The following is a 230,686-nucleotide window of genomic DNA, read 5'->3' on the forward strand; positions in this document are numbered from 1 at the left end:
ATTCTGGCGCTCTTTTGCCGATGCCACAATGTCGTCTACGTTTTTGAAACCGGCCAGCATATCGCTGTTGGGAATATTGGCGTTGATGAGGATATATGTGAACTGATAATAGTGGACCTCGCCTTTATCCATGACACGGTAACTGGAAACGTACTCCGAATTCTCTGCAAGTTTGCTGTTGATGGTGGCCAGAGAGATGGCATCATACATCCACTCCTGATCCTCGGAATACACGCGATCCTTCACGTATTGTTTATAAAGTACGTCGTAGGGATATACCTTATCACCGGCACCTTCCATACCTTTTGTGACATAGCCGTCAAGTTTTAAGATCACCACATCACCTGTCTTGGGATTGATCTTGAAGATATTGTAGTAGTCGCGGCTTAAGGTCTCCACGATATCCAGCTGTTCCCTTAAATAGCGCTTATCGTCGATATGCTTGCGAATGGATTTATCAATGTCCCTGAATGCCAGGATAAAATCATCAGTTTCTCCGGGCTGCCCGGCAAGCGCGAATGCCATCTGATGATAGGACATATTCCCGTCATCACTAAGACGCATATAATCAAGGGTAAACACATCTCCGTCTTTGACCCTTGAAAATACCACATCCATTTTCACATCACGCTGGATGCTCTCAATGCTGTTTACTACGTAGCGGTCTACGTATTCTTCGATAAAACGGTCATAATTATCAAACCGTAGTCCCAGTTCCACCGCATAACGATTGGTATTCTCTCCGGTGGAGCGGTACAGATACATCTTCTTTGTATTGGAATTTACGACCCAGATCGTATGATACTCTTTTCCGATTCCTGTAATGATACCGGTCAGACGACTGATCCGGGCATTAAAATCTTCAACCAGACTGCGCTGTTCTTCAGGATAATTCGATGGATCGAGCAATTCGTTTTCTTTGATTACTAATTCTGATTGCATATTCCCTCCTGCGAGAATATTCCGACATGTGCAAATTGTCACTATACAACAAAATTTTACACTAATAAAAGCGTATAGACATTAACATTAATGAAAATTTTAGAAAGATTTCCGTATTAGTTTAAAACGAGAGAAAATATAGTTTACCGCCTGATATTTGCGCATAAGGGAAAAGATCCGGATAATCTGAAAAAAGTATAACCTTTCTGCCTTGAAAACGGTTTGGTGCACATTTTGTGATATTATATTGTTAACACCATGCCGTTTTATTTTACTGCAAACCGGAGGGCAGAGGGTGAAACGAGGGCTGATAATAACAATAAATCTTTTGATAATGGGTTTCATTCTGATCCTCATCATCGGGTATGCGAATACAAAGGCTACGGAGAGCAACAAAAACGAGATCATCGCCTTTGAAAAGATGACCGTGACCACCAATCAGATTATTGCCAACTACCTTGAGGATGAGCAGCATCTTTGCGATACATGGGCGGAGTATATCAATCATTCTGCGCAGGAAGGCGCTACCATGACCCTAGATGAGGCTATAGCCTATATAAGGAAGGCCAAGACAACTCCCGAGATCCAGGCACACCTGATCCTTGCTGATACTCCGAACAGGGAAGGAATCTCAACCAATTCCAAAGTATCCGATCCCGACGTCTATAATGTTTCCTACAAGAATATAAAAATCTTTGACACCATCAACGACGAGGCTGATTCCACCGGTGCTGTCAATATTACGCGTGCCTACACAAATCCCCTGAACGGTGTTCAGTCCATTGGTTTTTTTAACTATGTGACTGTTCTTGATGACGAAGGCGGGCAGCACAACGGGCTCCTGATGCGCGTTGTTCCCATAAGCAGTCTCGAGCAGAAGCTTGTTTTCCTCAAGGGCGAGTACGAGAATGTGGAGATAAGCATCATCGACAGGGACGGCAATTATGTGGTCCACGGCAAATCCTTTAAGAACAGCAATTTCTTTGAGTATTACAAGTCCTACAATACCGCTACAGCGGATGAATATCAGAGTGTGACAAAAGAGATAGCGACCGGCACAGGCAGCATGGCAATCAGGAACTTCAAGGGTGAGGACTGCATTTTGTCTTACACACCCCTGGAGACTATGTCTACGTGGGTCCTTCTTGCTTATATTCCGGCAAAAGACCTGGTGGCTAACCGCCAGATAGACTGGCTGCTTCTTGGGATAGCGTCCCTTGGCTTTCTGGCTCTTTTGATATTCAATTCCTCTGTAATGATGAATTATAATCACCGGCTATCTGAGGCTGCCCAGCAGGCCAATCAGGCCAACGAGGCCAAGTCCTATTTCCTCTCCACCATGTCCCATGACATCCGTACTCCCATGAATGCCATACTGGGCCTTAATGAGATGGTTCTCAGGGAGTCAGGAGATGACAGTATCAGAATGTATTCTGAGAGCATAAGGTCTGCGGGCAATACGCTTCTTGGCATCATCAATGACATTCTGGATTTCTCCAAGATAGAAGCCGGAAAGATGGAGCTGATCAACGTGGATTACAGCTTTGCTTCCCTTCTCAATGACCTTGTAAACATGGTGCAAAAGAAGGCAGAGGACAAGGGCCTTGCCTTTACCCCCGATATAGACAAAAACATACCCTCGACCCTTAACGGAGACGAGATCAGGATCAAGCAGGTCATCATCAACATTCTTTCAAACGCCGTAAAATACACCAATCAGGGATCGGTAACCCTGTCAATCCATGCAGACAGGCTTCAGGATAAGCCGGATACAGTAAGGCTAAGGGTCAGCGTTGCAGACACCGGCATAGGCATAAAACCGGAAGACCTTGGCCGATTGTTCGTTGCTTTTGAGCGTATTGAGGAAAAGAAGAACAGAAATATCGAGGGTACCGGCCTTGGTATGGCGATCACCCAGCGGTTTCTGGATATGATGGGGAGTCGTCTTGAGGTCGAGAGCGAATACGGCAAGGGCTCCGTTTTTTCCTTTGAGCTGGAGCAGAAGGTTGTCAGCTGGGATCCTATAGGAGACTTTGAGGAGGCTTTCAGAAATTCGCTCCGGGAGCGCAAGAATTACCGGGAGAAGTTCACGGCACCTGACGCAAGAGTACTTGTGGTTGATGACACAGCTGTCAATCTTACGGTGTTTGTGAACCTGCTAAAGCGCACAGGACTTCAGATCGATACTGCACAGAGTGGTGATGAGGGCATAGCTCTTTTTACTAAGAAGCACTATGATGTCATCTTCCTGGATCATATGATGCCGGATAAAGACGGTATAGAGACCCTAAAGGAGATGAAGACAATGACCGATACTTCTAATATATTGACTCCGGTGATCTGTCTTACCGCCAATGCCATATCCGGTATGCGTGAAATGTACACAAATGCGGGATTTGACGACTATCTCACAAAGCCCATCGATGTGGAGAAGCTGGAATCCATGCTTCTGCAGTATCTGCCAAAGGATAAGGTGACCATGTCGGCTGACGGGGATGGCGAAGGTGATGCTTTGGGTGGCCCCGGCGAAAGCGGCAGCTCTGTTTCTGATGGTGCCGTTGATGCTGCTGCGGATGGCGAAGACGAGCTGGCGCTTCCGGAATTTCTTTTCCATATTAAGGCGCTGGATCTTAACGCAGGCCTCAACTACTGCGGCGATGCCGAGGACTACGTGGAGACCTTAAGAATGTATCTGGACAGCGCGGAAAAGAAGGCCAAAGAGATCGAAAAATACTGGGCAGAAGGAGATTTAAAGAATATTACCATTAAGATTCATGCCCTGAAGAGTTCGTCCCGTTCCATCGGCGCACTGGAGCTTGGAGAACTGGCCGCAAGGCTTGAGAAAGCCGGAAATGACGGCGATACACAGACTCTGGGAAAAGAGCTTGCGAAGCTGCTTTCAGAGTACAGACAGCTGGCAGGGGCTCTGGAACCCCTGGATAGGCGGCATGAGCCGGATGCTGATAATGATAACCTTTGATCGGAGGTAATGCTTATGAGAAAAACCGTAAGGACGCTATTGACACTGGGATTGACTTCGATGCTTCTTTTGCAGGGGTGCGGCAGCGGGAAGAGCGCGGATGTGCCTTTTACTCCGAAGTATGATAAGGACACCGAGTTTTCGCTGACTGTTGCCGGCGACTATTCCAACTTTGAGTCCCTTGAGGCAGAGTTTGAGCGCTTCTACGAATACTATCCCAATGCAAGTCTGCAGTATGTATCGCTGGATGATTACGGCAATGTCATTTCCAGTGCTCTTGTGGGCAGCGAGCCGCCGGATATTTTCACCACCAAAAGTTCCATGATCGGAAATGAAAAGTACGACGACATGTTTGCGGCCTGCGAGGTTTTATCCGATGAGTCCGTTGGTATCGATTATTCCTGCATCAGAAGTTCGCTGATAAGGACCACGGATTCCGGAGATGTTGTGATGCTGCCGGTTTTTACCACTTCCTACGGAATGCTGGTGAACATGGATATCTTTGAAAAAGAGGGACTTAAGGTTCCAACGAATTTCAAGGAGCTGATGACAGTTTGCGAGAAGCTTAAGGCAGCAGGCTATGAGTCCCCCGTCATGGGAACAGACAGGTTCAGCGGATCGGGACTTTTTAATAACTTTGTATATCCGATGTATGCCTACAATGTAATAAAGAACAATGATAAGATTGACGCCCTTAACAATTTCGAGCCCGGATCGGGAGAGCTGATGCGCCCTGCTCTGGAGAGGCTTGATGAATTTGTTAAATCCGACTGTATCGATGTTGCAAAGTGCCAGGCGGAGATATCGGACGAATACGATCAGGTCATCATGAGATTTTTTGAGGGCGATGTGCCCATGATGCTGGCTGCAGGTGATGTGGTTTCGGGAACAGCCAAAAGAGAGAGCAAATCCGATGCCTTTACAGCGAACCCCTTCAAATACAGATTCTTTACCGCTCCTGCAGGTGACAAAGGCGGATACTTCATCAATTCCATCAGCATCTGCTTCTCCGTCAACAAGAACAGCAAGAATCTGGACATGGCCAATGAGTTCATGAGATTTCTTATCAGTAAGAAAGAGCTTAACAACATGGCCGGACTGAAGCGCCTTATCACGCCCACCGATGATTTCTCATCCGACGAACTCTATTCTGCGATCGCAGATATACCGGATGATCGGAGCTTCAGTGACAAAGAGACGGGCCTTCTTGACCCGGCAGTAAGACAGTTCCGTGCAGCCATCTATGCTGTCGGCAACGGCACCATGACCGTGGACGAAGCCGTCGCCGCCTACGGCAGCATTCCGGAGGAATAAAGGACCGTGTGGTCCCTGGTGGTCCCCGGGGACCATTTTGTTGAAAAAACCGATAAATGGCGCGATTTTCCGGCTCTTTTCGGCTTTTTTTACAAATGATAAATCTTCTTATTTATTTTGTTAATATTTTGACAGCAATGTGGTATAGTATGTACTGGCCATTTGGGATTTTTAGCAAATCACCGGCCAACACATATTACGCCACATTTTTTTATTAGAAAGGGAACTATAATGGCTAATCACGAATTCACACAGTGGGATGGCTTCACAGGTCGCGTTTGGAAAGACAACATCGACGTGCGTGACTTCATCCAGAACAACTACACTCCTTATGACGGAGATGAGTCCTTCCTGGCAGAACCTACAGAAGCAACCAACACTCTTTGGGGCAAGCTTCAGGAGCTTCAGGCACAGGAGCGTGCAAAGGGCGGCGTCCTTGATATGGATACAGACATCGTATCTTCTCTTACATCACATGGCGCAGGATACATTTCAGAGGAAACCAAAGATCTCGAGCAGATCGTTGGCCTTCAGACTGACAAGCCGCTGAAAAGAGCTTTCATGCCCTTCGGTGGTATCACAATGGCAGAGCAGTCATGCAGAATGTATGGCTACGAGCCCAGCGAGAGACTCCACGAGATCTTTACCAAATATCACAAGACACACAACCAGGGCGTTTTCGACATCTACACACCTGAGATGAAGAAGGCCCGCCACAATAAGATCCTCACAGGTCTTCCCGATACCTACGGACGTGGACGTATCGTCGGCGACTACAGAAGAGTTGCTCTTTACGGTATCGACTACCTCATCGAGAAGAAGCAGGCAGATTTCGCAGCAACAGCCCGTCAGGGTATGCGCCGCTACGACTTCCAGCTTCGTGAGGAGATCACAGATCAGATCAATGCTCTTAAGGGCATGAAGGAAATGGCTGCTATCTACGGCATCGATATTTCCAAGCCTGCGGCTACAGCAAAAGAGGCAGTGCAGTGGCTCTACTTCGGTTACCTTGCAGCGATCAAGACTCAGAACGGTGCTGCTATGTCAGTTGGCCGTGTTTCCACATTCCTTGATATCTACTTCACCCGTGACCTTGCAAAGGGCATCATCACAGAGGAAGAGGCACAGGAGATCATCGACCACTTCACAATGAAGTGCCGTATGGTTAAGTTCGCAAGAATTGAATCTTATAACCAGCTCTTTTCCGGAGATCCCGTATGGGCAACTCTTGAGGTTGGCGGTATCGGTCTGGATGGCCGTCACCAGGTTACAAAGACCTGCTACAGATTCCTCCACACACTGGAGAACATGGGACCTTCACCTGAGCCCAACCTTACAGTTATGTACTCAAGCCGTCTTCCTGAGAACTTCAAGAAGTACGCTTCCAAGATCTCTGTAACAACATCTTCAATCCAGTACGAGAACGATGATGTAATGCGTGTTACATGGGGTGATGACTATTCAATCTGCTGCTGCGTATCTGCAACAGAGACGGGAAAAGAGCTCCAGTTCTTCGGCGCACGTGCTAACCTGGCCAAGTGCCTTCTCTACGCTATCAACGGCGGTGTTGATGAGAAGTCCGGAGAGCAGGTTGGTCCCGAGTACAAGGCGATCACAGCTGAGTACCTTGACTACGATGAGGTTATGCAGAAGTTCGATCAGATGATGGATTGGCTTGCACACCTCTATGTTGGAACACTTAACATGATCCACTACATGCACGACAAGTACTACTATGAGGCTTGCCAGATGGCCCTCATCGACACACACGTACGTCGTTCATTTGCTACAGGTATTGCAGGTTTCTCACACTGCGTAGATTCACTTTCCGCTATCAAGCATGCCAAGGTTAAGGCTATCCGTGATGAGAACGGAATCACCAAAGACTTCGAGATCGAAGGTGACTTCCCTCGCTACGGTAACGATGATGACAGAGCAGACGAGATTGCTATCTGGCTCCTTCGCACCTTCATGGGCAAGCTTCGTCACATCCACACCTACAGAGATTCAGAGCCCACAACCTCAATCCTTACCATCACATCAAACGTTGTTTACGGTAAGGCTACAGGTGCTCTTCCCGACGGACGTCCCGCAGGCGAGCCCCTTTCACCCGGAGCTAACCCTGCATACGGAGCTGAGGTAAACGGCCTCATCGCTTCCCTTAACTCTGTTGCAAAGCTTCCTTACGAAGAGGCCCTTGATGGAATCTCAAATACACAGACCATCAACCCCGGCGCTCTCGGACACACAGAAGAGGAGCGTGTTAACAACCTTGTAAACGTACTTGACGGTTACTTCGACCAGGGTGCACACCACCTCAACGTCAACGTATTCGGCAAGGAGAAGCTCATCGACGCTATGGAGCATCCCGAGAAGCCTGAGTACGCTAACTTTACCATCAGAGTTTCAGGTTACGCAGTTAAGTTCATCGACCTTACAAGAGAGCAGCAGCTGGACGTAATCTCACGTACCTGCCACGAGGCACTTTGATAGGCCGGTTTTATCGGTATTTTACCGGAGTTCGGATTTAGTTTTATCGGAGTTTTTTAATGAGTGAAGTTATAGGATATGTAAATAAACTGGAGAGTTTTGGCGCCGTGGACGGACCCGGCGTCAGATACCTCATATTCCTTAGCGGCTGCAGAATGCGATGCGCTTTTTGCCATAACCCCGAGACCTGGAAGGAAGGCGAGGGGCAGCAGTTTACGGCTGACGAACTTTTAAAGAAGGCACTCCGCTTCAAACCCTACTGGAAAAATGGCGGCGGTATCACCGTAAGCGGCGGCGAACCCCTTCTCCAGATTGATTTTCTTCTGGAACTGTTCCGGAAAGCCAAAGCAGCCGGCGTGAATACCTGCATAGACACAGCCGGCGAGCCCTTCACTCGTGAAGAACCTTTTTATTCCAAATGGAAAGAACTGATGAGCCTTACCGACACGGTTCTTCTTGATATCAAGAACATCGATGCTAAGGCTCACAAGGAGCTTACCGGTGTCGACAACGCCAATATCCTTGATATGGCAAAAGAGATATCGGCTATGGGTATACCTATCTGGATCCGACACGTGCTGGTTCCCGGCGGAAGCGACAACGACGAGTACCTCCGCCGCACAAGAGAGTTCATAGACACACTGTCATCTGTAGAAAAGGTTGAGGTTCTTCCTTACCACACCCTGGGCGTTCCCAAGTATCAGGAGCTTGGAATTCCCTATCGCCTTGAAGGCGTGGAATCTCCAACTCAGGAGCGTATAGATAACGCCAGGACAATCCTTGGTGCTATCTGAGAAGTCATGGGGACGGTTCTTTTGACTTATTGTTCACTACAAGTCAAAAGAACCGTCCCCATGACTTCTTCTGTTGACATACAGTTGTCAGTCAACTATACTATCAACTAATAATTTTCAGAAAACGCCCCATCTTTCTAAATAAGTATTTAACCTCATCGAGCCCGAAAGAGTTCGATGAGTCTTTTTATATCTTTTTTTCGAGGAGGAGACAGTATGGAACTTATCAGGGTACAGGATTCAGACTACAGAAAAACTTACGAGCTCTACATGACCTTTCCGGAGAACGAGAACGGCTACATGAACAATGTCTACGGCTACAACTACGAGCAGTTCCTTCAGTGGATCGAGAAGAAGCGCAACTGGTCCATGGGAAAAGAGCTGCCGGAGGGCTTCGTACCCGACACAACCTACGTACTCTCCGACGGCGGCACCTACGTTGGCGTCTTCAACCTTCGCCACTGCCTGAATGACTTCCTGAGGGAAGGCCCCGGCCACATCGGCTACTGCATTTCAAAGGAGTACCGCGGCAAGGGATACGCCACCAAAGGCCTTGAGCTGACTCTGGAAAAAGCCCGTCAGATGTGCATCCACGAAGTCTACATGTCCGTTAACAAAGACAACCCCGCGAGCCTTCGCGTCCAGGTCAAAAACGGCGCCTACATCCACCACGAAAACGACAAGGAATACTTTACCAGAATAAACCAGATCACCGATGGAGCCACAAGAGAAGAGATCGTCAGCAAGTTCTACACCCAGTACGAAGAGGACGGCCGCCTTGAGAGGTCGGTCCACGGCAGGCTCGAATACGCCACCACCATGAACTACATCCACAGATACGCCGGCAAAGGCTCCAAGGTCCTGGAGATCGGCGCCGGCACCGGCAGATACTCCATCGCCCTCGCCAAAGAAGGCATGGACGTAACCTCCATAGAACTTGTGGAAAAGAACCTTCAAGTACTCCGGGACCACAGCAAAGGACTGCCCAATATCCGCGCCATTCAGGGCGACGCCACAAACCTCAAGGACCTTGCAGACAACACCTTCGATGTCACCCTGGTCTTTGGCCCGCTGTACCACCTGTACGAAAAAGATGAGGTGAACAAAGCCATCGACGAAGCCATCAGGGTCACCAAGCCCGGCGGCGTCATGCTTTTCGCCTTCATATCGGTCTACGCCATAATGTACTCCAACTATTTCTACGCAAACTGGGCTTCCGGCCAGGAGGAGAACTTCACCGGGGACTACGGCATCCGTCACTTCAAGGAGCAGCTCTTTACCGGATACGACATCACCGAGTTTGAACAGCTCTTTACGGGAAAAGATATATCGTGGATCACCACCACCGGTGTGGACGGCCTTCTTGAGCCCATTGAGCACAGGGCGGACTTTGCCGTATCGGACGAGGACTTCGACAAGCTGTTTGACTGGTACCTCCACTTCTGCGAGAAGCGGGAGCTCTTGGGCAACACCAACCACCTGCTCTATATATGCCGCAAGAACGTTTGATTTAACCTCCAAATGGAATACAATGGAAAAAGAGGCGGTGATCAAAATGAGCGAAATCGATAGACTGAAATCAATAGTTGAACAACTTAGAAGTGAGAACGGATGCCCCTGGGACAAGGCCCAGACCCATGTCAGCCTTAAGCCCGGATGCATAGAGGAGGCAGCAGAAGTCATTGCCGGCATCAACATCCTTGAGAAAACCGGAGATGCCGACAACCTTAAAGAGGAACTTGGCGACCTCCTTCTGCAGATCATGTTCCACGCCGTGATGGCCGAGGAGGAAGGCTTTTTCACCTTCGACGACGTCGCCTGCGCCATCTCCGACAAGATGGTCAGAAGACACCCTCATGTATTCGGCGATGCGAAGTTTGCCACCGAGGACGAGCTCCACGAGTCCTGGGCCGAGATCAAGCGCAAAGAAAAAGAAGGCAAGCAGTGGCAGGCAGAGTACCTCCCCGGAGCCTTCAACGAAGCCGAAGAACTGATCCGGAAAGCCAGAGAGAGAAAGGGCTTTTGACCCTTCTTTTGGGAAAAGAGCCTAGAAGGAAAATATACATGACAGAAAAACAAATGGAATGGTCAAGAAAGCGCAATGAGCTTGTATCCGCCATAAAGGACCTGGGATTTCCCGGAGAACTTGGCGAGCAGATCGCCAAGCAGCTCGGAAGCCCCAAAGCCATAGACAGAATGCTGGCCTACCTTTATAACGTAAAGCCCGGGACAGCAGAACTTGTAGTAGACGAGATGCTTGCCATCTGCAGCGACATAGACCGCTGGCACGACAAGAAAGCCGCCGAAGAAGCCAACGCCAAATACAACCAAATGCTTTACGAAGGCCTCGGCGACAGCGAGGACTAGGCCCCGCGCCGCCGGCCATCGGTGCCGGCCCCGGGCGTGGCCCCTGGAGTTAGCCCCCAGGGCTCATCCCCCAGGGCTGTCATTGACCATACTTATTTCTTGGTCGTCTCTCATCTATCTCCAACTTTCGCTATATTTCAGCATCACCCTGTTTTATAGCGAAAAAAATGGCCTATTTTCGCTATATTTTGAAGTCACCCGGAAATATAGCGATACTTTTTAAGATTTTCATCGCTATATTTTGAGGTCATGCTTATATATAGCGAAAAAGCCACTTTTTTCTCGCTATATTTTGATGTGACCTGCAAATATAGCGAAATGGTCCCATGACTCCGTCCTCGGGACCACCACATGAAAGTATGATATGACCGTTGACAAGTATAAAAAACAAGGATATAGTGAGCTTGAAGCATATGAGTTGACATTAAGGCAGTTTGCTAGAGACTTTGGCATTATTTGGAGGAAATTATAATATGTACGGCTATTATGATGGAATTTCAGAGGAAATAGAGAATATGTCCCTGGAAGAGTTGGAAAGGGCAATCAAGGAAGAAGAAGAAAAGTGCAAAGAAATGAATGAAGAAGAGTAAAGCACCACGGTCTAAATGATCAAGGTGCTTTTTTATTGAAAATAATCAGCGGTAAGAAAAGAGCAGAGGTGATATGTACCCTCTTTACTGGACAAAACAGTAAGGAGGGTATTTTTATGCGCTATAGTTACGAATTCAAAAGAAAATGTGTGGAAATGTATTATCGTGGTGAATATCCTGACACCCCAGATGGAATAGGGACTGCAAGATTTCATGATAAGATACGAGAATGGGTTAGAATTGAAGAAGCGTGTGGTTCAGATGCTTTAAGACATAAAAATCATAATAAGGAATGGACTCCAGAGGAACGTTATGCCTTAGTTGCACGTGTTTTGGCTGGTGAGTCTAACAAAAGTGTTGCTTTTTCAGCTGGTATTTCTGATGGACAGCTTTATCAATGGGTCCGCAAGTATAAGATATATGGTTATAATGGTCTTATACCAAAACAGAAAGGTCGTAAATCAAAGAACCCATATATGAAAAAAGTAGGAACGCGAAAACCTCCAAAACCCAATGAATCTGAGTACGAAGAGCTAATTCGGTTAAGAGCTGAAAACGAATACATGAAAGCTGAAATCGAAGTAATAAAAAAAGAGATCGCCTTGAGAGAAGAAAAGGAAGCTGCGCGACTCAAGGCGAAAAAGCAGCAATCATCAAAGAGCTCAGGGAAAACGGATACAAACTAAAGCATCTACTTAAAGCTATGCATATAGCTAGATCGACTTACTATTTTGAGATTGGTAAGGAAGACCTTGTGGCTGAACGCAATCAAGATATACTGAAAGAAATAAAAAGTATTTTTGAATCGAATAAACGCAGATATGGTGTCAGGCGAATCCATCAGGAATTGATAAATCGTGGATACCAAGTAAATCATAAACGTGTTCAGCGTCTCATGCATGAATCTGGATTGGCTGGTAAGCGACCGAAAGAGAAATATCACTCTTATAAGGGTGAGGTGGGTAAGATTGCTGATAACATAATAAATAGAGATTTTAGTACAACTGCGCCTTTACAAAAATGGACGACAGATGTATCCCAATTTAACTTTTCATGGGGAAAGTGTTATATATCGCCAGTTCTAGATATGAATACAAATGAAATCATTTCATATGATTTATCTATGAGTCCTAATCTTGAGCAGATAGAGAGAATGTTAAATAAAGCTTTTGGTAAATTTCCTTCAATTGAAGGCCTTATATTACATTCTGATCAAGGCTGGCAGTATCAACATGCTTATTATAGAAATGCTTTACAAGAACATGGCATTATCCAATCTATGTCACGAAAAGGTAACTGCTATGATAATTGTATTATGGAAACATTCTTTGGAAGATTAAAAAATGAGATGTATTATGGCTATGAGAAAGAGTATGCTTCTTTCGAAGAATTCTCAAACGCTGTTGAAGAATATATAGATTACTACAATAACAAAAGAATTCAGGCAAAAACAAAATGGATGCCACCTGTACAATACAGGATAGCATCCATGTGTTCAGCCTAGTTCATAAATATGTGTCCAGGATTCTGGGTACATATCAAGGATAACACCCCTGCTTTTTTGTTGCATAAAAATGGCAACTCGTGCCTTAAACGAGGAAAACTACTCAATGGAGGAATTAAATATGTCAGAAACTGTGAATCAGGAAAACAATGCAACCGTAGAAACTCCTGCAGAGGTCAAGTCCTATATGTGGTGTAAATTGATTCCTGATATAAATGTTGTGGCTGTGTCCGCCATCCTTGACACCCATAAATCAGAACGCTGTATGTCAATCACCGACGGCGATAGACTCATGAGCAGCTGATATGCATCACCATCGGTTTTCTCAGCTTAGCATTCTGATTTATGGGCATCAAGGACAAGCCCTGCCGCTGGCAGGGTGGCTACTTTATTACCTCGGGCTCCAGATCTTTGAGCAGCTGTTATGCGGCCATAATCTTTTGCTGTTCAAAGGCCAGGGTTTTGAGTTTGATACGGGTTTCATTAGAGATGCTTTCATAAGCTTTCCGGCCAAAACTTGTACGTTTCATTAGTAGGATATCATTCTGGTCTATAAGCACCGAGCCCATGAGACGTAATAATGAAGCTTCATTCGGAAATATTTGTATAACATCGGAACGGCGTTTTAACTCTCTATTAAGCCTTTCTATTGTGTTTGATGTACGCAGGTGGCGCCATGTATTCTCTGGCAACATATATACCGTCATGGCATCTTCAAATCCGTTGTCAAGCAGTTCCATCGCCTTTGGAGCAACATCAGAGTAGTCTGACAGGATGTCATCGCGCTTTTTTCTTGCAGCAGTAAGGGTCTTAGCCAGGAACATTTGCCTTAACTCTATTTCAAGCCCGGGTCTCTGTGAGTTTGGGGCTGCGTCAAGGATGTTTTTAGTGAAGTGAAACTGACAACGCTGCCACGGTGTATTAGGAAACACTTTGAACGCTGCGTATCGAATGGATTTATGGGCGTCAGAAGTGAGCATAAGTGGATCCTTAAGACCATTGGCTTTCAGGTGGCTGAAGAAGTCAAGCCATGTATCGTTAGTTTCGCCATCATATACATTGAAGTATAGGACTTCTTTCTTGCCATCAGTTGTAAGACCTACTGCTATGAATAAAGCTTTTGAAACAACCCTATGATTTTCACGTACTTTAAAATATGTGGCATCCACCATGATAAAAGGATAATCATGAACACTCAGATCATGGTTTTGAAACTCTTTGATCTCTGGATCAAGTCGCTTACACACCTCTGATATAGTGGACTTGGAGTATTCCTTGCCACATATCATTTCGATAACATTACTCACCTTACGCGTAGAAACGCCCATGATGACCATTTCTGCCATGGTATTGAGCAAGGCTGTTTCACTACGCTGGTATGTTTCAAAAAGAGTGGTGTGAAAGGGTGATAATCGGTGGCGCGGTACTTCCAGGACGATAGTGCCTATCTTGGTGGTTAGTTCACGTTCTCTTGTACCGTTGCGCTGGTCAGTCCTGTTATCAGACCTTTCGTACTTTTCAGCTCCCAGTTGGGCTGTGGATTCCGCTAATAGAGCCTCATTGAGGATTTTCTCGACAAGATGCTTGAACGCTTCTTCTCGGTCTCCTCCTAATAATGCTACCAATTCCTCATGGTTTAATGTAATATTTACTTGAGCCATGATGATTACTTGCCTCCTTTATACTGTTTTGTTTGGTCACTTAACATTTTAAATCAGGAGAGAGCATTCATGGCTCTTTTATATTTAATTTTCAATTTACACCATTATATGGACATAATGCCTGCAGAGGAGAAACGCTTTACACAGGCCGAGCTCGATAAGGTTGTAGCTGATAGGCTCGCAAGAGAGCGCCAGAAGTATGAGGGCTTTTCGGAGCTCAAAGAAAAGGCGGCTAAGTTTGATGAGCTTGAGGCAGCATCCAAAACAGAGCTTCAGAAAGCTACGGAGAAAGCTGAGAAGCTGGAAAAAGAACTCACAGCACTCAAGAAAGATGCTGAGCTTCGGACCATTAAGGCAAAGGTTGCAACGGAAACAGGTGTGCCTGCAGAACTTTTGACAGGTGCAACCGAAGAGGAGTGCACGGCTCAGGCCAATCTGCTGCGGTGAGTATGGCGAGGGAAATATTCGAAGACAAAAGTTAACTTCTTTGGGTTATAATTATGATGAGGTCGGGGCAAAGATTAATGCTCTGGATAAGATCGGGAAGACCTTCTTGCCGGAGATCAAAAACAAAGCAGGGGAGTATTGGCTTAGCGTGGTCAAACTGATGGCACTCTGAAAAGTTGGATTGAAAGTTGGATTAATTTTTTATACCTTAAGTAAAAATGCGGAGTTTGACGTTATTGGTCACGGGTTCAAGTCCCGTATGCTCCATTTTTTTATTGATTTGGGCTTTATTTCAAGGAGGATGCATTCATGAAAGAACGTATAGAAAAATACATTAGGAAGAAACAACGTGAAAAAGCCATAAAAATGCTTAAGGATAATATTTTCATTATTCTCGGCGTACTGGGGCTCATCATCCTTCTGATCATCCTAAAGATTCTTAAGAAGAAGGCCAAGAAAAAAGTTAAGGCTAAGATCAAGGAAACAATCAAAAGCGGAATAGATAGCATAAGAGATAAGGAATCATCTTCTAATGGCGACGAAGAAGAGGAAGAATAGAAACAAAAAATACATTCTGAGCGTAATTGCCACAGTGGCAGTTCTTGCTCTCATATATTTGATCACGTATCTCTTAAAGCAATCCATCAATTCAGTTTCGCAGGACCTTGATGGCCCTTATGATGTGGCAGATCGGCATAAATGTGGAGCCAAACGGAAGACGGAAGGGCATAGGAAAGATGCTTGTTGCGTTTCTTAAAAATGAGATACTTGATAAGGGAAGGCTTCCATATTACGGTACTTCCATGGGACATATCGCTTCCCAGAAGGTTGCCATCGGTTCAGGGTTTGTGCCGGCCTGGGCAGAACTTGTAACAGATAGGCTCGAATGATTTTCACATATACAGTCATTTTGGAGAGGACATGCGATGCAATCAGAGTCCACAAACAAATCTCAAAAGAATAATAAGCGGAGAATCCTGATTGTATGTTTTGTTGCTTTTTTCCTGCTTGGTATTTACTTTTTAATTGGAAAACCTATGATTGCTTTTGTTGGTGATGCAGATGGATTTCAAGAATTTGTTAAAAGCAGAGGCATCTTTGGACTATTAGTATTTGGCTTTTTTGTTTTTTTACAGACACTCTCAAACTGCATACCAGGACTTCCGTTTTATCTTGCTGCTGGCGCTGCATTTGGAGGCATTAAGGGAGCAATCATTTGTGATATATTTGCAACTATGGCAAACACAACTGCATTCCTCTTGGGAAAGAAATATGGAAGAGATTTTTTGCTTCTGCTTTTTCCCAAAAGTAAATTGGAACAGGTTGAAAATCTTGTTCTAAATAAAAATCCGGTATTGGTACATGTTCTGTTCATGCTTTTACCATTGCCAAAAGATACTTATGCATGGCTTGGCTTTTATTCAAAAGAAAATGTGATTCAATGGATCCTGATCACTTTTGTTGCAAGGTTTCCGCATATCTTTATCTATACATTCGGAGCTGAAAAGATGCTAGAGAACCAATACAGCTATATTGCTGCGGGCGCGATCATTGCAGTAGTTGTTTACCTGGCTGTTGCTATGCTTATTAAGAAAAAAACTGTTAATAGTGGTGAATAAATGGCACTATATGCACTTGGAGATCTCCATCTGTCTTTTCAGGCAGACAAACCAATGGATGTATTCGGAAAAGCAAGGAGAAATCACGAAAAAAGAATGTGAAAAGCAGCTTTGTAAATTATTTAGTTAGACGCATATTTCTCAGATTAAAAGCACACTATTCTATAGGTGTTGCGTTTAGTCTGAGAATTCTTTTTTTCTATATATCAAGACGTATTTCGAATATGGGTCTCTTGTGTTCATATGATGATCAACACATTATATGAAAGACAGGTGAAAAAATGTCTCATATCCCTTCATTAAAAGAACCAGGATTAGTCAGTTTCAATAACTGATTAACCCTGGTTTTGTTTATTCTCACAAGAGACCCTCAAACCAGACCCTCAAACCAGACCCTCAAAGTAGCCCCTCACGACAGCCCCTCAAACTAGACCCTCAAAATGATTGACCCTCAAAAACTTTGAATACCCGAATCATGCTTGCCAAACACGTAACCAAGACTAAAGAAAGTCGCACACAGTGCAAGCACTGCGATAAGGTCACCGATGGTGAGCATAAGCAAGTGCCTCCAAAAAAGATTTCTCGAAAGAGATTTCTATATTAACGGAGGTCACAGTCCTCCGATTGAAGGACTAACCGCCTACCGTGATTACTGGTAGCACCAAGGGTGATTATACAGAACGTACATTCGATAGTCAATGGCATATATAAAGATCCACAGCCCCAATCTCAAAATGGTCTTATGACTTAAGTCCCCAGGGCTCATTTTGCCACACCATACCCTCACTTCTCATACGTCGACGTCACCTCAAGCCCGGTCATCTCCCCAATCATATCTGTAAACACCACCGGATCCCAGTGTATATTCGCCCTGTTAAACTTCCGATCCTCCAGCTTCAGCCACGGGAAAATCATCTTCTCCCCATCGCAGACATAATAAAAGTTATTAAACGTCCGCGCATAGTCAATCTCACTTGCCTCCGCGCAGCTCACCGGATCCGCCTGCAATATGCACTGGTCATACCCGAATTCATATTCCTTCCCATCAATCCCGGTAAAAGAATAATGATACCAGTCACCCTCAACCGGATACCCCTGCCTTACCAGAAGCTTATAAAATGCGGAATAGGAAAGATTCCCCTTGTAATCCGCAAAGATCTCCTCACTCTCATCTGTCGCCATGCCGTCAATCACCGCGTAGTAGTATCTGTTGGACTCAAACCCGTTAACGTCCTTCCTCTCCTCATACGGAAACTTAGAGTACACATCCACGAGCCCTTCCTCAATAGCCCAGGACAGATAGTACTTCTCCATCCTGTTCCTGTAATAATCGGAATTAAACTCACCAATATTGGCTTCATTGATGTTTGCAAGGTGCGAGTACTCAAACAGCGCCTGATAGATAAGCTCCCTTGGAATCTCCCCCGTGTACAGATCACTGACCGTCACCCCATCCTGCCTCTTAGTGTCAGTAAACTTCCCCTGCACCCGGAACCTGATCATCATATCCTTCGAAAACCCGTGACTTTCATAGACCTTTGCAATCTTATCCGTGGTCTCCATCACCGCCTCAATATCCTCATAAAAATTCATGGGATCAACTTCAAAATCCGGCGAATGCCCATTGTGAGCTGTCAGGACCCTTGGCCATTGCTCCTGTGGATACAGCACATAAAAAAGATTCTCCTTAAGATCATCATCCCAATAAACTGATATCATCCCTATCGTATCTGTACTCGATGTCCGGAACACCTTGAAAACAACCTCTTCCCCAAGCTGATACCAATCCGTACTCACCTCATATACATCAGATTCCCCTTCTTCACTGATCTTCTCGATCCGGCACTGCTCAGGGTCGATGCCAAGCTCCTCTATGTAGTATTCAACGCTGCCCTTTTCATATTTGGAATAGCGCTCCTTTTCTAATCCGCAGGAACACACCAATAATACTCCGGTCAAAAGAACCATCACTATAATCAACAACCGCTTAAAAATTTTCATTTACAATTCTTCCCCTAAATCTCCGCTTCTCATCACGGGAAAATCAAAGTACTCATCCGGATACGGCTCATCCGCCAGCGTAAAGTGCCACCACTCGTACTCATATGGCGCAAACCCGGCCCGCACCATGACTTCCCGCAGCAGTGCACGATTCGCCCGCTGCGCCTCCGATAGCGAAGCATGCTCATAATGGCTGATATCCCCGAAGAAGTCGAAGTATCCGCCCATATCCGCATCACGCCCCCGGGCCATGTCAAACAGCGTCAAGTCCACGGTGCTCCCTCTGCTGTGGCCGGAGCGCTCCGCAATAAACCCCAGCTCAAAGAGCCTCTCCTTTGGCACATCAGGATAAAAGACCTTCTTCATCCGCTGGTCGCTTACATCCTTAGCCCATCTCACAAAATGGTCCACAGCCCTCTGAGGCCTGTAGGCATCATAAATCTTAAGCCGGTACCCCTTCTCTTTAAGCTCCTCGGCGGCAGCCGCCAGCGCATCCGCAGCTTCCCTTGTCAAAAGAGCTGTCGGCTCAAGATAACCGTCTATCCTATCCCCTATGAAATTGAAAGTCGAATAGTATCGTATCTCCAGGATCACATCGGCAGCCACCTCTGCAATCTCCACAAATCTCTTATCCATCCTCATGCCCCCAAAATCGAACCCATGATAATGCCCAGCCATGTGCCGATCACATAGCCGAAAGTCCCAACCAGCATACACGGGCCAACCAGCCTTGTCCAGCCCATGGAAATAGCCATTCCGGCAGCAGTGGTAGGTCCGCCGATATTGGCATTTGACGCCAGGATGATGTCCTCCAGATCAAATTTAAACAGCTTCCCGAACCCAAAGCAGAAAGCCATGTTAAACACCACCAGTATAAAGCAGAACAGCAACAGAAGCGGAGCATTCCTGATGATCATGACAATGGAGGCCGGAACACCGATGACGAAGTAGAACAGGTAGATAAGCCAGGTCCCCACTTCCTTGGCGCCGTGCATCTGCCTTGCCTTGTCTTCAAAGAAGGAAGCAAACACCATGGAAACATTGGTGATCCACACATACTGGCTTCCGAAGAAAGTATTCAGCATCTTCAAAAATCCGTTGCTCTCGGGAATAATCCCGGAAAGAAATCCCGCAATAAGTTTTGAAACAGTAACCACAATGGCTGCGTAGGCCAAAGAAGCAGCTATATCCTTCAAGGAGATGTCGTGCCTCTCCCAGTAGCTTGCCGCAAGGGTTTCGCCCTCCTTATCAGCCCCTCTCTTTGCCACCTCATCTATATGCGGGTGGCTGTAATGCTTTTGGAAAAAGACACTTGAAGCTATAGCCAGAAGTATCATAAGATACACGGCCATATTCAGATTGTCCGCCACGGTGGCAGCAGAGATGAGCCCTCCGCTGACCCCAAAGGCATCAGCAATTGCAGTAAAGTTTACGCCTCCGCCGATATAGGAACCCGTCATCATGGCAGCCACCCCGGGAAGTCCTTCCACAAGCCCCGACAAAAGAGCCGTTCCCACCAGGGCCCCCGCAAAGGTCCCCGCGGCGCCTATAAGGAATATCACCAGAAGCTTCCCTGTCTCCCGCCATATCTTTATCACGTTTGCATCCAAAAGAAGCAGCGGTATCGCCAAAGGAACCGCATATCCCCAGACAACGTCGTCAAATACCGGAGCCGAAGTCGGAATAACCCCAAGGTTTGTCAGCACTACCGCAATGATCAACGCGATCACTGCTCCCGTAAGCTTCGCAGCCCATTTGTATTTCTGCTCAAGATAGATAGCCAGAAAAGCGGACAAAAAAAGTATCGACAAAAGCGCCCAGTTGTTATCCGCTGCAATCAGTGTGTTCATAAATTCATCCCATTCCTTTTCTCGTTTTTACGTTACCACATTTAATTATATAACGTGTTGTAAACAATGTATTGCGCCATTATAATGAAATAGAAGTTTCCGCGGCATCAACCGGACATAACAGTAAACAGACAAACGTATAGTTGACCGCGCGACATTAAATCTATGTGGTGAGGGAATGAAAAAAGGGGGAACAAATATGCAGGGAAGTATTGATGATATCGAAGCTTTGATGAACTGGCTCGACAGAATTGGGGTTCTTAACAGCGCAAACAAAGATCTGCTTGAAGATGCAATCTTTGCCCTGAAGTCCGGTAACGAATACCGCGCTGAGGATCGTTTAAAAACTGCTGCAAGAAACTACGAGAATGACGGAGAACGTGATGCTGCAGCAGCATGCGAAAGACTTCTCTAATATAGAATCAGCATTGCTCTAAACGTAGTACAATTACAGTAATTACATAAGCGGCTGATACCAGGCATATGGAAGCTTCAAGGCTGTCACAGAAATGTGGCAGCCTTTTTAAATGTCCGAATCCATTGAGTGGTGATTATTGGACGCGTAATTCTCTATCATGTGTATAACAGAACCCGGGAAAAGAGCTATGAACATAATGAAAGCTTGTTTTTGGAGGATATGCCATGGAAAGACTGCTGTATTGGCTCAGTAAATGTATTCACAGGAAAAACAGATTCTGCAAACACTTCTGCGTCACCTGCGAGTTCTACGAGATCTGCAAGCGCGACGGAAGCCTTGAATGAAAGAGAGGTAACAATATGTTCTTTGGAAAAAGAGATAAAGATGTCAGATTAACAGAGAAGCAGTACAAGGAGCTTACAAGCTCAATGACAAAGAAAGAGCGCAGAGACTTTGACCGCAGGCAGGATCAGTTACGCTGCGACAGAGAAGATGACAGGCTTGATGCATGGCTTGACTTTGAAGATGAGATGGATGACAAGTAAGAGGTAAAGAGAGATGTCGCTTGACTGGAACAGAAACGGCCATTTAGATGCAGCGGATTACATGATAACAGAAATGTTGAATAAGGAACTGGAGGAAAAGAAAAAGGAAGGGGACGAGGACGAGACTAACTGCAAACGTGAGAAAAATAATTGATGTTCAACAGGCTGTGCAATATGATTCTGCGGCCTGATTTTGTGCAAATTGCACAATGCATATTTTGGGGATTTTTTAAATGCTAAAAGGTTAAAAACTGCATAAAAACTGGAGAATGCCAAAAGGTTAAAAGTCACAAATATTATAATGTCAAAAGGTCATAAAATTGTTGACATTGCACAAGGAAGGTGATAAATTTACATCATCGAAACGATATGCGCATATCAAGTTTTCGGTTAGACAACCCATGAACACGAAAGGATGACCTAAGATGAAATGTTTTGAATGCGACAAGTGCGCCGCGCATGGTAATGGAAGGTTCTTCTGCTTACAGGACAAGAAATGGATCAGCAATGATAATTACTATTATCGTAAAACAATTGCTTGCAGCATTAACAAGAAGGCAAGAGAACAATCTGGCAACTATCTGTTCATCAAACTTGATTGAAGGAGAAAGCATCATGGAATTGCATATCAGTTCAAATGATTTTGATTACATTACAAGTATTTTTGAAGAGGCTAAGGCAAAGGTACCTCAGGTTGAAGGTTATTGCAGCCTAAATGGGACCAATGCTTTTGGCAAAAGAGAATATAGAGTCTATGTCAGTAATGAAGATCTGACAGAAGCGTTTCGAACACCGGTAACTTTTGGGCAGATGATCGACATAATGAAGCAATGGCCGGTAGGTCAGCAGATATATTTCCAAAGAGAAGACTGGCAGGGAACCCCGGAGGCAGTGTTCTTGGATTCTTACGGCAAGATTCCACATATCAGCAAATGTTATATGTGCCCGGTGAGTAATGATTATTACGTGGATGAAGAAACCGGAACCACAATAGACACAATACCGTATATACCTTCTTTTGAAGATATGTTTCATAAAGGGTGGTATGTATACAACTATAAGAAAGATAAGACGTATGTGGAAGATGATGACGACATGGTTGATTATGGCGGATATTCGGAATAGAACGGATTTTGAAATCACAATGAGTAGGATAATAGTGAGGATGAAGGTTTTATGGATGTAGATTTTTCTGAGGTTATAGCAAGAATAAATGAGACAGCAGGCTTTTCATACGGAGAACAGTACGATATTGTTTCTAAGGTGGCTTATTTGCTTGGAGTGAACAAGCGAATCTTTGAAAACGACCATGAGCCGCCCAAAATGGAAGTGTTCAAGAAACTGGAGCTGGATAAGAGAGCTAGGATAGTTAGAAACTTGTGCCTTCTTAGAAATCAGCTTGAGCATAACTTCCTGAAAGTATGTCAGGGCATTCAGCAAGAGGGAAGGAGTATACTTGGCATGCCTGAGTATATGTCTATTGACGCTATGCAGACATTGTCAGATGACGGTATTGATATATACGCACATTTAAAAGAGCCTACTCCATATTTGGCTAATTTAAATATGAATATCAAGAACAGGATAAATAACTGTCGGGATTTGTTTCCGCAGTGGATTAATTGGGATTATTTATCTGAGATATTTATTATGCCAGATGGCCTTTCAGAGGAAGGGCAAAAGAAAGCGGCGGCGTTCTTTTATGAGAATATGACCTATTATCCTTATGGACAGTATCTAAATTGGCCGGCACAGGAAGAAGGTAATATTCTTCTTAATGACAAGAAATTTGTTAGCCTACTTTATCGATGGAATAGCGATGAATTCCAAAATTTAAGCCTTGTATCGGATGTGAGTGACAAGACTAAAGCAAACATTTATACATTTATAGAAAACAGTGATAAGTGTGTGTTTATAGTAGATTGCGAAAACTCGGATCCATATAGTCTTTGCGCTGCGATCAGAAACCTTGAACCAGAGCGCTTGGAGAAAATTGAGAAGATCATTCTATTTGATGATGTGCATGCGGCATCTGCCTGGGAGCTACTTGGATCATATATTAGTATCCCGGTTGAATATATCATGATAGAACGACTTAAGGATAACAAGTCGCTGGCGGATGTTAAGGTTACTGCAAGGACTTGCAAGGAGTTTTACAGCAATAATGTAGATTCATTTGTCCTTGTATCCAGCGATTCTGATTACTGGGGACTTATGGAAGAACTTCCACAGGCTAAATTCCTGGTAATGGTTGAACACGACAAATGTAGTTTTGCTTTGAAGGACAAACTCATGAAGAATGATATTTTTTATTGCTACATTGACAGCTTTTATGCTGGAGGGGCAGAAGATATCAAAAATGATGCAATTCAGAAAGAATTGGCCAGGTCGATTAAAGCGTCTCTGGAATTAAATCTTAACACTATGATGCGCGATGTGTTATACAGAACAAGAATTAGCATGACTGATGAGGAAATAAGCAGTTTTATAAAACGCAAAGTGAAGAATCATTTGGAAATTGAGGTTGATGAAAATGGTGATGTTGAGCTAAGCTATCGTGTTAGGAAATAGGGATGATCAAGAGTATATTCTTATAACGAGCTGCGTGATATAATGGCAATGGTACATACAAGCTGAAAAGAAAGAACATAGTTGTAGGGGCTCAGAGAAATACAATTTCTTTTGAAGCCCTTATTTTACGGCAAAGGAGCATACATGAGTATTACATAAATTTTGTATTGGTGGTATCATATCAGCGCTGCATTTTTATTAGTAGGCATTTGTTAAATATGAATTTAAAAATATAAGTAATAGGTGAGGTTTTGAATAACATGAAGATGAAGAAGTATTTTGCGCTGCTGGTTTTATGGTCGGTTTATTTTGCAATGTTAGCTATATGCATAACTTTGTCTATTTCAACATACCATACTTTGCAGCCATTGGCGGCGTTTGAAAGTATTGCTATCAATCTTGTGATGTTCTTGATAGTTGGTGCATCATTTTTGTACTGCACAATAAAGTTTATTAAAGTCATTAACATCGTTGGAGAAATCGGATCTGCAACGACAAAGATTAAGGAAGACTTTAACAATGGTGAATCTTTATGGGAAAAATATAGCAATGATAGTAACGAACTCTTTCATGTTGAGAGCTTGAAGACTAAGTATAACGAGTTTGTTTCTGAGAGTAAGCGTTTTTCTGAGTTGACAAATGGAAGCTACAAGTGCAAGATAGATGATTTTATAAATGAAGACTATTTGAATTCTATAATGAACAAGACATTGTGCAATCTTGTTCCTGGTCTAATGACGGGATTAGGTATCCTTGGAACTTTTATTGGATTGTCTTTGGGACTTCAGGCGTTCAATACTGGAAGTGCTGCAGAGATTTCAGATAGTATAGCTCCTCTTATGGGAGGTATAAAGATTGCATTCCATACTTCAGTATATGGAATGGTTTTTTCATTAGCTTTTAACTGGATTTATAAATACATCTCAGGGTCAGCAATGGTAAATCTGAATGATTTCCTTGAAATATATGACGGTCATGTCCTTTTGGATTCAGTTTACACAAATGAAAGTGAGATTCACAATTTAATTCGACAGCTTCCAGATGAGATTGGCAGACAGATGAATGCTTCTTTGTCACCTGCAATGTCTGGCATAAGCGAAACTTTTAGAGCATTTGCTGATAATGTTAGTGAAAAACAGACGGAAGGATTATCAAATATAGTAAATTCCTTTGTTGATGAAATGAACACTTCATTGGGAGACCAGTTTACTCATCTTGGAGAGATTATTGAAAAGACCTGTGAAATGCAGGAGCAGAATAATGAAAAATCGCAGGCACTTCTTGAAAAGATTGGTTTGATGTCAACAGACATAGATAGAATAAATGAGATGTCAAACAATACTGTTGAGAAAATGTCCGCTTACATAGATAAGCTTGAGGAATATCAGACTAATCTTAATAAGTGCCAGGAGTCACTGAATGCTCAAATGGAAAAACAGAGTAAGATTGATGACTCAATCAGTAAGAATATGGAGGAGTTGGCTAAGCAGCAGGGAGTAATCGTTGATATTACTACTAAGGTATCCACTAACCTTGAAGAACAGATTGTAAATCTTTCGGAGCTTGAGAAAACACTCAGTCAGGAAGCAAAGGATAATATGGAGCAGTTGGCTGCGCAGGCCTATGATTATAACGAGCAGATAGCAGAGTTTGCACGAGAACAGCTTGAGAAGATGGCTCAGTATTCAGATGATCATTCGGCTTCGATGAAGAAGAGTTCAGAGGAATTATCTAAGATTATTACTACTTTGAACGAGAAACTTGGAGAATCACTTACAGAAACATTCAAAGCATTTGATAGTAATCTGGCTGAAATCACGGATCACCTTAGCGGAACTATTTCAGAGGTAGATGATACCACCAAGAGAGTGCCTAGTGTTGTTAACGCTGCATATGCCGGTATGGAAAAGAGCTTTGAAGAATTACAGAATAAAGTTGATGCTTTTGTAAAAATACTTGATGAAGATATAAAGAAACGTCAAAGAGCATTTGAAACAGGAAATGGTGGTTTTCGAGGATAATTCGATATGTATAGAAGAAAGAAAAAACATGAATCAGAAGAAGTGACATATTGGCTTTCTTATTCTGATATGATGGCGGCTTTGTTGCTTGTTTTTGTCCTGATTATTTCGTTTACAATGTTGCAGGCAAAAAAACAGTACGAAGATAAAGAGAAGGAGCTCCAGGATCAGAGAACGCAGCTTGAAGAACAGCAGAAGGTAATGGAAAGCCAGCAAGAACAACTTGATAAAGTTATTGGAGTTAGAGCAGACCTGGCTACAGCTCTTAGACAAGAGTTTGAGGGTTCTGATCTCAAGGTGTCAGTTGATCCGGCTACTGGAGCTATTACATTAGATTCAAGCATTTTGTTTGATGTAGACAGATATGATATCAAGCAGTCTGGACAAGAATTCCTTCAGGATTTCTTACCAAGATACGTTGGAGTTTTATTGAAGCCTGAGTTTAAAGATTATATTTCAGAGATTATCATTGAAGGCCATACGGATACTAATGGTGATTATATGCATAATCTTGAGCTTTCTCAGCAAAGAGCATTATCAGTTGCAAGGCTTTGCGTAATGGATAATAGTACTGTGCTTGGTGCTGATGAGCTGGAGGAAGTAAGGCCAATACTTACAGCGAATGGAAGATCATATAGTGATCCGGTATACAATGAAGAAGGAAGTGTTGATATGGCTGCATCTCGAAGAGTTGAGTTTAAATTTAGGCTTACTGATGAAGAGATGATTGATGAGATGATGAAAATCCTGAGCGATGGTTAAGGGAAAGAAAAATGCTTTTATATGTTCCTAATAAATTGATAAATTCTAAAAAAGAGATAATACAGAAGCATAAAAAATCAAACGATGTTCATATCGATGAGCAAAGCTCAGAGTTACTTGATCTGATTACTAGGCTGGTTTCGTTAAGAGAAGATAGCCTTGAAAGAGAGGCTTATGCTCTAAGTAACGGCGAAATAAGCATGATTTCTTCTTATATTCCTGTAAATTACTATGACGTGGATATGAGTAATCTTTTTGCAATATATACGTATAGAGCAGAAAAACGTTACTTTGAGATTCTATATACTACTTGGCAGGATCATTTTAAAAACAATGAGTGCAACGCATTTATTTATCAGTGGCTTAATGACAACGATGAGATCTTTGGTAGTGTTTTGGATATTTCGTTAAAGCCAGACTTTCGTAAGATGTTGGTTCGTGGCGATGTTCTTTTAACCTTTGGAAACATAGTAAAAGAAAAAATAATTGAAACAGACAATAGCCTGGAGGATATTTTAGAACCATGGAACTTGCGTTATGGGAGTAAGCTGCTGTGGGAAATGAAGTTTTTGTTATACACATATTGTCCTAAAAAAGTTTACCTGAAGATATCCAAGCAAGAGCTGCTTTCATATGTAAAACAATATGCAAGTAAAAAGGATGGATCACTGAAGAAATTTGTAGTAAATTTTGTTACTGAATTCAAGCTTAAAGAGCTTGAAAGGTTTGATGATATTGGAAGATTCCTGCTAGATGAAGTGGGAAATCCAGGAACCAGTGAGTTTTCAAAATTCCTAGAGGGCGTTTCTGCAGATTTGGTAACCAAGTATACAGACTGGATCAATAAATTGATTATTGATGAGGTCTTTGGTAAGGATGAGCGCAGCTTGTTCTGGAAGCAATATAGATTTAGGTCAGTTGTTAAGTATGAACGTAGTAATTCAGTAGTAATGGATATGGGGAAGTATGTTGCGACTGAATTTTTGGGTAAGGCCATGGGGCCAATCTATATTTACAAGAAAGATGTATTTGAAGACCAGGTTAAGAAATGGTTCCAGAATAGAAATAATGCGCAGCTTCGTTCTGTTTTATTCCATCACGAAAACTATTTTTGGAGAGAGGTACATCAGGGATATTGGCAGGGCGATGTTGATAGAATCCTATACAGTAACAATATGACAAGGAAAATAGAGGGATAACAAAGGAGATAATGATTGGTGGAGAGTAAACCGCTTGATGCAAGTTGTGATAAATTAATATTGACAGAAGAGCAGACACGGTGCGTTCTCAATGCTGGTAAGAGATCTTTGATAATTGAGGGAAAAGGTAAGACTGGAAAAAGCCTTGTCCTTATGAGAGTGTATGCCAAACTTCTTGAAAACGGAAGTGTAGGAGAAAATAATAAGATTGCTTTTTTTGAATCTATTTCAGAGTTAAATCAGTATGTTAATAGTATTTATGAAGAGTTAGTTGCTGATAAAGAAGCTCCTGATATGAATTTGATTGATTCAAAAGAAAGAGTACAGACTGCTGAGAAAGCGCTGGATAAACATAAATCACAATTTGGGAGGCATAGATTTCATAGTATTGATGCTGATTTGTGGCTTGAAGAATTTGATTGGATAAAAGGAATGAATATTGATCAAGATGATATAGATGGATATTTGATGCTTGATCATAGTGAACGCGATAAAGCTATTAAAATGAACCCAGCAGACAGAGTCATTGCCTTTCAGATTTTCTCTATATATAGCGAAATGCTAAAGGATAACAATCAAGTAGATGCATTGGATCAAGCGCTGTATTTGTTCAGACATAAGGAATTGATACCGGATTCTATGAAGATGTCACATGTATTGTTGGATGATGGGCAACGGCTTACTAAAATACAAGCTTCTATTTTGGGACTACTCAGCACGGGGACAGTGGTTGTCGCAGTAAATGGAGCTACGGCAGATGTCAGCTGGGGACCGAAGGATCTTGGGGATAGTGTGGAGATAAGAAGACTTACTATAAGCCAGAAACCGCGTGTTAAAGAGACAATAGAAGAAAAACAGGAAGATCCAAAGGAAAAGGCGCCAATAGTAGACAAGAAACACTCTCAAGAAAAAAGGAAATATACAATTGATACGTCTAAGGCTCGATCAGGATCTTTGTTTAGACAGCTGAGAGAAAAAGGTGGGACAAGAGTTCGTTTGGCGGATGGATTAAATCAGGAAGTTGAAGAACAGCCAAAACTTGATAAAGCTGTTTATGATAAGCTTATTGAAGAGAAAACTTTATCATCCTTTTTAGAAGCATTTAAGATGCTTAGAAAATGTATGATTACAAGAAAAATGGATGATCAGTATAAAGTTTTGATAGAAAGAATGGTTGTTCTACAAGAATCAATGGAGAAATATAAGGAAGTGTATGATCCGGATATTTATGATTTTTGTGAGTATTATGTGCCCGAAATTCTTAGGCTGACAGAAACGTATTTAGAATATGTGGATGCAGGTTTGAAATGGAGAATCCTTCATGATAAAGAGACTGATATAGTATCTGCACTTGAAGGATTAGTAATAGCTATCAATGGTAAAATAGATGAAATATACATGTATGCTTCTATTAACTTGACAGCGAAAGCAAAAGCAGTAGAAAGCATGATGGGACAAGATGGTTACGTGAAACCGGAATATAAAATATAAGAAGGAAAAGGAGAAATAAGTAATGGATAATTTGACAAATGCTGAAAATACAAAGGTGCCTACATTAACTTTGGATTCAGAGGAAAGAACTATAGATTTAACTGCACTGGAGCCTTCTCTTGCAAAAGATATTTCAAGTGATGTTTCTGGAAATTTGGCATCAGCGGGCGCAATTGATGAATCAATGTTGTCAGCTGAAGAAAAGAAACAGGTGGATGAGTTTTATAAAAAGATAGACGTTTCTGATATTAAGCTATTGAACTCATATGGTGCAGGAGCACAAAAAGGAATATCTACTTTTTCGTCAAATATCACTAAAAGAACTATGACGAAAGATGCTGGTGACGTTGGAGAAAGTTTGCGTGAATTAAAAGTGGCTATAGAAGGAACAACAACTCCTGACAGAATGGGTATATTTGCTATCTTTAAAAAAGGAAAACAGAAACTCAGTTATTTGGTATCTAACTTTCAAAGTGTAGAAACAAATATTCAGAGGATTGAAAAAGATTTAAGACATCACCAGCAGGTGTTAACGCAAGACGTTTATGTTCTCGACCAGATGTATAAGCTGAATCTGGAATTTTATCAAGAATTAACTATGTATATTATTGCTGGAAAGAAAGCTTTGTCTGATGCGCGTAATGGGAAGTTGATCGAACTCAGAGAGAAAGCTGAATTATCTAAGGATCAGTTGGATATTGAGAAATATAGGGATTACGAAAGAGCGTGCAATAGATTTGAAAGGAGAGTCCATGATTTAGAGGTTACAAGACTTGTTTCTCTTCAGCAAGCACCGCAGATAAGAATAATTCAGGATTCGGATCAGCAGACAATAGACAAGTTAAGGTCCGATATTATCAATACCATTCCGCTTTGGAGAAATCAGATGGTAGTTGCTCTCGGTATCCAGCATACTACAGATGCTCTTAATGCTCAAAGTGCTTTGGATGAGATGACCAATGAGATGTTTAGACGGAACTCAGAAACACTAAAACAGGGGGCGATAGATGCTGCGTTGGCTTCAGAGAGAGATATTATAGATATTGACACTCTCAGAAAAGTTAACGCGGATATTATTTCTTCAATAAATGAAGTTGTTAAAATTCACGAAGAAGGCAATAGAAGAAGAGCTGATGCGCAAAATGAGATGGTAAAGCTTGAAGAAGAACTTAAGCAAGCTTTACTAGATGCAGGTCAGAGATAATGATTAGATGGGTTTTATATGGCTACACGTTATACACCATATGTCACTAGAAGGCAAAGATTGGCATACAGGGAAAAAAAGAAAAGAATAGTATTATGCGCAATTATAGTCTGTTTGGCTATACTTGTGCTTGTTAAAATATGCGGTTTTTTATATAAGAATTTAGCAAGGAAATCATTAATTTATGATTCTCAGGGATCTGTAAGTATAGTTGATAGGGATCCGGATGACATACCGCTGTATGATGGGGCGGATTACAGTGTTTTAAATGATGGTAAACCATCCTTTAACTCATGGGATATAGATAATATTTCAGGAGAGCATTATAGTGAATTGGATGGATGGGGCAGGTGTGGAGTTGCTTATGCAATGCTAGATAGAACTATGATGCCTACAGAGGCGCGCGAAGGGATTGGGCAGATTAAGCCATCGGGATGGCAGCAGGCCAAATATGAAGGTGTTGTTGACTCAGATCCTCCATATCTCTATAACAGATGTCACTTGATCGCATATGCGCTGACTGGACAGAATGCCAATGAGAAGAATCTCATTACCGGTACGAGGTACATGAATGTTAAGGCGATGCTCCCTTGGGAAGAGAAAGTAATGCATTATCTTGATAATTCAGAAAACCATGTGCTTTACCGGGTGACCCCATATTTTAAGCTTAATGAGCTGGTTGCCAGAGGTGTAGAAATAGAAGCTTATTCTGTTGAAGATAAAGGAGAAGGGGTAAACTTTCATGTTTTTGTATATAATGTGCAGCCGGGGGTAGTGATTGACTATTCGTCAGGAAAAAGTAGGCTTGAATAAGCAGATGAGTATGGATGATAGTACAGATAGGCAGCTGAAGCGAGAAATTCGCTTTGGCTGACTTTTTGTAACGAAATAGAAATAAAAAGAGCAGCCAGATTAGGCAATGTCATTAAGTTAGTATGACAATACAAAAATGGCAACAGACTGAGGATGAAGTATTTTACTCTTCATCCTCAGTTTCTTCTTTTTAGGGCATAGCAAATAGACGGATTTTCTCCGCCAAAATAAAATTATGCAGCTTATTGTTTTTATGCTACTCTGTATAGGAAACTATGATATATCTTGCCAGTTAGTTTTCTTTCCCGATGTCTATCTGGCCTTATAGGAACTAGATTTTTTGATATAATGGTTTCCAAATCAGGTGATGATGCCTTTCCTCGATAGAACAATCTACACATATGCACTGCAACCGAAAAATTCGCTTTATATGTATGTTTCCTTTGCTTTTTATCAATGACTACGTGCGAGGTAATCATTTCAGCAAAGTTATACATTATAAGATGTGCGTAGATTTCTTGTTGGATGCACATCACCTTTTTTGAATGAAAATCCAGCATTCCTGTTGTATATTTCAGGTCTCTGAAAGATGTTTCTATTCCCCAGCGAACTGCATATAATTCTTTTAGCTTTTCTGGCGGATATGTATCTGGTTCAAGATTAGTGAGTACCGTTTCATAGCCATTTTCTGAGATCTTAAATCGAACAATCCGGAATCTAAGATTATAACTAAGTGTTGGATCTGCTTTTCTTGATTTTGATGGAAGATAATCAAATGTCGAAGTGGCTGCTATAAATTTATAATGATTCCTGTCCTTGTATAACTCTTTGGTTTCTTTGTTTTGTCGGCGTATCAAATTCATGGATATAGGTACATCGTATTCTGGTTTCTTTGGAAGGTCATAACCCTCTTTCATTCCTGTTTTTCCATCTTTGTAACCGGCAAGTACTTTTCCCGAAATTTCGGCATTTAATTTTCCCGAATCCGCGGCATTTAAGATTCCATAGCCAGCGGCATTTTATTTTCCATACTTGTCTTTATTCTTGGGCTGCCGCGTAAACGGCAGCCCTTGTTGCTTAATTACCAAAAATGAAGTCAAGATCCCTGCCTTTTAGCTTGGAAAAGTCGATATCGTCCAAAGGCTCTGGGGCATGATTTCTGGAGTCATCACTGTATCCGTAATAATCCATCATATACTTTCTGGCGTCTTCGGGATTCATGCCTTTTGTTGCCTGTCTTAGCTCTTCCTCTTCACGGTATATGTCGAGGAAATCTATAGGATATCCGCCCTCACACACAGCCATGGCATTGTTCTCATGAACGCTGTGACCTGCCGCCACCCATTCACGCAAGGCCTTGCATTCCTTGGCTGTCATCTTTGTCTCTTTCAGATATTCTTTAAGCTCTTCATCAAGCATAGCCTGGTATTCTTGTTCTTTTATCATATGTTCACTTATCCTTTCCGGTTTCATTTAAAAATGATTTCCTGTTCTCAAGTCTGTAGCTCTTACCATTCATGGGGATCTTGTCACACTGGAAGGAGAGCCTGTCCAGAATGGCAGTTGCAAGCGCTGCATCTCCGAGAAACTCAGTCCATTCTTCAAATCCTTTGTTGGTAGTAATGATTATCGAAGTGCGTTCCTGAAGCTCTGATATCAGCTGAAAGAACAGATTCCCTTCAATAGCAGTGATGGGGAGGTATCCAACCTCGTCTATTATCAGAAGGTTTGATGAACGTATCCTTCTAAGCTTTACACCTGCATGTCGGTCAATCTCTTCAGTGCGGAGGACCTTTATCAGCGACTGCATGGTTGTGTAGCTTACCTTGTAACCGTCTTCACATGCCTGATATCCAAGTCCTATCGCAAGATGTGTCTTGCCAACTCCGGGCGGACCGGAAAGTATTAAGTTGTATAGCCCGTCAATCCAGGTAAGCTCTGTGAGCTGTTTGAACTGCTTCTTGCTTATGGCTTTGCAGAAGGTCAGATCAAAGTCCTTAAGATATTTAGGGTAGGGAAATCCTGCCTCCTTTATTCGTTTATCCCTTGCCTTGTTCTGACGGTAAAGTATCTCTCCGTCAAAGACATATGTAAGGAAATCCAGGTAGCTTTGCTGCTCGGTTTCAGCTGTGTGGATCACTTCATCAAGGGCATCTCTTGTATGTATCAGCCCAAGGCTTCTGGCTGAAGTCTTTAAGGTCTGTATCTTATCCATTCAGCGCACCTCCCTTCATGGCATTCTCATATATCCTGAGATCGCGTATTTCAGGGCTGCCGCCTCTGTATTTCTCCGGCAGCTGTACCTTGCCGGGTTTCTCTGTTTTGTTCCTGTCCTCTTCAAAACTGAACAGATATGCAGTGGCTGATTTAAGTTCAACAGCGGAGTAAATGTCTCTTTCAAGGCAATACGAAAGTGCACCGTTTATGAATCTGCCCTCGTATTCATTAAAGAGCTTTTTGACTATCTGAAGCTGGTCACGGTAGTACCTCTGCTTCCGATGATACAGCTCTTCAAAGAACTCGCTGGCAGACTCGCTGTCAGTGAACCGAGACAGAACATCTGCTTCAAGTTCCTTTAATGACTGGCTTTTCTCGCGGTAGTCATCGGTAGTTGATCCAATGAGTTCGCCCTTTCCGTTAGATACCGGATGTGTTGCATATATCTCACCGGTCGCAGCATCAACGATTGAAACTTCTCCACCCTCAGTGATCATGTAAACCTTCTTGCCTCTGGAATAAGTTCCCTTAGGCACACGGTATCTGTTGCTGTGGAAAAGTACCACGTTGTCTTTGCGGACCTGATAGGTTATACTTTCGTTGACAGGTTTTTCAAAACTGTACTCAGATACTGGTATGAGGTATTCCTTTTCGAGGGCGAACACTTCTGCCGGTATCTTTTTTGTTGTTTCATGAACCTTGCTGTTTCCGGTTCTTTCAAGCCATGCGATACAGTCTTCGTTAAAGCTGTCTATATCTTTAAATATCCTGTGCTCAGCAAAGCCGTGCTTTACATACTTTACTACGTTCTCGATACGTCCTTTGCTTTCCGGATCGGCTCCATGACACAGGAATACGCCAAATCCGATTGTTTCTTTGAATATCTGGAACTCGTCTGTATAGATGATATCCCCATGATTCTCGCTGACTGCAAGTATCTTATCCTGATCATAGACGATTTCCTGGGGCCTTCCGCCAAAGAATTCAAATGCCTTGATATGAGCCTGTATAAAGCTGCTCGTCGTCCAGGGACGTTCTCTCCACAAAGCATACTTTTGACGGGAGTTGGAGAGCACCATGGCAAAGCAGTACACTTTCTTGGTGCGCCCAGAGAGAGTTTCAAGCTTTATTTCTCCCATGTCGACCTGTCCCTGTTTTCCAAAGGGTGGATCATCTGTAGCTTCGTATTGCCTTTGATGCTCAGGCTTTTTGATGCCATACTCTTCTCTGATGGCTACAACATAGTTCCTGAAAGCTCGTTCCTGGAATTCCAGCTCATTCTTACCCGTTTGCTCTTTGATCCAGTCATAAATCTGTGCGGCTGTCATATCTGGATATTTCTGAAGGCATTCTACAACGTATTCCTTGTAGATGTCTGCCTTCTTGTGTCTGCAACCAGCATTCTGCCTGGCTACAGCAAAGTCATCGGGTGGCATGTCCCAGTACTTGTTGACTGTCTTGAAGTCGATACCAAGCTTTTTACTGGTCTGCGATTTGTTTAGTTTGTGACGTTTCAGTTCTTGAATTTTTTCATAGATCATCCAACTTTTCACCTTTCTTCACCTCCAAAGAAAAGTATATCTTTGGAAGCATGATCTATGGAAAATAAAATGCCGAAACTATGGAATTTTAAATGCCGCTGGCTATGGAATATATTTTACCGTTTACAATCTTTTATACGAATAAGAAAATACCATCCTTTTTCTTGAACGTGAGCCATGTTGTTATAAGATTCATAGCCTCTATCAGCAATTACAATGGCTTTTGGTATATTTGATCTATCTATCATTTCTGCAAAAGCTTTATGTTCGTTGGCTATTCTATCTTTTTGGATAATAGCATCACTATAGATACAATGCTTAAGATCATACAGCGCATTCAAATGTAGTAAGTTGTATGGTTTTTGGCCATTTGAGCCAGGATAAAATGAGTCGGTATCTTCTGGGGCGGTAGCTATTTGAATTCTGGAACCATCAACCGCTAATAAATGAATCTCTTCTTTAAATGTACTGGTTATTTCATGAGAAAACTCGCGGAATACTTTCAGAAAAGCATTAGGACTGATCTTACAACGTTGTTGCGAAAACGCTGAAGCAGTAGGAACATCAGACGATGCATTAAAAAAATCTATCAATTCATTAGTCAGGCTTCCACTTTGCATTCCGATTATGCCTGTGATCAATTTCTCCATAGTAAGTTTCCTTTTGCGTGAAAAATCCTTTTCTGGATTGACGCAATACAATTTAGAGTTTTTCACTACTCTACGAATATTTGACATCAAAAGATTTTTTAGTTGTTTGGGTTTCATGTGCACCTCCTTGAAATCGAGAATTATGCTTACAATTTCAAGGGCCGCTTTCGCTACCTCTAAATAAAATCAGTAGCGAAAGCGGCCGCACTTTTTAGCTTTTATGTCAACATTTTTTCAGAAAAAAAGACCCCTACATCATTTCTGATGTAGAGATCTTTATAGTGTCACCTTAACTTAATGACATTGGCCAGATTAGGCTGCTCGTAGTATTTATTTTGAAAGTTTTGTGTAACCAATACGTCCTTCAGATTTACCAAGATCTTTATAATGGATATAGTAACTCTTTAAGTCAGTGCCATAGGCCTTTACAAGATCTGCATAGTTTGCTTTGTAGTAATCTACATTAAATTCGGTACATCCCTGACGACCTTCAGCCATGCCATAGTCCTTGAAATGCTGAAGAAGAGCATCAGCAGTGTTTCCTACTGCCTGAACAACATCAGCATTATGCTCTGCGTAATATGTTGCGTTAAAGATGCAGTCCCAACCAGATGTTAAAGGGTATGCTTCAAGGGCGGATATTACGGTTGCCTTAACTGCTGGAGCAGTAGTGGTAGTTTTAGTTGTAACTCTGTTACTGGTTGCAGCTGCAGCGTTGCTATGAGCTGAGCTGTGTCCAAATCCTGATACATGTGACTGGTGAGATTGATGTGAAACATGTGATGAATGACTATAACTGCTACCAGATGAATGTGAACTATGTGATCTATGTGATGAATGTGAACGATGTCCTGCAAATACTTCCATTGAGTAAAGCATACTCATAAGGATTACTAATGAACCTACTGCTAAGACTTTGTTTCTTGAAATATTACCTTCTTCATCAAACAAGTAGTTTTCTACGCTCTTTCCAAGCTTTGGAAAATTAAAATTCTCATCCATCATTGTATCCACCTCTCCAAAATATCAATAACATTTTTATCATCTTTATGTAAGATACCGAAGTAGTAGTCTAACATACCTGCGTAAATTTTGCAACGATTATTGCCTGGTGCCTTTGCGAATAAATCATTGTCAACAGCGTAGTTAATTACTGGACAGACACCGCAATATGGTTGATAAACACAGTCGCAACATCCAGGAATTGCTTCGAGACAACTGGCTGTGCAAACCGTTTTACAAACACCTGAATCAATAAGGGCGTTGTAGTCTGAAGTAAAAACGTCTCCCATCTTGAAAGCCGGGTCCCCCATCTCAGCAACCATACGTCCTTCATCGCAAGTATATATATTTCCGTCATAATAAATAGCAATTTGACCAACAGCAGCACCACAAGGGGACCTAAGCTCCATGTAGTTGCTTGAATATCCATGCAATATTTTTGTTAAGAAAATATTTGCGTGGCCTTCACTGAAAACAGTACCGTTAGCGTTGATCTCTATAATATGATCAAGAGCTCTTTTGTAGAAAGCTAAGAATTCATTTGGTGTATATCCAATTTTCTCCCAATGGTCATTTGCATAACCAAGTTTGGTAAGTGGTCGTATGAATATGTTATTGAAGCCAAGCTCAAGGTAGGTATCAACAATTTCCTTAGCATGATCCAAGCTAAAACGCGTAGTGGTCTGAATGGCGCCAAGACTTATTCCGCGGTCTCTGAGCATTTTGATTCCTCGTATAGCTGCGCTATAAGATCCGCCACCACCCTGGCGAAAAGGTCTGTTGGAATTGTGAACAAGCTCATTTCCATCTAATGAAACAGATACTTGAACCTTGTGATCAGAAAGATAATCAGCAATTTCATCTGTTAGAAGAGAAAGATTGGAAACGAGATTGTAGGCAATCTCCTTATTTCCTTTTCTTGAATCTGCATACTCAATGATATGCTTTATCGTTTCAAAATTTAAAAGTGGTTCTCCGCCCTGAAATTCCACAGTTATAGAGCTGAGAGGAGATTGAAGAGCTATTTCTACACCCCTTTCAGCAATTTCTTTGCTCATTAAGCCTTTTGTGGAACTGTTTTCAGACTGAGCCTGACAGTATACACAATTAAGGTTACAGCTATTAGTCATGACAAATATGAAGAGTCCGGTCGATTGAAGCAGGTGGCATTTCATATCTCTCAAATACGGAACGCTTTTCTCTAGGTAAGCCTGCCTAGATTCTCCTGTCAAAAAGAATTTCTCCGTGAGGCTCTCACGAAGAGCTGGTTCCAGAGCGTTTGCATTGCCTGTAACTAGTGTCTTCAATGAGCTTTTGTCAATGAATTCATAACGTCCAAAATCATTGGTTATAAGGTATTCGTTTTCAAATTCTTTGAAATTAAAATAATTTATCATTATAAGATTGGTTTTACCGAATTGGCCAGATAGCGATCCGTTCCGGTAAACATTCCTCCACATGCATTTTTCTCTTTACAGGTACTGCAAGCATCAGCATATTTAATCTTGTGCTCTGTTATACTATGTGCGCATATATTCCAATAAGGGCGATCAACAAAGCATAATGGGAAATTGTAAATGGCTACATCAATTGCGTTCTCAACAAGAATATCTATTGCCGGACGCATGTTTTCAAATGCTTCTTCATATGGAATCCATACTTTGTCGCTATTAACAAGGGCGTTACCCAGCATTTCCATGCCCATAATCTTGACACTATCTATGTTGGGAAAATTTTTGCAGATGTATTTGGCCAAGGAAGGAAGATATTCAGCGTTCAGCTTACTGACAACAATTCTGATTTCTACAGAAACCATTTTAGTTGCCAAAAGATTCTTGATCCCAGCTGTTGTCTGAAGAAAGCTTCCTTTGGCTTGTGATATGGTATCATGGACTTCTGCGACATGAGCATGTAGCGGTATTCCTACCAGAAAGTCTTCAGGTACAACTTCTGCGAATTTGCGGCAATATTCATGGCTTGAAAAAACACGTCCATTAGATAAAAGCAAATAGGACTGAGCTTTGTTTCCGTCTTTTAGCTGCTTCAAGATATCAAATATTTTTTCCTTGATAATAAATGGCTCTCCGCCGGTAATTGTAAGATGCTCCATTCTACATGGCATATATCTTATAAGCTCATCCTGTATTTCGAATGGAACAGTATGGCCATCTCTTCTGGCAGGCTCTGCCATAGGGCACATTATACAGTTGGAGTTACATTTATCTGTAATGTATAAGGTGTTGTCATTGGTCATCCCAAATGAACTGGCAATTTTCTTGTTGTTAATCTCTATGCAAGCATTCTCACCGAGACTAATCAAGTAATTCAGTTCTTCTTCTGATAAACTGAAAGATATATTCTCAGGCAAGAGAGTAGCTTGAGAGTCAGCAACATAAAAAGTGTTAAAATCAGCGCTTATATACTGATCAGCCAGTTCTTTGCTGAAAGATAGTTTGTATATATAATTTGATCCGTTGAATCCTTGTAAAATTATCGCCAATTGCTTATACCCCATATTACAGTGTAAATAAGTAGTCCGCTAAAGATAAAGATTGCGTAAGGCACCTTACGGACAATCTGAACTTCTTTAAGGCCGTTCTTTGATTCTCCCCATCTTATAACAGCTTCAGCCTCCTCGGCAGTAAGTCTGCTGCGCATGTCTTCCTTGGAAATACCGGGTAATCCTTTTACTCTGGATCTAGACATGAACATAGTAGTGAAACTTGAGAGAATCATTCCTTTTTTGACTTCAGAAGTAGGAATGGTTGCGTAATTATACTCGCTTATCATTAGTCTTAGTAACATGATTATTACTACGAGAAGGTAGTATTTTAATCTGCCAATACTCAAGAACCATTCGCCGGTATATATAGATAATGCTACGGAAAGGATAAGGGCAGTAATAACAGCAGGAAGCTTTTTTAAGAAATCGAATGAGGAAATCAACAATATTAAGCTTATGTTGATTCCTAAAATAGCCCACCCATGGTTGTTAAACCAGTCTTTGGCGAAATAGTTTTCAAGCTTTAGTGCAAAAGAAATATAGATGATATTTCTTATGTATGCGATAAAAAATTGTTTGGCATTCTTAGTGACATTTTTAAAAGAAAAATTGCCCTTATGAGTGATGAAGAGCCATATCGATTCAAATAGTAGATAAGCAAAGCTTACAATAAAGCTAAGAGCAACTACTATTACTCCCCAGGGAACAAGATTGCCAGCAAGCATACAGTAATTGGCTGGTAAAAGAATGCCTAATACAGAAAGCAATTTGCTGTCTCCTGCGGCCCAAATGTGCAATATATATAGAATCAAAGAGAATACAACTACAAGGGTAAGATTGATAAAATAAGCTCCCCATATTATGTTTGTTTTTAATATGTACTGTGCGATTGTTAATGCAATTCCTGCTATTCCGAAAATGAGTAATATTTTGTTGCTGATGCGATTTTCTCTTATGTCAGTTATGGAAGTAATTATTCCCAGAATTAAAGCAAGTATTGTTGCGGTCAATGGAAGTATAATCATAAGTTCATGAGTCCTAAAACATAATTTGAAAACTCTTTTAATACAAGCTGAGGATCAGGCTTGCTGGATACTACAGTGCAAATGTAATACTCGTGGTTTTCATCCATTTTTATATTAGCAAATCCTTTATATGCGGCAATGGCCGCAAGGATAGAGGACTTGTCATAGAATTTTTTTGTCAGTGCAACGGAATTATTCATTTTCAAACCAATCCTTTAGTATATTATCAACATCTTGAATATCTGCTCCGTCATCAATATCTGCTTCCCCTTCGATGATTGTTGATGCCATGGCACGTCCCAATGTTATTTCACGGATTGTTCTTGTGCGCGTTGATATAACATAACGAGCTGCCTGTGCAAGCATTTCGTTATCAAAGTCTCCCTCAGATATAGGAGTTGAGCCATCTTTAGGAGTGATTGTTACAATATATTCGCCGTCTTTTTTATCGATATGAATGTAGGAATGATCTAAGAACCTGTAAGAGGCTTTGATCAGTACTTCTTTTGGATATAAATCTTCTGGATACTTAATTGTCATATAAAAACCCATCCTAATATTTTTGTCTTTTATTCTACTATATTTAATAATAATAAATAGCTTTCTTACAATATTTTCATGGATGTTTAGCAATTGTTTATTTATTGCTGTATGATTCCCCGTTTAGTAAGTGGAATTAAGGCTATGCAAGAATGATTATCATACTTTGAGTGACTATTGATGTCAAGGAATTGTTTACGGTATTTTATAAAACAAGGACAAAATGTGAAAATTTACATTACTCTGTGGGAATGATGGGGGACGGACATTGCGGTTGTCACACAAAGATAAGAGATGAATAATGAGTATATATGCAGCTGAAACGATATTTTCGCTTTAGCTGTTTTTTTGTATGAAAAACAGCTGTGGTTGATTATATTTTGAAAATAAAATGTTTAGAACAGCTTTATTGAAAATATATCTTTGTGTAAAGGATAATAATTGATGTAAAGAGTATTTTGTTTAAATGTGTTATTTATGATTATTGCTTTGTAAACATCGCTATATGTTGACAATATATGAAAAATATTGTCTAATAATAGCAAATGTAGTGCATAAATGGAAAGGGTATTTTATGGCGACAGAACAAGAGAAAAGCGAACGCTTCAAACGGGTGGCAGAAGGAAGGACTAATAAGATAATTGATCAACTTCGCCTGTTGGGAAATTGTGCTAATAAATCTAACTATGAATATAGTGATGAAGATATCAAAAAAATCTTTTCGGCAATAGAAAATGAACTGAGGCTTACTAAAGCAAAGTATCAGGCTAAGCAGAAGAACAAAAAATTTGAATTATAAGGAGTGGAGTTATGAAGAAATGGCGCTATATATCAAATAATAATTCTACTATCGTAGGAATAAACGATGCAGGCATTGAAACTTTTACTGCAAATATGAATAAGTCTTTGGTGCGTGAGAATATACAGAATGCGCTAGATGCGATTTTGCCAGGGTCAGATAAACCAGTAGAAGTGGAATTTGTTTTATTTGATGTGTCTAGAGAAGCTATTCCAGATGTTGATACATTACAAGATGCAATTATTAAGTGTAAGAAAAGTAATGTAACTGAGCCTGATGCATATAAGTTCTTTGAAGCAGCAGAAAAGGTGATATCGTCTGAAAACATAAGAATATTAAGGATAAGTGATCATAATACTATTGGGTTAGAAGGTACAGATACTTGTGAAAAAGGAACAAGCTGGAGTCGTCTAGTAAAAGAAAGCGGATCTTCTAATAAAGGACAAGGGTCAGGCGGAAGCTTTGGAATAGGTAAATCTGCATCTTTTGCGTGTTCAGACTTAAGAACAGTATTCTATTCTTCGAAAGATACAAGAGGATTATTGTCAAATATAGGTGTCGCAAAACTAGTCTCATTTGAAGATGAGTCTGTAGGAGGGTGGACCACAGGTACATGCTACTATTCTGATGATAATAGATTTGTAGCGATACCAGAGTTGGCTGCTTTTGATGCTAGCTACAAAAGAACGAATTCTGGGACTGACATATATGTAATAGGCATGCATGATGTTGATGATTTTGAAAAGACTTTTATAGATGCCGTTTTATACGATTTCTTGGTTTCTATTGTAAAAGGGAAACTAATTGTGAGAGTACAGGATAAAATAATTGATAATAAAAGTCTTCCAAGATATATGTCGGCCATTAACCCATATGAATCTGATGAGGCGAAAGAATTATTGGATTATTATCATATATTGACTTCTAATGATCCGACAATCAAAGAAATCAAGTTGGATTCAAAAGTATATGGAGAAAAATACGGCTTCAAGGATGGAGAATGCACCTTACTATTAAAAGAATCTGAAGGATTAAATAGAAAAGTTCTTATAACAAGACGGGCAGGAATGCGCATATTAGAGCAAAACCGGATAAGTGGTTCGATTGAGTTTTCAGGGGTCATGATAATTGATGGAGATAATATGAATGAGGCATTTAAAAAGATGGAAGTGCCTTCGCACGATGCTTGGGAACCTGGTAGATGCAGAGGAGAAACTAAGAAATATACAGCCATACTAACTGATTTCAAAAAATATATTAAAGGTTGTGTTATAGAATGCTTTGCTAAGGATAACACTACTTCTATGGATGCTATAGGAGCAAGCGATTTCCTTCCTGATTCGATAGAAAGCGAAGAAGAAAAGCTTCAGAAAAACGAGTTGAGTACGAGAGTGCTTGCCCTGAATGTAAGTGATAAGACGCCCAGCAAATCCAAATCAAAAGCTTTAGATTTGGCGGATATAGATGAGATGGTATCTGGCGAGGGTGGCGGAAGCCGAGAAAAACAACCAGTTCCTGGCCCAAATCCGGGACCTACCCCACCAGGACCAAATCCAGGACCTGGGCCAGGGCCAAATCCGGGACCAGAACCAGGACCGAATGACGGAGAAGGTCAGGGTGAGAGCGCTGGAAAAACATCCTCGTTTAAGGAAATTAGCGTTAAGAAAAGGCTTATATGTAAGAATGCAGATGATGGAATATATACACTGAGGATGATTACTCCATCTGACGCTCCAAAAGGAAAGTTGCTATTTTCTATTTCTGGCGAACAGAGCGATTTTGATTTGCCGATTAAAGAAGCAAAGATTATTTTAGGTACCCAGTCTACAACAGTGGCAAGCATATCAGGAAATTCAATTATTCTTGATAATATGAAAAAGGGCGAGTCGGTTTTGATGGAAATAAAAGTGGATTTTGAAGGTTATTGCATGATGGAGGTTGATTATTATGCGAATAAAAAATAGTCTATCCCCATATCCTATTCTTAATGATTATGGAGATGATTATACAGAGTCTTCATTTACAGTAGACTATGACGTGAAAACCCAGTTTTCAGAAATATGTGGTGATTTAAGCTTTAAGCTAAATAATAAAGGAATCAAAAAGTTGATAGAAGATAGGAAGGCACAGTATGTAGCGCATATTGAATGCCCATTGACATGCTATCGAATGGCCAAAAAAACATATGAACCATATTTGAGTTTTAGCATAGACAGTGCTGAGGTGTCGAAGGTTATTGAAATACGTACTTTTATTGTGCTGTTGGAGGATATCGAAGATTTTTCATCAGAAAGATTTCATCCAGATTATGCGGGTCAATCATTTAATCTGTCTTCACATCAAATAATTGCTGTGGGAACGGCTAAAGATTTTAAAATAAAGAATGATGATAGGAATTTGGATTCGCTTCCATCAATTATAACAATTGAAAAGCTAAGTGATGATAAACGAGGTTCTATAGCTGTTAATACAGACAATGATGAGCACATAATAATAGGGCTTACAGAAGAAGTGTATGAGCAATATAGAAACTTGGGGCGGAATAGGTTTAAATCTACGGCATTTAGTCTAGTACTATTGCCGGCATTATTGATTGTTTTACAAAGGATGCACCAAGGGAAAGACGACGATGAGTTTTCATCAAAGCATTGGTTTCAGGTAATCAAGAATCTGTTAGAAAAGAACGACTGTAAACTTGAAAACATATCAGCAGAAGATGATTCTTTGCTAAAAGTGTGTCAAAAGATTTTTTCCGATCCAATTGCAAGGAGCTTTAAAGAACTAAAGGATAGAAGTGAAAGGATGGAATAATCTGTATGGTTTTAAGGTATCTGGATCAAAAGGCTATAGATGATATAAAACTAAATTATGATGTTTATAAGGACCATTTTAATGATGATACTAATAGATGGTTTTTAAGTAAGTTTTCAGAAAAAGGATGGCTAAAGGAATCTAAAATCCAGTGTAGTGATTTCGGTCTTGTGACGGAGGGAGACTATGCGGTTACTGATAGAGAAAATGTGAAAATACTATATGAGGCGCTAAAAGATCTGAGCCCGGCTATAGCTACGGATGAGAGATTGTGGGCAGGTATGCTATTTGGCCAGCTTTGGGAGTATGTCAGATATCGTAGAGAGAAAGAATTGGCATCTGGCGATAAACAAAACATTATGAATTCCTTCTTGTTTATGCGTGGTACGAAGAGGAGCTGCTTTGTAAATTGCTTATCTAGATTATGGTGGACTGGATTTCTTCTTTATGACAGAGACGGGACAGATCATTATGATGCAATAAATTTTGTCTGTGAGAATGCCTATGCTTCGCTTATAGTACTTCTTTCATCCAATAGTTTTGCATCTAATAAAGAATTGATATTTGGAATATTGGATGCAATCAAGGAACGAAAGGATAAAGGGGAAAAAATAGGAAGATACCACTTTGTAGAAGCAGATAAGTATCTGAATTGCTTGGGCGGAACACAACTTTTGGATACAATGACTAGAGAAGATGTTAAGAGAAAAGTATCTATACAATTAAATAAAATCTATGGTGTGATATAAGGTTAGCTGGCTCCGTTTGATGGGGCCAGCTTTTTTTGCGATAATAAAAAATGATGAAAAATGAAGGATAATTAGACATGAAAGAACCAAGATTTAATGGCGAGACATCTGAAAAAATATCGCATAATATGAGCAAAATCCGAGGTAAGGATACAAAAATTGAAGTTGTTTTAAGGAAAGCATTATGGAAAAAAGGATATAGGTATAGGAAGAATTACAAATCGATTCCCGGCTGTCCAGACATAGCTCTTACAAAGTACAAGATTGCAATATTTTGCGATGGAGAATTCTTTCATGGTAAAGATTGGGAAATAATGAAACCCAGGCTTGAGCAGGGGAATAATCCTGATTACTGGATTAAGAAAATAGAAAGAAACCGTAGCAGGGATAAAGAAAAGGATGCTGCATTACTTGGATTAGGCTGGACTGTGATTCATTTTTGGGGAAAAGACATATTAAAGAAGACTGATGAATGTATTAAAGTTATCGAAGAAGCTGTTTTTGATTCTAAGCTAGGAGAAGAAGATATTGACTGAATCTTTGCGCTATCAAGATATAAAAGCTGAGAAAAGTTTAGCTGATTTTATGGATGAATACCTTTATTCAAGGATGCATACCAATGACGGAAACCCATTGCGCTTTGCAAGGATGCAAGATAAGGAATCTCAGCTTAAAGGAATTGACGTTTGCATAGAGGCGGATGACAAACGGATTTATATCGATGAAAAGTCTTCGTTATATTACAGCAATGCTATGATTCCGACTTTTGCATTTGAACTGGATTCGATTCAACGAGACCATGCAGAGCCAGTGGAAGGATGGTTCATAAATGATGAACTGTTGACGGAGTACTATATGCTTATATGGCCTAATATAAAATGCGAGATGAAAAATAAGACATGGGTCAGAAAAGATATCGGTGTATTGAGAAAGGAAGATTTTACAATAGTTGAAGCAATGCTGATTCCAAAACTTGAGCTCAGAAAAAGAATTGAAAGTTTTGGATACGGAAAGGATAGACTGGTAGAATATGCAAAACGTTTAAGAAAATTATACGAAGGTGATACTAGTCAGAAAGAGGAAAAGATTAATGATGAGGTCAAGATAATGTATTCTGGAAGGCTTGCGGAAAGACCTATTAACTTGGTAATACGTAAAGAAGTTCTCAAGGAGTCGGCAAAGAAGATTTATCTGATTTCTCAGGATGGATATGCAACTATTAAGGAGTAACTTATGGATTTCAGTATTGAGTATGATTATGACAGAGCTAATCCAAAATCTATAGAGGCTTATGCGCAGAAACTTATAGGAAAATCTTTTCGTCAGATTATGGACGATGATGAAAACAATCTTAGGGAGGAAGGAGCCACATACGGAGAAACTGATGTGGCAGAAGCAAAGCGCAATAAAGGAAATCTAGGGCAGATAATCGAGGAGTGCTTTTTTCATTATTCTTGTAATAGTGATGCCAGGGCAGATTTTCCTGAGGCTGGAGTTGAATTGAAGGTCACTCCCTATAAGGTAAATAAAAATGGGACCCTTGCTGCAAAAGAAAGACTCATTCTCACGATGATAGATTATATGACGGTTGTAGATGAGGACTTTGATAATAGCCACTTCTGGAATAAGTCAAAACTTATCCTTCTTGTATATTATCTTTATATGCAGGAAGCAAAGTATAATCTTGATTATCACATTGGATATGCTAAGTTATTTACACCACCTGAACAGGATCTTAAGATAATACGGCATGATTACGAAATAATCGTATCCAAGATAAGAGCAGGTAAAGCACATGAGCTTTCCGAAGGAGATACGATGTATCTTGGTGCAGCACCCAAAGCAGCCACTTCTGCGAACAGAAGGAAGCAACCGTTCAGTGATGAACTTGCTAAGCCAAGAGCATTTGCTTTTAAGAATTCCTATATGACGTATGTGCTGAACAATTACATTGTTCCTGGCAAAGATACTTATGAGCCAATTATCAAAGATGAGTCAGTGGATTCATTTGAGGATTACGTAGTTAATAAAATTGATGCCCTTGCTGGATATTCAGTAGAGGATTTATGCGTAAAATACGATATAGATGCGTCTAAGAAGCCAAAGAGTCTGGAAGCATTATTGGCATATAGGATATTGGGAATAAAGGGAAATCATGCTGCTGAATTTGAAAAAGCAAATGTGGTTGTTAAAACAATCCGTATCGGAAACAACAATAAGATTAAAGAAAGCATGTCATTTCCTACATTTAAGTTTAAGGAACTCATTGAAGAAGAATGGGAAAACTCCACTTTTGGTAATTATCTCAGGGAGACGAGATTCTTATTTGTCGTTTATAAGTTTGATTCTGATAATACACTAAGACTCAAAGGTGCTCAGTTTTGGAACATACCATATGAGGATCTTGAAATTGAGGTTAGATCAGTATGGGAAAGGACAGTTCAGATTTTAAAGGAAGGGCTCAAGTTCGAAAAGGTCAATGGGGCATATCAGAATAATTTCCCTAAGGCGTCTGAAAATCGAGTAAGCCATGTGAGGCCACATGGTCAGAATGCGAAAGATACATACGAACTTCCTGATGGTAGACAATATCCAAAACAGTGTTTTTGGCTCAATAACACTTATATTCTTGATCAGGTTGAGGATGAATTGAAAGAATGATAAGAGGGGACTGTTCTAGTTGATCAAATTCATCTTCTGTGATATCATCATTATTGGAGTTTTGTCAGAAATGTTGATCCTATCACTGTTCTGTGGTAAGATTTTTATTATATTATTTGGAATGGAGCATATTCGGTATGGAGAAAAAAGTTTGCGAATTATTTGCAGGAGTTGGAGGATTCAGATGTGGTCTGAACTCAATATCCTCTATCGAAGACGCGAAAAAGCCTGAAAAATGGGAGACTGTATGGTTCAGCCAGTGGGAGCCAGCAGATAAGAAAACTCAATGGGCACATGATTGTTATGTCAATAGATTCGGAACCTGCCTTGATCTTGAGGGTAATGATACTACAAATGAAGATATCAATGCTGTAGATAAATCAAAAGTGCCAAATCATACCCTATTGGTAGGTGGTTTCCCATGCCAGGATTATTCAGTCGCTTCAACACTTGCAACATCAAAGGGATTGGAAGGAAAGAAAGGGATTCTCTGGTGGGATATCAGGGATATGCTCGAAGCAAAGAATACGCCTTTTGTTCTCTTGGAAAATGTTGATAGATTGATAAAGAGTCCAGCTAGTCAGCGTGGTCGTGATTTTGGCATTATCCTTGCTTGCTTCAGGGATCTTGGTTATACAGTTGAGTGGAGAGTCATAAATGCAGCCGAGTACGGTTACCAGCAGCGTAGGAGACGTACGTTTATATTTGCTTATAGAAACGATACTAAATACGCTAAGAGGATGCTTGAATATGCTAACTATGTTTCTATGCATGGAGATGAGCTTCATAGGCATAGCGTATCCAAGTTGATTCTTACAGGTGGTTTCTTTGCAACAAGTTTTCCAGTAGCACCATTAGATGCTAAGTATGTAAAGATAGGAAAACTTCCTAAAGGAATCGGAGAGCTTTCTGAGTCGTTCAGTTTCACATTTGAAAACTCCGGAATGATGTTGGATGGCACAATATATACTGCTAAGACAGTACCTGAATATAATGGCCCTCAGATTACCCTGGGAGATATCATGGAGACAGGGGATGTTGATAGACAGTTCTTTATTCCAAAAGAAAAGCTCTATTATACAAGCCCGAACGTGACACATAGTGATGAGACAAAAGAGAAGCTTTCCAAGGAAGAACGACAGACATGGCAGTATCTCAAAGGGGCTAAAAAACTATGCCGTACTGCAGCAAATGGACATGAGTATGTGTTCTCTGAAGGAGCTATCCCTATGATTGATGAGTATGATAAGCCTGCAAGAACAATGCTTACAAGCGAAGGCTCGTTTAGTAGGACAACGCACATTGTCAGAGATAAGCAGACTGGAGAAATAAGGTTACTTACTCCAGTGGAAATGGAAAGAATACAGGGATTTCCTTCTGATTGGACCAAAGAGTGCCTTGTCAACGGAGAGATAATTGAAATGCCAGTGAATAAGCGCAAGTTTATGATGGGTAATGCTCTCGTGGTTAATCTGATAAATCAGATGGAGCCGGAATTATCTCGTATAATTGATAATGAAGATTGATTACATGTAGGGAGTTGCATATCGCAACTCCTTATTTTTTTTGTCCCCATAGTGTATATGGGATATAATTATCTGTATACTACAAATATTTTTATGGGATATGGGTAATATAAATGAGTAATAAGAGGAATGTGAAGTTCGTAATAGCAGAAGAATCTTTTATTAATAATGGTAAGATTATACTTAATTCCATGTATCCACTTGAGGATAACATGAGAGCAGCATTATGTGGAAATGCTCAAGTATCTTTTAAAACTAGGAGAGTAAAAGGAAAAGGTGCTTATCAAGGAATCGATGCCAAAAGTATAAATACAGAGCTAAGAAGATTGATTAAAGTAATTGCTGACATAAATGGAGAGACTCATGTTGAAGATGGAATCTTTTATCACAAAGGAATGGAGGGATTCGATTTTTCTATTTATGACAAGGAATATAATCTTGCAAGGATATATAACTATTATCTAGGCGCAAAAGGGATTCTTAATGGTGATTCGAAAATATATGAACAGAATAAGAAAATGGGCGTAGGTAAAAGAGAATGGAAGAAAACTGTTGATGAGATTAGATGTAATGTTTCTGATACAAATATAGAGTATGTTATTGAAAAAAAGCATTTGACTGTTGCCGGCGAATTTCAATTTGGAAATTGGGCACTGATTTATAGGGATTTATTTCGGCTGTTGAACGCGGATGACAATCCTGGAATCGACTTTTACATATATGTGGCAGCAACAGGTAAGCTGAAAGAAATGATTAGTGACAATACTGTTAATTATGCTAAAGCATTGAAGGTTATAGAGGAAAATAAGAACATTATAAAGACTCCCATATGGGTAATAGGGTTAGACTTTGATTATGCGTAAATAGTTTGAAATGTGATTCACTTTTTATAAAGGAGAATTATGACATCGATAGTTAGCTATCCATGTGATGAAAACATGGTATCCAATATAAAGGAATGGAATTATGGGACTAATTGGCCTGTTGTTTACATTTGGTATAACGACAAGAAGGCCTATGTTGGTGAGACGCTTGACGCTGTACGCAGGACAAAAGAGCATATTGCTGAAAAAGAGTTTGATGAGTTCAAGAATATTTGTCTTATTAGTGATAAGACGTTTAATAAGTCTGTTATTTTGGATTTAGAAGCATTTCTGATTAAGTATATGGGGGCAGATCAGGCTATTACTTTGACAAATTCCAATCCAGGAGTAGATGATCATAATTATTTTTATAAAGAGGCTTATGCAGATGATTTCAAAGTGATTTGGCAACAATTATTGGGAAAAGGCATTGTTACAGAAACCCTTCAGGAGATTGAAAACTCCGAATTATTTAAGTATTCTCCATACAAAACATTAAATGATGAACAGAAAAACGCAGTATATGATATTTTGGGAAGGCTTAGTCAGATTAATAATGCGACAAAACAGTCGTTGATTAAGGTTATTGGAGGAGCAGGTACAGGAAAGACTATATTAGCAGTTTATCTTGTAAAACTCTTGGTGGATATATCTTTGGGTAAGAATGTTTGGAGAAGCATTGATTCGCCTGAAGATGAACTGTTTTTACAAAAAATAAGCCAAAAACTTTATGGGATCAAAAAGATTGGTTTTGTGGTACCTATGAGGGAATTAAATACTACAATGAAAGTTGTATTTGATTCAATTGATGGATTGAATAAATCTATGATTTTGTTCCCAGAGGAGGTTGTATCATCCCAATATGATCTTTTGATTGTAGATGAAGCCCATAGGCTTTATTGGAGGAAAAATCTTCCTATGGCACAGACGGCCAACCGATATGATGAGCTTAATCGTCAATTAATGGGAGATGAGTTAACTAAGACCGAGAAGGATCTTACTGAGTTGGATTGGATTATAAGAAGTAGCAGACTCCAGGTTTTGTTTTATGATGAGTGTCAGAGAATTCGTATAACTGATATTAGCAAAGAGCGGTTTGAGACCATATGCGCACCAATTACATATAGAACTATTGAGCTGGTATCACAAATGAGGTGCAAAGGTGGGAACGGGTATTATGAGTATGTTAAATCTATTCTAGAATCAAGTAACTTAAGTATGAGATATTACAAAAGCTTCACTTATTATGAAACAAAAGTAGTGGATAGTATTGAAGACTTGTTTGAAATTATACGAGATCATAACGAGGACAGTGAAAATGAGAAATTAAGCAAAGTTGTTACAGGGCCAGGGTGGACATCAACTCAGGATATAGAGATAGATGGAATAAAATATAAATGGGCAAGTGGAAGGCGAGATAAAAGGGATAATGTTATTTTCAGTATTCATAAGGTTCAGGGATTTGATCTGAATTATGCGGGAGTGATTTTTGGAAAAGAAGTCTATTATGATGTTGAGAAGGGCTGTATAGAGGTTAACAAGAAAGAACTAAAGGATAATCGAACAAAAATCAAGGGGGATAATGATTCTAAGAAATATATTCTCAATATTTATCTTACCTTGATGACTAGAGGAATATATGGAACTTATATTTACGCGGTTGACGATAAGCTCAGAGGCTATTTGAGGGATTTTTTTGGCTAAGCGTAGGATGATTTTATTATATTGCGCTTAGAGCTTAGAGCTTAGAGATTAGACGGATTAGACGTTGGATATTAGATGGATATTAGATTAGATATTAGATTAGATATTAGATGGGTCAAATGAAAAAGTAAATTCCACTTTACCTATGCACGTCTGAAAAAGCGGAATTTAAAATTTCACATTACGATTGTTGGGGTTACGGAATGAAACTGAAAAGTTACGTTTCGTAACCCTTGCTATTGCCACAATTTCTTTTGCCAAATATAATCAGCTCATCAGAGTCGACACTGATAAGGAGCAAATGCATGGACGAAAAAGATAAGCAGATCTTGAATATGATCAAAGGCGATGCCCGAAAGAGCTACCAGGAGATTGGAGATGCTTTGGGAATATCCAGAGTGGCTGCCAAGAAGAGGATAGCCAAGCTTGAGGAAGCCGGAATCATCCGCCAGTATAACACTTACATCAAAAAAGATGATGAAATAACGATGCTGATTGATATCATTACAACTCCCGAAGGCTTTGACAGGGTGTTGGAATATGTCGCCACCAGAACAGTGTATGTGCGTCAAATCTACACCACGCTCAAGGAATATCATATTCATCTTGTTGCTGTATCCGATTCTCTAGAGCAAATCAATTACATGGCCAAGATAATTAAAAAGGCCTGCATTGATGATATTGTTGAATATCATGCGCGCCAGGTCCGGGAGATTATCAAGGACGTCTATGGAGGAATTGAATATGAGCGCAAATCAGAGTCAGACACTGTCACAGATAATCGAGCAGATAACCGGGGATCATGTACATGAGAGAAAGGGCGGAAAGTTCTTTTTCAACATTTACTTGAATTCCAAGATGAGCGAGACGCCGATAGAGGCTTTGGACCTTGGTGTCAGAGCATATAACAGTTTGAAAAGAGCCGGATACGGAACCATCGGAGAACTGGCAGAGGCAATAGCCGATGGCACAGAGATTAGTAAGATCAGGAACTGTGGCTCCAAGAGCTGCAGAGAGATAATGGAAAAGCTCTTCTTATACCAGTACAGTGCACTTCCCCAGGAAAAAAGAGCTAAATATATTCTGGAAGTTGTGCAGATGAATGCAGAGAAGAAATCATAAAAAGGGCAGGTGAATCTATGGCGATTAAAGGAGCAGTTCTGGGAGATATACTAGGAGCACAGTATGAGTTTGATAGGCCAAAGAATCTGGATTGGAAGAATGTACCTCTTTTATCAGATCAAGGGGGTAGGCTTCACGGATGATTCCGTAATGAGCCTGGCAATCAAGACGGCATTGGTAGAGAAAAAAGACCTCGTGGAACTATGGTTACTGTGGGTAGAGATTATCCATTCTGTGGCTATGGCGGAAGATTTTATAACTGGATTAACGGACAAAATCATGAGCCTTATAATAGCTGGGGTAACGGATCTGCAATGAGAGTATCATTTGTGGGTGAGCATTTCGATGATTACGACGAGATGCAAAAGATGGCTGAGGCAACAGCTGTTGTTTCACACAATCACCCTGAAGGCATCAAGGGAGCGGTTGTAACTGCAACCTGCATATGGATGGCAAAAAACGGGAAGAGCAAGCAGGAGATTTACGATTATGTTATAGAGCAGTATCCTAAGGCAGACTACGAGTACAGCATTGAGTACAGCCTTGATGAAATCAGGCCTCGATATAAGTGGAATGAAAGCTGCCAGGGCTCAGTGCCTGCAGCAATGAGGTGCTTTTATGAGAGTGACGATTACAAATCATTCCTTAGAAATGTCTTTTCCTTGGAATGTGATTCTGATACCTTCGGAGCAATCGCTGGTGGTGTAGCTGAGGAATTCTATGGTGGATTCGGGGAGATAGATGTGGAAAGTTTTCTGAAGAAGTATCTGACGCCGAAGCTTTATGAGATACTGATTGCTTAATATACCTATAACGTAGTACGGAGAGCTAAACCAAGAATATGGCCGCTCTCCGTTTTCTTATGATATGTAGGTGCTCGACTGCTCCCTACATGGAGTGGTTCTATTGTAACATGACTGCTTTGAAATATTTCTAAACGTGGTATTAAATTATTGGAATTCCGTGAAATTTTGGCGGACCCTCAAAAATGCATTTCGGTCAAATCACTTAAGGCTCTTTTAAGGTTCGAATGATATCATAAATACATCAAGAAGAACTACATTTCTTGAACCTCACACAACACTTTTTCATAGAAACTTTCATAGCACACAAAGGTCATCCCAAATTGTTGATGGCCTTTCCTCACTACATCAACCCGCTTGTAAAAAATAGCAGGGGATTTATCATAGATAGCACTTCCATGACTCATATAGCATGGAAGTGTTTTTTTTAATATAATTGAATGAGTGATTATTTGGGTAAAAGAGGCATTTATGGAGACTTCCAGAAAGACAATAAATGTAGTAGCTGCGCTAATCAGAGACGGGAAAAGAGTCTTTGCTACGGAAAGAGGATACGGAAATTATAAAGGCTGGTGGGAATTTCCTGGAGGCAAAGTTGAGCCGGGGGAGAGTCCTGAGGATGCTCTGGTAAGGGAAATCTGGGAAGAGCTTGATTCAGAGATTAGCGTTGATGAGTATATTAGCACAATCGAATATGATTATTCGGAGTTTCATCTGTCAATGCGATGCTATTGGTGCAGCATTGTATCCGGAGATTTGGTGTTAAAAGAGGCTGAGGACACCAAGTGGCTTGATGTTGAGACAATTGATTCAGTTAAATGGCTTCCCGCAGATTTAACTTTGATAGATGAGATTAAGAAAAGGATGGCGTAATTAAACATGAAAAAGCTTAAGATAACTTTCAATTCTCCCGTAGTACTAGGATTTATATTTGTAAGCCTGGCAGCTCTAGTCCTTGGATTTGTTACCCTGGGAAAGAGTAATGAGCTGCTGTTTATGACCTATCATTCAGCGATTACAAATCCGCTGACATTTGTGAGATTTTTTACCCATGTTCTGGGACATAGTGGATGGGAACATTACATTGGAAACGCAGCATACATTCTTTTACTTGGACCAATGCTTGAAGAAAAGTACGGATCTAAAAGAATCCTGCAGGTAATTGTAATAACAGCTCTTGTTACTGGACTGTTGAACTACATTCTTTTCCCAAATGTAGCTTTGTGCGGAGCCAGCGGCGTAGTATTTGCGTTCATTCTGCTAACTTCTTTTACCAGCTTCAAGAACGGAGAGATTCCGCTGACCTTTATCTTAGTGGCAGTAATCTTCCTGGGACAGCAGGTTTATGAGGGCGTGTTCCTTAAGGACAACATATCCAATCTGTCTCATGTAATGGGCGGTATTATAGGTTCAGTTGTGGGATACAGACTTAATAAGAAACATTGATTTTGAGGTGCGTGGAAATTGAGCACCTTAATGGTTGTTATCCTAAATACTACAACAGTAACCAGCATATCACTATCTATGATTGAGACAAAATTGTTTTACTGGTATTAGGAGCTTTTTATGCATCTGAATTCATAATGAGGACAACTTATGGTTACAAGCATACGTTTGACTGTGATTGAGGTGAGTTTTTTATGAAGGTTACTAAGGATAGTATTAGTATTGGTACAAAAAATGGATGCCTTACTGTTGTGGGTGATTTAAACACATATAATCAAGATGAGGCACTTGAGAAAATAAAACTCTGGGAAGAAGAGAAACAGCAGTTTATAGACGGAACTTGGAAATTAACACATAATGGCAATGTGGATTCGGTTGATTATTTTGATCATTGGATTAGAACTGAACTGCGTCGATCAAAAGAATTATTATATAAGTGCCAGTGCAAATGTGGGAAGACACATTATGTTACACCAGAGCTCTTTTTGTCGAAACGCCATAAATATTGCGATATCATAAATCCTTCAGATGCAGAGTGGAATTCAGCGAGATTAAGGCAACCAGGTTTTATTGGCAAAGAGCATAAGAAATGGATGCTAGAGAATGGCTGTGGATTGAGACTGATTGAACGTGAAAAAAAGATCAGTAATGCTCAACGTGTACCTGACAAGTATTATGACAAGCAATTAAATCTCAAGTGCCATGATACGCTTGAAATTATCGGGGATGGACCAGACGGAGAAACCATTTACGAATACAAGAACAAGATGACGGTAAGACTATCGAAAACCTATAGGAGTAGGTGCCATTTATGCGGAAAAGAGTCGCTTTTTAAATATGAGGATTTTGAAATAAGAAATGATGAATACGGCCCTTGGGCATATGATGGATATTATTCGAAAGCAAAATGTGCTTGTCATCCAGTTTCCTCCCTTCAGTGGAGAACAATAAAAATATTAGTAGATAATAGAATAGAGTATTCTGCAGAAATCAGTTTTGAAGATTTGCTAGGAGCTGGGGGAAAAAATCTATTAAGATATGATTTTGGAATATATGATTCCGGTAAGCTTAAGGCACTTGTTGAATGTCAGGGGAAGCAGCATTATTTTCCTTCTGAGGAATTTGGAGTTTCAAGTTTTCCCATGCAGCAGAAAAATGATGAGCTGAAAAGAGAATATGCTTTGAAAAAAGGAATAAAACTGATAGAGATACCATATACTTTGAATACCATCAACAAGGAGGAAGAGTTTTTACTTGCTGAACTGAAAGCTGTAGGCATACATCTGTAGCATTAGATTATGCGAATCTATGGAAAAAATCCGGAAGAAATAAGCCTGGCGCAATGTTTGCCAGGAGCTATATGTATTACAGCAGACAGAATCAAAGGAATAAAAATGCAAGTGGAAAGAATTATAATGCACCACAGACTAGTACTTGGGATTACTACCGCAATGAGTATGCTTCACTAACACCTGAAGAAAGAGATAATTCAGAGTTGGGAGCCATTTGCCTGGCAATGGTCGTTCTATTCTTTATAGTTCTTTTCAGTATAGTTGCTCAAGTAAAAGGCAATCATGAATTGGGGTGGTTGTTCTGGCTTTGTGTATTTTTGTTTTCTTATTCTATCTATTCATTTAAGAATAAGCTTAATACTATCAAAGTAAGGCGTGGATTGACGCAGGAGAGAAGTACGATTAGTAAATTGACTGTTTCTAATGTGCCAGAATGTTTTTTGCTAAAAGATAAAGATGCAGAGATTAAAAGAATAATCAGTGAGAGAGAATCTATTCTACAGCAAAAATGTGATATTGAAATGAAAATTACAGAACTTAAAAGTAAGTTGATCAAGACTAAGACAGTTAAAACTAAGATAGAGGAACTTATCGGAGAGAAGGAAAGACTAGAAAAGGAATTAAATGAAAAGATTTGTAAAGTGACTTGGAAATGTACAAGTAAGTACAAATCATTTGAACAGTCCATGGAATATTTGAGACATGTTAAGGCTGTAATTCGAAGAGGAGAGTTGGGAGATTCTAACATAAGCAGTTTATTTATTCAGTGCAAATATATCGAAGAAAAAAATGGTTTTATAGAGTTTGGACCGAAGCCAGTATGCATGGAAATAAGTGATAATTGGTTTTGCATAACTAGTGATGCAATATATTGCTTTGATAAAGGAACGGGAGCATACAAAGGTTGCGTTGGAACAGAGGAGTATAGAATAACCAGAACAACAGAGGAATGGACAGAAAAGGTACCATACACAACATGGACATATAGAAGAGTTGATGGTGGCCCTGATCGTAGATACAAGAACAATCCTATGACTACTTGTTATAGTGAATATCATCGTTCTAGTAGTAATGTTATTTGCATTAGGATTCTTGATAAAAGAATTTCTTATCAGGTTGAACCTTCAGAGCGTGATTATATTATGAAGCATAAATCTAATTTTGAACCTGCATAGCTGGATAAAACAATAGTGAATAATAATGAGCATTTAAGGTGGTATTAAATGAGAATTTATGGAAGAAGATCAGGAAGAAACAGGCCGGGAGCAAGGTTTGCTAGAAGTTATATGTTTTATAGCCGCCAATCACAGAAGGTAAGAAGCAATAGGAATACGATAAGTGATGCGGGAATATTACAGAATTCAAATCTATATGGGCAAAAAAGTAATAATCATGAAATAAGAGCGGACAATAACTCAGGCACCGGCGTTTTTGGGGGAGGCGTAATGATTTGTGTCGCCTTAGTTCTATTAGCAAGCGCGGTTTCAGATAATCAAGGTTCTATTGGCTTGGTGGTGCTAGGTGCAGTCTTCTTTATTTTTTGTGCAATGATCTTTATTTGTGTATTTAGCTCCAAAGAAGATAATAATAGCAAAGAGAAAAGCGAGAATAATGGATTGAATTTGGGGTTGGATAATATTTATTCGGGATATTTGTTAAGGAGTAGAGATGCAGAAATAAAAAAATTTATTGAGGATAGGAAAAACACTATAGAGCAGGAAGCTATGGTCCAAAAAGAGCTTTCTTCATTGCGTTTAAAGCTATTTAAGACAAATGAGATGAAATCACTAATTGCAGTTCTGAAAACTACGAAGGAAAAGATTGGCGAAAAACTGGAGAATGCCACATATATTGTGACGTGGGAACGTACTAATCGATACAGAGACTTTGAGAATGCTATGTTGTATTTGAGAGAAGTAAGAACAGTGGAGCGCGTAGGAAAATATGTAACATCAGATATCAGAAAGCTTTTTGTTCCGTATTGGTCTATAAAGGAAAAAATAGATAGTGTAGTTATAAACCCAGCGCCTATTTGTGTAGAACTTGGAGATGGGTGGTTTTGTATTACCAGTGAAGCAATCTATTGTTTTGATAAGAGAACAGGAGAGTACATAGCATGCCTAAGCCCTGACGGATTTAGAATTGTTCGGGTGACAGAGGAATGGACTGAGCGTGAACCATACACAGAGTGGATGCATAGAAAGGTGGATGGCGGTCCTGACCGAAGATATAAGAATAATCCGTTAGTTACTCGCTACAATTTGGTACAACGTTCTGGAAGCAACTTAATTTGTATCAGCGTTTGCAATCAAAAAGCATATTATCGGTTAGAACCAAAAGCTACAGAATACTTAATTAGTCATAAATCTGAGTTTGAGCTGTCGTAAATAGTGTTGAAGACATATATACCAAAATGATGGATACTGCAGAAATGCTAGCTCAAATTGGAAAAACTTATATTCAGAGAGAAATCGGTCATTTGTTTCAACTTCGCACAGTTTTTTTAATTTCCCTAGGCCGAGAAAAGAATAATATAAAGGTACAGTGAAGGGAGAGTGTGCCTTATGGAAACAGTATCATTTGTGAGAAACGGCGTCCGCATAACAATGCCAGCAATCAAAAAAAACAGTTGTGAGCGTGCAACAAAGGAGAGCATATAAACAATACTTATGTTAAGCAAAAGGATGCGCAAATAGATTATCGCTTTAAGAATAAGCTAGGGTATTATCTGTCTGTTATTGAAGCGATTGATATAAGAGGTGTTTCTTTTGATGTGCAGGGAGAAAAACGGTCTAATCTTGTTATAACACAGATTGGGCAAGCGCAATTCAGCTTTCATAATGTAAATATTTATGAAACAAGAAAGAAAAAGCATACAGGAAATCAATTACAGAAAATTGAGTGGGATGGTGTGCGTAAACAGCAATGTGCAAAGACAATGTTTGAATTGTCGACAGATAATGGATTTGAAGTTTCTGGTATTACATACCGAAACAAGAATTTGAAAAATAGGGTAGATAAAACAGTCGCTAACTATGATCGTGGAATAGTTAGTATAAATGAGATTTTGGGCTATTAAGGGTTAGGTGAAGAAATGTCATTTAAGACTGTTTGTAACGATATGACCAAGATGGAATGTGAAGCTGTTGTAAATACAGCCTGAAGACAAGTAGTAAATATCTTTGAAGAAGTTGGTGTTAGCTGCGACAAGACTATAATATTTGCATAATTGATTTTTGTAACGTAGAACGAGGAGCTTATCCAAGAACATGGAAGCGCCTCGTTTTCTTATGAATGTAGGAATCTATCAGATTCCCGACTGTTGTACAGCCATTAACGTTACTCTCTTCTTGCGGAATAGCTAATTACTTGGTAGTGTAGATAATATAGTGCATTTGCTAATCATTAGAGTATGTGTTAACTGGGCAGAAGTTTTTGAGGGGGAGACTTTATATGGGTAATTACTTATTTATGTATTTGGCTATATTTCTTATTGTTGCGGCTATTATTCTTTTGGCAAAATACGCTGTAAAAGCTGGACGACGAAATCGTGTTGCAAAAATCAGCCTGGGCATGAGTGAAAATGAGATGCTTAAAATAATGGGGAGAAGGTACAATAAGAGCCTTTTAAAGAATGATAGGGTGAAATACGAGTGGCGTTATTCTAATGGTGGAAGCACGGGGAGTTCCTATAGAGGTAATAGCGTCCGGAAATATCACGGTGTTAGCAAGGTGGATATTTATTGTAAGAATGGGTGTGTCGAAGAAGTAAGGCCGCATAATATATAGTGTTTCGGCAGGTCTTGTATGTAAGGTTGGAATTATGAATGTTTTGAAGGGCTATCGTGAGATGCGATGGCTCTTTTAATCACCTTGAAACATGATGACTAGCGGCATTATATAGAGCATGGTATACGTGTCTGGAAAGATAAAAAATGATCGACTCCACTAAGTACATGATAGTGGCTAAGGGGAAAATTGAAACAAGTCGGATAGATACTTGTGTAAAGAATCCAGCCACAAATAAATTTGATATCAGGTTTACTAACGGAAGAACATACTCGTACATGCCGGGCAACGTTCTTGTTTTGAGTAACCCTTCTGTATTGAATCCAGAGAATTATGTAATAAGGACTGCTGAAGGGAAAAAGCTATATGGTGCAAAATGCATCTATCAATTCGCAAGTGGTAGTGAGCTGTATTGGCATATTGTATTTGATGGCTTTACAAAGGATTACAAAAAGAGTGAGCTTAGGATAGTAGAGAATTGCCTGGTAAATAAGAAATCCGCAAATCTCTTTGATTATCTTAAGGATGTGTCGGAGTTAAGTAATCTCAGGAATGATAAGGGCGAGCTTATCTTAAGTAAGCGTTTTGAGAAGGTATATTTTATCGGAGATACCTCTGCATTAGCGAACTTCTTTGAACCATCTAAGCGTATCGAAAGATATAATCCCAGACCTTTGGTTTTTCCATTTGGCTGTAATCAGAGCCAGTTTCAGGCAGTTAAGAATGCTATGGAGAATCAGATAAGCATAATTCAGGGGCCTCCAGGAACTGGTAAGACGCAGACAATTCTAAATATCATTGCGAATCTAATAATCAGGAACAAGTCGGTTCTTGTGGTATCAAACAATAACGCAGCAACTTTGAACGTGATGGAGAAACTATCCCAGGCGAAATATGGGATGGACTTTCTTGTTGCACCATTGGGGAGCTTCGATAATAAAGAACTTTTTGTACAGGAGCAGACTGGAAGATATCCTGATTTATCTGATTGGATTATCAGTGAAGATGACGCGGTTTCTATAAATGAAATAAATACTTTGGCGGAAAGGCTCCAGAATGTATATAAGCTTCAAGAAGCTATAGCTAAATTAAAAGAAGAGCAGTACACAATAGAGATAGAGCAGAAGCACTTTGATGAGTTTGTTCAAGAGACCGGTGCGGACTATAAAGCCGTAAAGATCAGAAGGAAGCTTAGTTCGGATAAGCTGATGCGTTTATGGCAGGAAGTACAGAATCGAGCTGATAACGACAAGAAGCTTACTTTTTGGACAAAACTAAAAAGTGTTTTAGTCTATGGCATTGCTGACTGGGATTTTTATGAGCAGGAGTATTCCAAGATTATTACTGTACTTCAGGGAATGTACTATGAGCGTAGTCTTGAGGAAAGCCAGACTAAGTTAAAAGAAAGTGAAGATGCTCTGGTACAAGAATGCAGAGATTACGATAAACAGCTTCAGGACAAATCATTAAGCTTTGTGAAGAACATTATTGCCAGACGATATAAGTGGAACGGAGAAAGAGTAAGGTTTTCCGGTGAAGATCTTTATAAGAATTCTGCAGCGGTATTAAAGGAATATCCGATCGTATTAAGTACTACATTTTCAGCGAGAACAAGTCTGAATCTTGCTGATGTTGAGTTTGATTACGTAATAATGGATGAGGCTTCTCAGGTAGATATTGCAACAGGAGCTCTTGCATTATCCTGTGCACACAATGCAGTCATAGTCGGAGACTTAAAGCAGCTTCCTAATGTTGTTAATTCAGAGAATATGCAAAGGGCTGATTTGATAAGAACTAACTATAACATTTCTGAAGCCTATGATTTTGCGCATAAGAGCTTTTTGCAGAGCATAGTGGAAGCTATTCCCAATGTACCCAGTACGCTACTAAAGGAACATTACAGATGTCATCCAAGAATAATTTCTTTCTGTAACCAGAAGTTCTATGATAACGAGCTTGTTGTCATGACTGAGGATGATAATCTTGGCACGGCGCTTATGGCAGTTAAAACTGTTGAAGGTAATCATGCCAGGGGCAAGTACAACCAGCGCCAGATAGATATCATTAAACAGGAGATCCTTCCCAAACTGGAGGAACCATTAGAGAATATTGGCATCATCGCGCCCTACAATGAACAGGTTAACGAGATTAGAAGACAGATTCCGGGCATTGACGTAGCCACAGTACACAAATATCAGGGACGTGAGAAGGATGTCGTAATCCTTTCAACAGTAGATGATCAAATTAAGGATTTCACAGATGATCCAAACTTGCTAAATGTCGCTGTTTCCAGAGCCAAGAAAAAGCTCATTGTTGTCGTATCCGGAAACGAGCAGGAAAAGAGTGGCAATATAGTAGATCTCATATCATACATTCAATATAACAAGATGGAGGTTGTTGATAGCAAGATCTACTCGGTATTTGACTATCTCTATGGTCAGTATAGGGAGAAACGATGGGAGTATCTCAGAAATCACAGAAGAGTTTCAGAATATGATTCTGAGAATCTTGCATATAAGATGATTCAGGATATTCTGGAGAATTATCCTGACTACGCACTTACTTGCTTTGAACCATTATCGATGGTTGTAAGGGATGTTTCTAAGCTTGATGCTGAAGAGATTAGATATGCATATAATCCTGGAACACACCTGGATTTCCTGGTTTATAACAGGATGAGCAAGCAACCGGTACTTGCTATTGAAGTAGATGGATTCAAGTATCATAAGGCTGGAACAGCACAGCATGAGAGAGATATCAAGAAGAATCATATACTTGAAAAGTGCGGATTGAAGCTTGTAAGACTGGGGACTAATGAGAGTGGGGAAAAGGAGAAGATTGTTGATGCATTGAATACACTATAAAAAATGAGTGGAAAAAGTAAGGGCCTCTAACGCTGAGAGAACAGATAAGACTTATATAGAACTGGATAAGAATCTTAAGACAAAAGCTGATATGACAAGAATCACAATTACTCTTGAATAAATATTCTATGTCGTACGAGCGAAAAAAGATGCTCATTTTTGACGCTTCTCGCTGTTTTGCCCCCCCCTTGGTGTTAATAGAAATTTTATTTATTTTTATGCACATTTTGTTTCAATCATGCTGACAAAGCCTTACAATTAGCATACCTAATAAGCTGTTTGTGACTGTAAAGATGTATTCATGTTTTCAAGGAGGAAAGAATGAAGATTTTACAGGCTATATTATTTGGATTTTTAGGAACTTTGTTGGCTCAAACATTAATCATTGCCATGTATGCAAAAGTCCCAGCATTTCATGACATGCTTCATGATTCAATCCATTCAGATGAAAGTACCCCTGTTGTAACACGAGAAAAAGAAACTGTTAATGATACACCTAGTATAGAAGACTTAGTTGCAGATGCTGTAACAGATTATCCAACAGAGGATGATGAAGTGGCAATTCCGGTAGTAAATGAAACAGTCTACAAACCGGATACTCCAAATTTAGCAGTGAGTGATATTACTGTTACAGATGGTGATACATTATCGATTGGAGACATAACTAAGGTTGGAGATTTCTATGTTGGATTAGCATATGCAAAAAGGATGGATTATTTACCTACGGCCTTAGGAGATGCAGATGTTCAGCCTGGAAATGAAGTTATTATTATGTTCTTTGATGTTCTAAATGCAGGAACAAAAAGAAAGACATTTTGGGACAGCGATTTAACCGGATATGCTGATTCGATGAAAGTTGATGGCGTCGAGACCTATATAAAAGTAGTGGTTGATGGTGTCGAGCAATACCATAATTATGATTTGGATAGTGGTACGCAGGCTATGGCATGTGTTAATTATGAAGTGCCAAAAGGATGGGGAGAACTAAAGGTTTTCTATGATGACAAGGTTAGTTGGGTAGTACGAAATAATCAGGTTACAGATGATCCGTTTGTATTCACGCCGTTAATTAAAGCAGACAGTACAAGGCCGATAACAAATGTTGGAGATGTGATTTTCAATGGGGACTATAAAATAACCTATATGGGTCACAAATCTATAACAGATAATGGTTTATTTACTGATAGTTATTTGGAAGTGTTCTTGTTTACCATAGATAATACTTCTAATCAGGCAATTGATTATGGGTTGACTGGATATAACATGGCGGGATATGCAGATAATTATTTCTTCAGTAATCCGTCCTGGGCATACAATGATAAAGTTGATGGATATATTAATATCTATGATATAGAATCCATTGCTCCTGGAATGTCTGCAAATGTATATATAGCGTTTGAAAAAAGGATGGATGTAAAAAATAAGACTTTGTATATGCTGTATGATACAGGATATATATTTGATAATCAGATTGCGTCAGTTTATATAGAAGAGTAATACGCTAATATTTGAAACAAATGATGAGAACACAAAACTACGTTGTGAATAATTGGCAACGTAGTTTTTGTTATAATTAAGATGGCGACAGGATAAGGCGTGCCAGTAATCTTTAATTGTAATCAATTGCTTTTCTGAAGCACTTATGAATGTAGATACCACGAAAGCAGCCACTGGTTCTTTTCCCAAAGACACAAGTATCACCAGGGAACGCCTGTTCGGGATCAAGAGAGGATTATAGGACTTCATTTCGGGCATAATCGAATCATCTCAGAAAGGAGAACAAGATTATGGCATATACATTTGATAAATATCATCATTTTGGAATGGAGAACTTTGATGGCGGAGATGACCGCTGGGATTTTGATCATGACGGGAAGATGAGTATCTTCGAGGAAAGCGCAAGAAGAGCTTATGACCAGGTGCTGTTTGACACCATCTTTGGTGAGGAAGAGGAACGCTCCTCTGATGATTGGGACGACGAAGATGATGACGACTTTGAAGATGATTTTTAATTTGAAAGCAGCCACTGGCTCTTTTGCATTGGTATCACGAGACAAGAATGTTCGTGTGGGATCAAGGGGAGCATAGATGAAAAATAAAAAAGTAGTAATCAGCATACTTGCCACTCTGTTCTTGATCATTCTAGCAGTAGTAGTTAACGAATATAGAAAAAATAAGCTCTATGACCAGCTGGATGCTGCAAGAGAAGAGTACAGAGACAGTGCTGATCCTTCTATGATCTACACTATTAAAAATGGCGATTATGTTGGCTCAGTTAGCGTTCGAGTAATGTATGATGACGATAACTTAAGCAAAACCTGGTATCACACTACAGTTGATGAAGTGATAATACATATGGATAAAAACTTTGAAGAATTATCCATGCGAAAACGCTGCGAAGTATGCGTGAGGATAATGCATGAAATACGTAACAATGTATATGCGGCATATAATAATAGCGATTATTGCAGGGTTTTCAATGAAAATAAGCAATTCGATTCAATGAGATATCGTGGTATTTCTCTTTATACGCATCACAAAACAGATTTTAAGTTTATGGCAGGCAAAGAGGATTATACATTTCCATCATATGGATCGATGACAGTTACAGTAAGAGGCACAAAGGTTAAGTCCTTTTATGAGTACTCAGCATTTAATGGTGAGCTTGAAGACTTTGGTGAAAGATATGCTTCCCAAAAGAAGGATACTCCATTAGGAAATACTTCCACCAACAAGAGTAGAAGTACTTATCATGAGACCTATGATCCATATGATTCAAAAAGCTACAAGTCAGCTCAGGATTTTGCTGATGACAAGTATGAAGAGTTCTACGACTATGAAGACGATTATGATGATGAAGATGAGGCCTATGATGCTGCTGAAGACTACTGGGATGAATATAACTAAGCCATGACCGGAGCAATTCGTGCAAGGATCAGAAATCATGGCCTTTTAGACTAACATGGAGAAAGACGATGGGAGAATACTACGAGTGGGTGAATGTAGATAGAAAAGAATACATCTGTCCGAATGATTTTAATTTGGGAAATAAGCTTCATGAGTCTGCTTTTGCGGGGAATCATTTTCTTGGGGCATTGTATAATCTTTTATCTACTGATTGGAGAGGAGATTCAATCGTCTTTTTGGGAGATCAGAGCAATATCACTGAGAAAGATTTAAACCCTGTTTTGAGAAGCCTTTCAGCTGAAAGGCAGGCATGGGGAGAGTCTGGATATGATGCGGACTATGTGACGGAGGAGTATAAGTGTGTTTCCGGGCTATTTAAAGAGGCTGAAAAAGAGGTTCGTCATGAAATTGAGTACATGATCAAGTTTAATGATTTCAGGAACAATTGTTACAGAGTTGACCGCGAAGATCCGTATAAAGGCTTATTTGAGAGAAAGTCTGCTTTTTACAGATATACAATTAACCACACCAAGCAGGAGTTTTTTGATATAGAAATGACAAGACTGACATATACAAACAGGGATGGCGTTTTGAGCACAAGGATTAATCCGTTACCGCTTTTGATGGCATTTCCTGGATCTGATGAAGATTCCTGTACAGGATTGTGGCTTGGTGATTCGATAGAAGTGAGCGATAATGTGCCACCATCCGGATATAAGGATATGAGTGAGGTGTACGGATGGGACCGAATGATATATAAAATGCAATAATGGATATCAAATGAGAATGGAAAGAAGGTAATAGAATTGGCGGAGACAGATAGTATTGATGAGGAGCGACTAGAGAAAGCTATCAATTGGTTTGCCAGGTATATTGCGGTCCAGCAAGGCGGAAGAGACGTGGATTTCTATTCTGGCTATATGCAGATGCATGAAGGATTTAAACGAGAATTGTTCCGTAATGGTCATGATGCTCTGAGACTTGAAACATGGGATAAAAGCATGATTGGCTCAGGAAGAATTCTGGATTGCGTTGTCGCAGGACTGCAGTCTAAAGACGGTAGCGGTCAAAACATTGTTGTCAATTTCCATTCTGTCACGAATTTTAAGGAGAAAGCTAATACCGACCTTCCTCTGGCAGAAGATGTTTTGTTTAATTTGTATGAGGGAGATGACGATGCTACAGCTTTCGAAGATGCTTGTGATTTCTTTGGAAGATGGTATCCGGTGTTTTCATATTTGATGTTTCTAAAGGATGATACAAAGTATCTTCCGGTAAAGAGTTCGAGCCAACTGCATGGGGATCGTTTTAGAAAGTTAAATATTGATAGAGATTGCCTGCGGTATTGTTCATGGAATAATTATCAAGTCTTTTTGAACGTGCATAGACAGATACAGGAAAAGCTGATCGAAGCATTCCCGGAGAATCAGATTTCATTGTTGGATGCGCATTCTTTCGTGTGGACGTTATATGCTGCTCCAGATGATTTCTCTTTTAAAATGGAGGAAAAGCTTGAAAAAATACCGGGTGCAACTGATTTTGTAAATCAAGTTGCTGATCAGCTGAAGTATCGCGAGAAGGCTCAACAAGAAGATGAGGATCTTGAAAGAAGCCTTGAGAAATCCGGTATTGAAGGAAGAGAAAGAGTTGCAATGATCAAGGCGCGCCTGAACCAGAGTGAATTCAGGAAGCGATTGTTGCTGCGTTATAAGAAATGCTGTTTATGTGGCGCTTCTGACCCAAGGCTTATGACAGCAAGCCACATCAAGCCATGGAGCGAAAGTGAACCGGCAGAGCGAGTTGATCCTGATAATGGATTTTTACTGTGCCCTAATCATGATGCTTTATTTGACCAGTTTTTAATTTCTTTTGATGATGATGGAAAGATTATGATCTCAGATAGCTTAAGTAGTAATGATCGAATTTTCATGAATATTCGAGAGGACATGAAGGTCAGTCTTAGAGAAGGGAACAAGAAGTATCTGGAGTATCATAGGAATAGGTTTAGTGAACTGAAACACTGATGTATGCATATGCCATGAAAACAGCCACTGGCTCTTTTGCATGCAGAAGAAAATAATCGAAAGAACGAGGCTTATTATGGCGCATTTTGCCGTGATTGATACAGAAACAACATATAGCAATGAGGTAATGTCTATAGGAGTTGTCATTGCTGACGACAGCTCTTTTACCAGGGTGGATGGGAAATACTATATTGTGGAACCGGCATGTTATAAGCCTGCAATGTATGCGGATGAGCTGGATTATGTTGATGCTGATTTTACAAATGATAGGAACAAGGTTATACGGGACCTGAAAGATTTGCTGGACAGGTACGGTGTAACAAGCATATTCGCGTATAATGCAAGTTTTGACCGAAGCCACTTGCCTGAACTTCACCAATATGACTGGTTTGATATAATGAGGATAGCAGCCAACAGGAATTATAATTCTGCAATTCCTGTCGGCGCAGATTGCTATAGCAATGGCAAATTAAAGCGTGGCTATGGTGTGGAACCGATGCTTAGGATGCTTGATGTGGCGGACTATACGGAAACGCATAACGCTTATAATGATGCGCTTGATGAGTTGAAGATTATGAGATGCCTTGGGATTAGCGTTAACAGGTATTAAGTAGAAAATATGGACTTATTGAATTCATTTTACAGAGGAGAAACCGACATACTTTTATTTCCTTGTAGCACCATATCTGGTTTATAACGGGATTCTCATCGCTGCTGCGATGATATGTTCAATGCATTTATACATATAAATTTACCAAAGGAGGACAGCTAGATGGGTTCTAAATTAGGGAGATTTTTCAAAACTGTTTCTAATGTATTAAATGAAAACGGATATAATAATGCGATTAAACCAGAGCTTTCATGTCAATTGACATTAAGATATGATGCAATAGTACAAACGAAGAAATGCCAGTACATAGAACGGTACGAATATGCATTTTATGATAAAAGTGGAAACAAATATTGTTATGCCAGCGGGCAAGAAAGTGACAAAAAGCAGCATGTCCGAGCATATTATGAATCTGGAAAACTTATTGGGGAAGTAATCGAGGATTCGAATATTATTACCAATAAAAGGAATCAGAAAATCCGGCTAAGAAATGGAGAGGAATACACGTTTGTACCTAAATCTGGAGTATTGGTTAAAAACTATGTTATAAAACCAATTAATTGGGATTTGGCAAAAAAAGGGTTAGATTCACATGAACTATATGATTCTGAAAACAATCTGATAGCCACAATTTCATCCAAAATACAAAAAAGCGAAACACAGATTACGTACAATTCTGCAGAAAATGAAGACATAGTCATTATGGTGACACTTGCAGTTTTCGCAGATGCATTGACCGCAAGTAGAATTGCTGACTGGAATGAAGATATAAGTCAAGGGTAATATGACACGCAAGTCAAGGAAGTAGCGCGTAAAGAATTAGAGAAGGAGATATCTAATCTATCGTTAGGCTCTGAAAGAGTGGCTATTTTAGTTCCTAGAAAGATCAGAAAGCGTAATTTTCTAAATATGGAGGCCATTCCCAGTCACGTACAAAAGGTAATAGGGGATAAGATAGAAGGCGGTAATATATCTCTTATGTATGTTGATGAGGTGAAGGGAATAGAATTTGACAGAGTCTTTGTTGTGCCAAGAAAAATGTCTAAAAATGAGAAATACATTGCATATACGAGAGCATTGAGTAACCTTATTATTGTTGTGGATGAAGATCAAAGAAGACCAAAATAATCGATGATGACTTTTAATTGTTTTTAATTAATCTCATATTCTTTAATTGTTTTTAATTGTTTTTAATTGCTTCAGACGGTACATGCTGCAAGAGAAGAGTACAGGAACCTTCTTATAATTCCTTACTTCCAATAAGTTTTGAATCTCAATCTAATAAAAGTGGCTTAAAAGCTCAGAAAATTCAGCAATTCTGTTGATTAAGGTCGCCAGTAATGCGACCTTTTTTCATACTCCAAATGCTATCATAAGATCATCAAATGAAACCGTAATAAGGAGGTCTAAGAATATGACAAACGAAAGAATAATCAAAGTAACCGGCAAAGGCAATCTTAAGATAAAACCTGATATGACAAGAATCACAATTACCCTTGAGGGTCAGAATAAGGAATATGCGATGACTCTTACGCAGTCTTCAAAGGACACAGAAGCGTTGAAAGACATCCTGGAGAAACAAGGCTTTGATAGAACTGACGTTAAGACTCTAATGTTCAATGTGGACACGAGATATGAGAGCTATCAGGCCAGGGACAAGAGCTGGAAAGAGCGCTTTGTGGGATATGAGTTCAAGCATATGGTCAAGGTTGAATTTGATTCCGACAACGATAGACTCGGAAAGATTCTATATGCACTCGCTAACGCAAAAGACATTCATCCGGACTTTAGACTCAGCTACACCGTTAAGGATCCTGAAGCTTCCAAGAATGAGCTTCTCGGCAAAGCCGTAGCTGATGCCAAAGCTAAAGCTGAAGTACTTTCTACGGCAGCAGGGGTGAACTTGAATAGCATCAAGAACATTGATTATTCCTGGGGCGAGATTCAGTTTGAGTACACTCCAATGCATAGAGATATGATTTGTAGTAAAGCTATGCCCGATGGTACTGGTTCATTTGACATGAATATCGAGCCGGATGATATCGAGGTTTCTGATACTGTGACGGTCGTGTGGGAAATTGGGTGAAAATACCTCGGTTTTTAGAACCTCTGTTTACCAATAAATGAGTTTTATTGGATAGCATTTGTAGCAGAATATCATCATAGAAACATTTAATAAGTCTTAATTGAAATCAGTTAGAGGTGATAGATATGCTAGATGGAACATATTATACAAATGGTAAAAACATATTTGCGGATGATAAGTTTGATAATAGTGAGTGGTCTGCACCATATATGGTTGATAAAGCTGAAATTGCAGCAACAATCAAAAATCTCAACCTAAATGGTCGAGTAATCAGAGATATTCGCTTTGTGTCACATGCCTATAATCTGGTCAGGCATTGGGTAGAGGATTGTGCCTATAACAGGTTGGAGAATCTTTCAGAGGAAGAACGCCAGCAGAAATCGGAATATCATAATATTCCTTTGGATCTTCCATTTTTACGATACGCTAAGCTAGACGAGCCTTTACTTATCGAATTTGATGATCATGATCACTTGGAAATAGATGCTCCACAGGAACCTGAGTTTAGAATTAGCATGAACTGTATACCATGGGATATAGAACCGGGCTGTAACTCTTTGAATGCAGAAGCATCAATCATATTTGATTCATGTATAGGAAAGAGGATTGACAGGGTTGAGGTGGCAACATATATAGCAGAAAAGGATCCAATGTGTTTATGTGAGTTTCCAAATGGAGAAAAAAGAGAATTGGTTGGATCGGTAATCATATGGCTGAGTGATGAAACAGGTATCTGTATTGAACCTGAGCTCGATTTTGTTGATGTTACACTTATTGACAGTAATAAGCAGATACTGGAGATCCCCTTTAAGCAATTGAAAAGTGCATTGTTCAACTGGGAAGATTTACATGATGATGAGAAATTGGGGTTTGAATCCAGTTGCGCTACATTTTGGTTTGGAGATAAGTATCGTGACCATAGAGACAATTGCTTTGTGGATTTCGTGACTGAAGGTGGAAAATATTCATTACACATACATGACGATGATATCATACTATTCAGTCTTGCTATATCTGTGGTTATTTGCAAGCAACATGATGTATATGATGATTATGAATTATCATATGATCAATGGAAAGCTGTTCTAGACGCTGCAGATCTGATTGTTGGCTTTAATACTTTCGATGAATTTATGGAATATTTTAAGATGGTAAGAGAAAGTACGAATGGAAAATGTGATTTGCTATATTATCTGAATAACTGTGGAAAACATTTCTGGTATGAAAAGTGGCTCCACGAAAAAGAAGCAAAAGACTTAAGAGGTTGGACAGAACTAGCGCTTTCTCCGGGAGAGAAAATGCATATTATTGGATTTTAACATGAGAGGAGAATACTTAATAAGCCATATCTTTTAGCTAAAACGGCTAAAACAGGGAAGAAGTTCTTTTGATGAGAAACGTTTGATGAGAAACACTGGGTTACGGGATGAAACTGAAAAAGTTTCGTTTCGTAACCCTTGCTATTGCAGAAGGTTCTTTTCCCAAATATAATCAGCTCATCAGAGTCGACACTGATAAGGAGCAAGCGAATGGATGAAAAAGATAAGCAGATTTTGGATATGATCAAAGGTGATGCCCGCAAGAGCTATCAGGAGATCGGTGATGCTTTGGGAATTTCCAGAGTGGCTGCCAAAAAGAGGATTGCAAAGCTCAAGGAAGCCGGGATCATCCGCCAGTATAACACTTACATCAAGAGAGATGATGAGATAACGATGCTGATCGATATCATTACAACGCCCGAAGGATTTGACCGGGTGCTGGAATATGTCGCCACAAGAACAGTGTATGTGCGTCAGATCTACACCACTCTCAAGGAAAATCATATTCATCTTGTTGCTGTATCTGATTCTCTTGAGCAGATCAATTACTTGGCCAAGATAATCAAAAAGGCCTGCATTGATGATATCGTTGAATACCATGCGCGCCAGGTCCGGGAGATTATCAAGGACGTTTACGGAGGGATTGAATATGAGCGCAGATCAGAGTCAGACACTGTCACAGATAATCGAGCAGATAACCGGGGAGCGGGTACATGAGAAGAAGGGCGGAAAGTTCTTTTTCAACATTTACCTGAATTCCAGGATGAGCGAGACGCCAATTGAGGCTTTGGACCTGAGCGTCAGAGCATATAACAGTTTGAAAAGAGCCGGCTACGGAACCATAGGGGATCTGGCAGAGGCCATTGCCGGCGGAACAGAGATCAGTAAGATCAGAAACTGTGGCGTTAAGAGCCGCAGAGAGATAATGGAAAAGCTCTTTTTGTACCAGTACAGTGCGCTTCCGCAGGAGAAAAGAGCTAAGTACATCCTGGAAGTTGTCCGGATGAATGCCGATAAACATGGCGTTTGAAGACAAGGGAAGTTTATGACCCTTTTAAAGATTTAGACTTAAGTCAGTCAAGACTAGAGGACCTTCCGGCAAATGTAATTGGTGAGGTGGTAATATACCCAAACGCAACAATATTGGGACAAGCAGTAAAAGACATAGATGTAGTTGTGATCGGAGAACTTAAAAATTACACCCCATCATTAAAGTACTATGAAAATGGTGAGGAAAAAATTGACAAGATATCTATTGAGAGTTTTTGTTTCGCGATAGAAGTTAAGAGTCATGATGCATCAATAGTGCGCAGGGGAACAGATTGGTATGTTCCCTATCATCAACACTTGCATAACGTGACAGACCAATCTAACAAGCAAAAGACTTCACTATTCTCATTTTATAAGAATCAAATAGGGGTTAGTCCGTATGTTACTAGCAAAGGGCTACGAAATCAATCGTTGAGTAGAATGCAGAGGTTGAGTGGAAAATGAAGAATAAAATAATAAATGCAAACGGAACGGAAATAAGGGTTTATGGAGATGTTATCAATGAAGATGCATATATATGCCTGACTGATATAGCCAAAAAGAAGAATCCTACAGAAGCTGCTCTTGTTATCAGCCATTGGCTAAGAAATCGGTCTACTATAGATTTTTTAGGATTATGGGAGCAGTTGCATAATCCAAATTTTAAACCTACCGAATTCGGTAGGTTTAAATACGAGTCGGGAGAAGCTGCATTTACGCTTACCACCAAACAGTGGGTAGAAGCAACAAATGCTATAGGAATAATATCAAAGGCAGGCAAGAATGGTGGAACCTATGCACATTCTGATATTGCCTTTGAGTTTGCGTCGTGGATATCACCAGAGTTCAAGCTCTACATTATTACCGACTATCAGCGGCTTAAAAAAGATGAATCAGAGCGTTTGTCCATCGGATGGGACGTAAAAAGAGAGTTATCTAAAATAAACTATAGAATACACACGGATGCTGTTAAGGAGTTTTTAATTACACCTGAACTCACACCACAGGAAATGTCATATACGTATGCATCTGAAGCAGATGTTTTAAATATGGCTTTGTTTGGTAAAACTGCTGCTCAATGGAGAAATGAGACAGGGACAAAGGGAATGAGCCCGAATATTCGTGATTTTGCATCTGCAGAAGAACTTGTAGTTTTGATAAATCTTGAAGATACTAACGCAGATTTGATAAGACAAGGGATAAATCAGATTGATAGACTAAAGATTTTGAGAGAAAAAGCGTATAGACAGCTGCAAACACTAATTAATAACCAAAAAGCAATAGAATCATTAAAAACGCATTTGATTGCCAATGACAAAAGCAAGGGATTTGTTGACAAACTAAAACAGTAAGAATGTTATTTTTGAGGGATGGAAATTATGGATAGTATGGGAATCATGGCGGGAATTGTTAATAAGGAGCTTGGCTTTTATCTGATTATTATTGGTGCGGTATTTATGGGATTGGGTGCGTTGATAAATGCATTTCAGTAATGAAGAACTTAGCCACAGGTTCTTTTCCCAAGGTCATGTGTATCGCTGGTAGAACGCCTGTGTGGGATCAAGAGAGGATTATAGGACTTCATTTCGGGCATAATCAAATCATCTCAGAAAGGGGAATAAGATTATGGCACATACATTTGACGACTATCATCATTTTGGAATGGAGAACTTTGATGGCGGCAGTGACCGCTGGGATTTTAATCATGATGGGAAGATGAGTATCTTCGAGGAAAGCGCAAGAAGAGCTTATGACCAGGTGCTGTTTGACACCATCTTTAATGAGGAGGAGAAACGTTCCTCTGATGACTGGGACGATGAAGATGATGACGACTTTGAGGATGACGACGACTTTGACGATGATATGTAAAGGGTGGATCGGGACTTGAAAGCAGCCACTGGTTCTTTTCCCAAAGAAGGGACACCGGGGAGGATTTAAAACTTCTGATCCGGGATAATCGTATTATCTTTGAACCGGAATGAAATTTAAAGTTTGGATTTTACCGGATGCTTTTTGAGGAGGATAACCAAATGAGAAGATTAAGCTATTGCATGGCTGCTTTACTATGTCCGATTATCTTATCTGCATGTGCGATGCAGGCGCCCGAGGAGCCTGCTTTGGATGTGGAGGAAGAAGTCGCTTTTGCAGAGGAGGCAAGTACTTCAGCTGCTGAGAATGAATCCGTGGTGGATGAAGCAGGTGCCGAGGCAAGTGAGGCAGTTTCGGAAGAGCCTTCTAATGAGCTGACTCCGGATAATATTCCTGAATGGAGCAAAGCATATGCTGAGTATTTAAGGACCGGAGCGGAATATATTTCTTTTGCCGATGGCGGAAGTGAACTTTCCTATACTTTGATCTATCTGGACGATGATGATATTCCTGAACTCTTCATTGATACCGGGGTAGAAGCAAGTGGCCAGATGGTTGTTACTTACTATGACGGCAAAGTCGTAGATCAGTATCTTTCAAGAATAGGATCTCAGTATATTGAAAAAAGCGGTCTTATTTATACTGACACAGGTCATATGGATTACTACCCGATTAGCATCACGAAGTTGGAAAACGGGGTGTTCTCGGAAATAGCTTCCGGAGTTAAGTATGTATCTGAGGAAGATTACGATAAGATGGGGGAAGATGAGAATTACCCCTATACACTGACCTATGAATGGGGAGAGGAGACTGTAACCGAAGAAGAGTTTAATGCTCATGTAGCTGAGTACTATGATGTAGATAAGGGCAAACATCCGGACAATTATTACTCCTATGATGAGTTCCTGTATCTGCTTGAGAATGGTAAGTGGTATTCCGCAGATCATAAGTATGAATTATTTATACAGGACTGCTCCTGGAGTGATGCTCAGAAGTTCTGCCTTGAGAAAGGCGGATATCTGGCGACGGTGACCTGCACTGATGAGGCCAAGGTTATATCTGACCTTATTAAAAAAGAAGGATACACCGATAAGGCGTTCTTTGTCGGTTACAGATCCAGCGAATGGGTAGGGGAAACTTTCTGCAGCTTCAGATGGATCAATGAGGATGGCTCCTATCAGGAAGTAATGCCAAGTATGTATGACTTTTGGGGCTATAATTCTCCGGGATATGATTACGACAAGAGCGAGTTCCCTTATGAAACCAGGGAAGTAGGACTAGCTAAATATTTTGAAGAGGATGGTATGATATACATCTTTGATGCTCCGGATAAGGTATTGGATGTTTCGCCTGAATTTGCCGGAAATATTGGCTTTATATGTGAGTTTGATTGAGAATGAAAAGGGTAAATGCGGATATCATCCCGGTTGTAAGTGAATATGACAAGCTGATCGAGGAGATCCTTGAGCTTGAACTGAAGCTGGCGGCTCTTGCGGAAGAGATTGATGATCTGGAGAATCACATCTGCGTTGAACTGAGGGCAGACTATGACCAGAAGGTCGGGAACCTGGAGTACCAGGCGCAGGCCTACAGGCTTGAGATTGCACGGCTGAAAAGAGCCATCGAGCTTTTGCAGGCTGCCATCAACCGCCAGGAAGCAGCCAAGTATGAGGAAGTCCAGAAGAAGGTCGAGCAGGAATACAAGCAGTATGAAGAAGACCTGAACAAAAAGGCAGAGGACATGAAGCGCGACAAGGAGTACAAGGAACGTCGTGCGAAGCAGGATAAGAAGAACGAAGAAAGGGCTAAGAAAGAGCGGAAAGCCAAGGATGCGGAAAAGGCTGAAGGTGAAGGGAAGGCCAAAGACGCGGAGAAGGCTGAGGATGCGGGCTCCGGCAAGGACAGTGATACTGTGCATGAGTCGCCGAAGGAAGAGCTGAAGCGTCTTTACCGGATGATCATGAAGAAGCTTCATCCTGACGCTAATCCGGATGCTACCGAGAAGGAGAAGGCTCTTTTGCTAAAGGCTCAGAAAGCTTATGCGGAAGGTGACCTGGAGACTCTTCGTGAGATAGCAGATCAGCTTGATGATACAGATATAACCGAGAAGTATGGTGATAATCCTGATGATCTGGCGCAGCTTAGGGAACTCAGAGATAAGCTTGCTGAAAAGGTCGAGATTCTTTTGGCTCATATTGATGAGATCAAGAACAGCTTCCCTTACACTGAGAAGGATTTTCTTGCCGATGAGGAGGCTGTCAGGGTAAGGCAGGAAGAACTGGAAGAGTATAACAGGCAGTGCGCAGAGAAGATAATAGAGCTTCAGGAGAAGATCCTTGAGCTCAGCAAAGTGGCTGAGAAGAACGACAAAGAAGCCAGGAAGCGTAAAGCAAAGAAGGGGTAGCCTATGGGAGAAAACAAGGAGCTTGTTAGTGTTCAGAATGCAGCTCTTACATCAAGCATACTCAGTAAGAATGGCATAGATACGAGCCTTCCGTTTTCCAGGGATATCTTTTTGATGAATACCATGATAAACGGGGCCATGCATGTGAAAACCATTTACAAGCAGGCTAAGGCATTAAAGAAGGGTGACAGGCTCAGTCTTCTGTTGGAGCCAAAGAATAAGTATGACGAGAAGGCAATACTTGTTCTTGATCCCAAGGGGAAGAAGCTTGGGTATATTCCGAGGGTTAAGAATGAAGTTCTTTATCATCTGATGGATGCCGGGAAGGAACTATTCGGGATTGTTCATGGCGGGGATATAGGAGAACACCTTGATCCGGAGGATTCGTGGATTGAGATTTTTATTGATGTGTATATGTGCGATTGAGCCATGGTGACGGAGTCAAGGGACCATTTTGGGGGACAAGGGGAGCATCTGATGAGTGGGATGACGAGGATGAAGACTAATATTGCTATTATAATTTGCCTTGCGCTGATGTTTTCGGTTGCCGGATGCGGGGCGGAAAGTGATAAAGCGGCAGAAAGTGCGGCTGTGGCGGAGAGTGGTGAAACGGCAGATGGTGCGTTTGAGGCTGAAGGCGGTGAAGCAGCGGAGAATGCGGCTGTGGCGGAGACCGGTAAGGCAGCAGAGGATGCCGGCGCTGCGCAGTCTGAGGCAGAAGATCAGGAAAGATCCCCATTTGTGCTTTGGGAATTTGAGGGATATGTTGATGAGTGCGATGGATACTTCTGGCAGGATGACTTTATAAGCAGCGACTATGATGGCGACGGCGAGATAGACCGACTAAAGCGCGAGTGGGATGGCGAAGAGCAGATTGCTATCTACACGGTAGAGTTTGGTAATGGAGATTTGCTCACGGTGCCCAAAGGATGGGAGACAGGCTTTCCGCACGTCCAGGGCGGTGATCTTGACGGAGACGGGCAAAAGGAGATTCTTTTTACCCTTTCCTACGATACAAGCACAGATCCGTTATCCTTCGGCGACATGTGGCTCTTTGATAAGGATGCTTCCGGCAGCTACCGCGAGGTGGAGCTTCCGCTTGCCGGCGGAGAAAATGGAGCTAAATGTTTTACCATAGATTATGAAAAGCCGGAAGGTCTTGTGATCAGATATTCGATAAAGGAAGCGGGACTTTCCAGAAGCGAAGAGGTAGATGATGACTATATAAATTACTGGTGGACGGATGAAAGCACCAGCCAACTCAGGAGCGTGTACTGGGCAGAGATCAGGGAGGGGGAGTCCCCCGCCATCAGATGCTTCGTGGAGCCGCTTCCCAGGAGCGGTCAGAGTCTTGGATTTGATCTTTCCTACAGGAATGGAAAGTATGAGATCGGGTACGTTGAGATTGATGCGCCGGAGGGGGTTTGAATGCTGGGATGGTCCCTAGGGACGGAGTCATGGGACCATTCATTATGATATTTTGGACAAAAAAAGAAACGAGCAACTCCCTCGGTTCATAAAGAACTTACCGGACACTAAACCCATTTCTTCACCTGAAGGTTAACAAATGGTGATAGAAAAGTCAATGAGTTTTAGATATTGACACTGGAGATACTGAGGTATTTCTTATTTATTGGTTTTGTTTAAGGAAATAATTTAGGGAACTTTTCCGCTGAGATATTGCGAAGAAGTTCCCTAAATGTATGGTTATTTTGTTTTTACAGAGATCAGTCTTAAATCACTTGTTCCAAAGAACAGCGAATTTCTTATCATTCCAATCCTGAACAGATTGAGCACATAGAACATTGATCTCATGATGTTTATGAAACCGAATGTACATACAAGTTCCTCAACTGTTGGTGGATATCCAAATCTTCGTGTGTGATTTCCGACATATTCTGCTATTTCAGCTTCTAATACTCCCATTTCTATAATCCCCTTTATAATGTTATATTTGCTATCGGTATCTGCGAATGTCTTTTGACCGATATAAACAGCTTATCGTTTCTGTGTGTTTGAAATGTTTCTGAATAATAAAGAATCCATAAAATCGGTATTACAACATCCTTTGTAAGTCATTTCGTATATTTGTAACCTGATCTATGGCGTTTTCACACTCGCGCTTAGCTTTGCCAATCTGCGACTGGACTATTACATCCATCAAAAATCCATCGCAGAAAAGATCTCCAAAAGTGAGAAAGCCATTAATGTGTACAGATGAATAGCCATCTACATCTCTGAGTTCTTTGGAGAATCTTGCCAGTGCATTCTTGGCCAGATCAATTTCATGTTCCGCATCGCTCATTTTGCTGTGTTTTATAAGGCCGCTGATAAATCCGCCGCCAAGAGTATCAAACAATCCCCAACCACTTGCGCTGGAGAGGCTTCTTCTTGCTCTCTCAAGATGCTCAAGTGCCACGTCAGCGGCCTCAATAGCCTCCTGTATTTCTCTTGTTCTCATATCATACATGGGTGTTCCTCCGTATCTTTAATTAGGTGTGGGTGTGCTTTGGTTAATGATATCTTAAGGCTAAAGGGATTCTATTAAAATCACTTATTGCGGAGGATAACGCACTGTATTTTTCATTTTTGGAGAAGGCGGTGGGGATGATATACTTTAGTGTAGATGGAATTTGTTGACTGCAAATGACCCCTGGGGACGGAGGTAAGGGACTATGGGAGGTATAACAGTTAAGATAATAGGAATAACAGAGCTGAACACTGATGCTATAGTAAATGCGGCCAACGAGGGGCTGTGGGAAGGCGGTGGAGTTTGCGGCGCTATTTTTAGGGCGGCGGGATCTGAGCAGTTGACAAGAGCCTGCAGAGCCATTGGCGGATGTGAGACGGGTAGTGCTGTGATCACGCCCGGATTTGACCTTCCTGCGAAATACATCATCCATGCTGTTGGACCTGTGTGGAACGGCGGGCAATATGACGAGCCAAAGCTGCTGTACAGCGCATATAAGCAGTCGCTGAATTTGGCGAAGGAGAACGGATGCCATTCCATCGGCTTTCCGCTGATCTCGGCAGGTATATTTGGGTATCCGAAGGACCTGGCCTGGAAGCAGGCTGTACAGGCTTGCTATGATTTTTTGACCGGCAGCAGGGAGTATGACATTGATATCGTGTTTGCGGTGCTGGACGACGCGATCCTTGCGCTTGGAGAGAAGACAATAAAGGAAATTGTAGGGGAGTAAGTTGTGGAAGAGCAGGTTACACGGGATGTTGATATACTAAGGCCACATCATGGGATGTGCTTTCAATTCTATGAGGGCAAAGGATACAGTGAGGATTTTACCGATCATATGGGGCGGATAATCCAAAAGCTGGAAAAAGATCCTTCTAAGAAAATAAGACTTCTTGTAGAGACGGACGTTGTCTGCGAGAACTGTCCCAACAATAAAGGCGGCAAATGTACCACTGATGAGAAAGTTAAAAGGTATGACGAGGAAGTGCTGAAAGCTTGCGGGATCGCGGCGGGGAGTGATGTCTCTTTTGCCGAATTTACTGCTCTGGTAAAGGAAAGGATCATAGATGCGGGGATCCGAGGGAAGATATGCGGAGACTGCAGCTGGGACTACATTTGCCGTCAGACAAGACAATTATCCTTATACTGACAAATTCAACCTCTGCGTGATAGAATTAAATCATACAGATATAGCAACACCGCAGGATAAAGCCAATCATATCGATGATTGGGCCAGGCTCTTTAAAGCCACAACGTGGGAGGAAATCAGGATGATAACAAAAGACAACCCATCAATGAGTTCCGCTGCCGAATCTATATATTTATCAAATGCAGACATAAGCATCCTTGAGCAGTGTCGAGCCAGAGAGGATGCTATTGCCCATGAAGCCTATCAGAAGAAACTTATCGCTGAGTTAAGGCAGGATCTGAGCGAAGCGAATGAGCGGATTGAAGAGACCAAGCAAGAGGCAGCGTTGGAAAACATTCGATTCGATCGTGAAAATGACATTCCTATTGAAGTAACGCGCAAGCGTCTTAGGAAGAGTTTTGGCTACAATGATGCCACCATCGACGAGCTCCTTTCCAAGGTCGATGCCGAAGCAGCGTGCGTGAAAAGCTAAAACAATACAGGCCACATGAATGATAATCCAGCCGAGAGAGTATATTGCCCTTTCGGCTTCTTTTGACCAAAAGATCAGAAAATCGGAGGTGACAGATATGAAAATTGCAATGGCTAATGATCATGCAGGAACTCAGATGAAAGAAGAGATTAAGGCATATCTCGTTTCTCAGGGATATGAAGTCATAGACTTTGGCACGTATGATGAGAAATCCTGTGACCTGTCGGATTTTGTTTACCCCGCTGCTTTGGCGGTTGCCAGGGGAGAGTGCGACAGAGGCATCTTCTGCGATGGTGTCGGATACGGAAGTGCGCTGATTGCTAACAAGATAAACGGGTGCTACGCGGCTGTGTGCCAGGATCCTTTGTGTGCCACTCTTGCAAGGGAACACACTGATTCCAATATTCTGTGCCTTGGGGCGAAGATCATAGGAGGACTGATGGCCATGGAGGTTGTGAAGACATGGCTGACAACAGAGCCTCTCATGGAGGAGAAATACAGAAGACGAGTGCAGAAGGTGTGCGAGATAAATGATAAGCACTGCGTCCCGGTGAAATGAAGATTCTTTTGACCAGAGTTTACAGATGGTTACAGTTCAATGGACTGTAACCATTTTTTATATGGAAAAAATGAGCCTATGACTCCGTCCCCGGAGACCATTGTGATACACTGTTCTTAGTTCGTTTAATCAGTTGGGGGGACGTTGAAGATGAAATACGATGCGTTTGTCAGTTACAGACACCTTGAGAGAGACAAATTTGTGGCAAAGGGGATCCACAGGGCGCTGGAGACCAGCAGGATTCCGAGAAAGATACAGAAGGAAACCGGGAAAAAGAGAATCAACAGGGTTTTCAGGGACCAGGAGGAACTGCAGGTAGGAAGCGAGCTTGGCAGTAATATAGAGCAGGCTCTTTCTGAATCGGAGCATCTTGTTGTCATCTGCACGCCGGAAACAAAGGATTCCTACTGGGTTATGAAGGAAATCGATACCTTCATTGCGATGCACGGCAGAGAAAACATTCTGGCTGTACTCGCAGATGGTGAGCCCTCGGAGGCTTTTCCGCCGCAGCTTCTTGTGGATGATGAGGGAAATCCCGTTGAGCCTCTTGCTGCGGATGTCAGGGGAGACAGCAAACGCGAGATCAGTAAGAAAATCAAATCCGAGTCACTTCGTCTGGTGGCAGCAATCCTGGGCTGCGACTATGACGATCTTAAGCAGCGCCGCAAAGAACGCATCGTACGGCGCAGCATGGCCATTGTGGCGGGCGTGGCAGCGCTCTCAACAGCATTTGCTGTCTACAACGCCTACAATCTACACAGAATCACCGAGAATTATCAGAAGATGCAGATAAAAGAGTCAAAGGTACTGGCCGAAAAGTCTATTGATGCCCTGGAAGCGGGAGACAGGCAGACAGCAGGTCTTTTGGCTATGGAAGGTCTTCCCGTAAATGGAAAGGACAGACCTTTAGTCAGCGACTGCATTTATGCTCTGGAGAAGGCCACGGATTCTTATGATTCCGGGGAGGAGCTTGTTTACGATAAAATCCTAAGACATGATCTGCCACTGAGTGATTTTAGAGTTAATGATGATGAAAGCAGGCTTGTATCCTTTGATGTCGACAACGGCGTGTATTGGTGGGACTTAAGCAGCGGAAAACGCATTTTAAAACGAAATCCGGAAGTTATAGAGGACAGTAAGAATTCTGTGTATGCTGTGGGGGAAAACAACGGACATATGGTAGTTGTTTCCGGAAGATATCTGACAGCTTTCGATGAAGAAGGAAATGTTGTTTATGATGTGAATTTTGAGGATAAAGAGTGTGACGATGCTTATATAGATGATATGAGCAAATATGCAGTAGTGGTGAGAGGTGCATATGATGACGACGGCCAACTGGAAATTTATGACTTATCTGATGGAAGTTTTGTTGGAAAATATCCTCAAAAAAAGGAGAAATCATTTAATGTAGATTGTGCACATTTTAACTCGGATTACAGCCTTTTGTTGGTTCATCAGTGGGAGGTTCTGGGCCACAATCCTGCAATCTTAAATCTTATAGACATTAAGGCCGGTAAAATGACTGAATTTGATGTTAAAGAAAAATATGTTAATGATTGTGCTTTTACAGTGGACAACAACCTTGTGGTTGCTTCTTCTAAAATCGACTCTATTAAGCTATATGTACAAAAATTTGACATGAATACAGGAGAAGAAATCTTCTGTAAGGAATTGGAGTACGGTGTATCATATTCTAAATATGGTGCGCATTCAGGTGTACACATTGGTTCAAGAACCTATCAGTATCTTAATGAAGAGGGACAAGAACTTGTGGTAGCAGCAAGTGACAAACTGTTTAATCTGGATCTTGATACCGGAGAAATAAAGTTAAAATATACAGCTCCCTTTTGCATTGCAAAAATAACTCTGCTTGATGATATAGACAGGATGCTGGTGGGAACCATCGATGGAAGGTTGGTGAAAATACATAGCACAACCGGCAATTCTTCCACAACAGATCCTTATTTTCTTACGGAAGGATTAAAGGATTACTATTATGGAAAAGAGCATCTGATAGCCAGTGATTCCTATACACCTAACATGGTGGTGATGTCTTTTTTGCCCGATCCAGACAGGGAGGAATATGGCAGGTGTGAGTATAATATTGAACAGATAGCCGCAAGCCCGTCCGGACGAACGTTCTTTGTCAAAACGTTCAAGACAAATACAGATGAAAAGAGTTATATTCACGTTTATGATACCGAAAGCGGACAGGAAATCACAAACATTTCGTATGATAATATTGCTTATTCTCAGGATGCATTCTATAAGGACGAAGACACAATTGTCATATTCAGGGATGGCGATGTCTCCGCATATCAGTATACGATCAGTATCGGACAGACAGAGGAGATTACTTTTTTAGATGAGTTTGATTGGACTAGCTCGGTAATTGGCGAGGATGGCAGATACCTTTTGGATTATATTTATCATGATTATTACGTGGTTGATCTTGCGTCCAATAGTGTGATATACCACTATGTTGATGAAGGATACGAACATGATTTTTCTCAATGCTCCTTGGTTGATGATGGGAAAAGAGCTATTGGCATGGATTATCATGGCGCAGCATTCGGGCTGGATCTTGAAAACGGGGAATGGACAGAATACAACATCGATTACTTTGTCAGAAATATTGGGGCAAGTCAGGATGGAAAATATATTGCAGCCTACTGCATCGATGGAAAAATGCGTATTATCGATACCGGCAAAAACAGTGTAGTTCAGGAATTTGATTATTTCGGTGATGAACATTATAGTCTGATCAAATTCTCTGCGGATGACAAATTGCTCTTCTTGCAGGGGCAGGATAAGCTTTTCAAGGTATACGACCTGGACAAAGGGGGGTACATCTTCATATCCGATGTGCAGATGAAAGCTATTACATACGTTGATCATGATATTGCTTCAAATACGGTTACCATTAGTGATAATAATGGTATGTATATTATTGATCTGAATGATAGAGGCTTTCTGCATTACATTCCAAGAGGAGAAATATTCATCCCTGCCAGAAGTGAGGCAATCTGCTCCTATGATACCGGTGTGTTCAAGTATAAAGTGCGCTCCGTGGATGAACTTGTGGATTTCTTCTACGAGCGGTTTGATGGCGCGGAGCTGACCGACGAACAGAAGGTAAGGTACAGAATATATTGAGCCATCGGGGACGGTTCTCTTTGGCTTATGGTCCCATGACTTCGTCTCCAGGGGCCAAAAGCCCCTCTGATTTTTCCTCCATTTAATGGTACACTGTTCTTAGTTCGTTTAATCAGTTGGGGGGACGTGTGCAAATGAAATACGATGCGTTTGTCAGTTACAGACATCTCGAGAGAGACAAATTTGTGGCAAAGGGGATCCACAGGGCGCTGGAGACAAGCAGGATTCCGTGGAAGATCCGGAAGGAGACCGGCAAGAAGAGGATCAACAGGGTTTTCAGAGACCAGGAGGAGCTGCCGATAGGAAGCGAGCTTGGCAGTAATATCGAGCTGGCGCTTTCAGAGTCGGAGCATCTTGTTGTTATCTGCACCCCGCAGACCAAAGAGTCCTACTGGGTCATGAAGGAGATCGATACCTTCATTGCAATGCATGGCAGGGACAATGTTCTGGCTGTTCTTGCGGAAGGCGAGCCGTCGGAGTCTTTTCCCCCGCAGCTTCTTGTGGACGATGAGGGAAATCCCGTTGAGCCTCTAGCCGCGGATGTGAGAGGAGACAGCAAACGCGAGATCAGTAAAAAAATCAAATCCGAATCACTTCGTCTGGTGGCAGCAATCCTTGGCTGCGACTACGACGATCTTAAGCAGCGACACAGAGAGCGCATCGTAAGGCGCAGCATGGCCATCATCGCCGGTGTGGCAGTGCTCTCAATAGCCTTTGCAATCTATAATGCCTACAATCTCCAAAGAATCAACGAGAACTATCAGAAGATGCTGGTAAAAGAGTCAAAGGTACTGGCGGAAATGTCTATCGATGCCCTTGAGAAAGGTGACAGACAAACAGCAGGTCTTTTGGCCATGGAAGGTCTTCCCGTAAACGGCAAGGACAGGCCTTTAGTCAGCGATTGCATATATGCCCTGGAGAGAGCCACCAACTCTTTTGACCGGGGGAATTTGCCTGTCCATGACCTGATCTTAAAGCATGATCTGGAGCTGCGGGATTTTAAGGTTAATAATGACGGAAGCAGGCTTGTTTCTTATGACGATGACTTTGGCGTGTACTGGTGGGACCTTACCACCGGCGAACGCATTTTGAAACGGAATCCGGAAACCATAGAAGGCAGTGAGAATTTTGTGTATGCTGTGGGCGAAAACGACGGAAATATGGTGGTTGTTTCCCGCAAATTCCTGACTGCTTTCGATGAAGCCGGAGATGTTGTTTATGATGTGAAATTTGGCGATGAAAGCTGCGGCAATGCTTATATTGATGATAATAACAAATATGCTGTTGTAGTGAAGAGCAGCTCCTATGCGGATGGGTCTCTCCAGATTTATGATCTTACTGATGGCAGCCTTGTAAGAAAGTTTGATAGAAAAGGAGAGCGTGAGTTTTCTGTAGAATCCGCGCATTTTAACTCCGATTACAGCCTCCTTCTGGTGCATCAGTGGGAGTTCGACAGCGAAGATCCTACCACTTTAAATGTTCTTAATCTGAAGACCGGCGCCAATACTGAATTTGCCGTAAAAGAAGAAACTGTTATGGATTGTATTTTTACTGCGGATAACAATCTTGCTGTTGTTTCCACTGACAGAGGATATGAGCTTGGCCCCGATCCTTGCCCGATATTTGTACAGAAGTTTGACATGAATACAGGAGAAGAGATTTTCTCCAGAGAATTGGAACTGCACAGAACCTATTATCCTCCTTATGTTTTTGCAGAAGTAACCATCAATTCCAGGATCTACCAGGGAGATGATGGGGAGGAAAAAGATCTTGTGGTAACAGCAAACTCCAGTCTCTATAATCTGGATCTTGACACCGGCGAGATTAAGCTCAAATACACAGCGGTCTCAGACATTGAGAGAATAACATTGTTTGATGAGTCTGAAATGATGTTGGTGGGAACCTTTGACGGAAACATATTGGATGTAAGCGCCAAAGATGGCTCAGTTACTCAGGAGATCACTTATTTCACCTCAGAAGAAATGCGGGACTACTTCATCGGAAGAGGCCATGTTATATCCAGGGATCTTAGCACACCTAACCTGGTAGTGATGTCTGTTTTGCCAGATCCCGAGGGGATAGATTATAGCCTCTACGATGGTAATATTGTTAACTATATTGCCGCAAGCCCGTCAGGCCGGACGTTTCTTGCCAATGCCTTCGAGGGCGTTATAGGCGGATCATATTTTGTTTACGTCTTTGATACCGAGTCAGGAGAGGAACTCGGTAGCTTCTCGTATGATGATGTTTCTTTTGACCATGCCTTCTATAAGGATGAGGACACGATCATCATGCTCAGGGATGATATGGCAATATGTCAGTATACGATCAGCACCGGAGAGACAGAGGACATCAGTTTCCTGGATGAATCTGACCGGTTTGATACGGTGGTCAGCGATGACGGCAGATATCTTCTGTATTATGACTTGCACGATTATTATGTTGTTGACCTTGCGTCCAATAGCGTGGTGAATCATTTTACAGATGAGGAACGGAAATATTATTTTTACGAATGCGCTTTGGTTGATGACGGGAAAAGAGTCATCGGAAAAAACACTGATGATGAAGCACTGGGACTGGACCTTGAAAGCGGCGAGTGGACAGTATACAACACCGATTATTATGTCAAAAGCTTTGGTGCAAGCCGTGACGGAAAATATGTGGCAGTCAGCTGCACCGATGGAATGATGCGTATTATTGATACTGAGGAAAACATCGCAGTACAGGAATTTGATTTTTACGGAGATGAGTATAGCAGCGGGATCAGATTTTCCGAGGATGACAGACTGCTCTTTTTGCAAGGGCGGGATATGATTTTCAGAGTATATGATGTGGTCAAAGAGGAATACATTTTTATCTCCGATGTGCAGATGAAAGAAATTTCATATGTCAAATATGATAAAGCGTCAAATACGGTTGCCATCAGTGATCACAAAGAGATGTACATAATTGACCTGGATGACAGAGGATTCCTGCATTACATCCCCGAAGGAAGAGTCTTCATTCCAAGCAGCGGAGAAGTAATCTGTCATGATGATTACAATGTGTTCAAGTACAAGGTGCGCTCCATGGACGAGCTTGTGGACTTCTTCTACGACCAGTTCGATGTCGCGGAGCTCACCGACGAGCAGAAGATAAGGTACAAGATATATTGAGCCCTTGACTCCGTCCCTAGGGATTATTTAATGGTTGAAATACCTTCTGATTTTTATTGCGTTTAATGATAAACTATTCTTGGCGTATTCAATCAGTTGGGGGGACGTGTGCAAATGAAATACGATGCGTTTGTCAGTTACAGACATCTTGAGAAGGACAAATTTGTGGCAAAGGGGATCCACAGGGCGCTGGAGACAAGCAGGATTCCGTGGAAGATCCGGAAGGAGACCGGCAAGAAGAGAATCAACAGGGTTTTCAGAGACCAGGAGGAGCTGCCGATAGGAAGCGAGCTTGGCAGTAATATCGAGCTGGCGCTGTCAGAGTCGGAGCATCTTGTTGTTATCTGCACCCCGCAGACCAAAGAGTCCTACTGGGTCATGAAGGAGATCGATACCTTCATCGCAATGCATGGCAGGGACAATGTTCTGGCTGTTCTTGCGGATGGCGAGCCGTCGGAGTCTTTTCCCCCGCAGCTTCTTGTGGACGATGAGGGAAATCCCGTTGAGCCTCTAGCCGCGGATGTGAGAGGAGACAGCAAACGCGAGATACAGAAGAAAATCAAATCCGAGTCACTTCGTCTGGTGGCAGCAATCCTTGGCTGCGACTACGACGATCTTAAGCAGCGTCACAGAGAGCGCATCGTAAGGCGCAGCATGGCCATCATCGCCGGCGTGGCAGCGCTCTCAATAGCTTTTGCAATCTATAATGCCTACAATCTCCAAAGAATCAACGAGAACTATCAGAAGATGCTGGTAAAAGAGTCAAAGGTACTGGCGGAAATGTCTATTGATGCCCTGGAAACGGGTGACAGGCAGACGGCAGGTCTTTTGGCCATGGAAGGTCTTCCCGTAAACGGCAAGGACAGGCCCCTGGTCAGCGACTGCATTTATGCCCTGGAGAAAGCCACGGATTCTTATGATTCGGGGAAAATGATCACCTCCGATAAGATCCTGAGGCATGATCTGCTGCTTCGCGATTTTATGATCAATAATGAGGGCAGCAGGCTTGTGTCTTATGATGACGATCATGGCGTGTATTGGTGGGACCTTACCAGCGGCAAACGCATTTTGAAGCGAAATCCCGAACTCATAGAGGGTGATCGGAATTACGTGTATGCCGTAGGTGAAAATGATGGCCACATGATAGTTGTTTCCCGAAAGTACCTGGCGGCTTTCGACGAAGAAGGAAATACCGTTTATGATGTGAATTTTGGGGATGAAAGCGCTGACGATGCATATATTGATGGTATGAACAAATATGCTGTGGTGGTGAGGGATGATACCTTTGCCGACGGCTCGCTGGAGATCTACGACCTTTCTGACGGAAGTATTGTCAGGAAGTTTGATAGAAAAGAGGGAAAAAAGTTTTCGGTAGACCACGCACACTTTACCTCCGATCACAGCCTTCTTCTGGTTTATCAGTGGGAGTACGACAGCGAAGATCCCACCACATTAAATGTTTTAAATATGGAGACCGGTGCCAATACTGAATTTGCCGTAAAAGAAGAATCTGTTATGGATTGCATTTTTACCGCGGATAACAATCTTGCTGTTGTTTCCACTGACAACGGCTACGAGCTTAGCTCCGGTCCTGTCCGGATATATGTGCAGAAGTTTGACATGAATACAGGAAAAGAGATCTTCTGCAAGGAGTTAGAGTTTAACAGAACCTACCACGGAAACTATATATTTGCAGATGTAACCATCAGCTCAAGAATCTACGAGAGAGATAACAGGAAGGAAAAAGACCTTGTGGTAACAGCAAACACCAGACTGTTTAATCTGGATCTTGACACCGGAGAGACAAAGCTGACTTATACGGCTTCTTCAGATATTGAAAGAGTAACTCTGATGGATACTTCGGACATGATGCTGGTGGGAACCTTTGATGGAAAAATACTGGATGTAAGCAGCGTAGATGGACATCCTACCCCGGAAATCTCTTACTTTACATCCAACGAGATGCGGGATTACTACATTGGGAAAGGACATCTCGTTTCCAGAGATCTTAACACACCTAACCTGGTAGTGATGTCTCTTTTGCCGGATCCTGACAGAGTGGATTATGGTCAATGCGAAGATGATGTTTACTATATGGCCTCAAGCCCGTCAGGTCGGACGTTTCTTGCCGCTGTTTATCAGGGGGTTGTAGACGGAACCTGGCATATCCACGTCTATGATACTGAAAGTGGACGGGAAATCGACAACATTTCCTATGATGATATTTCTTTTGACCATGCATTCTATAAGGATGAGGACACGATCGTTATCTTCAGGGATGGCATGGCGATATATCAGTACACGATCAGCACCGGAGAGACAGAGGAAATTACTTTCTCAGGTGATCTTAGCTGGCCTGAGCTGGTGATCGGTGAGGAGGGCAGATATCTTTTGTATTATGATCACCCGGATTACTATGTGGTCGATCTTGCGTCAAACAGCGTGGTGTACCACTTCGTAGATGAAGGATTCGAACATTATTTATATAAATGCGCTTTGGTTGATGAGGGCAAAAGAGTCATCGGCAAAGGCAATCAAGGTGAGTTACTGGAACTGAAAATCGGAAACGGCAAGTGGACGGTACTTGCCGGCGATGATGCGATCAGAAATGTTGGCGTAAGCAGGGATGGAAAGTACGTTGCGGCCAGCTGCAGTGATGGAAAGATGCGCATTATCGATATCGACAAGAGCGAAGCAATTCAGAAATTTGATTATTACGGCAGTGAATATAGCAGCCTGGTCAAGTTCTCCGAGGATGGGAAACTGCTGTTTTTGCAGGGGCAGGATATGGTTTTCAAAGTATATGATCTGGAGAATGAGAAGTTTGCCTTCATATCCGATGTGCAGATGGAGAATATTTCGTATGTCGATCATGATGCGGCTTCAAATACAGTTACCATCAGCGATAGTAATGATATGTACATAATTGACCTTAACGACGGCGGCTTCCTGCACTACGTTCCCACAGGCAACATCTTTATCCCGTCCGCTAACGAGGCAATCTGCTCCGACGGCGCCGATGTTTTCAAGTATAAAGTGCGCTCTGTGGATGAGCTTGTGGACTTCTTCTACAAGCAGTTCGAGGGCGCGGAGCTGACTGACGAGCAGAAGATAAGGTATAAGATATATTGAGGCTTGAGGCAGGGGCTGAGCCACTTGGGGCGAGCTTGGTCGAGCTTTAAGATGGGGACTTTATTAGGAACTGGAAGATTGGAAGATTGGGAAGATTGGAAGATTGGGCTCAAATAATACCAACATGCATATATATGTGATTTGGTATTACAAAAGTAATACCAAACTCCCAATATATGTCTCATAGTATTATCAGAAGCCGCTTAAATGCTCTAAAACCGGGGGAAGAGCTTCAAAAAGTAATACCAAAACCCGCTATATTAGGCGATGGTATTATTTTGCCTGACTGGCCAATCATAAAAACAGAACCAATACAAATTGATATAAAGGAGGAAATGCAATGAACATCAGAAACTTTGAGAACGAGGGAAGAAGATTTGTTGCAAACATGGGGAACTTCCATGTTTTGGAGTATATGCAGGACGCCAGTGTATCTCCTGCGAATGCTACGACGGAGTACTTCATGAGCAAGATGGGGGTTCACAGGAGACAGCTTGCAATTGAGCTTGACGGCAACAATACGGCGATAATCCAGGCAGGGTCAATGCAGTGGACAGCCGGCAATGTTCAGGCGACTTCCGGAGTTAAGGGCGTAGGCGATCTTTTCGGAAAGATGGTAAAGGGCGCTGTTACAAAAGAGTCAGCGGTTAAGCCCGAGTATGTGGGAAACGGATGGCTTGTCCTGGAGCCTACATATAAGTTCATTGTACTTGTTGATGTGGCATCCTGGGGCGCAGGAATCACAATTGAGGACGGCATGTTCTACGCATGTTCCGGTTCTGTAAAGAATTCGGTTGTCTCCAGAAAGAATCTTTCATCAGCTGCCCTGGGAGGAGAAGGCCTTTTTAACTTAAGTCTTTCAGGAAATGGCATCGCAGCCCTTGAGAGCAATGTTCCCTATAGTGAGCTCATTGAGGTGGAGCTCAATAATGATACGTTAAAGATTGATGGTAACCTGGCAGTGTGCTGGTCATCCAACCTTGAGTTTACTGTGGAGAGATCCACCAAAACTCTCATCGGTTCTGCAGTGAGCGGAGAAGGTCTTGTTAATGTATATCGCGGAACAGGTAAAGTTCTGATGAGCCCTGTAGCACCTACCGGTTCCCTCTATGTTGCTACCAATACCATTGCAGCCAAGGCGGCAGCTATCACAAGCAATACTTTCGGACATTAAATGGTCCCTTGACTCAGTCCCCCAGGGACCATTTCACAAGCAATACTTTCGGACACTAAATGGTCCCTTGACTTCGTCCCCAGGGACCAAAATGGGCCAAGACCAAAGGAGCACCAATGATCAAAAACGTTCTATGTTACGGCGACTCAAATACATACGGCTACATGCCCGGATATGGCACCCGCTATCCCCGGGAAATCCGCTATCCCGGAAGACTTCAGATGATCCTGGGCGACGAATACAACGTCATAGAGGAAGGCTGCAGCGGCAGGACCACCCTCTACGACGACCCGATAGACGGCTGGAAGAACGGGATGGATTATCTTTTGCCCTGCCTGTATTCCCACCGGCCCATAGATATTATGATCCTGATGCTCGGGAGCAACGACCTCAAGCTCACATTCCATCTGACGGCGGAGCAGATCGCTGAAAGTGCCGGCAAACTGGTGGATGTCGTTAAGTCTTTTACCGCGGAAAAACAGGAGTTTGTGCCGAAGATAATACTGGTTTCGCCGCCGGAGATCGGCAAAGACATCAGAACCTCCGCATTTTACGGGGCCTTCGATGAGGGCTCCATCGGGGAATCCAAGCGGTTCCCGGAGTTCTTCAGGGCAGTGGCAGAGAGAAAGGACTGCATCTTCTTTGACGCAGCAAAATACATCTACCCATCTGAGGTGGATTCTTTGCACCTGACCCCGGAAGGGCACATAACCCTGGCGGAGGAGCTGGCGAAGGTGGTCAGATATCTATGATTTTGGCCACGGGTGAGGAATGAGATTTTAATATGGATTCTCAAAGAAGGAGTGTATATGTGGTTCATATTTGCTTTGTTGTCAGCAGTTTTTGCTGCACTGACATCTATACTGGCAAAGATCGGAATTGATGGCGTGAATTCGAATCTGGCAACGGCCATAAGGACAGTTGTAGTTGTTGTTATGGCCTGGGGAATGGTCTTTCTGACTAATGCGCAGAGTGGGCTTTCCGAAATCAGTAAAAAGAGCTGGATATTTCTGATAATGTCAGGAATTGCTACCGGAGCTTCGTGGCTTTGCTATTACAGAGCTCTACAGCTCGGTGATGCATCAAAGGTTGTTCCGATAGATAAACTCAGTGTAGTTATTACATTGATACTTGCATTTGTATTCCTGCATGAGCAGTTTACGGCGAAGTCCATAATCGGGTGCATACTGATCGGCGCTGGAACGCTGTTCATGGTTTTGTGAGGTGAAATGTTTATGGTAAAAGAAATAGTGAAGGACCGGTTCTTTTTGCAGCAAAAGTCAGAGCCCGCAACCGAGGCGGACAGGCAGGTTGTGGAGGACCTTCTGGATACTTTGAGAGCAAACCGGGACAGATGCGTGGGCATGGCCGCCAACATGATAGGCGTCAAAAAGCGGATCATAGTTGTGGCTATGGGACCGTTTCTTTTCCCAATGATCAATCCCGTGATCACCGCCAAAACCGGCGCGTATCAGACCGAAGAAAGCTGCCTTTCCCTGGACGGCGCCCGCCCCTGCACCCGGTATAAAGAGATCGAGGTGGACTACCTGGACGGCGACTTCCGGCCAAAGCACGGAAAGTACAAGGACTTCACCGCGCAGATAATCCAGCACGAGATCGATCACTTCGACGGGGTGCTGATTTAGGGAAAAGAGCTGCATTCAATCGCGATGATTGAGAAAAATCGACAGTTTACAGAGGGGAAGAATAATGATCAAACTACTTGGAAAAAACAATGACTTAAGAACTGAAGAAGGCGAGATAACAAGAATGGGATATGCGGTTATGATGATATCCGCTGTTTTTGGACTGTGCGTATTTCTGACCGGAAGATACATGTATGGAAAGGCGCTGGAAAAGAAGCAGTCATAACAATTCCGGTTTATCATTCTCTGTTATATTTAAAAACTGCAGTTTTATACATGATCATGGATGATACAGACTGAGCTGCAGTTTGCGTAATTGGATAGCTGCGGCGGAAGAACTCAATTCACATCCCCCTCGCCCGACCGCAGCAACCAATACAGTGTTAGATCAGGGATACAGTATACTAAGAACTGCAAAATAAATAAGACCAGGAGGTTTGCTCCTGATCTTATTTATTTTAGGGAGTACGTCACATGTGGCATGATTCCAAGTTGCTGCTGACTAGGCTGATGAGAAGCGCCCCCATCTTGGCCTCATGGTCAGGTGGTGACAGGGTCAGCCATGGGAGTAGGAGCATCCTGAATTTCACTCATTGCCATTTCTGTCGGGCTTGAAGAAGACCACATAGTATTAAGAATCTTGATGAATTCATCATACTGCTCCGGCATGATATTACTGTTGATCAGCAGCGTCGGATGTGTCTTTACTGCACTGTTAACCCCATCTGCACCCTGAATGTAGAATCTTACAGACATTTCAGGTGCAGTCTGCAACTTGGTCCTTCTCGTGGCTAAGTCGTATTTGTCTGAATAATCATAAGCAATGATCGAAGGATTAATGATGGGGGCCTTTGCTGAGCGTATTTCGATCAGATTACATGACCCGTTCTTGCTATAGCGTTTCATCTTTTCATTGAGATATTTTAATGTCTTCTTAATCCTGCCGTCTAAAAGAACCTCACTGTTATCGTCATAATCTGATCCATTCAGGAACTTAGCGGCCTGTGTGATCTCATCAGAAGATTCAAGCAAAATATTGATTTTGACATTCCGTTCCAGGAGTTTGTCGATCTCACTTGAATACTTCTCGATAAACTTGTCTATCACAATACCGGAAATGAACAATTCATTCTTGGCCTTTTCGAAGAAGGGCAGCAGATCGTTTTCCTTATTCCAAATATGTGTAAATTCAGCCTGCTGTCTTACTACTTCACCGATGGAGTTAATCTTCCTCTGCATAGAGGAGTCTTTGATCTGGAGCAGGATGATCTCGACTGTGATGGCGAGAAGAAGAGTAAGAATAATGCTGAACAAAATTGACGTGTTCTTTGCTGAATCTTCATCTCCCCACGGCGCACCAAAGAACAAGAGCACTCCACCTACAAAACAAACCAAAATGAAGAATACAATCTGGATTGTTCCGTTGTGTTTCTCGATGAAACTTTCAATCTGGTAATTAAAGTTTTCGCGCTTCTTCATAGCCATTTCCCTCCATTTCTTTAATGATAAATTAAATTGTTGTGAATTACAGAAAGAATAGCATACAATAATGTGATTCTAAATAATTAGAAAGGCAAATTAGGGGTATGTAATTTAATTGTCTTGCGATTTGAATGCCTGTATTCTGAGGTTTTATCTGAAGGAAAGTGAGACTGGATAAAGCTGTCTAAAATGGCTGATTTTTGTAGACAACATTTGTTGAGACAACTTGTTTTGGAAGAAAAAATCTTGTTTTTCTATAATTGTTTGTCTTTATTTTGGATAATGGAAAAGATGATGTGTAAACTGATCAGCAGATTGCGTAATTGGATATATGCGGCGGATTTACAAGATTTCGATGATTTTGCCAAGGCGCTTCCGCCGCACTTATCTGTATTGGGCATTTGCGGCGGAAGAGCTCAATTCACATTCGCTCCCCTACCGAACCCAATCAAATCTATCACAAGAAACCCCTTGGTGGAGTTTGGGATTAATTGTTTAATTTAATATAGCTTCAGTAACAAGATCTGGAGGGATAGCATATAAACGATCTACATTTTTACATAAATAAGATTTCGACATTTATGTGTTTTTTTATTCATTGTTAAAAAGGTGTTTACAATATTTCGATAAAATCATTGTGTATATGTCTAGAGGTATAGGGACTGCTGTGATGAATAAAAAACGTAAAAGCTGTCACATCAGCGAATCAAACTTAATGATTATGTCTTTTGCCAACTCATTTTGCATTTTTTTGGCACTTTTAATGCTTTTAGGGGGAGGGTTGTTTATTTCTGAGGGTAAGTCTGAAGGAACCTTTCTTTTACTGGCAGGTTTTTTTATGCTTATTCTTTATGTGTTTGGAGAAGACTCAATCAAAAAAAAGAAGCAACAATTGCAAAAAGAAGAAAAAGAAAATGCTCAAAGAAAAATAGATTCTCTCTATGCTGAGATTGCTCAGTTAAGAGAACAGATAGAAGATGATGAACAGATAAAGAAAGCTAACAAATTAGCGCTAATTGGAAAAAAAGCAAAACTTAGAAAGCAAGCAGAGAAAGAAATAAAGAAGCTTGAATATAGTATTTATCAAAAATATGAAGAGATACGTGAATTAAATGATGGTATACAAGAGGCCGAAGATAACGACAATAGAATTTCTACTACTGTTAACAATGAAGAGGATGACTATGAAGAGGACGACTATGAAGATTATGATGATGACGCCAATGATGAGTCAGATTCTGTGCCAGATAACGGGGGGACTGGACTGGGATTTCTAATTGGCTTGGGACTAGCTGGATTTGTTGCATATTCCAATAGAAAGCGTGAAGAGAAAGAAGGTAAAGAATTTTTAATTTTATTATTGATTATGGTGGTTTGCCTCCTATGTCTTGCAAAGGATTATGTTTGGAGTTACATAAGAGATTTGTATTATAGTGTTTTGCATTATTTTAGCTAGAGACGGATTCTGATAATAGACTTAATGAGCTTTATGAGACCACAAGGACAGAAGAGGTTGATCATTTGAGCATTTGTATCGGGGGTGTTTGTGGAGATAGTGCTGATGTAAGAAATGTATATATACTCACTTTTGGGGGAGCGCAATATTGCTGGAAATATTTATTTTAAGATTGTTAAAAGAAATGGTTATGTAGGGTAATCAAAAAGTAATTCACGGACGTCTTTTGAATAATATGAGATGCTGATAAAATCAGTTGTGAGAGCTCTTTGCAGAACTTCTGCAAAGAGTAAATATTCTATAAAATCAGGAATATTACTGACAACTTTGCTATAATTATATATGTTGGGGACTACGAGGAAACAGCAATTGCTTAACTCAAGTCCCCTTATTTTGACTACGCATATCATAATGATGCGTACAAGGAGGATTTCAAGTGGAAATCAAGGATTTTGTAAAAGAAACAGTAAATGAAATAAAGTCTGAACAGTTTATGGCACTTAAGGAAAAGCTGTTGGGTGAATACTTGGTTTTTACATTTGTGCCAGAAGAAAAAATCACTCAGGACATATTTTCTGAAAAAGTATGTGATTATTTTGAAAAGCTAGAATTAAAGATAGGAAGTTCTTTTGACAAGATATTTCAGAAGTATGTTTCGGATTGGGACGATATTGTGAAAAGATTAATTCCAAAGGAACCGGCAACCAAGAAAGGTACAGTTCCACTACCTACTCCCAGACCAAGGAAGTATTATGAACGTGCTATCGAAATAAAGAATTCGCGTAGCATGACGATTAAACAGAAGATGGATTATTCGAGGATTATGATGTGCCTTTATATGGCTTCTATAGACAATGCCGAAGAAAAAGAAATTGACGATTTTGAATTTTCGCCTACATGCTTAAAACTTGATCGTATCATAACGGCAATGAAAGCTGAAAAACCAGGAGGTTTGAACTTACCGATTGGAAAAAAAACGATGTTTGATCTTTCGGAGTTGTATTGCACAGATACAGCAACATTTATCTTAACGATGATTATGTTTTATTACATAAAGAGCAACGAGATTATCGGAGAATACTAATATGTCAGGGATACTCAATATAAATTCTATAGAAGAGTTAGTGCAATTTCTTAATGATAAGGGAATTATGGAGATTGCAATAAGGAATAAAAAGAAAAAATTCAAGGAGTTTCAGAAGGTGGCTCTCAATATTGCACCTCAGGGTGAGGGAAGAGAGCTTTTACGTAATGCTGTTAACTTGATGAATAAGAATAATGCTATAGCAGAAAATACTTTGAAAGCTGTTGGCAATCTTACCAAGCTTCAGTATTTGGGACTTATTTTGAGCGCGGCAAATCTATGCGCAACGTGCATAGGTTTTAAGATTATGTATAACAAATTGGATAAGATGACTGGGCAGCTTAATCAGCTTATGAGTGTTGTTAAGAAAGGTCAGGGGATACAGACTGATTATGAATTTAACAAAGTACTGTCAGAGCATTCTAACATGCTTGACGCAAGGAAAACTCAGAAATTTTACACTGAGGAACAGATGAGAAAATTGGTCGATGATGAGTATAATGTTTTGAATATGCTAATTGATGTGTTTTTACAGGATATGACTGAAGATGTAGATGGCATTATTCTTTCCATTTATTCTCTTGCCTCGATGTTATCTGTGTCGTTGAGATACTTTGATGAACTGTATTATTTTAATAACAAGGAAGCGATAGGGGACGGCGAAGTATGGCATTCTTCACATACGAACTGGATGGCAGCTTTTGAAAGAATATCATCAGATGAGTTTGTCAGAAAAATTCAGGATCATGGCATATTTGACCTTAATCTAAGCACTATTGAAGCAGATGTTTATTATATTGGACTTTACGATCAGGTTAAAGAGTTAGCAGAAGATGTGGAGGATAATCAGACATTGATTAAGACTCTGGATAGTTCAGATATGATGGAGGAGTATACAGAATATATTAGAAAAATTGTTTCTGAAGGTGTGCAAGAGGCATTCGAGCAGACTGAAGGAGCATTGGATAATCCTGATGTGGTTAGAATATACCAGGACACCATGAAACAGGTGGCATTGGCAGTATGAAAAGGTGGAAGTAGTTATGGATATAGATGTAAAGAATGCATATAACAGAGCCAAGCAGGCTGTGGGAAATACTGAATTGACGGAATTCCTTCAGGATATCTATGACTTTATCATGTATATTTCTTTGAATGACGGATGGGAGCGCTTTGAAGCTTTTCGTAAGATTTACGTACAGACCGATTGGACTCCTAGAAAGGAGAATATAGAATGTCCTAACGCAAACAAATCTCTACAAGCATCAAGGGGCCGTGTCAGTGATATAGTCATGTTTTTTACAATCCTTGGTAAGTATTACATTTTCAGTAAGTTTGATAAGAAAGATATAGATAAAGATAAGTATATGGATTTTATTAAAAGGGTAAGTAATATAACTGTCCCTCATAGTAAAGTTGGCAAAGATAATGTGGAATCATGTATTTCTAGAAAGTCGAAAACTGCGCCGAATGATGATGGGAATGATGAAAAGATTTCTTCAGATGAAGCGACAGATATTGCGGAGTCAGAAGAGTCATTAGATGAACTTTTGGAAAAGCTACAATCGTTGATAGGTCTTGATGGTGTAAAGGAAGAGGTAGAACAAATTATCAACCTTATTAAACTACAGAAGAAGGGGGAAGAGTTTGGAGAAAAGAAAATACCGCTTTCTTTGCATCTTGTATTTTACGGGAATCCTGGAACGGGAAAAACAACAGTGGCAAGGTTGCTGTCTAAGATTTATAAGGCGTTGGGAGTTTTATCACAAGGACAGCTTGTGGAAGTAGATAGAGGCGGATTGGTTGGTGGTTATGTTGGCCAGACTGCAATTAAGACGCAGGAAGCTATCGATAAGGCTATGGGCGGAATTCTGTTTATTGATGAAGCATATGCTCTTACACATGGAAAAGGAGAGGGCGATTTTGGGCAAGAAGCAGTGGATACTGTCCTAAAAGCAATGGAAGATCATAGGGATGATTTTATTGTTATTGTTGCAGGTTATCCTGAGCTGATGAAAGAGTTTATAAGTTCAAATCCCGGATTAAAATCTAGGTTTAATCAGTACATAAGTTTTGAAGATTACACACCGGAACAGCTAAGAGAAATCTTCTATCTCCTTTGCAGTAGTCAGAATCTAATTTTGGGGGAGGATTGTAAACAGTATCTTTTGGAGTATTTTACTGACTTATATGAGAATCGGTCAGACGACTATGCTAATGGCCGTGATGTCAGGAACTATTTTGAAAAAGTTATAAAAATGCGTGCGAATAGGCTTAATCCCATATTGAATAACATTTCGGTAGAAGAGTATAGGACCATTACGCTCGAAGATCTTAAGAACACAAAAAAGGTAAAGAGCAATACTTGGTAATGATTCAAATATATGAGATATGTATTGATAATAGATGTTGTTAGATGCATCATTAAGAAATGGTTTTTGGGGGACCAAAAATCTTTTAGAGGGCAGAATTTATGAATAAGAAGATTGGTTGCAAAGCATTGTCAATAATTCTTTCTATAGCAATAGCGAATTCGACTTTAGTTGGCTGTGGAAATGAAACTTCTCAGGAAAGCGTTAAGACAGAGGATATAGTAGAAGAATCTGTGGAATCATTAGAAACTGATTCGAGTATAGACTTGGAAGAAGCCAAAAAGGCTGAAGAGGAAGCTAAAAAGGTCGAAGAGGAAGCCAAAAAGGCTGAGGAGGAAGCCAGAAAGGCTGAAGAAGAAGCCAAAAAGGCAGAGGAAGAAGCTAAGGCAGAAGAAGAACGCCTTAAAGCAGAGGCAGAAGCCAAGAAGGCTGAAGAAGATCGTATAAAGGCAGAGGAGGAGACAAAAAAGGCAGAAGAAGAGCGTCTAAAAGCGGAGGCAGAGGCAAAAAAGGCAGAGGAGGAGGCGAAGAAGGCAGAGGAAGAACGGCTAAAAGCAGAGGCAGAGGCAAAGAAAGCTGAGGAAGAACGTTTGAAGGCAGAGGAAGAAGCGGAAAATTCGCTTACTCCGACGCAGTTAACATCTATAAATATGCTTAACTATATGACTGTGCTTACACAAGAAATTAATACATCAAAAGGAAATCAGCTATACTTGGAGTCTGCTAGAACTTCCTTATACAATGATACCAATTTAAATGCAGTAGATTCTGATACACAGGCTCAGATAAATCAATTAGTGGGAACAATAGATCAGTATCGAATGGTTGATGTTAAAAGAAATAGGCTGCAGTTTATTTACGAGCAGAACCAGGCACAGGCTCTTAGACAAGCAATCCCTAATCCCATGGGGTTGTTAAGCGCTGTTCAATCCGGAAGTATATTAAAGGCTGCGGCATCGGTTGTATATATGGCAGTGGATTCGGCAACGAGCTACCAAGCGGCTACAAACCAGGCTGAACTCCAGTTTATTAAGGAGGGGTGGGAGCTTGATGATGCTGAGACAGAAGCGTTACAAAAGAGTACAACTGCACAATTTAATTATATGTGTAACATGGTGCGTAAGTATGATCTTCCGGATGAGTATGTTGTAAGAGATACTGATGTTATGACCTTTGTAGAATGGTCTAAAAAAACTAACCGGGTTCAAAAAATAGATTGGTTAGTGGCAAACGAGAAAACGTACCAAAAATTTGGTCCCTATTGGTTGGAACTAGCAAAAGATTACTATGATTTAAATGATTATAAAAAATGTTTAGAAGCGGTTAATCAATATGAGGAAATCTATGCGAAAATAACTCGAAAAGATGATGATTATGCAAAAACCCTTCCTATGGCGATAATTGCTGCTAAGGAAACAAAAGCGAAAAAAGAGTACATTGATATAGCTAGAAAGTATTGTAAGGCGATAGTAGATAATACTAAAGATGGAGATTGGGCTTTGAGGTATTTTACAGCTCAGATATATTTGGATTTATATGCTCAGACAAAGGATCAGGCAGATTTAAAAAATGCTTATGACAGAGCATATTACAATGTCACAGTATTATTGGATGAGCAGAAAACACTTAATAATTCTTATACATCTCCAATTGTTGAGGCAAAAGCAGACAAAGGCGCCAATAAGAGGAAAAAAGAAGAAGTAAAACAGTATAATAAACTAATTAAAGAGGAGCGTAAAGTAGCGGTTCCTCCTGTAAGTGAAGCATTGTATTTAAATTGCGATATGTTGTTTGCAATCGCTAAAGAGATAGGTATTGATCAAAAAGAAAAGAATAAAATAGATAGTCTTTTGCACGAGGGTGGTAGTGATCTTTTCCTGACAAAAGTATTAGATAACAAGTTCCGTTATACAAGTAATGTTCCTCCGATAAAGGCTGAAGATGTAGAAGTATTTTTTGATGGAGCTGAATTTATGATTCCGGTAACGTGTATTTGTGATAAATCTCAAGTTAGTGTTACGGTTAATGGAAATAGTAAGGAAAAACTGGATGATTGGGAAATCAGTAACGTAGATAGGTCAAAAAAATCAGATTATTCAGCATATACTGTTACATTTAAGAGCAAAAAAGGGAAGGCACATAAATACCAAGCAGGAGACAAAATCACAATTACAGTTATCCCAGTTGCAGAATCACCGAATGATACCATTGTTTTTTCTTATGATGTAGTTCCTGTCAAGAAAGCATTTGTAATAAATGGTGTTTCTTTTGAAAGGAAATAATAACATGAGAAGATTTTGGGCTCTATCTTTAGCAGTCATTTTGATGGTTGTTTGCACGTCTACAGTATATGCTTGTGACGAAAATCAGTGCAATAATCATGTTACAGAGATTTTGTTTGGGGATGAAGCTGCTAGCTATAATGCAAACGATAAAGTGAAAATGCTACTGAATGCACTGTATTTATGCTGCGAACAGTCTGATAATCAGGGTCAGGAGAAGATTGATTTTTTAAAGTTAACTAAAGTAAGTAGAGTGCCAGATATAAGCGATATAAATATTAATAGTAATGCTCTAAATGATTGTTCACATATCAGTTGGGAGTATGATTATGCTGCAAACAAAAAAATCCGTTCCAATAGAAAGAGAATACTACAAAATACGGTTAATAAAGTATTCGATTTTGGCGCATTGAATAACTTATTTGGTAGTGAGTCTGGGAAATGTAATAGCTTTGCAGCATTTCTATATTATTCTCACATCCTATCAGACTATTTGTCAGATGATCCGGATGATACAGAGGTAAACATAAAGGGAAAATCTGTAGATGCTTTTAGTGGACAGGCTTATGTGAGTTTGAATGGAAATAAGCCCCAGTTCTCTGTTGCTCAGAAAACTGGTACGGAAGAAATTCTACAGCTCAATGAATTAGATAGCCTTAGGCGTTGTGTAGGAGCTTGTGCTACGATAGGCAAGGAAAGCATGAATTTTATAGGAGCTCGTCCCAATTTGCCTGATCCTACTGGATGGAAAAACAAGCGGTATCCTGATTTGGTGAGTGCAGGCGACGTTTATAATAGATGTCACGTTATTGCGCGACGCTTTTGTGGCATTGATAATCTGCATAATCTGATTACTGGTACTAGATATTTAAATGACACAATGGGGATCTTCGAAGATAGGGTGGCTAACTATATTGAGGAAACAAGCAATCACGTTGTTTACAGAGTAACACCTATTTATAAAGGTGACAATCTAATCGCATCGGGTGTGCAGATGGAAGCATTTTCAGTAGAGGATGCAGGAAAAGGAGTTTGCTTTAACGTTTATTGTTATAATGTGCAGCCAGGAATAGATATTGATTATGCGTCTGGAAATAGTGAGCAGGCTGATAAGATCTTTGGATCCCAAACAGCTATACCATTTGTTGTTAGTAATCCTAATGATAGTAATCCAGATTTGATATATGAGATTAACAAACATTTGGAAATATTGTTTGAACAACAGAAAAGCTCAAGTAATTACAATACTATGATTGGGGAGATTAATTCTATTGCGAATGAGGCAAGATCTTTGGGTTCACTAAATGACAAACCGGCTCAAACTTATAGCAAGATGAAGACTTGTGAGTACAAATACTATGAGATATTAAAGCGATATATCCCAATATTACTGCGTAACGAAGATTTTTTTAAATCTGCATTTGGATAATTAGGTATGATATGGGATTGTTTTATGGAATGCTAAATAGATTTAAATATAGAGATATTTCTGAAAAGTCACAGGATAATTATTATGAGTACTGCCCTCATTGTTATGCCAACCTCACTCTACAGAAAGGCTATTCCCAATCTCTTAAATACTGGGAATGCAAAGGCTGTGGCCAGATGCTTATAAATCCTGAAGTAGAAGGTGACCTTGTTTGGATCTGCGATGAATGTGGAGCTGTTATGAATGAACAGCCTGGCTTCTCAGAAGATTGCGGTGAATGGAAGTGTACTAAATGTAATCATGTCAATAAGATTGATGTAAGCGAATTATACGCTTCCGAGGATGAATTCCAGGCGGACAAGAACAATCCATACAGAGGCTTGTCCGATGCTGATGCTTTGGAACTGTCAATGTATCAGGAAGAAGAGGCTATCGAAGGGAAAGCTAACATTATTCTTGTAAGGCATCGAGAAACAGGTAAACGCTACATAAAGAAACTTCTCACTATATACAACAAGAGTGTGTATTCTTATCTCATGGAGCATCCTATTGAGCGGATGCCTCGTATTATCAATATCTTTGAGAGTAGCAACTGCCTTATTGTTATTGAGGAGTTCATTATTGGTCAGAATCTTGAGCACATTCTTGAGAAAGGTCCATTATCTGAAGAGAAGGCTGTTATTGTAGCTCTGTATATCTGCGATATTCTGGATGAGCTGCATAATCTTCCAACGCCAATTATCCATAGAGATGTAAAGCCATCCAACATCATTATTACCATCGACAGCGAAGTTAATCTTTTGGATATGAACGTAGCAAAATGGTACGACCCAGAAAAGACAGATGATACGCAGTACATGGGAACCCAGTACTATGCGGCTCCTGAACAGGTTGGTTATGGTTTGACCGCTTCATCGGCTAAAGCAGATATTTATGCGCTTGGAATGCTTCTTAATGTTATGGTTACCGGCTGTTTTCCTAAGGAAAAACGTGTAACCGGCGAACTATGGAATATAATCGAGCGCTGCATCAGCCTTAATGCTGAAGACAGATATACAGCAAAAGAGTTGCACGATGCACTTTTAGAAATTATGGGGAAATAGCGTTGCAAAAGAAATCTACAAACGAACTAAATGATCTTCTTGAAAACATGAAGCCGGATCAACTTGATTCATATCTTAAGGATAACAGCAAGTACATGGCTGACGAGAAGAAGGCTTTTTATTACTATATGAAGGATGTCCTGGATGAGAAGAACATCAAGCTTAAAGATGTTTATTCTTTTGCCGGAGTCACTGAATCTTATGGCAGCAAGATAATTACCATGGAAAAACACACTAAGGACAGGGATCTGATCATCAGACTTTGTCTGGCAGGACACTTTAATTGGGATGAGACTAACAGAGCGCTGAAGCTGTATGGATTCAGCGAACTGTATGCAAAGGATCCCAGAGATGCATGCATAATAGTTGCTGTAAACAACCGTATTTTTGATATGTATGAGATAGATGAGATGCTGATTAAGCAGGGGCTCAAGAAACTTACAACTGAAGAATGAACAGACAATGATTTCCCCACCATTTTGGTGGGGATTTTTCTTTGCCCAAATTGATAAGGTATTTACAGGAATCCGGTACAAGCTTACGCAGCGTAAACAAAAAGTAATTTGATAAGGGAAAATACAGTACTTACCATAAAATAGGAGACTGCTTTAATGGGGGCACGAATGAGCTTAGGACAGTATATTTCAACAAGAAGAAAACATATGAGACTGACACAGGAAGAACTGGCAGATAAGGTAGGAGTATCGAAATCAGCAATAGCTAAGTGGGAGACTGATGGTGGCCTGCCGGATAGAGATAATCTTCGAAGAATTGCAGAAGTGATGGATGTTTCCGTAGACGATCTTCATAGGATCATTGAACGGGAAGGTATGAAAAACGCAGATTTTAACGTGAACATTACTCCTGAAGTAATTGCAGCCCTTGAGTCATATGGCTACAAGGTAATACGACCGGGAGAGAAAGAAGAGAGGTGAGGATATGGCAATTCACTTTGTATCCGTTAAATGCCCGGATTGCGGGGCTGAGCTATCAATAGATGATTCAAGGGAATTTGCTTTCTGCTCTTATTGCGGAGCCAAGGTCATGGTCCACAACGATAATGAGCATATTTATCGAAATATTGATGAAGCCAGGATAAAAGAAGCTGAGACAGAGCGTATCCTGAGGCTTCGTGAACTGGAACTTGAGGAAAAAGAGAATAACCGGGGAAGAAAAACTACATTGATTGCTTATGGTGTAGCATTAGCATTTGTACTTATCGGAGCTATCATTTGCATATTTGCTCCTGTCGGAGGTATGTGTGGAATAATGATTGGAGCATATATTGCGATGTTCACTTACATAAAGAGTGATGACAGGAAAAAGAAAAGGTCCAAATATGTCAGCCCCAATGATGCGACTATCACAGCGCAGATGCTGTATTGTTTGGGGAAAAACTATAATAGCGTGGCAATGATATTTAGAAGTGCCGGCTTTACCAATGTTAATTTACTACCGTTGGGAGATATTGGCCTTTTTAACCAGAGAAGGAATGGTCAGGTTGAAACTATAACAATCAATGGAAATGGAGAATTTGAGGAGGGAGATATTTTCCCTAAGAATGCAAACATTCTCATAACCTATCATAGTAAATAAGAGAAAGAGAGGAGCTTATTATGGCTTTTTGTATGAATTGTGGAAATGAAGTGCCGGATGGAACAAAGTTCTGTCCTAATTGTGGAACACCGGTGGGAAGTAGTGTTACACCTGATAGAATTGTGGAAACGCAAAATGTACAACAGCAAAGCAGAGAACAGGTACCTTTTCCTCAGACTACTTATACTCCGCAGCCTCCTGTTCAGGAGCCACAACCATCAGGTTTGGATAAGTTTGGAAAATTCTTTGGAATCATTCTCCTGATTCTTGCTGTGTTAGATTTTAGCTCAGATCCGGCTATTCTGACGATTATCCTATCAGCAGGAATTATCGCAGGAGCTGTCTTCTGCTTAAAAAGGAAGTACAAGCTCAAGGGCTTTACGTTTATTGCACTTATACTTGCAGTATTCTGTCTTTTTGCTGGTGTTAGCCAGGCAAAGAAGTATGGATTGTTTACAATGCCGCCTGAAGAGTATGCTTCAAGCTCCACAACAAATGAGGAAGAGTTGATTGCTGAGGAAGAAAAATCAGCCGTCACTGTTGATAGTAAGAGTGAAACGGAAGAGTCCACAATTGTTAATGAAGACAAGGCAGCTTCGACTGAAAAAGTAGAGGAAGCAACTGAAGTGAGTCAGGAGGATCAGCCACAGGAGAAAGAGCAGACAGGCGGTGTTGATCCTGATCTGAAAGCTTTTTTGGATAGTTACGAAGAATTTGTGGATCAGTATGTTGAGTTTATGAAGAAGTATAACTCCGATCCCAATAATATGGTTTCCATGTTGGGCGAGTATGGCGAAATGATGCAGAAGTATTCTGATTTTGCAGAAAAGATAGATCAGTACGATTCGAACAGTATGTCTACTGAGGATTCCAAGTATTACATCGAGGTAACTACGAGGTGTGCACAGAAGATGTTGGAAGCATACTAATTAAATATGAATTATTTCCCGAGCTCTCTTCCCCCGGAAGAGAGCTCTTCCTTTATCCCCCATTAGGTATTATTATGTAAAAAAGCATTTTGCGAAGCGAGGCCAAAGAAGTGAAACATTACATCATTGCAAAGTTCAAAGACCGAGCTGATACCGAAAAACTCCTTCCGGAGATCACGGCTCTTTTCCAAAAGACGCTGGACCTTGATGGCGTTGAGAACGTGACCATCCATAAGTCAAACAGCACAAGGGACAACAGATACAGCATCATGATAGAGATGGATCTGTCGCCTGAGGGGCTGGAGGCATTTGATGCGTCTGAGGTTCACAGACAGTGGAAGGCGACTTACGGTGACAGGCTCGAGAGCAAGGCGATATTTGATTGTGACTAATGAGAATTCCAAAGGAGGTACCCCATGAAGTTTGAAACAGTTTTATCCAAGGTGCGCAAAATGGCAGAAACTGCCGATGTTTCAGGCGTTGATTTCCTTGCGGTGCAGGTAAACCTTACCGACTGCGACCCGGGAGTGTTCTACGTTGAGGTCAAGGACCACAAGGTAAATGTTGAGCCCTATGACTATCATGACAGGAACTGCGCGATCAGCATGAAGTCTGATGATTTCAACAAGCTCATCAGCGGGAAGCTTGATCCTGTTGCTGCTTTTACCATCGGCAAGCTTAAGGTTGATGGGGATATCGGAAAGGCTCTGGAGTTTTCTAAACTGCTGAAGTGATGATGCCATCGCATTCAGACCTGAATATACTGACAAGTAAAGGACCAAGCCATGCAAGGAAACTACCCTGTAATAACACTGTGCGGAAGCACACGCTTTAAAGACCAGTTCATGGAGATGCAAAAGAAGCTGACACTGGAAGGTAATATAGTCATCAGCGTTGGGCTGTTCGGCCACTCCGGGGATTCCGAAGTCTGGGAAAACATGGACGAAGGAACCATGACCAAAACTAAGGAGATGCTGGACGACATACACAAGCGCAAGATAGACATGTCCGACGAGATCTTCGTGATCAACAAGGACGGTTATATCGGCGACAGCACAAGGTCGGAGATTGATTATGCCATTGCCCATGGCAAAAAGGTCAGGTACCTGGAGGAAGCGTGAGGCTTATGACACTTTTGGGACACTTTTGGGGGAGCCGCCGGCTCTTTTCCCTAAAAGGAATGGACAAGGAGAATCTGACGATGGGCTTTTGCGGCTGGGCTGATTTTAACGAGAGGAACAAGATCTATCACGACAACGAGTGGGGAGTTCCCGTGCATGACGACAGGAAGATGTTTGAACACCTGATGCTGGAGTGCATGCAGTGCGGGCTTTCCAAGACTATTAGTAAGGATCTTAAAAAGCGCGCTTTAAGTACGTGGGGGAAGTGACCATCTACTCACATCTTCAGGCCTGCGGGATAATAAATGACCACGATGAGACCTGTCCCTGCTACGGGAGGATAAACGCCGGAAATCCAACGGTGAACAAGCGCAAGGACAAGGAAGTGTATTAAAGGATTTTTTGTTGGGAGGAGAAAAAATGATCACAAGAGATGAAGCATTCGAGCTGCTGAAGAAGTACAACAAGGACCCGTTTCACATCCAGCATTCACTGACTGTTGAGGCTGTCATGAAGTGGTATGCACAGGAGCTTGGCTATGGGGAAGAAGCTGAGCACTGGGGAATCGTGGGCCTTTTGCATGACATTGATTTTGAGCTGTATCCCGAGGAGCATTGCCTTAAGGCGCCGGAGCTTCTTAAGGAAGGCGGAGTTGGCGATGATATCATCCACTCCGTATGTTCCCATGGCTACGGGATCACTGTGGGATGCGGCAAGACTATAGATGTGGAGCCGACTCACGAGATGGAGAAGGTTCTTTTTGCTGCGGATGAGCTTACCGGCCTGATCTGGGCAGCAGCTCTTATGAGACCTTCAAAGAGCACCAAGGACATGGAGCTTAAGTCCCTCAAGAAGAAGTACAAGAGCAAGGGCTTTGCGGCGGGCTGTTCAAGAGAAGTTATCGAGCGCGGCGCTGAGCAGCTTGGCTGGGAACTGGACAAGCTTCTTACCATGACACTTCAGGCAATGGCTGCAAATGAGGATCTCATCAATTCTGAGATGGCCTTAGAACAGGCTTCATGACGGGGGATTCAAGATGAATATAGCAGTTTACTGCGGTTCAAGTAGCGGCAATAATCCACGATTTATCCGGTCGGCCAAAGAGCTGGGAAGGTGGATAGGTGAGAATGGCCATACACTTGTATATGGAGGAGCCAGCAAAGGCCTCATGGGTGCGGTGTCCAATGCGGTCATCGAAGCCGGAGGCAAAGTTATCGGCGTCATTCCTGACGTTGCCATTATCCAGGCAAGGAAACACACGGGCCTTACTGAGCTCATAGAGACGAAGTCAATGGCGGAGCGCAAGTCCAAGATGATCGAGCTGGCGGATGCTTTTATCGCTCTCCCCGGAGGAATCGGGACCCTGGATGAGATTACTGAAGTGATGTCTCTTTCAAGTCTTGGAATAATTGGTGGCCCGATCGTTCTTTACGATACCGACGGCTACTACCGGCCGCTGAAGGCAGTGCTGGACAACGTGCTTAATGCGGAATTCGGAAGAAAAGAGTATTTCGAGAAAGTGCTCCTATCAGAAGATATTCAGGAGATTGCAGATTACTTAAAGGCTGAAGGGGCAGGAAAATGATAGGGCTTGGAACGATAATCAACGTTGTGTGTATCCTGGCAGGCGGCCTGTTGGGGCGCTTTGTGGGGAATCTTTTTACCGAAGAGCAGCAGGACTCAATTACCAAAACCTGCGGAATCAGCGTACTGTTCATTGCCATAGCCGGAGCGATGCAGGGAATGCTTTCCATAGAGGGCGATGGCCTTGTGAGCGGGAAGGCAATGCTGGTGGTTCTTACTCTGGCCATCGGAACTTTGATCGGAGAGCTCCTCAGGATTGAAAGAGGCTTCGAGAGATTTGGAGAGTGGCTTAAGGTAAAGACCGGCAACAGCAAGGATAAGATGTTTGTGGATGCTTTTGTTACGGCTTCACTTACAGTATGCATAGGAGCCATGGCGATTGTCGGGGCAATTCAGGACGGAGTTTTGGGAGATTACTCAACTCTTGCGGTTAAGTCCGTACTGGACCTTATCATCATTGCAGTTATGGCGTCGTCTATGGGAAAGGGATGTGTCTTTTCCGCGATTCCAATAGCTGTGTTTGAGGGCTCGATAACGCTGATCGCGAAGCTGATCTCGCCCCTGATGACGGATACTGCTGTAGGATTTCTGTCTCTGGTGGGATCGATACTGATATTCTGCGTGGGGATTAACCTTGTGTGGGGTAAGAGGCTTAGGGTGGCGAACATGCTGCCCGCGGTGCTGCTGGCTGTGCTTGCGGCGTATATTCCCGGAGTTTAAGGTTTGCACTGGGGTGGAGGCTTTTCTTTTTTGTGAAGTAATCTATTGATGAGTTTATTGGAGGAGAATTATTACTGTATGGATTGCGATTTCCAATTCATACAGTAATTTTTTTGCCTATTTTAGATTTGGGCTGCAGGATAGAATAATGCGAATTTGAGTTTTATACATAACCGTGGCTGATACAGACTGATCTGCAGATTGTGCAACTGGGTATTTGCGGCGGACTTACAAGATTTCGATGATTTCCACCAGGTGGTTCCGACGCAAATGTCTGCGATGGGGCGTTGCGTCGGTGACTTTAACGAAATAACATGCAGAAAGTGTGGGTCGAAAACGCTATTGTAACCGGCAAGTACTTTTCCCGAAATTTCGGCATTTAATTTTCCCGAATCCGCGGCATTTAAGATTCCATAGCCAGCGGCATTTTATTTTCCATACTTGTCTTTATTCTTGGGCTGCCGCGTAAACGGCAGCCCTTGTTGCTTAATTACCAAAAATGAAGTCAAGATCCCTGCCTTTTAACTTGGAAAAGTCGATATCGTCCAAAGGCTCTGAGGCATGATTTCTGGAGTCATCACTGTATCCGTAATAATCCATCATATACTTTCTGGCATCTTCAGAGCTCATATCCTTTGTTACCTGTCTCAGTTCTTCCTCTTCACGGTATATGTCGAGGAAATCTATTGGATATCCGCCTTCGCACACAGCCATGGCATTGTTCTCGTGAACGCTGTGACCTGCCGCCACCCATTCACGCAGAGCTTTACGCTCTTTGGGTGTCATTTTTGTGTCTTTCAGATATTCTTTGAGTTCTTCTTCAAGCATAGCCTGGTATTCTGGTTCTTTTCTCATATATTCACTTATCCTTTCCGGTTTCATTTAAAAATGATTTCCTGTTCTCAAGTCTGTAGCTCTTACCATTCATAGGGATCTTGTCGCACTGATATGAAAGCCTGTCCAGAATGGCAGTAGCAAGTGCTGCATCTCCGAGAAACTCGGTCCATTCTTCAAACCCCTTATTGGTAGTAATGACTATCGAGGTACGTTCCTGAAGCTCTGATATCAGCTGGAAGAACAGATTCCCTTCAGTTGCAGAGATGGGAAGATATCCGACCTCGTCTATTATCAGAAGATTTGATGAACGTATCCTTCTTAGCTTGACTCCAGCATGTCTGTCGATTTCTTCAGTACGAAGGACCTTTATCAGTGACTGCATGGTTGTATAGCTGACCTTATAGCCGTCTTCACATGCCTGATATCCAAGCCCTATCGCAAGATGTGTCTTGCCAACTCCGGGTGGACCGGAAAGTATTAAGTTGTATAGCCCATCTATCCAGGTAAGCTCTGTGAGCTGCTTGAACTGCTTTTTACTTATGACTTTACAAAAGGTCAGATCAAAGTCCTTGAGATATTTGGGATAGGGAAATCCTGCCTCCTTTATGCGCTTGTCCCTTGCTTTGTTTTGGCGGTAAAGTATCTCTCCGTCAAAGACATATGTAAGGAAATCCAGATAACTGTGCTGTTCAGTTTCAGCTGTATGGATCACCTCATCAAGGGCATCTCTTGTATGTATCAGCCCAAGGCTTCTGGCAGAAGTCTTTAAGGTCTGTATCTTATCCATTCATGGCACCTCCCTTCATCGCATCCTCATATATCCTTAGATCGCGTATTTCAGGGCTGCCGCCTCTGTACTTCTCTGGCAGCTGTACCTTTCCTGGTTTTTCTGTTTTGTTCTTGTCCGCTTCAAAACTGAACAGATATGCAGTAGCTGATTTAAGTTCAACAGCGGAGTAAATGTTTCTTTCAAGGCAATACGAAAGGGCACGGTTTATGAATTGTCCATCGTATTCTGTAAAGAGCCTCTTTACTATCTGAAGCTGGTCTCGATAGTACCGGCGTTTCTGGTGATACAGCTTCTCAAAGAATTCACTGGCAGACTCACTGTCCATGAACCTCGACAGAACATCTGCTTCAAGTTCCTTTAAAGACTGGCTTTTCTCACGGTAGTCATTTGTGGTTGAGCCTATGAGCTCGCCTTTCCCTGCGGATATCGGGTGTGTTGCATATATCTCTCCGGTCGACGCATCAACAATGGACACTTCTCCACCTTCTGTGATCATGTATACCTTCTTGCCTTTGGAATAAGTTCCTTTAGGTACGCGGTATCGGTTGCTATGGAAAAGCTAGCGTAAAGTTTTTGTAGGATTAATTGAAAAAGGGGATTTCCTTCGTGATATAGTTATTTACGGTGTCCAAGCCAAAATAACCAAACGGAGGAGTCCCCTTGTGTTAAATAGTATACAGCATTTTATTGAGAATGGAGTACCAAATCTTCAGAAGGCATCAAAAGATTTTTCAGAGGATCCGAGAGACTTTGCAGGTTTCATATACAAGGTCAGGAATGAAGCGCTTCAGATGGCGTTGGATTACATTTCTGAAACCCTTACAACCTGCAACCAGATATTAAAAGACAGTCCTGTGAGAAAGGAAAGATGGGAAGTGGTAAGGACTGACGAGAAGTCTCTTATCACCTCAATTGGAAAGGTTATGTTTTCCAAGACACTGTTTAAGAACAAGGTGACTGGAGAACGCAGATATCTACTGGATGACATGCTTTCATTTGACCCTCATGAAAGGATGTCAGAAGATGCCATAGCACAGCTCTTATCAGAGAGCGTTCAGACCTCTTATCGTAAAGGTGGACAAGCAGCAAGCATCCTTGATGAGGTCAGCAAAGAGACTGTAAAGGATAAGATACATGCTCTCGAGTTCCCCAAGGAACAGAAAAGAAGAGGCAGAAAACGCAAGGTTGAGTATCTGTATATAGAGGCTGATGAAGATCATGTGTCGCTTCAGTTCCAGAAGGAAAAGGGGGATCTCCAGGTCAACCAGTATGGAAGAAAACTCAATGGAATGATAAACAAGCTTATCTATGTTCATGAGGGCATTGAAAAGGATGCTCCCAAGAGTACAAGACATCACCTTGTTAATGCCCATTTCTTCTGTGGTTCTTATGAAGGCAAAGCAAACAGTGAACTCTGGGATGAAGTCTACACATATATTGACAACAACTATGACATAAGCAGCATAAAGAGGATATACCTAGGAGCAGATGGTGGAGCCTGGATTAAGGCTGGGGGAAAAAGGATAAGTGGCATCACATATGTGATGGACGAGTTCCACCTCAAAAAATACCTGATAAAGATGACAAACCATTTGATGGATAGTGCTGATGATGCCAGAAAGCTTCTCTGTGAAATGATCAAGGATGGAAGTAAGGAAGATTTCCTGTCTGTGGTAGATATGCTTGAATATCATGCCTCAAACGACAAGGAAATGAAACGTGTGCAAGAAGGCGCTGATTATATACTTGATAACTGGTCTGCAGCCAAGACAAGGCTTAGATACAGGAGGATTCCTGGATGTAGTACTGAAGGTCATGTCAGTCATGTCCTGTCAAAAAGAATGAGCATGACTCCAATGGGCTGGAGTCGAAAAGGCGCTGATAAGATGGCAAGACTCAGTGCCTATACATGGAACAAAAGGGATATGCTGGAACTTGTGCGTTACCAGAAGACAGTAATGCCTAAGGCTGCTGGGGCAGAAGAAGTAGAGACTGTAGTAGCGCATGTAAGAGAAAAACAGTATTCCCATCCGGCGTGGGGAAAGTATGTCGATAGCATACAGGTAGAGCTTAGTTCAGAGCTGAAGAAGTGGATGAGCATCGGAATGCATAACTACATCTGGAAACTGTTCTAAAAGGAAGCCAGAGGCTGACGCCTCTGCCTTTGAATAAAGTGCGCCAGAGCGCACACCTATCCTTGATCTGCTTGACTACAGACCAAGGATTAGAATGACAGCCTTGAACTGTCCTCCAACCAGGCGCTATAATGAGTAAGGTTTGAACATCTGAACTGATCACAGGGGCAATCTACCCTTTCGAATCCTACAGTAAATTTACGCCGTCTATGGAAAAGGACCACGTTGTCTTTGCGGACCTGATAGGTTATACTTTCGTTGACAGGTTTTTCAAAACTGTACTCAGATACTGGTATGAGGTATTCCTTTTCGAGGGCGAACACTTCTGCCGGTATCTTTTTTGTTGTCTCATGAACCTTGGCATTTCCGGTTCTTTCAAGCCAGGCGATACAGTCTTCGTTAAAACTGTCTATATCCTTAAATATCCTGTGTTCAGCAAAACCGTATTTTAAGTACTTTACTACGTTCTCGATGGTCAAGTCCTATATGTGGTGTAAATTGATTCCTGATATAAATGTTGTGGCTGTGTCCGCCATCCTTGACACCCATAAATCAGAACGCTGTATGTCAATCACCGACGGCGATAGACTCATGAGCAGCTGATATGCATCACCATCGGTTTTCTCAGCTTAGCATTCTGATTTATGGGCATCAAGGACAAGCCCTGCCGCTGGCAGGGTGGCTACTTTATTACCTCGGGCTCCAGATCTTTGAGCAGCTGTTATGCGGCCATAATCTTTTGCTGTTCAAAGGCCAGGGTTTTGAGTTTGATACGGGTTTCATTAGATATGCTTTCATAAGCTTTCCGGCCAAAACTTGTACGTTTCATTAGTAGGATATCATTCTGGTCTATAAGCACCGAGCCCATGAGACGTAATAATGAAGCTTCATTCGGAAATATTTGTATAACATCGGAACGGCGTTTTAACTCTCTATTAAGCCTTTCTATTGTGTTTGATGTACGCAGGTGGCGCCATGTATTCTCTGGCAACATATATACCGTCATGGCATCTTCAAATCCGTTGTCAAGCAGTTCCATCGCCTTTGGAGCAACATCAGAGTAGTCTGACAGGATGTCATCGCGCTTTTTTCTTGCAGCAGTAAGGGTCTTAGCCAGGAACATTTGCCTTAACTCTATTTCAAGCCCGGGTCTCTGTGAGTTTGGGGCTGCGTCAAGGATGTTTTTAGTGAAGTGAAACTGACAACGCTGCCACGGTGTATTAGGAAACACTTTGAACGCTGCGTATCGAATGGATTTATGGGCGTCAGAAGTGAGCATAAGTGGATCCTTAAGACCATTGGCTTTCAGGTGGCTGAAGAAGTCAAGCCATGTATCGTTAGTTTCGCCATCATATACATTGAAGTATAGGACTTCTTTCTTGCCATCAGTTGTAAGACCTACTGCTATGAATAAAGCTTTTGAAACAACCCTATGATTTTCACGTACTTTAAAATATGTGGCATCCACCATGATAAAAGGATAATCATGAACACTCAGATCATGGTTTTGAAACTCTTTGATCTCTGGATCAAGTCGCTTACACACCTCTGATATAGTGGACTTGGAGTATTCCTTGCCACATATCATTTCGATAACATTACTCACCTTACGCGTAGAAACGCCCATGATGACCATTTCTGCCATGGTATTGAGCAAGGCTGTTTCACTACGCTGGTATGTTTCAAAAAGAGTGGTGTGAAAGGGTGATAATCGGTGGCGCGGTACTTCCAGGACGATAGTGCCTATCTTGGTGGTTAGTTCACGTTCTCTTGTACCGTTGCGCTGGTCAGTCCTGTTATCAGACCTTTCGTACTTTTCAGCTCCCAGTTGGGCTGTGGATTCCGCTAATAGAGCCTCATTGAGGATTTTCTCGACAAGATGCTTGAACGCTTCTTCTCGGTCTCCTCCTAATAATGCTACCAATTCCTCATGGTTTAATGTAATATTTACTTGAGCCATGATGATTACTTGCCTCCTTTATACTGTTTTGTTTGGTCACTTAACATTTTAAATCAGGAGAGAGCATTCATGGCTCTTTTATATTTAATTTTCAATTTACACCATTATATGGACATAATGTTCTCGATACGTCCCTTGCTTTCCGGATCCGCACCATGGCACAGGAATACGTCAAATCCGATTGTTTCTTTAAATATCTGGAATTCGTCTGTGTAGATGATATCCCCATGGTTCTCGCTGACTGCAAGCACCTTATCCTGGTCATAAACGATTTCCTGAGTTCTTCCGCCAAAGAATTCAAACGCCTTGATATGTGCCTCGATAAAGCTTCTTGTTGTCCATGGACGTTCTCTCCATAAAGCATACTTCTGACGAGAGTTGGAGAGCACCATTCCAAAGCAGTAGACCTTCTTACTCCGACCGGAAACCGTCTCCAGAATGATCTCGCCCATGTCCACCTGAGCCTGTTTTCCAAATGGGGGATCCTCTGTTGCCTCATACTGTCTGGAATGTTCAGGCTTTTTAATCCCGTATTCTTCTCGGATGGATACAACATAGTTTCTGAAAGCTCGCTCCTGAAACTCCAGATCCTTCTTACCGGTCTGCTCTTTGATCCAGTCATAGATCTGAGCTGCTGTCATATCCGGATATTTCTGAAGGCATTCGACAACGTAGTCTTTGTAGATGTCAGCCTTCTTGCGCCTGCATCCGGCATTCTGTCTGGCAATAGCAAAGTCATCGGGTGGCATGTCCCAGTACTTGTTGACTGTCTTGAAGTCAATTCCAAGTTTTTTACTGGTCTGAGATTTGTTTAGTTTGTGACGTTTCAGTTCTTGAATTTTTTCATAGATCATCCAACTTTTCACCTTTCTTCACCTCCAAAGAAAAGTATATCTTTGGAAGCATGATCTATGGAAAATAAAATGCCGAAACTATGGAAATTTAAATGCCGCTGGCTATGGAATTTATTTTACCGTTTACAGCTATCCCGACAACTGTGCGCTCAAACAGGCTATTTATCGATATGACGTCAAGTTTTGGGGCTATTTGACCGACGCAACGAGCATGTAGAGTACTTTGCGTCGGACATTACCGACTAGCATGCAAGTACCGACGCAACCCGCATACAAAATGCTTTGCGTCGGAAGAGCTCAATTCACATGCTCTTCGCACGATCACACATAAAACGCCCCCTTGAATTGAAATGCGTTTATGATACAATCATATTGTTCAAAATCAATTCACGAGACAGAAGGAAACCCACCCCAAGGAGGCCACACCCAATGAAAGAAAAAGTAAACATAACTGATTACGCAAACCTGATAACCAAGGCACTTCCCAAGGGAATCCTGTTAAACACCTGCGCCGACAAGTTCAATTCAATGGTCATAGGTTGGGGACACCTCGGAACCCTCTGGAATAAGCCCACTTTCCACGTATATGTCCGCCAGGGCAGATTCACCAAGGGGCAGCTTGATAAGGCAGGGGAGTTTACCATCAGCGTTCCCCTCGAGAACCCCGATCCTACCATCAACAAGATCTGCGGATGGCAGTCAGGCTTTAATATCGACAAGGTAAAAGAGGCAGGCCTTAAGCTGGAGGATGGGCAGACCATCAAGACTCCCGGCGTTAAGCAGTACCCTCTGACTATCGAATGCAAAGTTCTGTATGCGCAGGACCAGGATCTGTCAAAGATTCCCGAAGACATCAGGGAAAAGACCTATCCCGCGGACGTGGACGGAACCTATCCCATGGCCAACAGAGACTTCCACACCATGTATGTCGGCGAAATAGTTGACGCCTACATCATCAAATAAGGAGGCTGCGATGGACATTAAGGAAGCAATTAGAGAAAGACACAGCGTCAGGCAGTACACCCCGGACCATATCATGGGCGACGTCAGGACATCCCTCGAGACCCTCATTCAGGAATGCAACAGGGAGAGCGGCCTCAACATTCAGCTGATCACCGACGATCCCGAGTGCTTTGACACCCTGCTCGGCCACTACGGCAATTTCACCGGGGTCAACAACTATATCGCCCTGGTTGGTTCCAAGAAGTTAAAAGACCTGGATGAGCTTGCCGGGTACTACGGCGAGAAGATAGTCCTCGAGGCTCAGATGCTTGGTCTCAACACCTGCTGGGTTGCGGGAACCTACGGCAAGGGCAAATGCAAGGCTCACGTGGATTCCGGCGAGAAGATAGTTTGCGTAATCTCCATAGGTTACGGCGCCACCAACGGAACCAGCCACAGGTCAAAAGAGCTATCGAAACTCTGCGGAGTTTCCGAAAAAGATATGCCTTCATGGTTTAAGGAAGGCGTGGAAGCTGCACTTCTTGCACCCACAGCCATGAACCAGCAGAAATTTTTCATAGATCTTAAAGGGGAAGAGGCGGTCATAAAGGCAAACTTTGGCCCGCTTACCAAACTGGACCTGGGAATTGTAAGGTACAATTTCGAAGCCGCATCAGGTCATAAATGCAAAGCAAACTGAAAGGAATAACAATGAACATTGAAGTAAGATACTGTTCCAAAACAAAATTCGGAAACACGAGAAGGATTGCAGAAGCCATAGCTGATGGCATCGGAGTGAAGGCTGTGAGCATAGCGGACGAGCCAAAGCTTACCGCAAAGGCGGACATCCTTTTCCTGGGAGGGGCTCCCTACGCTAATATCATGGCACCCGAGCTCAAGGAATACGCAGAGGCGCTTGATCCCAATGCGGTTTCAGAGATAGTTCTTTTTACAACTTCGAATTGGTCCAGGAGAACGGTGCTGGCCCTGAAGAAGATTCTCAGAGGCAAGGGCATTACGGTGCGCGACGACTATTTCTACGCCCACATGCTCAACATCGACGGCAGAATTGAAGCTGCAAAAGAGTTTGGAAAAAAGTTTGCGAAGTAAATATACATCTATCCAAGGCTGTCACAGAAATGTGGCAGCCTTTTAGGTTTGGAATTGTAAAGTTGACTTCTTGAGTACATATAGATACACTATAATTGCAAATATAGTGTATCTATATTTTAACGTGAGGACAATGATATGGGAGCAATTTATACTGAGGCACAAAAAGAAGCTACACGAAGATATGTTAATTCCACAGATCAGATCAGAGTACGCACAGATAAAGGGAATCTGGATTTCATCAAAGCGCATGCTGAATCTGTTGGCGAGACAATGGGTGAATTTGTAAACAGAGCTATAACGGAAGCCATCTATCGTGACAGAGGAGAAATTTTTATTGAAACTACGCACAGTGATGAGTATGGTATTTCTGGCAGGCTTCTTTTGTCCAGTGATGGTCATTACGAAATTGATTACATTGTTGATGGTGTAAGAAGAATCAAGAAGTTGGATAAGCAGAAGGATGTACCAAGCGGCTTTGTGTCGGACTACGCCTGGATGTCACTGGAGAATGAATATGAAAATGAACTGTTAGGTGGTGATGATTGATATGGCAATGTTTACCCTGATGCGAAAAAATGAAGAAGTGATGATGCTTCAGATTGGACAAGATGGAAATATAACCAAGCTGGGTAAAAGGGAGAACATAGCTCTTTTGCCGCTTCAAAACAGAACGAGCCCCAAGGGGGGTATTCTTGAGATGTATAAAAGAAAAATAGATATGTACGAGAAATTTGCAGCAGGTGTAAATTTGAGCACGTTGAGTTTTTAAAAGATGAGGTATACCCTATGAGACTTTTCATTGCCATTTGTTTTGATGAAAATATGCTGGATTCCCTCGAGGAGATTCAGGATGACCTTAGGCGCAGCGGGGTTAAGGGCAGCTACACGCCCAGGGAGAACCTCCACATGACCCTGGCTTTTATTGGTGAGAATGATGATCCGGAGCAGATCGTGGAAGTGATGAAGAGCGTTCCACTGAGGTCATTCTCACTTAAGCTCAGCGGATATCGGCCTTTTAAAGATATGTTTTTTGCGGACTTCGAGGAGAATGAAAACCTTAGGGACTATGTGAAGCGCCTGAGAGGGGCTCTTGTGGATGAAGAGATCTCTTTTGACCGGAAAAAGTTCCTGCCCCATGTGACGCTGATCCGGAGGGCCGAGTGCACCAGGGATAAGGCTTTTCTGCCGGAGTTTCAGGAGAGTGAGCCCGCGAGGGTGAACGGGATATCCCTGATGAAGTCGGAGCGGGGCAGGCACGGGATGGTGTACACGGAAGTAGGCTACGTAAGGGCGTTTTGAGAGATTGCGCCGGGGCCGCCGGGCAGGTTGTGCTTAGGGTTTTCGGCTGGTTGCGCCGGGGACACCGGGCTGATTGCGCCCGGAGAAAGGCAAGCTATGGGGGTGACATATGAGGGGACAAAAACGCAAGAAAGCGGCTATTAAGCGGATCATCGCGGAGAAGACAGGGGGAGTCTGTGCCCGCTGCGGCAAAGAAATCTCTTTTGAAAAAGTGACTATCGAGCATTGTGTACCTAAATACAGGGGCGGCGAGGACGACGAGAGGAACCTTCTTCCCCTGTGCAAGAAGTGCAATAAGCAGAAGGGCTCGCGGATCGTCACGACGCAGGAATATTACCCGTTTCTCAAGAGCGCGTTCTGCGTAAGTGCCGACGAATACAAAAAGGAATGGGACGAAGTTTTCTCCGGAAATGGGATTAAAGCGTGACACTTAAGGAAGCATACAGGATACTCGGCGTATCCAAAGAGAATACCGACAGAGAGATCAGGGCGAAGTACAAGAAGCTCCTGATCATGTACCACCCGGACTCGGACCCCACCGGGAAAAGAGATCCCAAAGACGACGAGATGATCCGGCTTGTCATCGAGGCCTACAACAAGATCAGGGAATCCGAGGGGATGCCCGTCTACGAGACCTATGAGTTCACCTGGGACGCCTTTGAGAATAAAGAGGCTTTTGCGGAGCGGAACATTTTTGTGCAGTTCAGGATTTACGACGAGGCGCTTCCGCCTTCGAAGATGGCCAGAGGAAGATTTGCCTGGGATCCGGACATGGAGGAGTTTTCTCTTTTTGCAAAGAGCGTTCTCGAGGCCTGCAGGGAAGTGATGGCGGATAGCGACGCCATGGCTGACACCGGCGCGGCCATGGATCCGAATAGGGTTAAGAATGTTTTCCATCTCATGATGCAGGAGTACGTTCTTCCCGCTGACGCAGCTAGGAAGCTGGGGAAAAGAGCTGGCGGGGAAGGAAACGCCGCCGGCGAAGCAGGCGCGGACGAAGGTGGCAATGGTGTCGCTGAAGATGAGAGAAACGGCGGGGAAGAGGTGTATTCGTTCAGCGGATTCATCAAGTCAGATGCCACCGGTGGTGGCGCATTCGGTAGCGGCGCATTCAGAATACACCCCGGGGAACTTCTCGATATCTTTTTACAGGAAGACAGGGCCATCGTTCGCGAGATCGTCTCGGGTAAAGTGCTTGGCAGCATAACCTTCGATGAGGATGAACTTTACTATGTTGTGCTTCCGCTTCTGGAAGACCCAAAGGTGGATGCTCGTGCATACGTGACGAAAGCAGACAGTGCCCGCCGCGGTAAAGAGCGAATTCATGTCGCAATTGAGCTGACCATACCGGCAGACCTTGCGGATACTCCGGTGTCCAACAGGAATCTTATCAGGGAAATGCTTGGATTAGAATAGAAGTATTCAGTTTGACGACAATGGGCGGTAATGATAATATGTTAATAGAAAGGCGCTACCGGTAGACGGTTAGCCCCAACTAATGATTAGTTACGTGAATAACCGCTCAGTCTGTGGGGGACAATGGGCGGTTATTTTTGTGTCTTGGCATCATGCTTGCCAAACATGTAACCAAGACTAAAGAACGTTGCACAAAGTGCAACTACTGCAATCAGGTCACTGATGGTGAGCATAAGCAAGTACCTCCAACAAAGATTTCTCACACGAGATTTCTATATGTACAGAGGTCACAGTCCTCTGGATAAGGACTAACCGCCTACCGTATGTACTGGTAGCACCAAGCACAATTGTATCGAATATATGTTCGGTAGTCAAGGGAATCAATATGGAAAAAGAAATAGTTATTTGCCTTCAAACTAAAGAAGATGAGCTGCTTACCGGGCAGGTATCCATGCTCTGCGAAAGGCACGGAGCAAGTGCAAGATGGATATTGCCTGCTGATGCTGACAGCGTGATGGGCTCCGCTGGCAATATCTTCATGCTCATCAGCGATGACGAGGCCCTGCTTGAAAAGGCCAGGGCTCTGGGGATTACCGTCAACACCCCGCAGAAAATGCGGGAGTCCTACGAGAAGGCCATGGAAATGCTGAGGAAGCTTAGCAAATAAGTAATTTCATCTGAGTCCTTTCTCAGATCATGGCACAGACGATCTCAGGCGCAGAGGCGCTGGCCTTCTTGATTGCGAAATTGTGTCTATCAATTTAAGAGTATATCGTTTGGCTATTTCCAAAACTGCTGTTACAATAGTATGTGGGGATAATATTCGCGAGCCGTGAAATATAGTTCACGAAATGACGGATTTGGAGGCTCTGATGGATAAAAAAGAGATAGTGGATAACATGAGTAAAGGTGTAGGAAAGTTCGCTGCTGAGGCTAGTGTTGTTGTAGATGACATTACGCCGCTGCTTGATCTGTCTGCCTACCCCGAGGAAGAGCAGAAGCTCCTTTACGAGTGCAACAGAAGGATCGAAGAGGCAAACAACAAATACCGTGTTGCCAGGTTCAGAGAGGACATGTTTGCCAAGGGATTGAAGGCAGGTATGTTTGTCTGCACTTTTGACCGGAATGAGAAGCTGCTGAGTTTTGAGTTCAACGACGAGACCAGAAAGATGCTGGGGTACGACGGACTGGAGGATCTTCCCAATGAGTTTGACAGCTGGGTGAAGACCCTTGTTCCGGCAGAGCGCGATGACATTGTTAAGCTGTTCTGGGATTCCGTCAAAATGCACCGGGAGCTTCCGGACATCACCCATGCCACCTACCGCATGCAGAAGAAGGATGGCAGCATCATCTGGGTTACCGGAGCGGGAAGATTCATCAGGCGCCCTGAGGATGGCTCTTTGGAAATCTATATGGGGTGCTACCGTGACATCACAGCCGAGATAGAGCGTGAGGAGCATGTCAAGATCATTGAGGCTATTGGCAAGGTCTTCAATTTCTCCCTTTTCATTGATGTCAAAGACTTAAGCTACCGCATGATCAGTACCAATGAATATGTTGAAGCGGTTCCCAAGGACCCGGACGCTTTTCAGTTCCTCAAAAACAACGTGGATTCTTCGGTTGCCGGGAGTTTCCGCAAAAACCTCTACGACTGGCTGAACTTAGATACTATTCTTGCGGCAGTTGAAGAATTCGGCTCCTCAAGCCTGGAGTTTTACAGTGAGGGCGCCAACCGCTGGTTCAACGGCGTCTTTATGGTCGGCGATCGCAATGAAGACGGAAGCATCGCTCACCTGGTCTACGGCTGCATGGATACCACTGACGCCAAGCTGCAGAATCTGGCTCAACAGAAGATGATCTCCGAATTCGAGGCGGAAATATACATAGATTCCCTTTCCAAGATCCGCAACAGAAGATTCCTGGATGAGAAGCTGATATTTGAGCCCTGCCACGCAGTAGTCATGGCCGATATCGACCTGTTCAAGCAGGTCAACGACACCGCCGGTCACCAGAGCGGCGACGAAGCGATCCAGAAAGTTGCAGAGCTGCTCGCCAAGTCCGTTAGAAAAGACGATGTGGTCATCCGTTACGGCGGCGATGAATTCATGATGGTATTCTTTGATATCACCAAAGAACACCTGGAACACAAGCTTGCCAAACTCAGGTCCGCGGTAAAAGAGATAACGCTGGACGACAAGCCTGAAGTAAGATTAACCATGAGTTTTGGCGGTGCCTTCGGAACCGAGCTCGTAAGCAACCTGATCGGAACAGCCGACAAGGCTCTTTATGAATCCAAGAAGGTCCGCGATACCTATACGGTGATTGAAATCTAAATATTGAGATTTTGCATCAGACCCTCGGCGTCCTATATGGCGCCGGGGGATTTTTACGATATAATAAAAGGAACAGGAGAAGATGCCTATGAAATCACTTCTTATCAAAGACACTACTAAAGAAGAACGGGAAGAGATAATCAGAAATTCTCTGGACTGCGGCGGCGGATGTGAGAATTGTTCCTCATGCTGGCTCGGGGGCGGAAGCCCGTGGGAAATCTATAAGGATTACATCGACGGGAAAAAAGAGATCCGCGAGATCAACATGGAGTACATGGAGAAATACCGCCAGGACAGACAGATTCACTGACTTCGAGAAAAATGTGGATTCGCCGGGCGCGGCGGGGCTGCGAAAAAGATACGGATTCACCGGGAGCAGTGCGCCCATTAAGGAAAAATGACTATGACATTGGCACCTGAAATTAAGGACTCTACAGCTGAAGAGCGCAGAGCCTACATCAAAGAGCGTTATCCCTGTATTTCAGACTGCGACATGTGCGGTCTGTGCAAGGTTTTTCACGGAAAAGACCCTGAGCTTGCCTTCAAGGAGTACATTGATGGCGAGAGGTCTTTTGCCGAGGTATCAGCCGATTACAGGCGACAAATATAAGACTAGGGAAAAGAGGCAACGACATGTTTTACTTTCTTGTAGCACCATATCTTGTTTATCATGGACTTCTTATCGCGGCAGCAGCTGTTCCGGCGATATTTCTTATGATCAAGGTGTATCGCTCCGACAAGCTGGAGCACGAGAGCTCTCACATGATATGGGAGCTGATCAAGGCGGGGGTGTTCTCTGCGCTGATCGCCCTTGTGGAGGAGCGCGTACTGTCGGTGATATTGGATCTGACAGTGCCCTACGAATCTCCGCTCTATAACATCATTTTGTATTTCGGCATCGTGGCCTTTGCTGAGGAAAGCTCCAAATACCTGATGATGAAGCGGAAAACCTGGAACAACATAGAATTCAATTGCCAGTACGACGGCGTTGTCTACGCGGTTTTTGTCTCTCTGGGATTTGCCCTTTGGGAGAACATCAGCTATGTCATGATGTATGGCTTTGGCACCGCTATTATCAGAGCCGTGACCGCCATCCCCGGGCATGCGTGCTTTGGCGTGTTCATGGGCATTTTCTACGGCATCGCCAAGAAATATGACTACAGAGGCAGATCTTCAGCCTCCCGTACCATGAGGATAGTTGCGGTTGTGGCGCCGGCTCTTTTGCACGGGGCATATGACTACATCGCTACCATGGAGGCCCAGGATGGAAACTGGTTCTTCCTCGGCTTCGTCGCAATGATGTTCCTGATCACATACATTCTTGTGGGCAGGACCGCAAAGGCCGACAGGCCGATCATAAGATGAGGCACAAAGCGACCGAAAAGGCCGGTAGGCCGACCTCAAGATGAGGCACAATGCAGCTTGGGAAGATAGGGTGATGATCCAATGACGGAAAAGAGATACCGGCTGTGCTTTTACGGAATGGTGCAGGGCGTGGGCTTCAGGTACACGGCCATGCACGCCGCAAACATGCACAGGCTGACAGGATATGTGAAAAATGAATATGACGGCTCTGTCACCTGCGAGGTCCAGGGGGATGAGGCGGCGATAGATCAGTTTATTGCCACTATTCGCAGCGGCAGATTCATTGATATATCAAGCATAGAGCGGACAGAACTGGAACCTGATCCCAACGAGAGGTCTTTTGATGTAAGATACTGATTGGTTTGCGGAATGTGATCTGCGATTTGATTGGTCCCGGGAGCATATTTTGAAATATGTACTGTTTGATGATGGCTTGGAATACTGATTTTTGGGAGAAAAGACAAGATTTCGATGATTTCTACAAGGGGGTTCCGACGCAATTGTCTGTGATGGGGCTTTGCGTCGGTGATATTGACGAAATAACATATGGAAAGTGCAGAACGAGAACGCTATCCCGATAACCATGCGCTCAAACGGGTTATTTATCGATATAACGTCAAGTTTTGGGGTTATTTTACCGACTCAATCAGCTTGTAGAATACTTTGCGTCGGAAAGAGCTCAATTCACATGCTCATCGCGCAACCACATCTGGATTTATCAGGCACAAGAAAAAACTCAATTCACATGCTCATCGCGCAATCAAATCTGGATTTACCAGGCACAAGAAAAAACTGAATTCACATGCTCATCGCGCGATCAGACCTCATTTACTAGACACAAGAAAAAACTGAATTCAGGTTTGTACAAAAGAAACATTTTTGTAAAATGATACATAGAAATGCGGCAGGAGGTATATATATGGAAACATGGTACTATGTGGTTGTTAGCATTGACGGCGACTACGCCAATCTGAAAAGAACAGATATAGAATCTGAGGATCTTAAGCTGGTTGCGAGAGCTCTTTTGCCTGAGGGAATTGCTGAGGGCACGCAGCTCAAGTATGAGCTTATGCAGTATTCAATCGTATGATGTGCCGCCGCGGGCGGCCGGGAAGGATGCAGGGCAGCTATGTTTTTTAAGAAAAAGAGCGCTAAGAAAACCTATGATAAAGAGAATCTGCGTCCTGTGATCAAGGCCAGCATCTGCAATGGCGAGCAGGTTGCGGGATTTCAGGATATTCACACCGGGGCCTTCGAGGAGGTTATGCTCATAAGTGGCAGCGGTGACCTTGATGAATTCATGAGAATGTATGGGATCGAGGGGCAAATCGAGAAAATATACTGAAGCCGGTGCGCGGGGCACAAATGTCATGCCACGAGTATACGCCGCGCCGGTACGCGGGGCACAAATGTCGTGTCACGGGTATACGCCGCGCCGGTGCACGCGGCTCAGTTCAACGAAGAATAATAGAAGTAAGAGGAACAACAATGGGATCAATTCTGATCAAAGATACAACAAAAGAAGAGCGGGAGCGCATAGTCGCTGAATCCATAGGCAACATCAGCGGTTCCTGCGATGGATGCATGGCGGGACTTGCGGAAATGTATCAGGACTATATCGACGGCAAGAAGGAGATCCGTGAGATCAACATGGAGTTCAGAGCTCATTATGAGTCCGGCATTGACGGACCCGAGAAAGCAGACTGCGGATACAAGATGTGACTGCTTTTGAGCGCTCAAGATAAGGCAGGAAGGCCTCTTGAAATCAGGTGCGGATATGATACAATCGTTTTGTTCAAAATCCGTAATGTTTTCAAAGGTGTTTTTTATTGCACAAAAACAAGGCATAAAGGAGGAGACATAGGCAATGAGCACACTGGTTACTTATTTCAGCGCTGAAGGAACAACCAGGAAAGTGGCGCAGGAGTTTGCAGCTAAGATCGGAGCAGACGTTTTCGAGATAGTCCCCAAGGATCTTTATACAAAGGCAGATATCAACTACATCAATCCCCTTTCAAGATGCAACATGGAGCAGATTGGCAAGAAGGATGTGCCTGTTGTAGGAACGGTTCAGGACTTTGATAAATACGACACTGTATACGTTGGATTCCCCATCTGGTACTCAGCTGCTCCAAGAGTTGTCTACACCTTCTGCAAGGACTACGACTGGACAGGGAAAAAAGTCATCGCCTTCGCCACATCCGGCGGCAGCGGAATCGGCAAGACAGCCGAGAAGCTTAAAGAGTATGTAAAGGGTGCAGCTTCTATAGAAGCCAAGCTGGTACACAGCGCCGACGAGATCTGATTGCGGTCGTGTTTTACAGTCAGATAGATTAAGGAAGAATATAAATGGGTTTAATTGAATTATTGCTTTTATCAATAGGTCTTGCCATGGACGCCTTTGCGGTATCAATCTGCAAGGGACTGTCAGCAGGCAGGCTCACCAAAAAAGAATATCTGCTCTGCGGAGTATGGTTTGGAACTTTCCAGGGAATGATGCCTCTTATCGGCTATCTTGTGGGCTCAAGATTTGAGAGATTTATCAGCATTGTGGCACCATGGGTCGCATTTATATTGCTGTCCCTTATAGGCGGCAACATGATCAAGGAAGCTCTTGGCCCTGATGAGGAAACCCCTCCCGGATTTGACGTTAAGACGATGTTTATGATGGCAGTGGCCACCAGCATCGATGCCCTTGCGGTGGGCATCACCTTCGTTGCTGTGCCTGTAGAGGTCTTTGAAGCAAGCCGCATCAGCAACGTTATCTTCGCGGTAATTGTGATAGGCGTGATCACCTTTGTGATCTCCATGATCGGCGTTAAGATCGGCAGTGTTTTCGGAGACCGCTACAAGTCAGGTTCTGAGATCATGGGCGGAACGATCCTGATATTCATCGGCCTTCGCTCCCTGATAACACACCTTGACAGCGCCAACACCCTTTCTGACACCGAGACCATATTCGGAATGCTCATTCCCCTTATCGGAACACTCCTCGGTTCACTTATCATATATGCCAAAAAAGATCAGGTCTCTGACAACATGAGGGCAATCCTGGCCGGATGCGGCTTTGGAGTCATGTTCTCGGTGGCTGTCTGGGGCATGATAGAACCTGCTGTTAACGGTCTTACCCGTAACGCGCAAAACGGCATTATCCCTGTGACAATAAGCTTCTGCCTTGGCGTGATACTCCAGATCCTTCTTGATAAGCTTGTGCCTCACACCCACGTTTATTCCGATATCACCGAGGGCCCTGAGAGCGAGCTGAAGCCTGAGATCAAGGCCATTCTCAAGGAAGTTGTTCATCATACTCCCGAAGGCATCGCTCTGGGAGCTATTTATGCTGCCCACTTCATGGAGACGGAGTGGATATCCTCAACGGTTGCCCTGGTTCTTGCAGTAGCCATCGCGCTTCAGAACATCCCCGAAGCCCTCAATGTATCACTGTGGCTTAGGGAAACCGGCACAAAGACCGGCAAGGCTTTCCTCATGGGAGTGATCTCCGGTGCGCCAATCCCGATCTTTGGTATTATCACCGTGGTGCTGGCAGTTCTTTTCCCGAACTTCCTGCCCTATATCATGGCGGTTTCAGGCGGAGCTTTAGTCTACACCACCATCGAGGAGATTCCCCAGATCGCATTAAAGAAGGACAATGACAGAGGAGCCCTGGCTTTCACCATCGGTTTTGCCATTGTGATGCTCATGATCTTCCTTTGATTCCAAACAAAAATCCATCAAATAAAATTTAATTGTTGACAATATCAGAGTTCTGTGAGAATATTTCATGGTTAGCAAATGCTAACAAGAAGGAGAGAAAAATGAAAAGGAAAATTATCACAACACTACTCACAGCCTCTGTTTGCATGTTAGCAACAGCTTGCGGAGCTGCTACAGAAGTTACAGTAAATAATACACAGGCCGAAGCTGCCCTGGTAGAAGAAGCAGTTACGGATGAAATAGCAGACGACGTCTTCCCCCTCACCATCGAGCATGGCCTGGGAGAGACAGTAATAGAGAAAAGACCTGAGAACGTAGTTGCAATTGCCTGGGGAAACCCCGATGTTCCTCTTGCTCTGGGCGTTATCCCTGTGGGAATTTCCGAGGCGAACTTCGGACCCAGAGATGAGAACGGACTCCTTGCCTGGACTGCTAAGGCCTTCGAGGATGCAGGTGTGACACCCAACGTTTTCGATGACACAGACGGATGGGACTACGAGGCCATCTCAGACTGCAATCCCGATGTCATCCTTGCAGCATACTCAGGACTCAGTCAGGAGGAGTACGACAGCCTTTCACAGATCGCACCGGTTGTGGCTTATCCCAAGATTGCCTGGACAACCACATGGCAGGAAGAGACCATAAACGACGCCAAAGCCCTTGGTCTTGAGAAAGAGGGAAAAGAGCTGGTGGCAGAAACCGAGAAACTCATCGCCGATAAGCTTTCACAGTACCCCGGCCTTGAAGGCAAGAGAGTAGCTTTTGCATGGCTTTCAGAGGATGACCTTGGAACATTCTACATCTACACAGGAAACGACCCCAGAGCTGCATTCCTTTCAGACCTTGGTCTTGTTACCCCTGACAGTGTAAAGAGCCTTATCACCAACGATCAGGACTTCTCCATCACAGTCAGCGCAGAGAACGCAGATCTTTTAAGCGATGTTGATATCATCATCACCTACGGAACAGAGTCCCTTGTTGGAGCCATGCAGGCAGACGGAAGATTCGCAAATATCCCTGCTGTTAAAAACGGAGCATTTGTACTTCTTGATTCCAACGATGTCCTTGCAGCAGCAAGCACACCCACAGTACTTTCCATTCCCTATGCAATTGATGATTATCTGAAAGCTTTGAATGATGCAGCAGAAAAAATACAGTAATAAAAGAATATTTATTGCACTTACAATTGAAATAGTTTTTGTCCTGATAAGTCTTTTTCTGTCCATATCCTACGGAAGCAAGAACATTCCCCTTAGTGATATTGCCGGATACTTCACAGGCAATTTGACCGACGACTTTTTCAAAGCAGTTATAGCAGCCAGAATTCCAAGGACCGTATTTGGGATTCTGGCCGGCGCTGCCTTGGGGGTATCGGGGGCCTTAATGCAGGCCATCACCAGAAACCCCATCGCCGATCCCAGCATCCTTGGTGTTAACACCGGCGCAGCACTGTTTGTGGTCATCGGCATCGCCTATCTCAACATTTCATCAGGCATCAGGTTAATAGGTATATCTTTTGCGGGAGCTCTTTTGACCGCGCTGTTCGTGTACGGGATTGCCTCGGTAGGCTACGGGGGAGCCAATTCTTTGAAGCTTGCTCTTGCCGGAGCTGCGGTTTCCACGGCCCTTGGAGCCCTGGTAAACACCATCATGCTTCCTGACACACAGGTCATGAAACAGTTCAGATTCTGGCAGGTGGGCAGCATCAGCGGAGCAACCTGGGAAGACATAAGACTTCTTGTACCTTTCCTGGTGGTGGGATGCGTTTTCGCAATCATCTGCGCATCGCCCCTTAACGCCATGGCCCTTGGGGATGAAATGGCGGTTTCCCTGGGAGTAAAAGTGGGAGTTGTAAGACTGGTTTCAGCCCTGGCGGGAGTTATCCTCTGCGCCGCAGTTACAGCTCTTGCAGGACCCATCGGATTTGTGGGCCTTATGCTCCCTCACGTTTTCCGCCAGATCTTCGCCAGTGACCTAAGACTTGTGATCCCCATGTCAGCCATCGGCGGCGCCGGACTTCTTACTATCTCGGATGTCCTTGGAAGAGTCCTTGGACGGCCAGGAGAACTGGAAGTAGGCATCATCACTGCCATCGTTGGCGCCCCGGTTTTCATTTGGATAGTTTGCAGAACAAAGGCTAAGAGTATATGACAAATAACCTTGAAATTGATCTTAAAAATATATACAGGAAACATGACCGCCTGAACACCGCATGTATTGTGGCACTACTGGTTATCATAGCTGCCCTGGGCGTTATGATGATGACCCTGGGTAACACCAATTATTCGTTAAAAGAAGTGGTGACTACCCTCTTAAGTTCCGGGAGCAAAGGAGCGGCCTACAACATCAAGACCATAAGGCTTCCAAAGCTCATAGTTGGTGGCTTTGCGGGATTTGCCTTCGGTATCGCGGGCTATACTTTCCAGAATCTTCTGCGAAACCCTCTGGCATCCCCGGATATCATCGGCGTTTCCGCCGGGTCCTCGGCAGCAGCGGTATTCTGTATCCTGATCCTTGGGATCAGCGGACCGCTTGTTTCAATAGTTGCCGTGGCAGCAGGCCTTATCATTACCACACTGATATTTGTTCTGTCGGGGAAGGGACACTTCTTCGGCAGCAGGATGATCCTCATAGGAATAGGAATGCAGGCGGTGCTCAATGCCCTTATTTCCTGGATGCTCCTTGTGGGCTCGGAATATGACGTATCAACGGCCTTAAGGTGGCTTCGAGGGAGCCTTAATCTTGTTCAGATGAGTGACGCCTTCTCAATCTCTTTTGTCACCATAATAGGAAGCGCACTGCTTCTTATCTGCAACAGATACCTTCGAATGATGCAGCTTGGAGAAGAGTATGCGACAACTCTTGGAGTTCCGCTGTCAGCGGTTCGCATCTGCTGTATGGTATGCGCCCTGGTGATAAGCGCCACAGCCGCGTCTATCACAGGCCCCATCGCTTCGGTGGCATTTTTGTCAGGTCCCATCGCCGGCAAGTGCACAAAGAACGGCAAAAATGCCATGGTTGTGGCCGGACTTATCGGCACCATCCTGGTCTACGCCTCTGAACTTGCGGGAAAAAATCTGTTTGCTGCCAAGTACCCTGTTGGCGTGATCACAGGGCTTTTGGGAGCGCCGTATCTTTTACTGCTGCTTCTTAACCTCAATAAAAAGGGAGAAAAAATATAATGGACGGATTCGCACTTACCCATGATTTCTGCGCAAGAAACATCAGCGTAGGATATGAAGAAAAACTGATACTTAAGGACCTTGATATCACCGTTCCCGCGGGAAAATTCAGCGTCCTCATCGGACAGAACGGCTGCGGAAAGTCCACTCTTTTAAAGAGCTTTGCAAGACTCCTTAAGCCCAAAAGCGGCGACGTAAGTCTTGACGGAAAATCCATCTACCGGATTCCCACACAGTGTCTGTCGAAGGAGATAGGTCTTTTGCCCCAGTCTCCAACAGTTCCGGCAGGCATAACCGTTGCGGATCTTGTGGCCAGGGGAAGGTTCCCCTACCAGAACCTCTTTGGGCAGCTGTCAAAGGCGGATTACAAGGCCATTTCCGATGCCATGGAGGCCATGGGCATCGCAGATCTTGCGGACAAGAGCGTTGATTCACTCTCCGGAGGCCAGAGGCAGAGGGTGTGGATAGCACTGGTGCTGGCTCAGGACACGGACATACTGCTCCTTGACGAGCCCACCACATACCTCGACATTGCCTATCAGGTGGAGATCCTGGACTGCCTGGCAAGGCTCAACAAGACAAAAAAGACTACTATTGTAGCCATACTTCACGACATAAATCTCTCCATCAGGTACGCAGACCACATCTTCGCCATGAAGAAGGGCAAGCTAATAGCTGAGGGAAGCCCCAGGGATATCATCACCCCTGAGCTTATGATGGAGGTCTACGGCATGGAGAGCGACATCATCAAAGACCCTGCAACCGGCGACCCCTACGTGATACCCAGGAGCAAGGTCAGCTGATTTTCAGGTCCCCATTGACGCATAGTGTAGAATGATATAAGATGTCATCCTCACGTATTTGATGTGGGATGATGTATCTGTAGTTTGAAACAGACAGGTTAATGGGAAAGATCAAAATGAAAGAAATAACCTTACAGGAACTTGAAAAATTAGACAAAGACAGCTATCTGCTGATAGATATCAGGGATGAATCCGCCAGGAACTATGGCATGATGCCCGGGGCAGTAGCTGTTTCTTTTGACCGCGAATATGAAGAGGTGGAAAAAGATATAGCGGCGCTTCCCGCAGATAAGACCCTTATTTTCTACTGTGACTACGGCAGAAAGACAAGGGATTTCGGAGACATCGCATTTCTTGAGGGCAGAGAGCATTACAGCCTTGCAGGTGGCTACACAGGTTACGTGTGCGCCAAGGCTTCTGAATTTGGAGACCTTGAGGAAAGGCGGGAAAAGGCCGAGCTCAGCATCCGGAAGAAATTCCATAAGCAGCTCTTTTCACCCTTTGCGAAGGCCTGCAAGATGTATCACCTTATTGAAGAGGGCGACAACATCGCAGTCTGCATCTCAGGCGGAAAAGACTCCATGCTGATGGCCAAGCTTTTCCAGGAGATCCGGAAGCACAGGCAGTGCAACTTTGAGCTGACCTTCCTGGTGATGGATCCCGGCTACAACAAGGAGAACAGGGCGCTTATCGAGAGCAATGCCAAGGCCCTGGGGATTCCCGTTACCATATTTGAGAGCGAGATTTTTGATGCGGTGGATACCATTGAGAAGAATCCCTGCTACCTGTGCGCGAGGATGAGAAGAGGCTACCTTTACAGCAAAGCAAAGGCGCTTGGCTGCAACAAGATCGCCCTGGGACACCACTACGATGACGTTATCGAGACCATTCTTATGGGAATGCTCCACGGAGCACAGATCCAGACCATGATGCCCAAGCTTCACAGCACCAACTTCGAGGGCATGGAGCTGATAAGACCTCTGTACTTTGTAAGGGAGGCTGACATCTGCGCATGGCGCGATTACAATGACCTGCATTTCCTGCAATGCGCCTGCCACTTCACCGAGACCTGCTCCACCTGCCACGAGGACGGCACCACTTCCTCCAAGAGGCTGGAGACCAAGAAACTCATCGCAAAGCTCAAGGAGACAAACCCCTATGTGGAATCCAACATCTTTGCAAGCGTTGAGAATGTAAATCTGGACACCGTTATCTGCTACAAGAAAGACGGTGTGAGACATCACTTTTTAGATGATTACGAGAGCTGACTGTAGGTCAGCTCTTTTTTTGGTTTGTCTATTTCTGTAAATCCTGCTGTGGTGTACAATTAGTTAATGATGGCATTAGATGATATGTCTTTTTCCAAAGGAGGAACCAATGGCTGATATTGATTATTGGCATGAATATAATACGATGCCCGATGCGGCAAAGGAAGAACTTAAGTCTTTTGTACAGGGAGACTTTGTGCAGATGCTTAACCCCGAAGGGCACGAGAGCGTTGCGCTTCTTAGAGTCAGCAGCGATATTTTCAACAAGGCCTTTGCCTTTAACAGGGAATATCTTTTCCGCGGCGACTACACCGCGCCTCCGGAGGAGAACAGTTACGGGGATGATGAATGTTTTTTGACCGAGGACGGGCTTGCGGGCTTTTCCATAACCCAGAGCAACTGGCTTGTGTCCCTGTATTCCAATGAGCCCTGGAAGGGGTTCCTTTCAATGGTGGTGCCTCTTTTACAGAAGGTTACCAAGCTGGTGTGCATCGTGAACGATGACAATGATGACCTTGTAAAGGCCTACAGCCATGCACTGGGCTTTAAGATAATCGCCCGCACGGTGGATGATAAGGAGATCATGACCGAGTACTACGGCGAGGAGTTCATCGAGAACTTTGTGCGAAACTACGGACACCCTCATCATGTCTTCATGTATCGCCCGAGGACTGAGGATGAGGAAATTGAGATAAAGGTTTTTGAAGACTATTTCGAGGCTGAGGCCTATGTTGATAAGGAGGTAATCTAAGTGGATATATTTTTCAGCTATCGAAGGGATGGCGGACTGGAGCTGACAAGGTCCCTGAAAATGGCGCTGAACAAGAAGGGCTTCACAACCTTTTTTGACAACGACTCTATAGGAAGCGGGGAGTTCCCCACACAGATCCTCAACAACATAGAAAGGTCGGACAACTTCGTTCTGATATTATCTCCCGGGGCGCTTGACCGCTGCCGGAATGAGGGGGACTGGGTTCGAAAAGAGATCGAGCACGCAGTCGAGTTCGAGAAGAACATTATTCCCGTGTTCAGCCCGGAGTTTCAGACCCCCGGGGATCTTCCCCTAAATGTAAAAAAAGCTCTGGATTACCAGGGAGTTTACTACAATCCCATGCAGTTTAACGCTGCCATAAACGATATCATCAAGGCCCTTAAGGATGAAAACGGCAAAGCCCTGCGTGTTCGCAAGAAGAGAAATGTATCAAATTTCTTTTACGCAGAAGGCATGTCTCCTGAGGAGCGGAAGCGTATCTCCCAGGATTATGAATCTGTAAAAAAGACGGAAAAAGCGATCTGGGATAAGCTTCTTGAGGGCAAGGAGGGACTTACTCTTTTTGCTCCGGCAGTCTACGATGCGGACACCTACATGAAGAAGTACGACAGGCCTGAATTTGCCCGCGTTTACAGCCTTGTGAACACCGAGAAGGAGTGCGAAGAGGCCAATGAAAAGTACGGAAACGACGGTGCAAACCGCTTCTATGTGGGCAACATGGAGCACAGCAATTTTGAGGATGAGATGGACCAGATCATGTCCGACAATGAGATCCGCGGATTTGATTTTGTGGACCTTACCTTGATCCTTCGAGATTCCAACAATCCTTCGAAAAAGCTTAAGCAGGTGGTGGACAGGATGAACCCCGGCGGGATCGTGTATGTCAGGGAGTTCGACCACGACTGTGCCCTGGCCTACCCCGATGAAGACGGAAGATTCGAGCACATCCTTGAGCTCATCAACTACGATAAATATTCCGGTGATTTCTACGCCGGAAGGAAGGTATATGCCCAGATGCTGGATGCTTATCTGGAGGACATCGTCCTTGTGGATTCCAGCATTTCAACGGTTGGCCTTACCAGGAAGGAGAGGGGCACTTTGTTCGAGGCGCTGTTCTCCTACGTTCCCCGTGAGTACGCAGCCCTCGTCAAGGAGGAGCCGGACAACTTGTCCTACCGGGACGCCCGGGACTGGCTCGCAGAGAACTACGATTCCATGAAGCGTGAATTCATGGGCGACAATTTCTTTTACCGGGCAGGGTACATGTTCTTCTACGGATTTGTAGCGGAGTAAGGCGCCCGGCGCAGCACGGAACAGTCGGGGAATAGAGATCCCGGCCCCATTATACGAATAGAAAAGCTAAGGAGAATTACGCAGTTATGCGAAAAGCACGCAATGAGAAAGAAAATGCGATCAGGGAGAAAATGATTGCTGAACTATATGCAAACGAGTTTAACAAATTCATAGGATTCGAGATCCTGGAGCTGAGCCCCACCTACAGCAAGTCCAGGATCAAATGCGACAAGCGCCTTCACAATTCTTACGGAAGCATCCACGGTGGCGCACTTCTGTCCATAGTGGACGCCATGGCCGGCGCCACTGGCAGCATGAGCGGATATTATGTCACAACCGTTTCGGCGAATCTGAATTTCCTTTTACCCGCAGTGAACACGGAATACATCTACTGCGAGTGCATGAAGCTTAAGACCGGCAAGCACATCCTGGTGTTTGACATTAGAGTGACCGACGACGAGGGCAACCTTCTGGACAGCGGAGAGTTTTCCTTCTTTGCAAGCAAGGTGCCGGTGCTGGGCGACAGCAGGATGTTCTAAGGCGCAGGCTGCGCGCACCTCATCGGCGCGGAACGTGGCTGAAGCCGCGCATCACACAGGAAAGGACATGTATATGAAATACGGAGAGTCTTCATTCGATATACTTTATCTTTTATTTGCCATCATCAGCGGCTGCATAATCCTTGGCCGTGCAAAAACCAAGACCCAAAAGCTCATGGGTATCGCCGCTCTGGTGCTTGGCTGCGGCGACGCTTTTCACCTGGTGCCAAGGGTACTTAACTACTTCACGGATCTTGATATGACCGCACCTCTTGGCGTAGGAAAGCTTGTAACTTCCATCACCATGACGGTTTTCTATGTGCTTCTTTATTACGTGTGGCAGGGATACTACGGTGAGCAGGGCAGCAGGACCCTGACAATTATGATCTGGTGCTTAGCTGTTATCCGGGTTGTGCTGTGTCTTTTCCCTCAGAACGGATGGTTTACAAACAGCAGCGATGTGACCTGGGGCATCATAAGGAACGTTCCATTTGTGGCTCTCGGCGCCATCATCTGCTACATCTATTTTGTAAAAAGAGCTGGCGACAATACCTTCAGGCCGCTTTGGATCTACATTCTTTTGTCCTTTGCATTTTACATTCCCGTTGCAGTCGGCGCAGGGATCGTGCCTATGCTGGGAATGCTTATGCTTCCAAAGACCATCTGCTATATCCTGATGATCATGGCTTTTCTGAAAGCTGGTTGCCCACGGAAGCTATAAAAAGATGCTTGCAAAATGAGTGAAAAAATGTACAATAAGATACCCTGCCATGACCACCGGCTTTTTCTTAAGCCGGAAGATCGTGGCAGGGTATTTTTATTGCATCGTGGGAGAGAGCTTTAATTTCATGTCATCGCGCCGGGTGCAAACATCGCACCGGCTGCATCCTCTCATTAAGTTGTAATCCGTTTATCCCTCAATGGCTATCAGGTTCTTCTCCGGGATTTTCTTCTCCATAGCCTTTTTAGGAATTGTAAGGGTAAGAACACCGTGCCTGTAGTTGGCTTCGATGTCGCCCTTCTCAACGTTCTCGCCGAGGTAGAAGCTCCTTGTCATGGAGCCTGCGTATCTCTCCTGGCGGATAAGTTTGCCTTTCTTGTTGTTCTCATCACGGTCAAGACCTTTGGCGGCGCTGATTGTGATGTATCCGTTGTCCAGTTCTACTGTGATCTCTTCTTTCTTGAAGCCCGGAAGATCAACAGAAATTTCGTAGTTGTCATCCTTCTCACGGATATCGGTCTTCATCATCCTTGATGCCTTACGTCCATAGAGCTTACGCTCCATGTTGTGCTGCATGTCATCGAATTCCTTCATATAAGGGAATCCAAAAAGATCATCTATTAAATTTTCTTCAAAAATACTGGGTGTTAACATAATGCTTACCTCCTTTGCACATAAACAATTGGTTAACTGTTAATGAGCATTGGGACGGAGGGTTTGGATCTTAGGAAACTGTAAGTCCTAACGGTCTTCTCTGTTCCTTTGTTCTACACATACTATAACACCGTAATTAGCACTCGTCAACCGAGAGTGCTAATTTGGATAACAAAGTATTGCCCCATACAATACGAATTTAACATTTCCGGTCCCGGCAAAGGCTTCGTGCGCCACCGGCACAGATTTCGCACCCCGGCAAAGGCTTCGTGCGCCACCGGCACAGTTTTCGCACCCCGGCAAAGCCTGTCAGTCTTCTATAAAATTCGTCCAGGCGTGCTCTTCAGTTTTCGGGAGGCCATATTTCTCTTTTCCCAGAGCAATGCTCTTAATGAGGAAAGACATGTTCCTTGCCAAAACTCTCATGGTCTGCAGACCTTCAAGATCCTTTGCGGCCTGGCCCTTGGCGCTTCCGTGGATGCTGTTCCAGTACTGGCTGGAAGCAACGGGCATGTTGCTGATGGTAAAGTACTTGTTGAGCTCATCAAAGGTGGCTGAGCATCCGCCTCTTCTGGCTACTACGACACTGGCGCCCACCTTCATGGTCTTGTCAAAATCCGTGCTGTAGAACAGCCTGTCAAGACATGCTATAAGTGTTGCATTTGCAGAAGCGTAGTAAACAGGTGAAGCTACAACCAGTCCGTCGGCTGCCTCGAACTTGGGAGCCAGTTCATTGACGACGTCATCAAAGACGCATTTGCCTGTATCTTCGCAGCCGCCGCAGGCAACGCAGCCTCGTACGTCCTTGTTGCCAATCTGTGCAACTTCTGTTTCAATTCCTTCTTCCTGAAATATCTTAACCATCTCATCTACTGCCATAGATGTATTACCGCCCACTCTTGGACTTCCGTTTATAATAAGTACCTTCATAACGATCACCTCCATATGCCTATTATATGCCTATTATACAGGCGCAGTGCCATGTAATCACCCGGATTTCGAAAAAATCTCTTTTTCCGGGTAAAACAAGTTTATGAAAAATTAATATAAAGTTTAATGAAATAATGTTCTTGCGAATTGCTTTAAGCTGCCCGTTAACGTAAAATTAATTAGATGAAACGTGCTCTGAGGATATGTTTATGCCCCGGAGTATAGATACATGCGCATCAATAACCCAGTAAAGGAGAATGCTTCATGAAGATGTTTTATGGTAAGAACTCATCAGGTGACGTAAAAGATGCGGTCAGGGGCCTGTCATCGCCCAAACTCATTGTCTTTACCTGCAGTGAGGACGGATTCGACAAGGCAGTGGCCGATATCGAGCAGCTCTATCCCGGTGTTCCCAGCATCGGCTGTGTTGGCATGGGATATGATGCGACGATTTTGGAGAAGGGTGTTTCCGTTATGGCCTTTTCAGAGGGCGTTGTGGCTACCGCAGGAATTCTGGAGGGAGTGTCCACCATGCCCGCAAGGCATATCTCCAGGTTGGAAAAAGACATTGAGAAGGTAAGGCCGGGCAGAGAGAACACTGCGATCATTGATTTTTGTACAGGCAATGATGCTGCGGTGCTGACTACACTGCGCGGTCTCGTGGATAAATACGGGCTCCAGGTTATGGGAGCAACAGGCGATGCCGGCAAGGTTTCCTGCAACGGTAAGATTTACAAGGACGGCATGACCTATGCTGTGGTTCGCAACGAACATGGCCGGGTAAAGACCTATAAAGAGAACATCTACGTTCCCAAGGACAGCAACCAGCAGCTTATATGCTCAAAGACAGATAAGGCTAAATATTATCTCGGCGAGCTCAACGGGCGCTCAGCCAAGCAGGTTTACATGGACCTCACCGGCACCAAAAGTGATAAGGAGATCATCAACCAGACCTTCAAGAATCCTCTGGGAAAGATGATCGGCGATGACGTATGCATCATGTCCATCAAGGACGTTTCCGGATCGGGACTGATTCTTTACCGCCAGGCCAACGACTCGGATATCCTGACTCTTCTGGAGATGCGCGATCCCATGGAAGTTGCCCAGTCCACGGTGAACAAGATCAAAGCAGACTTTAGCAAGATCTCCGGAATTTATTCCGTGAACTGTATTTTCCGTTATCTGGTTCTCAAGGAAAGGGGCGAGCTGAATTCATATCTTGGCAAGATCGCGTCCCTCGGAACCTCCTGCGGACTCATCGGATTCGGTGAGCACTACAATGCCCAGTTCGTTAACCAGACAATGACCTGTGTTGTCTTTGAATAAAAAAGGAGATACCATATGCTTACAGATATTTTTAAGAAAAAAAGTGAAGTGCAGGTAAATCAGCAGACGCAGGCTCCGGCTCCTACAGACACCGACAAGATGGAGTCTCTGGTTTACATTGCAAATTCAATAAAATCTTTCCAAAAAGAGCTTGTGCAGAACGAGCTTAATTCACTGACTGAGATCCACGACATGGGAGTTGCGGTCAATACCGTAATGGAGAGCAATGCTCAGCTTCATGAGCAGATGGATGCTTTTAACGAGATGTTTGAAGGCGTCAACGCCAGCGCTTCCAAGTTTGAGGATGTTAAGGTCAATATCCTGAAAAGTGTTGAAAATGCCCAGAATAAGGTTGAGGAACTTAAGACCAGTTCCAATGAGGTAAGAGCGAGCTTTGACGAGATGACTCAGGGCTTCGAGAACTTCAAGAGTGCCGTTGATCAGATTTCCGATTACATGAAGCAGATTATCGGAATCGCAACTCAGACCAACCTTCTTGCCCTAAACGCTTCCATCGAAGCCGCAAGAGCAGGTGCTGCAGGCAAAGGCTTTGCGGTTGTTGCCACAGAGGTTCGTGAACTGGCGGATGAGATCAAGGTGCTCATAAGCCAGGTTAATGCCAGCATCGATGCCGCCGGGCAGGAGAGCGAGAAGCTTTCCGCCAGCATGGAGCATTCAATTGCCGCCATGGACCGCAGCCTTCAGGAAGTTGATGAGACCAAAGATACTTTTGCTGAGATCATTGAGAGCGCCAACGGAGCCAACGCGGTACAGGAGGAGATTTCCGACACCGCAAATACCGCTTCCGACGAGCTCATCAGGATTGGAAACAGCTTCAGCGATATCAACGCCAAGTACGATGATCTGGTAAATCAGCTTGACAGAGTAAATGCCCTCGGCACCACAAAGAGCAGTGTGTTCGAGCACATCGACAACCTGGTTTCCCAGATCCCGGCGATTGTTAAGGACAAGGGATGAAAAAGAGTCTACGGTATTTATTAGTGGCATTAATAATGCTGTCGTTATCCGGATGCGGAGCGAAGGAAAGCGACAGTACCTATAATCTCTTCACTCCCAATGAGGGAAAAGAACTGCCTCTTGTCATTGTATTTCATGGCTTCGGAGAGGCTGATAATGCCAACAATACCGTGACTGTTTCGACTCTCACTTCAGATGCCGCGCAGGCAAAAAGGCCCTGCTATCTAATGGCACCTTCGATCGAGGATGATGTTTTTTTATCGGAATCGAACAGAAAAGAACTGTATGAACAGTTAAAAAAGGCTTCGGATAAACTGATAAGTGACGGCAAAGTTGATCCGGAAAAAGTCTATGTTATGGGGAATTCCTTCGGAGGCCTCTGTACTGTGGAGTATATGGAGGAATACCCGGAAAGCGTGGCGGCAGCCATAGTCATGTGCCCCGCGCTTACCTATTCAAGAAATTCAACAACCGAGCTTTCTAAGATAAAGGATATTCCGGTGCGGTTTGCCCACGCCACAAATGACAACGTCATTCCCGTGGAGGTAAGCCGCTCCGCAGTGTCCACCCTGAATGCCATGGGCTCCCCCGACGCCTCCCTTACCGAATTTACCGATCAGGAAATGCTGGCAGCAGGCGCCCTTACCGGCTTCCACCAGGCCGACTTCGCGGTTATGGCCGATGGCTCTTTTGCCGAGTGGCTCTTCTCACACTAACGCTCCCCGGAATGGTCCCAAGGGACGTAAGTCATGGGACCAAAACTTAAGCTTCGTTCACAAGCTTTCCTGTCATGTGCTCAGGAGTAAGCTCAAGGCACAATGTCCGCGCCAAAGATCCCTTAATCTCTCTCTCGATGTACTCTTCATCATCAGTGAATTTGTAGCTGAGCTTCCTGCAAAGCGCCTCCGCTTTTGCGATATCCTCCACCGGCTTCATCCGCCCGAATATAATAACGCTGTTGATATTCAGCGCCCACTCGCCTTCCTTGCGGTAGCCTTCGTCATAGACGCAGTAGCTGACCTTGTCGCATGCCTTTATGGCGTCAATCCTGTGCCCTTCCATGGCACCGTGGAAATAGAGCTTCCCGTCTTCCTCGCAGTACCAGTGATTCAGCGGCATTCCGTAAGGATATCCGTCGTCTCCAATGACAGAGAGAACGCCTCTTTTCTCATTCTTCAAAATCTCTATGCATTTCTCCTCAGAGATCTGCTGACCAAATCTTCTCATTTTTCTGAACATAGCTTAACCTCACTCTTTCGCAAGTAATTTCAGGCCGATAATTCCCACCAAAATCAGCATAACACAGATGACCTGTGCCGCGGTCAGTTTTTCCCGGAAAAGAAAAACTCCAAGAACCGTAGTTCCAACAATGCCCATTCCGGTCCACATGGCGTAGGCTGTGCCCAGTGGCAGGCTCCTCAACGCCATTGACAGAAACACCGCGCTGGCAATGTATCCCACCGCTGTAATGACAGATGGGAAAAGAACTGTGAACCCATCCGAATATTTCATGGCAATCGCCCACCCGATCTCAAATAATCCCGCTAAAAACAGAATGATCCACTGCATCTAAAAAACCTCCTGAAAATAAAAATCGCCACTTCCTCATCTGCTAAGACCTGACGATAAGGAAATGACGTTGTTCCTGTTACTCGGTAGCAACAGGCGCCGTTTGAATTAAGTTATTGATTATTTTAAATGAAACGGGGATTTTGTCAACAGAGAGAAATAGATAACTATCTGTATACTAACAATTTCAATCTCTACGTGATAGAATTAAATCATACAGATATAGCAACAGAGCAGGATAAGGCCAATCATGTCTATGACTGGGCCAGGCTTTTCAAAGCCCAAACGTGGGAGGAAATCAGGATGATTACGAAGGACAACCCATCAATGAGTTCCGCTGCAGAATCTATATATTTATCCAATGCAGACATGAGCATTCTTGAGCAGTGTCGTGCCAGGGAGGATGCTATTGCCCATGAGGTTTACCAGAAGGAACTGATCGCTGACTTAAAGCAAGAGCTGAGCGAAGCTAACAAGCAGCTGGACGAAGCCAACGAAACGATCGCTGAGCTTCAGAAAAAGTTAAAGGAATTAGAAGCCGGGAAACAGTGATGCTGAAACTGCGTGTGTGAGCAGCTAACGGGTCTGTAATTGAAAAAAATACTTTAATCACCACCGGGAGAGCGCATAGCTCTCCCTATTTTTGTCTCCAAAACATCCGTTCCCCTATTCTGGCATCTTATAGGACACTAAAACTGTCATACTACAATCAACAAAACCATCCCTACCTCAAAAATACAATACAAGGAGAGTAACCCTGGTAAACAACCACCCAACACACTGAAAGGAAGGTGTCCCTATGAGAGAATTTATCATTGAAAACGGCATTGTAATCGACGACATGGACGGCGTAATAAACGGCATCCGCCAGATCAGCGGCCAGCCCATCTCTGACGCGGAGACCATCCGCAAATTCATTACCAGCGAAAAAGCCACCAAATTCTACATAGACCAAAAATGCACCGGCAAAATGCAACCGGACCGTGACACCGTGTACCTCTGGCTCGACAGCGGCTTCACGGACCCGAATGGCGACTCCATAATGATCTCACTCCTCGGCGACAGCTGCGGCGGCTACCACGGTCACTACTTTGGCACCATGGACGCCCTCGCCCGCAATATCAAAAGCTACTTTCCCCGCAATTCCCGTGACATTGCCCGGAACCTGGCCAATCTCAAGAACAAGTACAACAACAAGATCGCGGACCGCCACCACCGTCACATAGACAACGAGCAGGAGTACCTGATCATGCTCTGCAACAGCGACGCCGGCACTTCCGAATTCGAGAGCCTCATCAACAATCTGGGCATTAATTTTGAAGATCTGGCAAAAGAGCCCGCGCCAGCCCCGGAAGAGCACGTCGCCCCTAAAGAGCCTGAAATTCCTGACTTCCACATGACGACCAAGGGTGAGGAGATAACTGTGAGCCTGCTTCTTGACACCATCGACAACATGCAGAGCTACATTAACGAGCTCCTTGGCGAACTCAAGAAATCAAACGAGGACAAGGAGAGGCTCCTTGAGCTGGAGCAGAAGAACAAGGACTTGGAGCAGGCTCTTGTGGACATCCGCAACTTCAGCGCCACCGCCGCACCCGCCGCCTCTGAGGGAAAAGAACCATCACCCGGTCACGACCTTCTTGGCAGACGAGGCAAGATCCTGGTCCTTGGCGCCACCGCTATGGATGAAAGAACAATGCAGGGCATTGCCAAGACCTACGGCTTCAAGAAAGACGACTTTGACTTCATGGTTGACTACGACAAGATCAGCAGCTTCACCGGGCGCGGCATCAGTTTCGACAAGTACTCAGCCCTGATCCTCGGGGCCTGCCCTCACAAGGTCCAGAATCTGGGCGACTGGAGCAGCCTCATCGAGAAGTGCAAGAGCACCGAAGGCATGCCCCTTGCCATCGACGCCCGCAGCCGCTCCGGCGAGCTGAAGGTCACCAAGGAGTCCTTTAAGCAGGCGCTGTTTGAGATTTGCAGAGAGCTGAAAAGCTGAATTATCTGGTGATGCGGTAAATTTTATAATAAAATATTGTTATCTCCAATATATAAAGCCGTAGCTCTTTCAAGCTGCGGCGTTGTTTTAGGGAGGACCCTCCGAAGGGGTTCGGAGGGCTGTGTGTTATGAAAAAAAGTGGTGTTTATGAGGGGGTCAAGAGGTTTCGTTCCTCTTGATGTACTTATCTTATCGCCGCAACCTTAAAGTAAATTAAAAATGTTGTGAAGAAAGTGTGACTGAAAATGAAGACGATAGAAACTGATGGAATTTCATATATTCAGCCGGTTCCCGGGGCTACAAGCGAGTGGTACTTTGGGATGGATTATGAGCATGGGGACCTTTACGAGGCTGAGGAGATATTTCGCGACGGCGAGATCGTGAAGGGCAGAAAGCTGTGCCTTGTCCATTATCCGGATGGACAGGCTTATTTTCCTGTGCCGAAGACGGAAGGGCATTACAGTGAAAGTCCGGTATTTTTCGAAGGTGGAATCTATATGATTGATGTCGACTTCCCGCATGACTTGATCAGGATTCTGAGATTCGACTGCAGCGATTATCAGGTAAGCGTACATACAGAACTGCCGCTCTCTTCCGTTAAGGACTGCTATAATTTGCAGCTGCATCTGACTCCGCCCACGCTTTCAAGGCAGTGTGGAAATGAGTTTGAAATCCTATGGCCCGAGAAGACAAGTTTCATAATGGATGACCATGATTCTTTCTTCATGCGGGATGGAAAAGAGCTGTTTTTTAACCGATGGCACGAAGAGGGAGACGGAGCGGATTACAGGTATTGGGAGGGTACCGTCGTAAGAGATATTGACGGGAATGAGACCGGGACCATTCCGGGAGATGTGATGCAGATGCCGAATGGAGAGTTATGGTATTTGATGTAGAGTCATGATAATCAGGACGTGTCATAAGAAGTGGGGGATTCGCATGAACGACGATTGGCTGAACAATGACGATGACAGATACTTTTACGAGAACTACGAGCATCAGGACTATTACGAGAAGATGCCAAGAGCCCATAAATCATCGGGGAAAACTACGGCGATCCTGTGGATCATAGGCATCATTCTTGCCATAGCAACCTGGGATGAGCCGGGAGCTCTTTTGATCTATCTGATGATCGTGCTATCGGGGAAATTGTCCGGTGCTTTTTAAAAATCCCTGTTTACATTTGTGTTGGTAATGGAAGCATCCAATCAGACTTACATCTGGTAGTTTAATAGATGATAGAGGCTGGATTACAAGATTTCGATGATTTCTACAAGGTGTTCCCGACGCATTTGTCAATTATGGGCATTGCGTCGGAAATATTTGCGAAAAAACGAACGGAATGCGCGAAGCATAAACGTTATCACGACAATCAAGTGCTCAAACAGGCTTTTTGTCGATATAACGTTAAGTTTGGGGGTTATTTTACCGACTCAATTAGCTTGTAGATTACTTTGCGTCGGAAAGGGCTCAATTCACATGCTCTCGGTCAATCATGACAACACAAGAGAAATCTAAATTCAGGTTTGGACAATAGAAACACTTTGGTAAATGGGGACTTTTGAAAAATGAGGTAAATCGCATGAACAGAGATTCCGACAAAAGCCTTACGCCTGCCACCAAGAAGGCGGAGATAAAATTAAAGACCAATCCCAAGGCTGAGGCAATCAGGAAAGCTCCGGATGAAGTGGTGGCTATGGCTATACGGGACGCAATCCTTAAGGATAAGACGGGCGGGAAGTAGCTTCGGGCGCTGGCTCGAAATTTTTTTTCAAAAAAATCAAATTTTTTTTGCCACACATTTTTTATCCTCGTATAAATAATCAGTTGTGCAACAGAGATTTAATAATCTTTTAAGAAACTTTGTTGCAATAACGAGTTACAATATGAACGTTGTGAAAACACATACGAGGAGGAAATGAAAATGAAATCAAACGTTATGAAGGCAATCGTTACAGGAGCATGTGCAGTAATGCTGGTAGCATCACTTACAGCTTGCGGAAATTCAAGCGAGGTTGCTGCACAGGAAGTTGCTGAGCAGGTTGAAGACGCAGCAGAGCAGGTCGAGGAAGTTGCTGAGGAAATGCCCAATCTTGAAGAGGAGATCCAGAACGTACAGGACACACTGACATTCATGGGCGGACTTAAGACCGCTGACGATGCTGACAAGGCAATCGACATTGCAATGTTCAGAAATGAGAACGGCGATATCATCTATATCTACGACGAAGATGGCAGCCTTGATTACGGAATGTACACAACAGAGGATACAACTACCGATGATGGAAGACAGTATGCTAAGATCGAGGGCAGCCTCGGAACATACGGCTACTACTTCAATGAGGATCTTGTAACAGGTATCATCGTTGATACAACCGGTAAGGTTTATGATGCAGTTGAGCTCGACGAGGCCGGCGCAAGAGAATATGTAAGCAAGACTCTTGGTGGCTGATAAGTAAGCTTTACTTAGGAACAAAAATTTTTCTTGAAAACAATTTTTAATTACATTAGCCTTTTCTTAGGACGTCCGAATCTTTCCTAAGAGGAGGCTTTTTTGATGAACAAAGAACAACTTCACAAGTACATTTCTGAGAGCACAGGAAATGAGAGCAATATTTGTCAGATATATGCGATAAAAGACGGAAACACAGCCTATGATGACTGCTGGCACGGATTTAAGACTTTGGACGCGATGAACGTCAATTCTGTTACAAAAGGCATCATGGGACTGCTTGCCGGAATTGCACTGGACAAGGGCTTCATCAGGAGTGTTGATCAGAAGGTGATGGATTTTTTCCCTGATTATTCTGTAAAGCGCGGGGAGAAAACCATATATGACGTTACCATCAGACACCTGCTTACCATGACTGCTCCGTACAAAGGGAAGTCGGAGCCCTGGAAAAAAGTGTGCACTTCGCAGGATTGGACTCTGGCTGTGCTTGATTATCTTGGCGGCCGCAGTGGGATCACCGGCGAGTTCAGGTATGCTACCCTTGGCATTCAAATCCTGGCCGGAATAATTGAGCGGGCAGCCAAAGAGAAGTGCATTGATTTTGCCAATAAGAATCTGTTTGAGCCCCTGGGACTCCCGGAGCGCATGCCACATGGCGACAGCTCCAAGGAGGATCAGTTTGACTTCTTCATGAACAAGAATCCCAGGAAATATGAGTGGTACTCTGATCCTCAGGGAAGTGTCACGGCCGGCTGGGGACTTTGCATGTCGGCAAAAGACATGGCGGTGATCGGTACGCTGGTGCTGGGCGAAGGATTGTATAATGGAAAGAGAATAATTTCAAAAGAGTATCTGCAAGACATGTTGTCGCCGCACGTTAAGCTTGGTGAGCGATTTGGCTTCATGAACTATGGATATTTGTGGTATAAGCCCTATGATGACAGAGAGGTTTATGCGGCAATTGGCGACAGCGGAAATATCATCTACGTAAACAAAGAGACGAATGTATCTGTTGGAATGACGGGCACCTTCAAGCCCAGGATCTTTGACAGAGTTGAATTCATAGAGCAGAAGGTACTGCCGACCATCGCGAATATGAATGGATGAATTTAATTGCAAAAGGGGGTATTGGGGGATGCAATAAGCAGATCCGCATCCATTGAGGATATCTATGCGGATGCATACAGGTTCCCCAGGTCCGCATATATTTTCATGGCTCATTCCGGCTGGAGAAGATCCTGCAAAAATAACGGATTAAAAAAGAAAGACCTGTTAAGACAGGTCTGAAGTTTGCTTTCTGGGAATCTGTGCCAGGAGAACGGCGGCAAATATAAGGATGCATCCAAACAGCTGCCTTCCTGTCATGGACTGCCTGAGGATGAGCCATCCAAAGATCGTTGAGAATACCGACTCAAGGCTCATTATAAGTGACGCCAGTGCGGGATTAAGGTTCCTCTGGCCAACAGCCTGAAGTGTATAGCCCACAGCGCAGGAGAAGATCCCTGTGTACAGGATCGCAATCCAGGATGAAGGTATAGCAAGACTTGCTATCCATGCGGAAGGGTTCGGGATCAATTCAAAAAATATCGCTGCGATCATGGAAACTGCGCCGCTTACGAAGAACTGCACGCATGCAAGAGCGACCGGGCTCATTATGGGAGCATAGTGATCCACGCACAATATCTGTACAGAGAACAGCAGCGCACAAAGAAGAAGCGCCAGGTCAGCGGTTGATATTGAAAAGCTTTCTCCGGCGGCTATGCACAGAAGATAGAGCCCTGCCAGCGCTATGCCAACAGCAGGCCAAACCCAGCCACTGCATCTTTTCCCTATAAAAATTCCCAGTATAGGTACAAGCACGATATAACAGGCGGTAAGAAATCCCGCTTCTCCGGCAGAGGCCCCAAGGGCGATTCCTGCCTGCTGAAAGGTTGAAGCAAGAAACAGAGCAACTCCGCATATAATGCCGCCGAGAAGCTTGCCCGCCGGAATCTTTGAGGGGCGCATATTGTGGCCCTTTAATAGCGGCAGAAGACATACGCCGCCTATCAAAAATCTTATTCCGTTGAAAGTATATGTTCCTACGTTTCCCCCTGCAACGGACTGCGCAACAAACGCAGCACCCCAGACGATGGATGCAAGAAGGAGCAGTAATGAACTTTTAACCTGAGTCTGTCGTATTTTTTCCATAACGGTTTTTATTATAGCAGAACGCAGCTTTTGGAAAAACCTGAAATCTGGTGGATACCCCCCGGAAGGATGTATAATAACGTATATTGTGTGGCATGGACAGCTATGTCCGTGACCCTGGTTTAATGGTGACAGCATGAATAATGTAGATTATTACAACAAAAACGCGGATGCTTTCTTTGAGGGGAGCGTCAATGCGGATATGTCGCAGCCCAGAGGGAAGTTCACAGCTCTTTTGCCTAAAGGGGCCAAAGTGCTGGATGCCGGCTGCGGCAGCGGGCGAGACAGCAAGGCATTTCTCGATGAAGGCTTTACGGTTGTGGCCTTCGACGCGTCAGAAGAGATGTGCAAAAGAGCTATGAATTACACCGGATTGGAAGTGGCAAATATGCGGTTTGAAAATGTTTCTTTTGCCCGGGAATTCGATGGGATCTGGGCCAGCGCATCCCTACTTCATGTTCCAATGGCCGAGCTTCCGGGGATCATGAAGAAGATGAACGCGGCGCTTAAGGATGGCGGAGTGATGTATGCTTCCTTTAAGTACGGCGATGGCACTGTGATGCGGGGCGAGCGGCAGTTCTCCGACTTTAATGAAAAGACCGTGGCTATGCTTTTTGAGGACGCCGGATTTGAGATCCTGTGCAATGAGGTGGGACCGGACAACAGGCCCGGCAGAGAAAATGAGATGTGGGTTGAAGTGATCGGAAGGAAGAACCAAAGCAGAACCCTAGAAGTTTAAGAATAAATACATATCACAAATGAAGATGGAGAAAAGAGTATGAATATACAGATCTTCGGAACAAAGAAATGTAATGATACCAAAAAGGCCGAGCGATTTTTCAAGGAGCGGGGCATCAAATATCAGTTCATTGATATGAAGGAGAAGGGCATGAGTAAGGGCGAGCTGACTTCCGTGGCAGGCGCCAACGGCGGGCTCATGAACATGGTTAATCCCGATGCCAAAGATAAAGATGCAGTGGCGCTGATCCAGTACATTGCAGATGAGGACAAGCTTGAGAAGATTCTTGAGAACCAGCAGATCATCAAGACGCCGGTTGTGAGAAACGGGAAGCAGTCCACCCTGGGCTATCAGCCTGAAGTGTGGAAGAAGTGGGAATAAGAGATGATAAGCAGTTTGGCTGGTTTGTTGGAGAAAGGGACGAAAAGAAGTTTGTAACGAGGTTGCCGGAGGAGGAGTTCGATGCCGTTTCAGATAATCAGGAATGATATTACAAAAGTAAAGGCAGATGCCATTGTAAATACCGCAAATCCCGACGTGGCAATCGGTAATGGCGTCGATAACGCGATCTATAATGCGGCAGGCATGGACAGGCTCTTTGCGGAGAGAAAGAAGATCGGACCACTTGAGCCCGGAATGGTGGCTGCGACACCGGCGTTTGACCTTGATGCAAAGATAATTATTCACGCCATCGGAACATGGTGGGAAGGCGGAGACAAGGGCGAAGCGGAGATTTTGAGGCAGTGCTATGACAAGTCTCTTAAGCTTGCGGCCGACTACAAGTGTAAGTCCATTGCTTTTCCCCTTCTTGCTACCGGGTGCTACGGATTTCCGCAAAAGCTTGGTATGGAAATAGCCGTAGATTCTTTTACCCGGTTCCTGGAAGAAAACGAGATGGAGATCTACCTGGTGGTGTTCAACCAAAGCGCCGTGAGGATCTCCGGTGAGCTGGGAGAAGAGGTTCGAAGCCTCATCGATGATGATTATGCCGATGCGGCCATGGAGGCAGAGTACAGTTATGGCGGCTACGACAATGCGGCTGCGGGGCCGGAGCCCCATCATCAAGCCTCGCCCTCCGGTAAATCCAGATGGATTGACAGGCTTCTGTATAGCAGGAGTTTGAAAGATGAAGATTCCAAGTATGATAAGCCCAAAGCTCCCGCACCAAAGAATGTCAGGCCAACAGCGCCGGCACCGGAGGCACCGGAGATTGCGGGCGCGGCAGCACCTGAAGCGTCGAAGCCGGCAGGCGTGCCGGAGCCGAAGGCGCAAAAGCTTGTGGGCGCGGCTGCACCTGTGGTTTACTCTTCAGCGTCCCTGGATGATGTGCTCAAGGATATTTACACCGACTCTTTTGAAAAGCACCTGCAGAAGCTCATAAACAAAAAAGGCCTCAAGAACTCAGAGGTTTACGCCGCTGCCAATATCAACAAGCAGTATTTTTCAAAGCTCCTTAAGGGCAAGGTCAAACCCTCCAAGGAAAAGGTTCTGGCGCTGGCGGTAGGCCTTCGCCTGAACATGGACGAAGCGGTGGATTTTCTTGGGCTTGCAGGCTATGCGCTGTCACCGATTTCCCAGACGGATGCCGTTGTCAGGTATTTCATAGAACATGAGAACTACAGCGTTATGAAGATAGATATGGTGCTTTTTGACTACGGACTTGATCCGCTTTCAAAGGAAACCAAATAGAAATTTTAGGTCGCCTCCCGTGCGACCTTTTTTCTTTTCCCATAAAGTATTATGACATTACAAACAAGGAAGCCTGACTGCAGCGGGCGTTGAAAAACAGTAAGCCACAGGCTTGGAAAGGCAGGAAGATTATGGGAAAAGGAATAACAGAGATAGTTTACATTTTGGATAGATCGGGCTCCATGGGAGGCCTGGAGGCAGACACCATCGGCGGTTTCAACTCAATGATGGAGAAGCAGAAAAAGACAGGGGAGAAGGCCCTGGTTTCAACAGTTCTTTTTGACGACGAGTGCGAGGTGATCCACGACCGCATTCCCATCGAGAAGATCGAGAAGATGACGGACAAGCAGTACTACGTAAGAGGCTGCACAGCGCTTCTGGACGCTGTTGGCGGCGCGATCCACCACATCGGCAACGTCCACAAGTACGCAAGGGAGGAGGATCGCCCGGAGAAGACCATTTTCGTCATAACCACGGACGGAATGGAGAACGCCAGCAGCAGGTACTCCCGTGAGAAGGTTCAGAAGATGGTTAAGAAGCAGCAAAAGAAATATGGCTGGGAGTTCATCTTTATCGGAGCCAACATAGATGCTTACGCTGAGGCGCAGAAGTTCGGCATCCGGAGGGACAGAGCGGTGAATTATGTCAGTGACGGTGTGGGGACCGGCATTTTGTACGAAGGAGTTTCAAAGGCTGTATGCTCCGTTATGATGGCACGCACCTCACGTGACCTCGAGGAGGAACTGGATGGCTGCGGCTGGGCAGAGGATATCAACAGGGATTACAAGGCACGCGGGAAGAGATGATGAAGTGTGGCAGATCACGGCAGGTATCGAGAACCGAAAAGATACAGTGACATAGACAAAGAAATTTCCGTGGCAGGCTTCGGCGCGATGTTATGTGGCGCCGGAGCCTGTTTGCGCTTATAATAGAGGGCATGACAGATATGGACAAGTATCGGGAGGAGAAACACCAATGGAACTTTTGAACGGAAGGCCGGAAAACGTTGAAGGACGACTTGATCGTGAGATCAGGACTTATGATTTTCTTGATAAGCTTGGCATTGAATACCAGCGTGTTGACCATGAGCCTGCCATGACCATGGAAGCCTGCGAAGCCATCGATGTGGCTCTGGGAACTTTGATGTGCAAAAACCTGTTTTTGTGTAACAGGCAGAAAACCGCTTTTTACCTGCTTCTTATGCCCGGGGATAAGAAATTCAAAACCAAGGAGCTTTCCAATCAGATCAATTCAGCCAGACTCTCTTTTGCGGAAGCGGAGGACATGCTTAAGTATCTCGACATCGAGCCCGGCGCGGTGAGCGTCATGGGGCTGATGAACGATAAGGACCACGGCGTAAGGCTCCTCGTTGACGAAGACGTCAAGGCCGGAGAGTTCATCGGATGTCACCCCTGTGTAAACACCTCGAGCCTTAAGCTGAAGACTTCGGACATTTTTGAGAAATTCCTTCCGGCCGTTGGGCACGAAGCTGAGATTGTTCATCTTGTAGGAGAAGACTGATGGGTAATGAAAACGGAACCTGGATCATGTACGGCGTAGACTGGAACGACCCTGAATGTCTGCACAGCGTCCGGGATGCGATCAACTACATAAACGAGGTGGGCTTTCTGCCTCTTTTCAAAAATGATATCCCGGGATTCTCCCTTGAGGAGCGTACAGTGCCGGGCTATTGGTGGTGCGGCGACCCGGAGGTGGATCCCTGGGAGTGGCGCGAGGTGATAGCAAGAAGCGGCAAGGTTGCCTACGGGAAGTTCTTCGAGAAGAAGGCGGGATTTATCTCTAAAGAATGGCTGCCTTATTTTGCCAACTACAGGCGGGACGGCTATGACTTTGATGCCCTGTGGGACGACGAGAAAGCCTCAAGGCGCCAGAAGAAGATAATGGATCTTTTTGATACCGACAGCGAGATATACTCCAATGAGATCAAGGCCCGGGCCGGCTTTGGTAAGGGCGGCGAGAAGGGCTTTGAGGGCACCCTCTCGGATCTTCAGATGAAGACATATCTCTGCGTTCGTGAGTTCCGCCAGAGAAAGAACAAAAAAGGCCAGTACTACGGCTGGCCCATCGCGATCTACTGTAAGCCCGAGTCCATCTGGGGCTACGAACACGTGACTAGCCGGTATAGCGAAAGCCCTGCCCAATCCCGTGAAGCAATCATCCGGCATATGATGGATCTTTACCCTATTGCAGGGGAGAAGGCCATAAAGAAACTGGTGTGAGGAAGCCGCCGTGGATCTGCATCCGGGCAGACCTGCCGTGGCCCGCTAAGCCTATGATATATAGCAGTTAAGAAAGGTGATCTCGAAAATGGAATATCTTGATATAGTCGACGAAAACGGGAACCCCACAGGGGAGACCGTAGAGCGGAAGTTCGCCCACAGAAACGGAGTGTGGCACAGGACTTCCCACGTATGGATCCTCAGAAAAAGAGCCGGTGGCCCGGAGGTACTTCTGCAGAAACGGGCAGACACCAAGTCTTTTCCCGGATGTTACGACATATCCAGCGCCGGACATATCACTGCAGGACAGGAGTTTCTGGGTTCTGCGGTTAGGGAACTCAAGGAGGAGCTGGGAATTACCGCCTCCAAAGAAGACCTTATTTACTGCGGGGACAGAAAGATCATCTGGGATGATGTGTTTTTTGGCGAGGAGTACCATGACAGGCAGTTCACCAAGGTGTTCCTTTTGTGGGCCGATGTTGAGGAAAAAGACCTTGTGCTTCAGGAGGAAGAGGTGAGCGCGGTTCGCTGGATGAATCTGGACGAATGCATCGAGGGAGTCAGGGCCAATGCCTTCAAGCACTGCATTCATCCGGAAGAGCTGGAGATGGTGAAGGCCCGGGCGACAGAAAAGTGAGCAAGTTAGTAGTCCAACCGAAAAGTGAGTAATGCAGCCGCGCAGGCGCAGGCCATGCGGCGCTAAAGCGTATCTATAGAAAAAGGAGGAAGTATTCATGCCATTTATTTCAACCAAGACTAACGTAACTGTATCAAAAGAGAAGGAGACCCAGCTCAAGAAGCGCCTGGGACAGGCCATTTCCATACTGCCGGGTAAGAGCGAGAACTGGCTGATGCTGGCCATTGAGGGGGATGTGCCTATGTACTTCAGAGGCGATAATTCTGAGCCCATAGCCTACATCGATGTCAAAGTATACGGCGGCGCATCCTCTGATGCCTGCGGCAAAATGACTCAGGAGCTGACTGCAATCTACGGAGATATTCTCGGAATTGCACCGGATCACCTTTATGTCAGCTATTTCGGAACAGGCGATTGGGGTTGGAACGGAAACAATTTCTGATGGCGGATTTTATTGGGCGATCGCTTCGGCGGGCGCCCTTTTTTAATTCGCGAAAAAAGTGAATTATGTCGCCAAAGTCGCGGCATCCGCGATGTATCTTTTGACCTGCTCCGGGCTATACTTTAATCAGGATCAAGCATTACCGATTGTTTCGAAGGGAGGTTGCACATGAGAGATAGTAAGCTTTTTAAATGGCTGATTCTCGCAGTTCTTGTTATCTACGTGGTTTCACCGGCAGATCTTTTACCCGGACCTGTTGACGACGTGATAGCAATTCTCTTGTACCTGGCGGCGAACAGAAATGACTTCAGGATAAACAAAAAAGACGATGACATTGAAGTGATAGATGTCGACGGGAGAGAGATTTAACATAGGGGAATCATTTGGGAAGCTCCCATCCGCATATAGGATGGGGGCTTTTCCCTTCTCTTTTGTGGCCGGACTGATTTTGAGAATGAGGACTATAATTTGGACAGCAATTTTGGTAAGATATGTGACATTGATAAGCGCAAAACGGATAGGCGCCAAAGCGGAAAAATAAGAATTTTTTATTCACTAAAACCAAAATGTATTCTCATGGGTATATATAATAGAATACTTATCAACCTAACACTTTCGAAACTACAGGAGGCTATATGAAGTACGCTGTCATAGATCTTGAGATGTGTAAAGTACCTAAGGGATACAACAAGTCCATATATAAATACCGCCAAGAGACCATACAGATCGGTGCGGTTCTTCTGGACGAGGACTACCGGATCATCGATGAATTTAATACTTATGTAAGACCTGAATACGGTTCCATAGACTGGTATATCGAGAATATGACCGGTATATCCCAGGGCGACGTGATGACAGCTCCCAGCTTTGAAAAAGCTATACTGGATTTTCTGGAGTGGCTTCCCTGCGATGATGTCAGATGTGTATCCTGGAGCACATCAGATCCCATGCAGATCCTTCACGAAGTGACAGCCAAGGGTATCAAGGATGAGCGCATTGAGATCGTCATCGCAAACTGGATCGACTGCCAGAAGACTTTTGGCCGTAAGATGAAACGTGAGCATTGCTACAAACTTGAAGAGGCCCTTATTGCTTCTGATATTATTCCCGAAGGCAGAGCCCATGACGGGTTTTCAGATGCCTACAATACGGCGCTCCTTTTTGCCAAGCTTGAACAGGATCCCGACTACGAGCTCAACGAGTTTTACAGAACAGCAAGAGAAGAAGAGACACAGCACCTTAGTTTCTGCATGGGAGACCTGTTCGCAAATCTGGTACTCAGCTAAGGAGCACAGGATTCCGATAACAGGAGGGAGTCATATGAGTAAAGTGCTTGTAATACCTGATGTTCATCTCAAACCGTGGATGTTCAGCCAGGCTATTGATATAATGGAGACAACAGACTGCGAAAGAGCAGTTTTTATAGGAGATCTGGTGGACGATTGGGGATGCCAATTCAACGTGGATCTGTATGGTGAGACCCTGGAAGCAGCTATCTCTTTTGCCAAAAGATATCCCGATTCCCTCTGGTGCTATGGCAACCACGATCTTTCCTACATCTGGAGCCAGTATGATCACCCGGGATTTTCCCTTGCAGCCGCGGATCTTGTGTGCGACAAATTCGAGGAACTGCGGGATGCTTTGGAAGCCCCTGAGAATCTTGCCATAATCCACCGGGTGGACAACACACTTTTTTCCCATGCAGGTCTTACCAGAGAATATGCCGAAGCCTGGTATTTCAATATGATGGATGATCCGGACTGCATGATCGATATGATAAATGAGTGTGACTACGACAAATTGTGGGAGAACAATTCGCCTATCTGGGTTCGGCCGCAGTACGGCAATCTGGCTATGGGCATGTTCCCGGAGGATCTTTTTCAGGTCGTGGGGCACACCCCTGTTGACAAGGTTCTGGTTCAGGATAACATGATCACTGTGGATACGTTTTCCACCACCAGAAGCGGAGTATCAATAGGTAATCAAGAGTTTTGCCGAATAGATACAGTGCAGAAGACCTGGGAATATATAGACTGAGAAGTGTTTGCGGCTGTTCAGGCCCTCGCGGAGGACGAAATCATGAAGAAGATGATGATCACAAGGAGCATGAATAATACCCGTTTTGCAAACAGGATATTTGCTCTCATACTGGCCGTTTGCCTGATGGCCTCCGGCTTTCTGTTTAGGAGCATCAGCAGCAGTGCCGGCAATACCGTAGGCGGTGATCTGCCCGAGATCCCTGAATATGCCGGAGAAGCCTCTGTGCAGCTCAATAAGAATGTTCCTGTTTTTTCCAAGGATGAGATTACAACAAAGTCCTTTGAAAGCTACGGAGAATTGGACAAGCTGGGAAGATGCACTCCTGCGCTTGCGTGCCTGGGCAAAGACCTTATGCCTACAGAGGAGCGCGGGGCAATCGGCGATGTTCGCCCCACGGGCTGGAGACAGAAGAAGTATCCCGGAATTGTAGATTCAGATCCTCCGTATCTTTTCAACAGATGTCATATGATTGGATACCAGCTGGCCGGAGAAAATGCCAACGAGAAGAACCTGATCACAGGCACAAGATATATGAATGTTGAAGGCATGCTTCCCTATGAGAACGCAGTTGCCGAATATATCACCGATAGCGGCAAGCATGTAATGTACAGGGTGACGCCTGTATTTGAAGGCAAGAACCTTCTTTGCAGCGGAATTCAGATTGAGGCCTACTCCGTTGAAGATAAGGGCAAAGGAATCTCTTTTAACGTGTTCTGCTACAACGTGCAGCCCGGTATTGAGATAAATTATACCAACGGAAGCAGCAAGATTGCGCCTGAACCCATAAAGACGGTTGATGCGAATTCTTTTATGATAACTGGCGGAGATTCCGGGAATGGATCAGTAAGATCTTCGACAGGTAATGAGGCATCCGATGTTCCCGCAGGAACCGCATACATCGCCAATAAGAATACTAAGAAGTTCCACTATCCAGGCTGCAGCAGCGTATCGGATATGAAGGAGAAGAATAAGTGGTACTTTGAAGGCAGCAGAGATGAGCTGATCGAGAAGGGGTACAAGCCCTGCAAGAGATGTAACCCCTAAAGCGGGCCACTTACGAGTGCAGCATTTCATGAGACCATAGAGAAGCAGGTCGCCTCGCAGGTGACCACTTCTCTTTTCTTTTTTCCTATAATCATCTCATAACAAGAAAACAGGCAGGTTTCGGGTAAGCGACTTAAGCCCGGGGAGAGACACCGGAGAAAAGAAACAGCTCAGTCGGGACAGACAGCGCAGAACGGAGGTATTTATGTACGGAGCAATTTTAGGAGATATGGTTGGAGCACCCTATGAGTTTGACAGGGGTGATAAGAGCAAGGAATTTGAAATGTGGAACAAGTGGGTTCAGTTCACTGATGACAGCGTTATGAGCATCGCGATTGCGGACGGAATCATGGAAGCCGGGAAGGATTCCGGTGAAGAACAGATAAAAGAGGCGCTGGTTAAAAAGATGCGCGCATGGGGAAATCGCTATCCCAACGCGGGCTATGGCGGAAGGTTCTTCCGCTGGCTTTTTGGCCCGGATCCCAAGCCCTACGGCAGTTACGGAAACGGCTCGGCCATGAGGGTCTCATCGGTTGGATGGCTCTATGACAACCTGGACAGGACCAGGGAAGTTGCCCGCTGGACCGCAGAGGTGACTCACAATCACCCGGAGGGGATCAAAGGCGCAGAGGCAACGGCATCCGTCATCTTTATGGCAAGGACAGGGGCTACTAAGGATGAGATAAAAGAATATGTGATAAAAGAGTTCGGTTATGACTTAAGCCGCACCTGTGATGAGATAAGACCCGGGTATTTTCACAATGAATCCTGCCAGAAGACGGTGCCGGAGGCAATCACAGCCTTCCTTGAAGGAGAGAGCTTTGAGGATGTTATAAGGACTGCGGTGTCACTTGGCGGTGACTGCGACACCCTGACCTGTATTGCGGGCGGCATGGCAGAGGCATTCTATGGCATCCCCGAGGATATGAAAGCCAATACCTGTAAGAGGCTTGAGGATGACATGATCGAAGTTCTCAACAGGTTTGATAAGGTCAGGATTCCAAATCCAGCCTTATAAATTGTGGTTCGGAAGCTGTCTCTTTTGCCTGAAGATTCACTGGTTGTGGATAATTGAAAGCGCCGGCGGCGAAAAATCCATTAATTTTGTGAAATTCGACTATTACGAAGAACTCTGAAAATCATTAAAATACAACCTGGAAATAAACGAAAACATAATATTGGCTGCCTGTATCGGGCGGCCGGGTTGTAACTGTACGCATGTGAAGTGAAGGCCTTTGCATGCGTATTTTTTTGTGCTTGGAGGTAAAAAATGAATCAGAACGCAAACAAATATCTCGCAGAAGAAAAGATCGGAAAGCTTCTGCTTAAATTCTCGATACCCTGCATCATGTCCCTTCTGGTGTCGGCACTTTACAATATTGTCGACCAGATCTTCATCGGCCGCGGAATCGGATATCTTGGGAACGGCGCAACAAACGTGGTTTTCCCCATAACAATAATCTCACTTGCCGTTGCTCTTATGATCGGCGACGGATGCGCAGCATTCCTCAGCCTGTGCCAGGGCAAAAAAGACTTAAAGAGCGCCAACAAAAGTGTGGGAAATGCAGTCACTTTGCTCGTTGGCATGGGCCTTTTGATGACAGTTCTTTTTGCTGTATTCAAGAGCCGGATTCTCTACGTCTTTGGAGCCACAGAGAATAACTTTGCCTACGCAAGTGAATACTTCAATTTTATTATCATCGGAATTCCTTTCTTCGTGGTTGGAAACGGATTAAACTCCATCATCAGAGCCGATGGAAGCCCTAAGTTTGCCATGATCACTACACTTGTGGGCTGCATCATAAATGTGATCCTGGACCCGGTTGCCATTTTCGCTCTGGGCTTGGGAATGATGGGCGCTGCACTTGCCACAATCACAGGCCAGATTGTTACTGCTATCTGCGGGATCGCATATCTTACAAGAGCCAAGTCAGTCAGGCTCAGTAAAAAGAGCTTTCTCCCTGACCCTGAGATCATCGGAAAATTCCTGCCCCTTGGAATCAGCAGCTTCCTTACTCAGATCTCGATCGTTGTGATCATGGGCGTTATGAACAATGTCCTTGTTGTCTACGGCGCCAGAAGCAAATACGGCGCAGACATTCCTCTTACAGTTGTGGGGATCGTCATGAAGGTATTCCAGATCGTTATCTCAGTATGCATCGGCATCGCAGCAGGATCTCAGCCGGTTATCGGCTACAACTACGGAGCAGGAGAGTACAGAAGGGTCAGACAGATCTTTATGGCTATCGTTAAGGCTGAAACCGTAGTTGGCACCGTTGCTCTGATCCTCTTTGAGTTCTTCCCGCTGCAGATCACCTCAATATTTGGAAGCGAAGACGGCCTGTATAACGAATTTGCGGTATTGTCCTTCAGGCTCTTCCTTTCGATGATAGTCCTCACCTGTCTTCAGAAATCAATCAGCGTATTCCTGCAGGCGCTGGGTAAGCCTGTGATGTCCATGGGACTGTCTCTCCTCAGAGACTTTGTGCTGAGCGTTCCTTTTGCTATTGTGCTTCCCATGTTTTTGGGTGTGGAAGGCGCACTGTATTCTGCACCCATAGCGGATATCGGCTCCATCATTGCCGCTGCTATTATGTCCGCAGTTATGCTTAAGGAGCTGAAAGCCAAAGAAGATGGCGCAAAAGAGCTTGTTCCTGCTCGGGAGGTAGCATAACTTCCCAGGCTTCTTAGTAGACCGTAGCATAACATCCCTTTTCCGGTACTTTTCCGTGGTATAATTATAAGTAAGTCTATCCGGGTGCATAAGGAATGCGCATCCGACATAGAAGAGGGAAAAGAACTGAGGAGGAATATTGTGAAAAGAAAATTAGTTGCGGCAGCTCTGGCTGCCGTGTTTGTGCTGGGAGGATGCGGCAAAGGCTCCGAACCGGCGCAGGATTCCATGTTTGAGCAGGTAGGACAAAGCAGCGAAACAGGCACAGAGACTGCAGATACCGCCGGGCAAAACGACGCAGGATCCGGCGAAGAAGGAGCAACAGGAAACGAAGTCACCACCGAGTCCTGCACTTCGGAAAATGCCGGGGATGACTACACAGAGCAGATCCGCAGCGAGATAGCCGATATCGTAGCTTCTTCGGAATCTCTTTCCGCCGAACTTGTAAGTGTTAACAAACTTTACGACAAATATGACGAGCTTCGCATGAACGCTCCCGATCAGACCAGCATCAACCTTCTTTCCAAATGGGGTACGCAGGTCTGGAAGGAAGAAGTGGCTAGCCTCCTGAGCAGGATTCAGGAAAAAGACCCGGAGATCTACAGCGAGATTCAACCTGATTACGAGAAGTGGGAAAGGTACGTGCCTTCCATGGCGGAGAAGATGAGCGAAACCTACAAGGAAGGCTCAATCTACGCCATGATCTATAATTACAATGAGGCAATGCGATACAAGCAGAAGGCATTCAGCCTTGCAAGTACCCTGGCGGACCTTAATGATGATGTGGCCTTTGAGCTTCCGGATTCCACACCCTGCGGCTACTACGGCGATTACGACGGGGACCATTACCTTATCATTACAGAGGGCATGGAGAACGGCTCCTATGATATTCTGATCCACATCGATGATTCAAAGGTAATCAAGGGATGGGCAACAACAGATGATTATCCCGGTGGAGTTCAGGTCCTTAGATTTAACAGCGATGACGGGAATGTGGCAGGAACCATAGATTTCTCCATCTTTGATTCCACATTTTATGTGGCAGAGACAGACGGCTCCATTGTAGGGCCTGAAGAGGCATACAGCTTCACATTTAAGTACTGATAACCGCAAGAAAGTGACAGAAGGGGGATTATATGCTAGACAGAATCGATGTATTTACCCAGAGCAGCATCAGGATCAGAAGCGACGTGGGCACAATTTATATTGATCCTTTCCACTTGAAGGAAGAGCCCCATGACGCAGACTTTGTACTCATCACACATCAGCACTATGATCACTTTTCCGTGGAGGATATCCGCAAGGTCATCAAATCTTCCACAGTGCTTGTCTGCCCCGAGAGCATGATCGACGATGCCGGGGAAGTAGGACATGAGGTAAAAGAGCTGGTGGGGGTAAAGCCCGGGGTTTATCGCGAGATAAGCGGATTGGAGCTTGAGACAGTTCCCGCCTATAATACGTTAAAGCCCTTCCACCCCAAGAGAGCTGAATGGGTCGGATATATCCTGAGAGTTGACGGCAAACGCATATATATTGCCGGGGACACGGGACTTACATCGGAGGCAAAACAGGTTAAGTGCGAGATAGCTCTTTTGCCCATAGGTGGAACCTACACCATGGATGCCAAGAGAGCGGCGGAACTTGCCAATATAATAAGACCTGAGTACGTCATCCCTACCCACTACGGAAGCATAGTGGGCAAGAAATCCGATGCACAGGTCTTTGCAGGGCTGGTAAAGAGCCCGATCAAGGTTGTCGAGAAAATGCAATATTTTGAGTAATGATAAGTGGAACAGGTGAGGGTCAGACAGATCCCTCCTTGTTCCATTTTTTGTTCCAAAGTTCCATGATCGCCGGGCGGTTGTCTTTGCTTACAAGCCTTAAAGCCAGCACTGCAGCCACAATTGCAGCGGCCACGGTGATCCAGTCGCCTATTCCCATGCCTGTCATGATTCCGCCGGTGCTGCCAAGATCGCCGCGGCAGAACTCCAGGAAATCAAGGCTCATATGTGCGAGAATAACAGCCCAGGCGTTGGCGGTCCTAAGATACACGGCGCCCAGGATCATTCCGATGCCTATGGCATAGACGGCCTGAATAAGAGCGGCAGCGATGTCTGCTCCGGATAAGATGTTTGTAAGGTGGAACAGACCGAAGAATACGGAGGAGAGCCAGAAAATGGTCATTATCTTTTTCTCGGACTTAGCTGTTCTCATGTAGTTGGAAACCCCGAGAATGCGGAACATGGCCTCTTCACCAAAGCCGGGTGCGGTGGCTTTCAGAAGTGCCAGAAATACGCTGCTTGTTCCTAAGGTTATCATACTGACAGCGCTGCCCACATAGTGGATAAGAAGTGCCGGAAGCATCATCAAAAGAGCCTTAACAAAGCCCTTACCTGACAGGATGTCCTGAAAATCAGGCCTGAACCACAGCATGTAAATAAATATCGCTACAAGTGCGCCTATGGCTGCGCCAATTCCAATTGCAGTGGTTGTGGTTCCTGCCGGGGTTACGAGTTCAGTGCCGTACCCCGGAATAAACCGGGCGATCATAAGGTCTATCGTGGTGCCCAAATTCATAAATATCAATGCAAAAACAAATAGAATGAAGTATCCCAAAATGGGATGGTCGAGTATCTTGTGAGATCTGGTTTTCATTTCTTCCCTCCGAAAAGTATTTTCTTTGTAATATTATACAGGAAAATTGTACCGCTATAAAAAAGTTAATTTTATGCTATAATAGATTGCACAAAATGAATTAGTGCACTATGAAACACAGTTAATGGCAATATAAGAAAGGTTTTTCATATGAACGTTACATTGTTTACCGTATTCCTGCAGGGACTGCTCAGCTTCTTTTCACCATGCGTACTGCCCCTGCTTCCTGTCTATATGGGATATCTTTCCGGCGGAACCCTTAAGGAGGACGAAGAGGGGAAAAGACATTACGACAGAGCCAAAGTCATGATAAATACAGTATTCTTCGTAATCGGCGTAAGCTTTGCCTTTTTCCTTCTGGGAATGGGACTTAGCGTGCTGGGCAGGTTCTTTAGCGGCAACCAGATCCTGTTTGTGAGGATCGGCGGAATAATTGTCATCATGTTCGGCTTGTATCAGCTAGGCGTGTTCGGCGACAGCCGCCTCCTTGGCAGCGAGAGAAGGCTTCCCATCGATCTTGGCAAGCTCTCAATGTCGCCCCTGACAGCGCTTCTTATGGGCTTTGTTATCAGCTTCGCCTGGAGCCCCTGCATCGGACCGGTGCTGTCCTCGGTGCTCATCATGGCGGCTTCAGCAAGCTCGGCTTCTGTGGGATTTCTTTTGATCGGGGTATACACCCTGGGCTACATCATCCCCTTCCTTCTGGTGGGACTGTTCACCACCTCACTTCTTGAATTCTTCGGAAAGCACAGGGGAGTTGTCAGGTACACAGTCAAAATCGGCGCCGTTCTCATGATCCTCATGGGAATACTGATGTTTACAGGGCGTCTCAACAGCATATCCGGGTATCTTTCAAAGTTCTCCGGCGCGCAGCTGGAGGTTGCGGGAGCGCAGACGGCAGGCGAGGATACAGCAGAATCAGCGGACGCTGAGAATGCCAACGCGAATGATGCTCAGGGAAAAGAAACAGCTCAGTCAGCGGAAGATACCGGCGAAACTCAGGACCAGACTGCCTCGGAATCCGAAAACACTGAAACAGCCGCAGACTCCGGGAATACTGCAGCGCAGGATGACACCGACCTTATCCCTGCACCGGATTTTACTCTGACAGACCAGTATGGCAACACCCACAGCCTTGCTGACTACAGGGGCAAGGTGATATTCCTTAATTTCTGGGCAACCTGGTGCCCGCCCTGCAGAGCGGAGATGCCTGCAATCCAGGAACTGTACGAGAAGTATTCACAGCAGGAAGATTCTGAGGTTGTGATCCTGGGAGTTGCTTTCCCCGGCATGGGAGAGGAGAAAGATGCTGAGGGAATCGCTGCTTTCATGGAGGAGAACGGCTACACCTATCCCGTTCTTATGGATGAAGGCGCAACGCTGCAGCTTCCCTACTACATAACGGCCTTCCCCACCACGTTCCTGATAAATCCCGACGGAAATGTTCTTGGCTATATACCGGGTGCCATGACTAAAGATATAATGGAAGATGTAATTGCACAGGCACTTGCGGAATCAAACTAAGTAACAGCAAACGGAAATATGTACGAGCAGGCTTAATCAGTTAGCCAAGAGGAAATAATATGCCTAAGAGTAAATTTCGTAAGAAAATAGAAAAAAACATAGCAATGTTTTTTGACAAGGTCATGGGCAGCGGACTTGCTCAGGACGAGAACACCGCAGACGGAAAGCGCTACATCACACCGGGTATGCCCGAAAAGGTCAGAGAGCTGGCGAGTGAGGGAATCGTGCTTCTTAAAAATGACGGGGGGCTTCCGATCACTGAAGGCAGAAAGGTGTCGGTATTCGGAAGAGTGCAGCACGACTGGTTCTACGTGGGATACGGCAGCGGCGGAGATGTACATCCGCCCTATGAGATATCTTTTTTCGAGGGACTTAAGAATGCAGGGATTTCCTACAACGAGAAATTGAAGACTGTCTATGATTCCTGGTGCGGGCTTGAGGAGAATGAGGCGGACCATGGATATTGGGGACATTGGCCTTATTTTTATGAGGAGATGCCCCTGACAGATCAGCTTGTAGAAGAGGCGAAGAGAGAAAGCGATGTTGCCATGGTTATCATCGGAAGGGCAGCAGGCGAGGACCGCGAGAACAAGCTTGAGGAGGGCAGTTACTATCTGACTGCCACCGAGAAGGACATGCTGTCCAGGGTCACAAAGGCCTTTGATAAGACGATTCTTATCATGGACTGCGGCAATGTAATAGACTTGTCTTTTACCGAGGATTACAGACTGTCGGCCATTGTCTATGCATGGCAGCTGGGACAGGAAAATGCCAATGCTCTTGGAAATGTTCTGTCCGGAAAGGTATCTCCTTCCGGCAAGCTCAGCGATACCATCGCAAGAAACTACAAGGATTATCCTTCAGCAGATAACTTCGGCGGCAAAGAATACAACGACTACGCGGAAGAGATTTATGTGGGCTATCGCCACTTTGTGAGCCTTGCTCCCGAGAAGATACTGTATCCCTTCGGCTTTGGCCTTTCCTACACAACCTTTGGCATCAAGGCTGAGCGCGCATCTGACGCAGGCGTAAAGTGTACCGTCACCAACACCGGAAACTTCCCCGGCAAAGAGGTGGTTCAGGTTTATGTGGAAGCGCCCGAAGGAAAACTTAAGAAATCAAAGAAGGTGCTTGTGGGATACGGCAAGACAAAGCTCCTTTCACCGGGAGAGTCCTGCGAAGTCACTGTTTCTTTTGACCGGGAAAACTTCGCGTCATTTGATGAAGAGGGAGTGACAGGATTTAAGAACGCCTTTGTCCTCGAGGCCGGAGAATACAAGGTGTTTGCAGGAACCGACTGCATTAGAAGCGAGAAGATCTACAGCTTTGAGGTTCCTGAGAATACCTGCGTGGAGCAGTGCCTTGATATAAGCGAGGCGACCAGAAGAGAAAGGATCCTTGCGGATCTGCCAAAAGAGATTGCTCAGACAGGGGACCGCGGCATTAAGCTGGTGGATGTAAAGAACGGAAAGCATACCATGGAGGAATTCATTGCCCAGCTTTCCGATGAGGAACTGTGCGATATAGGAAGAGGCGAAGGCGCAATGGGCTCGGCTCTCGGAACAGAGGGAAATGCCGGGGCCTACGGCGGAATCACAGAGGCACTTCGCGGCAAGGGAATCCCGCCCATTATCACGGCGGACGGCCCTGCGGGACTGCGTGTGAGAAGATTCACAACGCTTCTTCCCTGCGGAACAGCCATTGCATGTTCCTTTAATGAGGCGCTGATAGAAGAGGTGTTTGAGCTCATCGGGCAGGAGGCTATGCATTTCGGAATTGATGTTAATCTTGCTCCCGGAATGAACATCCACAGAAATCCTCTCTGCGGGCGAAACTTTGAATATTACTCCGAAGATCCGTTCCTTTCGGGACACGTTGCGGCAGCAGTGGTAAGAGGAATTCAGAAGGGCGGCGCCGTTGCCTGTCCCAAGCACTTTGCCTGCAACAATCAAGAATTTAACAGGAGCCACAACGACAGCAGGGTGTCAGAGCAGGCTCTCAGGGAGATATATCTTAAGAATTTCGAATACTGCGTAAAGCTTGGAAATCCCGGAAATATCATGACCAGCTACAACAAGGTGAATGGCGTATGGAGCCACTATAACTACGACCTTGTTACCACTGTGCTAAGAAAAGAATGGGGCTACGAGGGAAATGTCATTACCGACTGGTGGATGAGAAAGGCGGTATCTCCGGAATTCCCCGGTATTAAGGATAATGCATATCGCATAAGAGCTCAGGTTGATGTGCTGATGCCCGGTAACATGACACCGGTCAATCAGAAGTACAAGTTCGACAGGGATCTTTTTGACAGTCTTAGATCAGAAGATGGCATTACAAGGGCTGAGCTTCAGCGTACTGCCGTAAATGTCTGCAAATTTGCCATCACCAGGATGTAAGGAAAGCTGTTATAATTAATTGTAATGACTGGATTTTTTGAAGAAGGAGGCACTTATGGGATCAGTATCAAAGGTTTATTTTTCAAGAACTATTACACCGCAGCAGGTTGTAAAAATGTATGAGACACTGGGCAAGAAGCTTGAGGGCAAAGTGGCTGTAAAGGTTCATTCCGGCGAGGACGGAAACCAGAACTTCTTAAAACCTGAGTTTTTCAGACCCATGGTTGAGCATGTAAACGGAACTGTTGTTGAGTGCAATACCGCCTATGACGGAGAGAGAAATTACACTGACAAGCATAAGGTTCTCATTAAGAAGCACGGCTGGAACGATTTCTTTACCGTTGATCTTATGGATGCGGAAGGCCCGGATATTGAGCTTCCAATTGCAAATCCCAGGCATTTAAAGAGTGATATCGTGGGCAAGAACCTTGCAAACTATGATTCCATGCTGGTGCTCTCACACTTCAAGGGACATCCCATGGGCGGCTACGGCGGAGCTTTGAAGCAGCTCTCCATCGGATGCGCATCAACAGCAGGCAAGGTAAATATCCACTCTGCAGGCAAATATGTAAAGGCAGAGGAACAGACCGTTGTCTGGGGAGACCTTCCTCCGCAGGATGCTTTCCTGGAGTCCATGGCGGAAGCGGCTTCTGCAGTTGTCGACTACTTCAAGGGCAACATGGTCTTCATAAACGTTATGAAGAACCTGTCCGTTGACTGTGACTGCTGCGCGGTTGCCGAGGACCCCTGCATGGCTGATGTGGGAATTCTGGCATCAACAGATCCTGTGGCCATTGACAGGGCCTGCATGGATCTCATCTATAAGGCAGATGATCCCGGTCGTGATCACTTCCTTGAGAGGGTTCAGACCAGAAACGGTGAGCACACCATCGACACCGCAGCAGGACTGGGCTTTGGAGTTAAGGAGTATGAGCTGATCGAAATCTGAGAGTAATCTGTTTGTGGCGGGGCTTTGGTATGAAAACGGTTAATGTTGTCGCAGCAATCATCTGTGACAATTACGATAGAAAGACAAAGATATTTGCGACCCAGCGGGGATACGGCGACTATAAGGATGGCTGGGAATTCCCCGGAGGAAAGATAGAAGAAGGGGAGACTCCCCGGCAGGCTCTTGTCCGGGAGATTCGAGAAGAGCTTGGAGCAGGAATAGTAGTTCATGATCTTGTTGACGTTATAGATTATGACTATGAGAAGTTCCATCTTCACATGAACTGCTACTGGGCCACCGTGGAAGAAGGGAAGTTAAAGCTTTTAGAGCACGAAGCCGCGAAATGGCTTAAGAAAGATGAACTGGACAGCGTCGACTGGCTGCCGGCGGATCTTGGTATTCTTCCCAAACTGGCAGCAGCAATGGTCTGATGGGAATCGCGATGTTTGAATATTTCTGGAAACAACAGGATGATATACCTGCAGGGATGGGCTACCCATTATTTGGTGTGGCCCATCTTCTGAGTGTGGCAATCACCCTGTTTTTTGTTGTGATTCTGGCCCGGTGGATAATGGGGCCTGGAGCGGCAAAGCGAGCACGGATCCTCAGGGGGATTCCTCTTTTTATGGTGGGCTTGGAAGTTTTCAAGGATCTCTTTCTGGTTTCTGTCGGAAGATTTGGAATCGGATACCTCCCGCTCCATATTTGCAGTATCGGGATATTCGTATTTCTTTTGCGGGAAGCTGGTTCCCGGCGGCGCCCGCTGTGGCAGTGGGTAAGGGACGTCTTTGGCGAGATTGCCTTCATCCTTATAATGCCGGCGTCTTTTACGGCCCTTATCTTTGCAGACTGGACGGTGTACTACCCGGTTCTTAACTTCATGAATATTTACAGCTACATCTGGCATGGGCTGCTGATTCTTTACCCTGTTGTTCTGTGGCTTACCGGGGAAGTGTCGCCATCCATCCGGCATGTTCACTGCGTGCTTTTGTTCCTGTGCGTTGTAGTGCCGCCAATCTATGCCTTTGACAAGCATTTTGGCTGCAATTACTTCTTTGTCAATTGGCCGGTTCCGGGCAGTCCGTTGTCCTGGCTTTCATCTTTCATGGGAAATCCCGGGTATCTTGTGGGCTACGCCCTGCTGACACTGGCAGTGATCCTGCTGATGTACCTTGGCGTGTGGGCTGCCGGAAAATGTATATTCGGAGACAGGTCTTCTGACACGAAGCCGGTTTCGCTATAATATCAAGTCACTTAAAAAAATAGCGAGAAAAATGTCCGGTTTTCGCTATTATTCAGAATAGTTCCCAAAAATAGCGAAGGATTTCTTGATTTCCTTCGCTATTTTTTTAATGTTTCCTTAAATATAGCGAAAAAGGCCTGATTTTCTCGCTATATTTTAAGGTCATGCCAAATAATAGCGAAATCACATCTTACATGAGTACACCGACCCTTTCAGCACCCTCTCCGCAGCCGCCTTGCCAGGGCAATCGCCTTGCCACATCAATCGCCTTGCCACGGCAATCGCCTTGCCGTCACGCCGCCCAGCCCTCCGTATGGTTGAGCGCTCGATACGCTCTGGTTCGTTCCCGCCTCCATCACTGATTTCATAATTCTTTTAGATTTACATTCCCCAAAATAGAGTATGATTAATTCGTTGCGATTAGTTTAAGGAGGAGTATATTATGAAAAGGAAAATTGTAATCGTACTGGCATGCTGCATGGCTCTTGGCCTGGCTGCATGCGGATCAAACAGTGAGGAAACAAGCGGCCTTCAGGTGGAGACAGTGGCGCAGCAGGACGCTGAGACAGCAGCAGAGCCCGCAGCTGATGCAGACCAGGGAAAAGAAACATCACAGGACGCCGAGACAGCAGCAGAGCCCGCAGCAGACGCCAATCAGGCCACAGACACAACACAGGCCACAGACACAGTTCAGGGAGCCATCACTGAGGAGCAGGCCCTTAATGCAGTGCGTAATTATTGCTTTGCAAGTCAGCCGGATCTGAAGGATATGGTGAATTCCGATGACTACACCATCTATTGGGAGGTTTCCACCAACGATGCCGGCGAGATTGTGGTTCTTTACAGATCCTACACAGCAGCGCTGATTCGCTATTACATTGATCCCGCAACCGGCGACGCATATGTAACCGAGCAGGTTCCCGGAATCATAGATGATGAGCAGAAGAACGGTGAGACCCTCAACATCAGGGAGTACATGGACTAAGCTTTTGCAGTCCCGCCAAGGACAGGAGCAATCCCGCCCGGACAAGAGCAAATACCCCGGTAAAAGAGCCATCACTTTAGGAGAGGTATAAAAAGTATGGGGACGAATTCTGATAACGAGCACATCATAGAAATGGAGCAGCTCTTCGCAAGGATTCTGAAGGCACAGGATGCCTGGCAATCCGACAAGACCGGAAAAAGTGAGGAATATCTTAAACTCCAATCCAATGTGCGAAGGCTTGAAGAATACTACGAATCTCCCCTGTGGAAAAGAGACTTCGAAAGAGATGAGCGTGGAGAAATCCCAAAAGACATAGCAAGGGGTGTTCTCTCGGAAGATGGCATTTACAATATGCTTGAGGAGAACAGAGAAATCCTGGCGACTATAGTCGGAAGCAATAAGATTGCAGTGGTTTTCCCGGGTATCGGATACCACAGTGACAAGCCCCTTCTGTATTACTCCAGGAAACTGGCAAGGGAAGCCGGTTATATTATCGTTGAGATCACTTATGAATTCCCGCATAAACCCGGGGATATAAAAGAAAACGCAGGCAGGATGAAGAATGCCTTCGAGATTGCGGCAGAGCAGGCCACAGAGCAGCTTTCACCGCTGAAGCTCGATCAATGCGGAGATGTTCTTTTTATAGGAAAGAGCATAGGTACCGCGGTTGCGGCATATTACAATGAGCAGAACAAAACAGGGGCAAGGCAGATTGTGTTTACGCCGGTACCCCAGACCTTTGATCTGCTGATGGCAGGGAATGCCTTGGCATCACAGTATGACGATAAAACAACCGGCGCATCATCCGGCAGTGAAAACTCAGATTTTGACCGTTCCATTGTCTTACATGGCGGCTCCGGCTCTGATCACGACCGCCCCATTGTCTTCCACGGCAGCGCAGATCCCTGGTGCGACACAAAGCTTGCAGTGGATAGATGCAAAGAACTGGGCCTTCCGCTTTATATAACGGATAATGCCAACCATTCACTTGAGATGGGCTCTGTACTTACGGATATTGCAAATCTTCAGACAATCCTGGGCACCGTCTCGGATTATATCAAAGACCCTTACTCTGTCGATTCTCTGTAGATCAGATCCGTCTCCGTATATGTAATCCTGTAGTTAAGATCCGGCTGCTCAATCCTGGATATCACAAGATTTGCAGCTGAGTAGCCGATGATCTGGCTGTGAATATGGCTTGTAGACAGGGAAGGAGTCATGATCTTGGACTCCGGTGAGTCATCAAAGCCAAACAGCTTTATATCTTTAGGGCACTCGATGCCCATCTTTCTAAGTCCGTAGAGAAGATCAAGCGCCACGAAGTCGTTGGCGCATACAAACATTTCCGGTAATTCTTTCATATTCTGAAGAGCCTTGTACAGATATTCCTTGTAGTTGGCGTCGTGTGGATGAACCTCAGACAGGCAGTAATCCTCATTAAAACTAAGGTTGTTGATGTACAGCGCCTCTCTGAAGGCCATGAAACGCTCGTAGAAGGAGCGGCAGTGTGTCACCTGGCCAACGAACCCGACTTTAGTGATATTTCTTTTGCTCATATCATTTATGACGGTGTAGATGCTCGAGAAGTTGTCCATCAGCAGAATGTCCGCATTCAGCGGCTTCCAGTAGCTGGCCACGGGGGCATCGATCATAAGCACCGGGATTCCCATGCTGCAGAGCATCTCGCAATATGGATGATTGAACATCTCGATGCAGACGATGGCCTTGGTGTTGTCGGGCCTGAAAGAGATGGGAAGGCTAAGGTCTGCCACATTGTTCTCGTCAACCCTGTGCATCGTCAGGCTGTACCCTAATATGGATATCTCATGCTGAAACTTATCCAGCATGGTGGATGCGAAATGAGAATTGTTAAGGAAGCTTCCGGTGAAAAGAGCTATCTCTCCGGAGGCTTTTGCTTTGGCTACGGAAGGATTCCTGATCTCTGAAACCGAATTGGCATAGGAGAACTGCTTGTATCCCATTTCTATAGCCTTCTCAAGAACCTTCTGTCTGGTGGATTCCGCCAGAACTCCCGTATTATTGATTGCTTTTGAAACTGTATTGCGGGAAACGCCAAGAGCGTCCGCTATATCCTGAAGGGTAACTTTATTAGCCATGATTTTTCTCCGATAAATTATATAGACTGTGTGCTCTTTTTCCACACATCAAAAAGCACCGTTTTCATTATAAAATGTAAAATCAAATGTGTCAAATGTAAAGAGAATATTTTACAAATGTAAAACTATCCTGTTGACACATTATTTCACCCGTGGTATATTTTACATACGCAAACGAAATGTTACAAATGTAAAAGAGGGGAGCAATATGAATGCGAAAGCAAAGGACAACAATCTACATAACACGCTGGTGTATATAAGACAACACTGGCAGTTGTATGTATTCTTTTTGGGACCGGCCCTTATTCTTACGATTGTATTTAAGTATCTGCCCATGGGGGGAATACTGATCGCTTTCCAGAAATACAATCCTTTTAAAGGAATTTTAGGAAGCGAATGGGTAGGACTTAAGTACTTTCAACAGTTTCTTTCATCGCCGGATTTCCTTCAGTATCTGATGAACACCTTGAAACTGAGTGTGTTCGGACTTCTCTGGGGATTCCCGATGCCAATCATTTTGGCACTTCTTCTCAACCGAATAGCCAGCAGCAAGATCAAACAGAAGATTCAGCTGGTACTGTACATGCCAAACTTTATCTCAGTCATCGTACTTTGCGGTATGGTGAGAATCCTCCTGTCAGTAACGGGACCGCTGAACATGCTGCTTGGCAGCAACATCAACTTCCTTACAATACCCGCCGCCTTCAGACCCATCTACATCATAAGCGGCATCTGGCAGGGAGCCGGCTGGGCATCCATCATGTACACCGCAGCTCTTTCAAATGCCAGCAAGGAGCTCAAGGAAGCGGCCATGATCGACGGTGCCAACATCTGGCAGCAGATCAAGGCAGTTGAATGGCCCGCCATAAAGGATATGGTAGTGATCCAGTTCATCCTTCAGGCAGGAAACATCATGAGTATCGGATTCGAGAAGGCATACGCACTTCAGTCGGACATGAACCTGGCTTCATCTGAGATCATAGCGACCTACGTTTACAAAAAGGGTCTCTTAAACGGAGACTACAGCTACTCTACAGCCGTTGGACTTTTCAACACCATCATCAACGTTATCCTGCTGGTTGCGGTTAACAAGATAGTTGAGAAGATGAACGACGGACAGGGACTATAAGGAGGAACTCAGATGGAAAGGGCACTTAATATTAAAAAAAGTGAATTTGCAAGAGCTTCCATTGGGGACAAGATATTTCTTTTGACCGGATATGTACTTCTGGGGCTCTTCGTTGCAGCGATCGTAGGACCGGTGGTTTACATCATCATCGCCTCCTTCATGGATCCTATCACGCTTCAGAATAAAGGCATTGTCTTCGACACCAGCAAGTGGACGCTGACAGCCTACGAGAGAGTCATGACCAATTCCCAGATCTGGACAGGATTCTTCAACGCAATCCTGTACTCTGTACTGTTTTCGGCTATCTCGGTATTTATTACACTGCTTTGTGCTTATCCCATGTCCAGGGATGATTTTAAGGGAAAAAAGATATTTAACACAATTTTCATCATCACAATGTTTTTCGGTGGCGGACTGATCCCCACCTACCTTCTTATCAGTAACATGGGACTTCTGGACAGCATGTGGGCGGTTATTCTTCCCGGATCCTTCAGTGTTTGGAATATGATCATCGCAAGGACCTATTACAAGGGAATTCCCACAGAGCTTCGGGAGGCAGCAGATGTGGACGGCGCCAATGAACTGGTATTTTTCTTCAGGATCCTGCTTCCTGTATGTACACCGCTGATCGCGGTACTGGTACTGTGGCAGTTTGTGGGAATGTGGAACAGCTACTTTGACGCAATGATCTACCTTAACTCAGCAAGCAAGCAGCCGCTGCAGCTGGTTCTGAGGGCAATCCTTATTCAGAACGAGCCCGATCCCGGAATGATCGCGGATATGCAGAGTACAGCTCAGAGAGCACAGCTTGCGGAACTTCTTAAGTATGCCACCATCATCATCTCCAGCCTTCCGCTGGTAGTGATGTATCCCTTCTTCCAGAAGTACTTTGATTCAGGAATCATGGTGGGATCGGTAAAGGGCTGAGAACACCTGGCGAGGTTCTATCGAGCCTGGTGTGAACGTGTTCTGGCGAACGTAGTGAGAGCAGAACTTCCTTGCTGAGAACACCTAGCGAGGTTCTATCGAGCCTAGTGAGAATCCCAGAGCATGAATTCCTTGCTAAGCAAGGATTAATCATAATCAACAAAGAGAAAAAAAGGAGAGGAAAATGAAAAAGACAACATCTAGGTTACTGAGTGCAGCCATTGCAGCAGCTATGTCCATCAGCATGCTCACAGGCTGCGGCAACGGGGCAACAGGCAGTGGGGCTGCCGAAGTATCAGCAGAGGATCTTAGCTTTCCCCTGGAGAAAACGGTTACCATAACAGGTACCATCAGCTATCCTTCAGGAACTGAGTCAGATCCCAACAAGAGAACCATCTTCAAGAGACTTGAAGAGGCAACCAACGTACATGTTGAGTGGACAGCAATTTCAAACGATCAGTGGGGAGACAAGATCCAGCTCAACATGGCAAACAAGAATACCCTTACAGACATGGTATTCAATGCAGGCTTCAGCAATTCAGATCTTATCAGATATGCTGATCAGGGCGTTATCCTTCCTCTGGAGGAGTACATCGACAACAATATGCCTAACTTAAAGGCAGTATTTGATAAGTATCCTGAGTACCGCACAATGTGCGAGGATTCAGAGGGACACATCTGGGCACTTCCCTGGATCGAGCAGCTTGGTTCCAACAAGACAGCTATTCAGACTGTAGGTAATAACTTCACATATATCAACAAGAAGTGGCTTGATTTCCTTGGACTTGAGACACCCACTACAGTTGATGAGTTTGAAGAAGTTCTTAAGGCTTTCAAGGATCACGCTTCAGACCTTCAGGCAGAGTTTGGCATCGAGGGTGACATCATCCCCATGAGCTGCATCATGAACGATCAGGATCCCAGCCTTCTTATCAACGGCTTCGGCGAGGGCTACGGTGACAACGATATCGGACAGCACATTGCTGTAACAGACGACAAGAAGGTTATCTGCACAGCTACACAGGAAGGCTTTAAGTCAGGTATGCAGTGGCTCCACAAGCTCTATGAAGAGGGACTTATCGATCCCGAGTGCTTTACTCAGGACTGGTCCACATACGTAGCAAAGGGAAAATCCCACAGATACGGTGTTTGCTTCACATGGGACGTTGCTAACATCGACAACCTTGAGGACTTCGTTCCTCTTGCAGCACTTCAGGCTGATACTAAGAACGTAACTCCCATGAATGGCTCTTTTACCTCAGGATTTGACAGAGGCAGATGCGTAGTTACAGCTAAGTGCGACAACCCTGCATTCGTATGCTCATGGCTTGATCTTATGTACGATCCTTTCCAGTCACCTCAGAACAACTGGGGAACCTATGGTGAGGATGATGAGTTCGATATCTTCGAGCTTTCAGAGAACGCAAACGGCGAGAAGATGCTCAAGCACGCACCTCTTGGCGATGCTTCACCTGTTGAAGTTCGTGAGGCAGAGGCTGTAGGCGGACCTCTTGCAATCCTTGACGAGTACTACGGCGTATATGTTACATGCCCTGACGATGCTCAGTATCGTCTCGACTGGATCAAGGAGTACTACACAGACGACATGAACTGCGAGTATGTATATCCCAACGTATTCATGACAGCTGATGACACAGAGAAGCTTACAACTATCCAGCAGGATCTTATCAGCTACATCAACACCAGCAGAAGTAACTTCGTTATGAACGGTCTTACAGACAGCGAGTGGGATGAGTACCTCAAGCAGGTAGATGCTTACGGTCTTGAGAATTACCTTTCAATCTACCAGAAGTATCTTGATGAGTTCTACAAATAATTAAGTATTACCGGGGAGGAGGGATCTCCTCCCCATTTTTTTATCACGGGTTTATTTTAAATGTTTGGCAAATGAGGATCAGGAATAATTATGAGTAACAAGTTAGACAAGGCAAGGGAATATGAAGTAAAAAAAGAGATGACCATACCGGAACAGCAGCGTCCGGCCTTTCATCTTACACCAAGATGCGGATGGATGAACGATCCCAACGGTTTTAGCAGCTATAAGGGAGAATACCATCTCTTTTACCAGTATTACCCTTACGACACGGTTTGGGGACCGATGCATTGGGGACACGCAAAGAGCAAGGATCTTATTACCTGGGAATATCTTCCTGTGGCAATGGCTCCGGATGAGGAGTATGATAAAGATGGATGTTTTTCCGGCAGCGCAACAGAGCTGGAGGACGGAAGGCAGCTTCTTATCTATACAGGCGTCAACAAGGTTGAGGAAGAAAGCGGAGAGATCAAAGAGTATCAGACCCAGTGCGTTGCTGTGGGAGACGGTGTTAACTACGAGAAATTCGGAAATAATCCCGTTATCACTTCGGAGATGCTTCCCGAAGGAGCCGGCAAATACGACTTCAGAGACCCCAAGGTCTGGAGAGAAAATGGCAGATACTACATGGTTGTAGGCAACAAGACTCCCGACAGGGATGGCCAGATCCTGCAGTATGTCAGCGATGATGGATTCAAGTGGACCTACGACAAAACGGTTATCAAGAACAACCACAGATTCGGCGCCATGTGGGAGTGCCCGGATTACTTCCCTCTTGAGGGCAAGCAGATCCTGCTTACCAGCCCCCAGGACATGCTTCCCGAGGAACTGGAGTTTCACAACGGCAACGGAACTCTTTGCATCATCGGAAGCCTGGATGAAAACGGGAACTTCTGTGAGGAGAACTGCCAGGCTGTGGACTACGGCATAGATTTCTATGCACCTCAGACAATACTTACTAAGGACGGACGAAGAGTGATGATCGGCTGGATGCAGAACTGGGATACCTGCGGCATCAGGCGTGACGACTTCCCATGGTTCGGCCAGATGAGCTTCCCCAGGGAGATCACCCTTCACAACAACAAGCTTATTCAGCGACCTGTCAGAGAGATTGAGAACTACTACGGGAAAAGAATCAGCAGACAGAATGTACTTATATCTGACAGCGCTTCACTGTCCAGTATAGAGGGCAGATGTATAGATATGACAATAAATGTCAGAAGCACCGGAGAGGACCTTTCCTACAGGAAATTCGAGGTTCGCTTTGCGGATAACGGCAAGGCATACTCTACTGTTGAGTACGATCCGGAGCAGGGCATTGTAAAAATAGACAGAAAGCATTCAGGCAGCAGACGTGCCATCGTGCATCAGAGAAGATGCAGAGTTGCCAACAACGGCGGAGATATCAAGCTGAGGCTCATTCTTGACAGATACAGCATGGAACTGTTTATCAACGACGGTGAGCAGGTTATGTCCATGGTGATCTTAACGGACATCAAGGCTGAGGGCATCAGCTTTAAGGCAACAGGCGAACTGCTTATGGATGTGGAAATGTACGAGTTGGAAAGGAAATGACATTACATGAGCAGATTTGATGTGGTAGCCCTTGGAGAACTTCTTATTGATTTCACAAACAACGGCGAGAGCAGCCAGGGAAATCCTATATTTGAGGCCAATCCCGGCGGAGCTCCCTGCAACGTTCTGTCAATGCTTCAGAACCTTGGCAACAACACGGCTTTCGTTGGCAAGGTTGGAGATGACTTTTTTGGCAGAATGCTCACAGAGCGTGTTAAAAAGCAGGGAATTGATGTGTCAGGCCTTCTGGTGGATCCTGAGATACCCACAACTCTTGCCTTTGTAAACAAGCTTCCCAACGGCGATCGGGATTTCTCCTTCTACAGGAAGCCCGGAGCAGATATGATGCTCACCGCAGATGATGTTGTCAGCGTAAAAGATATCATTGGCAATGGAGAGGTCTTCCACTTCGGAACACTGTCCATGACATCGTTTTCTGTGGAGGAAGCCACAAGACTTGCAGTTGATATAGCTAAGAACAGCGGAGCCCTTATCTCTTTTGACCCCAACTACAGAGCACCTTTGTGGGAGTCGGAGAAACAGGCCCTGGATGCTATGCGTTTCGGCTTTGAAAGCTGCGATATCCTGAAAATTTCAGACAATGAGGTGGAGCTCTTTACCGGTATTTCCGATGTTGAAGAGGGCGCCCGCAGGATCAAGGAGAAATATAATATCCCGCTGGTTTTTGCCACTCTGGGACCCGACGGAAGCATGGCTCTTTACAAGGATATGGTGGTAAAAAGAGACGGCTTCATAAATCCGGATACCATCGAGACAACAGGAGCCGGAGATACCTTCTGTGCCTGCGCCATCGATTATGTCAGAAGATGCGGAATTAAAATATTATCGGAGCAGCAGCTTGAGCAGTGCCTGACCTTTGCCAATGCTGCAGCTTCCATCATAACCACAAGGCGCGGAGCCCTTTCAGTGATGCCGACATGGCAGGAGGTTGAAGAATTCCTGCAGAAATGACCGGCGGTGAAAGGTAGACTGCGATGGTAAAGATTGATCTTATTACAGGCTTTTTGGGAGCCGGGAAGACAACTTTCATAAAGAACTACGCAAGGCATCTTCTTGATCAGGGCGAGAGGATCTGCATTATCGAGAACGACTACGGTGCGGTGAATATAGATATGGTCATGCTTCAGGACCTTCTTTCGGATAACTGCAATCTGGAGATGATCGTGGGAGGCGACGGAAAGGAAGCCCACAGGCGGCGCTTTCGCACCAAGCTGATATCCATGGGCATGAGCGGCTATACAAGAGTTATCATCGAGCCCTCGGGTATCTATGACGTGGATGAGTTTTTTGATGTGCTCTACGATGAACCGCTGGACCGGTGGTATGAAATAGGAAGCGTCATTTCCCTGGTGGATGCAAAGTCCTTGTTCGAACTGGATGACATGAGGCGCTACGTCTTTATGTCAGAGATTGCAAACGCCGGTAAGCTGGTTATTTCCAAGATCACTGAGGATACCGACTGCGACAGGGTGATTGCAAAGGTCAACGAGATCATGGCAGAGTTTGGCGGAAAGACCTTTGACCGGGGAAAAGACTTTGTGGCCAAGAGCTACGATGACTACACAGCCGATGATTATGAAGCTTTGAGGACCTGCGGCTATCGCCATGCGTCATACGTGAAGATCCCCATAGAGGACAAGCAGTTTACACCGCTTTTCTATTTTGATCCGAAGATGAGCAGGGATGAACTTGAAAAGATAACGAAGGATCTTTTTGAAAGTAAGGAAGCCGGAAGAGTTATCAGAGTCAAGGGATTTGTAGATACAGGGGATGGCAGTCAGGTTGAGATCAATGCCACTTCCGGAAAGATTACCGTGACCGATGTTGTCAGCAGCAGAAATGTCCTGATCATCATCGGAGAAAGACTAAATAAGGAATACATAAATAACATCATGAAAGACAAATGCTCAGTCGTCTCGCTGTGAGACGGCCGAGCATTTTTTAATGGGAAACTAAATGGGAGCAAAATATATCAAGCCATGATTCCCTGCACAATTGTTGCTGCCAGAATGGAGATGGCATAGCATGCGTTAATTGTTATGAAATTCTTTATTGAAGTGATAAAGGTCTTTTCCTTGATCTGCTCTTTCTTAAAGGTGTGAATGTTCTTCACTACAATGGGCAGTGACAGGAAGAAGATAAGTGCTGCGGGATTAAGGATCTTAAAGATCACCATCAGTGCCACGGATACGTAGGTTCCGTAGTAGAGAAGGGCGTAGAGCCTTACTGCCCACTTCCTTCCGATATAATGTGCCAGTGTAAGTCTTCCCACTGCTGTGTCCTTCTCAATATCGCAGGTGTTGTTGGCCAGCATGATATTGGCTGTGGTGAAGGTGGTCACCAGCGAGAACAGGAAGAACTCAATAAACGGCCGTACATTTATCTGTAATAGAATTGTATCCCAGGATAGGCCGAGGGTAATGTAGTTAAGAGGGTTGTTAATATATAACATGAGGAATGGAATGAACATACCATAGGCCACTCCTGAGATAGCTTCACCAAGTGGAATCCTTGAGATCGGAATAGGTCCGAAGGTGTAGAAGATTCCAAGAAGAAAACAAAAGGCACCGAGAAGAAGGACTACAATGCCTGTCTTATAGGCCAGGTAAAGACCAAGAACAGTACTTATGCCCAGCATTATCATGATCGCTGCAAAGGCACTCTTTCTGGGTATTGGCAGCATTTCCGGGTAATCCTTGCTGTCGATGTAATTATTGATGGCTGTTGTTGTAAGATCAAATATAAACATAGCGATAAAAAACACAGTCATCAGCGGAACATTAACCGGCTGCTTCTGATATATAATGAACAGCAATGTATTCAGAAAAGCAAAGAGACTGGTTATCTTTGTGGTGATCTCCACATATTTCAAAAATCTTTTAAACATTTTTAACCTCTATTTCACTAAAATAAGTTTAAATTTTACTAAAAATTTTGCAAAATAAATTTGAATATTAACTTGTTGTGCGCAATTAAATATGATATCATATCAATACTCATTGCGCAACGCTTGATTTGAAACGTTTAGAAAGAAGGAAACGAAACAATGACAAAAATAGTTGTTATCGGCGCCGGTTATGCCGGTGTGCTGGCGACCAAGAAGCTGGAAAAGAAGCTTCGCAAAAAGAAACTGATTGATTCATGTGAGATCACTCTTATTGATAAGCATCCTTATCACACAATGCTTACAGAGCTCCATGAAGTGGCTGCCTGCCGTGTAGGTGAAGAGAGCATCAAGATGAACCTTGATCAGATCTTTGCCGGAAGGAAAGTCAATGTTGTTCTTGATACCGTTACAAAGGTAGATTTCGAGAAGAATGTTGTTACAGGCAAGAATGCTGATTACGGCTATGATTATCTTGTTGTAGCCGCAGGTTCCAAGCCTACATACTTTGGAGTTGAAGGCGCAGAGCAGTACAGCTACAAACTCTGGTCCTATGACGATGCGGTTAAGCTTCGCGACAGGATCCACGACTGCTTCAGACTTGCTGCGGATGAAACCGATCCCGCAAAGAAGAAAGAGCTCCTTAGCTTCTACGTTGTCGGAGCAGGCTTCACCGGTGTTGAGATGGTTGGTGAGCTTGCCGAGTACACACCTATTCTTTGCAAGAGATTCAATATTAATAGAGAAGACGTAACCATCGTTGATGTGGACGGTCTTTCACGTCCCGTGCCCATCCTTCCCGAGAAGCTTTCCAACAAGGTAGACAGAAGGCTCCGCAAGATGGGCGTTGAAGTTGTTATGAACACTTCAGTAGTAGGTGTTGGTGAGAACTTCATCAAGCTCAAGAAGGGCGACGATGTAACCGAGCACGTGGCAGGAACCGTTATCTGGACCGCAGGTATCGAGAGTTCAGAGATCACATCCTCCATGGCAAAAGAGGTTAAGAGCGGCGGAAGAGGCCGTATCGAAGTTGATGAGTATTTAAGAAGCGTTGATCACGAGAACGTATATGTTATCGGTGACAACATGCTTTACACAGCTCCCGGCCAGGAGAGACCCGTTCCTCAGATGGTTGAGAACGCAGAGCACTCCGCAGCTGCAGTAGCCAAGAACCTCATGGTAGCCATTACCGGACAGGGAGAAAGAGAGAGCTATAATCCCAAGTTCCACGGCGTTATGGTATGCGTTGGCGGCCGCTACGGTGTTGCAAGAGGCGGAATGGCCAATCACCAGATCAACTTCGCTTCATTCTTTGCAATGTTTGCAAAGCACTTTATAAACATTATCTATTTCATTCAGGTAATGGGATGGACCAAGATATTCAGCTATCTTACACACGAGTTCTTCACCATCAGAAACAACAGAAGTTTCCTTGGCGGTCACTTCTCCAACAAGACACCAAGCTTTATGTTGGTTCCTCTTCGTGTATGGCTCGGAGCCGTATGGGTATTTGAAGGTGTTATGAAGATCGTTGAAGGCTGGCTTCAAAAGCCCATGCTTGAGGGCTTCTTTGGCGGTGCAAACTCATGGTTCGATTCACTTCTCGGAAGGATCGATCCTGCTGCTGTTGACGCTGTTTCCGCTGCAACCGCAGAGGTAGCTGACGCAGTTGCTTCCGCATCAACCGAAGTTGCTGCAGCCGTTCCTACAGGAACCGTGATCTTCGACTGGAACTTCAAGCTCTTTGAGATGATCTTCGTTTCAGGAACAGACCTTGCCAAGGCAACTATTTCAGATCTTGCTTTCAAGATCCAGGTGCCTTTCGTAGACTGGATCGTTGAGAACATGGTTCTTTCCAGTGATGCCATGACAATGTTCATGCAGGGCTTCATTGTAATTATGCAGATACTTATCGGCCTTGGACTTATGGGTGGATGCTTCACATTCCTTTCAGCAGCAGTATCCCTGGTTCTTCAGGCAATGTTTGTAACAACAACAGGTCTTTACCTCAACACCTTCTGGATGATCTTTGCCGGCCTGGCAGTTCTGTTTAACGGCGGTCGTTCAATCGGAATTGACTACTACCTGATGCCTTGGCTCAAGGAAAAGTGGAAGAAGGTTAAGTGGGCAAGAAAGTGGTACCTCTATAATGACTGATCTACATTTGGATTTTGATAGGGCTTTTGAAATGGTCCGGGAAGAGAGCGCTGATATCATCAACAGGGCTCCCGGGCTCATAAGGGGATATACCTCCTACCTCACAGAGGCGCAGGGCAAGATGATGCGGGCAGCCGCAACCCTTGCCTGCTCCATGAACGGGGATGAGGAAGTTCCAAAGGACGCGGTTATTTTTGCTTCAGCTGTTGAGACTCTTCATCTGGCAACCCTTATCCACGACGATATCATGGATGATGCGGATGTCAGACGAGGGCTTGAGACTCTTCAGAAGAAGTCAGGGAAAAGAACCGCCGTTATATGCGGAGACTATCTTCTGGCCGCAGCCATGAGACAGCTCTCAAAAGCCACGGAAGATGACAGATACAAGAAGTTTGATTTTTCAAAATATGTTGAGAGAGTTGCCCTGGGAGAACTGAGGCAGAACATCAACAACAAGAACTACAGGCTGGACGTTTTCAGATATCTTGCCATCATCGACGGCAAGACCGCTGCCCTCTTTGAGGGAGCCTATCACGCCGGAGCCCTTGCAGGCGCTGAGAGTGAAGAACGTATTAAGCTCTTCAGAAAGCTTGGAAGGTACACAGGTATTATTTTCCAGCTCACCGATGACTGCATAGACTATGAAGTTTCGGAGAACAAGGCCGGAAAGCCTGTACAGGCTGATTTTGAAAACGGCGTTATCACCATGCCTTTTATTCATGCACTGAATTCCAACCCCGCATTGGTTGCTGAGGCTGAGAACGGCAATCTTTCCAAAGAGAGGGTGTTTGAAGAAGTGCAAAAGCACGGCGGTGTAAGCTTTACCCACAAGATGGCGGAGAGCTATTACAACAAGTGCTGCAACATCATTGAAACTCTGGGGCTCACAGGCAAGAGAAGAGAGGTTCTTCTTGGACTGGTACAGAGAGCCTACAGAGGACTTAACTGATATTTTGGCCTTGTGCCATAATATAATCAACGCTTTTATAAAAGAAAGGGAGAAACACATGAAAAAGAAATTACTTTCATTGGTAAGTGCTGCAGTTCTTTCAACAGCAGTACTTGCAGGCTGTGGTTCACAGTCAGGTTCAGCCGGCGCTGAACTCAAGACAGGTCTTGGTACAAGCGTATCTATTTCAAGCTCAGAGAGCGCAACTGCTGAGACTGAGGGAAATGCCCAGGCTGATGCTACCATCGCAGCTGTAACTGTTGATGGCAGCGGCAAGATCACACAGTGCGTAATCGACATCGCTCAGACTAAGATCGGTGTAAGCGCTGAGGGTCACATCACATCTGATCTTAATGCTGAGTATCCTTCAAAGAGAGAGCTCGGCGATGGCTACGGAATGAAGAAGGCTTCTGCTATCGGCAAGGAGTGGTATGAGCAGGCTGATGCTTTCGCAGCATGGGCTGTTGGCAAGACCGCTTCCGATATCAGCGGAATGGCTATTTCAGAGGGTTATGCAGGCGATGCTGACCTTGCAGCTTCTGTATCTATTCACGTAACAGGCTTCCAGTCAGCAGTTCTTGAGGCTGTTAACAATGCTACAGCCGGCGGCGCTCACGAGGGAGACAAGCTCGGACTTGGCGTTTCAACAAAGATCTCTAACTCAGAGGATGCTACAGCTGAGGGAGATGGCGTTGCAGAGGCTTACACAACAATCTCTGTTCTTACAGTTGGTAAGGATGGCAAGATCACAAGCTCAATCATCGACGCTGTTCAGGCTAAGATCACCTTTGATGCAACAGGTGCCATCACAGCTGACACATCTGCTGATGTAAAGAGTAAGAACGAGCTCGGCGATGCTTACGGCATGAAGAAGGCTTCTGCTATCGGTAAGGAGTGGAATGAGCAGGCTGCTGCTTACGCTGCTTACACAGTTGGAAAGACAGCTGATGAAGTTGCCGGAACAGCTATGACAGAGGGCCGCGCAGCTGATGCTGATCTTGCAGCTTCTGTATCAGTTCACATCACTGACTTCAACAATGTTATTGCAAAGGCTGTTGCAGCTGCAAAGTAATAAGGTTATATTTGTAGTAGATAAGCCAAGATTGGATTTGTGTGGGGTGTGCTGTTTGGCGCACCCCATTTACTCTTAGGGAATAAAATGAATAACAAAAAAGTACTGCCCATATTGGTGCCGGGACTGATATTTCTGGTGCTGATCATAGGGATCGCGGGCTGCAAGGCTTACACAAAAAGCGTAGAGCCCAAAAGATTTACAGCCACATTTCTGGATATTTTTGACACAAGAACAGAGATAGTGGGATTTGCAAAGAATAAGGACGAGTTTGCCAAGAATGCGCAGCTCATCAAGGACAGGCTGGTGTTTTATAATCAGCTGTATGACATATACAACGATTATCCCGGCGTCAACAACATAAAGACCATAAATGAAAATGCAGGCATAGCGCCTGTTACAGTGGATCCGGAAATAATTGCTCTTTTGGAATTCAGCATGGATGCTTATAACGAGACCGAGGGAGCTGTAAATATAGCCATGGGAAGCGTTTTGTCCCTGTGGCACAGGCAGAGGGAGATTGGGATAAACGATCCCGAGAGGGCAGCTCTTCCCAATGAGGAGAAGCTGACAGAAGCTTCATACCACTGCAATATTTCAGATATAATAATTGATAAGGACAACAATACCGTTTATCTTGCGGATCCTGAGATGTCACTGGATGTTGGAAGCACCGGCAAAGGCTTTGCGGTGCAGAGAGTCATGGACTATGCAAGAGAGCAGGGCCTTGATAATATCCTTCTTAGCCTTGGAGGAAACATCTCCTGCATCGGAACCAGGATCGACGGCACAAACTTCAGGCTCGGCATTCAGAACCCTGACATGGACAGCTCTGAGCAGTACGTTGAGATGGTGGATATAAATGACGGCGAGTGCGTGGTTTCCTCGGGAGATTACCAGAGGTACTACGAGGTAGACGGCGTAAGATACTGCCATATAATTGACCCGAAGACTCTTTTCCCTGCAAACGGATTCGCGGGAGTTAGCATCATCACTGATGATTCGGGACTGGCAGATGCCTATTCCACTGCGGTTTACACCATGTCCCTTGAGGATGGCATGGAATTTGTCGGAAAAAGAGACAACGTGGAAGCCATGTGGATCATGCACGACGGAACCAAGTACTACTCGGAAGGATTTATCGGAAAGTACATAAAATAAATGAAAAAGAATGATTTGATACTTATCGCGGTTATTCTGGTGATCACCCTTGCTTCAATAGCCGGAATAAGACTGTGGCAACATAATAATACCGGAGGAGCTGCAACAGCCGTTGTGACCATAGACGGCGTAAAATACGGCGAGTATCCCCTGTCAAGCGACGTGACGGAGAGGATCGAACTTCCCGACGGCTCTTACAATATCCTTAACATAAGCGGCGGCTTTGCAGAGGTTACAGAGGCCTCCTGCCCCGACCAGATCTGCGTCAAGCACAACCATATAAAGTACGCAGGAGAGACAATAGTATGTCTTCCCAACAAGCTGGTGGTGGAGATTGAAGGCGGCGAGGATAACGGTATCGACGGGTCCACACACTGACCCAAAGTATGGAGTAGTTTATGAGTAACAAGAGAATAGCCTTTCTTGGGCTTTTTGTGGCACTTGCTTTTGTGCTTTCATATATTGAATATCTGCTTCCGCTTAACATCGGAATTCCCGGAGCCAAGATCGGTATCGCCAATCTGGCTGTAATGGTGACCCTTTACACTGTGGGAGAGAAGAGTGCCATCGCGCTGTCTGTGGTAAGAGTAGTGCTGGTGGGACTGACCTTCGGCAATATCTCCATGATGATGTATTCCCTGGCGGGAGCAACCCTTTCACTCCTTGTGATGCTGATCGCAAAGAGGATCGGAAAGCTCTCCATGACCGGTGTCAGCGTTCTGGGCGGCGTATCTCACAATATCGGCCAGATAATCGTGGCAATGCTGGTTCTTGAGACGGAGAGTCTTTTCTATTACCTGCCTTTCCTTATCGTTGTAGGTACCATTACCGGTGTGGTAATAGGTATTGTTTCCAACCTGATCACGGTCAGGGTCAAGAAAGTTCTTAGTTTCTGAGGAATATATGAGCAGAGCAAAGAGACTGATATCTGTAGGAATAATGATAGTCATGATGGCGCTTTTACTAGCGCCTTTTTCTAATGGGGGAAAAGAGGCAATGAAGAACAGGAAGAGCTTTTATGCGCAGTATGACGGGACAGAGCCTCTGACCATCTATCTGGCCACAGACACCCACTACATTGCACCCTCACTTCACGAGGGAAGTGATTACTTTGACGATATGGTCAAAATGGGCGATGGTAAGTTCATGCCCTACGGAAACGAGATAAATGCGGCCTTCATTGAAAAGGTCATAGAGGACAGGCCTGCAGCTCTTATTGTTGCGGGAGATCTGACCTTCAATGGAGCAAGGCAGAGCCATGAGGAGTATTCAGCACTGCTAAAAAGGGTGGAGGACGCCGGGATCCCGGTTCTTGCCATCCCGGGCAACCACGATTTTACCATAAAAAGAGCCGCCAGATTCCTTAAGGATTCTTACGAACTGGTAAGCAGCATTGATGCCAATGAGTATCTTCAGATGTACAGTGAATTCGGAAGAGAAGACTCTTTTGACTTCGATGAGACGTCACTTTCCTATATCTATGAGGTGGCGCCGAATCTTCGGGTTCTGTGCGTGGATGTAAACACCATTGCGGGAATGTCGGGACTTCTTACGGATGGGACCCTGGCCTTTGTTGAGGATCAGCTTAAGAAGGCCATGGAGGACAAAGCCTACGTCATAAGCGTGACGCATCAGACCCTTCTTATCCACTCAAAGCTAACCAGCCGGGGAATGAGCTTTATCAATAATGACAGGCTCCTTGAACTGTATGAAAAGTACGGCGTTGTGATTAACCTCTCAGGGCACATGCACATTCAGCACATTGCGGTAAGCGACGGAGGCGTTCCCGATATTGCTACGGGTTCTCTTATGACTTCGCCAAACTACTACGCAAGGATCGATATAGAGGGCAAAAAATTCAGCTACAATGCGGTTCCCTTTGAAGTTCCATCGATACCTGATTTTGCAGCAAAGGCCCACGACTTCCTGTGGGACAATGCTCTAAGACAGGGAGAAGAGAATCTGAAGGAGGGTGACAGTGAAGATATGGCGGAGTTCTTTGCGGATTTCAATGTGGCCTACATCGCAGGAAGGAGCGATCAGATCCCCTGGAACGAAGAGGTAATGAAGAAATGGAAGAAGTCCGACAGCTTTGTTCCCCGCTACTTTGAGATAGTTAAGGAAGAGGAGGCAAACAACTTTACCACCTTTGAAGTAGACCTCGGTGATGAATGATATTGCATATCAGGCTTTATGGAAAGCGCGAAAAAACCGGCTCCCGTTTTTATAACGGGAAGCCGGTAATTTATTGTCTTAACAGCTTTTAGATCATTTCTTGTACTCGTAGAAACCTTTACCTGCGTTGATTCCGGTCTCGCCCTTGTCGATCTTCTCCTTGAGAAGAAGGCCGATCTTGTGGATGGTGGAATCGGGATCCTGTGCCTCGGGCTTCATCTGGTTGATGTTGTATGCGGTCTCAAGACCTACGATATCAAGAATCTCGAAAGGTCCCTTGGGGGCGCCGGTTGCAAGACGCCATGTAAGGTCGATGGTCTCGGGATCAGCTACCTCTTTTGCCCAGAGAGCCTGAGCTGCGGAGAGGAAAGGAACCAGCATGGAGTTAAGGATATAGCCGGGCTGCTCTTTGCGAAGCTCAAGGGAGATCATGTTGATCTCTTTGGCAAACTCAACAACCTTCTTATAGATCTCGGGATCTGTTCCGGGATGGCCCATAATCTCGGCTGTGTTGTTCTTCCAGATGGTGTTTGCGAAGTGGAGTGAGAGATACTTCTCAGGTCTTCCTGTGTACTCTGCAAACATGCTGGGAAGAAGTGTTGAAGAGTTGGTTACGAGGATAGTATCGGGATCAAGAAGATCCTTCATCTGCTCATATACGTCGATCTTGGCATCAGGGTCCTCTGCCATGGACTCGATAACGATATCAGCGCCGGAAACGGCCTTTGCCATATCAAGCTCGATATGTATGTTATCTGTCATGTTCTTTTCGCCCTTGGCGATAAGCTCATCGATGGCTTCCGGTGTGATTCCGTCCCAGCTTGTGATAAGTCCCTTGGGATAAAGAAGCTTGCCTAAAGGATTGCCGATAAAGCCCTTTGCTGCTGCAAGATCATCAAGCATTGCCTTCTTGTAAAGCTCTATCTTTGGAGTTGTTCTTCCGATGGAAGCCTGGCTTCTGAGCCAGAATGTAACGTCATGGCCCGTGTAAGCGCACATAAGGCCAATCTGTGTACCCAAAACACCGCCGCCTGCAACTACTACTTTGTTCATAGAAACAAATACCTCCTTGAATAAAAATACATTGGTTAAAACTGCGATTTTATACCCCTAATACAGTTACGTATCCATGGTAACATATGAATAAATATAAATATATAACATTTTTGTTTTCTTCAACTCTTTAATGTGATAAAATGGCAACGTGTAAAACTTGTATGAAAGAAGGAGAGGGGAAATGACAACATCACAAATCGGTATTATCATCTCTATTCTGGTGTATCTTAGCGGAATGCTGCTGGTAGGCTTTGTCAGCTCCAAGGACACCAACGACGTTAAGGACTTCTATCTTGGCGGAAGAAAACTGGGACCATTTGTTACAGCCATGAGTGCTGAGGCATCCGACATGAGTTCCTATCTTCTCATGGGAGTGCCGGGACTTGCTTACTTTTCGGGCATTGCCGATGCAGGCTGGACTGCAGCGGGCCTTATAGTCGGAACCTATCTCAACTGGCTCTTTACAGCGGGGAGGCTTCGTAATTACACCGAGTCTCTGGATGCTATCACAATTCCCGATTATTTCAAAAAGCGCTTCAACGACAAAAGCAATATCATTCTGTGTATCGGCGCTGCATTTATCCTTATATTCTTCGTTCCTTATACCGCATCAGGCTTTTCCGCTTGCGGCAAGCTCTTTTCATCATTATTCGGAGTAAATTACCAGCTTGCCATGATCGTGTCGGCTGTCATCATCGTGGGTTATACCACAACCGGCGGTTTCCTTGCTGCATCTAAGACTGACTTTATCCAGTCCATCGTAATGACACTGGCTCTTTTCTTTGTTGTGACCTACGGAATCGTCACCGCAGGAGGTCTTGGCGTAGTGGCTTCTAATCTCAAGGCTCTCCCCGGTTATATCAATATAAGTGCAACCTACAACAATGCCACAGGAGGAGCAGATTCCTACGGGCTTTTCAGTAAGATCACAACCTTCTGCTGGGGCCTTGGATATTTCGGAATGCCCCATATCCTGCTTAGATTCATGGCCATCAGAAAGACCTCAGAGCTGAACATCTCAAGAAGGATTGCTTCCATCTGGGTTGTATTCTCACTTGGCGTTGCCGTTATCCTCGGTATTGTGGGAAGAGCCATGACCCAGAGCGGTGTTCTTGAGACTCTTATAGAGGCAGACAACCCCGGCAGTGCATCCAAGGCTGAGACCCTTGTTGTTGTTCTTGCCAATCAGATCAGCCAGCACAACTTCCTGTTTGCACTTCTTGCAGGTATGGTAATTGCAGGTATTCTTGCTTCCACCATGTCCACTGCTGATTCACAGCTTATCGCTGCATCGTCAGCTGTTTCCGAGAATATTGTTCAGGATACTTTTGGAATCAAGCTTTCAGAGAGAATGGCCATGCTTACAGCAAGGGCAACCCTTATAGTTGTGGCTGTATTCGGTGTCATCATCGCCTGGAATCCAAACAGCTCGGTATTTGGCATTGTGTCTTTTGCCTGGGCAGGATTTGGTGCGGTATTCGGACCTGCAATGATCATGTCGCTGTACTGGAAGAGAGCCAACAAGTACGGAGCCATCGCAGGTATGGTAGCCGGAGGAGCCATGGTATTTATCTGGAAATACCTTGTAAGACCTCTTGGCGGAGTTTGGAATTTATATGAGCTTGCACCTGCGTTTTTAGTTGCTATAATAGTGATTGTCGTAGTCAGTCTCATCACACCCGAGCCTGACGAGGAGATAGTTACTAAATTTGAGCATGTGTCCAAGCAGAGCCGCTGAGGATGACATGCAAGTGAAAGTGTAAGAGATGTTCAAGAATAGCAAATTGCAGGAAAATGGGACTACAAAGGCGATAGTAATGAATATGCTCATTGCCGCCGTGAGTCTTTTTGTAAACGGGTTTGGCGTATATCTGACCATTCAGGCCAATATCGGCGCCGGCCCCTGGGATGTACTTAACCTGGGTCTTGCCAAGACCCTCGGAATACTGTATGGAACCGCCTCTGTGGCGGTTTCCTATACAATCCTGGGAATAGACATAGCCCTTAAGGAACCCATCGGAATAGCCATGTTTATAGACGCTTTTGTGGTGGGTAAGGCGGTGGATCTTTTTAACAGGATAAACCTTGTGCCCAAGTGTAACGGACTTCTTACGGGGATTCCCGTTATGATATTAGGTCTTGTGATCATGGCCTACACCCAGTACACCTATATGAGCGCTTCTCTCGGATGCGGCCCCAGAGACACACTTCTGGTGGCCCTTGCAAAAAGAGCCGGGAAGATCCCCATCGGTGTTGTGAGTATATCACTCCTCAGCCTTGCAACCTTTATAGGATGGCTCCTGGGAGGCCCTGTAGGTATCGGTACTTTGATCTGTGCCTTCGCCACAGGCCCCATAATGCAGTTTGCTTTTACTTCAGTTAAATTCGATGCCACTACCGTTCACCATCAGCATCTGACGGATTCGGTGAGGATCTTCGCCCACAGAGCCGGGAAAGTTGCCTGACAATCAAGCTTTTAGCAATAGGTGATCATTATGATTAAGGTCTATCACGCAGGATACTTTGAGATACCGAAGCCTGATATTCACAGAGGCAGGGTAAACGCTGATTTTGGTCAGGGTTTCTATGTGACGGCCGATTATGAGTTTGCCGGCGGCTGGGCAAGACAAAAGCCCGGAACGCAGATATTCATCAATTTCTACGAGCTTGATGAGGAAGGGCTTGATATCCTTGAGTTTGACAGGGACGCGGACTGGTTTCGATATGTCTTTTCCAACAGGAGGTCCATGCCTGATATTCACGCGGGAAAAGACCTGGTGATAGGCCCCATAGCCAACGACACCATCTACAATACCATGGGCATCATGACCAGTGGTTTTCTATCGGATGAGGAGGCTCTCAAGCTCCTTTCAGTAGGTCCCAAATACAGACAGATAGTCCTTAAAACGCAAAAGGCGGCGGGCAGCCTTAAGTTTATCAAATCAGAGGTGCTTTCAGAGGAAACTATCCAAAAGAACGCAAAAAGAGTTAAAATAGAAGAAGATGAATATCTTCAGAAGATTGCCGAAGTAATGAAGGAATTTGATACATAAACGTTCCCGGATACCCCTTTTTGTTGGAAAGAGTGCCCATGATAAGAAGAAATGAGTTGGTTCGTTTAGGCATAGAGCAGGTCATTTGCGTTATTGCAATTTTGCTTTTAGTGTTTCTTTCTGTTGACGCAGGTAAGGATAAAGCAGATACGGATAATGCTGCTCTCATGGATATCAATGAAGGCTGGATTGATGAAGCCGGACAGGCGGTTGATCTATATGATCTTGCCCCGGGGAGGCATTCTGTTGTATTGGATATCAGTAAGCTGAGCACAAAAGGCAAGGCAATCTGCTTCAAGTCCATTGATACTACTTTTAAGGTCTATGCATCGGATGGGATGATCTGTGATTATAATCCCGTGATTCCGAGGCTCTTAGGTATTTCTTATGGTATGCAATATCATACCGTCCCAATTCCGGAGGGGAGCTCCTTTTTAAGACTGTATCTTGAACCGGTATTCGCAGATACCCCTGCAGGTATAAGAGATCTGGTTATCAGTGATGCAGGGCAGTATATGACAAGTGTCTTTAAAAGAAATCTCTTTTCATTTGGACAGAGTACGATAACTATAGTTATCGGAATTCTTTTTGTTATAGCCGGAGTAACGGGCCAGATCGTGATGAAATCGACAGGCATTGATTTCATATCTTTTGGTATAAGCTGTGTAATGGTTGGCTATATTGGATTCAATGATACCCTTCTTCTTCAGATACTGACAGGCCGTCCTGATATTATCAGGGTTACGGAGTATATGTGCCTGGCGTTCATATCGTTTCCTGCGCTTTCTTTCTTTTCCAGTATAACCGGAGAATCACATTCAAAGCTGTTATCAGGCATGTTTGCAGTATGCCTTTTTAATTATATTCTTCAGGTTGGTCTGACATATGACAGGTTGTCGGACTATTACTATCTTGTTTATATTTCTCAGGCCCTTATATTGGTTTGTTTTGCTATGGCAATAGTGCTTGTGGTCAGGGCTGTTCGTCGCAGGACGATCAAACCTGCACTGCTGCGCAGTGTGGCCTGGGGACTTGTATCCTGCATTTCCGGTGCTGTAATTGATGTGGTCCGCTTTAATTTTCTGCAGAGTTTCGGAAGTTTGACCTTTACCCGCATTGGAGTGCAGTTGTTTACTGCATTTATGGGAATTTATCTGTATAGGGATCACATCGATTCCCTTAAGAAGAAGCAGCAGGAGAGTGCTGTGTTTGCATCCGAGATATCAGAGGCTTTTGCCAAAGTCATTGATATGAAGGATACGTATACCTACGGCCATTCCAAGAGGGTGGCGCAATATACGGGCATGATCGCAAAAGAGATGGGATATGACGCTGAAACTGTGGAAAAGTATTATCGTATCGGTCTTTTGCATGATGTGGGTAAGATCGGAATACCCAAGGCTGTGCTTAATAAGCCCGGGAAGCTTACAGATGAAGAATATGACGAGATCAAGACCCATACTTTAAAGGGACATGAGGTGCTTAAAGATATAAGTGCCGTACCTGAACTTGCGGTAGGTGCGCTGTCCCACCACGAGAGGCATGACGGAAAAGGTTATCCTTATGGGCTTGCCGGTGATGATATTCCGCCGGTGGGACGTATCATTGCGGTGGCAGATGCTTTTGATGCAATGTATTCCGACAGACAATACCGTAAGCGTATGGAATTTGATAAGGTGATATCGATAATAAAAGAAGTCTCCGGAACCCAGCTCAATCCCGAAGTGGTTGAGGCGTTTTTAAGACTCGTTGCCAAAGGCGAAATAAAAGCAATAGACGTAAAAGAAACAGAACAAAATGATAACATCATGGAGGAGTAAGTACTCTGATCTAAGGATGCTCTCAGGTCTGCAGTGAGATCATGTCGGATATTCCTTCCCGGCTATAGTTAGCGATTGCTAACGTGATTATAACGCAACATTTCATTGTTAGCAATAGGTAACTTATGGTATTGCGATAAATATTTGGCATTTTACCATGTTGCATGGGCATTACTGTGCTATAATTATATGTACCGGCGGGAGGACCTAAACCTATGAAAAAATGGAAGATCTGGCAGATTGTTCTATTCGTAGCGTTGTGTGTGTGTATGAATGTGGGAGGCAAACTGGTGGCTGTCCATATGGAGTGGCCGTTATGGGCTGATTCCTTTGGAACGGCGCTGTGTGCCTGTATTGCCGGGCCTGTGTGCGGTGCCATTGTCGGCTGTACCGGGAACCTGGCTTATGCCATGGTAAATCACCTCTCGTTGTTCTATGCCCTTACCAGCATAGCTTTGGGCATTATTGTAGGTAATGCGGCCAAAAAGCGCTGGTTCGATCAATTCTACGGCTTCATGAAAGCTGCTTCTTTAGCTGTTCTTACGGCACTTGTGGTTTCTGTGCCCTTAAATCTTATTGTTCATAACGGTTATACGGGAAATAAATGGGGTGACGGCATTATCAGCTATCTTTTGAGCAGACAATGGCCACCCTTTATTTGTGCTGTGGCAGGACAGATGTCACTGGAATTTGCGGATAAAGTGCTCTGCATGGCTGCGGTATACATCGTTATCCTTTTAAGGCGGCAGCAGGACGGCCATATAAATGACAAGGCAGTTCAGCGGGGCACAGCTAAGGGAACGGTGATAGCTCTTTTGCTCTCCTTTGGACTTTCTATGTTTGCGCCGGCCCAGATCGCGGAGGCCAGAACCAATACGAGGCTCGTGGATTACAACGATTATGTACAGACTCTGTACAGCAGCAACAACGGACTTCCCTGCGGCGAAGCCAATGCCATAGCCCAGACCAACGACGGTGTTCTGTGGATCGGAACCTATGCAGGGCTCTACCGTTACAACGGCAGGGAGTTTAGGTGGATAGATGATTATGAATCCGTTAAAAACGTAAACTGTCTCTATGTGGACGAAGAGGGACGACTTTGGATCGGCACAAATGATAACGGACTGTCTATCGTTATCAGGGAAGAAGTGGTGAATGTGCTGGATATGTCCAGCGGACTTCCTTCCAACTCCGTAAGGAGCATCATAAGAGCTTCGGATGGATATTACTATGTCGGTACCAGCGGAAACATGCAGATACTGGTGATGAACAATGGACTTAAGGCTGTAAATACCCTTAACGACGTGAATTATGTGGAGAGCAGCAGTGCCGATGAGGCGGACCATGTGGCTGTGGTCACCTCAGACGGAACTCTTTTCCTTCTGAAAAAGGGCGAGATCATTGGAAGGATAGAGATGCCCAATGAAGAAGAGGAATTCAATTGCTGTGCCTTTGCACCGAACGGCACCCTTATGGTGGGTACCTCCACCAACCACATCTACAGCTACGATGTTTCCAACGACAACTTCAAACTCCTTACAGTTCTTCGCTGCGAGGACGTTGAGCATATCAACAACTTAAATTACATAAACAACGGAACCCTGTTCATTTCCACAGACAGCGGTGTGTCCTACATGGATGCAGGAGGTTACCACAAGCTCAATACCAATGAGTTCAACAACTCCATAGACAATATGCTCTATGACTACCAGGGAAATCTGTGGTTTACATCCTCAAGACTGGGACTTCTGCGCATGTCAAAATCACCTTTCAAGGATGTTTACGGATCCATAGGAATGGAGCGTAAGGTGGTGAACGCCATAGTTAAGTGGCAGGACAGTTACTACATCGGTACCGACAAGGGCCTGGATGTTGTGGACAAGAAGGGTGACAGGCAGATAACCAGCAATCTTACGGATGAGCTTGATGGAAAAAGAATCAGATGCCTGTATGTGGACAGCCATGAGCATCTGTGGGTATGTACCTACGGAAGCGGCCTGATGGAATATTCACCCACAGGTGAAAAGTGGGAATATAACGCAGATAACGGAAGCTTTGGCAACAAATCAAGGATTGTCACGGGGCTTTCCGACGGAACAATCCTGGCAGCGGGAGATACCGGAATCAGCTATATCAAAAATCACAAGATAGAGCGCACCATCGGTAACGAAGACGGCCTTATCAATTCCATGATCCTGACTCTCACGGAGCGCAGCGACGGAACTATCCTTGCCGGAACCGACGGCGACGGAATAGCTGTACTTAAGGACGGTAAGGTGGAACGGATGCTTACCAGAGAGAACGGCCTTAGCAGCGGAGTTATCCTTCGTACCATAAAGGATCCCAAGTCCGAGGGTGTGTTCCTGGTAACCAGTAACAGCCTTTGCTATATGGAACCCGATGAAAGCATCAGGATCCTCGATAAATTCCCGTACTTTAATAACTATGATATCTGGGTTAAGGACGAGGATACGCTATTCGTCATGTCCAGTGCCGGAATATACGTTGTAGGCCGTGATGAGCTGGTGGCAGGCGGAGAGATGGCCTGGGAGCTTCTGGATGCCAGAAGAGGCCTTGGAACCTCACTTACTGCGAACTCATGGAACTATTACAACGGTGACGGGGAGCTGTATCTTCCCTGCGATACCGGAGTTTATGTTATAGACGTGGAAAAATACAACACCGATGTGCGTTCCTATAGAATGCAGCTGGCATCCATCCGCATGGACGGAGTTTTGCAGCCCATTGCCCGTATGGGTGATATCACTGTGGGACAGGGCGTAAGCCGTGTGGAGCTGTCACCGGAGATCCTGAATTATACCATTCAGGAGCCGAACGTTGGATATATCCTTGAAGGCTATGATAATCAGTGGACTATTGTACCTCAGAACAGTCTGAACAATATTATCTATATAAATCTTCCTGCGGGACATTATACCTTCCGCCTTGCGATCTTTGACAGCGCCGGTGACAAGGTCCTTGAGGAACGCAAGTTTGGACTTGTTAAGGAAGGTGAACTCTATGAGAAGAGAGGCTTCAGGATATACATGGTACTTCTTCTCACCACCTTCGTTATCTGGGTTACATGGATGATAGTTCAAAGACAGCTGAACCAGCAGCAGTTCAAGATCAACATGGCCAATCAGACGGTTATGGCTATAGCGAATGCCGTCGATGCCAAGGACGTTCGAACTAACCAGCATTCCACCAGAGTTGCGGAGTATTCGGTGCTTATTGCCCAGGAAATGGGATGCTACAAGTGGTGGCAGAGAACAAGATTTTTGTCGAACTTAAGTAAAGCCGCCCAGATGCATGATATCGGTAAGATCGGAGTTCCGGACGGGGTTCTTAATAAAGTCGGAAGGCTCACGGATGATGAATATGTGAAGATGAAGTCCCACGTTTTAAGCGGTGCGGAGATTCTGAAAGACTTTACGCTGGTAGAGCATGTTGTGGATGGAACCAGATACCACCATGAGAGATATGACGGAAAGGGCTACCCCGATGGCCTGAAGGGAGAGGAGATACCTCTTTTTGCCAGGATAATAGGAGTGGCGGATGCCTTTGATGCCATGACTTCCAACCGTGTATACCGCAATCATATGGATACGGATTACGTTATGAATGAAATGAAGCGTGGACGCGGCACGCAGTTTGATCCGGAGGCTCTTGATGCATTCTTCCGCCTGGTGGAAAACGGAGAGATCAATCTGGATGCTATCTATGCTCAGAAGAGGGCGGAGATTGACAATGCAGAACAGGATGCAGAGTTAAAGCGCCGCGTTGAGGAAGACAAGAAGATTCAGGAAGCACAGATGAAGGGGGAAAGTAAGGACAGCTCTTCTGATGAGAAAGGAGCAAAGGTATGAAGCGGGAATATATCGTAACTTTTTTGACGTGTATTGTCATACTGGCTGCTTTCGTGGGATTGTTCAGGGTTCTGAATATAGGAGCCGAACGGGAGGATCTGACCATAGGATTCATCTACGACAATGACGAGAGTACACCCTATACCTATAACTTTTCTCTTTCGAAGGATGCTTTGGAAAAGAAATACGGAGAACAGGTGACGATCTTTACCAGCAGCAATGTGCTGGATGAGGAGATGGAAGAGCCCTTAAGAGAAATGGCAGCAAAGGGCTGCGACATCATTTTCTTCAATGGCTACAGCGATCTGGTATTAAAAATGGCGCCGGAATATCCCGATATTCAGTTCTGTCAGGCGTCCTATATGGATATGAGCGGGCAGAGCACTCCCGAAAATTATCACACCTTTAAGGGGGAGGCCTACCAGGGAAGATATGTCAGCGGCATTGCCGCAGGGAAGAAGATAAAGCAGATGATTGCTGATGGCGTTATAACCGCTGATCAGGCCATAGTGGGATTCGTTGCAGCGTTCCCCACCTCGGAGGTTATTTCCGGTTACACAGCATTTATTCTGGGGGTTCGTTCCGTAGTACCCGATGCGGTGATGAGGGTATGTTATACCAACACCTGGAGCAGTTACGCTCAGGAAAAGAGATCAGCTCAGAAACTTATAGAGGAAGGCTGCACTATCATCTCTCAGCATACCGACACCATCGGTCCGGCTATTGCCTGTGAAGAGGCTTCAGAAGAAGAGATACCGGTATACTTTGTGGGATACAACCAGAGTATGTCGGAGGTTGCTCCGGGTACATCTCTTGTAACCTCAAGGGTGTGCTGGGAACCTTACGTACTTGAGGCAGTGGATGCGATATTGCATGACAGGGATATTGAATCCGTGGTGACCGGACGTATCCACGGATCGGATGTTTCTGCGGGATTTGAAGAGGGATGGGTCGAGATGCTGGACTTAAACCTTCAGGTGGCAGCCCCGGGAACCCAGGAGGCCATGGATGCGGCCATAGAACAGTTTAAACGCGGCAATGGAGATTTCGTATTCAAGGGAAATTATAAGGGAGTTAATCCTGATGATCCTTCAGATACCATAAGTCTTACAAGTGGCTACAAGGAGAATGAAAATACTTCATATCCGCTGTTCCACTATATTTTGGAAGATGTTGTAACAATTGAAGAGTAGAACGGATTAAAACGGGGACGCTAAGGCAAGGCCAAGCGTCCCCGTTATTTTTATTATTTCAGCCGCTTTTCTAGCGCTCTGTACATGCTAAGAAGCGTCGGTGTTTCAGCCTTTATTGTATCAATATCTTCGTTCTTGCCTGCCAGCTCCAGCATCCTTGCCAGCTCGGACAGATCTGATGCACCAACAGTGCGGGCCGAGCTTTTAAGAGAATGAACTAAAGTGGTGTAGGTCTCAATATTTCCGTCATTAAGGGCGTTCTCTATCTTCTCGGACTTAAGTGGTATGGAGTCGGCAAAGACCTTAAGGGCTTCAAGATAATCTTCTATGTCGCCGCACATGAAGATTCCAAGATCCGTATCCAGTCCTTCAAGTTTAAGAAGCTCATCGGGAAGGGCAGCATGTTCATCCATGTGCTGTATGGCTTCCTCAGAGGATTTCTCCCTAAGATCAGTCTCTTTTACGGTTCCCTCATGCATATTGTATTCGGTGTCTTCATCGATCATGCCGAGCATGATATCAGCAAAACGCTCATCAAACTGGGTGCCTTTTCCCTTTTCGATCTGCTCTCTTACCTTCGCCTGAGGCATGAGTTCACGGTAGCTTCTGTTGCTGGTCATGGCGTCATAGGCGTCCGCAACAGCTATGATCCTGGCTTCCTCCGGGATCTCATTTCCCTTCAGACCGTCAGGATAGCCCCGGCCGTCGATCCTCTCGTGGTGCCATCTTGCGCCGAAGGCAAGCTTTGGCATTTCTTTTATATTCTTAAGGATCTTGTTTCCAACAACAGGGTGCTTTTTGATCTCGGCGAATTCCTCGTCGGTAAGCCTTGAAGTCTTATTGATGATCACGTCAGGAACGCCGATCTTACCGACATCATGCAAAAGACCCATCATGTAGATCTCATCCTGTCTCGTCTCGTCGTAGCCGTATCTTTTGGCAATCTCTTTTGAATAGGCGGCAACACGGCCGGAGTGACCGTTGGTATAGGTGTCCTTGGCGTCTATGGCTTCCGCCAGAGTCTGTACCACGTGGAGCGTAAGGCGGGTGTTCTCTCTGGCTTTTTTCTCTACCTCTTTTGCCAGATCCTTATGAAGACGCTCGAACTCTATGGTGCGCTTAACTCTGAGATTGAGAATATCAGGAACAACAGGCTTACGTATAAAGTCCACCGCCCCAAGGTGCAGGGCCCTGGTCTCCGTGCCGATATCCTCATCTCCTGTAAAGAATATAACAGGTATGGTGCACTCAGGATCGGGGCGCTCACGGAGCTTTTCAAGAGTCTCAAAGCCGTTCATTCCGGGCATGATCACATCAAGAAGGATAAGGTCCGGAAGGGGAACCATTCCCTCCACATAGTTTAAAAGCTCTTCTCCGGAGGAGAGCTTTGTCACCTTTATACCGTTTTTGGTAAGAACATTTGACACATGCTCGCGGTTATCATTGTCATCGTCAACCACAACAACCCAGTACATATGAAAGTCTCCTTCCTTAGCTTAGAATGGCCTCAACAGCCGCTATGAGAGCGGGGCGTCCCTCTGACTTGGATACGATGCCGTCTGCTTTGAATTCGCTGTCAGCGTTGGCTTCATCCGCATCATCGAGACCTGTCCTGTAAAGCACAGGGATATCTTTAAGATCCCCGTTGGAACGGATGGCCTTAAGTACCTCGGGGCCTGACATTACAGGCATTGCGTAGTCAAGAAGAACAAGGTCCGGTTTCTGTCCGGCAATGAGCTTTAAAGCATCCTCTCCGGAGGTTGCCTTCTGGACACTGTGTCCTGCCTTTTCCAGCCAGCGGCCTGTCATGGCCAGCATATCTTCATCGTCGTCAATAAGCAGTATGTTACTCATATTTCTTCCTCCTGATCTTAGAAGTTATTTATATCAGACTCTTCATTACCGTAAACAGTTCATCGGGCTCTATGGGCTTTGCCAGGTGGGCGTTCATTCCTGCCTCAAAGGAGAGCCTCACATCCTCATCCAGCGCATTGGCGGTAAGGGCGATGATGGGTATTGTGGCTGCATCGGCCCTGTTTAATTTGCGGATCGCTCTGGTTGCATCAATACCGTTCATCTTAGGCATCCTGATGTCCATCAGTATCGCGTCATAGGTGCCAACGGCGCTTTCTTCAAACAGCTTTACCGCTGCTTCGCCGTCGGAGGCATAATCTGCAGTGATATCGTTCATCCCAAGGAGCTTTTCCATGATGCGGGCATTTAGATCCATGTCCTCTGCAAGGATCACCCTGCTGCCGCTTAAAGCTGCAGCTCTTCTGGACTTCATGGAATCCAGCTTCCTTTCCGCCAGGATCTTGCCCAGCTCCTCCTTGAGGTTGTCCGCAAACATGGGCTTTGCAAGGAAGCCGTCAACTCCAGCCTTAAAGGCTTCCTCCATGATCTCGTACCAGTTGTAGGTAGTAAGAACAATGGCTACATCTTCCCTGCCAAAGATTTCCCTGATGCGCTTTGTGAGCTCTATGCCGTCCATCTCCGGCATCTTCCAGTCGATAAGCAGGAGATTAAAGGGCGGCTTATGGCCCGGCAGGTTCTTAAACATGGACAGGGCATCTTCACCGCTTTGAACATACTCGGATTCAACACCTATGCGGCGAAGGATCATCTTAGCGTGCTCGCAGGCAGTGATATCATCGTCCACGATAAGTACCCGAAGAAGGGCAGGATCGAAGGAATATCTGCTGCTTTGGGCATCGCTGCAGATTCCGAAGGGAATGTAGACCGTGAAAACAGATCCCTTTCCTTTTTCGGAGGTCACATCTATATGTCCTCCCATCATGTCGACGATGTTACTTGTGATGGCAAGACCAAGCCCGGTGTTGCCGGTGCGAACCCCGGCAGCAGTTGTCTCTTTTGCAAAGGGCTCAAAGAGCTGCGGCAGATCCTCCGGATCTATGCCCTTGCCGGTATCCGCTATCTCAAAAGCAATGGTAGCCGTGGAATTGGTTCGCTCTGTCTCTTTTACCGTAAAAGAGACACTGCCTCCCGCAGAGGTGTAGGTAACCGCATTCTCCAGAATGTTAAAGAGCACCTGCTTGAGCTTTAAGTCATCGCCTATGTAGTGGTCATCCAGTTGGCCCACCACGTTGCAGTTGAAGGCAAGCTCCTTGTCATCACACTTGGATTCGGTTACGGTATTGATCTGCTCCAGCATGCTTCCGAAGGAGAAATCCTCCTCCTTGAGCTTCATGCTTCCTGATTCTATAAGACTCATTTCCAGTATGTCATTGATAAGGGAAATGAGGTGCCTTGCGCTGTCTCCGATCTGGGTTATGATCTGTCTTGTGTCGTCATCAAGATCGGGCTTTCTAAGGGCTATATTGTAAAGTCCCACGATGTCGTTCATGGGAGTTCTTATCTCATGGCTCATGTTGGAGAGGAAAGCTGTCTTTGCAAGATTTGCCCGCTCGGCCTCCGCAAGGGCTCTGGTGAGCATCTGCTTCTTTTCCTCCTCAACCACTTTGAGGGCAACTTTGGAGGCTTCTTCGCTGTTCTCATAGTTGCTCAGTACATCCGACAGTATTTCCTTGAGAGCGCGGTACCTGGAAAGAAGCACCGGAATGTCCCTGGAAAGAGCAGCGCTGTCACCGGCTTTTGCCGCCATCTCCATGGCCTTTGCCTTGACGGATACCTCCATTGCACCAATGGCTGCGGAGGTGCTCTTTAAGGAGTGCACGTTGATGGCAAGGGCCTCAAGGTCGCCGTCCTTGAGGTTGTTCTCGATCTGGGTCGCCTTTACGTCAATGGACATGGCGTAGGTCTCAATCGCAAAGATGTAGTCCTCCGCATCGCCGCAATACTCTATGCCCTTTTCGGGAACCAGCTGAGGATAGTCGAAGATCACCTTCGGGAGCTTTGAGAGCTCGTCATCCTCGGCCTCACTCTGTGTGCCGCTGGTTAATATTATGGAGTCCTGAGGGAGGTATTTGATCATCATACGCTCCATCTCATCGATGTTTACGGGCTTTGACAGGTAATCGGTAAAGCCGGCCTTAAGCATCTTCTCCTTGTCCCCGTACACCGCACTGGCGGTAAGAGAGATGATGGGGGTCTTCTCATATTTATCGGGATAGAGTTCCTTTAGTTTGAAAAGGGTCTCGATTCCGTTCATCTGCGGCATTCTGTAATCCAGAAATACCATGTCATAGTGCTCGTTTCCGAACTTCTCGATGCATTCGGCTCCGCTGGTGGCAACATCGATGTGGATCTTGGTGCGCTTAAGAAGTCCCGCTATAACCTGTAGGTTCATGGGGGTATCATCCACTACAAGGAGGCTAAGACCCGGAGCCGTAAACAGTGAGCGCTTGCTGCGGGTGGCGGTGGCCTCATCGTTGTGGGGGACCGGATCGAATTCACCCACCGGTGCCCAGTCCGAAACTTTCTGAGTAAGGACAAAAGAGAACCTGGAGCCTTCTTCGTAACGGCTCTCCACCTTTAATTCGCTTCCCATAATGGAAAGGAGCTGTCTTGTTATGGCAAGTCCAAGGCCCGTTCCCTCAATGGTCCTGGTCTTTTTCAGGTCCAGACGGTCAAAGGGCTCAAACAGACGCTGCATGTCCTCGTTGCGGATTCCGATTCCGGTATCTGTAACGGAAACCTCGTAGCTTACGCTGTCCTCGTCCTTGTCCTTAAGGGTTATCTCAAAGTCTACGTGACCTTTTTCGGTGTACTTAACGGCATTGGTAAGGATGTTGGTGATGACCTGTTTTACGCGGATCTCATCGCCGACAAGATGGGCAGGAAGGGTAGGGTCAACCTTGAAATTAAGGTCAAGTCCCTTGGCTTCGGCCCTGAACTGCACCAGGTTATAAAGGTCCACCACAAGAGAGGAGAGGGAGTACTCTTCATGCTCAAGAGTCATCTTTCCGGTCTCTATCTTTGAGAAATCCAGGATGTCGCTGATGATGCCAAGAAGGCTCACACCGGCTTTCCTGATATTTTCCGAGTAGTCCAGGATCACGGAATTGTCGGTCTCTCTCTGTATCATCTCGTTCATTCCAAGGATGGCGGTGATGGGAGTCCTTATCTCGTGGCTCATGTTGGAGAGGAATGCGCTCTTTGAGTTGTTGGCCTGCTCAGCCTGCTCCAGGGCATAGGAGAGGGCGCGGACTCTTTCCTTTTCTTCGGCGGCAATCCTGTTCTCGGTAATATCCTCAATGAAAACATAGTAAACTTCACCGTATCCCGTGAGAGTAGCAAAATGTCCGTAGTCATCCACCCATCTTAAGGAGCCATCCTTTCTGATTATCCGGTATACCACATAATCAATGTTCCTTCGGTTTGAGGGATGATGGATCTGCTGGTCTATGGAGCTCTGGATCTCCTCGTAATCCTCAGGATGCACCATTCCCTTAAAGGTGTTGCCTGTAAGCTCCCTGAAGTCTTCCACCGTTTCACATCCGTAGATGTCGCAGGTGGACTGGTTGACATACAGAAGTTCCATGGTATCATCAGCGCGGTAGATAAAGAAGCCGCCGGGCATCTGTTCCGCCAGCCACTCAGCTGCGGACATTCCTTCCTTTGAGGGGATGGTATTCATAATTTCATCGCTTATATGTCTGTTAAGTTGCATTGAGATACCTCTTAATCTTGATCTGTCTTACTTAGGGCGGTTTCAAGTTCTGTTCCAAGGTCCGAATATTTAAGGACGAATCCCGGAAGGATTTCTTTAAGGGAATCGGCGTCGCTGTTTTTGGCTGCGGCTTCGATTTGTGCTGCCGTCTCCGAAAGCTCGTCCGCTCCGATGGCACGGGAGGTGCTCTTTACGGAGTGGGCAAGGAGCGAGAGATCATCAAGGTCTTCACTTTTCCAAAGTTCTTCAAGGCGGGCAGACTTTTCTTTTGCCGAGTCCGCAAAAACCTTCAGCGCTTCAATATATTCCTCTTCATCGCCGCAGTAATCGATTCCGTGCTCTATGTTGAGCTGCTTTATGGAAGTGATGGCTTCCGGCAGTGTATATGCCGTATCCGACGCTTCAGCCTCAGGTTTTGGGGCTGTTTTATGCACCTTTTCCTTTGGAAGATACTTAAGAAGCATCTGCTCCATGCCAAACAGGGTCACAGGCTTTGTCAGGTAGTCGGTAAAGCCGGCCTTTAACATCATCTCTTTTCCGCCGGAGAGAACATTGGCGGTAAGGCAGACGATTGGTGTCTTTGCGGCTTCCTTGGGGTAGAGCTTATGTAGCTGAGTTAGGGTCTCCACGCCGTCCATATTGGGCATGCGCTGATCAAGGAAGACCATGTCGTACTCATTATCCCGGAAAAGAGCTATGCACTCCGCGCCGCTCTCCGCAGTATCCACCTTCATTCCATTCCCCTTTAGAAGTCCGCAGACCACCTGAAGGTTCATGGGAGTGTCATCAACAATGAGGATCCTTGCATCCGGGGCAGTGAAGGAAGCGGCTCGCTTTCTGTGATGCCTGCCGGTGTCTGTATCCACGGGCTCAAACTTGCCGATCGGGGTTCTGTCCGCAATTCCCTGGTGAAGAAGGAAGGAGAAGCGGGATCCGGTGCCGTATTCGCTGGTGACGTGAATCTCGCTGTTCATCATGGACAGAAGGTTCTGGCTTATGGCAAGGCCAAGGCCCGATCCCTCGATGGTTCCGGTTTTCTCAAGATCCAGCCTGTCAAAAGCGGAATAGAGCTTGCTCATATCCTCGGCCCTGATGCCGATTCCGGTGTCCTCAACAGCAACTTCCATGGTAAAAGAGTCATCATCCATGGACATGAGGCTTACGTTAAGCTTTACTGAGCCCTCCTTGGTGTACTTCGCTGCATTGGAGAGGATATTGGTCATTACCTGTCGGATCTTTTGCACATCTCCGATGGGGGAGGTGGGCAGTTTTTCATCTATCTGCATTTCAAAAAGCAGGTCTTTTTCCTCTGCCTTTGCAATGACCATGATCTGCAGTTCGCTTATAAGCTCAGGCAGGGAATAAGGCGCATTCACCAGTTCCATGCGGCCGGCCTCGATCTTGGAAAAATCAAGGATATCATTGATTATGCCAAGGAGGCTCTCGCCGGCCTTTTCTATGTTCTCGGAGTAGTGGACTATCTTCTCGTCGTTGCTCTCCAGCTGGATCATCTCGTTCATGCCGAGGATGGCGGTGATGGGAGTCCTTATCTCATGGGACATGTTGGAGACGAAATTTGTCTTCATCTGATTGGCAAGCCGGGTGCGCTTAAGGTCTCTTATAGCAAGGACGATCACCAGCAGCGCAATAAGAAGGGACAGTGCCAGGAACAGCCACAGGTTATCCCGCACCATATCCCGGAAAGTATAGGTATAAAGCTCATCCGAATAGTGATTGGACACCTCTCTCGGGTACTCCGAGCCGATTACCTTGATCCCGCGATTGAGGAGCTTTAAAAGTCCCTCGTTTCCGATCTTTACACCAAAGCACCGGTCATCGGGGCTGGTCAGCTGCCTGGAATACAAGCCCTTGTATTTGCTGTTTTTCAGTATCTCATTGGCACGAAGGCCGTTGAGGGTTGTGGCATCTGCCGTACCCTTTAGAACGGCGTTTAGGCACGCATCTATATCAGGGAAAAGAACTATCTTCGCCTCGGGGAAGCTTGTGAGGATGTAATAGTACTGCATTCTGTTGTTTTCATTTACAGCAAAGGTAAGACTTCCGGCGTTTTCATACTCGTTTTTGTAGACCAGCTCAGTGATGGCGGAAACCACAGGTGAGGACTGGTATATGCCGTTTTCCTCGGAGTAGAAGAGGCCTCCCCCTGCAGGGAAGCAGACATCTATTTTCTCGTCCCTTATATCAGAGATCATGTCGTCGTAGTTGTCGTAGCCGGTGTAGGTCACCTCAATATCCGTCAGTGCCATGTCCGTCAGCATACGGGGAATGATCTCTTTTACGATACCTGTCACGTTCCCTGCGCTGTCGGTGGAACTGTAGGGAAGGTAGTTATTTAGGTATCCGACCTTTAAAGAGGAGTTCTCTGCAGCCCACGCTCTTTCAGCCTCCGAGAAGGTGTGGCTGGAAACGCTGGAGGAGTAGTATTTGCTTCGCAGGGTGCTGATATAATTGGGATCCTCCATGGCAAGAAGGGACTGGGCCTGATCAAGCTCCGCAAGAAGATCCGGACGGCTTTTGCTGACGCAGAGGTAATAATCGGAGGTTCCGAAGGTGCAGATGACTTCAGCGTGATCACGGCCGTAGGCACCGTCGCCCTCAGCGGCAAGGATATCAACTTCCTTATTGTCGAAGGCATCAAAAAGCGACTCGTAATCATCGAAGGTGACAACCTGCGCGTTTATGGACTGTTCATTCAGATACCCCTCAAGGATATCCACGATTGCGCTCTGAAGGACACCGATTCTTTTCCCTGAAACGGAAGAGGGAGAGTAGGTGACCGAGGTGTCGTCATCGTGTTTTACAAGGGTGTAGATCTCATTTCCCATGGGAGATGAGGGATAGCCGATTATATCCAGGCGGTCTTCGCGCTTTGCAAGACCCGCAAGAAGGTCGATGTCTCCGGAAAGCAGCATGTCATAGAGCTCGCCAAAACCGCCGTAGACATACTCATAGTTCCAGCCGGTGTACTCCGAGAGCTTGCGGTAATATTCATAGGCATAGCCCGTCTTCACAGCGTCGGGAGAGGCCCCTTCCTCAAAGACCTCATTCTCGTAATAGCCGACCCTTACGACGTCTGCAGTATTGTCGGCGGCAAGAACCCTGCCCTGATTCGGGAAAAGAGCTGTGAACAGAAGAAGGACTATGGCGCATATCGCTGCTTTTTTTACGGATTTTCTCATAGGCTGTCAATCCTCTTTAACTTTCCCGGCAGCCCAAAGGGGAATCAGTGTCAGAAGAACAAGGACTACTCCTGCCAGGAAAAGCGCATTGGTTGGAAGGTACTCGGTAAAGCCGTATTCATCGGTGAATTCACCGCTTCTTTTGATAATGGGATTGGAAATAAGGGGAGCCACCACCATAGGGATCAGCACGTAGAAGATAATGCGGATTCCCTCAAACTGGCCCCTGGCGTCCTCAGGATAAAGGCGCTTGGACCACACGGTGACGGTCTGAAGAAACAGCATATAGCCGATTCCCACGAACAATACTCCCAAAAGCAGATGAGGATTCCAGATGGAACCGGGATTTACGTTGGTTGGTGACACGAAAAGACCGATGACCAGAAGCCCCAGGGCATTGATGATAACAGCGCCAAGAACGATCAGCGAAGATTTGCCTTGCTGAATGAGCTTAATGGCAGGGATAGTGGTGAACATGGCCACAAGGAGCCCCACTCCCTCAATAAGGCCCATGGTATCAGCGGTAAAGCCCAGGTAGTAGATCATGAAATTCCCAAGATGGGAAAAATATACGTTAAAGGATATGAAGTACACTGCAAGCATCAGGTTTACAAACACAAGCTCCCGGTGCTTCAAATACTCTTTTACATTGAATATGGAAAAGAACTGGCTTGAAAAGCTTCCTTTTACCGAGGGGCGAAGGTTTTCTGAGTCCCTCATCCACAGAAGGGATACGATTCCAAGAAGGATGACGCTTCCGCCTATAACAACGAAAAGACGCATGTAGTTGTCGTCAGCTCCCACAAGAAGTCCACCAAGGACAGTTCCCACGATGGTTCCGATAACGGGCTGGACAGCGAGGGCTGCGCCTAAGGATCCGGAGTTATCGGGGTTCATGTGGTCGTTTATCCAGGCGTTAAAGCCGATGTCATTTCCCATGGATCCAAAGAAGCTCATTACGGCATCAGCGGCGACAACTGCGAAGGCAACGCCTGCGATGGACGCGGTCTTGCTGTCATTTCGAAGAAACTGTGTGGCTCCGAAAAGAATGGTGAATATGCCCCACAGGATATAGCCAAAGGAGATGAGGCTCTTACGGTTGCCCTTTCTGTCGGAGATACAGCCGAAAAGGAATGTGGAGATGGTGGTGGCCAAGGCGGATATGGCAAGCATCCAGGAAATTATGGTGGGATCCTTGGCAATCTTGGCATAAACAAAGGTGTTGAACCATTGATTCTCCATGTTCCAGCACAGTTGTCCCGCAAGGCCCAAAAGCCATATCATAATCCAGAATGAAATTCCGTTTTTCTTAGATTCCGTCTGCATCAAGGTGCCTCCTGTCTATACTATTAATCATACTACAAACAGTTAATTAAATGCTGTTTTTTTGTATGGTTAGTTATTTTTTTATTAGCTTCATCCGGACTAATTAGTCGCATGTTGGAGGATTGCCCGGGATTAACATTGTTGTATAATGGTTAATGGAAAAAAGTTTTTGATATAGGAGCGTGAGGAATGAAAAAAAGGATTATTAAGAAGCTGCTTGCCTTTTCCATTGCGGGGGCAATGACGGTTACAGCGGCAGGATGCGGCAATACTGCGCCTGCGGAGCCGGCAGCCGAGGAGACTGCTGCAGACGAGGCTGCTGCGGAAGAGACAGCTGAGGAAACCGTGGAAGAACCGGCTCAGGAAGAGCCTGCAGAAGAAGCCGAAGAGGATCTTGTTACCGGAGAAAATATGCTGAGCAACGGAGATTTTTCAGCAGGTGTTGACCCCTGGCTTTCTTTCTGTCAGGACGGTGAGTGCTCACTTCTTTTGACCAAGGAGGGAGAACTGGATGTAAGCATCAACAGCGTAGGCACCGTTGCCCACGGCGTGCAGATCTACCACGACGGATTTTCGCTGGATGAGGGATGCGTCTACAAGATAAGCTTTGATGCATACAGCAATATCGAGAGAACCGGAGAGATGCGTTTCCAGTTAAACGGCGGTGATTATCACGCCTACTACCAGGAGATCGTGGAATTCGGAACAGAAATGCAGCACTATGAGTACACCTTCACCATGAAGGAAACCAGTGATCCTGCACCGAGGTTCTGCTTCAACATAGGAATGGTTGACAGCTTTGCCGAGGATCCGGGACCACACCATGTTTATTTTGACAACTTTGAACTGACCCTTGAGGATGCATCAGGCAAGGTTGCAGGAAGCGGAGAGATTGATATGCCGGATATCGCAATTAACCAGATCGGATATCTCCCAGATGCCTACAAGAGCGCAACTCTCACAGGAGATGCCCTTAATCAGACCGCAAAGCTTGTGAATGAGGACAGCGGTAAGGCTGTACTTGAGGCACAGATCGGCGCCGGCACAGATGATCCCGATGCCGGAGAAAAAGATGCTTTGTTTGATTTCTCATCTGTTAAGGATGAGGGAGCTTATCACATAGAAGCGGGGGATGTTGTATCAGCCTCCTTCAGGATTGCTAAGGATGTATACGATGACGTATTCAAGGCATCCATAAAGATGTTGTACTACCAGCGCTGCGGCACTGAGCTTACAAGCGACCTTGCGGGAGTATTTGCTCATCCTGTCTGCCACAACGACAAGGCGGTTCTCTATGAGGACAGCTCTGTAAGCCTTGATGTTTCCGGCGGCTGGCACGATGCCGGTGACTACGGAAGATATTCCGTAGCAGGAGCAAAGGCAGCAGCAGACCTTCTTCTTGCCTATGAGAATTATCCGGGAGTATTTGGAGATGATGTTGGAATTCCCGAGAGCGGCAACGGAATCCCTGACATACTGGATGAAGCTAAGTACGAGCTTGACTGGCTCTTTAAGATGCAAAGAGAAGACGGCGGCGTTTACCACAAGGTTACCTGCAGAAACTTCCCCGGAGAGATCATGCCCGAGGAGGAGACAGACCAGCTGGTTATCATGCCTGTTTCCACAACAGCAACAGGAGACTTTGCAGGTGTTATGGCCATCGCCGCAAGAGTATATGAGAAGACAGACAAGGCCTATGCAGACAAGTGCCTTGAGGCTGCAAAGAAAGCAGCGCAGTATCTTGATGTAACTCCCAGAGATTCAAAGGGTTACAAGAATCCCAGCACCGTTTCCACCGGTGAATATGAGGACGTAGTTGATATCGACGAGAGATTCTGGGCATACGCAGAGCTCTTTAAGACAACAGGCGATGCAGCTTATGAGAAGTCAATGTCAGGAGAGCTTGCACTTAACGGTTATTCCCTTGGATGGCAGGGAGTTGCAGGCTACGCAGGATATGCATATCTGACAGCCAAGCCCACTGACAAGGATACCCTTGCCAAGGTTAAGGAAGAAGCTCAGAAGATGGGCAAGAGCATTGTTGATAATGCTGCAACCTATCCCTACGGCTCATCCATCATTGGCGACTATCCTTGGGGAAGTAACCTTACCATCGCCAACAACGGTCAGTACCTGTTCATGATGAAGGGACTTATCGATTCCGATGACAGGGTTGCAGCAGACAAGCAGCTTAACTACCTGTTCGGCAATAACGCAACAGGCTACTGCTTTGTAACAGGATACGGCAGCATCTATCCCGAGCACCCTCACCACAGGCCTTCTCAGGCACTGGGCGTGACTGTACCCGGAATGGTTGTGGGCGGCCCCAACAACGGCCTCAACGACCCTTACGTACAGAACGTACTTAAGGATAAGCCCAGCGCCAAGTGCTACGCCGACAACTCCCAGAGCTACTCTACAAACGAGATCACCATTTACTGGAACTCACCGCTGATCTATCTGCTGGCAGCAGAGATCAACGGGTAAATGAGCTGTCTGGGCGCGTGAGATCGACTTGTTTGAGAAAATCAGAAATCGACGAAGGTGCGATGACCTGATCAATTTTTTATAAATGATGTGCATGCCCCGGTGTGCCTCCAGGCGGAGGCCGCCGGGGCTTTTTTGCGGATGACCTATCGTCTGCCGCGGCGAACTTACAAGATTTCGATGATTTCGGCAAGGCATTTCCGACGCATTTGTCTGTTATGGAGCTATGCGTCGGTAGTATTTACGATAAAATGTGCGGAATTCGCAAAACGCAAACGCTATCCCGATAACCAAGTGCTCAAACAGGCTTTTTGTCGATATAGCGTCAAGTTTTGGGGCTATTTTACCGACTCAATCAGCTTGTAGAATGCTTTGCGTCGGAGAGGGCTACAATCCACTGTAAAGCAAGGAAAATGATAAATGCAGTGGAGAGATACAAAAAATAATAAACCGAAACCGAAAATACAAAAATAGTTTCCAATATGATTGCTCGTATGATTGCCCATGTGATATTATCGTCAAGTTGCTTAACAAACGCAGCCACAAAAAAGAGATAAAAGCACACAAAGAAAGGGTACGAACAATTATGAGAAACACAAATATGTTTAATAAAACAATGACTCAGATTTTTGCAGTTGCTGCAGGTGTAGTTATTACACTTCAGCCCGTTACAGCTTTTGCAGCAGATGCAAATGAGGTTGATATAGAGGTTGAGTCAGTTGAGGCTGCTGAGACAGTTGAGACAACTGAGGAGACAGCTGAGGTTGTAGCTGAGAGCACAGTTGATGCAGTAGTTGCTGACGACGAGGAAGTAGTTGAGGTTGTTGAGACAGCAGAAGTTACAGAAGAGACTGTAGATGCAGACGTTGTTACAGACGAGACTGTTGCAACTGAGGAGACTGTAGAGGCTGTTGAGGCTACAGAGGATACAGCTGTTGTATCTGATGAAGTAGTTGAGGCCGCTGAGACAGCAGAAACAACACCCGTCTATGATAAGAAGGCAGCAAGCTACCTCAAGACAGCTGCTAAGGACAACGCTCTTCTTTCAGTAAATTCAATCAGCGAAGGTCTTGCAGCTACAAACCAGGTTTCAAGATGTCGTGAGATGGCTACAAAGCTTCTTGTATTCCAGTACAAGTATGTATATGGCCAGACAGTTATCGGAACAGCCTATGATATGGGCCACGGTGACAACAACTACATCATGCTTGAGATGAAGGATCCTACAACAGGTGAGATCTATCAGAAGTACTTCGATTTCTATATGCAGGATTCCAACGGAAACAATGTAAGCAATGCTTTCAAGTATCACACTGTAGACAGAATCACAATCGTTGAGAAGGATGCTCCTACAGGCGAGAAGAAGATTGGTTTCATCAAGTATCCCGTATTCGCAGCAAAGAGCAACGGTAACGTTGTTATGGATATCAACACATACAGCCAGCTCTTAAGTGATGAGTTCATCGCTTCAGTTGAGAACGCAGCAAACGCTGAGTGATCATGATAAAGTAACACCCACAAATTGCTAACCCATGTAAACCCATATAAAATAATCGTCATTAAACAGGCTGTTCCGCAAGGAATGGCCTGTTTAATTTTGCAGAAAAAATCGCGGCAATCGTAAATGCAAAAATCCTTCCATAAATGGTATCATTATTACATGACATTCTAATCGGAGGGCCAATCATATGATCACTATTTCTCTTGATGAATACGGCGATTTCGAATACGACAACAAAACCCCTTTGTTTATAGGTGGATTGGTTTATGATGACAAAGAAACTAAAGACCAGCCCCATGTTGAAGAGTGGACCGAGAGGGAGCGAATCCGCGCCTATTACAGAAAGGTGATCGCCGACGCAGCAGCAGAGGCGGCTTCAGCACCCGAAGCTGCTCCGGAAACCCCATTTTCTGATTCCACGTCGGCTCCGGCAACAACGCCCACACCGGCGCCCGCGCCTTCCGGCTTCATATATCCTGCGGCATTGCATTCCAACGGGGACAAAGATCGTGATCATGATGTTATCCGCCCCGTAAAAAACAAGGTTGCGGAGACCCTGCCTGAGTTCATAACTCACGGCACTTACGGCGGTCAGACTCTTGTAAACGAACACGGCAAAAAGATACCGCCCCGCAAGGGTGAGTATCACTTATTTGTAATGCTAAAAAGTGATGAGGGCAAAAAGCGCCTTCTGGCTTCTCATGCCAGCATGCTTGCAAATGATGACTGGGGTGCCAACAGATATTTTCACATGGCAAGTTCCGTGGTGAATCGTCTTATTTTCCATAATCCCTTATACACCGCCGGTCATGCCGGCGCCATAAATATTGATATTGCCACCAGGTCTACCGGCAGTGTAGACCAGCTTCCTGCTGATCTTGTGGCAGAGTTCAAGCAGCAGGCATACCGTGAGAACAATGCAGGAGGTAACCACAGATACTATAGCCTTATGAACGCTGAGATTTACAGGACTCTTATCGCTCAGGAAATGGTCAATAGCGGCAACACCTCCGTGCAGATAGATAATCTCTATGTCAAATCAATCCAGTATGTACCCGGCAAACCGATGATGGAGTTTTTGTATCTTTCCGACAGCCTGTGCTCCATGCTGGGTTTTGAACTTGAAGGTGACAGCGCTGATGACTGGCTTGGCCAGATCATAGAGCGCTCAGACAATATAAATCCCGACAACGAGAATCTGATATTCGGCTACGATGAGATAGATAACGCCTTTTCAAAGGCCTGGGCCTGTTTTGAGAACAAGGAGTATTTTGAGGCACTCTCCATCGCCTTTGATACCAGGCAGATTCCCGGAGCTTTTGCCGAGCACTACAGAAAGGTCTGGTTCCCGTATCTTGAGAAAAGAATCAGAGAACGGATCAATCCGGTTCTTTTCACTGCAAATGTCAGTGACCTGTCCGAGCTCATCTTCACCAATAACCTTGATCAGGAAAAGCTTCTTTATCTCATGCGGCAGATAGAGATGATGGTGGACAGCGTGGCAGATAAGTACCGCAGCAAGGACATGCTTTCTTCCACTCTGTACAAGCTCTACGACACCGGAATGTCCGCTTTTGGTTATATTGGAGAAACGGATAAAGCACTGGAATATTATGAGAAGTGCCGGCAGTACGCCTATTACGTAAGCCTGGACGACTTCCTTCTTACCAATAACAAGCTCATAGTCTGCCTTATGGACAACTTTGAGTGGGACAAGGCCCTGGAGCTGGGCCTTAAGAATGTGGAGAATCAGCAGCAGGTATCGAGCTTAAAACGAGAGCTCCTGGGTACCGGTGAGAGCTCAAACTTCCTTAGCGAAGCCAAGGCTCTAAGCCAGCTGGCGCAGGTTTATGCCCAGAAAAGAGATCCCAAGGCCGCCGACGTTTTCAGACAAGCCATGAGTAAGATGATCCCCGGCAGCTCAAACTACAAGATCACGCAGTCATACCTTCTTCATTACCTGGCTGATACAGATCAGAAGGATGCCTTTGACGAAGAGATGCTGGATTATTTTGACGGGCAGAGAACTTACAACCAGCGTCTTACATACATCCTGAATTTCGATGAGAAATCCGACTCGAATTTTTCCACAGAGTATGTTCTGTATGTACTGGTAAGAGGCCTGTACTGCTTCCACAGGGATGTAATAGATGACAATCTGTGGAAAAAACTCTGCGACATGGATGATAAGCTTACAAAGAAATCCGGAAGAAGACCCAGCGGACATCCCTGGGAGATCACCTATACTTATCTTGCGATCCTTGCATATGAAAGAAATGATGTGGACGCCGGATTGGAATTTGAGAAGCTCAGAAGAGAGTGCCTGTCGGACAAGGGAAATATCCTCAGGGCCATAGATGAATTCGGGCAGATAATGATTGCTGACCACCGAGGGGATATAGCGGCCAGAGACGAAAAGACAAAGCTTCTTGCAGAGTTTCTTAAGGAAGCCTACAGCTCTTTTGCCGAAAAAGAATTCTCGCAGGACGGCGATGAAAGATATAGAGAACTTCAGCAATACTTTACATTCATGTACAGTTAATTGAATAACAAAGGGGGAAACGTATGGGGACAAGTATTGATAAGAGGACCAAGTGGAGCTATTGCGTTGGAGCGACGGGGCGAGATGCGTCCTACGTTCTGGTGAGCATGTTTGTGCTGACCTACATTCAGTACACCATGAAGCTGACGGTGGCGCAGTTTTCTGTGATCACTGTGGCCATGGTCATCTGCATGATCTGGGATGCGGTGAACGATCTGATGATGAGCACCATCATTGAGAACTGCCATTTTAAAAGCGGAAAGTTCCGGCCCTTTATTCTGGGAGGAGCTTTGATAAACTCGGTGGTTCTGGTGGCGATGTTCACCATAAGGCCGACAGGCTGGGGGTTTGTATTTTTCTTTTCCCTGATCTATCTGTTGTGGGGCATGACCTACACCGTGAATGATATCGCATACTGGGGCATGCTTCCAAGCCTTACCAGTGACCCCAAGGAGAGGGATTCGCTGGTTACTCTCATGGGCGTGTTTGTGTGCATCGGACAGTTCCTGACTGCGGGCATTGTGCCCATAGTCATTGCAGGAAATGCTGTCATCGCTTTCAGGACCATAGCTCTTGTGATTGCCCTTGGACTCATCGCCTTTCAGACACTGACATTCTGGGGTGTTACGGAGAATCCAAGGCAGGACAACAAGGACAAGGTGAACCTTAAGAGCATGGCCAGAATCCTTTTTAGAAACGACCAGCTCATTATCGTAGGCATCGCTTATATCCTTTTCTGCGTGGGGCAGCAGCTTCTTCTGCTTCTTGGGGTAAATTTCTTTTACTTTGAATTCGGCTATTCTGCCGCAGGAAGCCTCATCACCATATTTACCGTGATGTACGGGCTTGGCACTCTGGCTGCGCAGTTCGTGTATCCCCAGCTCTCATCCAGGATCAGCAGGAAAAGAATCATCACTGTCTGCATCTGTGCTCTCATAGCGGGATATCTGCTGTTTTTGTCCTTTGGATATCTGATCCCGATGAACGTTATCTTACTGAACGCTACGGGACTTCTCATTTTCTTTTTCCAGGGGCTGTTCAGCCTGGCCTTCATCGTAATGGTGAACAATACCATAGAGTACGATGAATACAGGTTTGGGGAGCGCCACGACAGTATAATCTCAGCCATAAGGTCTTTTGCCACAAAGCTCTCGGGAGCTCTGAATCAGGGGGCAGCGTCTCTCATACTCATCATAAGCGGGATATATGCGGTGAGTCAGAATATCAGCGCGCTGGAAGTTGAAGTGGGGAACGGAACCTTAGACAGCGCCACGGCTCTTGGTCTGGCGGATGGGTACATAGCAGGGGTTCTTCCTTCCCAGACCCTGACCCTGAGGCTTGGCATGGTGTTTGTGCCGCTGGTGGTGATGATAGCTTCGTACCTTATCGTAAGCCGCGGCTATAAGATCGATGAAAAAGAGTATGACAGGCTTGTGGCCGAGATTGAAAAACGGAAATAAGCTTCCCGGGATTTCATATTTCTTTTGCCCGAAGAAAAGATGATTCGTATAAACATACAGAACATAAATTTTCGGACAGGAGGAATCGCCATGAGAAACAGTAAGTTTAAAACCTGGTTGAAAAAGGTAAGGCAGATCATTCGCAGGACCAGAAACGGCGGCGATGACAATCTTATTCTTCAGGTTTAGAAAAGGTCATAAAGGTCACCTTTCTATATAAAAAGAAAGCGTAAGTGGGTAAAACCGCTTACGCTTTCTTGATGTCTGAAAGCAGAATCGAGTAAGAACAGTCTGCTCGATTGCCGGGACTTAAATTTGATGAATTGCTATCAAAGGAGCTTCTTCATCTCGTCATATACGAACTGAACCTTAGGTCCTACGATAACCTGAACGGCTGTCTTGGAAGGACGGATAACACCGGGAACGCCGGCTTTCTTGATGGCCTTCTCGTCAACCTTGGTGTAATCGTTGATCTCGCAGCGAACTCTGGTTGCGCAGTAGTCGAACTCTTTGATGTTCTCCTTGCCGCCGAGGCCTGCGATAACTGCCTGTGCGATAGCTGTGAAGTTATCGTTGGCAAGATCAAGGCTTACCTCATCCTCTTCATCATCTTCACGACCGGGTGTCTTGAGGTCGAACTTGGTGATGACGAAACGGAATACGAAATAGTAGATAACTGCGAATACAAGGCCGATAGGGATAAGAAGCAGAGGATTAACTGCCATGGGAGCCTTGAAGCTCAGTATGTAGTCTACAAGTCCTGCTGAGAAGTTGAAACCAAGTCTCAGAGGAAGAAGCGTACAGATAACTGCTGAAACACCTGTGAGAAGCGCATGTACAAGGTAGAGGCCGGGAGCCATGAACATGAATGCGAACTCAAGGGGCTCTGTGATACCTGTGAAGAAGGATGCAAGTGAACCGGCCAGAAGCAGAGAAGCAGCGGCCTTCTTCTTGGAATCCTTAGCTGTGTGATACATTGCAAGAGCGCCTGCAGGAAGACCGAACATCATGATAGGGAAGAATCCTGTCATGTACTGGCCGGTAACACCCTTAACTGCGCCTTCAGCGCCTGACCAGAAGAGGCCGAGGTCGTTGATGTTTGCTGTATCAAACCAGAATACGGCGTTGAGAGCGTGGTGCAGTCCCAGAGGGATAAGTGCACGGTTAAGCATTGCATAGATACCTGATCCAACTGCGCCAAGACCAAGGATGGCTGTACCGAATGCAACAAGTGCTGTGAAGATAAGGGGCCATACAAAGTAAAGGACAACGGATACAAGAACAGAGCATACAGCTGTGATGATGGCTACGCATCTCTTACCACTGAAGAATGCCAGCCAGTCAGGAAGTTTGGTGTCTTTGAATCTGTTATAGCAGGTAGATCCGATAACACCGGCAAGAATACCAATGAACGCATTGCTGATCTTGCCAAAGGCTGCGGGAACTTCAGATACATCAACACCTCTGTACATGGCAACAGCGCCTGAACTTAAGAGTGTGGTGATCATCAGGAATGAAACAAGACCTGCAAGAGCACTTGTTCCATCGTGGTCCTTTGCTGTTCCTACAGCAACACCGATTGCAAACAGAATCGGGATCTGGTCAATGATCGCAGAAGCAGCCTTGATAAGGAATGCCGCGATAACACTGTTTGCGCCCCAACCTGTCGGATCGATCCAGTAACCGATACCGTACAGTACACCTGCAGCGGGAAGAACGGCTACCGGAAGCATTAAAGCTTTTCCGATCTTTTGTAAATACTTCATCATACTACTTTCCTCCTTGAGTATATGATTATTTTTTTAAAAGGATGACCGGATCTCCGGCGGCGATTGCTCCATCCTTTTTTTCTATATTGGAAAACTTGGTGGGATTGGACACGATGACCGGTGTGATGGTCTCATATCCGGCCTCCTTGATCTTCTCCAAATCCGCTTCCACGATAAGATCGCCCTTCTTTACAGACTGACCCTGAGCAGCATGAATTGTGAAATGCTCACCCTTGAGCTTAACGGTGTCGATACCGATGTGAACGAGAACTTCAGCCCCGTCTTCGCTGAGCATGCAGAAGGCATGTCCTGTCGGGAAAAGAGCTACCAGCTGACCGTCACAGGGCGCATAAAATTTACCCTCTGAGGGCTCTATGGCAATTCCTTTTCCAACCATTTCCTGAGCGAATGTGGGATCACTGACTTTAGTTATAGATACTGCCTGACCTTTTACAGGCGCACAGATTTCAATAGACTTCCCTTTAAAAAGACTATCAAAAATTCCCATATGAATTTCTCCCCCTACAAAAAACGTTTCCTAAATTATAACTCTAAACCGTGATGATTTCATTAAATATCGTCAGTTTTTATTTGCATATTTTGGCGAGAGTTTCCAAAAACAGTCATTTTTGAAGAAAATGTCCGAAAATTGAAATTTCTTTTGCCATAAGAATTTCCCATTCGTATAAATCTACATAAGAATCTTATGGAGGTATATGTTATGGGTAAAATTATTGAAATCTTTGATGATACAAGAAAAAAATATGTTGAGATGTTCCTTGTAAATCCTTCGACCATGAGCGAGGAGGACTACAAGAGAATAGAGACCGAGCTTATACGGTTCGCCGATGAGCTGGCAATTGCAAACTAAAGGGGGAAGTTGCGATTGCGAACTAAAGAGGAAGGCGAAATAAAAAGGACGCACCCCGAAAGGATGCGTCCTTGTATATTGCACTTGTGGCAAAGATTACTTGAAGAGCTTTCTGCCTACGAAGATGCAGAGGCATGCGCCGATAACTGCAACGATAAGGCTTGCGATCAGGTTGTTTGCGGAAAAGCCAAGAAGACCGAAGATAAGTCTTCCAACAAAACCACCGCCTACGCCAAGAAGAATGTTCTTGAGCATTCCTGACTTCTCTCCCATAAGATAGCTGGCAGCAAAACCTGCGATGGCACCAAGAATAAGTGAAATGATAAAGCTTAACATACTTTTGTCCTCCATTCAGATACTGTTTTTTACATACGTCAAGAATTATATCATAAATAGTTAGTAATAAAAAATTTATTTGCCACAGGTTCTTTTCATTCGTATAAAATAAATGTAAGACCTAATATGTAAAGGAGGGTGAATGATATGAGTAATGACAAATTGGATAAGGAGCTTCTCGGCGAAGAAGAGCTTAATAGTGTACATGGCGGCCTGGATCTTTCAATGGGAATCTTCGGTGAAGACAAAAAAGGCGGGAAACCCAAGGCAGGCAAGAAGAAATCTCCGGATCTTATCCTGAAAGAGGACAGCATCGTTGACTTGAATCCCAAAAAGTGCTGATGATATAGAACAGGACGCAACCTTCAAGGGCTGCGTCTTTTTTTATGCGCTTTTACTGCGATTTAAGCCCGGACAAATCGCTGAATTTGTGGATGCATACCGCAGCAGGTGGGTGCTATACTGTCATTGACACAAATAAATATGGACGGAATATTGTTGGAGGAGAAAAGTATGAAGAAAATACGTGCGGTGGTTCTGGCCCTTGTGTGCATGCTGAGCCTTTCAGGCTGCGTAAGGTTCAACGCATCCATTGACGTTAAGAAGAACGGCAAGGTTGACGTGTCCATGATCTACGCTGCCATGTCCCTTGAAGATTATGGGTTTGACGGGGATATGTTCGATGAGGGGACCGTTGAAGATTTCGAGGAGGACGGCTGGACGGTGGAGCCATATTCCGAGGGCAGCTTTGTCGGATATAAGCTGATAAGAAAAGATGTTGAGTTAAAAGAGCTGGCGGATTCCCTCAAGGATAATGACACCGATATGGTAAACATGAATTCCTTTAAGGTCACCAAGGACGGCCTTAAGTACGTGATTGACTGGGATCTTAAGGGGATAGGAGAATTGTCAGAGGTCCAGGAATACAGAAGCTACTTTGATATGAGCGGCGGGTACCTGACTGTTGATATCAATCTGCCGGTTAAGCCCAGTGACCACAATGCAACAAAAGTGTCCGATGACGGAAAATCCCTGGAGTGGGACCTTTTATCACCGGACATGGATGGCATTTATCTTGAATTTACTCTTTTCAGTTTCAAGTGGTTATTCATTCTGGGCGGCATCGGTCTTGCGCTTGCGATCATCGTTGTTGCTGTGATCATCATAGACGACAACAGAAGGAGAAAACGCTTAAGACACCGCATGATGAATGACAGGGGAAATAATCCTACTTATACTTAAAGCCAAGCATCGTAACATCATCGAACTGATCGGCTTCACCCACAAAGTCTCGAAGATCCTGCCTTACGGCGGGAAGCATGGTCTGAAGGTCATCATCAGCGTGGACATTTAAAGAAGCCAGCATGCGATCTACTCCGTACTGCTCAACTGCTGTATTGATAGCCTCGGGGATGCCGTCAGTATATACAAACAGCGAATCGCCCTTGTTTAACTGGAGGTCATATTCCTTGAACTTCATGTCCTCCATTGTGGCTACAGCGGGGCTGTGCTTGTCCTTGAAAAGTTCATACTGACCGTTTGCACGCCGGATCACGGGATACTCGTGGCCGGCGTTTGCGCATTTCATGGCACCTGTAACAAGGTTAATTATGCCAAGCCACACGGTTACGAACATGTCAGCGCCGTTGCCCTCGCAGAGCTCATTGTTGGCCTTATAGAGAACTTCTCCGGGCTGTCCACCGCCTTCAGCAAGGGTTCGTATAGCAGTTTTGGCCTGCATCATGAACAAAGAGGCGGGAATACCTTTGCCGGAAACATCCGCAATGACCATGGCAAGTTTGTCCGGGCTTACAAAGAAGAAATCATAAAAGTCGCCGCCCACCTCTTTTGCGGGATCCATGGTGGCAAAGATCTCAAAGTCATCACGGGCAAACTTGAAGTTCTTTGGAAGTGCCGAGTCCTGGATGGTTCTTGCAAACTCCAGCTCCTGTGCAATTCTCTTTTCCGCAGCATCGATATAGCCCTTGAGAACATCCACAGTCTGGTTGATATCGTCGGAAAGTGAGGCAAATTCCGAGGAACTGTACACTGATACGGTCTCGTCAAGGTTTCCGTTGGTGATCTTGTTCAGCGAATCGTTTACCATCTCCAGGTTATTGACTACAATTCCCTGAACCAGCATTGAGATCAGTACGTAAATAGCCGTAAACATCATGATATCCGCAAATACGGTCTCATATGCGCCGGCATCACGGGCCTCGTAAACCTCAGACATTGGAAGCTGCACCAGAAGAAGTTCCATGTCATCAAGCTTTTCCACGTAGCACATGGACTGTTCTTCCGAGATGAGATTGGCGACGAAATAGTCGGTTCCAATCTGAGACTTAAGGAATTCCACCTGCTCTTTGCCCAGCATTTCTCCCTGATGAGTTCCGGCTACGATGGCCCCGGATTCCTGGATCACGTTAAAAGAGCCGCCATCTCCGATATGGAAATTCAAAGCCCCTATGTCATCCTGTTCGGCCCGAAGGCTGTTGTAGGTATCCCTGATGTCGTGGCAGGAGGTGACAAGATCTATCCTTGCTGACTGTACCGCAGACTGGGTCTGCACTCCGAAGGAGAAAAGAAATGTCATCATAAGCACGGCAACGGTAACAACAAACAGCCAGAAGGAGAACTTCTGGGAAACTTTTATCTCTTCATCGGTCATTTTTCTGAAGGGATTTCGCCACTCTCCGGCGCATATCCTTATGGCGATGGAGGACAGGGCCAGTCCCAGACCGCAGAAGATGATCATGGGAACAGAGCAGACCCGGACAACGTAGAAAGCCATGCTCATGTCAGCCCTGTGGGTGATGAACACGACGTACATATGAAAGACCTCCATGACAGCCCCCATGAAGAAGGCGTAGATGGCGGAGGGCTTTTTACCCTTGAAGATATACAGGTTCAAAAGAGCTGCCACAAAACCCGAAAGACAGGTAGAGAGGCTGCAGGCAACCCTGGTGTATGATCCGATCCCAAAGTAGGTTCCGGCGATATATCGCTCAATTCCGCCGATGAGACCCGCTATGATTCCGGAGGCCGGATCAAAGAAAAGCCCTGCGGACAGCGGCGCCAGATCCCTGACATTCAGTATCATATGCTCATACTGAACCCCGTAGTGGGTGGACAGTATCGAGCATCCTCCGTAGATGAGGCCTATTATAACTTTGGCCAGCCGGGAAATCTTCCTGTCTTTAAAGTATTTCCACAGTAGAAGTGTAAGAAAAATGTGGGCCGCAGTTATGGCCGACATCTGGGCTATCATTAACAGCATGATCATAAACTCCTGTAAGTATTATCCTGTATATTATAGTATCATCTTTTCGGTAATGATGGGAGCGAGTCGCCGCCGTCTTTTTGCTGACTTAATTGCAAAGGCAGGTTTACTCCGCCATCTTCCGTGCTATAATAGTGAAAACCCAATGGAGGATACTATTTATGAATACAGTCAGAATGGCAGAGCCAAAAGACATACCGGCAATCCTTGAACTTCTTGTCCAGGTGGACATGGTTCACCACAACGGCCGCCCGGATATTTTCAACGGCCCCGCTACCAAGTACAATGGGCAGGAGCTTAAGACCATGGTGGGAAAAGAGACGGATCCCATCTTTGTATGTGTCGATGAAACCGGCAAGGTGCTGGGCCACGCCTTCTGTGAGACCAAGCAGATCATCGGACACCATGTTCTGACTGATATCAAAACTCTCTATATAGACGACATCTGCGTTGACGAGAACGCCAGAGGCCGGCATGTCGGAACTTCGCTCTATGACCACGTTATAAACTTCGCCAAAGAGCATGATTACTACAACGTGACCCTGAATGTCTGGAGCTGCAATCCCACGGCCATGAAGTTCTATGAGGCGATGGGAATGAAGCCTCAGAAGGTGGGAATGGAAGTGGTGTTGTAAAGCAAAAAAACGTTGCTATTATGGCCCAAAGGCATTAAACTAATAAAGTACGGCGGTAAGTGATACCGCTCACGGGGCATTAGCGCAGTTGGGAGCGCATCACACTGGCAGTGTGGGGGTCACGGGTTCAAGTCCCGTATGCTCCATTTCAATATTTCTTTTGACTAAATCTATATGAGCCCCTCGGTTATGATACCGGGGGGTTCTTGCGTATACGCGGGAGGAAACAGTCTTGAGACCCATCGATCTTCACACTCATTCAAATTGTTCTGACGGAACCTACACAGTTACCGAGCTTATGGACTATGCCCATGAAAAAGACCTGGCGGCCATCGCCCTTACGGATCATGACACTGTTGAAGGGCTGGACGAGGCCATAAGTTATGCGGCAGAGCACTACCCTGATATGGAGGTCATCCCGGGAATCGAGTTCTCCACAGTGAACGAAGGCAAGGACGTGCACGTGGTGGGGCTGTATATAGACCATCACAATGCCGGCTTTGTGGCGGGATTGAAGGCCTTCGTCGATTCAAGAACCGAAAGAAACCGCAAAATGTGCAGAAAGCTCACCGAGGAAGCGGGACTTCCCATGACTTATGAGGAGCTGATACAGGCCTATCCCGGGGCTGTTCTTACAAGAGCCCATTACGCGGACTTCATGGTCAAAAAGGGCTATGCCAAGAGCCGCGCCGAAGTGTTTGACAGGTACATCGGTGACAACTGTCCCTACTACGTTCCCAGGGAAAAGATATCTCCCGAGCAGGCCATCGACTATGTACTGAAGGCAGGTGGAGTGCCGATCCTGGCTCATCCTGTTCTCTATAAGATGGGAGAGGCCAAACTGGATTCTCTGGTGGCTAGGCTCAAGGAGGCCGGACTTGTGGGAATCGAAGCTATCTATTCTACCTATGAGCCAAGGGATGAGAGGCGCATCAAAGCTCTGGCAGCCAAGTATGATCTGCTTATTAGCGGGGGCTCGGATTTCCACGGACGCAACAAGCCTGATATCGATCTGGCTGTGGGCTATGGCAGGCTCTTTGTTCCGGAGGACATTCTGCCGCCCATTAAGGCTGCTGCGGGGCGGCGTCCTTAATCTGTACCGGAAGTATAAAACTTTTTGTGTCCGATTTATAGCCCACCAAAGAAGTATAATGGTGATAGCGAATAAGCCCTGGCGGATATAACGGATAAGAAAGATATGACTGGAATGCCCGGAGGTTTGCATTATGAAACTACTGCATTTGTCGGATCTTCATCTTGGGAAGAGAGTTAATGAATTCTCCATGATAGAGGACCAGAAATACATATTGAAGGAAATCCTCACTATAGTGGGTGAGCAGAAGCCTGACGGTGTGCTGATCGCCGGGGATGTTTATGACAAGTCTGTGCCCAGCGAAGAGGCAATGAAGCTGTGGGATGAGTTCCTTATAAGCCTTGCCGATAAGAAGGTGCCGGTGTTTGCCATAAGCGGCAACCACGATTCAGCCATCAGATTTTCGGATCACGGACAGTTTGCCGGACTTGCGGGGATCCATCTTTCTCCTGTGTATGACGGCAAGGCTGCCCATTACACTCTGGAAGATGGTGAGGGGCCTGTGAATATCTACCTTCTGCCCTTCATAAAGCCGGTGGTGATGAGAGCTCTTTTCCCGGACAAGGAGATAGGGGATTATACCGATGCCTGCCGCGTGGCCGTGGAGGAGATGCAGGTGGACGAGAGTGAGCGCAACATTCTTGTGGCTCATCAGTTTGTGACGGGGGCTACAAGGTGCGAGTCCGAGGAGGTGTCGGTTGGAGGACTGGACAATGTGGACGCCTCTGTTTTTGATGCCTTTGACTATGTGGCTTTGGGGCATATCCACGGGAAGCAGAGAATAGGCAGGGACACCCTTCGCTACTGCGGAACTCCCCTTAAGTATTCCTTCTCTGAGAAGGACCACAAGAAGTCTGTCACTGTGTTAGAACTTGGTCCCAAAGGGGAAGTAAGTATCAGCGAGATCCCGCTTATTCCCAAGAGAGACCTTCGTGAGGTCCGTGGGACATATGATGAGATTACCAATAAGAAGAACTACGAGGGCACCAATCTCGAGGACTATGTCCATGTGGTGCTTACCGATGAGAATGATGTGATAGATGCGGCTGCCAAGCTGCGGGTTATATATCCCAATCTTATGAAGCTAAGCTATGACAATCTTCGCACCAGAAGCCATCAGATCATTGAGGACGCGCAGGATGTGGAGAGAAAGAGCCCGCTGGAGCTGTTTGAGGAATTTTATGAGAAACAGAACAACCAGCCTATGAGTGAGGAACAGAGGTCATTTGTGGCAGAGTGTATCGAATCCGTGTGGGAGGTGAAATAAATGAGACCGTTAATTCTTAAAATGTCGGCCTTTGGCCCCTACGCAGGGGAGGTTGAGCTTCCCATGAAGGATCTTGGCAGCAGCGGACTTTACCTTATTACAGGTGATACCGGTGCAGGCAAGACCACTATTTTTGATGCAATATGCTATGCACTGTTTGGCGAAGCCAGCGGCGAGAACAGAACCTCAGGGATGTTCCGGTCAAAGTACGCGGATCCTTCCACTCCTACCTTGGTTGAGCTTACTTTCAGCCATGAGGGGAAGGAATATCTTGTGAGGAGAAATCCGGATTACCTCCGTCCCGCGAAAAGAGGCGACGGAACTACCATGGAGAAGGCAAGCGCTGAGCTTCATTATCCCGACGGAAGGATTGTCAGCAAGACAACTGATGTAACTGCTGCTGTAGAGGAGCTTCTCGGGGTAAACAAGGATCAGTTTTCCCAGATCTCAATGCTTGCCCAGGGAGATTTCTTAAAGCTCCTTCTTGCGGGGACCGATGAGAGAATAAAGATATTCAGGGAGCTGTTTAAGACCTCTTATTTCCTTAAGCTTCAGGACAGGCTGGATCAGAGCTTCAGGGAGCTTTACGGTGAGGTTCAGGATGGCAAGAAGGCCATCAGCCAGTATATATCAGGAATCAAGACCGATAGCGACGATGTGCTCTCAATTGATGCCGACAAGGCAAGAAGCGGCGACATGCCTGTGTCCGATGTAATGGAGCTTCTTACAAAGCTTCTTGATAAGGACAAGGCTGCGGAAGACGATATCAGAGGAAGTCTCGATAAGATAAATCTTGAACTTGAAGCGGTGAATAACAGACTTGGAGCCGCCAGGGCCCTTGAGAAGACAAAGGCTGAGCTTGAGAAGGCCATGGAGGAACTTTCGGAGTTTGAGCCTGAAGCCGAGGAACTTTCCAAGGAATTTGAAAAGGCTAAAGCCGGTCTTGAGGGAAAGAGTGAACTTGAGAAGGCAGGAGCCACCATTCGGGCTGAACTACAGAACTATGATGAGGCTGATGTCATTGCGAAGGATATAAAGGCATCAACAAAGACTCTGGAAGAGGGCAGGATAGAAGCCGGGAAGCTTTCAGAGAGCCTGGAGGAGAGAAACGAAGAGCATCAGGAGCTCTGTGAGGAGCAGGAGTCTCTTAAAGATGTTGAGGTGGAACTCCAGAAGGCCTCCAATGAGTTTGATAAGATCAAGGAGGCACACAAGGCGATCCAGGAACTGATAGAGGACCTGAAGCAGTATTCTGCGGATGGCGCCAAGCTTAGAAAGGCACAGCTGTCCTATAGAAGTACCAGCGACTACTTCATGGATATCAACCGTGAGTATGAGGTTATGGAACAGAACTTCATGGACGGTCAGGCCGGCATTCTGGCAGAGCGTCTTAAGGAAGGGGAAAAGTGCCCGGTTTGCGGTTCTACACACCACCCGGAGCTTGCTAAGCGCTCCGACAAAGTTCCTTCGGAAAAAGAGCTGGAGGATGCCAAGAAGAACAGAGACAAGGCACGTGCTGAAAGAGATAATGAGTCTGTTTATGTCAGCGGCCTCTCAACAGCCCTTGAGACAAAGGCTGAGGAGATAAAAAAGAAAACCAGGGCCCAGCTTGGACTCGAAGATCTTGATGAAGCTGCAGAAGAGGCTGAACGCAAGGCAGAGAGCATCAATGCCGAGGGCAAGGTAATCCAGAAGCGTTTTATGGATCTTAAAGCCGGTGTTACAAGGAAGGAACAGCTTCAGAAGGATATTCAGTATGCGGAGAAGAGCCTTAAGGATCTGACCGGTGAGATAGAGGAATTAAACAAGAAGAATGTAGCCCTGGAA

231 protein-coding genes, 1 tRNA gene and 1 pseudogene (2 of these 233 running past the window's edge) are annotated in these 230,686 nt (G+C 44.6%); 190 read left to right on the top strand and 43 right to left on the bottom strand.

Annotated features, from left to right (window positions below):
- On the bottom strand, positions 1-942 hold the 5' portion of the coding sequence (locus T456_RS21150; RefSeq protein WP_024865593.1) for a GGDEF domain-containing protein. The gene continues 492 nt to the left of window position 1, outside the view; 942 of the gene's 1,434 nt are visible here — the first part of the coding sequence; the start codon lies at positions 940-942; the stop codon falls past the left edge of the window.
- 295 nt (positions 943-1,237) lie between these two features.
- Here T456_RS21150 and T456_RS22760 point away from each other — a divergent pair, with 295 nt between their 5' ends.
- From T456_RS22760 to T456_RS0107555, 10 genes are all read left to right on the top strand, one after another.
- On the top strand, positions 1,238-3,922 hold the full coding sequence (locus T456_RS22760) for an ATP-binding protein (RefSeq protein WP_197026868.1): 2,685 nt from the start codon (positions 1,238-1,240) through the stop codon (positions 3,920-3,922).
- Between the two features lie 15 nt (positions 3,923-3,937).
- The gene (locus T456_RS19455; protein WP_035801476.1) at positions 3,938-5,236 is read left to right on the top strand and encodes an ABC transporter substrate-binding protein; all 1,299 of its coding nucleotides are present in this window, start codon (positions 3,938-3,940) and stop codon (positions 5,234-5,236) included.
- A 231-nt stretch (positions 5,237-5,467) separates the two neighbouring features.
- Positions 5,468-7,726 carry a formate C-acetyltransferase gene (pflB, locus tag T456_RS0107510; RefSeq protein ID WP_024865594.1) on the top strand — a complete coding sequence of 753 codons (2,259 nt, stop codon included), beginning with the start codon at positions 5,468-5,470 and terminating at the stop codon, positions 7,724-7,726.
- Positions 7,727-7,785: 59 nt separating this feature from the next.
- A complete protein-coding gene (gene pflA, locus T456_RS0107515) occupies positions 7,786-8,520 on the top strand; it encodes a pyruvate formate-lyase-activating protein (protein WP_024865595.1) in 735 nt (244 codons plus the stop codon).
- A 216-nt stretch (positions 8,521-8,736) separates the two neighbouring features.
- Positions 8,737-10,029: a GNAT family N-acetyltransferase gene (locus tag T456_RS19460; RefSeq protein ID WP_035801477.1), complete on the top strand. Its 1,293-nt coding sequence runs from the start codon at positions 8,737-8,739 to the stop codon at positions 10,027-10,029.
- Between the two features lie 46 nt (positions 10,030-10,075).
- The gene (locus tag T456_RS0107530) at positions 10,076-10,546 is read left to right on the top strand and encodes a MazG nucleotide pyrophosphohydrolase domain-containing protein (RefSeq protein ID WP_024865596.1); all 471 of its coding nucleotides are present in this window, start codon (positions 10,076-10,078) and stop codon (positions 10,544-10,546) included.
- Between the two features lie 38 nt (positions 10,547-10,584).
- Positions 10,585-10,887, top strand: coding sequence for a hypothetical protein (locus tag T456_RS0107535; RefSeq protein ID WP_024865597.1), 303 nt, complete (start codon positions 10,585-10,587; stop codon positions 10,885-10,887).
- 706 nt (positions 10,888-11,593) lie between these two features.
- Positions 11,594-12,163 carry a helix-turn-helix domain-containing protein gene (locus tag T456_RS0107545; RefSeq protein WP_024865598.1) on the top strand — a complete coding sequence of 190 codons (570 nt, stop codon included), beginning with the start codon at positions 11,594-11,596 and terminating at the stop codon, positions 12,161-12,163.
- The gene (locus T456_RS0107550; RefSeq protein ID WP_330369715.1) at positions 12,127-12,981 is read left to right on the top strand and encodes an IS3 family transposase; all 855 of its coding nucleotides are present in this window, start codon (positions 12,127-12,129) and stop codon (positions 12,979-12,981) included. Before T456_RS0107545 ends, T456_RS0107550 begins: the two co-directional genes overlap by 37 nt.
- Positions 12,982-13,102: 121 nt before the next feature.
- A complete protein-coding gene (locus T456_RS0107555; protein WP_024865600.1) occupies positions 13,103-13,285 on the top strand; it encodes a hypothetical protein in 183 nt (60 codons plus the stop codon).
- A gap of 118 nt (positions 13,286-13,403) precedes the next feature.
- Here the strand turns inward: T456_RS0107555 and T456_RS0107560 are convergent, their stop codons facing one another.
- Positions 13,404-14,642, bottom strand: coding sequence for an IS256 family transposase (locus T456_RS0107560; RefSeq protein ID WP_024864735.1), 1,239 nt, complete (start codon positions 14,640-14,642; stop codon positions 13,404-13,406).
- 69 nt (positions 14,643-14,711) lie between these two features.
- Between T456_RS0107560 and T456_RS19465 the strand changes: the two genes are divergently transcribed.
- The 5 genes from T456_RS19465 (at position 14,712) to T456_RS0107585 (ending at position 16,708) form a co-directional block, all read left to right on the top strand.
- Positions 14,712-15,089: a capsid assembly scaffolding protein Gp46 family protein gene (locus T456_RS19465; RefSeq protein WP_024865601.1), complete on the top strand. Its 378-nt coding sequence runs from the start codon at positions 14,712-14,714 to the stop codon at positions 15,087-15,089.
- Positions 15,043-15,261, top strand: coding sequence for a hypothetical protein (locus tag T456_RS24300; RefSeq protein WP_081749020.1), 219 nt, complete (start codon positions 15,043-15,045; stop codon positions 15,259-15,261). Before T456_RS19465 ends, T456_RS24300 begins: the two co-directional genes overlap by 47 nt.
- A gap of 137 nt (positions 15,262-15,398) precedes the next feature.
- Positions 15,399-15,647, top strand: coding sequence for a hypothetical protein (locus T456_RS0107575; protein WP_024865602.1), 249 nt, complete (start codon positions 15,399-15,401; stop codon positions 15,645-15,647).
- A gap of 110 nt (positions 15,648-15,757) precedes the next feature.
- Positions 15,758-15,979, top strand: a complete 222-nt coding sequence (locus T456_RS0107580) for a GNAT family N-acetyltransferase (RefSeq protein WP_024865603.1) — start codon at positions 15,758-15,760, stop codon at positions 15,977-15,979.
- A 36-nt stretch (positions 15,980-16,015) separates the two neighbouring features.
- A complete protein-coding gene (locus T456_RS0107585) occupies positions 16,016-16,708 on the top strand; it encodes a TVP38/TMEM64 family protein (protein WP_024865604.1) in 693 nt (230 codons plus the stop codon).
- A gap of 783 nt (positions 16,709-17,491) precedes the next feature.
- Here T456_RS0107585 and T456_RS0107595 read toward each other — a convergent pair.
- From T456_RS0107595 to T456_RS0107605, 3 genes are read right to left on the bottom strand one after another with little or no spacing between them, the layout of a single operon-like run.
- The gene (locus tag T456_RS0107595) at positions 17,492-18,709 is read right to left on the bottom strand and encodes a hypothetical protein (RefSeq protein WP_024865605.1); all 1,218 of its coding nucleotides are present in this window, start codon (positions 18,707-18,709) and stop codon (positions 17,492-17,494) included.
- Entirely contained in the window at positions 18,710-19,345 is a 636-nt protein-coding gene (locus tag T456_RS0107600; RefSeq protein ID WP_024865606.1) for a M15 family metallopeptidase, read from the bottom strand.
- Between the two features lie 2 nt (positions 19,346-19,347).
- Positions 19,348-20,559 (bottom strand): DUF819 family protein, encoded by a 1,212-nt coding sequence (locus tag T456_RS0107605; RefSeq protein WP_024865607.1) that lies wholly within the window; start codon positions 20,557-20,559, stop codon positions 19,348-19,350.
- Positions 20,560-20,758: 199 nt separating this feature from the next.
- Between T456_RS0107605 and T456_RS0107610 the strand changes: the two genes are divergently transcribed.
- From T456_RS0107610 to T456_RS0107670, 11 genes are all read left to right on the top strand, one after another.
- The gene (locus tag T456_RS0107610; RefSeq protein ID WP_024865608.1) at positions 20,759-20,974 is read left to right on the top strand and encodes a hypothetical protein; all 216 of its coding nucleotides are present in this window, start codon (positions 20,759-20,761) and stop codon (positions 20,972-20,974) included.
- Positions 20,975-21,336: 362 nt separating this feature from the next.
- Positions 21,337-21,522, top strand: coding sequence for a hypothetical protein (locus tag T456_RS0107620; RefSeq protein ID WP_024865609.1), 186 nt, complete (start codon positions 21,337-21,339; stop codon positions 21,520-21,522).
- 13 nt (positions 21,523-21,535) lie between these two features.
- Positions 21,536-21,676 carry a hypothetical protein gene (locus T456_RS22395; RefSeq protein WP_155838044.1) on the top strand — a complete coding sequence of 47 codons (141 nt, stop codon included), beginning with the start codon at positions 21,536-21,538 and terminating at the stop codon, positions 21,674-21,676.
- A gap of 305 nt (positions 21,677-21,981) precedes the next feature.
- On the top strand, positions 21,982-22,647 hold the full coding sequence (locus tag T456_RS0107635) for a hypothetical protein (RefSeq protein WP_155838045.1): 666 nt from the start codon (positions 21,982-21,984) through the stop codon (positions 22,645-22,647).
- Between the two features lie 51 nt (positions 22,648-22,698).
- Positions 22,699-24,093, top strand: a complete 1,395-nt coding sequence (locus tag T456_RS0107640) for a hypothetical protein (RefSeq protein ID WP_024865611.1) — start codon at positions 22,699-22,701, stop codon at positions 24,091-24,093.
- A gap of 260 nt (positions 24,094-24,353) precedes the next feature.
- Complete coding sequence (locus T456_RS21160; RefSeq protein ID WP_024865612.1) at positions 24,354-26,114, top strand: MotA/TolQ/ExbB proton channel family protein; 1,761 nt, start codon at positions 24,354-24,356, stop codon at positions 26,112-26,114.
- A 6-nt stretch (positions 26,115-26,120) separates the two neighbouring features.
- Positions 26,121-26,876 carry an OmpA/MotB family protein gene (locus tag T456_RS0107650; RefSeq protein WP_024865613.1) on the top strand — a complete coding sequence of 252 codons (756 nt, stop codon included), beginning with the start codon at positions 26,121-26,123 and terminating at the stop codon, positions 26,874-26,876.
- An 11-nt stretch (positions 26,877-26,887) separates the two neighbouring features.
- Positions 26,888-28,075, top strand: coding sequence for a hypothetical protein (locus tag T456_RS0107655; RefSeq protein ID WP_024865614.1), 1,188 nt, complete (start codon positions 26,888-26,890; stop codon positions 28,073-28,075).
- A 15-nt stretch (positions 28,076-28,090) separates the two neighbouring features.
- Positions 28,091-29,566, top strand: coding sequence for a hypothetical protein (locus tag T456_RS0107660; protein WP_024865615.1), 1,476 nt, complete (start codon positions 28,091-28,093; stop codon positions 29,564-29,566).
- Positions 29,567-29,588: 22 nt separating this feature from the next.
- Positions 29,589-30,770: a toxic anion resistance protein gene (locus T456_RS0107665; RefSeq protein WP_024865616.1), complete on the top strand. Its 1,182-nt coding sequence runs from the start codon at positions 29,589-29,591 to the stop codon at positions 30,768-30,770.
- Positions 30,771-30,830: 60 nt separating this feature from the next.
- Positions 30,831-31,583: a DNA/RNA non-specific endonuclease gene (locus tag T456_RS0107670; RefSeq protein ID WP_024865617.1), complete on the top strand. Its 753-nt coding sequence runs from the start codon at positions 30,831-30,833 to the stop codon at positions 31,581-31,583.
- Between the two features lie 251 nt (positions 31,584-31,834).
- Here T456_RS0107670 and T456_RS19475 read toward each other — a convergent pair whose 3' ends face one another.
- The 11 genes from T456_RS19475 to hxsD all read right to left on the bottom strand — a co-directional run bounded on the left by T456_RS19475 (position 31,835) and on the right by hxsD (position 41,061).
- Positions 31,835-32,500 carry a transposase gene (locus T456_RS19475; protein ID WP_155838046.1) on the bottom strand — a complete coding sequence of 222 codons (666 nt, stop codon included), beginning with the start codon at positions 32,498-32,500 and terminating at the stop codon, positions 31,835-31,837.
- Between the two features lie 160 nt (positions 32,501-32,660).
- Positions 32,661-33,029: a hypothetical protein gene (locus T456_RS19480; protein WP_155838047.1), complete on the bottom strand. Its 369-nt coding sequence runs from the start codon at positions 33,027-33,029 to the stop codon at positions 32,661-32,663.
- 4 nt (positions 33,030-33,033) lie between these two features.
- Positions 33,034-33,798, bottom strand: coding sequence for an IS21-like element helper ATPase IstB (gene istB / locus T456_RS0107680; protein ID WP_024865618.1), 765 nt, complete (start codon positions 33,796-33,798; stop codon positions 33,034-33,036).
- Positions 33,791-35,353: an IS21 family transposase gene (istA, locus tag T456_RS0107685; protein ID WP_207640363.1), complete on the bottom strand. Its 1,563-nt coding sequence runs from the start codon at positions 35,351-35,353 to the stop codon at positions 33,791-33,793. The genes istB (T456_RS0107680) and istA overlap by 8 nt, the downstream gene beginning before the upstream one ends.
- A gap of 104 nt (positions 35,354-35,457) precedes the next feature.
- Positions 35,458-36,108, bottom strand: coding sequence for a transposase (locus T456_RS19485; protein WP_024865620.1), 651 nt, complete (start codon positions 36,106-36,108; stop codon positions 35,458-35,460).
- Between the two features lie 213 nt (positions 36,109-36,321).
- Positions 36,322-36,996 carry a His-Xaa-Ser repeat protein HxsA3 gene (gene hxsA3, locus T456_RS21165; protein ID WP_051464991.1) on the bottom strand — a complete coding sequence of 225 codons (675 nt, stop codon included), beginning with the start codon at positions 36,994-36,996 and terminating at the stop codon, positions 36,322-36,324.
- A complete protein-coding gene (hxsB, locus tag T456_RS0107705; RefSeq protein WP_242835891.1) occupies positions 36,993-38,453 on the bottom strand; it encodes a His-Xaa-Ser system radical SAM maturase HxsB in 1,461 nt (486 codons plus the stop codon). The genes hxsA3 and hxsB overlap by 4 nt, the downstream gene beginning before the upstream one ends.
- A complete protein-coding gene (gene hxsC / locus T456_RS19500) occupies positions 38,390-39,493 on the bottom strand; it encodes a His-Xaa-Ser system radical SAM maturase HxsC (RefSeq protein WP_024865622.1) in 1,104 nt (367 codons plus the stop codon). Before hxsC ends, hxsB begins: the two co-directional genes overlap by 64 nt.
- Positions 39,484-40,521 carry a prepilin peptidase gene (locus tag T456_RS0107715; RefSeq protein ID WP_024865623.1) on the bottom strand — a complete coding sequence of 346 codons (1,038 nt, stop codon included), beginning with the start codon at positions 40,519-40,521 and terminating at the stop codon, positions 39,484-39,486. Before T456_RS0107715 ends, hxsC begins: the two co-directional genes overlap by 10 nt.
- Positions 40,518-40,721 carry an HxsD-like protein gene (locus tag T456_RS0107720; protein WP_024865624.1) on the bottom strand — a complete coding sequence of 68 codons (204 nt, stop codon included), beginning with the start codon at positions 40,719-40,721 and terminating at the stop codon, positions 40,518-40,520. Before T456_RS0107720 ends, T456_RS0107715 begins: the two co-directional genes overlap by 4 nt.
- Complete coding sequence (gene hxsD, locus T456_RS0107725) at positions 40,714-41,061, bottom strand: His-Xaa-Ser system protein HxsD (protein ID WP_024865625.1); 348 nt, start codon at positions 41,059-41,061, stop codon at positions 40,714-40,716. Before hxsD ends, T456_RS0107720 begins: the two co-directional genes overlap by 8 nt.
- Before the next feature lie 574 nt (positions 41,062-41,635).
- On the opposite strand from hxsD, the gene T456_RS0107730 reads away from it, so the two are divergent.
- The 41 genes from T456_RS0107730 (at position 41,636) to T456_RS0107940 (ending at position 79,166) form a co-directional block, all read left to right on the top strand.
- Positions 41,636-41,860 (top strand): hypothetical protein, encoded by a 225-nt coding sequence (locus tag T456_RS0107730; RefSeq protein ID WP_024865626.1) that lies wholly within the window; start codon positions 41,636-41,638, stop codon positions 41,858-41,860.
- Positions 41,861-41,871: 11 nt separating this feature from the next.
- Positions 41,872-43,824 carry a hypothetical protein gene (locus T456_RS22765; RefSeq protein ID WP_024865627.1) on the top strand — a complete coding sequence of 651 codons (1,953 nt, stop codon included), beginning with the start codon at positions 41,872-41,874 and terminating at the stop codon, positions 43,822-43,824.
- Complete coding sequence (locus T456_RS0107740) at positions 43,808-44,671, top strand: hypothetical protein (protein WP_024865628.1); 864 nt, start codon at positions 43,808-43,810, stop codon at positions 44,669-44,671. The genes T456_RS22765 and T456_RS0107740 overlap by 17 nt, the downstream gene beginning before the upstream one ends.
- 5 nt (positions 44,672-44,676) lie before the next feature.
- Complete coding sequence (locus T456_RS0107745) at positions 44,677-45,420, top strand: DUF6339 family protein (protein WP_024865629.1); 744 nt, start codon at positions 44,677-44,679, stop codon at positions 45,418-45,420.
- A gap of 77 nt (positions 45,421-45,497) precedes the next feature.
- The gene (locus T456_RS0107750; protein WP_024865630.1) at positions 45,498-45,956 is read left to right on the top strand and encodes a very short patch repair endonuclease; all 459 of its coding nucleotides are present in this window, start codon (positions 45,498-45,500) and stop codon (positions 45,954-45,956) included.
- Positions 45,949-46,650 (top strand): hypothetical protein, encoded by a 702-nt coding sequence (locus T456_RS0107755; protein WP_024865631.1) that lies wholly within the window; start codon positions 45,949-45,951, stop codon positions 46,648-46,650. The genes T456_RS0107750 and T456_RS0107755 overlap by 8 nt, the downstream gene beginning before the upstream one ends.
- A 3-nt stretch (positions 46,651-46,653) precedes the next feature.
- Positions 46,654-48,081 carry a Sau3AI family type II restriction endonuclease gene (locus tag T456_RS0107760; protein ID WP_024865632.1) on the top strand — a complete coding sequence of 476 codons (1,428 nt, stop codon included), beginning with the start codon at positions 46,654-46,656 and terminating at the stop codon, positions 48,079-48,081.
- Between the two features lie 137 nt (positions 48,082-48,218).
- Complete coding sequence (dcm, locus tag T456_RS0107765; protein ID WP_024865633.1) at positions 48,219-49,607, top strand: DNA (cytosine-5-)-methyltransferase; 1,389 nt, start codon at positions 48,219-48,221, stop codon at positions 49,605-49,607.
- A 113-nt stretch (positions 49,608-49,720) separates the two neighbouring features.
- On the top strand, positions 49,721-50,470 hold the full coding sequence (locus tag T456_RS0107770; protein ID WP_024865634.1) for a BglII/BstYI family type II restriction endonuclease: 750 nt from the start codon (positions 49,721-49,723) through the stop codon (positions 50,468-50,470).
- Between the two features lie 39 nt (positions 50,471-50,509).
- Positions 50,510-52,174, top strand: coding sequence for a DUF2075 domain-containing protein (locus T456_RS0107775; RefSeq protein ID WP_024865635.1), 1,665 nt, complete (start codon positions 50,510-50,512; stop codon positions 52,172-52,174).
- Positions 52,175-52,479: 305 nt separating this feature from the next.
- Positions 52,480-52,986 carry an Lrp/AsnC family transcriptional regulator gene (locus tag T456_RS0107780; RefSeq protein ID WP_024865636.1) on the top strand — a complete coding sequence of 169 codons (507 nt, stop codon included), beginning with the start codon at positions 52,480-52,482 and terminating at the stop codon, positions 52,984-52,986.
- A complete protein-coding gene (locus tag T456_RS0107785) occupies positions 52,919-53,296 on the top strand; it encodes a DNA-directed RNA polymerase subunit alpha C-terminal domain-containing protein (protein ID WP_024865637.1) in 378 nt (125 codons plus the stop codon). Before T456_RS0107780 ends, T456_RS0107785 begins: the two co-directional genes overlap by 68 nt.
- A 63-nt stretch (positions 53,297-53,359) precedes the next feature.
- Positions 53,360-53,614, top strand: coding sequence for a hypothetical protein (locus T456_RS22770; protein ID WP_051464992.1), 255 nt, complete (start codon positions 53,360-53,362; stop codon positions 53,612-53,614).
- A complete protein-coding gene (locus tag T456_RS21175) occupies positions 53,611-54,099 on the top strand; it encodes an ADP-ribosylglycohydrolase family protein (protein WP_051464993.1) in 489 nt (162 codons plus the stop codon). Before T456_RS22770 ends, T456_RS21175 begins: the two co-directional genes overlap by 4 nt.
- Before the next feature lie 471 nt (positions 54,100-54,570).
- A complete protein-coding gene (locus T456_RS0107795) occupies positions 54,571-54,972 on the top strand; it encodes a (deoxy)nucleoside triphosphate pyrophosphohydrolase (RefSeq protein WP_024865638.1) in 402 nt (133 codons plus the stop codon).
- A 6-nt stretch (positions 54,973-54,978) separates the two neighbouring features.
- Positions 54,979-55,545, top strand: coding sequence for a rhomboid family intramembrane serine protease (locus T456_RS0107800; RefSeq protein ID WP_024865639.1), 567 nt, complete (start codon positions 54,979-54,981; stop codon positions 55,543-55,545).
- A 194-nt stretch (positions 55,546-55,739) separates the two neighbouring features.
- On the top strand, positions 55,740-56,834 hold the full coding sequence (locus T456_RS0107805) for a hypothetical protein (RefSeq protein WP_024865640.1): 1,095 nt from the start codon (positions 55,740-55,742) through the stop codon (positions 56,832-56,834).
- A gap of 71 nt (positions 56,835-56,905) precedes the next feature.
- The gene (locus T456_RS0107810) at positions 56,906-58,012 is read left to right on the top strand and encodes a hypothetical protein (protein WP_024865641.1); all 1,107 of its coding nucleotides are present in this window, start codon (positions 56,906-56,908) and stop codon (positions 58,010-58,012) included.
- 48 nt (positions 58,013-58,060) lie between these two features.
- Positions 58,061-59,224, top strand: coding sequence for a hypothetical protein (locus T456_RS0107815; RefSeq protein ID WP_155838049.1), 1,164 nt, complete (start codon positions 58,061-58,063; stop codon positions 59,222-59,224).
- Between the two features lie 386 nt (positions 59,225-59,610).
- Positions 59,611-59,916 (top strand): hypothetical protein, encoded by a 306-nt coding sequence (locus T456_RS0107820; RefSeq protein ID WP_024865643.1) that lies wholly within the window; start codon positions 59,611-59,613, stop codon positions 59,914-59,916.
- 374 nt (positions 59,917-60,290) lie between these two features.
- Positions 60,291-60,626, top strand: coding sequence for a hypothetical protein (locus tag T456_RS0107825; protein ID WP_024865644.1), 336 nt, complete (start codon positions 60,291-60,293; stop codon positions 60,624-60,626).
- A gap of 146 nt (positions 60,627-60,772) precedes the next feature.
- Positions 60,773-63,490: an AAA domain-containing protein gene (locus T456_RS0107830; RefSeq protein WP_242835893.1), complete on the top strand. Its 2,718-nt coding sequence runs from the start codon at positions 60,773-60,775 to the stop codon at positions 63,488-63,490.
- A 321-nt stretch (positions 63,491-63,811) separates the two neighbouring features.
- Entirely contained in the window at positions 63,812-64,987 is a 1,176-nt protein-coding gene (locus tag T456_RS0107840; protein WP_024865646.1) for a hypothetical protein, read from the top strand.
- Between the two features lie 290 nt (positions 64,988-65,277).
- A complete protein-coding gene (locus T456_RS0107845) occupies positions 65,278-65,502 on the top strand; it encodes a hypothetical protein (protein ID WP_024865647.1) in 225 nt (74 codons plus the stop codon).
- 76 nt (positions 65,503-65,578) lie between these two features.
- Positions 65,579-66,397, top strand: a complete 819-nt coding sequence (locus T456_RS0107850) for a hypothetical protein (protein WP_024865648.1) — start codon at positions 65,579-65,581, stop codon at positions 66,395-66,397.
- Between the two features lie 68 nt (positions 66,398-66,465).
- On the top strand, positions 66,466-67,167 hold the full coding sequence (locus T456_RS0107855) for a hypothetical protein (protein WP_024865649.1): 702 nt from the start codon (positions 66,466-66,468) through the stop codon (positions 67,165-67,167).
- Positions 67,168-67,203: 36 nt separating this feature from the next.
- Positions 67,204-68,421: an HNH endonuclease gene (locus tag T456_RS21180; protein WP_024865650.1), complete on the top strand. Its 1,218-nt coding sequence runs from the start codon at positions 67,204-67,206 to the stop codon at positions 68,419-68,421.
- 40 nt (positions 68,422-68,461) lie between these two features.
- Complete coding sequence (locus T456_RS0107865) at positions 68,462-69,031, top strand: hypothetical protein (RefSeq protein WP_155838050.1); 570 nt, start codon at positions 68,462-68,464, stop codon at positions 69,029-69,031.
- Between the two features lie 162 nt (positions 69,032-69,193).
- Positions 69,194-69,814 carry a hypothetical protein gene (locus T456_RS0107870; protein ID WP_024865652.1) on the top strand — a complete coding sequence of 207 codons (621 nt, stop codon included), beginning with the start codon at positions 69,194-69,196 and terminating at the stop codon, positions 69,812-69,814.
- Between the two features lie 78 nt (positions 69,815-69,892).
- Complete coding sequence (locus tag T456_RS0107875) at positions 69,893-70,159, top strand: hypothetical protein (protein ID WP_024865653.1); 267 nt, start codon at positions 69,893-69,895, stop codon at positions 70,157-70,159.
- 286 nt (positions 70,160-70,445) lie between these two features.
- Complete coding sequence (locus T456_RS0107880; protein WP_024865654.1) at positions 70,446-71,117, top strand: SIMPL domain-containing protein; 672 nt, start codon at positions 70,446-70,448, stop codon at positions 71,115-71,117.
- A gap of 125 nt (positions 71,118-71,242) precedes the next feature.
- Complete coding sequence (locus T456_RS0107885) at positions 71,243-72,436, top strand: hypothetical protein (protein ID WP_024865655.1); 1,194 nt, start codon at positions 71,243-71,245, stop codon at positions 72,434-72,436.
- Positions 72,437-72,646: 210 nt separating this feature from the next.
- Positions 72,647-73,153 carry an Lrp/AsnC family transcriptional regulator gene (locus tag T456_RS0107895; protein WP_024865656.1) on the top strand — a complete coding sequence of 169 codons (507 nt, stop codon included), beginning with the start codon at positions 72,647-72,649 and terminating at the stop codon, positions 73,151-73,153.
- Positions 73,086-73,466, top strand: coding sequence for a DNA-directed RNA polymerase subunit alpha C-terminal domain-containing protein (locus T456_RS0107900; RefSeq protein WP_024865657.1), 381 nt, complete (start codon positions 73,086-73,088; stop codon positions 73,464-73,466). The genes T456_RS0107895 and T456_RS0107900 overlap by 68 nt, the downstream gene beginning before the upstream one ends.
- Entirely contained in the window at positions 73,463-73,930 is a 468-nt protein-coding gene (locus T456_RS0107905) for a hypothetical protein (RefSeq protein WP_024865658.1), read from the top strand. Before T456_RS0107900 ends, T456_RS0107905 begins: the two co-directional genes overlap by 4 nt.
- A complete protein-coding gene (locus T456_RS0107910; RefSeq protein ID WP_024865659.1) occupies positions 73,927-74,817 on the top strand; it encodes a KilA-N domain-containing protein in 891 nt (296 codons plus the stop codon). Before T456_RS0107905 ends, T456_RS0107910 begins: the two co-directional genes overlap by 4 nt.
- A 274-nt stretch (positions 74,818-75,091) precedes the next feature.
- Positions 75,092-75,334, top strand: a complete 243-nt coding sequence (locus T456_RS0107920; RefSeq protein ID WP_024865660.1) for a hypothetical protein — start codon at positions 75,092-75,094, stop codon at positions 75,332-75,334.
- Positions 75,335-75,495: 161 nt separating this feature from the next.
- Positions 75,496-76,728 carry a C-type lectin domain-containing protein gene (locus tag T456_RS0107925; protein ID WP_024865661.1) on the top strand — a complete coding sequence of 411 codons (1,233 nt, stop codon included), beginning with the start codon at positions 75,496-75,498 and terminating at the stop codon, positions 76,726-76,728.
- A 2-nt stretch (positions 76,729-76,730) separates the two neighbouring features.
- Complete coding sequence (locus T456_RS0107930) at positions 76,731-77,738, top strand: hypothetical protein (protein WP_024865662.1); 1,008 nt, start codon at positions 76,731-76,733, stop codon at positions 77,736-77,738.
- A 3-nt stretch (positions 77,739-77,741) separates the two neighbouring features.
- Positions 77,742-78,164: an HIRAN domain-containing protein gene (locus tag T456_RS19520; protein ID WP_024865663.1), complete on the top strand. Its 423-nt coding sequence runs from the start codon at positions 77,742-77,744 to the stop codon at positions 78,162-78,164.
- A gap of 69 nt (positions 78,165-78,233) precedes the next feature.
- Complete coding sequence (locus tag T456_RS0107940) at positions 78,234-79,166, top strand: hypothetical protein (RefSeq protein WP_024865664.1); 933 nt, start codon at positions 78,234-78,236, stop codon at positions 79,164-79,166.
- Positions 79,167-79,445: 279 nt separating this feature from the next.
- Here T456_RS0107940 and T456_RS0107945 read toward each other — a convergent pair whose 3' ends face one another.
- Positions 79,446-79,664: a hypothetical protein gene (locus T456_RS0107945; RefSeq protein ID WP_024865665.1), complete on the bottom strand. Its 219-nt coding sequence runs from the start codon at positions 79,662-79,664 to the stop codon at positions 79,446-79,448.
- Positions 79,665-79,794: 130 nt separating this feature from the next.
- A complete protein-coding gene (locus tag T456_RS0107950; protein WP_024865666.1) occupies positions 79,795-80,208 on the bottom strand; it encodes a hypothetical protein in 414 nt (137 codons plus the stop codon).
- 205 nt (positions 80,209-80,413) lie between these two features.
- On the opposite strand from T456_RS0107950, the gene T456_RS0107955 reads away from it, so the two are divergent.
- The 12 genes from T456_RS0107955 (at position 80,414) to T456_RS22400 (ending at position 94,878) form a co-directional block, all read left to right on the top strand.
- A complete protein-coding gene (locus T456_RS0107955; protein ID WP_024865667.1) occupies positions 80,414-80,938 on the top strand; it encodes a macro domain-containing protein in 525 nt (174 codons plus the stop codon).
- 3 nt (positions 80,939-80,941) lie between these two features.
- Positions 80,942-81,358, top strand: coding sequence for a DUF1284 domain-containing protein (locus T456_RS0107960; RefSeq protein WP_024865668.1), 417 nt, complete (start codon positions 80,942-80,944; stop codon positions 81,356-81,358).
- A gap of 121 nt (positions 81,359-81,479) precedes the next feature.
- Positions 81,480-81,830 carry a hypothetical protein gene (locus tag T456_RS0107965; protein ID WP_024865669.1) on the top strand — a complete coding sequence of 117 codons (351 nt, stop codon included), beginning with the start codon at positions 81,480-81,482 and terminating at the stop codon, positions 81,828-81,830.
- A gap of 97 nt (positions 81,831-81,927) precedes the next feature.
- Positions 81,928-82,389 (top strand): RpiB/LacA/LacB family sugar-phosphate isomerase, encoded by a 462-nt coding sequence (locus tag T456_RS0107970; RefSeq protein WP_024865670.1) that lies wholly within the window; start codon positions 81,928-81,930, stop codon positions 82,387-82,389.
- Positions 82,390-82,539: 150 nt separating this feature from the next.
- Positions 82,540-85,545, top strand: a complete 3,006-nt coding sequence (locus T456_RS0107975; protein WP_024865671.1) for a TIR domain-containing protein — start codon at positions 82,540-82,542, stop codon at positions 85,543-85,545.
- Between the two features lie 134 nt (positions 85,546-85,679).
- Positions 85,680-88,700, top strand: a complete 3,021-nt coding sequence (locus T456_RS0107980) for a TIR domain-containing protein (RefSeq protein ID WP_024865672.1) — start codon at positions 85,680-85,682, stop codon at positions 88,698-88,700.
- 114 nt (positions 88,701-88,814) lie between these two features.
- Positions 88,815-91,832: a toll/interleukin-1 receptor domain-containing protein gene (locus T456_RS0107985; RefSeq protein ID WP_024865673.1), complete on the top strand. Its 3,018-nt coding sequence runs from the start codon at positions 88,815-88,817 to the stop codon at positions 91,830-91,832.
- A gap of 340 nt (positions 91,833-92,172) precedes the next feature.
- Positions 92,173-93,006, top strand: coding sequence for an AIM24 family protein (locus T456_RS0107990; protein ID WP_024865674.1), 834 nt, complete (start codon positions 92,173-92,175; stop codon positions 93,004-93,006).
- A 116-nt stretch (positions 93,007-93,122) separates the two neighbouring features.
- Positions 93,123-93,758: an SGNH/GDSL hydrolase family protein gene (locus T456_RS0107995; RefSeq protein WP_051464994.1), complete on the top strand. Its 636-nt coding sequence runs from the start codon at positions 93,123-93,125 to the stop codon at positions 93,756-93,758.
- Between the two features lie 57 nt (positions 93,759-93,815).
- Complete coding sequence (locus T456_RS0108000; RefSeq protein ID WP_024865676.1) at positions 93,816-94,229, top strand: EamA family transporter; 414 nt, start codon at positions 93,816-93,818, stop codon at positions 94,227-94,229.
- Positions 94,230-94,241: 12 nt separating this feature from the next.
- On the top strand, positions 94,242-94,652 hold the full coding sequence (locus T456_RS0108005; RefSeq protein ID WP_024865677.1) for a peptide deformylase: 411 nt from the start codon (positions 94,242-94,244) through the stop codon (positions 94,650-94,652).
- Positions 94,653-94,716: 64 nt separating this feature from the next.
- The gene (locus T456_RS22400) at positions 94,717-94,878 is read left to right on the top strand and encodes a hypothetical protein (RefSeq protein ID WP_155838051.1); all 162 of its coding nucleotides are present in this window, start codon (positions 94,717-94,719) and stop codon (positions 94,876-94,878) included.
- Positions 94,879-95,192: 314 nt separating this feature from the next.
- Here the strand turns inward: T456_RS22400 and T456_RS0108015 are convergent, their stop codons facing one another.
- Complete coding sequence (locus T456_RS0108015) at positions 95,193-96,131, bottom strand: hypothetical protein (protein WP_024865678.1); 939 nt, start codon at positions 96,129-96,131, stop codon at positions 95,193-95,195.
- Between the two features lie 673 nt (positions 96,132-96,804).
- Here T456_RS0108015 and T456_RS0108025 point away from each other — a divergent pair.
- The 18 genes and pseudogenes from T456_RS0108025 to T456_RS0108115 all read left to right on the top strand — a co-directional run bounded on the left by T456_RS0108025 (position 96,805) and on the right by T456_RS0108115 (position 111,810).
- Positions 96,805-97,590, top strand: a complete 786-nt coding sequence (locus T456_RS0108025; RefSeq protein ID WP_024865680.1) for a coiled-coil domain-containing protein — start codon at positions 96,805-96,807, stop codon at positions 97,588-97,590.
- A 436-nt stretch (positions 97,591-98,026) separates the two neighbouring features.
- A complete protein-coding gene (locus tag T456_RS0108030) occupies positions 98,027-98,674 on the top strand; it encodes a hypothetical protein (RefSeq protein WP_024865681.1) in 648 nt (215 codons plus the stop codon).
- A 1-nt stretch (position 98,675) separates the two neighbouring features.
- The gene (locus T456_RS0108035) at positions 98,676-99,701 is read left to right on the top strand and encodes a hypothetical protein (RefSeq protein ID WP_024865682.1); all 1,026 of its coding nucleotides are present in this window, start codon (positions 98,676-98,678) and stop codon (positions 99,699-99,701) included.
- Positions 99,702-99,717: 16 nt separating this feature from the next.
- Positions 99,718-101,046: an AAA family ATPase gene (locus T456_RS0108040; RefSeq protein WP_024865683.1), complete on the top strand. Its 1,329-nt coding sequence runs from the start codon at positions 99,718-99,720 to the stop codon at positions 101,044-101,046.
- A gap of 101 nt (positions 101,047-101,147) precedes the next feature.
- Positions 101,148-103,328, top strand: a complete 2,181-nt coding sequence (locus T456_RS22775; protein WP_024865684.1) for a hypothetical protein — start codon at positions 101,148-101,150, stop codon at positions 103,326-103,328.
- Positions 103,329-103,332: 4 nt separating this feature from the next.
- On the top strand, positions 103,333-104,757 hold the full coding sequence (locus T456_RS21190) for a DNA/RNA non-specific endonuclease (RefSeq protein WP_024865685.1): 1,425 nt from the start codon (positions 103,333-103,335) through the stop codon (positions 104,755-104,757).
- A gap of 239 nt (positions 104,758-104,996) precedes the next feature.
- Positions 104,997-105,860 (top strand): serine/threonine protein kinase, encoded by an 864-nt coding sequence (locus T456_RS19535; protein ID WP_197026869.1) that lies wholly within the window; start codon positions 104,997-104,999, stop codon positions 105,858-105,860.
- Between the two features lie 2 nt (positions 105,861-105,862).
- The gene (locus T456_RS0108060; RefSeq protein WP_024865687.1) at positions 105,863-106,315 is read left to right on the top strand and encodes a hypothetical protein; all 453 of its coding nucleotides are present in this window, start codon (positions 105,863-105,865) and stop codon (positions 106,313-106,315) included.
- Positions 106,316-106,471: 156 nt separating this feature from the next.
- The gene (locus T456_RS21195; RefSeq protein ID WP_024865688.1) at positions 106,472-106,795 is read left to right on the top strand and encodes a helix-turn-helix domain-containing protein; all 324 of its coding nucleotides are present in this window, start codon (positions 106,472-106,474) and stop codon (positions 106,793-106,795) included.
- A gap of 4 nt (positions 106,796-106,799) precedes the next feature.
- A complete protein-coding gene (locus tag T456_RS0108070; protein WP_024865689.1) occupies positions 106,800-107,456 on the top strand; it encodes a zinc ribbon domain-containing protein in 657 nt (218 codons plus the stop codon).
- Between the two features lie 20 nt (positions 107,457-107,476).
- Positions 107,477-108,385 carry a DUF6591 domain-containing protein gene (locus T456_RS0108075; RefSeq protein WP_081749029.1) on the top strand — a complete coding sequence of 303 codons (909 nt, stop codon included), beginning with the start codon at positions 107,477-107,479 and terminating at the stop codon, positions 108,383-108,385.
- 110 nt (positions 108,386-108,495) lie between these two features.
- Entirely contained in the window at positions 108,496-108,777 is a 282-nt protein-coding gene (locus T456_RS0108080; protein WP_024865691.1) for a hypothetical protein, read from the top strand.
- Between the two features lie 24 nt (positions 108,778-108,801).
- A complete protein-coding gene (locus T456_RS0108085) occupies positions 108,802-109,119 on the top strand; it encodes an SCP2 sterol-binding domain-containing protein (RefSeq protein WP_024865692.1) in 318 nt (105 codons plus the stop codon).
- A 51-nt stretch (positions 109,120-109,170) separates the two neighbouring features.
- Entirely contained in the window at positions 109,171-109,506 is a 336-nt protein-coding gene (locus T456_RS0108090; protein ID WP_024865693.1) for a hypothetical protein, read from the top strand.
- An 80-nt stretch (positions 109,507-109,586) separates the two neighbouring features.
- Positions 109,587-109,900, top strand: a pseudogene (locus T456_RS24060) (DNA-3-methyladenine glycosylase I).
- Positions 109,901-109,926: 26 nt separating this feature from the next.
- Positions 109,927-110,529 carry an HD domain-containing protein gene (locus T456_RS0108105; protein WP_024865695.1) on the top strand — a complete coding sequence of 201 codons (603 nt, stop codon included), beginning with the start codon at positions 109,927-109,929 and terminating at the stop codon, positions 110,527-110,529.
- Between the two features lie 13 nt (positions 110,530-110,542).
- Entirely contained in the window at positions 110,543-111,091 is a 549-nt protein-coding gene (locus T456_RS0108110) for a TIGR00730 family Rossman fold protein (RefSeq protein WP_024865696.1), read from the top strand.
- Entirely contained in the window at positions 111,088-111,810 is a 723-nt protein-coding gene (locus T456_RS0108115) for a DUF554 domain-containing protein (protein ID WP_024865697.1), read from the top strand. The genes T456_RS0108110 and T456_RS0108115 overlap by 4 nt, the downstream gene beginning before the upstream one ends.
- Positions 111,811-112,296: 486 nt before the next feature.
- On the opposite strand, the gene T456_RS0108120 is transcribed toward T456_RS0108115, so the two are convergent.
- From T456_RS0108120 to T456_RS0108130, 3 genes are read right to left on the bottom strand one after another with little or no spacing between them, the layout of a single operon-like run.
- Complete coding sequence (locus T456_RS0108120; protein WP_155838052.1) at positions 112,297-112,665, bottom strand: hypothetical protein; 369 nt, start codon at positions 112,663-112,665, stop codon at positions 112,297-112,299.
- Between the two features lie 4 nt (positions 112,666-112,669).
- Positions 112,670-113,434, bottom strand: a complete 765-nt coding sequence (gene istB / locus T456_RS0108125; protein ID WP_024865699.1) for an IS21-like element helper ATPase IstB — start codon at positions 113,432-113,434, stop codon at positions 112,670-112,672.
- Complete coding sequence (locus tag T456_RS0108130) at positions 113,427-113,933, bottom strand: hypothetical protein (RefSeq protein ID WP_024865700.1); 507 nt, start codon at positions 113,931-113,933, stop codon at positions 113,427-113,429. The genes istB (T456_RS0108125) and T456_RS0108130 overlap by 8 nt, the downstream gene beginning before the upstream one ends.
- 166 nt (positions 113,934-114,099) lie before the next feature.
- Here T456_RS0108130 and T456_RS0108135 point away from each other — a divergent pair, with 166 nt between their 5' ends.
- The gene (locus T456_RS0108135) at positions 114,100-115,572 is read left to right on the top strand and encodes an ISLre2 family transposase (protein ID WP_024864352.1); all 1,473 of its coding nucleotides are present in this window, start codon (positions 114,100-114,102) and stop codon (positions 115,570-115,572) included.
- An 89-nt stretch (positions 115,573-115,661) separates the two neighbouring features.
- Here T456_RS0108135 and T456_RS0108140 read toward each other — a convergent pair whose 3' ends face one another.
- The 3 genes from T456_RS0108140 to T456_RS0108150 form a co-directional block, all read right to left on the bottom strand.
- Positions 115,662-116,051: a hypothetical protein gene (locus tag T456_RS0108140; protein WP_024865701.1), complete on the bottom strand. Its 390-nt coding sequence runs from the start codon at positions 116,049-116,051 to the stop codon at positions 115,662-115,664.
- A 242-nt stretch (positions 116,052-116,293) separates the two neighbouring features.
- Positions 116,294-117,532, bottom strand: a complete 1,239-nt coding sequence (locus tag T456_RS0108145; protein ID WP_024864735.1) for an IS256 family transposase — start codon at positions 117,530-117,532, stop codon at positions 116,294-116,296.
- Between the two features lie 104 nt (positions 117,533-117,636).
- The gene (locus T456_RS0108150; protein WP_207640364.1) at positions 117,637-118,398 is read right to left on the bottom strand and encodes a DDE-type integrase/transposase/recombinase; all 762 of its coding nucleotides are present in this window, start codon (positions 118,396-118,398) and stop codon (positions 117,637-117,639) included.
- A gap of 417 nt (positions 118,399-118,815) precedes the next feature.
- Between T456_RS0108150 and T456_RS0108155 the strand changes: the two genes are divergently transcribed.
- The 28 genes from T456_RS0108155 (at position 118,816) to T456_RS0108295 (ending at position 139,146) form a co-directional block, all read left to right on the top strand.
- The gene (locus T456_RS0108155) at positions 118,816-119,349 is read left to right on the top strand and encodes a flavin reductase (RefSeq protein ID WP_024865703.1); all 534 of its coding nucleotides are present in this window, start codon (positions 118,816-118,818) and stop codon (positions 119,347-119,349) included.
- Between the two features lie 10 nt (positions 119,350-119,359).
- Positions 119,360-120,028 carry a nitroreductase family protein gene (locus T456_RS0108160; protein WP_024865704.1) on the top strand — a complete coding sequence of 223 codons (669 nt, stop codon included), beginning with the start codon at positions 119,360-119,362 and terminating at the stop codon, positions 120,026-120,028.
- Between the two features lie 11 nt (positions 120,029-120,039).
- A complete protein-coding gene (locus T456_RS21205) occupies positions 120,040-120,438 on the top strand; it encodes a flavodoxin family protein (protein ID WP_024865705.1) in 399 nt (132 codons plus the stop codon).
- 138 nt (positions 120,439-120,576) lie between these two features.
- Positions 120,577-120,987, top strand: a complete 411-nt coding sequence (locus T456_RS22780) for a hypothetical protein (RefSeq protein WP_024865706.1) — start codon at positions 120,577-120,579, stop codon at positions 120,985-120,987.
- 1 nt (position 120,988) lies between these two features.
- On the top strand, positions 120,989-121,210 hold the full coding sequence (locus tag T456_RS0108175) for a hypothetical protein (RefSeq protein WP_155838053.1): 222 nt from the start codon (positions 120,989-120,991) through the stop codon (positions 121,208-121,210).
- Between the two features lie 17 nt (positions 121,211-121,227).
- Positions 121,228-121,740 (top strand): RNA 2',3'-cyclic phosphodiesterase, encoded by a 513-nt coding sequence (gene thpR / locus T456_RS0108180; protein WP_024865708.1) that lies wholly within the window; start codon positions 121,228-121,230, stop codon positions 121,738-121,740.
- Positions 121,741-121,849: 109 nt separating this feature from the next.
- Positions 121,850-122,167 carry an HNH endonuclease gene (locus T456_RS21210; RefSeq protein WP_024865709.1) on the top strand — a complete coding sequence of 106 codons (318 nt, stop codon included), beginning with the start codon at positions 121,850-121,852 and terminating at the stop codon, positions 122,165-122,167.
- Positions 122,164-123,156: a J domain-containing protein gene (locus tag T456_RS0108190; RefSeq protein ID WP_024865710.1), complete on the top strand. Its 993-nt coding sequence runs from the start codon at positions 122,164-122,166 to the stop codon at positions 123,154-123,156. The genes T456_RS21210 and T456_RS0108190 overlap by 4 nt, the downstream gene beginning before the upstream one ends.
- A 385-nt stretch (positions 123,157-123,541) precedes the next feature.
- Positions 123,542-123,823: a hypothetical protein gene (locus T456_RS0108200; RefSeq protein WP_024865711.1), complete on the top strand. Its 282-nt coding sequence runs from the start codon at positions 123,542-123,544 to the stop codon at positions 123,821-123,823.
- A 205-nt stretch (positions 123,824-124,028) separates the two neighbouring features.
- The gene (locus tag T456_RS21215; RefSeq protein ID WP_024865712.1) at positions 124,029-125,489 is read left to right on the top strand and encodes a sensor domain-containing diguanylate cyclase; all 1,461 of its coding nucleotides are present in this window, start codon (positions 124,029-124,031) and stop codon (positions 125,487-125,489) included.
- A gap of 88 nt (positions 125,490-125,577) precedes the next feature.
- Entirely contained in the window at positions 125,578-125,799 is a 222-nt protein-coding gene (locus T456_RS0108210; RefSeq protein ID WP_024865713.1) for a hypothetical protein, read from the top strand.
- A 93-nt stretch (positions 125,800-125,892) separates the two neighbouring features.
- Entirely contained in the window at positions 125,893-126,099 is a 207-nt protein-coding gene (locus T456_RS0108215; RefSeq protein WP_024865714.1) for a hypothetical protein, read from the top strand.
- Between the two features lie 23 nt (positions 126,100-126,122).
- Positions 126,123-126,854, top strand: coding sequence for a PrsW family intramembrane metalloprotease (locus T456_RS0108220; RefSeq protein WP_024865715.1), 732 nt, complete (start codon positions 126,123-126,125; stop codon positions 126,852-126,854).
- A gap of 81 nt (positions 126,855-126,935) precedes the next feature.
- Complete coding sequence (locus T456_RS0108225) at positions 126,936-127,211, top strand: acylphosphatase (RefSeq protein WP_024865716.1); 276 nt, start codon at positions 126,936-126,938, stop codon at positions 127,209-127,211.
- A gap of 562 nt (positions 127,212-127,773) precedes the next feature.
- Positions 127,774-127,944: a hypothetical protein gene (locus T456_RS0108230; protein ID WP_024865717.1), complete on the top strand. Its 171-nt coding sequence runs from the start codon at positions 127,774-127,776 to the stop codon at positions 127,942-127,944.
- A 39-nt stretch (positions 127,945-127,983) separates the two neighbouring features.
- Positions 127,984-128,199, top strand: a complete 216-nt coding sequence (locus T456_RS0108235; protein WP_024865718.1) for a hypothetical protein — start codon at positions 127,984-127,986, stop codon at positions 128,197-128,199.
- A gap of 143 nt (positions 128,200-128,342) precedes the next feature.
- Complete coding sequence (locus tag T456_RS0108240) at positions 128,343-128,576, top strand: hypothetical protein (protein WP_024865719.1); 234 nt, start codon at positions 128,343-128,345, stop codon at positions 128,574-128,576.
- A gap of 145 nt (positions 128,577-128,721) precedes the next feature.
- Positions 128,722-129,159 carry a flavodoxin gene (locus T456_RS0108245; protein WP_024865720.1) on the top strand — a complete coding sequence of 146 codons (438 nt, stop codon included), beginning with the start codon at positions 128,722-128,724 and terminating at the stop codon, positions 129,157-129,159.
- 44 nt (positions 129,160-129,203) lie between these two features.
- Positions 129,204-130,568: a manganese efflux pump gene (locus tag T456_RS23615; protein ID WP_024865721.1), complete on the top strand. Its 1,365-nt coding sequence runs from the start codon at positions 129,204-129,206 to the stop codon at positions 130,566-130,568.
- 101 nt (positions 130,569-130,669) lie between these two features.
- Positions 130,670-131,728, top strand: coding sequence for an ABC transporter substrate-binding protein (locus T456_RS0108255; protein ID WP_024865722.1), 1,059 nt, complete (start codon positions 130,670-130,672; stop codon positions 131,726-131,728).
- A complete protein-coding gene (locus tag T456_RS0108260; protein WP_024865723.1) occupies positions 131,703-132,719 on the top strand; it encodes a FecCD family ABC transporter permease in 1,017 nt (338 codons plus the stop codon). The genes T456_RS0108255 and T456_RS0108260 overlap by 26 nt, the downstream gene beginning before the upstream one ends.
- Positions 132,716-133,750 carry a FecCD family ABC transporter permease gene (locus tag T456_RS0108265; RefSeq protein WP_024865724.1) on the top strand — a complete coding sequence of 345 codons (1,035 nt, stop codon included), beginning with the start codon at positions 132,716-132,718 and terminating at the stop codon, positions 133,748-133,750. Before T456_RS0108260 ends, T456_RS0108265 begins: the two co-directional genes overlap by 4 nt.
- Positions 133,750-134,553: an ABC transporter ATP-binding protein gene (locus T456_RS0108270; protein ID WP_024865725.1), complete on the top strand. Its 804-nt coding sequence runs from the start codon at positions 133,750-133,752 to the stop codon at positions 134,551-134,553. The genes T456_RS0108265 and T456_RS0108270 overlap by 1 nt, the downstream gene beginning before the upstream one ends.
- 116 nt (positions 134,554-134,669) lie before the next feature.
- Positions 134,670-135,821: an ATP-binding protein gene (locus tag T456_RS0108275; protein WP_035801641.1), complete on the top strand. Its 1,152-nt coding sequence runs from the start codon at positions 134,670-134,672 to the stop codon at positions 135,819-135,821.
- Positions 135,822-135,930: 109 nt separating this feature from the next.
- Positions 135,931-136,572 carry a hypothetical protein gene (locus T456_RS0108280; RefSeq protein ID WP_024865727.1) on the top strand — a complete coding sequence of 214 codons (642 nt, stop codon included), beginning with the start codon at positions 135,931-135,933 and terminating at the stop codon, positions 136,570-136,572.
- Entirely contained in the window at positions 136,573-137,886 is a 1,314-nt protein-coding gene (locus T456_RS0108285; RefSeq protein ID WP_024865728.1) for a TIR domain-containing protein, read from the top strand.
- Positions 137,887-137,972: 86 nt separating this feature from the next.
- Complete coding sequence (locus T456_RS0108290; RefSeq protein WP_024865729.1) at positions 137,973-138,425, top strand: PaaI family thioesterase; 453 nt, start codon at positions 137,973-137,975, stop codon at positions 138,423-138,425.
- Between the two features lie 73 nt (positions 138,426-138,498).
- The gene (locus tag T456_RS0108295; RefSeq protein WP_035801644.1) at positions 138,499-139,146 is read left to right on the top strand and encodes a hypothetical protein; all 648 of its coding nucleotides are present in this window, start codon (positions 138,499-138,501) and stop codon (positions 139,144-139,146) included.
- Positions 139,147-139,335: 189 nt separating this feature from the next.
- Here the strand turns inward: T456_RS0108295 and T456_RS0108300 are convergent, their stop codons facing one another.
- Positions 139,336-139,800, bottom strand: a complete 465-nt coding sequence (locus T456_RS0108300) for an Hsp20/alpha crystallin family protein (RefSeq protein WP_024865731.1) — start codon at positions 139,798-139,800, stop codon at positions 139,336-139,338.
- A 309-nt stretch (positions 139,801-140,109) separates the two neighbouring features.
- Positions 140,110-140,730, bottom strand: a complete 621-nt coding sequence (locus T456_RS0108305) for a flavodoxin family protein (RefSeq protein ID WP_024865732.1) — start codon at positions 140,728-140,730, stop codon at positions 140,110-140,112.
- 264 nt (positions 140,731-140,994) lie between these two features.
- On the opposite strand from T456_RS0108305, the gene T456_RS0108310 reads away from it, so the two are divergent.
- The 3 genes from T456_RS0108310 to T456_RS0108320 are packed head-to-tail and all read left to right on the top strand — an operon-like array spanning position 140,995 to position 143,750.
- A complete protein-coding gene (locus T456_RS0108310) occupies positions 140,995-142,056 on the top strand; it encodes an FIST N-terminal domain-containing protein (protein WP_024865733.1) in 1,062 nt (353 codons plus the stop codon).
- Between the two features lie 15 nt (positions 142,057-142,071).
- Positions 142,072-143,034 carry a methyl-accepting chemotaxis protein gene (locus T456_RS0108315; protein ID WP_051464995.1) on the top strand — a complete coding sequence of 321 codons (963 nt, stop codon included), beginning with the start codon at positions 142,072-142,074 and terminating at the stop codon, positions 143,032-143,034.
- A gap of 35 nt (positions 143,035-143,069) precedes the next feature.
- Complete coding sequence (locus tag T456_RS0108320) at positions 143,070-143,750, top strand: alpha/beta fold hydrolase (protein WP_024865735.1); 681 nt, start codon at positions 143,070-143,072, stop codon at positions 143,748-143,750.
- 46 nt (positions 143,751-143,796) lie between these two features.
- Here T456_RS0108320 and T456_RS0108325 read toward each other — a convergent pair whose 3' ends face one another.
- Both T456_RS0108325 and T456_RS0108330 read right to left on the bottom strand, forming a co-directional pair.
- Complete coding sequence (locus T456_RS0108325; RefSeq protein ID WP_024865736.1) at positions 143,797-144,273, bottom strand: pyridoxamine 5'-phosphate oxidase family protein; 477 nt, start codon at positions 144,271-144,273, stop codon at positions 143,797-143,799.
- A gap of 9 nt (positions 144,274-144,282) precedes the next feature.
- Positions 144,283-144,603: a DMT family transporter gene (locus T456_RS0108330; protein ID WP_024865737.1), complete on the bottom strand. Its 321-nt coding sequence runs from the start codon at positions 144,601-144,603 to the stop codon at positions 144,283-144,285.
- A gap of 303 nt (positions 144,604-144,906) precedes the next feature.
- Here T456_RS0108330 and T456_RS22410 point away from each other — a divergent pair, with 303 nt between their 5' ends.
- From T456_RS22410 to T456_RS0108370, 7 genes are all read left to right on the top strand, one after another.
- Positions 144,907-145,155, top strand: coding sequence for a hypothetical protein (locus tag T456_RS22410; RefSeq protein ID WP_155838054.1), 249 nt, complete (start codon positions 144,907-144,909; stop codon positions 145,153-145,155).
- A gap of 490 nt (positions 145,156-145,645) precedes the next feature.
- Positions 145,646-146,605 carry a hypothetical protein gene (locus T456_RS0108340; protein ID WP_155838055.1) on the top strand — a complete coding sequence of 320 codons (960 nt, stop codon included), beginning with the start codon at positions 145,646-145,648 and terminating at the stop codon, positions 146,603-146,605.
- A gap of 245 nt (positions 146,606-146,850) precedes the next feature.
- A complete protein-coding gene (locus T456_RS0108345) occupies positions 146,851-147,501 on the top strand; it encodes a hypothetical protein (protein WP_024865740.1) in 651 nt (216 codons plus the stop codon).
- Between the two features lie 43 nt (positions 147,502-147,544).
- Positions 147,545-147,772 carry a hypothetical protein gene (locus T456_RS0108350; protein WP_024865741.1) on the top strand — a complete coding sequence of 76 codons (228 nt, stop codon included), beginning with the start codon at positions 147,545-147,547 and terminating at the stop codon, positions 147,770-147,772.
- Between the two features lie 415 nt (positions 147,773-148,187).
- The gene (locus T456_RS22415) at positions 148,188-148,349 is read left to right on the top strand and encodes a hypothetical protein (RefSeq protein WP_155838056.1); all 162 of its coding nucleotides are present in this window, start codon (positions 148,188-148,190) and stop codon (positions 148,347-148,349) included.
- Positions 148,350-148,529: 180 nt separating this feature from the next.
- On the top strand, positions 148,530-149,057 hold the full coding sequence (locus tag T456_RS0108365; RefSeq protein ID WP_024865743.1) for a hypothetical protein: 528 nt from the start codon (positions 148,530-148,532) through the stop codon (positions 149,055-149,057).
- Between the two features lie 105 nt (positions 149,058-149,162).
- On the top strand, positions 149,163-150,164 hold the full coding sequence (locus T456_RS0108370; RefSeq protein WP_024865744.1) for a serine hydrolase domain-containing protein: 1,002 nt from the start codon (positions 149,163-149,165) through the stop codon (positions 150,162-150,164).
- A 165-nt stretch (positions 150,165-150,329) separates the two neighbouring features.
- Here T456_RS0108370 and T456_RS0108380 read toward each other — a convergent pair whose 3' ends face one another.
- Entirely contained in the window at positions 150,330-151,247 is a 918-nt protein-coding gene (locus tag T456_RS0108380) for a DMT family transporter (protein ID WP_035801496.1), read from the bottom strand.
- Between the two features lie 136 nt (positions 151,248-151,383).
- Between T456_RS0108380 and T456_RS0108385 the strand changes: the two genes are divergently transcribed.
- From T456_RS0108385 to T456_RS0108470, 16 genes are all read left to right on the top strand, one after another.
- Positions 151,384-151,986, top strand: a complete 603-nt coding sequence (locus T456_RS0108385; RefSeq protein ID WP_024865746.1) for a class I SAM-dependent methyltransferase — start codon at positions 151,384-151,386, stop codon at positions 151,984-151,986.
- Positions 151,987-152,025: 39 nt separating this feature from the next.
- Entirely contained in the window at positions 152,026-152,367 is a 342-nt protein-coding gene (locus T456_RS0108390) for an arsenate reductase family protein (RefSeq protein WP_024865747.1), read from the top strand.
- An 81-nt stretch (positions 152,368-152,448) separates the two neighbouring features.
- Positions 152,449-153,675, top strand: a complete 1,227-nt coding sequence (locus T456_RS23045) for a macro domain-containing protein (protein WP_024865748.1) — start codon at positions 152,449-152,451, stop codon at positions 153,673-153,675.
- Positions 153,676-153,806: 131 nt separating this feature from the next.
- On the top strand, positions 153,807-154,481 hold the full coding sequence (locus T456_RS0108405) for a vWA domain-containing protein (RefSeq protein WP_024865749.1): 675 nt from the start codon (positions 153,807-153,809) through the stop codon (positions 154,479-154,481).
- A gap of 169 nt (positions 154,482-154,650) precedes the next feature.
- Positions 154,651-155,196 (top strand): prolyl-tRNA synthetase associated domain-containing protein, encoded by a 546-nt coding sequence (locus T456_RS0108410; protein ID WP_024865750.1) that lies wholly within the window; start codon positions 154,651-154,653, stop codon positions 155,194-155,196.
- A complete protein-coding gene (locus T456_RS0108415) occupies positions 155,196-155,915 on the top strand; it encodes an AlkZ-related protein (RefSeq protein WP_024865751.1) in 720 nt (239 codons plus the stop codon). Before T456_RS0108410 ends, T456_RS0108415 begins: the two co-directional genes overlap by 1 nt.
- Before the next feature lie 88 nt (positions 155,916-156,003).
- Positions 156,004-156,552, top strand: coding sequence for an NUDIX hydrolase (locus T456_RS0108420; RefSeq protein ID WP_024865752.1), 549 nt, complete (start codon positions 156,004-156,006; stop codon positions 156,550-156,552).
- 97 nt (positions 156,553-156,649) lie between these two features.
- On the top strand, positions 156,650-156,994 hold the full coding sequence (locus tag T456_RS0108425; RefSeq protein ID WP_024865753.1) for a phenylpyruvate tautomerase MIF-related protein: 345 nt from the start codon (positions 156,650-156,652) through the stop codon (positions 156,992-156,994).
- A 168-nt stretch (positions 156,995-157,162) separates the two neighbouring features.
- On the top strand, positions 157,163-157,363 hold the full coding sequence (locus tag T456_RS0108430; protein ID WP_024865754.1) for a hypothetical protein: 201 nt from the start codon (positions 157,163-157,165) through the stop codon (positions 157,361-157,363).
- Positions 157,364-157,629: 266 nt separating this feature from the next.
- Positions 157,630-158,280: a 3'-5' exonuclease gene (locus T456_RS0108440; RefSeq protein ID WP_024865755.1), complete on the top strand. Its 651-nt coding sequence runs from the start codon at positions 157,630-157,632 to the stop codon at positions 158,278-158,280.
- A 34-nt stretch (positions 158,281-158,314) separates the two neighbouring features.
- Positions 158,315-159,031, top strand: coding sequence for a metallophosphoesterase (locus T456_RS0108445; RefSeq protein ID WP_024865756.1), 717 nt, complete (start codon positions 158,315-158,317; stop codon positions 159,029-159,031).
- A 42-nt stretch (positions 159,032-159,073) separates the two neighbouring features.
- Entirely contained in the window at positions 159,074-160,078 is a 1,005-nt protein-coding gene (locus T456_RS0108450) for a DNA/RNA non-specific endonuclease (protein WP_024865757.1), read from the top strand.
- 205 nt (positions 160,079-160,283) lie between these two features.
- Complete coding sequence (locus tag T456_RS0108455; protein ID WP_024865758.1) at positions 160,284-161,096, top strand: ADP-ribosylglycohydrolase family protein; 813 nt, start codon at positions 160,284-160,286, stop codon at positions 161,094-161,096.
- Between the two features lie 252 nt (positions 161,097-161,348).
- Entirely contained in the window at positions 161,349-162,752 is a 1,404-nt protein-coding gene (locus tag T456_RS0108460) for an MATE family efflux transporter (protein WP_024865759.1), read from the top strand.
- Between the two features lie 141 nt (positions 162,753-162,893).
- Positions 162,894-163,856 carry a hypothetical protein gene (locus T456_RS0108465; RefSeq protein WP_024865760.1) on the top strand — a complete coding sequence of 321 codons (963 nt, stop codon included), beginning with the start codon at positions 162,894-162,896 and terminating at the stop codon, positions 163,854-163,856.
- Positions 163,857-163,888: 32 nt separating this feature from the next.
- The gene (locus T456_RS0108470) at positions 163,889-164,533 is read left to right on the top strand and encodes an MBL fold metallo-hydrolase (RefSeq protein ID WP_024865761.1); all 645 of its coding nucleotides are present in this window, start codon (positions 163,889-163,891) and stop codon (positions 164,531-164,533) included.
- Between the two features lie 22 nt (positions 164,534-164,555).
- Here T456_RS0108470 and T456_RS21220 read toward each other — a convergent pair whose 3' ends face one another.
- Positions 164,556-165,407: a CPBP family intramembrane glutamic endopeptidase gene (locus tag T456_RS21220; protein ID WP_024865762.1), complete on the bottom strand. Its 852-nt coding sequence runs from the start codon at positions 165,405-165,407 to the stop codon at positions 164,556-164,558.
- A 150-nt stretch (positions 165,408-165,557) separates the two neighbouring features.
- On the opposite strand from T456_RS21220, the gene T456_RS0108480 reads away from it, so the two are divergent.
- From T456_RS0108480 to T456_RS23050, 7 genes are all read left to right on the top strand, one after another.
- Complete coding sequence (locus tag T456_RS0108480; RefSeq protein WP_024865763.1) at positions 165,558-166,931, top strand: redoxin domain-containing protein; 1,374 nt, start codon at positions 165,558-165,560, stop codon at positions 166,929-166,931.
- Positions 166,932-166,990: 59 nt separating this feature from the next.
- Entirely contained in the window at positions 166,991-169,330 is a 2,340-nt protein-coding gene (locus T456_RS0108485; RefSeq protein WP_024865764.1) for a glycoside hydrolase family 3 protein, read from the top strand.
- Positions 169,331-169,385: 55 nt separating this feature from the next.
- Positions 169,386-170,279, top strand: coding sequence for a DUF362 domain-containing protein (locus tag T456_RS0108490; protein ID WP_024865765.1), 894 nt, complete (start codon positions 169,386-169,388; stop codon positions 170,277-170,279).
- 29 nt (positions 170,280-170,308) lie between these two features.
- Positions 170,309-170,710: a (deoxy)nucleoside triphosphate pyrophosphohydrolase gene (locus T456_RS0108495; RefSeq protein WP_024865766.1), complete on the top strand. Its 402-nt coding sequence runs from the start codon at positions 170,309-170,311 to the stop codon at positions 170,708-170,710.
- 56 nt (positions 170,711-170,766) lie between these two features.
- Positions 170,767-171,522, top strand: coding sequence for a YwaF family protein (locus T456_RS21225; protein WP_242835899.1), 756 nt, complete (start codon positions 170,767-170,769; stop codon positions 171,520-171,522).
- 442 nt (positions 171,523-171,964) lie between these two features.
- The gene (locus T456_RS0108505; protein WP_024865768.1) at positions 171,965-172,507 is read left to right on the top strand and encodes a hypothetical protein; all 543 of its coding nucleotides are present in this window, start codon (positions 171,965-171,967) and stop codon (positions 172,505-172,507) included.
- A gap of 96 nt (positions 172,508-172,603) precedes the next feature.
- Positions 172,604-173,596 (top strand): DUF4298 domain-containing protein, encoded by a 993-nt coding sequence (locus T456_RS23050; protein ID WP_024865769.1) that lies wholly within the window; start codon positions 172,604-172,606, stop codon positions 173,594-173,596.
- Here T456_RS23050 and T456_RS0108515 read toward each other — a convergent pair.
- A complete protein-coding gene (locus tag T456_RS0108515) occupies positions 173,575-174,624 on the bottom strand; it encodes a LacI family DNA-binding transcriptional regulator (protein ID WP_024865770.1) in 1,050 nt (349 codons plus the stop codon). The two genes, T456_RS23050 and T456_RS0108515, sit on opposite strands and share 22 nt — an antisense overlap.
- A gap of 208 nt (positions 174,625-174,832) precedes the next feature.
- Here T456_RS0108515 and T456_RS0108520 point away from each other — a divergent pair, with 208 nt between their 5' ends.
- From T456_RS0108520 to T456_RS0108545, 6 genes are all read left to right on the top strand, one after another.
- Positions 174,833-175,753: an ABC transporter permease gene (locus T456_RS0108520; protein ID WP_024865771.1), complete on the top strand. Its 921-nt coding sequence runs from the start codon at positions 174,833-174,835 to the stop codon at positions 175,751-175,753.
- A gap of 12 nt (positions 175,754-175,765) precedes the next feature.
- Positions 175,766-176,680, top strand: a complete 915-nt coding sequence (locus T456_RS0108525) for a carbohydrate ABC transporter permease (protein WP_035801499.1) — start codon at positions 175,766-175,768, stop codon at positions 176,678-176,680.
- A gap of 184 nt (positions 176,681-176,864) precedes the next feature.
- Positions 176,865-178,517: an ABC transporter substrate-binding protein gene (locus tag T456_RS0108530; protein WP_024865773.1), complete on the top strand. Its 1,653-nt coding sequence runs from the start codon at positions 176,865-176,867 to the stop codon at positions 178,515-178,517.
- A 90-nt stretch (positions 178,518-178,607) separates the two neighbouring features.
- Positions 178,608-180,089 (top strand): glycoside hydrolase family 32 protein, encoded by a 1,482-nt coding sequence (locus tag T456_RS0108535; RefSeq protein ID WP_035801501.1) that lies wholly within the window; start codon positions 178,608-178,610, stop codon positions 180,087-180,089.
- 6 nt (positions 180,090-180,095) lie between these two features.
- On the top strand, positions 180,096-181,061 hold the full coding sequence (locus T456_RS0108540; protein WP_024865775.1) for a carbohydrate kinase family protein: 966 nt from the start codon (positions 180,096-180,098) through the stop codon (positions 181,059-181,061).
- 23 nt (positions 181,062-181,084) lie between these two features.
- On the top strand, positions 181,085-182,035 hold the full coding sequence (locus T456_RS0108545; RefSeq protein WP_024865776.1) for a GTP-binding protein: 951 nt from the start codon (positions 181,085-181,087) through the stop codon (positions 182,033-182,035).
- 47 nt (positions 182,036-182,082) lie between these two features.
- Here T456_RS0108545 and T456_RS0108550 read toward each other — a convergent pair whose 3' ends face one another.
- Positions 182,083-182,997 carry a UbiA family prenyltransferase gene (locus T456_RS0108550; RefSeq protein ID WP_024865777.1) on the bottom strand — a complete coding sequence of 305 codons (915 nt, stop codon included), beginning with the start codon at positions 182,995-182,997 and terminating at the stop codon, positions 182,083-182,085.
- Positions 182,998-183,156: 159 nt separating this feature from the next.
- On the opposite strand from T456_RS0108550, the gene T456_RS0108555 reads away from it, so the two are divergent.
- The 7 genes from T456_RS0108555 to T456_RS21235 all read left to right on the top strand — a co-directional run bounded on the left by T456_RS0108555 (position 183,157) and on the right by T456_RS21235 (position 190,508).
- A complete protein-coding gene (locus tag T456_RS0108555) occupies positions 183,157-185,151 on the top strand; it encodes an FAD-dependent oxidoreductase (RefSeq protein WP_024865778.1) in 1,995 nt (664 codons plus the stop codon).
- Positions 185,144-186,100, top strand: coding sequence for a polyprenyl synthetase family protein (locus T456_RS0108560; RefSeq protein ID WP_024865779.1), 957 nt, complete (start codon positions 185,144-185,146; stop codon positions 186,098-186,100). Before T456_RS0108555 ends, T456_RS0108560 begins: the two co-directional genes overlap by 8 nt.
- 58 nt (positions 186,101-186,158) lie before the next feature.
- A complete protein-coding gene (locus tag T456_RS0108565) occupies positions 186,159-187,172 on the top strand; it encodes a hypothetical protein (RefSeq protein ID WP_024865780.1) in 1,014 nt (337 codons plus the stop codon).
- Positions 187,173-187,259: 87 nt separating this feature from the next.
- Entirely contained in the window at positions 187,260-188,333 is a 1,074-nt protein-coding gene (locus tag T456_RS0108570) for an FAD:protein FMN transferase (RefSeq protein WP_024865781.1), read from the top strand.
- The gene (locus T456_RS0108575; RefSeq protein WP_024865782.1) at positions 188,334-188,711 is read left to right on the top strand and encodes a NusG domain II-containing protein; all 378 of its coding nucleotides are present in this window, start codon (positions 188,334-188,336) and stop codon (positions 188,709-188,711) included.
- 20 nt (positions 188,712-188,731) lie between these two features.
- The gene (locus tag T456_RS0108580; protein ID WP_024865783.1) at positions 188,732-189,229 is read left to right on the top strand and encodes a Gx transporter family protein; all 498 of its coding nucleotides are present in this window, start codon (positions 188,732-188,734) and stop codon (positions 189,227-189,229) included.
- Between the two features lie 7 nt (positions 189,230-189,236).
- Positions 189,237-190,508, top strand: a complete 1,272-nt coding sequence (locus T456_RS21235; protein ID WP_024865784.1) for a metallophosphoesterase family protein — start codon at positions 189,237-189,239, stop codon at positions 190,506-190,508.
- A gap of 93 nt (positions 190,509-190,601) precedes the next feature.
- Here the strand turns inward: T456_RS21235 and T456_RS0108590 are convergent, their stop codons facing one another.
- Positions 190,602-191,561 carry a 3-hydroxyacyl-CoA dehydrogenase gene (locus T456_RS0108590; protein ID WP_024865785.1) on the bottom strand — a complete coding sequence of 320 codons (960 nt, stop codon included), beginning with the start codon at positions 191,559-191,561 and terminating at the stop codon, positions 190,602-190,604.
- Between the two features lie 184 nt (positions 191,562-191,745).
- Here T456_RS0108590 and T456_RS0108595 point away from each other — a divergent pair, with 184 nt between their 5' ends.
- The 6 genes from T456_RS0108595 to T456_RS0108620 all read left to right on the top strand — a co-directional run bounded on the left by T456_RS0108595 (position 191,746) and on the right by T456_RS0108620 (position 201,499).
- The gene (locus tag T456_RS0108595; protein ID WP_024865786.1) at positions 191,746-193,302 is read left to right on the top strand and encodes a sodium/proline symporter; all 1,557 of its coding nucleotides are present in this window, start codon (positions 191,746-191,748) and stop codon (positions 193,300-193,302) included.
- Between the two features lie 79 nt (positions 193,303-193,381).
- Complete coding sequence (locus T456_RS0108600; RefSeq protein ID WP_024865787.1) at positions 193,382-194,029, top strand: YczE/YyaS/YitT family protein; 648 nt, start codon at positions 193,382-193,384, stop codon at positions 194,027-194,029.
- A 30-nt stretch (positions 194,030-194,059) separates the two neighbouring features.
- The gene (locus T456_RS0108605; protein ID WP_024865788.1) at positions 194,060-194,617 is read left to right on the top strand and encodes a DUF3990 domain-containing protein; all 558 of its coding nucleotides are present in this window, start codon (positions 194,060-194,062) and stop codon (positions 194,615-194,617) included.
- 38 nt (positions 194,618-194,655) lie between these two features.
- Complete coding sequence (locus tag T456_RS21240) at positions 194,656-196,437, top strand: HD-GYP domain-containing protein (protein ID WP_024865789.1); 1,782 nt, start codon at positions 194,656-194,658, stop codon at positions 196,435-196,437.
- Positions 196,438-196,652: 215 nt separating this feature from the next.
- The gene (locus tag T456_RS0108615) at positions 196,653-200,306 is read left to right on the top strand and encodes an HD domain-containing phosphohydrolase (RefSeq protein WP_024865790.1); all 3,654 of its coding nucleotides are present in this window, start codon (positions 196,653-196,655) and stop codon (positions 200,304-200,306) included.
- The gene (locus tag T456_RS0108620; protein WP_024865791.1) at positions 200,303-201,499 is read left to right on the top strand and encodes a BMP family ABC transporter substrate-binding protein; all 1,197 of its coding nucleotides are present in this window, start codon (positions 200,303-200,305) and stop codon (positions 201,497-201,499) included. The genes T456_RS0108615 and T456_RS0108620 overlap by 4 nt, the downstream gene beginning before the upstream one ends.
- Before the next feature lie 53 nt (positions 201,500-201,552).
- Here T456_RS0108620 and T456_RS0108625 read toward each other — a convergent pair whose 3' ends face one another.
- The 5 genes from T456_RS0108625 to T456_RS19620 are packed head-to-tail and all read right to left on the bottom strand — an operon-like array spanning position 201,553 to position 211,615.
- Complete coding sequence (locus tag T456_RS0108625; protein WP_024865792.1) at positions 201,553-202,974, bottom strand: HD domain-containing phosphohydrolase; 1,422 nt, start codon at positions 202,972-202,974, stop codon at positions 201,553-201,555.
- Positions 202,975-202,990: 16 nt separating this feature from the next.
- Positions 202,991-203,353 carry a response regulator gene (locus tag T456_RS19600; RefSeq protein WP_024865793.1) on the bottom strand — a complete coding sequence of 121 codons (363 nt, stop codon included), beginning with the start codon at positions 203,351-203,353 and terminating at the stop codon, positions 202,991-202,993.
- 28 nt (positions 203,354-203,381) lie between these two features.
- Positions 203,382-207,089, bottom strand: coding sequence for a PAS domain-containing hybrid sensor histidine kinase/response regulator (locus T456_RS21245; protein WP_024865794.1), 3,708 nt, complete (start codon positions 207,087-207,089; stop codon positions 203,382-203,384).
- An 11-nt stretch (positions 207,090-207,100) separates the two neighbouring features.
- The gene (locus T456_RS21250) at positions 207,101-210,289 is read right to left on the bottom strand and encodes a response regulator (protein WP_051464996.1); all 3,189 of its coding nucleotides are present in this window, start codon (positions 210,287-210,289) and stop codon (positions 207,101-207,103) included.
- 6 nt (positions 210,290-210,295) lie between these two features.
- Positions 210,296-211,615 carry an MFS transporter gene (locus T456_RS19620; RefSeq protein WP_035801503.1) on the bottom strand — a complete coding sequence of 440 codons (1,320 nt, stop codon included), beginning with the start codon at positions 211,613-211,615 and terminating at the stop codon, positions 210,296-210,298.
- 189 nt (positions 211,616-211,804) lie between these two features.
- On the opposite strand from T456_RS19620, the gene T456_RS0108650 reads away from it, so the two are divergent.
- The 4 genes from T456_RS0108650 to T456_RS0108665 all read left to right on the top strand — a co-directional run bounded on the left by T456_RS0108650 (position 211,805) and on the right by T456_RS0108665 (position 219,605).
- Complete coding sequence (locus tag T456_RS0108650; protein ID WP_024865795.1) at positions 211,805-214,102, top strand: glycoside hydrolase family 9 protein; 2,298 nt, start codon at positions 211,805-211,807, stop codon at positions 214,100-214,102.
- A gap of 601 nt (positions 214,103-214,703) precedes the next feature.
- Positions 214,704-215,600, top strand: a complete 897-nt coding sequence (locus tag T456_RS0108655) for a hypothetical protein (RefSeq protein WP_024865796.1) — start codon at positions 214,704-214,706, stop codon at positions 215,598-215,600.
- A 190-nt stretch (positions 215,601-215,790) separates the two neighbouring features.
- Entirely contained in the window at positions 215,791-218,145 is a 2,355-nt protein-coding gene (locus T456_RS0108660) for a hypothetical protein (protein WP_024865797.1), read from the top strand.
- 23 nt (positions 218,146-218,168) lie between these two features.
- Positions 218,169-219,605 (top strand): glycoside-pentoside-hexuronide (GPH):cation symporter, encoded by a 1,437-nt coding sequence (locus tag T456_RS0108665; protein ID WP_024865798.1) that lies wholly within the window; start codon positions 218,169-218,171, stop codon positions 219,603-219,605.
- A gap of 329 nt (positions 219,606-219,934) precedes the next feature.
- Here T456_RS0108665 and nagE read toward each other — a convergent pair whose 3' ends face one another.
- Both nagE and T456_RS0108680 read right to left on the bottom strand, forming a co-directional pair.
- Entirely contained in the window at positions 219,935-221,374 is a 1,440-nt protein-coding gene (gene nagE / locus T456_RS0108675; RefSeq protein ID WP_024865799.1) for an N-acetylglucosamine-specific PTS transporter subunit IIBC, read from the bottom strand.
- Positions 221,375-221,399: 25 nt separating this feature from the next.
- Positions 221,400-221,882 (bottom strand): PTS sugar transporter subunit IIA, encoded by a 483-nt coding sequence (locus T456_RS0108680; protein WP_035801506.1) that lies wholly within the window; start codon positions 221,880-221,882, stop codon positions 221,400-221,402.
- A gap of 213 nt (positions 221,883-222,095) precedes the next feature.
- On the opposite strand from T456_RS0108680, the gene T456_RS22425 reads away from it, so the two are divergent.
- Entirely contained in the window at positions 222,096-222,245 is a 150-nt protein-coding gene (locus tag T456_RS22425; RefSeq protein ID WP_155838057.1) for a hypothetical protein, read from the top strand.
- A gap of 96 nt (positions 222,246-222,341) precedes the next feature.
- Here T456_RS22425 and T456_RS0108690 read toward each other — a convergent pair whose 3' ends face one another.
- Positions 222,342-222,581: a GlsB/YeaQ/YmgE family stress response membrane protein gene (locus T456_RS0108690; RefSeq protein ID WP_024865801.1), complete on the bottom strand. Its 240-nt coding sequence runs from the start codon at positions 222,579-222,581 to the stop codon at positions 222,342-222,344.
- A 147-nt stretch (positions 222,582-222,728) separates the two neighbouring features.
- On the opposite strand from T456_RS0108690, the gene T456_RS0108695 reads away from it, so the two are divergent.
- Both T456_RS0108695 and T456_RS0108700 read left to right on the top strand, forming a co-directional pair.
- Positions 222,729-222,923, top strand: a complete 195-nt coding sequence (locus T456_RS0108695; protein WP_024865802.1) for a hypothetical protein — start codon at positions 222,729-222,731, stop codon at positions 222,921-222,923.
- Positions 222,924-223,094: 171 nt separating this feature from the next.
- Positions 223,095-223,823, top strand: a complete 729-nt coding sequence (locus T456_RS0108700) for an LppM family (lipo)protein (RefSeq protein WP_024865803.1) — start codon at positions 223,095-223,097, stop codon at positions 223,821-223,823.
- Here the strand turns inward: T456_RS0108700 and T456_RS21255 are convergent.
- A complete protein-coding gene (locus T456_RS21255; protein WP_024865804.1) occupies positions 223,810-225,861 on the bottom strand; it encodes a SpoIIE family protein phosphatase in 2,052 nt (683 codons plus the stop codon). The genes T456_RS0108700 and T456_RS21255 overlap by 14 nt on opposite strands.
- A gap of 164 nt (positions 225,862-226,025) precedes the next feature.
- Here T456_RS21255 and T456_RS0108710 point away from each other — a divergent pair, with 164 nt between their 5' ends.
- The 5 genes from T456_RS0108710 to T456_RS0108730 form a co-directional block, all read left to right on the top strand.
- Complete coding sequence (locus T456_RS0108710) at positions 226,026-226,499, top strand: GNAT family N-acetyltransferase (RefSeq protein WP_024865805.1); 474 nt, start codon at positions 226,026-226,028, stop codon at positions 226,497-226,499.
- A gap of 73 nt (positions 226,500-226,572) precedes the next feature.
- Positions 226,573-226,645: transfer RNA gene (locus T456_RS0108715), tRNA-Ala, on the top strand.
- Between the two features lie 86 nt (positions 226,646-226,731).
- Complete coding sequence (locus T456_RS0108720) at positions 226,732-227,592, top strand: PHP domain-containing protein (RefSeq protein WP_024865806.1); 861 nt, start codon at positions 226,732-226,734, stop codon at positions 227,590-227,592.
- Positions 227,593-227,725: 133 nt separating this feature from the next.
- A complete protein-coding gene (locus T456_RS0108725) occupies positions 227,726-228,859 on the top strand; it encodes an exonuclease SbcCD subunit D (RefSeq protein ID WP_024865807.1) in 1,134 nt (377 codons plus the stop codon).
- Positions 228,860-230,686: the 5' portion of an SbcC/MukB-like Walker B domain-containing protein gene (locus T456_RS0108730; protein WP_024865808.1), read on the top strand. The gene runs 939 nt beyond the window's last position; only the first 1,827 of its 2,766 coding nucleotides appear in the window; it begins with the start codon at positions 228,860-228,862; the stop codon falls past the right edge of the window.

Origin of the sequence: Butyrivibrio sp. FCS014 (assembly GCF_000526935.1) — a bacterium.
Taxonomy (GTDB): domain Bacteria; phylum Bacillota; class Clostridia; order Lachnospirales; family Lachnospiraceae; genus Butyrivibrio.

What these genes read in the sequence shown, in the direction of transcription:
- T456_RS19455 (WP_035801476.1), top strand. Translation starts at nt 3,938, where the DNA reads ATGAGAAAAACCGTAAGGACGCTATTGACACTGGGATTGACTTCGATG.
- pflB (WP_024865594.1), top strand. Translation starts at nt 5,468, where the DNA reads ATGGCTAATCACGAATTCACACAGTGGGATGGCTTCACAGGTCGCGTT.
- pflA (WP_024865595.1), top strand. Translation starts at nt 7,786, where the DNA reads ATGAGTGAAGTTATAGGATATGTAAATAAACTGGAGAGTTTTGGCGCC.
- T456_RS19460 (WP_035801477.1), top strand. Translation starts at nt 8,737, where the DNA reads ATGGAACTTATCAGGGTACAGGATTCAGACTACAGAAAAACTTACGAG.
- T456_RS0107530 (WP_024865596.1), top strand. Translation starts at nt 10,076, where the DNA reads ATGAGCGAAATCGATAGACTGAAATCAATAGTTGAACAACTTAGAAGT.
- T456_RS0107535 (WP_024865597.1), top strand. Translation starts at nt 10,585, where the DNA reads ATGACAGAAAAACAAATGGAATGGTCAAGAAAGCGCAATGAGCTTGTA.
- T456_RS0107545 (WP_024865598.1), top strand. Translation starts at nt 11,594, where the DNA reads ATGCGCTATAGTTACGAATTCAAAAGAAAATGTGTGGAAATGTATTAT.
- T456_RS0107555 (WP_024865600.1), top strand. Translation starts at nt 13,103, where the DNA reads ATGTCAGAAACTGTGAATCAGGAAAACAATGCAACCGTAGAAACTCCT.
- T456_RS0107560 (WP_024864735.1), bottom strand. Translation starts at nt 14,642, where the DNA reads ATGGCTCAAGTAAATATTACATTAAACCATGAGGAATTGGTAGCATTA.
- T456_RS19465 (WP_024865601.1), top strand. Translation starts at nt 14,712, where the DNA reads ATGGCTCTTTTATATTTAATTTTCAATTTACACCATTATATGGACATA.
- T456_RS0107575 (WP_024865602.1), top strand. Translation starts at nt 15,399, where the DNA reads ATGAAAGAACGTATAGAAAAATACATTAGGAAGAAACAACGTGAAAAA.
- T456_RS0107580 (WP_024865603.1), top strand. Translation starts at nt 15,758, where the DNA reads ATGGCCCTTATGATGTGGCAGATCGGCATAAATGTGGAGCCAAACGGA.
- T456_RS0107585 (WP_024865604.1), top strand. Translation starts at nt 16,016, where the DNA reads ATGCAATCAGAGTCCACAAACAAATCTCAAAAGAATAATAAGCGGAGA.
- T456_RS0107595 (WP_024865605.1), bottom strand. Translation starts at nt 18,709, where the DNA reads ATGAAAATTTTTAAGCGGTTGTTGATTATAGTGATGGTTCTTTTGACC.
- T456_RS0107600 (WP_024865606.1), bottom strand. Translation starts at nt 19,345, where the DNA reads ATGGATAAGAGATTTGTGGAGATTGCAGAGGTGGCTGCCGATGTGATC.
- T456_RS0107605 (WP_024865607.1), bottom strand. Translation starts at nt 20,559, where the DNA reads ATGAACACACTGATTGCAGCGGATAACAACTGGGCGCTTTTGTCGATA.
- T456_RS0107610 (WP_024865608.1), top strand. Translation starts at nt 20,759, where the DNA reads ATGCAGGGAAGTATTGATGATATCGAAGCTTTGATGAACTGGCTCGAC.
- T456_RS0107620 (WP_024865609.1), top strand. Translation starts at nt 21,337, where the DNA reads ATGTTCTTTGGAAAAAGAGATAAAGATGTCAGATTAACAGAGAAGCAG.
- T456_RS22395 (WP_155838044.1), top strand. Translation starts at nt 21,536, where the DNA reads ATGTCGCTTGACTGGAACAGAAACGGCCATTTAGATGCAGCGGATTAC.
- T456_RS0107635 (WP_155838045.1), top strand. Translation starts at nt 21,982, where the DNA reads ATGGTAATGGAAGGTTCTTCTGCTTACAGGACAAGAAATGGATCAGCA.
- T456_RS0107640 (WP_024865611.1), top strand. Translation starts at nt 22,699, where the DNA reads ATGGATGTAGATTTTTCTGAGGTTATAGCAAGAATAAATGAGACAGCA.
- T456_RS21160 (WP_024865612.1), top strand. Translation starts at nt 24,354, where the DNA reads ATGAAGATGAAGAAGTATTTTGCGCTGCTGGTTTTATGGTCGGTTTAT.
- T456_RS0107650 (WP_024865613.1), top strand. Translation starts at nt 26,121, where the DNA reads ATGTATAGAAGAAAGAAAAAACATGAATCAGAAGAAGTGACATATTGG.
- T456_RS0107655 (WP_024865614.1), top strand. Translation starts at nt 26,888, where the DNA reads ATGCTTTTATATGTTCCTAATAAATTGATAAATTCTAAAAAAGAGATA.
- T456_RS0107665 (WP_024865616.1), top strand. Translation starts at nt 29,589, where the DNA reads ATGGATAATTTGACAAATGCTGAAAATACAAAGGTGCCTACATTAACT.
- T456_RS19475 (WP_155838046.1), bottom strand. Translation starts at nt 32,500, where the DNA reads ATGAAAGAGGGTTATGACCTTCCAAAGAAACCAGAATACGATGTACCT.
- T456_RS19480 (WP_155838047.1), bottom strand. Translation starts at nt 33,029, where the DNA reads ATGATAAAAGAACAAGAATACCAGGCTATGCTTGATGAAGAGCTTAAA.
- istB (WP_024865618.1), bottom strand. Translation starts at nt 33,798, where the DNA reads ATGGATAAGATACAGACCTTAAAGACTTCAGCCAGAAGCCTTGGGCTG.
- T456_RS19485 (WP_024865620.1), bottom strand. Translation starts at nt 36,108, where the DNA reads ATGAAACCCAAACAACTAAAAAATCTTTTGATGTCAAATATTCGTAGA.
- hxsA3 (WP_051464991.1), bottom strand. Translation starts at nt 36,996, where the DNA reads ATGATGGATGAGAATTTTAATTTTCCAAAGCTTGGAAAGAGCGTAGAA.
- hxsB (WP_242835891.1), bottom strand. Translation starts at nt 38,453, where the DNA reads ATGTGGAGGAATGTTTACCGGAACGGATCGCTATCTGGCCAATTCGGT.
- T456_RS0107715 (WP_024865623.1), bottom strand. Translation starts at nt 40,521, where the DNA reads ATGATTATACTTCCATTGACCGCAACAATACTTGCTTTAATTCTGGGA.
- T456_RS0107720 (WP_024865624.1), bottom strand. Translation starts at nt 40,721, where the DNA reads ATGAATAATTCCGTTGCACTGACAAAAAAATTCTATGACAAGTCCTCT.
- hxsD (WP_024865625.1), bottom strand. Translation starts at nt 41,061, where the DNA reads ATGACAATTAAGTATCCAGAAGATTTATATCCAAAAGAAGTACTGATC.
- T456_RS0107730 (WP_024865626.1), top strand. Translation starts at nt 41,636, where the DNA reads ATGGCGACAGAACAAGAGAAAAGCGAACGCTTCAAACGGGTGGCAGAA.
- T456_RS22765 (WP_024865627.1), top strand. Translation starts at nt 41,872, where the DNA reads ATGAAGAAATGGCGCTATATATCAAATAATAATTCTACTATCGTAGGA.
- T456_RS0107740 (WP_024865628.1), top strand. Translation starts at nt 43,808, where the DNA reads ATGCGAATAAAAAATAGTCTATCCCCATATCCTATTCTTAATGATTAT.
- T456_RS0107745 (WP_024865629.1), top strand. Translation starts at nt 44,677, where the DNA reads ATGGTTTTAAGGTATCTGGATCAAAAGGCTATAGATGATATAAAACTA.
- T456_RS0107750 (WP_024865630.1), top strand. Translation starts at nt 45,498, where the DNA reads ATGAAAGAACCAAGATTTAATGGCGAGACATCTGAAAAAATATCGCAT.
- T456_RS0107760 (WP_024865632.1), top strand. Translation starts at nt 46,654, where the DNA reads ATGGATTTCAGTATTGAGTATGATTATGACAGAGCTAATCCAAAATCT.
- dcm (WP_024865633.1), top strand. Translation starts at nt 48,219, where the DNA reads ATGGAGAAAAAAGTTTGCGAATTATTTGCAGGAGTTGGAGGATTCAGA.
- T456_RS0107770 (WP_024865634.1), top strand. Translation starts at nt 49,721, where the DNA reads ATGAGTAATAAGAGGAATGTGAAGTTCGTAATAGCAGAAGAATCTTTT.
- T456_RS0107775 (WP_024865635.1), top strand. Translation starts at nt 50,510, where the DNA reads ATGACATCGATAGTTAGCTATCCATGTGATGAAAACATGGTATCCAAT.
- T456_RS0107780 (WP_024865636.1), top strand. Translation starts at nt 52,480, where the DNA reads ATGGACGAAAAAGATAAGCAGATCTTGAATATGATCAAAGGCGATGCC.
- T456_RS0107785 (WP_024865637.1), top strand. Translation starts at nt 52,919, where the DNA reads ATGAGCGCAAATCAGAGTCAGACACTGTCACAGATAATCGAGCAGATA.
- T456_RS22770 (WP_051464992.1), top strand. Translation starts at nt 53,360, where the DNA reads ATGAGTTTGATAGGCCAAAGAATCTGGATTGGAAGAATGTACCTCTTT.
- T456_RS21175 (WP_051464993.1), top strand. Translation starts at nt 53,611, where the DNA reads ATGAGAGTATCATTTGTGGGTGAGCATTTCGATGATTACGACGAGATG.
- T456_RS0107795 (WP_024865638.1), top strand. Translation starts at nt 54,571, where the DNA reads ATGGAGACTTCCAGAAAGACAATAAATGTAGTAGCTGCGCTAATCAGA.
- T456_RS0107800 (WP_024865639.1), top strand. Translation starts at nt 54,979, where the DNA reads ATGAAAAAGCTTAAGATAACTTTCAATTCTCCCGTAGTACTAGGATTT.
- T456_RS0107805 (WP_024865640.1), top strand. Translation starts at nt 55,740, where the DNA reads ATGAAGGTTACTAAGGATAGTATTAGTATTGGTACAAAAAATGGATGC.
- T456_RS0107810 (WP_024865641.1), top strand. Translation starts at nt 56,906, where the DNA reads ATGTATTACAGCAGACAGAATCAAAGGAATAAAAATGCAAGTGGAAAG.
- T456_RS0107815 (WP_155838049.1), top strand. Translation starts at nt 58,061, where the DNA reads ATGAGAATTTATGGAAGAAGATCAGGAAGAAACAGGCCGGGAGCAAGG.
- T456_RS0107825 (WP_024865644.1), top strand. Translation starts at nt 60,291, where the DNA reads ATGGGTAATTACTTATTTATGTATTTGGCTATATTTCTTATTGTTGCG.
- T456_RS0107830 (WP_242835893.1), top strand. Translation starts at nt 60,773, where the DNA reads ATGATCGACTCCACTAAGTACATGATAGTGGCTAAGGGGAAAATTGAA.
- T456_RS0107840 (WP_024865646.1), top strand. Translation starts at nt 63,812, where the DNA reads ATGAAGATTTTACAGGCTATATTATTTGGATTTTTAGGAACTTTGTTG.
- T456_RS0107845 (WP_024865647.1), top strand. Translation starts at nt 65,278, where the DNA reads ATGGCATATACATTTGATAAATATCATCATTTTGGAATGGAGAACTTT.
- T456_RS0107850 (WP_024865648.1), top strand. Translation starts at nt 65,579, where the DNA reads ATGAAAAATAAAAAAGTAGTAATCAGCATACTTGCCACTCTGTTCTTG.
- T456_RS0107855 (WP_024865649.1), top strand. Translation starts at nt 66,466, where the DNA reads ATGGGAGAATACTACGAGTGGGTGAATGTAGATAGAAAAGAATACATC.
- T456_RS0107865 (WP_155838050.1), top strand. Translation starts at nt 68,462, where the DNA reads ATGCAGAAGAAAATAATCGAAAGAACGAGGCTTATTATGGCGCATTTT.
- T456_RS0107870 (WP_024865652.1), top strand. Translation starts at nt 69,194, where the DNA reads ATGGGTTCTAAATTAGGGAGATTTTTCAAAACTGTTTCTAATGTATTA.
- T456_RS0107880 (WP_024865654.1), top strand. Translation starts at nt 70,446, where the DNA reads ATGACAAACGAAAGAATAATCAAAGTAACCGGCAAAGGCAATCTTAAG.
- T456_RS0107885 (WP_024865655.1), top strand. Translation starts at nt 71,243, where the DNA reads ATGCTAGATGGAACATATTATACAAATGGTAAAAACATATTTGCGGAT.
- T456_RS0107895 (WP_024865656.1), top strand. Translation starts at nt 72,647, where the DNA reads ATGGATGAAAAAGATAAGCAGATTTTGGATATGATCAAAGGTGATGCC.
- T456_RS0107900 (WP_024865657.1), top strand. Translation starts at nt 73,086, where the DNA reads ATGAGCGCAGATCAGAGTCAGACACTGTCACAGATAATCGAGCAGATA.
- T456_RS0107910 (WP_024865659.1), top strand. Translation starts at nt 73,927, where the DNA reads ATGAAGAATAAAATAATAAATGCAAACGGAACGGAAATAAGGGTTTAT.
- T456_RS0107920 (WP_024865660.1), top strand. Translation starts at nt 75,092, where the DNA reads ATGGCACATACATTTGACGACTATCATCATTTTGGAATGGAGAACTTT.
- T456_RS0107925 (WP_024865661.1), top strand. Translation starts at nt 75,496, where the DNA reads ATGAGAAGATTAAGCTATTGCATGGCTGCTTTACTATGTCCGATTATC.
- T456_RS0107930 (WP_024865662.1), top strand. Translation starts at nt 76,731, where the DNA reads ATGAAAAGGGTAAATGCGGATATCATCCCGGTTGTAAGTGAATATGAC.
- T456_RS19520 (WP_024865663.1), top strand. Translation starts at nt 77,742, where the DNA reads ATGGGAGAAAACAAGGAGCTTGTTAGTGTTCAGAATGCAGCTCTTACA.
- T456_RS0107940 (WP_024865664.1), top strand. Translation starts at nt 78,234, where the DNA reads ATGAAGACTAATATTGCTATTATAATTTGCCTTGCGCTGATGTTTTCG.
- T456_RS0107945 (WP_024865665.1), bottom strand. Translation starts at nt 79,664, where the DNA reads ATGGGAGTATTAGAAGCTGAAATAGCAGAATATGTCGGAAATCACACA.
- T456_RS0107950 (WP_024865666.1), bottom strand. Translation starts at nt 80,208, where the DNA reads ATGTATGATATGAGAACAAGAGAAATACAGGAGGCTATTGAGGCCGCT.
- T456_RS0107955 (WP_024865667.1), top strand. Translation starts at nt 80,414, where the DNA reads ATGGGAGGTATAACAGTTAAGATAATAGGAATAACAGAGCTGAACACT.
- T456_RS0107965 (WP_024865669.1), top strand. Translation starts at nt 81,480, where the DNA reads ATGATAACAAAAGACAACCCATCAATGAGTTCCGCTGCCGAATCTATA.
- T456_RS0107970 (WP_024865670.1), top strand. Translation starts at nt 81,928, where the DNA reads ATGAAAATTGCAATGGCTAATGATCATGCAGGAACTCAGATGAAAGAA.
- T456_RS0107975 (WP_024865671.1), top strand. Translation starts at nt 82,540, where the DNA reads ATGAAATACGATGCGTTTGTCAGTTACAGACACCTTGAGAGAGACAAA.
- T456_RS0107980 (WP_024865672.1), top strand. Translation starts at nt 85,680, where the DNA reads ATGAAATACGATGCGTTTGTCAGTTACAGACATCTCGAGAGAGACAAA.
- T456_RS0107985 (WP_024865673.1), top strand. Translation starts at nt 88,815, where the DNA reads ATGAAATACGATGCGTTTGTCAGTTACAGACATCTTGAGAAGGACAAA.
- T456_RS0107990 (WP_024865674.1), top strand. Translation starts at nt 92,173, where the DNA reads ATGAACATCAGAAACTTTGAGAACGAGGGAAGAAGATTTGTTGCAAAC.
- T456_RS0107995 (WP_051464994.1), top strand. Translation starts at nt 93,123, where the DNA reads ATGATCAAAAACGTTCTATGTTACGGCGACTCAAATACATACGGCTAC.
- T456_RS0108000 (WP_024865676.1), top strand. Translation starts at nt 93,816, where the DNA reads ATGTGGTTCATATTTGCTTTGTTGTCAGCAGTTTTTGCTGCACTGACA.
- T456_RS0108005 (WP_024865677.1), top strand. Translation starts at nt 94,242, where the DNA reads ATGGTAAAAGAAATAGTGAAGGACCGGTTCTTTTTGCAGCAAAAGTCA.
- T456_RS22400 (WP_155838051.1), top strand. Translation starts at nt 94,717, where the DNA reads ATGATCAAACTACTTGGAAAAAACAATGACTTAAGAACTGAAGAAGGC.
- T456_RS0108015 (WP_024865678.1), bottom strand. Translation starts at nt 96,131, where the DNA reads ATGAAGAAGCGCGAAAACTTTAATTACCAGATTGAAAGTTTCATCGAG.
- T456_RS0108025 (WP_024865680.1), top strand. Translation starts at nt 96,805, where the DNA reads ATGAATAAAAAACGTAAAAGCTGTCACATCAGCGAATCAAACTTAATG.
- T456_RS0108035 (WP_024865682.1), top strand. Translation starts at nt 98,676, where the DNA reads ATGTCAGGGATACTCAATATAAATTCTATAGAAGAGTTAGTGCAATTT.
- T456_RS0108040 (WP_024865683.1), top strand. Translation starts at nt 99,718, where the DNA reads ATGGATATAGATGTAAAGAATGCATATAACAGAGCCAAGCAGGCTGTG.
- T456_RS22775 (WP_024865684.1), top strand. Translation starts at nt 101,148, where the DNA reads ATGAATAAGAAGATTGGTTGCAAAGCATTGTCAATAATTCTTTCTATA.
- T456_RS21190 (WP_024865685.1), top strand. Translation starts at nt 103,333, where the DNA reads ATGAGAAGATTTTGGGCTCTATCTTTAGCAGTCATTTTGATGGTTGTT.
- T456_RS19535 (WP_197026869.1), top strand. Translation starts at nt 104,997, where the DNA reads ATGAATGAACAGCCTGGCTTCTCAGAAGATTGCGGTGAATGGAAGTGT.
- T456_RS21195 (WP_024865688.1), top strand. Translation starts at nt 106,472, where the DNA reads ATGGGGGCACGAATGAGCTTAGGACAGTATATTTCAACAAGAAGAAAA.
- T456_RS0108070 (WP_024865689.1), top strand. Translation starts at nt 106,800, where the DNA reads ATGGCAATTCACTTTGTATCCGTTAAATGCCCGGATTGCGGGGCTGAG.
- T456_RS0108075 (WP_081749029.1), top strand. Translation starts at nt 107,477, where the DNA reads ATGGCTTTTTGTATGAATTGTGGAAATGAAGTGCCGGATGGAACAAAG.
- T456_RS0108085 (WP_024865692.1), top strand. Translation starts at nt 108,802, where the DNA reads ATGAAGTTTGAAACAGTTTTATCCAAGGTGCGCAAAATGGCAGAAACT.
- T456_RS0108090 (WP_024865693.1), top strand. Translation starts at nt 109,171, where the DNA reads ATGCAAGGAAACTACCCTGTAATAACACTGTGCGGAAGCACACGCTTT.
- T456_RS0108105 (WP_024865695.1), top strand. Translation starts at nt 109,927, where the DNA reads ATGATCACAAGAGATGAAGCATTCGAGCTGCTGAAGAAGTACAACAAG.
- T456_RS0108110 (WP_024865696.1), top strand. Translation starts at nt 110,543, where the DNA reads ATGAATATAGCAGTTTACTGCGGTTCAAGTAGCGGCAATAATCCACGA.
- T456_RS0108115 (WP_024865697.1), top strand. Translation starts at nt 111,088, where the DNA reads ATGATAGGGCTTGGAACGATAATCAACGTTGTGTGTATCCTGGCAGGC.
- T456_RS0108120 (WP_155838052.1), bottom strand. Translation starts at nt 112,665, where the DNA reads ATGAGAAAAGAACCAGAATACCAGGCTATGCTTGAAGAAGAACTCAAA.
- istB (WP_024865699.1), bottom strand. Translation starts at nt 113,434, where the DNA reads ATGGATAAGATACAGACCTTAAAGACTTCTGCCAGAAGCCTTGGGCTG.
- T456_RS0108130 (WP_024865700.1), bottom strand. Translation starts at nt 113,933, where the DNA reads ATGATCACAGAAGGTGGAGAAGTGTCCATTGTTGATGCGTCGACCGGA.
- T456_RS0108145 (WP_024864735.1), bottom strand. Translation starts at nt 117,532, where the DNA reads ATGGCTCAAGTAAATATTACATTAAACCATGAGGAATTGGTAGCATTA.
- T456_RS0108155 (WP_024865703.1), top strand. Translation starts at nt 118,816, where the DNA reads ATGAAAGAAAAAGTAAACATAACTGATTACGCAAACCTGATAACCAAG.
- T456_RS0108160 (WP_024865704.1), top strand. Translation starts at nt 119,360, where the DNA reads ATGGACATTAAGGAAGCAATTAGAGAAAGACACAGCGTCAGGCAGTAC.
- T456_RS21205 (WP_024865705.1), top strand. Translation starts at nt 120,040, where the DNA reads ATGAACATTGAAGTAAGATACTGTTCCAAAACAAAATTCGGAAACACG.
- T456_RS22780 (WP_024865706.1), top strand. Translation starts at nt 120,577, where the DNA reads ATGGGAGCAATTTATACTGAGGCACAAAAAGAAGCTACACGAAGATAT.
- T456_RS0108175 (WP_155838053.1), top strand. Translation starts at nt 120,989, where the DNA reads ATGGCAATGTTTACCCTGATGCGAAAAAATGAAGAAGTGATGATGCTT.
- thpR (WP_024865708.1), top strand. Translation starts at nt 121,228, where the DNA reads ATGAGACTTTTCATTGCCATTTGTTTTGATGAAAATATGCTGGATTCC.
- T456_RS21210 (WP_024865709.1), top strand. Translation starts at nt 121,850, where the DNA reads ATGAGGGGACAAAAACGCAAGAAAGCGGCTATTAAGCGGATCATCGCG.
- T456_RS0108200 (WP_024865711.1), top strand. Translation starts at nt 123,542, where the DNA reads ATGGAAAAAGAAATAGTTATTTGCCTTCAAACTAAAGAAGATGAGCTG.
- T456_RS21215 (WP_024865712.1), top strand. Translation starts at nt 124,029, where the DNA reads ATGGATAAAAAAGAGATAGTGGATAACATGAGTAAAGGTGTAGGAAAG.
- T456_RS0108210 (WP_024865713.1), top strand. Translation starts at nt 125,578, where the DNA reads ATGAAATCACTTCTTATCAAAGACACTACTAAAGAAGAACGGGAAGAG.
- T456_RS0108215 (WP_024865714.1), top strand. Translation starts at nt 125,893, where the DNA reads ATGACATTGGCACCTGAAATTAAGGACTCTACAGCTGAAGAGCGCAGA.
- T456_RS0108220 (WP_024865715.1), top strand. Translation starts at nt 126,123, where the DNA reads ATGTTTTACTTTCTTGTAGCACCATATCTTGTTTATCATGGACTTCTT.
- T456_RS0108225 (WP_024865716.1), top strand. Translation starts at nt 126,936, where the DNA reads ATGACGGAAAAGAGATACCGGCTGTGCTTTTACGGAATGGTGCAGGGC.
- T456_RS0108230 (WP_024865717.1), top strand. Translation starts at nt 127,774, where the DNA reads ATGGAAACATGGTACTATGTGGTTGTTAGCATTGACGGCGACTACGCC.
- T456_RS0108235 (WP_024865718.1), top strand. Translation starts at nt 127,984, where the DNA reads ATGTTTTTTAAGAAAAAGAGCGCTAAGAAAACCTATGATAAAGAGAAT.
- T456_RS0108240 (WP_024865719.1), top strand. Translation starts at nt 128,343, where the DNA reads ATGGGATCAATTCTGATCAAAGATACAACAAAAGAAGAGCGGGAGCGC.
- T456_RS0108245 (WP_024865720.1), top strand. Translation starts at nt 128,722, where the DNA reads ATGAGCACACTGGTTACTTATTTCAGCGCTGAAGGAACAACCAGGAAA.
- T456_RS23615 (WP_024865721.1), top strand. Translation starts at nt 129,204, where the DNA reads ATGGGTTTAATTGAATTATTGCTTTTATCAATAGGTCTTGCCATGGAC.
- T456_RS0108255 (WP_024865722.1), top strand. Translation starts at nt 130,670, where the DNA reads ATGAAAAGGAAAATTATCACAACACTACTCACAGCCTCTGTTTGCATG.
- T456_RS0108260 (WP_024865723.1), top strand. Translation starts at nt 131,703, where the DNA reads ATGATGCAGCAGAAAAAATACAGTAATAAAAGAATATTTATTGCACTT.
- T456_RS0108265 (WP_024865724.1), top strand. Translation starts at nt 132,716, where the DNA reads ATGACAAATAACCTTGAAATTGATCTTAAAAATATATACAGGAAACAT.
- T456_RS0108270 (WP_024865725.1), top strand. Translation starts at nt 133,750, where the DNA reads ATGGACGGATTCGCACTTACCCATGATTTCTGCGCAAGAAACATCAGC.
- T456_RS0108275 (WP_035801641.1), top strand. Translation starts at nt 134,670, where the DNA reads ATGAAAGAAATAACCTTACAGGAACTTGAAAAATTAGACAAAGACAGC.
- T456_RS0108280 (WP_024865727.1), top strand. Translation starts at nt 135,931, where the DNA reads ATGGCTGATATTGATTATTGGCATGAATATAATACGATGCCCGATGCG.
- T456_RS0108290 (WP_024865729.1), top strand. Translation starts at nt 137,973, where the DNA reads ATGCGAAAAGCACGCAATGAGAAAGAAAATGCGATCAGGGAGAAAATG.
- T456_RS0108295 (WP_035801644.1), top strand. Translation starts at nt 138,499, where the DNA reads ATGAAATACGGAGAGTCTTCATTCGATATACTTTATCTTTTATTTGCC.
- T456_RS0108300 (WP_024865731.1), bottom strand. Translation starts at nt 139,800, where the DNA reads ATGTTAACACCCAGTATTTTTGAAGAAAATTTAATAGATGATCTTTTT.
- T456_RS0108305 (WP_024865732.1), bottom strand. Translation starts at nt 140,730, where the DNA reads ATGAAGGTACTTATTATAAACGGAAGTCCAAGAGTGGGCGGTAATACA.
- T456_RS0108310 (WP_024865733.1), top strand. Translation starts at nt 140,995, where the DNA reads ATGAAGATGTTTTATGGTAAGAACTCATCAGGTGACGTAAAAGATGCG.
- T456_RS0108315 (WP_051464995.1), top strand. Translation starts at nt 142,072, where the DNA reads ATGCTTACAGATATTTTTAAGAAAAAAAGTGAAGTGCAGGTAAATCAG.
- T456_RS0108320 (WP_024865735.1), top strand. Translation starts at nt 143,070, where the DNA reads ATGCTGTCGTTATCCGGATGCGGAGCGAAGGAAAGCGACAGTACCTAT.
- T456_RS0108325 (WP_024865736.1), bottom strand. Translation starts at nt 144,273, where the DNA reads ATGTTCAGAAAAATGAGAAGATTTGGTCAGCAGATCTCTGAGGAGAAA.
- T456_RS0108330 (WP_024865737.1), bottom strand. Translation starts at nt 144,603, where the DNA reads ATGCAGTGGATCATTCTGTTTTTAGCGGGATTATTTGAGATCGGGTGG.
- T456_RS22410 (WP_155838054.1), top strand. Translation starts at nt 144,907, where the DNA reads ATGATTACGAAGGACAACCCATCAATGAGTTCCGCTGCAGAATCTATA.
- T456_RS0108340 (WP_155838055.1), top strand. Translation starts at nt 145,646, where the DNA reads ATGATCTCACTCCTCGGCGACAGCTGCGGCGGCTACCACGGTCACTAC.
- T456_RS0108345 (WP_024865740.1), top strand. Translation starts at nt 146,851, where the DNA reads ATGAAGACGATAGAAACTGATGGAATTTCATATATTCAGCCGGTTCCC.
- T456_RS0108350 (WP_024865741.1), top strand. Translation starts at nt 147,545, where the DNA reads ATGAACGACGATTGGCTGAACAATGACGATGACAGATACTTTTACGAG.
- T456_RS22415 (WP_155838056.1), top strand. Translation starts at nt 148,188, where the DNA reads ATGAACAGAGATTCCGACAAAAGCCTTACGCCTGCCACCAAGAAGGCG.
- T456_RS0108365 (WP_024865743.1), top strand. Translation starts at nt 148,530, where the DNA reads ATGAAATCAAACGTTATGAAGGCAATCGTTACAGGAGCATGTGCAGTA.
- T456_RS0108370 (WP_024865744.1), top strand. Translation starts at nt 149,163, where the DNA reads ATGAACAAAGAACAACTTCACAAGTACATTTCTGAGAGCACAGGAAAT.
- T456_RS0108380 (WP_035801496.1), bottom strand. Translation starts at nt 151,247, where the DNA reads ATGGAAAAAATACGACAGACTCAGGTTAAAAGTTCATTACTGCTCCTT.
- T456_RS0108385 (WP_024865746.1), top strand. Translation starts at nt 151,384, where the DNA reads ATGAATAATGTAGATTATTACAACAAAAACGCGGATGCTTTCTTTGAG.
- T456_RS0108390 (WP_024865747.1), top strand. Translation starts at nt 152,026, where the DNA reads ATGAATATACAGATCTTCGGAACAAAGAAATGTAATGATACCAAAAAG.
- T456_RS23045 (WP_024865748.1), top strand. Translation starts at nt 152,449, where the DNA reads ATGCCGTTTCAGATAATCAGGAATGATATTACAAAAGTAAAGGCAGAT.
- T456_RS0108405 (WP_024865749.1), top strand. Translation starts at nt 153,807, where the DNA reads ATGGGAAAAGGAATAACAGAGATAGTTTACATTTTGGATAGATCGGGC.
- T456_RS0108410 (WP_024865750.1), top strand. Translation starts at nt 154,651, where the DNA reads ATGGAACTTTTGAACGGAAGGCCGGAAAACGTTGAAGGACGACTTGAT.
- T456_RS0108415 (WP_024865751.1), top strand. Translation starts at nt 155,196, where the DNA reads ATGGGTAATGAAAACGGAACCTGGATCATGTACGGCGTAGACTGGAAC.
- T456_RS0108420 (WP_024865752.1), top strand. Translation starts at nt 156,004, where the DNA reads ATGGAATATCTTGATATAGTCGACGAAAACGGGAACCCCACAGGGGAG.
- T456_RS0108425 (WP_024865753.1), top strand. Translation starts at nt 156,650, where the DNA reads ATGCCATTTATTTCAACCAAGACTAACGTAACTGTATCAAAAGAGAAG.
- T456_RS0108430 (WP_024865754.1), top strand. Translation starts at nt 157,163, where the DNA reads ATGAGAGATAGTAAGCTTTTTAAATGGCTGATTCTCGCAGTTCTTGTT.
- T456_RS0108440 (WP_024865755.1), top strand. Translation starts at nt 157,630, where the DNA reads ATGAAGTACGCTGTCATAGATCTTGAGATGTGTAAAGTACCTAAGGGA.
- T456_RS0108445 (WP_024865756.1), top strand. Translation starts at nt 158,315, where the DNA reads ATGAGTAAAGTGCTTGTAATACCTGATGTTCATCTCAAACCGTGGATG.
- T456_RS0108450 (WP_024865757.1), top strand. Translation starts at nt 159,074, where the DNA reads ATGAAGAAGATGATGATCACAAGGAGCATGAATAATACCCGTTTTGCA.
- T456_RS0108455 (WP_024865758.1), top strand. Translation starts at nt 160,284, where the DNA reads ATGTACGGAGCAATTTTAGGAGATATGGTTGGAGCACCCTATGAGTTT.
- T456_RS0108460 (WP_024865759.1), top strand. Translation starts at nt 161,349, where the DNA reads ATGAATCAGAACGCAAACAAATATCTCGCAGAAGAAAAGATCGGAAAG.
- T456_RS0108470 (WP_024865761.1), top strand. Translation starts at nt 163,889, where the DNA reads ATGCTAGACAGAATCGATGTATTTACCCAGAGCAGCATCAGGATCAGA.
- T456_RS21220 (WP_024865762.1), bottom strand. Translation starts at nt 165,407, where the DNA reads ATGAAAACCAGATCTCACAAGATACTCGACCATCCCATTTTGGGATAC.
- T456_RS0108480 (WP_024865763.1), top strand. Translation starts at nt 165,558, where the DNA reads ATGAACGTTACATTGTTTACCGTATTCCTGCAGGGACTGCTCAGCTTC.
- T456_RS0108485 (WP_024865764.1), top strand. Translation starts at nt 166,991, where the DNA reads ATGCCTAAGAGTAAATTTCGTAAGAAAATAGAAAAAAACATAGCAATG.
- T456_RS0108490 (WP_024865765.1), top strand. Translation starts at nt 169,386, where the DNA reads ATGGGATCAGTATCAAAGGTTTATTTTTCAAGAACTATTACACCGCAG.
- T456_RS0108495 (WP_024865766.1), top strand. Translation starts at nt 170,309, where the DNA reads ATGAAAACGGTTAATGTTGTCGCAGCAATCATCTGTGACAATTACGAT.
- T456_RS21225 (WP_242835899.1), top strand. Translation starts at nt 170,767, where the DNA reads ATGGGCTACCCATTATTTGGTGTGGCCCATCTTCTGAGTGTGGCAATC.
- T456_RS0108505 (WP_024865768.1), top strand. Translation starts at nt 171,965, where the DNA reads ATGAAAAGGAAAATTGTAATCGTACTGGCATGCTGCATGGCTCTTGGC.
- T456_RS23050 (WP_024865769.1), top strand. Translation starts at nt 172,604, where the DNA reads ATGGGGACGAATTCTGATAACGAGCACATCATAGAAATGGAGCAGCTC.
- T456_RS0108515 (WP_024865770.1), bottom strand. Translation starts at nt 174,624, where the DNA reads ATGGCTAATAAAGTTACCCTTCAGGATATAGCGGACGCTCTTGGCGTT.
- T456_RS0108520 (WP_024865771.1), top strand. Translation starts at nt 174,833, where the DNA reads ATGAATGCGAAAGCAAAGGACAACAATCTACATAACACGCTGGTGTAT.
- T456_RS0108525 (WP_035801499.1), top strand. Translation starts at nt 175,766, where the DNA reads ATGGAAAGGGCACTTAATATTAAAAAAAGTGAATTTGCAAGAGCTTCC.
- T456_RS0108530 (WP_024865773.1), top strand. Translation starts at nt 176,865, where the DNA reads ATGAAAAAGACAACATCTAGGTTACTGAGTGCAGCCATTGCAGCAGCT.
- T456_RS0108535 (WP_035801501.1), top strand. Translation starts at nt 178,608, where the DNA reads ATGAGTAACAAGTTAGACAAGGCAAGGGAATATGAAGTAAAAAAAGAG.
- T456_RS0108540 (WP_024865775.1), top strand. Translation starts at nt 180,096, where the DNA reads ATGAGCAGATTTGATGTGGTAGCCCTTGGAGAACTTCTTATTGATTTC.
- T456_RS0108545 (WP_024865776.1), top strand. Translation starts at nt 181,085, where the DNA reads ATGGTAAAGATTGATCTTATTACAGGCTTTTTGGGAGCCGGGAAGACA.
- T456_RS0108550 (WP_024865777.1), bottom strand. Translation starts at nt 182,997, where the DNA reads ATGTTTAAAAGATTTTTGAAATATGTGGAGATCACCACAAAGATAACC.
- T456_RS0108555 (WP_024865778.1), top strand. Translation starts at nt 183,157, where the DNA reads ATGACAAAAATAGTTGTTATCGGCGCCGGTTATGCCGGTGTGCTGGCG.
- T456_RS0108560 (WP_024865779.1), top strand. Translation starts at nt 185,144, where the DNA reads ATGACTGATCTACATTTGGATTTTGATAGGGCTTTTGAAATGGTCCGG.
- T456_RS0108565 (WP_024865780.1), top strand. Translation starts at nt 186,159, where the DNA reads ATGAAAAAGAAATTACTTTCATTGGTAAGTGCTGCAGTTCTTTCAACA.
- T456_RS0108570 (WP_024865781.1), top strand. Translation starts at nt 187,260, where the DNA reads ATGAATAACAAAAAAGTACTGCCCATATTGGTGCCGGGACTGATATTT.
- T456_RS0108575 (WP_024865782.1), top strand. Translation starts at nt 188,334, where the DNA reads ATGAAAAAGAATGATTTGATACTTATCGCGGTTATTCTGGTGATCACC.
- T456_RS0108580 (WP_024865783.1), top strand. Translation starts at nt 188,732, where the DNA reads ATGAGTAACAAGAGAATAGCCTTTCTTGGGCTTTTTGTGGCACTTGCT.
- T456_RS21235 (WP_024865784.1), top strand. Translation starts at nt 189,237, where the DNA reads ATGAGCAGAGCAAAGAGACTGATATCTGTAGGAATAATGATAGTCATG.
- T456_RS0108590 (WP_024865785.1), bottom strand. Translation starts at nt 191,561, where the DNA reads ATGAACAAAGTAGTAGTTGCAGGCGGCGGTGTTTTGGGTACACAGATT.
- T456_RS0108595 (WP_024865786.1), top strand. Translation starts at nt 191,746, where the DNA reads ATGACAACATCACAAATCGGTATTATCATCTCTATTCTGGTGTATCTT.
- T456_RS0108600 (WP_024865787.1), top strand. Translation starts at nt 193,382, where the DNA reads ATGAATATGCTCATTGCCGCCGTGAGTCTTTTTGTAAACGGGTTTGGC.
- T456_RS0108605 (WP_024865788.1), top strand. Translation starts at nt 194,060, where the DNA reads ATGATTAAGGTCTATCACGCAGGATACTTTGAGATACCGAAGCCTGAT.
- T456_RS21240 (WP_024865789.1), top strand. Translation starts at nt 194,656, where the DNA reads ATGATAAGAAGAAATGAGTTGGTTCGTTTAGGCATAGAGCAGGTCATT.
- T456_RS0108615 (WP_024865790.1), top strand. Translation starts at nt 196,653, where the DNA reads ATGAAAAAATGGAAGATCTGGCAGATTGTTCTATTCGTAGCGTTGTGT.
- T456_RS0108620 (WP_024865791.1), top strand. Translation starts at nt 200,303, where the DNA reads ATGAAGCGGGAATATATCGTAACTTTTTTGACGTGTATTGTCATACTG.
- T456_RS0108625 (WP_024865792.1), bottom strand. Translation starts at nt 202,974, where the DNA reads ATGTACTGGGTTGTTGTGGTTGACGATGACAATGATAACCGCGAGCAT.
- T456_RS19600 (WP_024865793.1), bottom strand. Translation starts at nt 203,353, where the DNA reads ATGAGTAACATACTGCTTATTGACGACGATGAAGATATGCTGGCCATG.
- T456_RS21245 (WP_024865794.1), bottom strand. Translation starts at nt 207,089, where the DNA reads ATGCAACTTAACAGACATATAAGCGATGAAATTATGAATACCATCCCC.
- T456_RS21250 (WP_051464996.1), bottom strand. Translation starts at nt 210,289, where the DNA reads ATGAGAAAATCCGTAAAAAAAGCAGCGATATGCGCCATAGTCCTTCTT.
- T456_RS19620 (WP_035801503.1), bottom strand. Translation starts at nt 211,615, where the DNA reads ATGCAGACGGAATCTAAGAAAAACGGAATTTCATTCTGGATTATGATA.
- T456_RS0108650 (WP_024865795.1), top strand. Translation starts at nt 211,805, where the DNA reads ATGAAAAAAAGGATTATTAAGAAGCTGCTTGCCTTTTCCATTGCGGGG.
- T456_RS0108655 (WP_024865796.1), top strand. Translation starts at nt 214,704, where the DNA reads ATGTTTAATAAAACAATGACTCAGATTTTTGCAGTTGCTGCAGGTGTA.
- T456_RS0108660 (WP_024865797.1), top strand. Translation starts at nt 215,791, where the DNA reads ATGATCACTATTTCTCTTGATGAATACGGCGATTTCGAATACGACAAC.
- T456_RS0108665 (WP_024865798.1), top strand. Translation starts at nt 218,169, where the DNA reads ATGGGGACAAGTATTGATAAGAGGACCAAGTGGAGCTATTGCGTTGGA.
- nagE (WP_024865799.1), bottom strand. Translation starts at nt 221,374, where the DNA reads ATGATGAAGTATTTACAAAAGATCGGAAAAGCTTTAATGCTTCCGGTA.
- T456_RS0108680 (WP_035801506.1), bottom strand. Translation starts at nt 221,882, where the DNA reads ATGGGAATTTTTGATAGTCTTTTTAAAGGGAAGTCTATTGAAATCTGT.
- T456_RS22425 (WP_155838057.1), top strand. Translation starts at nt 222,096, where the DNA reads ATGGGTAAAATTATTGAAATCTTTGATGATACAAGAAAAAAATATGTT.
- T456_RS0108690 (WP_024865801.1), bottom strand. Translation starts at nt 222,581, where the DNA reads ATGTTAAGCTTTATCATTTCACTTATTCTTGGTGCCATCGCAGGTTTT.
- T456_RS0108695 (WP_024865802.1), top strand. Translation starts at nt 222,729, where the DNA reads ATGAGTAATGACAAATTGGATAAGGAGCTTCTCGGCGAAGAAGAGCTT.
- T456_RS0108700 (WP_024865803.1), top strand. Translation starts at nt 223,095, where the DNA reads ATGAAGAAAATACGTGCGGTGGTTCTGGCCCTTGTGTGCATGCTGAGC.
- T456_RS21255 (WP_024865804.1), bottom strand. Translation starts at nt 225,861, where the DNA reads ATGCTGTTAATGATAGCCCAGATGTCGGCCATAACTGCGGCCCACATT.
- T456_RS0108710 (WP_024865805.1), top strand. Translation starts at nt 226,026, where the DNA reads ATGAATACAGTCAGAATGGCAGAGCCAAAAGACATACCGGCAATCCTT.
- T456_RS0108725 (WP_024865807.1), top strand. Translation starts at nt 227,726, where the DNA reads ATGAAACTACTGCATTTGTCGGATCTTCATCTTGGGAAGAGAGTTAAT.